The sequence below is a fragment of the Rhizobium glycinendophyticum genome (assembly GCF_006443685.1).
In the GTDB taxonomy this organism is placed as follows: domain Bacteria; phylum Pseudomonadota; class Alphaproteobacteria; order Rhizobiales; family Rhizobiaceae; genus Allorhizobium; species Allorhizobium glycinendophyticum.
In genome coordinates, this window is the sequence record NZ_VFYP01000001.1 from 2475850 (window position 1) to 2699245 (window position 223396).

223 protein-coding genes, 1 tRNA gene and 1 pseudogene (1 of these 225 cut by a window edge) are annotated in these 223396 nt (G+C 61.2%); 116 read left to right on the forward strand and 109 right to left on the reverse strand.

Annotation, left to right across the window (positions count from 1 at the left end; genetic code table 11):
- Window positions 1-44 precede the first annotated feature (44 nt).
- From FJQ55_RS12075 to FJQ55_RS12110, 8 genes are all read left to right on the forward strand, one after another.
- Window positions 45-917 (forward strand): MurR/RpiR family transcriptional regulator, encoded by an 873-nt coding sequence (locus FJQ55_RS12075; RefSeq protein ID WP_062279101.1) that lies wholly within the window; start codon window positions 45-47, stop codon window positions 915-917.
- A gap of 189 nt (window positions 918-1106) precedes the next feature.
- Window positions 1107-2165, forward strand: coding sequence for an ABC transporter substrate-binding protein (locus FJQ55_RS12080; protein WP_413813659.1), 1059 nt, complete (start codon window positions 1107-1109; stop codon window positions 2163-2165).
- Between the two features lie 93 nt (window positions 2166-2258).
- Window positions 2259-3149: an ABC transporter permease gene (locus tag FJQ55_RS12085; protein WP_140828216.1), complete on the forward strand. Its 891-nt coding sequence runs from the start codon at window positions 2259-2261 to the stop codon at window positions 3147-3149.
- A complete protein-coding gene (locus tag FJQ55_RS12090; protein WP_140828218.1) occupies window positions 3146-3928 on the forward strand; it encodes an ABC transporter permease in 783 nt (260 codons plus the stop codon). The genes FJQ55_RS12085 and FJQ55_RS12090 overlap by 4 nt, the downstream gene beginning before the upstream one ends.
- Window positions 3929-3940: 12 nt before the next feature.
- Window positions 3941-4993, forward strand: a complete 1053-nt coding sequence (locus FJQ55_RS12095; protein WP_140828220.1) for an ABC transporter ATP-binding protein — start codon at window positions 3941-3943, stop codon at window positions 4991-4993.
- A 51-nt stretch (window positions 4994-5044) separates the two neighbouring features.
- On the forward strand, window positions 5045-6088 hold the full coding sequence (locus tag FJQ55_RS12100) for a zinc-dependent alcohol dehydrogenase family protein (RefSeq protein ID WP_140828222.1): 1044 nt from the start codon (window positions 5045-5047) through the stop codon (window positions 6086-6088).
- Window positions 6089-6189: 101 nt separating this feature from the next.
- A complete protein-coding gene (locus FJQ55_RS12105; RefSeq protein ID WP_140828223.1) occupies window positions 6190-7335 on the forward strand; it encodes an ABC transporter substrate-binding protein in 1146 nt (381 codons plus the stop codon).
- A gap of 74 nt (window positions 7336-7409) precedes the next feature.
- Window positions 7410-8279, forward strand: a complete 870-nt coding sequence (locus tag FJQ55_RS12110; protein WP_140828224.1) for a protein phosphatase 2C domain-containing protein — start codon at window positions 7410-7412, stop codon at window positions 8277-8279.
- Between the two features lie 179 nt (window positions 8280-8458).
- On the opposite strand, the gene metH is transcribed toward FJQ55_RS12110, so the two are convergent.
- Window positions 8459-12214 carry a methionine synthase gene (metH, locus tag FJQ55_RS12115; protein WP_140828226.1) on the reverse strand — a complete coding sequence of 1252 codons (3756 nt, stop codon included), beginning with the start codon at window positions 12212-12214 and terminating at the stop codon, window positions 8459-8461.
- A 158-nt stretch (window positions 12215-12372) separates the two neighbouring features.
- On the opposite strand from metH, the gene FJQ55_RS12120 reads away from it, so the two are divergent.
- Window positions 12373-13629: an AGE family epimerase/isomerase gene (locus FJQ55_RS12120; RefSeq protein WP_140828227.1), complete on the forward strand. Its 1257-nt coding sequence runs from the start codon at window positions 12373-12375 to the stop codon at window positions 13627-13629.
- A gap of 75 nt (window positions 13630-13704) precedes the next feature.
- Here FJQ55_RS12120 and FJQ55_RS12125 read toward each other — a convergent pair whose 3' ends face one another.
- On the reverse strand, window positions 13705-14448 hold the full coding sequence (locus tag FJQ55_RS12125) for an SIMPL domain-containing protein (protein WP_140828228.1): 744 nt from the start codon (window positions 14446-14448) through the stop codon (window positions 13705-13707).
- A gap of 190 nt (window positions 14449-14638) precedes the next feature.
- On the opposite strand from FJQ55_RS12125, the gene FJQ55_RS12130 reads away from it, so the two are divergent.
- Both FJQ55_RS12130 and FJQ55_RS12135 read left to right on the forward strand, forming a co-directional pair.
- Window positions 14639-14714 (forward strand) — tRNA-Ile (locus FJQ55_RS12130).
- A 109-nt stretch (window positions 14715-14823) separates the two neighbouring features.
- Window positions 14824-16509 carry a site-specific integrase gene (locus FJQ55_RS12135; RefSeq protein WP_140828230.1) on the forward strand — a complete coding sequence of 562 codons (1686 nt, stop codon included), beginning with the start codon at window positions 14824-14826 and terminating at the stop codon, window positions 16507-16509.
- A 72-nt stretch (window positions 16510-16581) separates the two neighbouring features.
- Here FJQ55_RS12135 and FJQ55_RS12140 read toward each other — a convergent pair whose 3' ends face one another.
- Together FJQ55_RS12140 and FJQ55_RS12145 are read right to left on the reverse strand one after the other, a co-directional pair.
- A complete protein-coding gene (locus FJQ55_RS12140; RefSeq protein WP_140828231.1) occupies window positions 16582-16983 on the reverse strand; it encodes a hypothetical protein in 402 nt (133 codons plus the stop codon).
- Between the two features lie 64 nt (window positions 16984-17047).
- Window positions 17048-17284: a hypothetical protein gene (locus tag FJQ55_RS12145; protein WP_140828233.1), complete on the reverse strand. Its 237-nt coding sequence runs from the start codon at window positions 17282-17284 to the stop codon at window positions 17048-17050.
- A 979-nt stretch (window positions 17285-18263) separates the two neighbouring features.
- Here FJQ55_RS12145 and FJQ55_RS12150 point away from each other — a divergent pair.
- The 4 genes from FJQ55_RS12150 to FJQ55_RS12165 all read left to right on the forward strand — a co-directional run bounded on the left by FJQ55_RS12150 (window position 18264) and on the right by FJQ55_RS12165 (window position 21013).
- The gene (locus FJQ55_RS12150; RefSeq protein WP_140828234.1) at window positions 18264-18584 is read left to right on the forward strand and encodes a hypothetical protein; all 321 of its coding nucleotides are present in this window, start codon (window positions 18264-18266) and stop codon (window positions 18582-18584) included.
- Entirely contained in the window at window positions 18577-18759 is a 183-nt protein-coding gene (locus FJQ55_RS12155; protein ID WP_140828235.1) for a hypothetical protein, read from the forward strand. The genes FJQ55_RS12150 and FJQ55_RS12155 overlap by 8 nt, the downstream gene beginning before the upstream one ends.
- Window positions 18759-19052, forward strand: coding sequence for a hypothetical protein (locus FJQ55_RS12160; protein WP_140828237.1), 294 nt, complete (start codon window positions 18759-18761; stop codon window positions 19050-19052). The genes FJQ55_RS12155 and FJQ55_RS12160 overlap by 1 nt, the downstream gene beginning before the upstream one ends.
- Window positions 19053-19192: 140 nt before the next feature.
- The gene (locus tag FJQ55_RS12165) at window positions 19193-21013 is read left to right on the forward strand and encodes a protein rep (protein WP_140828238.1); all 1821 of its coding nucleotides are present in this window, start codon (window positions 19193-19195) and stop codon (window positions 21011-21013) included.
- Window positions 21014-21170: 157 nt separating this feature from the next.
- Here FJQ55_RS12165 and FJQ55_RS12170 read toward each other — a convergent pair whose 3' ends face one another.
- Window positions 21171-22073, reverse strand: a complete 903-nt coding sequence (locus FJQ55_RS12170) for a Kiwa anti-phage protein KwaB-like domain-containing protein (RefSeq protein WP_140828239.1) — start codon at window positions 22071-22073, stop codon at window positions 21171-21173.
- On the reverse strand, window positions 22070-22681 hold the full coding sequence (locus FJQ55_RS12175; protein WP_140828241.1) for a hypothetical protein: 612 nt from the start codon (window positions 22679-22681) through the stop codon (window positions 22070-22072). Before FJQ55_RS12175 ends, FJQ55_RS12170 begins: the two co-directional genes overlap by 4 nt.
- A 118-nt stretch (window positions 22682-22799) precedes the next feature.
- On the opposite strand from FJQ55_RS12175, the gene FJQ55_RS12180 reads away from it, so the two are divergent.
- A complete protein-coding gene (locus tag FJQ55_RS12180; protein WP_140828243.1) occupies window positions 22800-24059 on the forward strand; it encodes a plasmid recombination protein in 1260 nt (419 codons plus the stop codon).
- 165 nt (window positions 24060-24224) lie between these two features.
- Here the strand turns inward: FJQ55_RS12180 and FJQ55_RS12185 are convergent, their stop codons facing one another.
- Both FJQ55_RS12185 and FJQ55_RS12190 read right to left on the reverse strand, forming a co-directional pair.
- Window positions 24225-24485, reverse strand: coding sequence for a hypothetical protein (locus FJQ55_RS12185; RefSeq protein ID WP_140828244.1), 261 nt, complete (start codon window positions 24483-24485; stop codon window positions 24225-24227).
- Window positions 24486-24635: 150 nt separating this feature from the next.
- Window positions 24636-25403 (reverse strand): hypothetical protein, encoded by a 768-nt coding sequence (locus FJQ55_RS12190; RefSeq protein ID WP_140828246.1) that lies wholly within the window; start codon window positions 25401-25403, stop codon window positions 24636-24638.
- A 226-nt stretch (window positions 25404-25629) separates the two neighbouring features.
- Between FJQ55_RS12190 and FJQ55_RS12195 the strand changes: the two genes are divergently transcribed.
- The 3 genes from FJQ55_RS12195 to FJQ55_RS12205 are packed head-to-tail and all read left to right on the forward strand — an operon-like array spanning window position 25630 to window position 29990.
- The gene (locus FJQ55_RS12195; protein ID WP_161596978.1) at window positions 25630-26985 is read left to right on the forward strand and encodes a DNA cytosine methyltransferase; all 1356 of its coding nucleotides are present in this window, start codon (window positions 25630-25632) and stop codon (window positions 26983-26985) included.
- A gap of 5 nt (window positions 26986-26990) precedes the next feature.
- On the forward strand, window positions 26991-28724 hold the full coding sequence (locus FJQ55_RS12200; RefSeq protein ID WP_140828248.1) for an AAA family ATPase: 1734 nt from the start codon (window positions 26991-26993) through the stop codon (window positions 28722-28724).
- Entirely contained in the window at window positions 28725-29990 is a 1266-nt protein-coding gene (locus FJQ55_RS12205) for a hypothetical protein (protein ID WP_140828249.1), read from the forward strand.
- 286 nt (window positions 29991-30276) lie between these two features.
- Here the strand turns inward: FJQ55_RS12205 and FJQ55_RS12210 are convergent, their stop codons facing one another.
- On the reverse strand, window positions 30277-30639 hold the full coding sequence (locus FJQ55_RS12210) for a hypothetical protein (RefSeq protein ID WP_208758210.1): 363 nt from the start codon (window positions 30637-30639) through the stop codon (window positions 30277-30279).
- Between the two features lie 218 nt (window positions 30640-30857).
- Between FJQ55_RS12210 and FJQ55_RS12215 the strand changes: the two genes are divergently transcribed.
- The gene (locus tag FJQ55_RS12215) at window positions 30858-31082 is read left to right on the forward strand and encodes a hypothetical protein (RefSeq protein WP_140828252.1); all 225 of its coding nucleotides are present in this window, start codon (window positions 30858-30860) and stop codon (window positions 31080-31082) included.
- A gap of 31 nt (window positions 31083-31113) precedes the next feature.
- On the opposite strand, the gene FJQ55_RS12220 is transcribed toward FJQ55_RS12215, so the two are convergent.
- The 4 genes from FJQ55_RS12220 to FJQ55_RS12235 all read right to left on the reverse strand — a co-directional run bounded on the left by FJQ55_RS12220 (window position 31114) and on the right by FJQ55_RS12235 (window position 33176).
- The gene (locus tag FJQ55_RS12220; RefSeq protein ID WP_140828254.1) at window positions 31114-31449 is read right to left on the reverse strand and encodes an ATPase inhibitor subunit zeta; all 336 of its coding nucleotides are present in this window, start codon (window positions 31447-31449) and stop codon (window positions 31114-31116) included.
- 30 nt (window positions 31450-31479) lie between these two features.
- Window positions 31480-31779, reverse strand: a complete 300-nt coding sequence (locus FJQ55_RS12225; protein WP_140828255.1) for a hypothetical protein — start codon at window positions 31777-31779, stop codon at window positions 31480-31482.
- 435 nt (window positions 31780-32214) lie between these two features.
- Complete coding sequence (locus tag FJQ55_RS12230; RefSeq protein ID WP_167507734.1) at window positions 32215-32586, reverse strand: hypothetical protein; 372 nt, start codon at window positions 32584-32586, stop codon at window positions 32215-32217.
- 173 nt (window positions 32587-32759) lie between these two features.
- Window positions 32760-33176 carry a secondary thiamine-phosphate synthase enzyme YjbQ gene (locus FJQ55_RS12235; protein ID WP_140828257.1) on the reverse strand — a complete coding sequence of 139 codons (417 nt, stop codon included), beginning with the start codon at window positions 33174-33176 and terminating at the stop codon, window positions 32760-32762.
- Window positions 33177-33324: 148 nt separating this feature from the next.
- Between FJQ55_RS12235 and FJQ55_RS12240 the strand changes: the two genes are divergently transcribed.
- A complete protein-coding gene (locus FJQ55_RS12240; protein WP_140828258.1) occupies window positions 33325-33786 on the forward strand; it encodes a heme-degrading domain-containing protein in 462 nt (153 codons plus the stop codon).
- An 18-nt stretch (window positions 33787-33804) separates the two neighbouring features.
- On the opposite strand, the gene FJQ55_RS12245 is transcribed toward FJQ55_RS12240, so the two are convergent.
- Window positions 33805-34185: a YybH family protein gene (locus FJQ55_RS12245; RefSeq protein WP_140828260.1), complete on the reverse strand. Its 381-nt coding sequence runs from the start codon at window positions 34183-34185 to the stop codon at window positions 33805-33807.
- Between the two features lie 90 nt (window positions 34186-34275).
- A complete protein-coding gene (locus FJQ55_RS12250) occupies window positions 34276-35199 on the reverse strand; it encodes a LysR family transcriptional regulator ArgP (protein ID WP_140828261.1) in 924 nt (307 codons plus the stop codon).
- Between the two features lie 88 nt (window positions 35200-35287).
- Between FJQ55_RS12250 and FJQ55_RS12255 the strand changes: the two genes are divergently transcribed.
- A complete protein-coding gene (locus FJQ55_RS12255; protein ID WP_140829266.1) occupies window positions 35288-35887 on the forward strand; it encodes a LysE/ArgO family amino acid transporter in 600 nt (199 codons plus the stop codon).
- 29 nt (window positions 35888-35916) lie between these two features.
- On the opposite strand, the gene FJQ55_RS12260 is transcribed toward FJQ55_RS12255, so the two are convergent.
- Window positions 35917-36975, reverse strand: a complete 1059-nt coding sequence (locus FJQ55_RS12260; protein WP_140828262.1) for a DUF930 domain-containing protein — start codon at window positions 36973-36975, stop codon at window positions 35917-35919.
- Window positions 36976-37134: 159 nt separating this feature from the next.
- Here FJQ55_RS12260 and FJQ55_RS12265 point away from each other — a divergent pair, with 159 nt between their 5' ends.
- The 4 genes from FJQ55_RS12265 (at window position 37135) to FJQ55_RS12280 (ending at window position 38574) form a co-directional block, all read left to right on the forward strand.
- Entirely contained in the window at window positions 37135-37368 is a 234-nt protein-coding gene (locus FJQ55_RS12265; RefSeq protein ID WP_140828263.1) for a type II toxin-antitoxin system Phd/YefM family antitoxin, read from the forward strand.
- Window positions 37368-37790 carry a type II toxin-antitoxin system VapC family toxin gene (locus FJQ55_RS12270; protein WP_140828264.1) on the forward strand — a complete coding sequence of 141 codons (423 nt, stop codon included), beginning with the start codon at window positions 37368-37370 and terminating at the stop codon, window positions 37788-37790. The genes FJQ55_RS12265 and FJQ55_RS12270 overlap by 1 nt, the downstream gene beginning before the upstream one ends.
- A 113-nt stretch (window positions 37791-37903) precedes the next feature.
- Window positions 37904-38179, forward strand: coding sequence for an AbrB/MazE/SpoVT family DNA-binding domain-containing protein (locus FJQ55_RS12275; RefSeq protein ID WP_246085087.1), 276 nt, complete (start codon window positions 37904-37906; stop codon window positions 38177-38179).
- Entirely contained in the window at window positions 38176-38574 is a 399-nt protein-coding gene (locus FJQ55_RS12280; protein WP_140828266.1) for a type II toxin-antitoxin system VapC family toxin, read from the forward strand. Before FJQ55_RS12275 ends, FJQ55_RS12280 begins: the two co-directional genes overlap by 4 nt.
- A gap of 106 nt (window positions 38575-38680) precedes the next feature.
- Here FJQ55_RS12280 and rpoD read toward each other — a convergent pair whose 3' ends face one another.
- Both rpoD and dnaG read right to left on the reverse strand, forming a co-directional pair.
- Window positions 38681-40744 (reverse strand): RNA polymerase sigma factor RpoD, encoded by a 2064-nt coding sequence (gene rpoD / locus FJQ55_RS12285; protein ID WP_140828267.1) that lies wholly within the window; start codon window positions 40742-40744, stop codon window positions 38681-38683.
- 467 nt (window positions 40745-41211) lie between these two features.
- Window positions 41212-43212, reverse strand: a complete 2001-nt coding sequence (gene dnaG / locus FJQ55_RS12290) for a DNA primase (protein WP_140828269.1) — start codon at window positions 43210-43212, stop codon at window positions 41212-41214.
- Window positions 43213-43492: 280 nt separating this feature from the next.
- Here dnaG and FJQ55_RS23910 point away from each other — a divergent pair, with 280 nt between their 5' ends.
- Both FJQ55_RS23910 and FJQ55_RS12300 read left to right on the forward strand, forming a co-directional pair.
- Window positions 43493-43687, forward strand: a complete 195-nt coding sequence (locus tag FJQ55_RS23910; protein ID WP_342781695.1) for a BrnT family toxin — start codon at window positions 43493-43495, stop codon at window positions 43685-43687.
- Complete coding sequence (locus FJQ55_RS12300) at window positions 43623-43952, forward strand: BrnA antitoxin family protein (protein WP_140828270.1); 330 nt, start codon at window positions 43623-43625, stop codon at window positions 43950-43952. The genes FJQ55_RS23910 and FJQ55_RS12300 overlap by 65 nt, the downstream gene beginning before the upstream one ends.
- Before the next feature lie 56 nt (window positions 43953-44008).
- Here the strand turns inward: FJQ55_RS12300 and FJQ55_RS12305 are convergent, their stop codons facing one another.
- Window positions 44009-44461, reverse strand: coding sequence for a GatB/YqeY domain-containing protein (locus FJQ55_RS12305; protein ID WP_140828271.1), 453 nt, complete (start codon window positions 44459-44461; stop codon window positions 44009-44011).
- A gap of 320 nt (window positions 44462-44781) precedes the next feature.
- On the opposite strand from FJQ55_RS12305, the gene carA reads away from it, so the two are divergent.
- The gene (carA, locus tag FJQ55_RS12310; protein ID WP_140828273.1) at window positions 44782-45987 is read left to right on the forward strand and encodes a glutamine-hydrolyzing carbamoyl-phosphate synthase small subunit; all 1206 of its coding nucleotides are present in this window, start codon (window positions 44782-44784) and stop codon (window positions 45985-45987) included.
- Window positions 45988-46022: 35 nt separating this feature from the next.
- Here the strand turns inward: carA and FJQ55_RS12315 are convergent, their stop codons facing one another.
- Window positions 46023-47426, reverse strand: coding sequence for an MATE family efflux transporter (locus FJQ55_RS12315; protein ID WP_140828274.1), 1404 nt, complete (start codon window positions 47424-47426; stop codon window positions 46023-46025).
- Between the two features lie 289 nt (window positions 47427-47715).
- Here FJQ55_RS12315 and FJQ55_RS12320 point away from each other — a divergent pair, with 289 nt between their 5' ends.
- Window positions 47716-48195 (forward strand): DUF2938 domain-containing protein, encoded by a 480-nt coding sequence (locus FJQ55_RS12320; RefSeq protein ID WP_140828275.1) that lies wholly within the window; start codon window positions 47716-47718, stop codon window positions 48193-48195.
- A 48-nt stretch (window positions 48196-48243) separates the two neighbouring features.
- Here the strand turns inward: FJQ55_RS12320 and ypfJ are convergent, their stop codons facing one another.
- Together ypfJ and FJQ55_RS12330 are read right to left on the reverse strand one after the other, a co-directional pair.
- Window positions 48244-49167, reverse strand: a complete 924-nt coding sequence (gene ypfJ, locus FJQ55_RS12325; protein ID WP_140828277.1) for a KPN_02809 family neutral zinc metallopeptidase — start codon at window positions 49165-49167, stop codon at window positions 48244-48246.
- A 73-nt stretch (window positions 49168-49240) separates the two neighbouring features.
- A complete protein-coding gene (locus tag FJQ55_RS12330) occupies window positions 49241-49909 on the reverse strand; it encodes a glutathione S-transferase family protein (protein ID WP_140828279.1) in 669 nt (222 codons plus the stop codon).
- A gap of 170 nt (window positions 49910-50079) precedes the next feature.
- On the opposite strand from FJQ55_RS12330, the gene FJQ55_RS12335 reads away from it, so the two are divergent.
- A complete protein-coding gene (locus FJQ55_RS12335; RefSeq protein WP_140828281.1) occupies window positions 50080-51105 on the forward strand; it encodes a zinc-dependent alcohol dehydrogenase family protein in 1026 nt (341 codons plus the stop codon).
- A gap of 27 nt (window positions 51106-51132) precedes the next feature.
- Here FJQ55_RS12335 and FJQ55_RS12340 read toward each other — a convergent pair whose 3' ends face one another.
- Complete coding sequence (locus FJQ55_RS12340) at window positions 51133-52671, reverse strand: amidase (RefSeq protein ID WP_246085089.1); 1539 nt, start codon at window positions 52669-52671, stop codon at window positions 51133-51135.
- Window positions 52672-52820: 149 nt separating this feature from the next.
- On the opposite strand from FJQ55_RS12340, the gene FJQ55_RS12345 reads away from it, so the two are divergent.
- Window positions 52821-55199 (forward strand): methyl-accepting chemotaxis protein, encoded by a 2379-nt coding sequence (locus tag FJQ55_RS12345; RefSeq protein ID WP_140828282.1) that lies wholly within the window; start codon window positions 52821-52823, stop codon window positions 55197-55199.
- 87 nt (window positions 55200-55286) lie between these two features.
- Here FJQ55_RS12345 and FJQ55_RS12350 read toward each other — a convergent pair whose 3' ends face one another.
- Window positions 55287-56009, reverse strand: coding sequence for a DUF1868 domain-containing protein (locus tag FJQ55_RS12350; RefSeq protein WP_140828283.1), 723 nt, complete (start codon window positions 56007-56009; stop codon window positions 55287-55289).
- A gap of 261 nt (window positions 56010-56270) precedes the next feature.
- On the opposite strand from FJQ55_RS12350, the gene carB reads away from it, so the two are divergent.
- The 7 genes from carB (at window position 56271) to FJQ55_RS12385 (ending at window position 63259) form a co-directional block, all read left to right on the forward strand.
- The gene (gene carB / locus FJQ55_RS12355; protein ID WP_140828285.1) at window positions 56271-59765 is read left to right on the forward strand and encodes a carbamoyl-phosphate synthase large subunit; all 3495 of its coding nucleotides are present in this window, start codon (window positions 56271-56273) and stop codon (window positions 59763-59765) included.
- A gap of 9 nt (window positions 59766-59774) precedes the next feature.
- Complete coding sequence (locus tag FJQ55_RS12360) at window positions 59775-60029, forward strand: DUF4258 domain-containing protein (protein ID WP_140828286.1); 255 nt, start codon at window positions 59775-59777, stop codon at window positions 60027-60029.
- Window positions 60026-60220 carry a DUF2283 domain-containing protein gene (locus FJQ55_RS12365; protein WP_140828288.1) on the forward strand — a complete coding sequence of 65 codons (195 nt, stop codon included), beginning with the start codon at window positions 60026-60028 and terminating at the stop codon, window positions 60218-60220. Before FJQ55_RS12360 ends, FJQ55_RS12365 begins: the two co-directional genes overlap by 4 nt.
- A 120-nt stretch (window positions 60221-60340) precedes the next feature.
- Window positions 60341-60697, forward strand: a complete 357-nt coding sequence (locus FJQ55_RS12370) for an ArsR/SmtB family transcription factor (protein WP_140828289.1) — start codon at window positions 60341-60343, stop codon at window positions 60695-60697.
- Window positions 60690-61130, forward strand: coding sequence for an SRPBCC domain-containing protein (locus FJQ55_RS12375; protein WP_140828290.1), 441 nt, complete (start codon window positions 60690-60692; stop codon window positions 61128-61130). Before FJQ55_RS12370 ends, FJQ55_RS12375 begins: the two co-directional genes overlap by 8 nt.
- Before the next feature lies 1 nt (window position 61131).
- Window positions 61132-61602, forward strand: coding sequence for an SRPBCC domain-containing protein (locus tag FJQ55_RS12380; RefSeq protein ID WP_140828291.1), 471 nt, complete (start codon window positions 61132-61134; stop codon window positions 61600-61602).
- A 112-nt stretch (window positions 61603-61714) separates the two neighbouring features.
- A complete protein-coding gene (locus FJQ55_RS12385; RefSeq protein ID WP_140828293.1) occupies window positions 61715-63259 on the forward strand; it encodes an MFS transporter in 1545 nt (514 codons plus the stop codon).
- Window positions 63260-63369: 110 nt separating this feature from the next.
- On the opposite strand, the gene FJQ55_RS12390 is transcribed toward FJQ55_RS12385, so the two are convergent.
- Window positions 63370-64827, reverse strand: coding sequence for a UdgX family uracil-DNA binding protein (locus tag FJQ55_RS12390; protein ID WP_140828294.1), 1458 nt, complete (start codon window positions 64825-64827; stop codon window positions 63370-63372).
- The gene (locus FJQ55_RS12395; protein ID WP_140829271.1) at window positions 64827-66056 is read right to left on the reverse strand and encodes a putative DNA modification/repair radical SAM protein; all 1230 of its coding nucleotides are present in this window, start codon (window positions 66054-66056) and stop codon (window positions 64827-64829) included. Before FJQ55_RS12395 ends, FJQ55_RS12390 begins: the two co-directional genes overlap by 1 nt.
- Window positions 66057-66344: 288 nt before the next feature.
- On the opposite strand from FJQ55_RS12395, the gene greA reads away from it, so the two are divergent.
- Both greA and FJQ55_RS12405 read left to right on the forward strand, forming a co-directional pair.
- On the forward strand, window positions 66345-66821 hold the full coding sequence (greA, locus tag FJQ55_RS12400; protein ID WP_140828295.1) for a transcription elongation factor GreA: 477 nt from the start codon (window positions 66345-66347) through the stop codon (window positions 66819-66821).
- A 16-nt stretch (window positions 66822-66837) separates the two neighbouring features.
- A complete protein-coding gene (locus tag FJQ55_RS12405) occupies window positions 66838-67908 on the forward strand; it encodes a glycosyltransferase family 4 protein (protein ID WP_140828296.1) in 1071 nt (356 codons plus the stop codon).
- A 51-nt stretch (window positions 67909-67959) separates the two neighbouring features.
- Here FJQ55_RS12405 and FJQ55_RS12410 read toward each other — a convergent pair whose 3' ends face one another.
- Entirely contained in the window at window positions 67960-68997 is a 1038-nt protein-coding gene (locus FJQ55_RS12410; RefSeq protein WP_140828298.1) for a glycosyltransferase, read from the reverse strand.
- Window positions 68994-69809, reverse strand: a complete 816-nt coding sequence (locus FJQ55_RS12415; protein WP_140828299.1) for a glycosyltransferase family 2 protein — start codon at window positions 69807-69809, stop codon at window positions 68994-68996. The genes FJQ55_RS12410 and FJQ55_RS12415 overlap by 4 nt, the downstream gene beginning before the upstream one ends.
- A 167-nt stretch (window positions 69810-69976) precedes the next feature.
- Here FJQ55_RS12415 and FJQ55_RS12420 point away from each other — a divergent pair, with 167 nt between their 5' ends.
- Window positions 69977-70816, forward strand: a complete 840-nt coding sequence (locus tag FJQ55_RS12420) for an FkbM family methyltransferase (protein WP_140828300.1) — start codon at window positions 69977-69979, stop codon at window positions 70814-70816.
- Window positions 70817-70900: 84 nt separating this feature from the next.
- Here FJQ55_RS12420 and FJQ55_RS12425 read toward each other — a convergent pair whose 3' ends face one another.
- From FJQ55_RS12425 to FJQ55_RS12435, 3 genes are read right to left on the reverse strand one after another with little or no spacing between them, the layout of a single operon-like run.
- Window positions 70901-71569: a class I SAM-dependent methyltransferase gene (locus FJQ55_RS12425; RefSeq protein ID WP_161596979.1), complete on the reverse strand. Its 669-nt coding sequence runs from the start codon at window positions 71567-71569 to the stop codon at window positions 70901-70903.
- A gap of 26 nt (window positions 71570-71595) precedes the next feature.
- Window positions 71596-72099, reverse strand: a complete 504-nt coding sequence (locus FJQ55_RS12430) for an Lrp/AsnC family transcriptional regulator (RefSeq protein ID WP_140828303.1) — start codon at window positions 72097-72099, stop codon at window positions 71596-71598.
- A gap of 43 nt (window positions 72100-72142) precedes the next feature.
- On the reverse strand, window positions 72143-73186 hold the full coding sequence (locus FJQ55_RS12435) for a glycosyltransferase family 2 protein (protein ID WP_246085090.1): 1044 nt from the start codon (window positions 73184-73186) through the stop codon (window positions 72143-72145).
- 310 nt (window positions 73187-73496) lie between these two features.
- On the opposite strand from FJQ55_RS12435, the gene trxB reads away from it, so the two are divergent.
- The 4 genes from trxB to FJQ55_RS12460 all read left to right on the forward strand — a co-directional run bounded on the left by trxB (window position 73497) and on the right by FJQ55_RS12460 (window position 77207).
- Complete coding sequence (trxB, locus tag FJQ55_RS12440; protein WP_140828304.1) at window positions 73497-74474, forward strand: thioredoxin-disulfide reductase; 978 nt, start codon at window positions 73497-73499, stop codon at window positions 74472-74474.
- Window positions 74475-74494: 20 nt separating this feature from the next.
- Window positions 74495-75391: a LysR family transcriptional regulator VtlR gene (locus FJQ55_RS12445; protein WP_062279212.1), complete on the forward strand. Its 897-nt coding sequence runs from the start codon at window positions 74495-74497 to the stop codon at window positions 75389-75391.
- 359 nt (window positions 75392-75750) lie between these two features.
- Window positions 75751-76044: an ArsR/SmtB family transcription factor gene (locus FJQ55_RS12455; RefSeq protein ID WP_062279215.1), complete on the forward strand. Its 294-nt coding sequence runs from the start codon at window positions 75751-75753 to the stop codon at window positions 76042-76044.
- A gap of 62 nt (window positions 76045-76106) precedes the next feature.
- On the forward strand, window positions 76107-77207 hold the full coding sequence (locus tag FJQ55_RS12460; protein ID WP_140828307.1) for an alkene reductase: 1101 nt from the start codon (window positions 76107-76109) through the stop codon (window positions 77205-77207).
- A gap of 63 nt (window positions 77208-77270) precedes the next feature.
- Here the strand turns inward: FJQ55_RS12460 and FJQ55_RS12465 are convergent, their stop codons facing one another.
- Together FJQ55_RS12465 and FJQ55_RS12470 are read right to left on the reverse strand one after the other, a co-directional pair.
- Window positions 77271-77663 (reverse strand): DUF6220 domain-containing protein, encoded by a 393-nt coding sequence (locus FJQ55_RS12465; protein WP_140828309.1) that lies wholly within the window; start codon window positions 77661-77663, stop codon window positions 77271-77273.
- Window positions 77660-78691 carry an NAD-dependent epimerase/dehydratase family protein gene (locus FJQ55_RS12470; RefSeq protein ID WP_246085091.1) on the reverse strand — a complete coding sequence of 344 codons (1032 nt, stop codon included), beginning with the start codon at window positions 78689-78691 and terminating at the stop codon, window positions 77660-77662. Before FJQ55_RS12470 ends, FJQ55_RS12465 begins: the two co-directional genes overlap by 4 nt.
- Before the next feature lie 94 nt (window positions 78692-78785).
- On the opposite strand from FJQ55_RS12470, the gene FJQ55_RS12475 reads away from it, so the two are divergent.
- Window positions 78786-79706, forward strand: coding sequence for a LysR family transcriptional regulator (locus tag FJQ55_RS12475; RefSeq protein WP_140828310.1), 921 nt, complete (start codon window positions 78786-78788; stop codon window positions 79704-79706).
- Window positions 79707-79746: 40 nt separating this feature from the next.
- Here FJQ55_RS12475 and FJQ55_RS12480 read toward each other — a convergent pair whose 3' ends face one another.
- Window positions 79747-80016 (reverse strand): DUF2188 domain-containing protein, encoded by a 270-nt coding sequence (locus FJQ55_RS12480; protein ID WP_140828311.1) that lies wholly within the window; start codon window positions 80014-80016, stop codon window positions 79747-79749.
- Window positions 80017-80146: 130 nt separating this feature from the next.
- On the opposite strand from FJQ55_RS12480, the gene FJQ55_RS12485 reads away from it, so the two are divergent.
- From FJQ55_RS12485 to FJQ55_RS12495, 3 genes are all read left to right on the forward strand, one after another.
- Window positions 80147-81319: a calcium:cation antiporter gene (locus FJQ55_RS12485; RefSeq protein WP_140828313.1), complete on the forward strand. Its 1173-nt coding sequence runs from the start codon at window positions 80147-80149 to the stop codon at window positions 81317-81319.
- A gap of 180 nt (window positions 81320-81499) precedes the next feature.
- Window positions 81500-82705, forward strand: a complete 1206-nt coding sequence (locus FJQ55_RS12490) for an OpgC family protein (protein ID WP_167507703.1) — start codon at window positions 81500-81502, stop codon at window positions 82703-82705.
- Between the two features lie 162 nt (window positions 82706-82867).
- Complete coding sequence (locus FJQ55_RS12495) at window positions 82868-84094, forward strand: PQQ-dependent sugar dehydrogenase (RefSeq protein ID WP_140828314.1); 1227 nt, start codon at window positions 82868-82870, stop codon at window positions 84092-84094.
- A gap of 28 nt (window positions 84095-84122) precedes the next feature.
- Here FJQ55_RS12495 and FJQ55_RS12500 read toward each other — a convergent pair whose 3' ends face one another.
- The 3 genes from FJQ55_RS12500 to FJQ55_RS12510 form a co-directional block, all read right to left on the reverse strand.
- On the reverse strand, window positions 84123-84512 hold the full coding sequence (locus FJQ55_RS12500) for a type II toxin-antitoxin system VapC family toxin (protein ID WP_140828316.1): 390 nt from the start codon (window positions 84510-84512) through the stop codon (window positions 84123-84125).
- Window positions 84512-84799: a type II toxin-antitoxin system Phd/YefM family antitoxin gene (locus tag FJQ55_RS12505; RefSeq protein WP_140828317.1), complete on the reverse strand. Its 288-nt coding sequence runs from the start codon at window positions 84797-84799 to the stop codon at window positions 84512-84514. Before FJQ55_RS12505 ends, FJQ55_RS12500 begins: the two co-directional genes overlap by 1 nt.
- Before the next feature lie 104 nt (window positions 84800-84903).
- Window positions 84904-86106 (reverse strand): pyridoxal phosphate-dependent aminotransferase, encoded by a 1203-nt coding sequence (locus FJQ55_RS12510; RefSeq protein ID WP_140828319.1) that lies wholly within the window; start codon window positions 86104-86106, stop codon window positions 84904-84906.
- 753 nt (window positions 86107-86859) lie between these two features.
- On the opposite strand from FJQ55_RS12510, the gene FJQ55_RS12515 reads away from it, so the two are divergent.
- The 4 genes from FJQ55_RS12515 to FJQ55_RS12530 all read left to right on the forward strand — a co-directional run bounded on the left by FJQ55_RS12515 (window position 86860) and on the right by FJQ55_RS12530 (window position 89613).
- Window positions 86860-88146 carry an NAD(P)/FAD-dependent oxidoreductase gene (locus tag FJQ55_RS12515; protein WP_140828320.1) on the forward strand — a complete coding sequence of 429 codons (1287 nt, stop codon included), beginning with the start codon at window positions 86860-86862 and terminating at the stop codon, window positions 88144-88146.
- A 141-nt stretch (window positions 88147-88287) separates the two neighbouring features.
- The gene (locus tag FJQ55_RS12520) at window positions 88288-88503 is read left to right on the forward strand and encodes a hypothetical protein (protein ID WP_140828322.1); all 216 of its coding nucleotides are present in this window, start codon (window positions 88288-88290) and stop codon (window positions 88501-88503) included.
- 304 nt (window positions 88504-88807) lie between these two features.
- Window positions 88808-89023 carry a cold-shock protein gene (locus FJQ55_RS12525; RefSeq protein WP_006725577.1) on the forward strand — a complete coding sequence of 72 codons (216 nt, stop codon included), beginning with the start codon at window positions 88808-88810 and terminating at the stop codon, window positions 89021-89023.
- 146 nt (window positions 89024-89169) lie between these two features.
- Window positions 89170-89613 carry a BA14K family protein gene (locus tag FJQ55_RS12530; protein WP_140828323.1) on the forward strand — a complete coding sequence of 148 codons (444 nt, stop codon included), beginning with the start codon at window positions 89170-89172 and terminating at the stop codon, window positions 89611-89613.
- A gap of 81 nt (window positions 89614-89694) precedes the next feature.
- Here the strand turns inward: FJQ55_RS12530 and FJQ55_RS12535 are convergent, their stop codons facing one another.
- Window positions 89695-90339 carry an MBL fold metallo-hydrolase gene (locus tag FJQ55_RS12535; RefSeq protein WP_140828324.1) on the reverse strand — a complete coding sequence of 215 codons (645 nt, stop codon included), beginning with the start codon at window positions 90337-90339 and terminating at the stop codon, window positions 89695-89697.
- 71 nt (window positions 90340-90410) lie between these two features.
- Window positions 90411-90575: a hypothetical protein gene (locus FJQ55_RS23340; protein ID WP_161596980.1), complete on the reverse strand. Its 165-nt coding sequence runs from the start codon at window positions 90573-90575 to the stop codon at window positions 90411-90413.
- 314 nt (window positions 90576-90889) lie between these two features.
- On the opposite strand from FJQ55_RS23340, the gene FJQ55_RS12540 reads away from it, so the two are divergent.
- Genes FJQ55_RS12540 through FJQ55_RS12550 form a run of 3 tightly spaced genes read left to right on the forward strand, consistent with a single transcriptional unit; the run spans window position 90890 to window position 93536 of the window.
- Window positions 90890-91402: a MarR family winged helix-turn-helix transcriptional regulator gene (locus tag FJQ55_RS12540; RefSeq protein ID WP_140828326.1), complete on the forward strand. Its 513-nt coding sequence runs from the start codon at window positions 90890-90892 to the stop codon at window positions 91400-91402.
- Between the two features lie 4 nt (window positions 91403-91406).
- The gene (locus tag FJQ55_RS12545; RefSeq protein ID WP_140828327.1) at window positions 91407-92108 is read left to right on the forward strand and encodes a response regulator; all 702 of its coding nucleotides are present in this window, start codon (window positions 91407-91409) and stop codon (window positions 92106-92108) included.
- Between the two features lie 45 nt (window positions 92109-92153).
- Window positions 92154-93536 (forward strand): ATP-binding protein, encoded by a 1383-nt coding sequence (locus FJQ55_RS12550; RefSeq protein WP_140828328.1) that lies wholly within the window; start codon window positions 92154-92156, stop codon window positions 93534-93536.
- A gap of 51 nt (window positions 93537-93587) precedes the next feature.
- On the opposite strand, the gene FJQ55_RS12555 is transcribed toward FJQ55_RS12550, so the two are convergent.
- From FJQ55_RS12555 to FJQ55_RS12570, 4 genes are all read right to left on the reverse strand, one after another.
- Window positions 93588-93944 carry a tRNA-binding protein gene (locus FJQ55_RS12555; protein ID WP_140828329.1) on the reverse strand — a complete coding sequence of 119 codons (357 nt, stop codon included), beginning with the start codon at window positions 93942-93944 and terminating at the stop codon, window positions 93588-93590.
- Window positions 93941-94759 carry a pyrroline-5-carboxylate reductase gene (proC, locus tag FJQ55_RS12560; protein ID WP_140828331.1) on the reverse strand — a complete coding sequence of 273 codons (819 nt, stop codon included), beginning with the start codon at window positions 94757-94759 and terminating at the stop codon, window positions 93941-93943. Before proC ends, FJQ55_RS12555 begins: the two co-directional genes overlap by 4 nt.
- Window positions 94760-94761: 2 nt before the next feature.
- On the reverse strand, window positions 94762-95262 hold the full coding sequence (locus FJQ55_RS12565) for a type III secretion system chaperone family protein (RefSeq protein ID WP_062279263.1): 501 nt from the start codon (window positions 95260-95262) through the stop codon (window positions 94762-94764).
- 455 nt (window positions 95263-95717) lie between these two features.
- The gene (locus FJQ55_RS12570; protein WP_120276509.1) at window positions 95718-95978 is read right to left on the reverse strand and encodes an accessory factor UbiK family protein; all 261 of its coding nucleotides are present in this window, start codon (window positions 95976-95978) and stop codon (window positions 95718-95720) included.
- A 192-nt stretch (window positions 95979-96170) separates the two neighbouring features.
- Here FJQ55_RS12570 and lgt point away from each other — a divergent pair, with 192 nt between their 5' ends.
- The 7 genes from lgt (at window position 96171) to FJQ55_RS12605 (ending at window position 103181) form a co-directional block, all read left to right on the forward strand.
- On the forward strand, window positions 96171-97025 hold the full coding sequence (lgt, locus tag FJQ55_RS12575; protein ID WP_140828332.1) for a prolipoprotein diacylglyceryl transferase: 855 nt from the start codon (window positions 96171-96173) through the stop codon (window positions 97023-97025).
- A gap of 3 nt (window positions 97026-97028) precedes the next feature.
- Window positions 97029-98129 (forward strand): class I SAM-dependent methyltransferase, encoded by a 1101-nt coding sequence (locus tag FJQ55_RS12580; protein ID WP_140828333.1) that lies wholly within the window; start codon window positions 97029-97031, stop codon window positions 98127-98129.
- A gap of 129 nt (window positions 98130-98258) precedes the next feature.
- Complete coding sequence (gene pgeF / locus FJQ55_RS12585) at window positions 98259-99053, forward strand: peptidoglycan editing factor PgeF (protein WP_140828334.1); 795 nt, start codon at window positions 98259-98261, stop codon at window positions 99051-99053.
- A gap of 1 nt (window position 99054) precedes the next feature.
- Window positions 99055-100206 (forward strand): M24 family metallopeptidase, encoded by a 1152-nt coding sequence (locus tag FJQ55_RS12590; protein WP_140828335.1) that lies wholly within the window; start codon window positions 99055-99057, stop codon window positions 100204-100206.
- A 130-nt stretch (window positions 100207-100336) separates the two neighbouring features.
- Window positions 100337-101092 (forward strand): hypothetical protein, encoded by a 756-nt coding sequence (locus FJQ55_RS12595; RefSeq protein ID WP_140829277.1) that lies wholly within the window; start codon window positions 100337-100339, stop codon window positions 101090-101092.
- A gap of 149 nt (window positions 101093-101241) precedes the next feature.
- Window positions 101242-102174 (forward strand): ribose-phosphate pyrophosphokinase, encoded by a 933-nt coding sequence (locus FJQ55_RS12600; RefSeq protein ID WP_140828337.1) that lies wholly within the window; start codon window positions 101242-101244, stop codon window positions 102172-102174.
- 152 nt (window positions 102175-102326) lie between these two features.
- A complete protein-coding gene (locus FJQ55_RS12605) occupies window positions 102327-103181 on the forward strand; it encodes a hypothetical protein (protein WP_140828338.1) in 855 nt (284 codons plus the stop codon).
- 15 nt (window positions 103182-103196) lie between these two features.
- Here FJQ55_RS12605 and FJQ55_RS12610 read toward each other — a convergent pair whose 3' ends face one another.
- The 3 genes from FJQ55_RS12610 to FJQ55_RS12620 all read right to left on the reverse strand — a co-directional run bounded on the left by FJQ55_RS12610 (window position 103197) and on the right by FJQ55_RS12620 (window position 106347).
- Window positions 103197-103571 carry a DUF779 domain-containing protein gene (locus FJQ55_RS12610; RefSeq protein WP_140828339.1) on the reverse strand — a complete coding sequence of 125 codons (375 nt, stop codon included), beginning with the start codon at window positions 103569-103571 and terminating at the stop codon, window positions 103197-103199.
- Window positions 103572-103735: 164 nt separating this feature from the next.
- Window positions 103736-105250: an aldehyde dehydrogenase gene (gene adh, locus FJQ55_RS12615; RefSeq protein ID WP_140828340.1), complete on the reverse strand. Its 1515-nt coding sequence runs from the start codon at window positions 105248-105250 to the stop codon at window positions 103736-103738.
- 140 nt (window positions 105251-105390) lie between these two features.
- A complete protein-coding gene (locus FJQ55_RS12620; RefSeq protein WP_140828341.1) occupies window positions 105391-106347 on the reverse strand; it encodes a helix-turn-helix domain-containing protein in 957 nt (318 codons plus the stop codon).
- Between the two features lie 303 nt (window positions 106348-106650).
- Here FJQ55_RS12620 and FJQ55_RS12625 point away from each other — a divergent pair, with 303 nt between their 5' ends.
- The 4 genes from FJQ55_RS12625 (at window position 106651) to pth (ending at window position 111376) form a co-directional block, all read left to right on the forward strand.
- On the forward strand, window positions 106651-107244 hold the full coding sequence (locus FJQ55_RS12625; protein ID WP_062279284.1) for a 50S ribosomal protein L25/general stress protein Ctc: 594 nt from the start codon (window positions 106651-106653) through the stop codon (window positions 107242-107244).
- 204 nt (window positions 107245-107448) lie between these two features.
- On the forward strand, window positions 107449-109827 hold the full coding sequence (locus FJQ55_RS12630; RefSeq protein ID WP_140828343.1) for an EAL domain-containing protein: 2379 nt from the start codon (window positions 107449-107451) through the stop codon (window positions 109825-109827).
- A 24-nt stretch (window positions 109828-109851) separates the two neighbouring features.
- Complete coding sequence (locus tag FJQ55_RS12635) at window positions 109852-110592, forward strand: substrate-binding periplasmic protein (RefSeq protein WP_140828344.1); 741 nt, start codon at window positions 109852-109854, stop codon at window positions 110590-110592.
- Between the two features lie 52 nt (window positions 110593-110644).
- Window positions 110645-111376: an aminoacyl-tRNA hydrolase gene (pth, locus tag FJQ55_RS12640; protein ID WP_140828345.1), complete on the forward strand. Its 732-nt coding sequence runs from the start codon at window positions 110645-110647 to the stop codon at window positions 111374-111376.
- Between the two features lie 45 nt (window positions 111377-111421).
- Here the strand turns inward: pth and FJQ55_RS12645 are convergent, their stop codons facing one another.
- Window positions 111422-111988, reverse strand: a complete 567-nt coding sequence (locus tag FJQ55_RS12645) for a TetR/AcrR family transcriptional regulator (RefSeq protein ID WP_208758211.1) — start codon at window positions 111986-111988, stop codon at window positions 111422-111424.
- A 191-nt stretch (window positions 111989-112179) separates the two neighbouring features.
- On the opposite strand from FJQ55_RS12645, the gene FJQ55_RS12650 reads away from it, so the two are divergent.
- Window positions 112180-112578 carry a RidA family protein gene (locus FJQ55_RS12650; RefSeq protein ID WP_140828347.1) on the forward strand — a complete coding sequence of 133 codons (399 nt, stop codon included), beginning with the start codon at window positions 112180-112182 and terminating at the stop codon, window positions 112576-112578.
- A 49-nt stretch (window positions 112579-112627) separates the two neighbouring features.
- Here the strand turns inward: FJQ55_RS12650 and clpS are convergent, their stop codons facing one another.
- Window positions 112628-112936, reverse strand: coding sequence for an ATP-dependent Clp protease adapter ClpS (gene clpS / locus FJQ55_RS12655; RefSeq protein WP_140828349.1), 309 nt, complete (start codon window positions 112934-112936; stop codon window positions 112628-112630).
- Window positions 112937-113050: 114 nt separating this feature from the next.
- Here clpS and ychF point away from each other — a divergent pair, with 114 nt between their 5' ends.
- From ychF to FJQ55_RS12690, 7 genes are all read left to right on the forward strand, one after another.
- Window positions 113051-114154 (forward strand): redox-regulated ATPase YchF, encoded by a 1104-nt coding sequence (ychF, locus tag FJQ55_RS12660; protein WP_140828350.1) that lies wholly within the window; start codon window positions 113051-113053, stop codon window positions 114152-114154.
- Window positions 114155-114207: 53 nt separating this feature from the next.
- On the forward strand, window positions 114208-115656 hold the full coding sequence (locus FJQ55_RS12665) for a hypothetical protein (protein WP_140828351.1): 1449 nt from the start codon (window positions 114208-114210) through the stop codon (window positions 115654-115656).
- 74 nt (window positions 115657-115730) lie between these two features.
- Complete coding sequence (locus tag FJQ55_RS12670) at window positions 115731-116201, forward strand: MaoC family dehydratase (protein WP_140828353.1); 471 nt, start codon at window positions 115731-115733, stop codon at window positions 116199-116201.
- Window positions 116198-116686: a MaoC family dehydratase gene (locus FJQ55_RS12675; RefSeq protein WP_140828354.1), complete on the forward strand. Its 489-nt coding sequence runs from the start codon at window positions 116198-116200 to the stop codon at window positions 116684-116686. Before FJQ55_RS12670 ends, FJQ55_RS12675 begins: the two co-directional genes overlap by 4 nt.
- Window positions 116683-117159 (forward strand): glutathione peroxidase, encoded by a 477-nt coding sequence (locus tag FJQ55_RS12680; protein WP_140828356.1) that lies wholly within the window; start codon window positions 116683-116685, stop codon window positions 117157-117159. Before FJQ55_RS12675 ends, FJQ55_RS12680 begins: the two co-directional genes overlap by 4 nt.
- A 6-nt stretch (window positions 117160-117165) precedes the next feature.
- Window positions 117166-117993: an AraC family transcriptional regulator gene (locus FJQ55_RS12685; RefSeq protein ID WP_140828357.1), complete on the forward strand. Its 828-nt coding sequence runs from the start codon at window positions 117166-117168 to the stop codon at window positions 117991-117993.
- A gap of 39 nt (window positions 117994-118032) precedes the next feature.
- Complete coding sequence (locus FJQ55_RS12690) at window positions 118033-118641, forward strand: LysE family translocator (protein WP_140828359.1); 609 nt, start codon at window positions 118033-118035, stop codon at window positions 118639-118641.
- A 51-nt stretch (window positions 118642-118692) separates the two neighbouring features.
- Here the strand turns inward: FJQ55_RS12690 and FJQ55_RS12695 are convergent, their stop codons facing one another.
- The 10 genes from FJQ55_RS12695 to FJQ55_RS12740 form a co-directional block, all read right to left on the reverse strand.
- Window positions 118693-119235 carry an adenine phosphoribosyltransferase gene (locus tag FJQ55_RS12695; RefSeq protein WP_140828361.1) on the reverse strand — a complete coding sequence of 181 codons (543 nt, stop codon included), beginning with the start codon at window positions 119233-119235 and terminating at the stop codon, window positions 118693-118695.
- 120 nt (window positions 119236-119355) lie between these two features.
- Entirely contained in the window at window positions 119356-120234 is an 879-nt protein-coding gene (locus tag FJQ55_RS12700) for a cytochrome c1 (protein WP_140828363.1), read from the reverse strand.
- A gap of 26 nt (window positions 120235-120260) precedes the next feature.
- Entirely contained in the window at window positions 120261-121571 is a 1311-nt protein-coding gene (locus tag FJQ55_RS12705) for a cytochrome b (protein WP_140828365.1), read from the reverse strand.
- Window positions 121572-121585: 14 nt separating this feature from the next.
- Entirely contained in the window at window positions 121586-122164 is a 579-nt protein-coding gene (gene petA, locus FJQ55_RS12710; protein WP_062281250.1) for a ubiquinol-cytochrome c reductase iron-sulfur subunit, read from the reverse strand.
- A gap of 358 nt (window positions 122165-122522) precedes the next feature.
- Window positions 122523-124394: an ABC transporter ATP-binding protein gene (locus FJQ55_RS12715; protein ID WP_140828367.1), complete on the reverse strand. Its 1872-nt coding sequence runs from the start codon at window positions 124392-124394 to the stop codon at window positions 122523-122525.
- A gap of 116 nt (window positions 124395-124510) precedes the next feature.
- Window positions 124511-125530 (reverse strand): nucleotidyl cyclase domain-containing protein, encoded by a 1020-nt coding sequence (locus FJQ55_RS12720; protein WP_140828370.1) that lies wholly within the window; start codon window positions 125528-125530, stop codon window positions 124511-124513.
- Between the two features lie 106 nt (window positions 125531-125636).
- Window positions 125637-126059 carry a DMT family transporter gene (locus FJQ55_RS12725; protein ID WP_140828372.1) on the reverse strand — a complete coding sequence of 141 codons (423 nt, stop codon included), beginning with the start codon at window positions 126057-126059 and terminating at the stop codon, window positions 125637-125639.
- Window positions 126060-126524 (reverse strand): DMT family transporter, encoded by a 465-nt coding sequence (locus FJQ55_RS12730; RefSeq protein WP_140828374.1) that lies wholly within the window; start codon window positions 126522-126524, stop codon window positions 126060-126062.
- A 298-nt stretch (window positions 126525-126822) separates the two neighbouring features.
- Window positions 126823-128742, reverse strand: coding sequence for a HAMP domain-containing methyl-accepting chemotaxis protein (locus FJQ55_RS12735; protein WP_140828376.1), 1920 nt, complete (start codon window positions 128740-128742; stop codon window positions 126823-126825).
- A 208-nt stretch (window positions 128743-128950) separates the two neighbouring features.
- Entirely contained in the window at window positions 128951-130867 is a 1917-nt protein-coding gene (locus tag FJQ55_RS12740; protein ID WP_246085092.1) for an ABC transporter ATP-binding protein, read from the reverse strand.
- Window positions 130868-131254: 387 nt separating this feature from the next.
- Here FJQ55_RS12740 and FJQ55_RS12745 point away from each other — a divergent pair, with 387 nt between their 5' ends.
- Window positions 131255-131719, forward strand: coding sequence for a tRNA (cytidine(34)-2'-O)-methyltransferase (locus FJQ55_RS12745; RefSeq protein ID WP_140829279.1), 465 nt, complete (start codon window positions 131255-131257; stop codon window positions 131717-131719).
- 152 nt (window positions 131720-131871) lie between these two features.
- Complete coding sequence (locus FJQ55_RS12750; protein ID WP_246085093.1) at window positions 131872-133173, forward strand: cell envelope biogenesis protein OmpA; 1302 nt, start codon at window positions 131872-131874, stop codon at window positions 133171-133173.
- A gap of 43 nt (window positions 133174-133216) precedes the next feature.
- Here the strand turns inward: FJQ55_RS12750 and FJQ55_RS12755 are convergent, their stop codons facing one another.
- Together FJQ55_RS12755 and FJQ55_RS12760 are read right to left on the reverse strand one after the other, a co-directional pair.
- Window positions 133217-134200, reverse strand: coding sequence for a flagellin N-terminal helical domain-containing protein (locus FJQ55_RS12755; RefSeq protein WP_140828379.1), 984 nt, complete (start codon window positions 134198-134200; stop codon window positions 133217-133219).
- Window positions 134201-134354: 154 nt separating this feature from the next.
- On the reverse strand, window positions 134355-134615 hold the full coding sequence (locus FJQ55_RS12760) for a hypothetical protein (protein WP_140828381.1): 261 nt from the start codon (window positions 134613-134615) through the stop codon (window positions 134355-134357).
- A gap of 137 nt (window positions 134616-134752) precedes the next feature.
- Here FJQ55_RS12760 and hemF point away from each other — a divergent pair, with 137 nt between their 5' ends.
- The 3 genes from hemF to FJQ55_RS12775 all read left to right on the forward strand — a co-directional run bounded on the left by hemF (window position 134753) and on the right by FJQ55_RS12775 (window position 136456).
- A complete protein-coding gene (gene hemF, locus FJQ55_RS12765; RefSeq protein ID WP_140828383.1) occupies window positions 134753-135667 on the forward strand; it encodes an oxygen-dependent coproporphyrinogen oxidase in 915 nt (304 codons plus the stop codon).
- 172 nt (window positions 135668-135839) lie between these two features.
- Window positions 135840-136115 (forward strand): hypothetical protein, encoded by a 276-nt coding sequence (locus FJQ55_RS12770; RefSeq protein ID WP_140828384.1) that lies wholly within the window; start codon window positions 135840-135842, stop codon window positions 136113-136115.
- Window positions 136116-136246: 131 nt separating this feature from the next.
- Window positions 136247-136456: a DUF1059 domain-containing protein gene (locus FJQ55_RS12775; protein WP_140828385.1), complete on the forward strand. Its 210-nt coding sequence runs from the start codon at window positions 136247-136249 to the stop codon at window positions 136454-136456.
- Window positions 136457-136474: 18 nt separating this feature from the next.
- Here the strand turns inward: FJQ55_RS12775 and FJQ55_RS12780 are convergent, their stop codons facing one another.
- The 3 genes from FJQ55_RS12780 to FJQ55_RS12790 are packed head-to-tail and all read right to left on the reverse strand — an operon-like array spanning window position 136475 to window position 138977.
- On the reverse strand, window positions 136475-137731 hold the full coding sequence (locus FJQ55_RS12780; protein WP_140828386.1) for a CCA tRNA nucleotidyltransferase: 1257 nt from the start codon (window positions 137729-137731) through the stop codon (window positions 136475-136477).
- Window positions 137728-138357 carry a CoA pyrophosphatase gene (locus FJQ55_RS12785; protein WP_140828387.1) on the reverse strand — a complete coding sequence of 210 codons (630 nt, stop codon included), beginning with the start codon at window positions 138355-138357 and terminating at the stop codon, window positions 137728-137730. The genes FJQ55_RS12780 and FJQ55_RS12785 overlap by 4 nt, the downstream gene beginning before the upstream one ends.
- Window positions 138354-138977: a DUF1285 domain-containing protein gene (locus tag FJQ55_RS12790; protein WP_140828388.1), complete on the reverse strand. Its 624-nt coding sequence runs from the start codon at window positions 138975-138977 to the stop codon at window positions 138354-138356. Before FJQ55_RS12790 ends, FJQ55_RS12785 begins: the two co-directional genes overlap by 4 nt.
- A 171-nt stretch (window positions 138978-139148) precedes the next feature.
- On the opposite strand from FJQ55_RS12790, the gene FJQ55_RS12795 reads away from it, so the two are divergent.
- The 4 genes from FJQ55_RS12795 to FJQ55_RS12810 are packed head-to-tail and all read left to right on the forward strand — an operon-like array spanning window position 139149 to window position 145977.
- On the forward strand, window positions 139149-140162 hold the full coding sequence (locus FJQ55_RS12795) for an AAA family ATPase (RefSeq protein WP_140829282.1): 1014 nt from the start codon (window positions 139149-139151) through the stop codon (window positions 140160-140162).
- Between the two features lie 16 nt (window positions 140163-140178).
- Complete coding sequence (locus FJQ55_RS12800; protein ID WP_140828389.1) at window positions 140179-141099, forward strand: DUF58 domain-containing protein; 921 nt, start codon at window positions 140179-140181, stop codon at window positions 141097-141099.
- Window positions 141096-143906, forward strand: a complete 2811-nt coding sequence (locus FJQ55_RS12805) for a DUF4159 domain-containing protein (protein WP_140828390.1) — start codon at window positions 141096-141098, stop codon at window positions 143904-143906. Before FJQ55_RS12800 ends, FJQ55_RS12805 begins: the two co-directional genes overlap by 4 nt.
- A 1-nt stretch (window position 143907) precedes the next feature.
- The gene (locus tag FJQ55_RS12810) at window positions 143908-145977 is read left to right on the forward strand and encodes a hypothetical protein (protein WP_140828391.1); all 2070 of its coding nucleotides are present in this window, start codon (window positions 143908-143910) and stop codon (window positions 145975-145977) included.
- A gap of 384 nt (window positions 145978-146361) precedes the next feature.
- Here FJQ55_RS12810 and FJQ55_RS12815 read toward each other — a convergent pair whose 3' ends face one another.
- Window positions 146362-146748, reverse strand: a complete 387-nt coding sequence (locus tag FJQ55_RS12815) for a response regulator (RefSeq protein ID WP_140828392.1) — start codon at window positions 146746-146748, stop codon at window positions 146362-146364.
- 153 nt (window positions 146749-146901) lie between these two features.
- On the opposite strand from FJQ55_RS12815, the gene FJQ55_RS12820 reads away from it, so the two are divergent.
- Window positions 146902-147615 carry a Crp/Fnr family transcriptional regulator gene (locus tag FJQ55_RS12820; protein ID WP_425467535.1) on the forward strand — a complete coding sequence of 238 codons (714 nt, stop codon included), beginning with the start codon at window positions 146902-146904 and terminating at the stop codon, window positions 147613-147615.
- Window positions 147616-147669: 54 nt separating this feature from the next.
- On the opposite strand, the gene FJQ55_RS12825 is transcribed toward FJQ55_RS12820, so the two are convergent.
- Both FJQ55_RS12825 and FJQ55_RS12830 read right to left on the reverse strand, forming a co-directional pair.
- The gene (locus tag FJQ55_RS12825) at window positions 147670-148194 is read right to left on the reverse strand and encodes a hypothetical protein (RefSeq protein ID WP_140828394.1); all 525 of its coding nucleotides are present in this window, start codon (window positions 148192-148194) and stop codon (window positions 147670-147672) included.
- A 14-nt stretch (window positions 148195-148208) separates the two neighbouring features.
- Window positions 148209-149384, reverse strand: coding sequence for a zinc-dependent alcohol dehydrogenase (locus FJQ55_RS12830; RefSeq protein WP_140828395.1), 1176 nt, complete (start codon window positions 149382-149384; stop codon window positions 148209-148211).
- Window positions 149385-149555: 171 nt separating this feature from the next.
- On the opposite strand from FJQ55_RS12830, the gene FJQ55_RS23885 reads away from it, so the two are divergent.
- Both FJQ55_RS23885 and FJQ55_RS12835 read left to right on the forward strand, forming a co-directional pair.
- A complete protein-coding gene (locus FJQ55_RS23885) occupies window positions 149556-149684 on the forward strand; it encodes a hypothetical protein (RefSeq protein WP_281285486.1) in 129 nt (42 codons plus the stop codon).
- Window positions 149685-149713: 29 nt separating this feature from the next.
- Complete coding sequence (locus FJQ55_RS12835; protein ID WP_246085095.1) at window positions 149714-149956, forward strand: GNAT family N-acetyltransferase; 243 nt, start codon at window positions 149714-149716, stop codon at window positions 149954-149956.
- 59 nt (window positions 149957-150015) lie between these two features.
- Here the strand turns inward: FJQ55_RS12835 and FJQ55_RS24060 are convergent, their stop codons facing one another.
- Window positions 150016-150120: a small membrane protein YohP gene (locus tag FJQ55_RS24060; RefSeq protein WP_479684748.1), complete on the reverse strand. Its 105-nt coding sequence runs from the start codon at window positions 150118-150120 to the stop codon at window positions 150016-150018.
- 64 nt (window positions 150121-150184) lie between these two features.
- Window positions 150185-150754 carry a GNAT family N-acetyltransferase gene (locus FJQ55_RS12840; protein WP_140828396.1) on the reverse strand — a complete coding sequence of 190 codons (570 nt, stop codon included), beginning with the start codon at window positions 150752-150754 and terminating at the stop codon, window positions 150185-150187.
- Window positions 150755-151004: 250 nt separating this feature from the next.
- Between FJQ55_RS12840 and FJQ55_RS12845 the strand changes: the two genes are divergently transcribed.
- Window positions 151005-151988, forward strand: a complete 984-nt coding sequence (locus tag FJQ55_RS12845) for a glutathione S-transferase family protein (protein ID WP_140828398.1) — start codon at window positions 151005-151007, stop codon at window positions 151986-151988.
- Between the two features lie 3 nt (window positions 151989-151991).
- Here the strand turns inward: FJQ55_RS12845 and FJQ55_RS12850 are convergent, their stop codons facing one another.
- Entirely contained in the window at window positions 151992-152429 is a 438-nt protein-coding gene (locus tag FJQ55_RS12850; RefSeq protein ID WP_425467517.1) for an NUDIX domain-containing protein, read from the reverse strand.
- 110 nt (window positions 152430-152539) lie between these two features.
- Here FJQ55_RS12850 and FJQ55_RS12855 point away from each other — a divergent pair, with 110 nt between their 5' ends.
- The gene (locus tag FJQ55_RS12855) at window positions 152540-153451 is read left to right on the forward strand and encodes a metallophosphoesterase family protein (protein ID WP_140828400.1); all 912 of its coding nucleotides are present in this window, start codon (window positions 152540-152542) and stop codon (window positions 153449-153451) included.
- A 3-nt stretch (window positions 153452-153454) separates the two neighbouring features.
- Here FJQ55_RS12855 and FJQ55_RS12860 read toward each other — a convergent pair whose 3' ends face one another.
- The 6 genes from FJQ55_RS12860 to FJQ55_RS12885 all read right to left on the reverse strand — a co-directional run bounded on the left by FJQ55_RS12860 (window position 153455) and on the right by FJQ55_RS12885 (window position 158232).
- The gene (locus FJQ55_RS12860) at window positions 153455-154231 is read right to left on the reverse strand and encodes an alpha/beta fold hydrolase (protein ID WP_140828402.1); all 777 of its coding nucleotides are present in this window, start codon (window positions 154229-154231) and stop codon (window positions 153455-153457) included.
- 5 nt (window positions 154232-154236) lie between these two features.
- Window positions 154237-155952 carry a 2-isopropylmalate synthase gene (gene leuA, locus FJQ55_RS12865; protein WP_140828404.1) on the reverse strand — a complete coding sequence of 572 codons (1716 nt, stop codon included), beginning with the start codon at window positions 155950-155952 and terminating at the stop codon, window positions 154237-154239.
- A gap of 327 nt (window positions 155953-156279) precedes the next feature.
- Window positions 156280-156528: a type II toxin-antitoxin system BrnA family antitoxin gene (gene brnA, locus FJQ55_RS12870; RefSeq protein WP_140828406.1), complete on the reverse strand. Its 249-nt coding sequence runs from the start codon at window positions 156526-156528 to the stop codon at window positions 156280-156282.
- Window positions 156509-156778 (reverse strand): BrnT family toxin, encoded by a 270-nt coding sequence (locus FJQ55_RS12875; RefSeq protein ID WP_140828408.1) that lies wholly within the window; start codon window positions 156776-156778, stop codon window positions 156509-156511. Before FJQ55_RS12875 ends, brnA begins: the two co-directional genes overlap by 20 nt.
- Window positions 156779-156829: 51 nt before the next feature.
- Window positions 156830-157054, reverse strand: a complete 225-nt coding sequence (locus FJQ55_RS12880) for a hypothetical protein (protein WP_140828410.1) — start codon at window positions 157052-157054, stop codon at window positions 156830-156832.
- Window positions 157051-158232, reverse strand: a complete 1182-nt coding sequence (locus FJQ55_RS12885; protein WP_140828412.1) for a benzoate/H(+) symporter BenE family transporter — start codon at window positions 158230-158232, stop codon at window positions 157051-157053. Before FJQ55_RS12885 ends, FJQ55_RS12880 begins: the two co-directional genes overlap by 4 nt.
- A gap of 332 nt (window positions 158233-158564) precedes the next feature.
- On the opposite strand from FJQ55_RS12885, the gene FJQ55_RS12890 reads away from it, so the two are divergent.
- Both FJQ55_RS12890 and FJQ55_RS12895 read left to right on the forward strand, forming a co-directional pair.
- Window positions 158565-159662 (forward strand): carboxynorspermidine decarboxylase, encoded by a 1098-nt coding sequence (locus FJQ55_RS12890; RefSeq protein WP_140828415.1) that lies wholly within the window; start codon window positions 158565-158567, stop codon window positions 159660-159662.
- 50 nt (window positions 159663-159712) lie between these two features.
- Window positions 159713-160951, forward strand: a complete 1239-nt coding sequence (locus FJQ55_RS12895; protein ID WP_140828417.1) for a saccharopine dehydrogenase family protein — start codon at window positions 159713-159715, stop codon at window positions 160949-160951.
- A gap of 213 nt (window positions 160952-161164) precedes the next feature.
- Here FJQ55_RS12895 and FJQ55_RS12900 read toward each other — a convergent pair whose 3' ends face one another.
- The 3 genes from FJQ55_RS12900 to FJQ55_RS12910 form a co-directional block, all read right to left on the reverse strand.
- Window positions 161165-162547, reverse strand: a complete 1383-nt coding sequence (locus tag FJQ55_RS12900; RefSeq protein WP_140828419.1) for an AlbA family DNA-binding domain-containing protein — start codon at window positions 162545-162547, stop codon at window positions 161165-161167.
- 173 nt (window positions 162548-162720) lie between these two features.
- A complete protein-coding gene (locus FJQ55_RS12905) occupies window positions 162721-163170 on the reverse strand; it encodes a type II toxin-antitoxin system VapC family toxin (RefSeq protein ID WP_140828422.1) in 450 nt (149 codons plus the stop codon).
- The gene (locus tag FJQ55_RS12910) at window positions 163167-163433 is read right to left on the reverse strand and encodes a type II toxin-antitoxin system Phd/YefM family antitoxin (RefSeq protein ID WP_140828424.1); all 267 of its coding nucleotides are present in this window, start codon (window positions 163431-163433) and stop codon (window positions 163167-163169) included. The genes FJQ55_RS12905 and FJQ55_RS12910 overlap by 4 nt, the downstream gene beginning before the upstream one ends.
- Window positions 163434-163643: 210 nt before the next feature.
- On the opposite strand from FJQ55_RS12910, the gene FJQ55_RS12915 reads away from it, so the two are divergent.
- On the forward strand, window positions 163644-165746 hold the full coding sequence (locus FJQ55_RS12915; protein ID WP_140828426.1) for a bifunctional diguanylate cyclase/phosphodiesterase: 2103 nt from the start codon (window positions 163644-163646) through the stop codon (window positions 165744-165746).
- Window positions 165747-165857: 111 nt separating this feature from the next.
- Entirely contained in the window at window positions 165858-166361 is a 504-nt protein-coding gene (locus FJQ55_RS12920) for a hypothetical protein (protein ID WP_140828428.1), read from the forward strand.
- A gap of 32 nt (window positions 166362-166393) precedes the next feature.
- Here FJQ55_RS12920 and FJQ55_RS12925 read toward each other — a convergent pair whose 3' ends face one another.
- The gene (locus FJQ55_RS12925; RefSeq protein WP_140828430.1) at window positions 166394-167458 is read right to left on the reverse strand and encodes an acyltransferase family protein; all 1065 of its coding nucleotides are present in this window, start codon (window positions 167456-167458) and stop codon (window positions 166394-166396) included.
- Between the two features lie 99 nt (window positions 167459-167557).
- On the reverse strand, window positions 167558-168469 hold the full coding sequence (locus FJQ55_RS12930; protein WP_140829285.1) for a DMT family transporter: 912 nt from the start codon (window positions 168467-168469) through the stop codon (window positions 167558-167560).
- Window positions 168470-168638: 169 nt separating this feature from the next.
- Here FJQ55_RS12930 and FJQ55_RS12935 point away from each other — a divergent pair, with 169 nt between their 5' ends.
- Both FJQ55_RS12935 and FJQ55_RS12940 read left to right on the forward strand, forming a co-directional pair.
- The gene (locus FJQ55_RS12935) at window positions 168639-170060 is read left to right on the forward strand and encodes an aminotransferase-like domain-containing protein (protein WP_167507704.1); all 1422 of its coding nucleotides are present in this window, start codon (window positions 168639-168641) and stop codon (window positions 170058-170060) included.
- Between the two features lie 464 nt (window positions 170061-170524).
- Window positions 170525-170815 (forward strand): hypothetical protein, encoded by a 291-nt coding sequence (locus FJQ55_RS12940; RefSeq protein ID WP_246085145.1) that lies wholly within the window; start codon window positions 170525-170527, stop codon window positions 170813-170815.
- A gap of 60 nt (window positions 170816-170875) precedes the next feature.
- Here the strand turns inward: FJQ55_RS12940 and FJQ55_RS12945 are convergent, their stop codons facing one another.
- Together FJQ55_RS12945 and FJQ55_RS12950 are read right to left on the reverse strand one after the other, a co-directional pair.
- Entirely contained in the window at window positions 170876-171112 is a 237-nt protein-coding gene (locus FJQ55_RS12945; protein WP_161596981.1) for a DUF2798 domain-containing protein, read from the reverse strand.
- A gap of 251 nt (window positions 171113-171363) precedes the next feature.
- The gene (locus FJQ55_RS12950) at window positions 171364-171948 is read right to left on the reverse strand and encodes an ATP-dependent Clp protease proteolytic subunit (RefSeq protein ID WP_140828436.1); all 585 of its coding nucleotides are present in this window, start codon (window positions 171946-171948) and stop codon (window positions 171364-171366) included.
- A gap of 394 nt (window positions 171949-172342) precedes the next feature.
- On the opposite strand from FJQ55_RS12950, the gene FJQ55_RS12955 reads away from it, so the two are divergent.
- Complete coding sequence (locus FJQ55_RS12955; protein WP_140828438.1) at window positions 172343-173686, forward strand: HD-GYP domain-containing protein; 1344 nt, start codon at window positions 172343-172345, stop codon at window positions 173684-173686.
- 34 nt (window positions 173687-173720) lie between these two features.
- Here FJQ55_RS12955 and FJQ55_RS12960 read toward each other — a convergent pair whose 3' ends face one another.
- Together FJQ55_RS12960 and FJQ55_RS12965 are read right to left on the reverse strand one after the other, a co-directional pair.
- The gene (locus FJQ55_RS12960; protein ID WP_140828441.1) at window positions 173721-174218 is read right to left on the reverse strand and encodes an avidin/streptavidin family protein; all 498 of its coding nucleotides are present in this window, start codon (window positions 174216-174218) and stop codon (window positions 173721-173723) included.
- A gap of 78 nt (window positions 174219-174296) precedes the next feature.
- A complete protein-coding gene (locus tag FJQ55_RS12965) occupies window positions 174297-174728 on the reverse strand; it encodes an Lrp/AsnC family transcriptional regulator (RefSeq protein WP_140828443.1) in 432 nt (143 codons plus the stop codon).
- A gap of 144 nt (window positions 174729-174872) precedes the next feature.
- Between FJQ55_RS12965 and FJQ55_RS12970 the strand changes: the two genes are divergently transcribed.
- Window positions 174873-175976, forward strand: coding sequence for a saccharopine dehydrogenase family protein (locus tag FJQ55_RS12970; protein ID WP_140828444.1), 1104 nt, complete (start codon window positions 174873-174875; stop codon window positions 175974-175976).
- Between the two features lie 284 nt (window positions 175977-176260).
- Window positions 176261-177631 carry a putative bifunctional diguanylate cyclase/phosphodiesterase gene (locus FJQ55_RS12975; protein ID WP_140828445.1) on the forward strand — a complete coding sequence of 457 codons (1371 nt, stop codon included), beginning with the start codon at window positions 176261-176263 and terminating at the stop codon, window positions 177629-177631.
- A gap of 1584 nt (window positions 177632-179215) precedes the next feature.
- Here FJQ55_RS12975 and FJQ55_RS12980 read toward each other — a convergent pair.
- The 3 genes from FJQ55_RS12980 to FJQ55_RS12990 form a co-directional block, all read right to left on the reverse strand.
- The gene (locus FJQ55_RS12980) at window positions 179216-179872 is read right to left on the reverse strand and encodes a toll/interleukin-1 receptor domain-containing protein (RefSeq protein ID WP_161596982.1); all 657 of its coding nucleotides are present in this window, start codon (window positions 179870-179872) and stop codon (window positions 179216-179218) included.
- A gap of 246 nt (window positions 179873-180118) precedes the next feature.
- Window positions 180119-182680, reverse strand: coding sequence for a GcvT family protein (locus tag FJQ55_RS12985; RefSeq protein ID WP_140828448.1), 2562 nt, complete (start codon window positions 182678-182680; stop codon window positions 180119-180121).
- A gap of 255 nt (window positions 182681-182935) precedes the next feature.
- Complete coding sequence (locus tag FJQ55_RS12990) at window positions 182936-183367, reverse strand: pyridoxamine 5'-phosphate oxidase family protein (RefSeq protein WP_140828449.1); 432 nt, start codon at window positions 183365-183367, stop codon at window positions 182936-182938.
- 274 nt (window positions 183368-183641) lie between these two features.
- Here FJQ55_RS12990 and FJQ55_RS12995 point away from each other — a divergent pair, with 274 nt between their 5' ends.
- A complete protein-coding gene (locus tag FJQ55_RS12995; protein WP_140828451.1) occupies window positions 183642-184172 on the forward strand; it encodes a DUF992 domain-containing protein in 531 nt (176 codons plus the stop codon).
- 228 nt (window positions 184173-184400) lie between these two features.
- Here the strand turns inward: FJQ55_RS12995 and FJQ55_RS13000 are convergent, their stop codons facing one another.
- Entirely contained in the window at window positions 184401-186233 is a 1833-nt protein-coding gene (locus FJQ55_RS13000) for an ABC transporter ATP-binding protein (protein ID WP_140828452.1), read from the reverse strand.
- Between the two features lie 152 nt (window positions 186234-186385).
- Window positions 186386-187198, reverse strand: a complete 813-nt coding sequence (locus FJQ55_RS13005; RefSeq protein ID WP_140828453.1) for a helix-turn-helix transcriptional regulator — start codon at window positions 187196-187198, stop codon at window positions 186386-186388.
- 106 nt (window positions 187199-187304) lie between these two features.
- On the opposite strand from FJQ55_RS13005, the gene FJQ55_RS13010 reads away from it, so the two are divergent.
- Window positions 187305-188192 (forward strand): SDR family oxidoreductase, encoded by an 888-nt coding sequence (locus tag FJQ55_RS13010; protein WP_140828455.1) that lies wholly within the window; start codon window positions 187305-187307, stop codon window positions 188190-188192.
- A gap of 6 nt (window positions 188193-188198) precedes the next feature.
- Here FJQ55_RS13010 and FJQ55_RS13015 read toward each other — a convergent pair whose 3' ends face one another.
- From FJQ55_RS13015 to FJQ55_RS13030, 4 genes and pseudogenes are all read right to left on the reverse strand, one after another.
- Entirely contained in the window at window positions 188199-189701 is a 1503-nt protein-coding gene (locus tag FJQ55_RS13015) for a protein adenylyltransferase SelO (RefSeq protein ID WP_140828456.1), read from the reverse strand.
- Window positions 189702-189798: 97 nt separating this feature from the next.
- Window positions 189799-190274: pseudogene (locus FJQ55_RS13020) on the reverse strand (chloride channel protein); the annotation flags it as partial.
- Window positions 190275-192836: a magnesium-translocating P-type ATPase gene (mgtA, locus tag FJQ55_RS13025; protein ID WP_246085096.1), complete on the reverse strand. Its 2562-nt coding sequence runs from the start codon at window positions 192834-192836 to the stop codon at window positions 190275-190277.
- Between the two features lie 148 nt (window positions 192837-192984).
- Entirely contained in the window at window positions 192985-193653 is a 669-nt protein-coding gene (locus tag FJQ55_RS13030) for a glutathione S-transferase family protein (protein WP_140828459.1), read from the reverse strand.
- Window positions 193654-193835: 182 nt separating this feature from the next.
- Here FJQ55_RS13030 and FJQ55_RS13035 point away from each other — a divergent pair, with 182 nt between their 5' ends.
- The gene (locus FJQ55_RS13035) at window positions 193836-194339 is read left to right on the forward strand and encodes a hypothetical protein (RefSeq protein WP_140828460.1); all 504 of its coding nucleotides are present in this window, start codon (window positions 193836-193838) and stop codon (window positions 194337-194339) included.
- Window positions 194340-194393: 54 nt separating this feature from the next.
- On the opposite strand, the gene FJQ55_RS13040 is transcribed toward FJQ55_RS13035, so the two are convergent.
- Window positions 194394-196076: a M20/M25/M40 family metallo-hydrolase gene (locus FJQ55_RS13040; RefSeq protein ID WP_140828462.1), complete on the reverse strand. Its 1683-nt coding sequence runs from the start codon at window positions 196074-196076 to the stop codon at window positions 194394-194396.
- Between the two features lie 158 nt (window positions 196077-196234).
- Here FJQ55_RS13040 and FJQ55_RS13045 point away from each other — a divergent pair, with 158 nt between their 5' ends.
- The 6 genes from FJQ55_RS13045 (at window position 196235) to FJQ55_RS13070 (ending at window position 200518) form a co-directional block, all read left to right on the forward strand.
- Window positions 196235-196648, forward strand: coding sequence for an Lrp/AsnC family transcriptional regulator (locus FJQ55_RS13045; protein ID WP_140828464.1), 414 nt, complete (start codon window positions 196235-196237; stop codon window positions 196646-196648).
- Window positions 196649-196737: 89 nt separating this feature from the next.
- Window positions 196738-197118: a hypothetical protein gene (locus FJQ55_RS13050; RefSeq protein ID WP_140828466.1), complete on the forward strand. Its 381-nt coding sequence runs from the start codon at window positions 196738-196740 to the stop codon at window positions 197116-197118.
- A gap of 191 nt (window positions 197119-197309) precedes the next feature.
- Window positions 197310-197882 carry a HupE/UreJ family protein gene (locus FJQ55_RS13055; RefSeq protein ID WP_140828469.1) on the forward strand — a complete coding sequence of 191 codons (573 nt, stop codon included), beginning with the start codon at window positions 197310-197312 and terminating at the stop codon, window positions 197880-197882.
- A gap of 258 nt (window positions 197883-198140) precedes the next feature.
- Window positions 198141-198914, forward strand: a complete 774-nt coding sequence (locus tag FJQ55_RS13060; protein WP_140828472.1) for an amino acid ABC transporter substrate-binding protein — start codon at window positions 198141-198143, stop codon at window positions 198912-198914.
- A 171-nt stretch (window positions 198915-199085) separates the two neighbouring features.
- A complete protein-coding gene (locus tag FJQ55_RS13065) occupies window positions 199086-199766 on the forward strand; it encodes an amino acid ABC transporter permease (RefSeq protein WP_140828474.1) in 681 nt (226 codons plus the stop codon).
- Window positions 199763-200518 (forward strand): amino acid ABC transporter ATP-binding protein, encoded by a 756-nt coding sequence (locus tag FJQ55_RS13070; protein WP_140828475.1) that lies wholly within the window; start codon window positions 199763-199765, stop codon window positions 200516-200518. Before FJQ55_RS13065 ends, FJQ55_RS13070 begins: the two co-directional genes overlap by 4 nt.
- An 84-nt stretch (window positions 200519-200602) precedes the next feature.
- Here the strand turns inward: FJQ55_RS13070 and FJQ55_RS13075 are convergent, their stop codons facing one another.
- From FJQ55_RS13075 to FJQ55_RS13095, 5 genes are all read right to left on the reverse strand, one after another.
- Complete coding sequence (locus FJQ55_RS13075) at window positions 200603-202531, reverse strand: methyl-accepting chemotaxis protein (protein ID WP_140828477.1); 1929 nt, start codon at window positions 202529-202531, stop codon at window positions 200603-200605.
- Window positions 202532-202991: 460 nt separating this feature from the next.
- On the reverse strand, window positions 202992-203342 hold the full coding sequence (locus FJQ55_RS13080; protein WP_140828478.1) for a hypothetical protein: 351 nt from the start codon (window positions 203340-203342) through the stop codon (window positions 202992-202994).
- Window positions 203343-203420: 78 nt separating this feature from the next.
- The gene (gene queF / locus FJQ55_RS13085) at window positions 203421-203885 is read right to left on the reverse strand and encodes a preQ(1) synthase (protein WP_140828479.1); all 465 of its coding nucleotides are present in this window, start codon (window positions 203883-203885) and stop codon (window positions 203421-203423) included.
- 28 nt (window positions 203886-203913) lie between these two features.
- The gene (locus FJQ55_RS13090) at window positions 203914-204816 is read right to left on the reverse strand and encodes a cation diffusion facilitator family transporter (RefSeq protein ID WP_140828481.1); all 903 of its coding nucleotides are present in this window, start codon (window positions 204814-204816) and stop codon (window positions 203914-203916) included.
- A gap of 481 nt (window positions 204817-205297) precedes the next feature.
- A complete protein-coding gene (locus FJQ55_RS13095; protein ID WP_140828482.1) occupies window positions 205298-205558 on the reverse strand; it encodes a ribbon-helix-helix domain-containing protein in 261 nt (86 codons plus the stop codon).
- Window positions 205559-205669: 111 nt separating this feature from the next.
- Between FJQ55_RS13095 and FJQ55_RS13100 the strand changes: the two genes are divergently transcribed.
- The 4 genes from FJQ55_RS13100 to FJQ55_RS13115 are packed head-to-tail and all read left to right on the forward strand — an operon-like array spanning window position 205670 to window position 206601.
- Window positions 205670-205954, forward strand: coding sequence for a type II toxin-antitoxin system RelE/ParE family toxin (locus tag FJQ55_RS13100; protein WP_140828483.1), 285 nt, complete (start codon window positions 205670-205672; stop codon window positions 205952-205954).
- Complete coding sequence (locus tag FJQ55_RS13105; RefSeq protein WP_140828485.1) at window positions 205926-206240, forward strand: HigA family addiction module antitoxin; 315 nt, start codon at window positions 205926-205928, stop codon at window positions 206238-206240. The genes FJQ55_RS13100 and FJQ55_RS13105 overlap by 29 nt, the downstream gene beginning before the upstream one ends.
- Before the next feature lie 50 nt (window positions 206241-206290).
- A complete protein-coding gene (locus tag FJQ55_RS13110) occupies window positions 206291-206524 on the forward strand; it encodes a type II toxin-antitoxin system ParD family antitoxin (RefSeq protein ID WP_140828486.1) in 234 nt (77 codons plus the stop codon).
- Window positions 206521-206601 (forward strand): type II toxin-antitoxin system RelE/ParE family toxin, encoded by an 81-nt coding sequence (locus FJQ55_RS13115; protein WP_246085146.1) that lies wholly within the window; start codon window positions 206521-206523, stop codon window positions 206599-206601. The genes FJQ55_RS13110 and FJQ55_RS13115 overlap by 4 nt, the downstream gene beginning before the upstream one ends.
- Before the next feature lie 43 nt (window positions 206602-206644).
- Here FJQ55_RS13115 and FJQ55_RS13120 read toward each other — a convergent pair whose 3' ends face one another.
- Window positions 206645-208834, reverse strand: coding sequence for an anthranilate synthase (locus FJQ55_RS13120; protein WP_140828488.1), 2190 nt, complete (start codon window positions 208832-208834; stop codon window positions 206645-206647).
- A 284-nt stretch (window positions 208835-209118) separates the two neighbouring features.
- On the opposite strand from FJQ55_RS13120, the gene FJQ55_RS13125 reads away from it, so the two are divergent.
- Window positions 209119-210117: an extensin-like domain-containing protein gene (locus FJQ55_RS13125; RefSeq protein WP_140828489.1), complete on the forward strand. Its 999-nt coding sequence runs from the start codon at window positions 209119-209121 to the stop codon at window positions 210115-210117.
- Window positions 210118-210178: 61 nt separating this feature from the next.
- Here the strand turns inward: FJQ55_RS13125 and FJQ55_RS13130 are convergent, their stop codons facing one another.
- The 3 genes from FJQ55_RS13130 to FJQ55_RS13140 all read right to left on the reverse strand — a co-directional run bounded on the left by FJQ55_RS13130 (window position 210179) and on the right by FJQ55_RS13140 (window position 214509).
- Entirely contained in the window at window positions 210179-212365 is a 2187-nt protein-coding gene (locus FJQ55_RS13130; protein ID WP_140828490.1) for a TonB-dependent hemoglobin/transferrin/lactoferrin family receptor, read from the reverse strand.
- A gap of 247 nt (window positions 212366-212612) precedes the next feature.
- Complete coding sequence (locus tag FJQ55_RS13135) at window positions 212613-214286, reverse strand: formate--tetrahydrofolate ligase (RefSeq protein ID WP_140828492.1); 1674 nt, start codon at window positions 214284-214286, stop codon at window positions 212613-212615.
- Entirely contained in the window at window positions 214264-214509 is a 246-nt protein-coding gene (locus tag FJQ55_RS13140; protein WP_140828493.1) for a hypothetical protein, read from the reverse strand. Before FJQ55_RS13140 ends, FJQ55_RS13135 begins: the two co-directional genes overlap by 23 nt.
- On the opposite strand from FJQ55_RS13140, the gene FJQ55_RS13145 reads away from it, so the two are divergent.
- On the forward strand, window positions 214487-215008 hold the full coding sequence (locus FJQ55_RS13145; RefSeq protein WP_140828494.1) for a TIGR00645 family protein: 522 nt from the start codon (window positions 214487-214489) through the stop codon (window positions 215006-215008). The two genes, FJQ55_RS13140 and FJQ55_RS13145, sit on opposite strands and share 23 nt — an antisense overlap.
- A gap of 160 nt (window positions 215009-215168) precedes the next feature.
- On the opposite strand, the gene putA is transcribed toward FJQ55_RS13145, so the two are convergent.
- Window positions 215169-218288: a bifunctional proline dehydrogenase/L-glutamate gamma-semialdehyde dehydrogenase PutA gene (gene putA, locus FJQ55_RS13150; protein ID WP_140828496.1), complete on the reverse strand. Its 3120-nt coding sequence runs from the start codon at window positions 218286-218288 to the stop codon at window positions 215169-215171.
- A 108-nt stretch (window positions 218289-218396) separates the two neighbouring features.
- On the opposite strand from putA, the gene FJQ55_RS13155 reads away from it, so the two are divergent.
- Both FJQ55_RS13155 and FJQ55_RS13160 read left to right on the forward strand, forming a co-directional pair.
- Window positions 218397-218861 carry an Lrp/AsnC ligand binding domain-containing protein gene (locus FJQ55_RS13155; RefSeq protein WP_140828497.1) on the forward strand — a complete coding sequence of 155 codons (465 nt, stop codon included), beginning with the start codon at window positions 218397-218399 and terminating at the stop codon, window positions 218859-218861.
- A 154-nt stretch (window positions 218862-219015) separates the two neighbouring features.
- Window positions 219016-219732, forward strand: coding sequence for a LuxR family transcriptional regulator (locus FJQ55_RS13160; protein ID WP_246085097.1), 717 nt, complete (start codon window positions 219016-219018; stop codon window positions 219730-219732).
- 74 nt (window positions 219733-219806) lie between these two features.
- Here FJQ55_RS13160 and FJQ55_RS13165 read toward each other — a convergent pair whose 3' ends face one another.
- The 5 genes in view from FJQ55_RS13165 to FJQ55_RS13185 are tightly spaced (at most 51 nt apart) and all read right to left on the reverse strand, a layout consistent with a single transcriptional unit that may run on beyond the window.
- Window positions 219807-220916 carry a DUF2333 family protein gene (locus FJQ55_RS13165; protein WP_140828498.1) on the reverse strand — a complete coding sequence of 370 codons (1110 nt, stop codon included), beginning with the start codon at window positions 220914-220916 and terminating at the stop codon, window positions 219807-219809.
- Entirely contained in the window at window positions 220909-222204 is a 1296-nt protein-coding gene (locus FJQ55_RS13170; protein ID WP_140828500.1) for a DUF6638 family protein, read from the reverse strand. The genes FJQ55_RS13165 and FJQ55_RS13170 overlap by 8 nt, the downstream gene beginning before the upstream one ends.
- Window positions 222201-222611 carry a helix-turn-helix domain-containing protein gene (locus FJQ55_RS13175; protein ID WP_140828501.1) on the reverse strand — a complete coding sequence of 137 codons (411 nt, stop codon included), beginning with the start codon at window positions 222609-222611 and terminating at the stop codon, window positions 222201-222203. Before FJQ55_RS13175 ends, FJQ55_RS13170 begins: the two co-directional genes overlap by 4 nt.
- Entirely contained in the window at window positions 222611-222871 is a 261-nt protein-coding gene (locus tag FJQ55_RS13180; protein ID WP_140828502.1) for a type II toxin-antitoxin system RelE family toxin, read from the reverse strand. The genes FJQ55_RS13175 and FJQ55_RS13180 overlap by 1 nt, the downstream gene beginning before the upstream one ends.
- A 51-nt stretch (window positions 222872-222922) precedes the next feature.
- A protein-coding gene (locus FJQ55_RS13185; protein ID WP_140828504.1) for an AAA family ATPase crosses the window boundary here: on the reverse strand, window positions 222923-223396 show its end. It continues 1443 nt past the right edge of the window; only the last 474 of its 1917 coding nucleotides appear in the window; its start codon lies off the right edge, out of view — the gene reads right to left on this strand; its stop codon occupies window positions 222923-222925.

A 223396-nucleotide genomic window follows, 5' to 3' on the forward strand; every position in this document is an offset into this window, starting at 1 on the left:
TAGAAAAGCCGGCGATAGACTGGTTTGAGGGGAGACTTCGGTCCTTGCTGAATGCGTCCAACACGGTATCGGACGTGATCCATGCCCATTTCAATGGGCTGACGCGTGCTGAGCGACAGCTGGCCGAAAGCCTGCTGGAAAACTATCCCGTGTCCGGGCTCGGCAGCATCACCACGGTGGCCGAGAATGCCGGCGTATCGACCCCGACCGTCGCCCGCATGGTGCAGAAGCTCGGCTACAAGGGCTATCCGGAATTCCAGGCGCATTTGCATCAGGAACTCGAAGCGACGATTTCAAATCCGATCGCCAAACACGACCGCTGGGCCGCCAACGCTCCAAACCGTCACATCCTCAATCGCTTTGCCGAAGCGGTCATGTCCAATCTGCGCGATTCACTCGGGGAGCTGAAGACCGCGACCTTCGATGAGGCTGCTCGTCTGATGGGCGACCGCGACCGCAGCCTCTATTTTGTCGGTGGCCGTATCACTGGAGCGCTCGCCGAATACTTCTTTACACATATGCAGGTGATAAGGCCGAAGACGACACTGATGTCGTCCAATGCGAGCTCGTGGCCACAGCATGTGCTGAACATGCAGAAGGGCGACGTGCTCGTCATCTTCGATATCAGGCGCTACGAGGCAGACCTGACGACCCTTGCCGAAGTGGCGCGCGCCAACGGCGTGGAAATCGTGCTGTTTACGGATCAATGGATGTCGCCGGTCGCGCAATACGCCGCCAACTGTTTCAAGCTCCACATCGAGGCGCCCTCCGCTTGGGACAGCTCCGTCGTGACGCTCTTCGTCGTGGAAGCCTTGATAGAAGCCGTGCAGAGCTCGTCCTGGAACGAGACGCGCGAACGCATGAACACCCTGGAAGGGCTTTTCGAGCAGGCTCGCCTGTTTCGAAAACCACGCTAGGAGAACAGCAAACGGAGGACCTTTTCCGGATTAGGGGCCGAAATAGGGAACAATCGAAACTGGCCATGATATCCGTCACATAACCATAACAATGGGCACATAAGTGAACCGCATCGCTGCCAACCTCAGAGGAGAAACACAGTGACCACCAATCTTCGCAAATTCCTGTCGCTCACGACCGCTCTGGTCATGACAAGCTCCGCCGTCGCCTATGCCGAGCCGAGCGCCGAGCTGATCGAAGCCGCCAAGAAGGAAGGCATGCTGACCACCATCGCCCTGCCGCACGACTGGTGCGGTTATGGCGCCGTCATCGATGGCTTCAAGAAGAAGTATCCGGAAATCACCGTCAACGAACTCAACCCGGACGCAGGTTCGGCTGACGAAGTTGAAGCCGTGAAGGCCAACAAGGACAACAAGGGCCCGCAGGCACCTGACGTTGTCGACGTCGGTCTGGCTTTCGGCCCGCAGATGAAGGCTGAAGGCCTGCTGCAGCCCTACAAGGTCTCCACTTGGGACGAAATTCCGGACACCATCAAGGACGCCGAAGGCTACTGGTACGGCGACTATTACGGCGTCATGTCGATGATCGTGAACAAGGATCTGGTCAAGAACACCCCGGCCGACTGGGCTGATCTGATGAAGCCGGAATATTCCGGTCAGGTCGCTCTCGCTGGTGATCCGCGCGCCTCCAACCAGGCCATTCTCGGCGTTCTCGCCGCTGGTCTCGCCTCGGGCGCAAAGGCTGGCAAGGAAGCCGGTGAAGCTGGCCTGAAGTACTTCGCCGAACTCAACAAGGCCGGCAACTTCGTTCCGGTCATCGGCAAGTCCGGCACGCTCGCCCAGGGCTCGACCCCGATCGTCGTCGCCTGGGACTACAACGCGCTCTCCTGGAAGGACACGCTGGCCGGCAACCCGCCGGTTGAAGTCATCGTCCCGGCCTCGGGCGTCCTCGCCGGCGTTTATGTTCAGGGTATCTCAGCCTACGCGCCGCACCCGAACGCTGCCAAGCTCTGGATGGAATACCTCTATTCCGACGAAGGCCAGACCGCATGGCTCGCCGGCTATTGCCACCCGGCCCGCTTCAACGCCATGTCCAAGGCTGGCAAGATCCCGCAGGCCCTGCTCGACAAGCTGCCGCCGGCTGCTTCGTACGAGAAGGCCTACTTCCCGACTCTCGAAGAAGTCGACGCCAACAAGGCCGCCGTCACGGCTGGCTGGGACAGCGTCGTCGGCGCGAACGTTCAGTAATATCACGCACTAAAATGCCGTCCCGGTCTTGCGACCGGGGCGGCATTTGCATTCAATAGGTTCTGCGGCACACGCGGACGAGGGGCAAGAGACATGTCTTCAAATGAGGTAAGTGCGGGGGCGTCCGAGCGACAGCCATTTCGGCTCCCATTGCACTGGTTGGGGGTCGTCCCCTTCGCCGCTTTCACGATCCTGTTCCTCATCATGCCGACGATGAAGATCGTCATCGGCGCCTTCCAGACACCGGACGGCACATTCACCTTCGAGAACATCGGCAGCCTGTTCACCGCATCGATCCTGTCGGCCTACTGGATCTCCATCAAGATCAGCCTTGCTTCCGCTATCCTCGGCTGCATGATCGGCTTTGCCGTCGCCGCAGCCGTCGTGCTCGGCGGTCTGCCGCAATGGGTGCGCGGACCGCTTCTGACCTTTTCGGGAGTCGCCTCCAACTTCGCCGGTGTCCCCCTTGCCTTTGCCTTTCTGGCAACCCTGGGCCCGCTGGGCATCCTCACCATTTTTCTGAAGACCCAGCTTGGCATTGACCTGCGGGCTCTCGGCTTCAACATCCTGTCCTTCTGGGGCCTGACGGTCACCTATCTGTTCTTTCAGATCCCCCTGATGATCCTGATCATCACGCCGGCGTTGGATGGTCTGAAGCGCGAATGGCGCGAAGCTGCATCGATCCTCGGCGCCACCAATCTGCAATACTGGCGTCTGGTCGCCTTCCCGATCCTGCTGCCGTCGATCCTCGGCACGATCGCGCTTCTCTTCGCGAATGCCTTCGGCGCCGTCGCCACCGCGATCGCCCTCACCGGCTCATCCCTGAACATCGTGCCGATCCTGCTCTTCGCCCAGATTCGCGGCGACGTTCTCGGCAATCCGCATCTCGGTTATGCGCTGGCCTTCGGCATGATCGTCGTCACCGGCATTGCAAATGCTCTTTATATCTGGCTGCGCGCCCGCAGCGAAAGGTGGTTGAAATGAAGCGGCTCTGGGCCTGGGGGGCTCTGATCTTCGGCCTCCTCTACTTCTTCCTGCCGCTCGTCGGCATGACCAATTTTTCGCTCAAGATGCGCCGCGGCGAATATTCCTTCGACGCCTATGCGAAGGTGTTTGCAGACTCGCGTTTCCAGGAAACCTTCACCTATTCGGTGACCATGGCGCTTCTGACCATCGTCTTCGGCATCCTGCTCGTCGTTCCGACCGCATACTGGGTCCGCCTCAAACTGCCCCGGCTGCGCCCCTATATCGAATTTGTCACCCTGCTGCCGCTGGTTATTCCTGCCATCGTTATCGTCTTCGGCTATATCCGCCTCTACAATACCTCGAGCTGGCTGCCGCTCACGGGCTCGGCCCTCGGCACCGATATGCTGCTGATGTTCGGCTATGCGACGCTCGCCCTTCCCTACATGTACCGCGCGGTCGACACCGGCCTTCGCACCATCGACATCGGCACGCTGACGGAAGCCGCTCAAAGCCTCGGCGCCGGCTGGTTCACCATCATTTCGCGCATCATCCTGCCGAATGTGCTGGTCGCGGTGCTCTCCGGGGCCTTCCTGACCTTCGCCATCGTCATCGGCGAATTCACCATGGCCGCTCTTTTGAACAAGCCGGCCTTTGGCCCCTACATGCAGCTGCTGGGCGCCAACCGCGCCTATGAGCCGGCCGCACTCGCCGTCATCGCCTTCGGCATCACCTGGGGCTGCCTCGGTCTGATCCAGCTCGTTTCCCGCCTCCAGAAAACAGCCCCGCGCCAGGCTTGAGGACTTCTTTTCATGACCTTTCTGAAACTCACCCACCTGCAGAAGTCCTTTGGCCCGACCAAGGTCGTGCATGATTTCAACATGGCGATCGACAAGGGCGAATTCATCTCCTTTCTCGGCCCCTCGGGCTGCGGCAAGACCACCGTGCTGCGGATGATCGCCGGCTTCGAGACACCGTCGGCCGGGACCATCGAGATCGCCGGCAAGGACCAGACGAGCCTGAAGCCGAACCAGCGCAATATCGGCATGGTCTTCCAGGCCTATGCGCTGTTTCCCAACATGAACGTCGCCGACAACGTCGCCTTCGGCCTCAAGATCGCGGGCATGCCCAAGGCCGACATCGACACCCGGGTCAAGGAAATGCTCGCGCTCATCCATCTGGAGCATCTCGCCGAACGCTACCCCTACCAGCTCTCCGGCGGCCAGCAGCAGCGCGTGGCGCTCGCCCGCGCGCTTGCCCCGAAGCCCCAGGTTCTCCTCCTCGACGAGCCGCTCTCGGCCCTCGACGCCAAGATCCGCGTCTCGTTGCGCGAAGAAATCCGCCAGATCCAGCAGAAGCTCGGCATCACCACCGTCTTTGTGACGCACGACCAGGAAGAGGCGCTGTCGATCTCCGACCGCATCGTCGTGATGAATGCCGGCAAGGCCGATCAGATCGGCACGCCTTTTGAAATCTACAACCGACCCACCACCCGCTTTGTTGCTTCCTTCGTCGGAACGCTGAACGTGCTCGACGCCGTGGTCGCCGATCAGGGAGCGGGCCTCGTCCGGGTGGGAGACAAGACGCTGAAGATCAACGAGCAGATCCCCGCTGCCAACGGCGCTGCCATACAGCTCGCCATGCGCCCGGAAGCGGGCTCTTTGGCCGATCCGGCAGAGGCCACCATCGCCGGCACGGTGACATCGAGCCAGTTCCTCGGTTCGGTGATCCGCACCCGCGTGGATGTCGGCGGTAAGCCGGTCTCCTTCGACACATTCAACGATCCCGGCAGCACTCCGCCGACCGTCGGTGCGACAGTCGGCGTCAAGATCGACCCCACTGCCTTGATCCTGCTCGCCGAATGAGGACATAAGCAAACCGGCCATCGAAGCAGAGCCCAGACCAAGGAGAGACCCATGCGCGCCATGTACTACGAAACCTTTGGCGCGATGCCCGAGATTCGGACCTTGCCCGACCCGACACCGACGCCCGGTGGCGTCGTGATCGCGGTCAAGGCGACAGGGCTTTGCCGAAGCGACTGGCACGGCTGGATGGGGCACGACCCCGACATCAATCTGCCGCATGTGCCCGGCCACGAATTCGCCGGCACGATCGCAGCCGTCGGCCGCGAAGTGAAGCGCTTCAAGGTTGGCGAACGCGTGACTGTTCCCTTTGTCTCCGGCTGCGGCCATTGCCACGAGTGCCGCTCCGGCAACCAGCAGGTTTGCGAAGAACAGTTCCAGCCCGGCTTTACCCATTGGGGCTCGTTCGCCGAATATGTCGCGATCGATTACGCCGACCAGAACCTCGTCCACCTGCCCGAACAAATCGCCTACGAGACCGCCGCCGGTCTCGGCTGCCGCTTTGCCACCTCCTTCCGCGCCGTCGTCGATCAGGGTCGATTGAAGGGCGGCGAATGGCTGGCCGTCCATGGCTGCGGCGGCGTCGGTCTCTCCGCGATCATGATCGGCAAGGCGCTCGGAGCCAATGTCGTGGCGATCGACATCGCCGAGGACAAACTGGCTCTGGCAAGAGAGCTCGGCGCGAGCACCGTCATCAACAGCCGGGCGGTGCAGGACACCGTCGAGGCCGTGCGTGACATAACTGGCGGCGGCGCGCATGTCTCGGTCGACGCACTTGGGCATCCCCAGACCTGCTGCAATTCCATCACCAATCTGCGCCGGCGCGGCCGCCATGTGCAGGTCGGGCTGATGCTCGGAGAGCATTCGACACCCGCCATTCCCATGGCCCGCGTGATTTCCCAGGAACTGGAGATCTACGGCAGCCACGGCATGCAATCCTGGCGCTATGACGCGATGATGCAGATGATCCTATCGAGCAGCCTGGATCCTGCCCGCCTGATCGGCAGGCGCCTGACCCTGACGGAGGCCGCGCCCGCCCTTACTGAAATGGATCGCTTCGCCGAAAGCGGCATCAGCATCATCGATCGGATGATCTGAAGATCGGCTTGGCTGCGATTTTTGCGGTGACTGCGGAGAAATCCCGTTAACGCCTTTGTGGTGAGATGACCCCATTGTGCAGTGTACGGGGTTTCAGGACCATGGCGAACAAGCCCGCCGAGATCGATCGCCAAGACTTCTTGAAAGAATTCACGCGGTTGAAGAAAGGCTCGGTGACGCGTCGCCACTTTCTTTCGGTCACGGGGATTGCGGCAGCGACAGCGTTCTTAGGCGCCGGCTCAACCTTTACTGCCGCAGCCGAAGCGACGGGACTGGGCCGCAAGGTCACGCTTGCGACCTGGCCAAATTATCACGACCCGCAAACCTTTGAAGACTTCACCAACACGTACGGCGTCGAAGTCGCGATCTCCATCATCGGATCGAACGAGGGGATGATGCGGGCGCTGGAGCTTGGACGAGGCTGGGACATCATCGTCCCAACCCAATATGCCATAGCCCCTTATGTCGAGCGCGGCATGCTGCAGCCGCTGGATCTCGCGCTCATTCCGAACTTCAACCCGGCGACGCATCTGCAGCGCCACCTGTCGCCCTCCATCATCAATGGCGCCAGCTACGCGGTTCCAAAGAATGCCGGAACCACCGGCATGGCCTACAACAGAAGACAGCTATACCCGCTCTCCAGTTGGCGCGACTTCTTCGACGTGGCGATGAACGAAGCCTCGGGGCGCACCATCGTCCACGACTATCAGCTTACGGCCATTGGCAATGCGCTGGTTGCGCTCGGCCATGGCTTCAATTCCTGCGATCCCACCGAACTGGCAGCTGCGGAAGCTCTGCTGATGCAGGTGAAACCGCATCTGCATTCGATCGACAGCGATTATCAGCCGGCAATGCGCGCGGGCGAAGCCTGGCTCACCATGTGCTGGAGCAACGACGCCTATCAGATGGCCGAGGGAGGCGATATCGGGTTCAATCTCGGCTCGGACGGAGGTGAGATCTGGACCGACTTCTTCGCCATTCCCTCCCAAGCCCAGAACCCTCGCGGCGCCCACGCGCTGATCAACCATTTGATGGATCCGAAAACGGCAGCGCAGGAGCACCTGTGCAATGGCGGAACCATCGTCGATAGCAGGGTCAAGGCCTATCTGCCGGAGGAAGTCCTTACCAATCACATTACCCAGCCGGACGAGGCAAGTCTCACGCCGCTCGAATTCGGCATTGCCCAGGTGCTGACCGACCCCATTCGCGCCGACATCATGAACCGGTTCCGCAGTGCCGGCGGCTGACGCCAGAGACTTCCCGTGACAGCCATTAAGAGGCAGCCCGAGCGCGCCTCGCCATGCCAACTGACGGATGCCCCATGCCCCGCATTTCCATCATCGACACGATCTCCGACCCAGGAAAACAGGGCCGCGCCAACGAAGACAGGCTCGGCTACAACTCCCATTCCGCTTTCGTGCTGGATGGCGCGACGGGGCTCGGCGAGCGGCAGTTCATGGAGGGTTTTGGATCCGATGCCGCCTGGATCGCCGAGTTTGGGACCATCCGCCTTGCTGAGCGCCTGGATGCCATTTCTGCCCCGGCGACAGTGCTCCGGCAAATTTCCGAGGAGGCCCACGCGGTCTTTACGGCGACAGCTGGCGATCAACCCCGTTACGCCTGGCCGCTCTGCAGCCTGACCGGACTGCAGGCAACGCCATCGGGTTTCCGTTGGTTCGGCCTCGGCGACAGCTGTATGTACATTCTGCATGACGACGGCCAGTCCGATTTCGTCATCCCCATTCCTGGTGCCTATGAATGGGAACAACAGCAGGCTGCCAAACACATCGCCCGCCTCGGCGGCATCGGTTCGGCCGGCGTCGCCAATGACGATCCGGAAACGCTGGAGGACCTGCGTCGCGGCCGCGCCCGCCAGAACACACCCGAGGGCACGACCTGGACATTCGGCATCGTGCCCGAGGCCGCCGATCACCTGGCCATCATCGACGTACCCGTCCATGGCGGCGGTGCGACCGCCATCCTCTGCTCGGACGGCGTGGCTGACCTGGTCGCGCTTTACAAGCTGTACGATCCCGCCACGCTGATCCAGCGGGCCGCGACCGCGGGGCTGAGATCACTGGTCACGGAGCTTCGCCACTACGAGCGAGAACTCGATCCGGATGGACTGAAATTCCCCCGCTACAAGCAGAGCGACGATGCAACGGCGATTCTGCTCAGGCTGGAGGCGTAAAGGCAATTAGGAATCTGCCTCAATAACTTACTGCCGAATTCGGAATCGGTTTGTGAAGGAGTTTACGCAGAGGGTGAGCGTTTTGTTGGCCCCTCATCCGCCCCTTCGGGGCACCTTCTCCCCGTAAACGGGGAGAAGGTCCGGGCAGGGGATGAGGGGCAAAAGCACCCATTAACCGGTTACTCTGCCGCCTTAGGCACATAGTTCAACACCGGCCCTAGCCAGCGCTCGACTTCACGCACCTCCATACCCTTGCGGGTGGCATAGTCCTCGACCTGATCTCGCTCGACCTTGGCAACGCCGAAATAGTAGCTTTCGGGATGGCCGATATAGAGGCCTGACACGGACGAACCCGGCCACATGGCATAGCTCTCCGTCAGCGTCACCCCGGTCGCCTTGGTCGCGTCGAGCAGCGAGAACAGCGTCACCTTCTCCGTATGGTCGGGCTGCGCCGGATAGCCGGGCGCAGGGCGGATACCGCCATAGGTTTCCGAGATCAGCTCTTCGGGCGTCAAGGCCTCATCCGGCGCATAGCCCCAGAATTCGCGGCGCACCCGCTCATGCATGCGCTCGGCAAAAGCCTCGGCAAAACGGTCGGCCAGCGCCTTCACCAGGATCGAGGAATAATCATCATTCGCCCGCTCGAAGCGCTCGGCAATCGCCACCTCTTCGATACCCGCTGTTACCACGAAGCCGCCGACATAATCCGGAACGCCGGTCTCCAGCGGCGCGACGAAATCGCTGAGCGCCACATTCGCCCTCCCTTCGCGCTTGGCGATCTGCTGGCGCAGCGTGAAGAAGGTCGCGAGTTCTTCCCGGCGGCTATCGTCCTTGAACAGCCGGATATCGTCACCCACGGCATTGGCCGGCCAGAAGCCGATCACGGCACGCGGACGGAACCAGCTCTCCGCGATGATCTTCTCGAGCATCGCCTGGGCGTCGGCATAGAGCTGCCGGGCCGCCTCGCCCTGCTTCTCGTCTTCCAGAATAGCCGGGAAACGCCCCTTCAGCTCCCAGGTCTGGAAGAAGGGCGTCCAGTCGATATAGCGGGCAAGCTCGGCCAGATCATATTGCTCGAAGACCTTGGTACCGGTGAAAGCAGGCTTCGTCGGCTTGTAGGCGCTCCAGTCCAGCTTGGCGGCATTCTCCCGGGCAGATGCCAGCGACTGGCGCTGCTTCTCGGCCTCGGCGCGCGCATGCGCTTCTGCCACCTTGGCATATTCGCCCCTGATGCCCTCGACATAAGCGTCGTTGCCGTCTTCTGCCAGCAGCGAGGAAACGACGCCGACAGCACGGCTGGCATCGGTGACATAGACCGCCTGCCCCGCCTTGTATTGCGGATGGATCTTCACGGCGGTATGCACCCGGCTCGTCGTCGCACCACCGATGAGCAGCGGAATGTTGAAGCCCTGCCGCTGCATCTCGGCGGCCACATGCACCATTTCGTCGAGCGACGGCGTGATCAGCCCGGACAGGCCGATCACATCGACATTCTCCGCTTTCGCCACTTCCAGGATCTTGGTGGCCGGCACCATGACACCGAGATCGATGATCTCGTAATTGTTGCAGGCGAGAACGACGCCGACGATGTTCTTGCCGATGTCGTGCACATCGCCCTTCACCGTCGCCATCAGCACCTTGCCCGCCGCCTGACGCTCGCCGGTTCCACCGTTCAGCCGCTTTTCCTCTTCCATATAGGGCAGCAGCACGGCCACGGCCTGCTTCATCACGCGCGCCGATTTGACCACCTGCGGCAAGAACATTTTTCCCGCCCCAAAGAGGTCGCCGACGACATTCATCCCGGCCATCAGCGGCCCTTCGATGACATGCAGCGGACGCTCGGCCTGTTGCCGCGCCTCTTCCGTATCAACATCGATGAATTCGGTAATGCCATTGACCAGCGCATGTTCGAGCCGCTTTTCGACCGGCCATTCGCGCCAGCTCATGTCCTGCGTCCGGGTCTTGGCCTCACCGGTGCCGCGATAACGCTCGGCGATCTCCAGCAGCCGCTCGGTGCCGTCCTTGCGACGGTTCAGCACCACATCTTCGCAGGCCTCGCGCAGATCCGGATCGATGCTCTCATAGACCGCCAGCTGGCCGGCATTGACGATGCCCATGTCCATGCCCGCCTGGATGGCGTGGTAGAGGAAGACCGCATGCATGGCTTCGCGCACCGGCTCATTACCGCGGAAGGAGAAGGAGAGGTTCGAGACACCGCCCGAAACATGCACCAGCGGCATTTCCTGCCTTATCGTCCGCGTCGCCTCAATGAAGTCGACGCCGTAATTGTCGTGTTCCTCGATCCCGGTTGCGACCGCAAAGATATTGGGATCGAAGATGATGTCCTCAGGCGCAAAGCCTGCCTCTTCCGTCAGGATGCGATAGGCGCGGCGGCAGATCTCCACCTTCCGCTCATAGGTATCCGCCTGACCCTTCTCGTCAAAGGCCATGACGACGACCGCGGCACCGTAATTGCGGATGAGCTTCGCCTGCGCGATGAAATTCTCCTCGCCTTCCTTCAGCGAGATCGAGTTCACCACGGCCTTGCCCTGCACGCATTTGAGGCCAGCTTCGATGATCGGAAACTTCGACGAGTCGATCATGACCGGCACCTTGGCGATGTTGGGCTCCGCGGCAATCAGGTTGAGGAACTCCACCATGGCCTTTTCGGAATCGATCAGGCCCTCGTCCATGTTGATGTCGATGATCTGCGCGCCGTTCTCCACCTGATCGCAAGCGACGGCGAGCGCTGCCGTATAGTCGCCCGCCGTGATAAGCTTGCGGAACTTGGCCGAGCCGGTGACATTGGTGCGTTCGCCGACATTGACGAAGGGAATGTCCTTGGTGAGTTCGAACGGCTCGAGCCCCGACAACGACATGAAGGGTCGATGCTCGACAGGCGCACGCGGCGCCCTGCCCTTCACGGCCTCGGCAATGGCGGCGATATGCGCAGGCGTAGAGCCACAGCAGCCACCGACCACATTGACGATGCCCTCTTCGGCAAAGCCTGCAACGAGTTCCGCCATCTCTTCCGGACTCTGGTCATAGCGGCCGAATTCGTTCGGCAGGCCGGCATTCGGATAGGCAGAGATGAAGGTATCCGCGACGCCGGACAATTCCTGCAGATGCGGCCGCATGGCGTCTGCCCCGAGCGCGCAGTTGAGGCCCACCGCGAACGGCTTGGCATGGCGCACGGAATTCCAGAAGGCCGTCGGCGTCTGGCCCGACAACGTGCGGCCGGAAAGATCGGTAATCGTGCCAGAGATCATCACTGGCAGGCGAATGCCCTTGGCGAGAAAACGCTCTTCGCAGGCAAAAATCGCCGCTTTGGCATTCAGCGTATCGAAGATCGTCTCAATCAGGATGAGATCGGCGCCACCATCGATCAAGCCGTCGATCTGCTCGCCATAGGCAATGCGCAGGTCGTCGAAGGAGACGGCGCGGTAGCCCGGATTGTTGACGTCAGGCGAGATGGAGGCCGTTCGGTTGGTCGGCCCGATGGCACCGGCGACGAAACGGCGCTTGCCGTCCTCGCGCTCAGCCCGCCAGGCCGCCCGGCGCACGAGTTCGGCGCCATGACGGTTGAGGTCATAGACCGCCCCTTCCATCTCGTAGTCGGCCTGAGCGATGCGGGTCGACGAAAAGGTGTTGGTTTCGAGAATGTCGGCACCCGCCATCGCATAGCGGAAATGGATGTCCTCGATGGCGTTGGGCTGGGTGAGGATCAGAAGGTCGTTATTGCCCTGCTGATGGCAGGCGCAGCCGAGGAAGCGCTCGCCGCGGAAATCCTCTTCGGTAAGGCCGAGCCCCTGGATTTCGGTGCCCATCGCGCCGTCGAGGATCAGGATGCGTTCGCGCGCCGCCTGTTGCAGCGCCTTTAAGATCTCCGCTCCGTCCCGGGCAGCACCGTTACGGCCGAACAGTGAATCGAGCATCTGCGAAGTCTCCTATTGTGTCTGCGACATTCGCCAAATCACATAAAGACATCTTTATGTCAACATGCGATCCATCTGTGCGTCACCGTAGACAGGCGGTGGCAGCGAGGAGGCCGATCGGCTATAGAAGCTGCAACGATGCAGCCAGGGAGGAAGAAATGTCGGAAAATCAATCACAGAAATCGCCATTGAGCCCCTGGAGCACCCGCCCCTATCATCGCAAATGGCTGCTGGCACAGGCCGACGGCCTGTTCGATTTCTTCCAAGGTCCCGCGCTCAACCCGAAGGGCGGCTTCTACGACCTGTCGCGCGACGGCAAGCCGCTTTCGACCGACAATCCCGCCCGCGGCATCCACGCCAGCGCCCGCATGGTCCATTGTTATGCCATCGGCCATCTGCTCGGCCGCCCCGGTTCTGCCGACATCGTCGACCACGGCATGCGCTATCTCTGGCAGCGCCACCGCGATGAAAAGAACGGCGGCTATTTCTGGCAGGCAAACGACACCGGCGCTGCAGATGACAGCAAGCAGGGCTACGGCCATGCCTTCGTCCTTCTGGCAGCCTCCTCGGCCCAATGCGTCGGCCATCCGCTGGCAGACGCCATGCTCGCCGACATCACAGAGGTGATCGAGAAGAAATTCTGGGAAGAAAGCCACGGCGCGATCGCCGAGGAATTCTCTGCCGATTGGCAGCCGGTCCCCGGCTATCGCGGCCAGAATTCCAACATGCACCTGACCGAAAGCCTCATGGCCGCTTTCGAGGCAACCGGCGAACGCCATTACCTTACCAAGGCCGAGCGCATCGCCGACATCATCATCAACCGCCGCGCCCGCGAAGAAGCCTTCCGTGTCGCTGAACATTTCGATGAAAACTGGATGGTCGACCGCAGTTATTACCATCCGAACGAAATGTTCCGCCCGGCAGGCACGACGCCTGGCCACTGGCTCGAATGGGCCCGCCTGATCCTGCAGCTCTGGGTCCTCGGCGGCAAGACACACGACTGGATGCCGGAAGCCGCGCGCGGCCTCTTCTTCCAATCCATGGCGCTCGGCTGGGACAAGGACAAGGGCGGCTTCTTCTACACGCTCGACTGGGCAAATGCCCCCGACAAGCGCGCGAAACTCTGGTGGCCGCTCTGCGAAGGCGCCGCCGCTGCCCATTTCCTCAACCAGCACCAGGAAAGCGACTTCCACGAAGAAAGCTACCGCAAGATCTGGAATTATATCGCGGGCAACAATCTCGACCGGGAGCACGGCGGCTGGTTCGAGGAACTGACCGAAGACGGCAAACCTTCGCACAGCCTATTCCCCGGCAAGGGCGACATCTACCACGCGCTCCAGGCCTGCCTCATCCCGCTGTTCCCGGCAGAGGGCAGCCTGACCAAGATGATCGCGGAGCACCCGCTCGACGTCTGAACATCAACAAGCCCAGCAAACGCAGAAAGGGCCGGAAAACCGGCCCTTCCTCTTTTTCATGAGAACGCTGAGCGTTCACTGCTCTATGGCGTAAGTGATGTTGACGGTGACCGTATAGAGATTTTCGCCGGACGCGATCGGCACTGACTCATCCGCCACCTTCGCCATCGGGGCGGCCGCATACATCTGCGGCATCGGGCGCGCGAAATTCTCGGAGATCTCCACGATCCGTCCGAGCTTCACGCCGGCTGCCTCCGTCAGCGTCTTGGCCTTTGCAGCGGCCTTTTCCACCGCCTGCTTGCGCGCCGCCTCGACGGTCGCTTCCGGATCGTCATTGGTGAAGCTGATGCCGCCACCCTGATTGACGCCGAGCTTCACCGACCGGTCGATGATCGCACCGAGCTTGGACAGATCCCGCACCCGCACCGTCAACCCGTTACTGACGGTATAGCCGATGATGACGGGCGCCTCGAAGGTTCCGTCCGGCTTGTTTTCCTGCCGATATTTGGGCTGGATGGAGAAGTCGGTGGTCTGCAGATCCTTGTCGGCAATTCCTTGGCCCTTGAGGTCGGCCAGCACCTCGGCCATGGCAGCACTGTTGGCAGACAATGCCTCTGCAGCCGTATCGGAGTCGCGCACGACGGAGAGCGAAATGACCGCCATATCGGGCGCGACCGTCGCCTCGCCTTCGCCCGACACCATGATTGTCGCCTCGCGACGCTCCGCCTCGGCGGCAAACACCGGCCCCACGAAACCGGCAGAGAGAACCGAACCGGAAAGCGCCGTGGCGATGACGAGGCCGCGTGTGAATTTCAGCATGAAGTATTCCTTTGTCCCTCGAAGCCGGTGGACCATGTCGTCCCATCCGGCAGAATGCCCTTCCGCCAGAAGTGATGACGATGGATTGTGAAGCGATTACGGCAGAGGCTTGTCGCATACCGGAAATTGCGTTAGAGCCCGTGACCGGAGCGGGGTGACCATTACCCGCCCGACGGCGCTGCGCCGGGCTGGGCCTGTAGCTCAATGGTTAGAGCCGGCGGCTCATAACCGCTTGGTTGGGGGTTCGAGTCCCTCCGGGCCCACCAATCTCTGCAAACCATTGATTTAAAACGAGAATTTTCAAGGCATTTTTCCACCGTACACGGCAAATTACACCGCTGCGTACACATTTCGAGCCAGAATGAGAGGCTTGAAGTGTATTTATGGAAACGCGAAAATGGATTCACTTATCAGCAAAGAATTCCCGTTAGCGTCGAATCTCGATTTGGGAAATCACCCATCCGCGTGAATTTGGGGCCACTTCCTGCCGCTGCGGCACGGAAAAGAGCAATTATTCTTTCGGGTGCGGCCATGCAATTGATGGACGATCCGACTATGACCAGAGAAACCCTCGTTCACAGCCTGCGTGCTCTGAATGCTGAGTTGCAAGCCCTGAAGCACAAGAACTTTCCTCTCGGCGCTCTTGTCGTAAGAGCACGTCAGGAAGCGGACGAACTTGAAGCTGAGGGGGCCGAAAGCGACGCCCGCACTTTACGAGAAAAAGCTCAGCGGATTGCCGTCGAAAAAGCGGGAATAGCCGATTTTCGAAAGAGGCTCGAAGCCATCGCTGATGCCCTTTCCAAGGACTCGATTGCCTGGGAGTCGGAACGGGAAACCTTTCAATCCGTGGTGCGGACTCTCGGTTCTTTGGGCGCGCCAGTCCAGTTGCCTCAAGTTCAGCGTGAGCAGCAGGTTCAGCCTCCTGAACCTCAACCCACCGAATATAGGGATGCGCGAACGGTGACAGCATCCACCAAGTTCAGCGTCGCAGGCCGTGTAGTGCTCGATGCTCGAAAGGAAGCACTGGACAATGGTGATAAAGATAGAGTTCGCTACGAGGAGCGACTTGAAAACACGTTCTCGGCGTTCCTGAACGTCGTCGGCGATCATCCACTCAGTTTCTATTTGCCTATACACCTTCAGGACTTTGCGACGGTTATGGCAAAAGTTCCCAAAAATCGGACGAAGCACCCAATCTTCGCCGGTCTGAATCTGAAGCAGATGGTCGAAAAGAATGACAAGTTGCCTGAAAAGGACCGCATAAACAGCTTGTCTCAGACGACTGTTAAAGAGCATGTCGCGCAGATCAAACTCATCTGGGAGAAGGCAACGGCTGGTGTTACCGGAATTCGTGACATCCGATCATTTAACGTCACTATGCCCGCCGCCGCCACACCTGCCATTAATCGGGAAGGCCTGCCGCCACTTTCGTTGAACACATGGTTGGCGGACAGTGTCAGTGCCAGGATAATGAAAAAACCGCATAAGGCTTGGTTGCCGCTCGTCGGTCTTCTGACGGGCATGCGTCTTTCCGAAATTGTCTATCTTCAATCGTCGGACATTGTCACCATCGAAGGGAATGAGGTGTTCGACCTGCGACTGCCATTGATCATAGATGGCAAGAAAGTTGATCGACCGCTTAAGACTCGTACTTCTGTGCGAATTGTCGCAATCCACCCTCTGCTTCAAGAATGTGGGTTTATCGATTTCGCCAAAAAGCAACGAGGGCGTGGGGGATATATCTTTCCCCATTATCATACTGCGCGAGACCCCGCTGACGCGGCTCAGAAGCAAATGTCGAATTGGATGGGTGCGCTCGACATCCACGAGTCTCAGCGTCAAGTTTTCCATTCGTTGAGACACAACGCAAAATCATGGTTCCGAATAAATGTCGGCGATGGCCTTGCAGACAAGCAATGCGGACATGCTGCTTCAACGGTCGGAGCTAAGTATGGGTTTAAAACGCTCCTGCCGGAAGAGATTCAGAAGATAATGTCTATTCCTGCACCGCGCGGCGTGGACTTCTCACCATTCATCGAATGGCGGCGTCTGGCAGAGTAATTGCGAAGCCACCTTTTCGCGCTCAATGAAGCCATGAAATGTACCGCCGTCATTTGGCATGGATTCGAAAATTTAACTTTGCGTGGAATTCCGAGAGTCTTCGAGTTGATATTCCAATTCGATTATTCTATCGAGCAAACTGCGTTTACGATTGTCCGGGTCGGGTAATTTTCGGAACATATCCATCATTTCTTTATAAATATTCTCGACGTTGTCTTCGGTTTCCCCTAAATCCTCGGATATATCCCAAGCAAAACTCCAAAGTGAATGTTCTGAAATTGGACCGTCAGGTGAACTGACATCAAGCCCCAAGACTTCGGAGCGCGTTCTGACTGGCCCGTGCCACTTGAACTGGGAGGTCCAAAAGTCTTCCTTTGGATTTGCGGAAACCAAACGGGAGGCAAGATCAATATCTATGCCGAGATTGTAGCCCCGAAATTTTGTCGTGATAAATAAACCTCTCGGTTCTGCCATGGGATTTGCCTGCGGCTAAAGTGATGCATAAATTTTGAGTGTGGGCGGCTCGGCTGTAAACACCTCAAGCCATCAACCGATGAAACGCTTGCAGGCCATCTTTCCTAATTTCTGCCCTCACTGCTTCTGCCGCGCCGGGTAGGCGGGATTTGCGAACCAACGTCTTTTTCGCGCTTCCATGAGGTTGGATATAGATCGCTGCGACGTAGCAGAGAATTCCGCCGTTTTTGTCCGATTGCGACACCTCGACAATCTCGACGTTAACCGTCAGACCTCGGATTTTGGTGATCTTGTGGCGCATTGAAATCTCCGCTTTCTGTTTGAATTTATTGGGAAAATATAACAGAAATCGGGATTCTTGAGAATCCTCCGGGCGGATTTGATGTCGGCTTTGGGATAGCGTTGATTAACGGAGTTGGTTGGATTCTAACGACTTTTGCGGAGCGACTGCCTGCCTTGGTTTCGGGTGCCGAACGGAGCGGGAGGGTTGTCAAGGGGCCGCCCAGAGCCACGCACAGGCCGCAAGGCCGAGCATGGCGAGGACGGTGCGTAGCGAACCCTTGACTGACCGGAGCGACAAATCCTACCGCAACCAGAGCAGGACAAGGAGGGCAAAGCCCGCAATGCCCTGCTCCGGACTAGCCCCCCGGCAATGAGGGTGGAGGCGGGCAAGGCCGCAGGCCGCGACAGGGGGCAAAGCCCCCGCGAGGTACGTCAGCAAATTTTTTTTGAGGCAGGTTTCGAGACCTGATTTCGAGGAAAATTTTCTGAAAACGGTTGTTTGTCAACGGAATAACAGAAAGCAAAATGCAACTTGCATTTTGCACTTTGCTTTGTTTTCATTGGCTTTTTTAATCCGCCTCTTGCGCTATTTTCGCTCTTCACCTACCTTTGTTTGCAGGAAAGCCGATCAGGGTTTTTTGTCACCCCTAGGGGGATTGGAATTAAAGTTCTCGGACTTTTATTCAGCTTGATCGGTCTTTCCTATCGCCTGGGTCCAAACTTGGCGTGGATTTGAACGAACGGACTTTCACCGCCGTGCAGGTGGCTCTGAAAGTACATGCGGCCCTGAACCGGTCGTGTTTTTCCGCCGTATAGGCGGCTCTTATTCCCTGCGTCAGCAGGGATGTCCCGCTTCTGTCATCGACAGTGGCCTTTCTCTGCAAACGCAGAGTCAGGGAGCGCATTCGTGCGCTCTCGCTTTCAACTATCATCAGCAACTCTGCTTCCCGTCTCAACGGGAAGGGGCGAAGCTTTGCCAAAATTTGGAAAGGAAGACCATGTTTCACCAGATTGCTACGAAGGTCGAGGAAATCGCGACCGGTACACCACTTGAGCAAATAAAGGGCTCGACCACCGTCCGCGTCGCTGTCGGTTTGATTGTTGGCAAGTGCCTCACCAACGTCGAGTTCTCTGATCGACAAGCCTGGGAGATGTTGGATGAGGTCCAAAAGAAGGCCGTCGTTCATCATAGACCGAAATCCAAATATGCCAGATGGCTCGCCAAGGAAGAGGCTGAAGACAGACGCCTTACCGAGGAGCTGCGAAAAGAGGGACGCCTCACTGTGGTTCTCTCCGATGGGACTGTTCTGAATGGCTGAGCTGGATTTCCTCAAACTACTTGAGCGCCACCGTACGGAACGACTGGCTGCGTTGGTGAAAGATCAGCCGCCCGAATTTTGGGCGGCTGTCGGCGAAAAGCTCGATAGCTCCCCTGACGAGACCATCACTATGGATGAACTTATGGGGCTGCTGCGTGAAAAGGATTTGGATTGATGTTCAGACAGCTTTCAAAGGATGACCGATCTATCCGTCACGACAGCGTATATTTGGAGATTGGGCAGTGCGTAGCCGCTGTGGCGCGTGGCACGCCGATCCATGATCTTCAATGCTCATCCACTATCCATATGGCGGTTGCCTTCATTGTCGGGGCCAGGGTCTGGAACGCAAACTGGAGCGACGAGGCTATCTGGAAGATGCTCGACAGATGGCAACGTCTCGCGGTCTTCGACCATGGAGTTCACCCGGCGTTCAAGGCCGTGGCGGTCGATGACACTCTTGGCGTTTGATCGATTGACGCCGAAAGTTTTTCCTCTGACCATAAAAAAACACCGCGTCACAGGGCTGGAACCCTCAGCGGTGTTTTCGATCATTGTTTAATAAAGATGAACAAAGAAATGTTTATTGTAAAGCTCCAATTGACGATTAGGTGAGCGCCGGGCTGGCAAATAGCCCAGCCCCAGAACGACAGACAGACGATTTTCAAAAAAGAAATGTTGACATTAATCGGAAGCCAGAAGCTTCCGGTCGCCGCAGGTCAAATGACCGCGCCATTTCAAGGCTATTCGACGATCTCCCACCTGCACCTGAAATTAAATCGTTCTCCGACGGTGAACGGGCTGTTCGTGCTGTCGTTTCCAAGAATCTAGAGGCCGCCAAGGCAAGGCCGCAGGCCGCGCAGAACCGGGCCGAAAAGGCCCGTCTCGATAAAGGAGACGCTACGTTGACACCTTCAGGTGACGGCGTGGTGACTCCGCAAAAGGAAGAGACCGAACCAAGGACATCTAACGACAGTCGACAAATCCAGAGGTGGAGACTGAAACACACCGTCGCCAATGTCCTCCGTGCCGCAACGCCAGCAGGAGGAAAAACTCCGGGGGTCTGCAAATGTGGCACGGCGAAGCGTTGCGAAGACGGATCGGAAGCCCCGTTTGTAACTTTCTACAACCAGGATGGCAGACCGGGCATTCGGGGCGTCTTTTATTGCGACAGCCCTTGGCTTTGCCCGACTTGCGCGCCCCGCTGCGCTGCTAAACGGGCTGAGAGCGTCCAGCGGGTTTTCGACGCAACGGAGAGGAAAGGCGGGCAAGTCGTTTTCATCACCTTGACGGTTCGGCACGGTCCAGAGGACGAGCTGAAGGATTTGAAAAAACTCGTGACCAACGCTTGTACAAAGGTGCGGCAGGGCAAGCCTTGGGCTTTGGCTGTCAAGCGTCACGATATCCAGGGTGTATTGGTTGGCCCGGAGGTGACGTGGAGTCTAAAGGCGGGATGGCATTTCCATCTTCACCTGGCTATACCGATGATCGAGAAGGACGACGGCGTGTCGACCGCCGAAGAGCGTGCGAAAGCCGCTGGTGAATGGATCATCAATCGGTATTTGGCGTATATCCAACGCGAAGGCGGTAACGTCCAGCGCCGGTACTATGGGGAAAAAGACGAACCTACCGCTCTTCGCGAAGCCCAGGACGTGCAGGTTGTTTGGCGTCGTGAAGACCTCGCCGACTATATTGCTAAGGGGTCCGGGGCATGGGAAGTCGCCGCCGCTGGAGCGACGAAGACCCGCACAAAAAATCGGCGGATCGGCGGCATGACCCCATGGGACTTGGCAGCGCGTGCTGGACGTGGCGACAAGATCGCTGCAGCACGGTTTGCCGAATATGCAAGCGTTATGCCCGGAACAAGGTCCTGCATCATCACAAAGGCCCTGGCCGACAAACTCGGCATTCAGCCAGATGCAGATGGAAAGGAAGGCGAAGGGGAGCCCGATGACGAGGACAACGGCACTATCGTTGTCGGCAGTCTGGAAACGAAGCGTTGGCATCGGGTGCTGCGGATGGGCTATGCGCCTGATGTGTTACGAGCAGTTGGGCATTGCCAGCCCTGGCCAGAGATTGACGGGATGGTACGGCGTTTCCTTGGCGAGACTGAGGAGGAGCCGGTCAAGTCTCCGGAAACACAGCAAATGGAACGGGACTTCGAGCAGATACAGCGGGAGCCGTTGCCGTCGCATCCCGTGATGCTGCCGCCTAAGTTCCACGAGCCAACGCTGGGCGAACTGATCAGCGAGATTGAACAAGTAGCGGTGCTACAGTTTCGCGGCAGCAAAGGACGGGCGGTGCAGGCAGTGCTCGATGCGCACCGGGCCAAAGCCGATTCGATGGGCGCACCGGATGACAAGGGGCGTCCGAAAGGGTTGCCATGTGTGTTTCCGCCGTTTGCGGAAATCTGGCAAGCACTCGCGGCGTAGCCTCCCCGGATATAGAGGGGTCTGCCGGAAGGCTCTCGATGAAGTCGTCCCTCGGAGGAGGCCCCCCGGCAAGGTCCGGCTGAAGGTCCCTCCATGGAATGGCCGACGCCTTCGAAGAATGCGTTAGTCGGTCACTACAGCTTTGCTACCCCTGGACTCAAACTTGGACCGCATCAGGAACGTCGTATGTGTTCCCGGAAAACCCTGAACGTAACCGATGATCGAGGAGAGCCGTTAAAATGTCTCGACATGTCTCCGGCGTCGGGACGATCTTCCCGTCAGCATCGAAGACAATGTTAAGCTCATACTCCGCGAACCGAAGCCGCAGATTACTCATGAACGCCGCATCTTTATAGAACGATTTCGAACGGATCGCAGACATGCGGCGCAGTTGAAGCCGATTTGTACCGACGAACTCGCTCAACGGTGCCAAGTCAGAAAAGACCTCGGCAAACTCTGTCTCCGCCTGCATTTCAGCAAAATCATTCTCATGAGCAGCTCGATAGTTCAATATTGTTTCAAAGTTTCGTTTGTCAGAAACAAGCAACTCGCCGTTGATGCAAAAGAAATCAAATGTTCTGTGGATTTTGAATCCGTCGTCTTCGGCAAGATCAAGCTCCCGATCTTTGTAGATAGCCGTTAAAACGCTGGTGGCTGCTTTGGTTCTCCACGATGGATCGGTTCTTCGCGCGGCGAATACCACCTGCCCATTTCGAACAAATCTAACAACATAGAATTTGGCGTTGCGCAGTGTTTTCACTGAGCGTGTCTTGCGTCCATTGGTAACCTGGCCAATCGCCTCAGCGATCACATGCACATCGGTCTCGTCCGAAGGAAGCGTCAGGACACTTTCTTCGTTGTTCTGGGCAAGAAGACTATAATCTTGCTCCTCTGAAAACCCTTGGAGCTGAGACAGAAAAACACGTTTTAGCTCTTGATCGAGGTCGTCTGTCGTCTCGATCCAATGGCCATTGACTGCTGGAATCGTACCTTTGAACGTCCAAAGTGTTAAATCGGCTTCCTCAACATTGAACGCTTTGAGGTTCGCGAGTTCCGTCATGAATCCCCCCCTTTCCGCCTTTCCTTTCGCACGACCATGACATCTTGAATCGCACCGTACCGGACTTCGTCCCCAGCATTTAGTTCGCTGTCAGCTAAAACAAGACAATCGTGCTCCAAGCTTTCCCCATCATGCTTGAACGTCACATCGTACAATCTCCAGTCGAGAACTATCAAAATTGGATTCATTATCAATTGACCGGATTTGTAGGTAATCCAGAAAATCCAAAATAGGAAAACAATCATTCCAACGAATTTACTTTGCTCTGAGTATCCAACCCCCATAAAAGAAACGACATAAGGCAGCGTATAATTCATCAACTCCGTTGGTACGTATTTAGCTTTTATGACTTCTATTTTTCTCTTTGCTTTCGTCAGACGAAATATCAATAAAGTTGCAAGCAAACTTAAAAGGCAAAAGACAAATATCGAAAGTGATATCTTCGGATTCGAAAACGGGAGGGTACAACGTCCGGGTTGGGTAAAAATTTCTACGCAGAACTCTTGTGATAGGTACTTGTATTCAAAATCCTGCGCCAACAAGATCAATGATAGCGGGAAGTAGGAACCAGCAAAGATAACGATTGCCGCCCATAGCCTCAACTGCATTGCCTATCCTCCCTATCGACCAGTTGCACAACTTCTAGCTATCTTCAAGTCCCGCCTTCGCTCAACGTGGTTTCTTGCAAGCAACGCCGCGATCCTTCTGCCATCAAAGGAGATGGCAATGGGCTACCAGTTCGTACACCTCGAATCTTATTCCAGGAAACCCGATGCGAAGGGGCGGGGTACCGATTTCGTTTTTGCAGAGGCATCTCGCAAACCGGAGGCCTCTGTTCACGTTGCGAACCCTGCGCCTCCCATTGTCGTCTTTGGTATCGGCATCGATCAGACACAGGAACTGCATGACACGTCCGTGGCGTCTACCTACATCACCGTGAAGGGGGGCAAACCGCGAAAAATACGGCTGGACCAGAAAACGGTCCATACGGTGGTCGCCTCTCATCCCTACACTATGGACGAGGTCAGGGCCGACCCGACAAAGCGCCGAGAAGTTGAAGAGTGGGAGCGTCGGACGGTTGCGTGGTTGAGGGATCAATATGGCGGCGACCTGAAAAGCGTGATTAGGCACGAAGACGAAAGCCACTGGCACGTCCATGCCTATATCCTGCCGCTATCCGATCCCGCTCTTCGGGCAGCAAAGTATCATCCGGGGACGACCGCCAAACGTGCCGTTATGGACGCCGGTCCCATTGCCGGAGAGGACCAAAAAGCGCTCGGGAAGCGGGCTGACGCCCAATACAAATATGCGATGAGGCAGTGGCAGGATTCCTACCACGAAGCAGTTGCCGTCCCTTCCGGCCTTACCCGGCTTGGCCCGCAACGTCGTCGCCTGTCGAGAGACGAATGGCAGCGGGAACAAGTACAAGCCCAGGCACTGAAGAAAACAATTGAAAAGGCAAAGATCGTCAAAGCCAACGGCGAAACCTTTATCGCCAAAACGAAAGCTGACGCAGCCACGGTCGCCGCCGATGCCGCTCGCCGACAGGAGGCTGCTCGTAAAGCTTCTGCCGCTGCGCTGGCTGCGCAGGATCGCGCACGAAAGGAGCAAGAGCAAGCGCGTGCCTCAATGGCCGATGCCGATAAATATAGCGGTTGGGCCGGTCGTCTCCGGGCGGTTTGGGATGGTCTGCGGAAATCAAAACTCGCTGAGAGAATACGCTATGAACTGAAGGGCGAAATCGACCGCTGGCGGGATGTTGCACAGATTGCTGAGCGCAGACAGCTTGAAGCTGAGCGCCAGCGCTTCGACGCAGAGCGGAAAGCGCGTGATGCGCAAGACGCGGCGATGCGCGCTGGAATCGAGCGCGACCGGCTGCGGTCGATTCTTTCTCCGACCTCCGATCCGGCTTCGCCGGACCTGTCACCCAGCCCGAGGCTCGTTTTGAAACCCAATTTTGCAAAAAAGGAAAAACGTGATGCTTAAACTCGGTGTCGCGGCGATCATGGGCAACCACAATATCACCGTCCGGACGACGAAGGGCGACTTTTCCGCAGATTTGGTGCTGTCAATCATGATCTCCTAAACGCTCTCTGGCTAAGAGCTTGAGGCGGGGGGACTAAAGGAGCAATCCCCCGCGCCGTCTGGGCCTTATTGCACGAGCAGCGGGCCGCCGTTCATGTGCCGCAGGAATGCCTCTTCCGCCCCTTTCCGCGCTTCCGCCTCGGTTTCAGCATGCCACTGGCCGACGCAGACGTCGTTCTCGTTGTTGTTCGGGTCTAGATCAAGCCGGTCGACAAAGTAGGCGTACCTACCCACAAAGGCATTGCTCACTTCAAGCAAGTATCCGACATCCTCCGACATTACTATTTCACAAATTTTCCCATTCCAGTCGAAGCTCACTTCTCGCATTTTCGTCTCCTGTTGTTGAGAATGCGGAGATGAACACGAAATAAAACTGCCGTCAATAAGTGAAATCGATGTATTTTTCGATGTAAATGTCAACATATCCGGAATATTATTCGGATTTCAGTGCTAATTACTATTTTCAGCAGAACTCCTTTACTTGGGTTCTGGAATTCCTTGCTCGCCGTCGTTCTTCCGGGACAATTCCTTTTCCCTTCGTGCTTCTTCGGCGTCGCGCAGCTTGCGGAATTGCCATCGGATTGCTGCAGACTGGAAATTCCTGATGATATCGGCGCTCGAATTTGCGCGGCACATCAACAAGTCGGCGGGGTCGGATGCGTAGGCTTCGTCTAAATATTGGTGCGTCTCGGCTGGCGACATGAGCTTGATCGCGGTTAGGGCATCATTCTGGTGGCGTGCGTCTGTCAGGTCGGACATGACCTCGCCAAGGTACGGGCGATAACCCCAATTTCTATAGCGGGGCGGAAAAAGCTCGTGATCTGGATCGGCTTCCCACGCCACTTTCATCTCGGCCTTCCGGCTGAGCTTGATACCGCGCTCATCCAGCATCCGCGTCCATTCCTTGCGGCTGTAACCGTCGCAATGGTCATCGTGGCCGGGTGCTGGGGCGAAGTCCCTGCTTGGGTCCGGCGTCCAGTCTGTCGGGTCTGCAATGGGATCGGGCCGATACGAAATAGAGCGTGTGAATGCTGCAAGGAGGGATTCCTGCATCGCGAGCACGGCCAGCAAGAAAAGAAGCAGCATGCGTCGGCGGCGCTTTCGAGCTTCCTCAATCTGGCGGCGCAGACGATCTGTGCGCCTACGATACTCGTCTGCCCTCCGCTCGCGTTTTCGGCGGCGACGTTCTTCCCGCTTCCTGACTTGTGTTTTTTGTCCTGGCGTAAGTCTCTGATGTAACTGCATCGCAATCCTCCTTGAAACAAGGATCACGTTCGGCGGCGCATACAGCAAGGTGTCCGGATAGACGCAAGTTTCGGTTGCTATTTAGTCCCGATCAATTTGGCAGAAACCTGCCTATAACCCACTGATCGGGCGAAAAAAATGACTTTGGTCCATCGGAAATTGTTAGTGTCCCTCTTGAGGAATCGCATTTGTTCACGTAATGTTCCGGCGAATTTGGAGTTCTCTGATGGCGCGTAATGTTAAAAAAATAGATAAAAAACAACATTTTAAGCCAAAAGTTCTTGATTTGTTCTCAGGGGCTGGCGGAATCTCGTGGGGATTCCATTCTGCGGGTTTCAAGATAATCGGCGGCCTCGATTATTTTGGTGCCTCTATCGAATCCTTCGAGAAGAACATGCCCGAAGCTGTCGGCATGGTTCGAGATTTGCGTAAGCCAGGGTTCGATGACGTTCGTGATGTGATCGGTACGGAGGATATCGATGTCATAGTCGGGGGGCCCTCATGCCAGGGCTTTTCTACAAGTGGCGGTTTAAGTCGCACTTCTGGTAGAGACGAATCCGACCCGAGAAATAGGCTTTTCATTAACTATCTCGACATGGTTGATGAATTCCGCCCCTCTTGGATCGTATTCGAAAACGTGCCGGGCTTGCTTCTGTATAATCAGGGCCGCGTCGCTATCGACATCGTTCGGGCATTCAAGGAGATTGGTTATTCGGTAGCGCCTATGATTCTGCTGGCGGCCGATTTTGGAGTGCCGCAGCTTCGCCGCCGCTTGTTTTTTGTCGGCAACCGTACTGGCGCTGACAATTGTTTTCCTGCTGCGACGCATGGGAATCCGGAACTTTGGAAAAATTACTCTCTGCCTTTCGCACACCTCTCTCGGATCGGCCACGGGGCAAATAGAGAAGTCGCGCCACATGTGAGTTTTGCAGACGCCTGTTCCGATCTTCCACCAATTGAGGAGGGCGAAGAACTCAACGGTGCTCAGTACCTTTGCGATCCTACTACACCCTATCAAGCGTTGATGCGGACACATTCGCAGACGGTTGAGCAACATGCCGCTGCGGACCTTCCTAGCCTAGACAGGCTCGCGGCTACGGTCCTTTTGGAGGGGCAGAACTGGCGAAATATGCCCGCCAATTCTCTCCCTGCCAGATTTAGCCGTATTCGCCCTTATGACGCGACGACGCTGCTCAAGCGTCTTTCGAGCGGACTGCCGTCCTACACGATCACGACAAAATTCAATGAAGCGACCACGGGCGCGTTTATCCATCCCACTCAAGCTAGAACGATCAGCTTGCGCGAAGCGGCGCGTTTGCAGTCGTTCCCGGATCATTTCCTGTTTTCGGGCACTGCGTCTCAAATAAGGCAGCAGATTGGGAATGCTGTACCGCCAATACTCGCACAAGCTATTGCGGAAGCGATCTATCCGAGCGTTGTCCGCGATGTCTTCAAAGAAAATGTCGAATCAACTAGAGATAGTGTTGTCGTCGAGAATAGTTTGACTGAAAGCGACATATTGAAGCTCAAAGCACCTAGAAGGGTTCGTGAGCAGGAAGAAATCACCTACGATCAGGTTTAATTTCTATGCCCTTCGTTTCGATAAAGCATATCGAATTATCTCTAGCATATATGTTCGAGCACACTCATCCGACAACAATGAGCGTGCTCGCATTGGCGAGAGCTGGGGCACCTGTAGGCGACGATCCTTCGCGGGCAATCAAGTTTGGTGCCGGTACAGAGCGCGAGTTGATGGAGGACTATTTTAAACCTGTGGGCGGCAGCCCGGATCGGCCATACTACGTGCCGTTTGGTGACCCACAGGGAAAGACACGATGGCGTGAAAAGACCTATCCGGGCCGCAGTCTCCAACGACAGCGCCAGGATAGGAAGGCGGTTTTCCGGCAACATCCCGATGATAAGACGAAGTGGGCATTTGCGGCTGGAGCCACTGAATGGATTGCGGCTAACGGACCTCATGTGATCGGGGACGTGCCGATCATTATAGCTTATCTTGCGGCTTGGCTTTATCGAGGTCAGCAGATTTCCTCCTGGGAAGAGGCGGTAGAGCAATTTGTCAGAGAGTTCAAACTCGCCGACCTAAGTCTACTTGGGGCAGCGTTTAGCACCGATATCCCTCAAGATTTATCCGAGTTGCCGTTCGACGACGAGAAGATTGACGAAGCGGTCCTGCTTGAGCTTTTGCAGACTAAGGAGCCTGTGAAAACGAACGACGGTTCGGGGTCGGGGGGCGTTCACGACTTGGTTCCGCTCGTCGATCCCGGATTGGTTACCGCTCCGCTCCAGACAAGTGGAAGTTGGAAACTCGACATCGCAGACTTAGAAGACCTAGATGGGTTGCAGGGAGTCTTAGAACCAGCGAGACGTGCAGTGGCAGCTTTAAGGGCGGGTATGCACGTCATCTTCACAGGCCCACCGGGAACAGGAAAAACGTCGCTCGCCCGGGCATTGTTGTCGAAGGCGGATTTCGCTTACGACATAGTGCCTGCAACGGACCAGTGGACAACATTTGATACTATCGGCGGATATTTTCCTCGGCCGCAGACAGACGGCACTGAACGGCTCGATTTTATGCCTGGCAAGATTGTTCAGGCCATCGAGAAAGGCGAGTGTCTAATCGTCGATGAAATAAATCGTGCTGATATCGACAAGGCCTTCGGAGAGCTGTTCACACTACTTACCGGCAATTTTGTGAGCCTGCCTTATCAGAGGCGCTGGGAGCCAGAACCAGGCAAGACAGAGTTTCGGAATATTCGCTTGCAATTCGGCCCCGCAAAAGCCGATGACGCTGACGACGTAATACCAGTACCGATGTGGTGGCGGCTTATTGGTTCGATGAACGACTCAGATAAAGCCAGCCTAAAGAAGCTTTCAATGGCGTTCGTACGCCGTTTCGCTTTCGTCCCAGTGGACCTACCTGACCAAGCCATTTTCGAGAGCCTTATTCGCGCATGGGTTGATAAGACTGAAGCGAAGAATGCGGGGCGAGAGCAAATGGTAGCTATAACGGATGCGCTGGTATCGCTCTTCGCTGATGCGGAAAATGGCTTTGCAAAAATCGGGATGCCTTTGGGTCCATCCTTTGCGAAGAGCGCCATCGAATATGCGGATAGTGAGTTCCATATCGATGCCAGTCGTTCTGCTGAGGATGTGCTATTGTCGGCGTTCGAACTGCATATAATGCCGCAGTTTCAGGGGAGGCCAGATTTGCATGAGGCATGCCGCGAACTGATCGGGCACTTTGTCGGTGGTGAGGATCGCGTTGACGCCCATTTAGCCGTTTGGACTGGCTATATATAAATGTCGCGAGAAGCGTGGCGAGACTTCATCTGCTCCGACGATCACGCTGGTCGGCATCTGTCCAGCATAGGAAGGGGCGTAATTGGGTCCACGCATTCTTCTATAGACCTGCACGCACTACAGGCTTTTCTGGAGAAGCTCAGCGGAGCAAACGCAGATATTAGCCTTCTTGCGACCGTAGTTGATCTATTGACCGGGGGCTATCTACAATTCCTTCGCAATGGTTTTCAAAGACTTCTCTTTGCGCTTTCAAACGAAAGGGTTGCACGCGAGGAGATCGTCGGCCCCGCTTTACGTGGAAACCCAAAATGGGGAGCCACAATGTTGCGCCGCCGTGTCGGTACGCTGTCTCGGGTGCATTACGTAACGCACACTGCTCATAGATCATTTGATTTGCCTGAAAACCAACTTCTTGCATGGTTTGTCAGCGACACTGCTCAGCGGATCAAATCTGTGGAGAAAAAGGTTGGCTTCAGGAACCTCCATCCCGATCTCCAGAGCATTTCTTTGGCTTGTAGAGAGGCGCTGAAGCATGAGTATTTCGCTGATATCCAGATACCGTCCCGTATAACGCATTCACTTATTCTGAGCGGGCAACGCCAAAAGCGACCGGAATATCGCGAAGCAGCAGCTCTCGCTCGGAGGTCGGAATTACTTTTGATGAACGACCCAGCAGCTTGGTGGTATAACGTTATTTCTTTGCTCGCGGTGAACTGGCTGGAGCCGGTCAACAGCGACGATCTTTTCGAACTTTACATCCTGGTGTTGACTATTGACGTGCTTGCAAAGGAATTAGGCTTCGGCGATCCTCTGGAGTATGGCTTGGTAAGTGCAAGGCGTGAACGCATCGCCCATTTCGCTACCGACGAACTGACAATTGATTTATTTTTCGATCAAACGCCAGCCGCGATGCTGAAAATTGCCACGGCTTATGGAAGCATTGTTAGCGACTACAAAGAGCTTAAGGGTGCGGAGCGCCGCCCTGACATCATGCTGAGTATCGAAAAAGACGGTGTAAGCAAGCTTATCCTCATCGAAGTAAAAAAGACCAGCGACGACAAATACGCCAGCGATAGCGTCTATAAAATGTTCGGATACATCCATGACTTCAGTTCATTGAGTGGTCGTGACGTCTCTGGAATACTTATGTTACCAGGAATTGTTACCCAGCCAGCGACTCGTAGCGCCGATACAAAACTGCACATCGCGTCTGGCAATTCACGTGCTGATTTTGCGAACGTGCTTGAAGCAGCGATTAGATTCTAGTGTTCATGTCGGGTGGTGGTGCGTCCGCGCCTGATGTTCATTCCATCTCCGGTCAATCAGCTTGCGTTCGGCGACTGCCCGTTCAGCTAGGACGAAACCTAAACTCGACGATGTCTGTCGTCTGGGTGAATGTTGACATTTTCTGAAACAAGCGTACACAGAAAGCAGCTCGAAAACGTATCCGAAAGCCCTGTAACCGTCTGTATTCGTTTCTAATCTAGGCTTGCGCCGGTATGCCCGCTTCCTCCCTCCGGGCCCACCATTTCTGTCTTCAGACGCTAGTCTCTCAGGCGTCCACTGTCTCCCGCACATCATCCATTAGAAAATGCACCACGACATAGCGCGTCGAATAAGCTCGGCCGCTGTCGGATATGCTTTCGACCGTGCCGCCGTCGGCGGGGTGCCACTGGCTGTAATGCGGATTGTTGACGATCAGCGTGATGGCCTTGCCTGTATGCGCCCCCTGCAGCCGATAGCGGGCCTCGGCGAGCGGCCAGATGCGCTCGTAATCGGCTTGGCTGATGCGGACCTTCAGAGCCTGGCGGTGGATAGCATCGCTATGCGTGCCGTCCTCCCGCTGGCGTGCGGGGCTCTCGATGGTGACTTCCTCCGCCCCGTCGAGAATGAAGCTGAATTCCTCCGGCCACATGCGTCTCATCAAATTGCTCCTCCCCGAGCGGTTTCATGGTGACGCAAGGAGTGTAGCGCGTCTGGCTCGGGAAACAACGCTTCAATGTGTGTTCCACCGTCAAAGCCTGCATGCACGCGCACCCGACGCCCCAGCTCGCGCCGCTCCACCGGGCTCAGAGGGAACAGCATCGGCGGTTGCCGGTTCGATCTGTTCAACGCGTTTGAAGGAGAAATCCCATGCACAGCGAGACAAACCTGCACCGCCCCATAGACAGCGATGGCACCCGCATGATCGGCCCCGGCGCAACCGTTGCCGACGAAACGACCCGCACGGAAATCCGTCGACATTATCCGGCATCGGCCTTTCACGGGCCTCTCTTCGAGGCGCGCGACAGGATCGCGCTTGCCATGGCCACGGTCATGCTGATCGGCCCGCTTGTCGCCCTACCGCTCGGTTTTTAAACGTGAGCCGCAGAAGACACCGGCTGAGGGATCACTCGGTGCAGCCGGTGTCCTTCAGCGCCTGGGCGTGAAAGCGACGCAGCGCCCCGGCAATATCGCTCTTGCTCATGCCGTGACCTGCAGCATCGAGATCCTCGAACAGACGCGCAATCACATCACCATCGCCGGCCTCCGCATGGTCTGCCTCGTGCAGGTCGCTGGCATAGCGCCCAAGGTCTTCCCCCGAAAGCCCGATCAACGATCCGGCCCAATAGGCTGCAAGCAGATTGCGGCGCGCTCGGATACTGCCGAGCGACTCGTCCTCGTGGTGCCGGCGCGGCGAGCGACCCGTCGAATGCTGGCTCGGCAGGGGGCTGTGATGGGGCATGAGTTTAGTTCCTCCTTTTTTCGATATGGCTCAGTTGTCGGCCGATGCGGTGAGATAGGTGGCGATCGCACCGCAGGCCGGGTTCGCCGCGTCCAGAAGTTCGGCGAGGCCGATCTGGCCTGTGGTGACGGAAATCGTGGTTCCGACGGCCCACCAGGCATCCTTGCCTGCCCAGTCGAGCAAGGCTGAACCGGTTGTCTGCAGGCAATCATTCACCTGAGAGACGACGGCAACCGGCGCTTTTGCCTCATCGAGACGGAGGGCCACTTCGGCACCGATCGGATCGACGACGAAAACAGCAAACAGCCAGGAAAAGAAATCGCCGATCATCCGGTCACCTTCGTGTTTGCCTTCGGCTTTCCGTGAGCAAGGAGCGGAAGAACACGCGGGTTGGGATAACCGCGAGGTGACAACGTCTCGCCGGGCGACGCGAATCGTCCAGGGCCGATCAAAAGAGAATCGTGACGGGGCAACTGTCTGGTCCTTGGGCCGGCATGGATGTCGAAACGGTCCGACATCGCAAGAGCGCCGGCGGCTCTTACCAGAGGGGCCCGGACCAGCGGGTTGGAGCCAAGATGGACAATGATCTTGGCACCTTCAAGGCACAGAACCGAAGATACTGGAAAACGCAGTCGATCCAACCGCAGAACGGGTCAGGCCATGGGAGCGGGTCTTGTTGAGCCAGCAGTCCCATGGCCTGGGGGGCGCTACGATCGTACGGCGGACGATCCGACCGGGAGCACCCCCTATCCTCTTCTCGGCCTTTTACCGACCAATCACCGGGCAGCCGCGCACATTGGCGAAGATGATCCGGTCGCGGTAACCGTGACGAACGCCTGCGACGACCACCCGACGGGGCGACACATCGGCGATGAAGGCGCGACGCAGTCCATTCCAGCGCGCCTTCTCAACGGCCTGGTTCGGATGGCACTGTCCACGGCGGTCGGGACGTCCCCAGCCAGGACGATGCCAGTCGGGACGGTGACGATCGTCATAACGCGGGCCGTCCCAGCCGCGGCCGTCGCGCGGACCTTCGATATAAATGCCCCAGCCGAAATCGTCGGCCGATGCCGTCGAGACAAGGCCGGTCGTCGCCATGATCGAGACCAGGGCGGCCATTCCAAGTTTGCGAAGCATGCCAGTCATTGCGTGTCTCCTCTCAAAGACCCCGGGCGTTTCGCCCGTCTTGTGTGTCGCGCCCGCTCTTGCAAGCGATTGAGAGGAGATTAACGCCCGGCGGCTGAACGCAGTCCGAAGTTGCCATTCAGCCGCCGTTCAGGTGCTGCGCCAGGCGATCGGATGGACCGGAGTTAAAGGGATAGTATCACCTCGCGCCGGTGTGGACGGTCTCTATGCTCGACCAGATATATGCCCTGCCAGGTGCCGAGCAGCAGCCGTCCCCCTGCATAGGGAATGCCAAGTGATACGGGCAACAGGGCGGCCCTGATATGGGCCGGCATATCGTCGGGCCCTTCGTCCCGGTGGATGATGTAGCTCATCGAAGGATCTGTTGCGGGTGGCACAAGGCGTCGAAAGAAAGCTTGGAGATCGACCTTCACGGACGGATCTGCATTCTCCTGAATCAGCAGCGAACAGGAGGTATGGCGCACAAAGACCGTCAGCACCCCGTCTTCCCCAGGCGCCTGACGGACAAGATCCTCAGCCTGTTCGGTGAATTCGTACAGCCCAGGCCCGCAGGTGTCGATCGTGATGCGTCGCTGTGCCATGTCTCGATCCTCGTCCGACGGCTGTTGCATGATGCCCTCAAAATCGGGCGGAGTACCAGGAGGCCCCTAGCGGGCTTCCCAGGCAGTCTGTAGTGTCGCGTCCGACCCACTGCAAGACGCCAGTCCCCATGCGATAAAGGATGCCACGATGAGCCTGATCGACACCATCGACAAACAGGAAGCCCATCTTGTTTTCAAGGCTTTCGATGAACTTGCCGCTCTCGATCTCGGCCAGCGGCTCGTCACGCTTGCGCTGTCGCAGAAAGCCCCTGTCGTCATCGACATCCGCACGCCGGACCGCACGCTGTTCCATGCCGCCCTGCCCGGCGCCTCGCCGGACAACGACCACTGGGCCCGTCGCAAGAGCAATGTGGCACTGCGTTTCCACAAGGCGTCTCTGCGGGTTGGCGAAACCAACAGGCTTCGCGACCGCGGGGTGACGCCGGACCTGGGGCTCGACCCGCTCGACTATGCCGATCACGGAGGCAGCTTCCCGATCCGTGTCGCCGGCACCGGCGTCGTTGCGGCGGTCACGGTGTCTGGCCTGAAATCCCAGGAGGATCACGACATGATCATCGCCGTGCTTGAAGATATGCTCGGCAAGGCCTGAGCGAAACCCCGTCGGCCCTTATGGCTGGACAGCACAGAACAGGCTGAGGCGGCTGAACAGATCCGCCTCCCGTTCCAGCACCATGACAGCCGGGAGCGCATAAGGTCCCGCTTCGCCGTCGGCTGCGGTGTCCACGCCCCGCCGGTTCTGGCCATTCAGCGTGCATTCGACCGCGACACGAAATCCCGCTTCGTCCACCATAACCACGCCATCGGTGAGGGTCATTTCATGGCGCAACACATAGGCGGAAAGCGTATCGCGAAACGAAGCCCGGCCTATGACCCGGATGCCGTCCGGCAGGTCCAGGATCGCGTCCTCGTCGAAACACGTTATCAGACCCGGAAAATCATGGTGGTTCAAAGCATCAATGACGGCAAGCGCCTGATCTTTCACGGACATCGGCCTCTCCTCTTGTCCCGATGAAAGATAGGCCTCGATATCTGCCTGACAAGAGAGAACCAGGAGAGCGGCGGCAGGATCCGCTTTGGCTTAGGGTATCGGCCTCAAGGCACGTCGCGCCGCCTCCACCACCGCCTGCGTCACCGGCTGCATCAGCCGGAGAACCGAGCGGCTGACATGCCAGTAGAGCGGCACGTCGAGCGGGCAGTCGGCCTTCAGCACCCTCAACCGTCTTTCGGCGAGAGCTGGTGCTGCGAGAGCCTCGGGGTTCATGCCCCAGCCGAGGCCGGCTGCGGCTGCATCGACAAACGCCTGGCTGGAGGGTAGCCAGTGCGACGGACCGGCGAGGGACGTGCCAAACGCCTGCTCGGCCCAGCGGCTCTGCAGCCGATCCTTGGCGTTGAAAGTCAGCATCGGCGCCCGCTGCAGACCCGCCGGCGTCACCCCCTCTTCTCCGAACCAGCGCCGGCAGAAGTCTGGGCTGGCGGTCGCCAGATAACGCAAGGCCCCAAGCGGCAGACAATCGCATCCCTGGACGGGCCGCGAGGCACTGCTGATCGCCGCCCGCACCTCACCGCGTTTCAGCCAATCGGCGCTGTGATCCTGATCATCGACAACGAGATCAAACAAAAACTCGCCGGCCGCCAGGGCCGGCAGGAACCAGGTCGCCAGACTGTCGGCATTCACAGCAATCCGAACGGCTGGCCAAGCACGCGCATCCGCACCAGTCGTGCCCGATGCAAGAGCACCCGGTTCACGACCTATGCCAAGATCGGTGCGCAACTCCTGTTCGAGCAACCGCAGCTCTTCGGCATGACGAAAGACGCGCGCTCCAGCCTCGGTTGCCCGACACGGCTGTGAGCGAATTATAAGAGGTGTACCGACCTGCTCTTCCAGCAGCCGAATGCGCTGGGAGACCGCCGATTGTGTCAGTCCCAGCAAGCGCGCCGCCCGCTCGAAGCTCCCATTGCGCAAAATGGCAGAGAGGGCTGCCAATTGGGTCGGATCAAACATCGATGGCTCTAATGTGAGATTAAAAGATTGAATTTCTCTAATGCCCGAGAGCGCAGTAGTCAAAGCCGTACCACCAGAGACCATGAAGATGCTTCCAGCCCTGACCGCCGGCTTCCTGCTTGGCCTGAGCCTGATCGTCGCGATCGGCGCGCAGAATGCCTTCATCCTGCGCCAGGGCTTGCGGCGTGAACATGTCCTGCCGCTTGTACTGACCTGCGCTGTGTCCGACGCGTTGCTCATCGTGCTCGGCGTCGGTGGCTTTGCCACCGTGCTGGCCAACGTCGTCTGGCTCGAACCTCTGATGCGTTATGCCGGCGCCGCCTTCCTGCTGGTCTATGCCTTCAGAAGCCTGAGGAGTGCGCTCACCGGCGGCAATGCCCTAACGGCAGACGCGGGCAGCGGAAGCAGTCTCAAAGCCGCGCTCCTGACCTGCCTCGCGCTCACCTGGCTGAACCCGCACGTCTATCTCGACACGGTCGTTTTGCTGGGATCGATCTCCACCCGCTATCCCGGACAGGAGGCTGCATTCGCGTTTGGCGCGATGGCGGCGTCCTTCCTCTTTTTTTTCAGCCTCGGGTATGGCGCCCGGCTGCTGGCACCGCTGTTTGCCAAGCCCGTCGCCTGGAGACTGCTCGACGCCGTGATTGCGCTGGTGATGACGTCGATCGGTATAAGCCTGCTATGTTGAGGCCTAAATGCCGTTGCTCCACTGCAACGCTAGAAATCCAAAAAGCCGCGGGCGCGCCATTCCGACTTGGGGACAGGCTTACCCACCGAAAGCGAGAATTTCAGCACTTGGGTCACATCATCGTCAACCTCACACCGCACGCCGATGTTGATCCAGTCTCCACCGATATCGCGAAATGCCGTGAGTGGTGCCTCAACGACATTCCCTTGCTTCAGAGGCAAAACCGGCAGCGCGAACGGGGTGAACGAGGGCTTACCCCTTCGCAGTTGCTGGCTCAACTCCGTACCACACAAAATGAAGCCACGCTCTTGGCGGTTGAGCCCGGCCATCCCCGTCGCGGCGGCCTCGTCGCCGGAAATCGCGTGGGAGAACAGCTTCTTCACCGTGCGCGGAACGAGCGCGGCCTCCTTGATCGGCTTTTCCTTCGCCTCCGCCGCAGCCTTCGCCTCGGCCGCCTTTTTCTCTTCCGCCGTCGGCTGGGGTGCGGCGGGCGGCGCAGCTTCGGCCCCTTCGCCTTCGGCGGCCTCGGCGGCCGCGTCCGGCATCGGCGCCTCCTCGGGCAAAGTGGCCTCGGGCAGATCGATGTCCGGCTGCGGCGTGGCGGCGGCCACGTCTTGCTCCGCCTCCTCCAACTCTGCGGCCGTCTCAGGGGTCAAGTCCGCTTCCGCCTCGGTCCCCTTCGAGATCTCCGGCCCGGAATCCTTCTCGGCAAACTTCACCACCGGCCGCAGGACCGGGATGGGCGCCTGACCGGCATCCGGCAGCTTGGGTTGCTCTTCGGCCTGCGGGGCGGCTGGCGGCGGCTCTGGAGGTGGCGGAGGCTCGGCCTCCGGCTTTTCCGGCTCCGGTGCAGGCGGTGGCTCTGGCGCCTTCGGCTCCTCGGCCGCGGGTTCCTCGGGTTTGGCCGCCTCGGCAGGCGGCTCTTCTGCCGCCGGCTCCGGCGGCGCAACCAGGCTCACCTCGACCACCTGCTCTTCGGCCTGAGGCTCCGGCTGAAAAATGAGGGACAGCAGCAAAACGCCCGCCACGACCGCATGCAGCAGCAGCGAGATGGTAAGCCCGCTAACCGGGCGCCACCAGCGTTTCACACTCTCATCAACCATTGACAGATCCATACCGAGGATTGCGGCGAAAAGGGAGGCGCTATGTGATCACATGCGCCTCTTTCGCCGCAATGGCTCTCCGGGACTTTGGCGGAACGCCACTTCATGTTAGTATGACCAGAATTCTAGTCAGGAGGCGCTACCATGACGACTGTCAATATCGTAACCGCCAAGGCCCATCTCAGCGAGTTGGTAGGAAAAGCCGAGAATGGCGAAATCATCGAGATCGAGCGACACGGCAAGCCCGTAGCCCGCCTTGTCGCCGCTGAAGCGCCGAGGGAGCCGTTCGATTTCAACTGGTTGGAAGACGTGGCCCGAAGCATGCCGACGACTGAACCAGACGGCGTTCGTCGTCTGCGGGACGAAGATCGCTATTGATGGTTTATCTCGACACGTCCGTCATCGTGGCACTTCTGACCAACGAACCGGCCGCTGGCCGTGTCACCGACTGGCTGAAGACGAAGCCAGTAGGCACGCTGTATATCTCGGGCTGGGTCATCACGGAATTCTCATCCGCCCTGGCGCAGAAAGTCCGCACCGGACAGATCAACCTCCAGCAGCGCGAAACGGCGCTGACAGCCTTCAACCGGCTCGTTTCGCGCTCCCTGATCACTCTCCCTGTGGGAAATGCCGACTACGCGGCTGCGGCACGCTTTTGCGATAGGTTTGAACTGGGCCTGCGCGCCGCCGACAGCCTCCATCTCGTCGTCGCCCTCACTGCCGGCCTGCCCATGGCGACCCTCGACGTTATCCTTGCAAGGGCATGCAAAGCCGTCGGCCTGCCCGTTGAAACGCCATGACGCGAAATGCGATCGGCCTTTCGCGATCTCCCCATCTTGTGCCCGTGAATGCCGGGTCGCGCCGCAAGTATTGCAGATAATGCAAATTGACCTTATCTTGGAGATGAGGAGAAATGATGATGGCCGAATTGAGCATAACGTCACGCGGACAGGTCACCTTTCGTAAGGAAGTCCTTCAGCATCTCGGCCTGAAGCCGGGAGACAAGATTGAAATCGATCTTTTGCCGGATGGCCGGGCAACACTCTCCGCTGCGCGGCCGAAGGGCACATTCCATGATGTGGCTGGCGTTTTACAGGGGCGGACCAACGATCGCGTCCTCTCCCTCGACGAGCTCGACCAAGCTATTTCCGAGGCAGGCGCTCGTGCGGGACTGGGTGACGACGCGTGAAAATCACGGCGGACACCAATGTGCTTCTTCGGGCCGTCGTGGGCGATGACCCGATCCAGGCCAAGGCAGCCGTCGAAGCGCTCGCCGAGGCGGAATTGGTGGCGATAACCCTACAGGCGCTGTGCGAACTTGTATGGGTCCTTGATCGTCACTACGGCGTCGCACGGAATGACATCGCAGCTGTCATCGAACGTCTTCTGAATACGAGGAATGTCGTCGTCGATCGTGTCGCTGTGCAGGCGGGCCTGGCGTTGTTGAATGCAGGCGGCGATTTCGCCGACGGCGTTATCGCCTTTACCGGGCGTATGATGGGCGCCGAACATTTCGTCTCTTTTGATCGCAAGGCTATCAGATTGCTGAATGCGACCGGCGAAGGGGCCGTGCTTCTTCCCTGATTGTCGACAGCCCTTCCTTCGTCCATCTCGTAGTCCAGCCGGCATCAAGTAGAAAAGCCGGAGCGTCTCCGCCCCGGCCCTCAATCTCTTCGTCCTTGCGAAAGCCTCAGCTATCGAGGAACGACCGCAGCTTCCTCGAACGGCTCGGATGCTTCAGCTTCCTGAGAGCTTTCGCCTCGATCTGACGGATACGTTCGCGGGTAACCGAGAACTGCTGGCCGACTTCTTCGAGCGTATGGTCGGTGTTCATGCCGATGCCGAAGCGCATGCGCAGAACGCGCTCTTCGCGCGGTGTCAGCGAGGCGAGAACACGGGTCGTCGTTTCGCGCAGGTTCGCCTGGATGGCGGCGTCGATCGGAAGAAGCGCGTTCTTGTCCTCGATGAAATCGCCGAGATGCGAATCTTCTTCGTCACCCACGGGGGTTTCGAGCGAGATAGGTTCCTTGGCGATCTTGAGGACCTTACGGACCTTTTCGAGCGGCATAGCGAGCTTTTCAGCCAATTCTTCCGGCGTCGGCTCGCGGCCGATTTCGTGCAGCATCTGGCGCGATGTTCGGACGATCTTGTTGATCGTCTCGATCATGTGCACCGGAATACGGATCGTGCGGGCCTGGTCGGCGATCGAGCGGGTGATCGCCTGACGGATCCACCAGGTCGCATAGGTCGAGAACTTGTAGCCGCGGCGATACTCGAACTTGTCGACCGCCTTCATCAGGCCGATATTGCCTTCCTGGATGAGATCGAGGAACTGCAGCCCGCGGTTCGTGTACTTCTTCGCGATCGAGATGACGAGACGCAGGTTCGCCTCGACCATTTCCTTCTTGGCGATACGCGCTTCGCGCTCGCCCTTCTGGACCATGGAAACGATACGGCGGAATTCGGCGATCGAGATACCGGTTTCGGTGGCGAGATTCTGGATCTCGCCACGGATGTCGCGGATCGTCGCGTTTTCTTCCTTGGCAAATTCTTTCCAGCCGCGACCGGAGAGATTGGCGATCGACTTCATCCAGTTCGGATCGAGTTCGGCGCCCTGATACTGCTCAAGGAAGGCCTCGCGCTTGACGCCATAGCTTTCGGCGAGACGCAGCAGGCGGCCCTCGTTCTGCATCAGACGCTTGGAAATGTCGTAGAGCTGCTCGACAAGGCTGTCGATGCGGTTCTGATTCAGCGACAGCGACTTGACGGCCGTGATCAGCTGATCCTTCAGCTCCTTGTAACGACGCTCCTGACCGGACGACAGTGTGCCGGCACAGGCAAGACGTGCCTCCACCTGCTGGTCCTGCAGCTTGCGCAGCTTCTTGTAGGTGTCGGCGATGAGGTCGAGGGTTTCCATGACCTGCGGGCGCAGTTCGGATTCCATCGCGGCGAGAGACAGATTGCTCTCGTCCTCGTCTTCTTCCTCCTCTTCCGGCGGCATGCCCTCCCCGCCCATGGCGGTGATGTCGTCGTCGTCACCAGAGGCAGCCTGCGGACGGCGCTTGGCGCGCTCCTTTTCCTTCTCCTCGGCCGCCTTACGGTCGGCTTCGATCTTTTCAGGGCTCTGGAACTGCGGCGCGGCCTTGGCTTCCGGGCCGGAATAGGTGGTTTCGAGATCGATGATCTCGCGCAGAAGCGTCGTGCCTTCGTTGAGCTCGTCACGCCAGATGATCAGCGCCTGGAAGGTCAGCGGACTCTCACAGAGGCCGGAGATCATCGTCTCGCGGCCGGCCTCGATGCGCTTGGCAATCGCGATTTCGCCCTCGCGGGACAGAAGCTCGACGGAACCCATTTCGCGCAGATACATGCGCACCGGGTCGTCGGTACGATCCGTCGGCTCTTTCTTCTTGGCGGTCGCGACGGCCGTGCCGGCCGAAGGGGCAAGCTCGCCACCTTCGCTGTCACCATCCTCGTCGTCGCTATCTTCGGCAGCCGCCGGCTCGTCGGCGTCTTCGTCCTCGATGACGTTGATGCCCATGTCGGAAAGCATGGCCATCGTGTCCTCGATCTGCTCGGAGGTCACTTCCTCCGAGGGCAGAACCGAATTCAACTCGTCCATGGTCACATAGCCGCGCTTCTTCGCGGCCTTAATCATTTTCTTGACCGCGTCATCGGAAAGATCGAGAAGCGGACCGTCCGTCGCGCCGTCGCGTTCGCCGTCGGCTTCTTCGTTTTCTTTGACTTTCGATGCCATTTATCTCGTCGCTTTCCCTGACGTCTGATCATGCTGCGAACTGCCGGACGGATGGGAGAGCCGACCACTCACCCGGGCATATCGCTTGTCACTGACCTAACGGAGTGTTGCTTAATTCCTGATTAACTATGGGCATTGCGGTCGCAGCGCCGAACCTTCGATTGTCTGCATGACCTGTCATCATACCAGAGACCCGTCAGAACCCACGTCACCCTTGTGTGCTTGAATTGGTGATTCCCACAATTTTTCCTGGCGTCAAGCTCTTCTGCAGCAGATACGCGGAAAATCAACAAAACAAGCCGTTCAACGGCGTCTTTATCACCGATCTTCGCACATGTAGGACATGCGCCCCTGGAAACAAGAGGGTCGGCACGGCGGGAACAGGAGATTCGGCACGACACCGAGTGCCGCCGCCCTCGTCCTTGCAGAAATTGAGTGCGAGGAGCCTTCGAACCGGGTTCCCGCCGTCAGTGGTGTCCGGTGGCCGCTCCCTTCACCCGGCCGGACATCACGCCGAACCCATCGATGATCGCTTCCTGGTTTTCCATCCGCGCCACTTCGGACTGCACCTCGTGCAGCGCGCTGATCAACTGGTCGATGCGCTCGGCATCATCTGCTTCGGTCGCCTCCGCCACCTCGCGCTCAAGTTCTTTGCGCTGACGTTTCAAGGCCCGTGCCCGCTTGTAGAGCGACAATGCCTGACGATAGCCCTCCCGGGCATCTTCGGCGGCCGCAATCTCGGTCGCGGTCCACAGCCTCGCATTGCGGATCTGCTGGTCGAGCGTCCTGAGAAGCGTGCCGTGGCCATGCACTTCCAGCTTGCCGATCAGGACCTCACGGCTGAGGCCATGATCGGCCTCTGCCACCGCCGTCAGCAGCGACGACCAGAGTTTCTGCAGGGCCGCATTCTCGAATTCGATCGCGGCGATCTCGTCATATTCATCTTCGAGCAGGGTCGGATGGTTGACGATGGTGAGCGCCAGCACCGTCTCTCGAAGGGTTGGTTGATCCTGATGTCCACGCACGAGACCGGAGCGCGCGAGCCGATCCGAAATCGCACCGCGCCCGGCTGCAACCGGCCCAGGCTGACGTCCGCCAAACCGTCCCTGTCCGCCCTGCCCCTGGCCGCGCCCATTGCCTTGAAAGTTGCCACGTTCACCGCGCTGCGGCTGGCTGCCTTGGAAGAAGGCATAGAGCCTGTCGCGAATATCCTGCTGGTAATGCCGCCGCACATTTTCATCGCCAATGACCGCCACCACCTGCTTGAGCTTGGCCTCAAGTTCCGCGCGCTTTTCCGGCGTGTCGAAGACACCGCTCGACACTTCGCGCGCCCAGACCATGGCAGCGAGCGGCTGGGCTTCGGCCATGACCCGGTCGAAGGGCGCGCGGCCGTCATGTTTGACGAGATCATCAGGATCCTTGCCATCTGGCAGCATGGCGAACCTCACCGATTGCCCAGGCTTCAGATGGGGGAGCGCGATGTCGACGGCGCGAAACGCCGCCCGCTGCCCTGCGCCGTCGCCATCGAAGCACAACACCGGCACCGGCGTCGTCTTCCACATCAACTGCAGCTGGTTTTCCGTCAGTGCCGTGCCGAGCGGAGCGACCGCATTCTCGATCCCCGCCTGGTGAAGCGCGATCACGTCCATATAACCTTCCACGGCAATCAGCGTCTCGGCGCCATCGGCTCCCTGCAAAGCCCTGCGGGCGCGGGAAAAGTTGTAGAGTACATTGCCCTTGTGGAAGAGTTCCGTCTCATTGGAATTGAGATACTTCGCCATGGCATCCGGCGACATGGCGCGACCGCCGAAGGCAATCACCTTGTCGCGCGACGAAAGGATCGGAAACATGATCCGGTCGCGGAAGCGGTCATAGGATACAGGGATCTCCGGGCCGTGGACGACGAGCCCACAGGCCTCGATCTGCTCCTTCGGCACGCCCTTGCCTGCCAGATACTCCTTCAGCGCATTGCGACTTTCGGGCGCATAACCCAGGCGAAACGTCTCGATCGTCCGACCGGTCAGCCCCCGCTCCCGCAAATAGGCCCGCGCCCTAGCGCCGCTTGCCGTCTGCAACTGGTCCTGAAAGAACTGCGTCGCCATTTCCATGACGTCCTGCAGCGTCGTGCGCTCTTTCTCGCGCCGTTCCGCCTGTGGGTCCGGCTGCGGTATCGAAATGCCGGCCATGTCAGCCACCTGCTGCACCGCCTCAACGAAGCTCAACCCTTCTAGATCGGTGAGAAATCGGAAATGATCGCCCGAAACGCCGCAGCCGAAGCAGTGGTAACGCCCCTTGCGATCCTCACAGTGAAAGCTCGGGCTCTTCTCCCCATGAAACGGGCAGCAGGCCCAGTAATCCTGCCGAGAGACATTGGTCTTCTTGCGATCCCAGGTCACACGACGGCCCACCACGGCCGAAATCGGCACGCGGTCACGGATCTCGTCGAGGAAGTCGTTGGAAAAGCGCATCGGTCACCTGAATTCTGATCTTCATATAGGCAGGGACGGACGGCGACGCCAAGGCTTTCGCGCGAGATGCCCACTATTCACAGCCGTTGATCTGGATGACAATTGTATATACAATGGATCGGGTCAGTTTTACGGACCACGGGCGATGCGCAATCTGGACGACATCCCGCAAGATGAATGGGTTTTCGAGTGGGATGAAGTCAAGCGTCTAGCGAACGTCGAAAAGCACGGTATCGACTTTCCGCGTGCCGCCGATGCGCTGTAAGGACCGCGCCTCGACATGCGCTCCGAGAGAAATGGCGAACTGCGAACCCTCGCCATATGCCCTGACACTTTGAGACTGATCGCAGTGGTCTTTATCATGCGCGGCGAGGTTTGCCGCATCATCTCAGCAAGAGCGGCTCACGACGATGAACAAAGAAGATATCGTCAGATATACGATCAAAGAGATCGAGGAGATGATCGCCCGCGGTGAAAGCCAGACCGACTGGGCGCGCGTCGATGCGATGACCGACGAAGACATCAAGCGCGCCATGCGCGACGATCCCGACTGGCAGGACTTCATGGACATCGACTGGTCCAAGGCCAAGATGGTCATCCCTGACAGGAAAAAGGCGATCTCGATCCGCCTCGATCCAGACATCGTCGATTTCTTCCAGGCGACCGGCAAGGGTTACCAGACCCGCATCAACGCGGTCCTGCGCCACTTCGTCGACGAGCAGAAGCGCGCGAAGGGCTGAAACGCAGGACGCCGCCCGAAGGCGGCGCCAAACAGAATGTGACGGAGAACGAGAGTCTACTTCAACAGGTCCTTGACCACACCGGACGCCTTGCCGAAATCCATTTGACCGGCATAGCGCTCCTTCAGCGTGCTGATGCACTTGCCCATATCGCGCAGGCCTTGAGCCCCAGTCTCGTCGATCACAGCCTTGCAAAGCTCACGCACCTTCTCTTCCGGAATCTGCTCCGGCATGAAGGACTTGATGATCTCGATTTCCTCGAGTTCCTGGGCGGCCAACTCCGGACGGGCGTTTTCCGAATAGATCCGGGCGGATTCGTCCCGCTGCTTGATCATCTTCATCAGGATTTGCATGATTTCGTCATCGGTCACCGGATCCTTGCCGGTGCCGCGATGGGCGATGTCACGATCCTTGATCGCCGTTTGGATCAGACGTACCGTCGAGGTACGTCTGACATCCTTGGCCTTCAGGGACTCTTTCATCGCATTGGCGAGTATATCGCGTAGCATTGGTCTCTCCGCGGAAAAGCCGGGGCGGACGGTGGAAATTGTGGCTTTTCCTTGTTCGTTGTTGCCTTCTCATATCCAGACAGTTTCCGCAGTGCAAACGAATTGCACAAACCATTGAAATGGCTTGAGAGAAATCCGTGAGCCGAAGACACTGACGAATTGACCTCGTCGACCGATCCGTCTATTGCTCGGCACCTGCACGCAAATTGTCATCAGGGCTTGAAATCGCGCGTCCTCGCGCGCCCTCGATCTGCAACATAGATGGCCCTGCGACCCTGCCTCGACAAGAGGGCCGGGGCGCGGGCGAACAAGGAACGACCATGACCGCGACAGCTCCCTGGACAACCCGCAAGCCGACCGCCCTCCTCGTTCTCGCCGACGGCACGGTCATCGAAGGCCATGGCATCGGCGCAACGGGCAAGGTCCAGGCGGAAGTTTGCTTCAACACGGCATTGACCGGCTACGAGGAAATCCTGACCGACCCCTCCTATCTCGGCCAGATCGTCACCTTCACCTTCCCCCATATCGGCAATGTCGGCACCAACGACGAAGACATTGAAGATCTGACACCGGCAGCCCGTCACGGCGCGGTCGGCACGATCTTCAAGGCCGATATCACCGAGCCCTCGAACTACCGCGCCGCCTCGCATCTCGACGCCTGGCTCAAAAGCCGAGGCGTCATCGGCCTTTCGGGCGTCGACACACGTGCGCTCACCGCCTGGATCCGGGAAAATGGCGCGCCGAATGCCGTCATTGCGCACGATCCGAACGGCAATTTCGACATCGAGGCCCTGAAGGCCGAAGCCAAGGCCTGGACCGGCCTCGAAGGCCTCGACCTCGCCAAGGTCGCCTCCTCCGGTCAGTCCTCCGTCTGGAACGAGAAGGACTGGAGTTGGACCGAGGGCCACACGACGCTCGGCGCCGATGACGCCAAGTATCACATCGTCTGCGTCGACTTCGGCGTGAAGCGCAACATCCTGCGCCTCTTCGCCGGTCTCGACTGCAAGGTGACCGTCGTTCCCGCCACCTCGTCTGCCGAGGATATCCTGGCGCTGAACCCGGATGGTGTCTTCCTGTCGAACGGCCCTGGCGACCCGGCCGCAACCGGCGAATACGCCGTCCCCGCCATCCAGAACCTGATCAAGTCGGAAAAGCCGCTCTTCGGCATCTGCCTCGGTCACCAGATGCTGGGCCTGGCGCTCGGCGGCAAGACCGAGAAGATGCATCAGGGCCATCACGGCGCAAACCATCCCGTCAAGGACTTCACCACCGGCAAGGTCGAGATCGTCTCGATGAACCACGGCTTCGCAGTCGACTCGAAGTCCCTGCCGGAAAGCGTCGAAGAGACTCACATTTCTCTGTTCGACGGCACCAATTGCGGTCTGCGCCTCAAGGGCAAGCCGGTCTTCTCCGTCCAGCATCACCCGGAAGCCTCCCCCGGCCCGCAGGACAGCCACTATCTCTTCCGCCGCTTCATCAACATGGTGCGGGAGACCAAGGGCGAACCGGCACTAGCCGAACGCTGAAAAGTATCAGGCAAAGCGCGATTGGCGGCCCGGGTTCATCCCCGGGCCGTTTGCATTTCATGCCGGACCTTGAGGTAAAAGCGCAGACACAGCATGAAGGCAGCGCTCGCCAGCCCGACGACAAAGCCGATCCAGATCCCGATACCGCCAACGCCGAGCGGAAATGCCAACAGCCAGGCAAGCAGGAAGCCAATTGGCCAGTAGGCAACCAGCGCCATGATCATTGGCACGCGCGCATCCTTGAGCCCCCTGAGGAGCCCGCTTGCGATCGCCTGCAGGCCATCCACCAACTGAAAGATCCCGGCAATGCCAACCAGCGGCCCGGCATAAGCAAGTACATCAGTTGCATCCGGCGTATGCTCGTTCAAGAATGCACCGGCGAGCAGATGCGGGATTGCCATGAACAGAATGCCGCCCGTGAGAGACAGGATGGCCGCAATCCCCGTCACGGTGATCGCAGCGCGCACCAGCTCCGCATAATTGCCCCGCCCATGCGCGACCCCGACCCTGACGGTCGCAGCCTGTGACAGACCAAGCGGGATCATGAATGCGATCGAGGCCAGCTGCAGTGCGATGCCATGGGCCGCCAGCTCGATGGTACCAATCCGCCCCATCAAAAGCGAAGCGCCGGTGAATAGGCTCACCTCCGCCAGCACAGTCACACTGATCGGCAAACCCAATTGCAGGACCTCGCGAAACGCCTGCCAATCCGGACGCCAGAAGCGGATGAACAGCTCATACCGCTTCGTTTCCTCCCGCGTCTGCAGATAGGCGACCATGGCAAGAAAGCTCACCCACTGGACGATGACGGCGACGATCGCCGCACCCGTCATGCCAAGCGCCGGAAAGCCGAAATGACCAAGCACCAGGCAATAGGCGAGGATCGCGTTGAGAACCAGAATACCAAGGGTTACCCAGAGCACGATACGCGCCCGGCCGGTCGCGCTCACCAGCGCCCGCAAGACGGCAAAGAGCAGCGCCGGCAAGAGGCCGAACTGGATGATCCGGACGTAGCCGGCAGCAAGCGCGGCCACTTCCGGCTTCTGGCCCAGCGACAAGAGCAGCGCCTCGGCATTGTAGAAGAGCGGCGCCGTCAGAAGCGTGTAGAGGATCGCCACCCACATGCCCATGCGGATCGAGCGCCGCACCGAGATCACGTCACTACGTCCATAGGCTTGCGCGACCATCGGGATGACGGCCATCGAGAATCCCGAACCGAAGATGAAGATGGTGAAGAAGAACTGCCCCGCCAGCACCATTGCCGCAAGCGGCACGGCACCCAGTTGCCCCACGATCACCACATCGGTCGTATGAATGCCGAGCTGCGCCAGCTGCGCCCCTATCAGCGGCACCCCGAGCGACATCGTCGCCCGGATATGGGAGACCCAGCTACCAGCGGCGGTAGGAGGATTAACTTCGGAAAAATTGGTGGCGTGCATGACAGGCATCCGAACGAAAAAAGCCGCTTCCAGACAGGGGCTGGTCGCGGCATGTGCAGGATGGATAGGAGAAGCCCCAACAACCGGCAAGCGGAATCCACCACTGTGCAATTTAATTCGTCAAGACTTCACGGAATTTGATGAAATTTGAGGCAGACGCAGCTCTGCTCCTTCAATGCAGCGATGGTCATCACGTGGCTCTCAGTGGGAAAACACCAGAGCCTCTTTCCTGCGGACCCACCCTGCGCCTATGCTGCCGCCGACACTCCTCATGAGAATGGCTTCCCTTATGTTTGAATTGATCTGGCGCGGCATGATCATCGGCGCGGGCGCGACGGTGGCGATGGACCTCTGGGCCATCCTGCTCAGCGCCCTCTTCGGCCAATCGAAAGCGAACTGGGCACCCGTCGGTCGCTGGTTCTATCATCTGAAGAACGGCAAGGTGTTTCACGAGAGCATTGCCGAGGCGTTACCCTATCGGCACGAAATGGCGCTCGGCTGGGTCAGCCATTATGCCGTCGGCATCCTCTATGGAGTGGTGCTCGTTCTGATCATGGGCCAGCAATGGTTGGCGCAACCGACCTTCCTGCCGGCCTGGATCTGGGCCATCATCACCGTGGCCGCTGGATGGTTCCTCCTTCAACCGGGTCTCGGCATCGGCTGGGCCGCCTCTAAAACGCCAAACCCGACCAAGGTCCGCGCCATGAACCTCATCGCCCACACCGTCTTCGGCCTCGGCCTCTGGCTGACGGCACTTCTGCTGCGCTGATCGCAAGGACCGCCGCTTTTACAAGCCGGCGGCCTCTTCTCTCAAGCCTCAGATGTTGCCCGAGAACGTATCGCAGGCGCTGACATTGCCGCTGTCATAACCGCGCTTGAACCATGTCATGCGCTGGGCCGATGTGCCATGGTTGAAGGCATCAGGCACGACATAGCCCTGGCTGCGCTTCTGCAGCGTATCGTCGCCAATCTGCTGGGCCGCATTGAGCGCCTCCTCCAGATCGCCGTCGGACAGGATACCCTCCTTGTCGGCGGATTTCGCCCAGATGCCGGCATAACAATCCGCCTGCAACTCCACCCGCACGGACATCTTGTTCGCCTCGCGCTCGCCCATCGCCTGACGCTGGCGGTTGAACTCCGGCAGCACGCCGGTCAGGTTCTGCACGTGATGGCCAACCTCATGCGCAATCACATAGGCCTGGGCAAAATCGCCGGCGGCGTTGAACTGATCGGACAACTGCCGGAAAAAGGCGGTGTCGAGATAGACCTTTCGGTCACCAGGGCAATAGAAAGGACCAGTGGCGGACGAAGCCTTTCCGCAGGCCGATCGCGTCGTACCGTCGAACAGAACGAGCTTCGGCTCCTCGTAGGTCTCGCCGGACTGCTTGAAGATCCCGTTCCAGGTCGTCTCGGTCTCGGCCAGAACCGTGCGGACAAAGGCCGTCATCTCGTCATTCGCCGGGCCGGCGGGTCGGCTGCCGACCTGTTGCTCATAGCCGGAGCCACCGGAGACATTGCCCTCCTCCAGCACCTGGAGCATGTCGATGCCCATGGCTTTCAGAACAAAGTAGATGACCGCGAGGAAGATGATGGTGCCGATGCTGAGCCCACCGCCCCGTCGCCCACCCATGGGAATTTGAATGCCCGAACGACCGAAGGGATTGCGCCCGAAACCGCCCCCGGAGGATTGCCCGCGCCGATCCTCGATATTGTCCGACTGACGACGGCCCTTCCATTCCATGATGATCCCCTCTCCGGCTGTTGCCGTCCTCAACGCCATATCAGCTTAAAGCGTTCCGTCGCGTCATCAAGCTTTAGCTCGTGGAATAGCCGTATTCCCCGCCACGCGTCAGCGCCCGCTGATAGGCAGGCCGCGCGCGGATGCGCTCCATCCAGCCACGGAGCACCGTCGTATCCTGTCCCTTGTCGATCCGCGTCATGCCGGCCTCGACAGGGAAGCTCATGGCGATATCGGCCGCAGAGAAATTTGATCCTGCGAACCAGCCGTCCTCGCCGACTTCCGCAATCCAGAGCGACAGGTGATCGGCCAACTGCGGATCGATCAACTTCGAGGCGACACCTCCGGAAATCATCTTCGCAACAGGCCTGATGAAGAAGGGTACCTGGCCCGGAATGCGCGCAAAGATCAGCTTCATCACCAGAAGCGGCATGGCCGACCCCTCGGCATAATGCATCCAGTAGCGGTAGCGCAGCCGCGCATCCGTGCCTTCCGGTGGACGCAGGCTCTCGCCGCCATAGGTCTCGATTAGATACTCCATGATCGCGCCGCTTTCGGCGATTATCCGGCCGCCATCCTCGATGACAGGCGACTTGCCGAGCGGATGGATCGCCTTCAATTCCTCAGGCGCCCGGTACTCTTTCGTCCGGTGATAGACCTTGACTTGGTAGTCGAGCCCCAGTTCCTCCAGGAGCCACAGGATGCGGTGCGCGCGGGAATTGTCGAGGTAATGCACTGTGATCATCGTAAACGTCCCATTGGCAGAGACTTTCCTATCTAGCGCCGGCAACCCTATCCGTCGACGGCAGGCGCCGCGAATTGCAACCTCCGCCTCCCTGAGATTTACGGGATTGGCATCGCTTTGTGCCACGTGCCAGTATCGCCCGGGGGCGATTCAATTTGGAGGAGAATGCAATGAAAGCCATGCGGCTCGAGGGTGTCGGGCAGTTGTTCACGCGGGAAGTGGACAAGCCAGCGCCCGGACCGGAGGATCTGTTGGTGCGCGTTGAGGCCTGTGGCGTCTGCGGCACCGATCGTCACCTGTTCCACGGGGAATTTCCCTCGAAGCCCCCGGTAACGCTCGGGCATGAGTTTTCCGGCATCATCGAGGCGATCGGCTCGCAGGTGACCGGCTTTGCCATCGGCGATCGCATTACCGGCGATCCGAACATCGCCTGTGGCCGCTGCAGCCATTGCGTCAACGGCCGGGTCAATCTTTGCCGCAATCTTCAGGCGATCGGCATCGCCCGCGATGGCGGTTTCGCCGACTACGTGGTCGTGCCGCAGAAACAGGCCTTCCTGCTGCCTCCAGATCTCGACCCGATGTTCGGCGCCTTCTGCGAACCGCTCGCCTGCTGCCTGCACGGCATCGACCTTTCCGAGATCAAAGCCGGATCCTCGGTCGTCGTGCTCGGCGGCGGCGTGATCGGCCTGTTGACCGTGCAGCTCGCACGACTTGCCGGCGCCAGCACCGTCATTTTGTCCACCCGCCAGGCGTCGCGCCGCGAACTCGCGGAACAGCTCGGTGCGACCGCCAGTGTCGATCCCTCGGCATCGGATATCATCGAGGCCATAACTGGCGCCGCAGGCCTCGTTCCCGGCGGGGTGGACGTGGTGCTCGAATGTGCAGGCGTCGGCGAGACAGTGCAGCAGGCCGTGAAACTGGTCCGTCCCGGCGGCACAGTCGTCATCCTCGGTGTCATGGCGCAGGGCGAGAAGATCGAGATCGAGCCCTTCGACCTGCTCTTCCGCGAGGTGAAACTTGTCACCTCTTTCCTCAACCCCTTCACCCACCGCCGCGCCGCCGATCTGATCGCATCAGGCACGATCGAGGTCGAGCGGCTGATTTCCCGCAAGGTCTCGCTCGATGAGGCTCCGGCTGTTGTATCCAACCCGCCGGGCCGAGGTGAGGTCAAGGTTCTGGTCGTCCCGAGCTTGTAAAGCGTGTAGCCGAAGGTGTGCCCGCGCTCACAGCACGGGCCGCCTGTCCTTCCAGGGCCGCGCCTGCTCCAACTGTCCGGCAAGCGAGAACAGCGTCTCCTCGTCGGCGAAGCGGCCAACAAACTGCATGCCGATCGGCAGCCCCTCCTTCGACCAGCCAATCGGCACCGACATCGCCGGCTGCCCGGTGACGTTGAAGACCGGCGTCCACGGAATGAATTCGAAGGTCTGCGCTGCCAACTGCTCGGCGATCCCGAGCTTCTTCAGCAGCCATCCACCGCCGACATGGCCAAGCACCTTCAGCAGCGCCTTTTCTGCCGAAGACGGCTGCAATGCCCCGATCTTAACCGGCAGCGACGAGAGGACCGGCGTCATCAGCACTTCGTAGTCGTTGAAAAAGCCGAGCACGGAACGACTGGCGAGCTTCAAGTACCGATGTGCCGCAACCAGTTCCGCCGCCGAGTAGCCATCGCCGAGCAGTCCCATGCCGAAGGACGAAGCATCGTAATCGCCGGGCCTTATCCGCACGCCGAATGTCTTTGCCGTGAACTCGATATCGGCCCGCAATTCCCCCGCCAGCGCTGTCAGGAATGCCATGGAAAAGGCCTCCCGGTCGACCGGCGGTGCGGCCTCCACCACCTGATGTCCGAGGTCCGTCAGCAAGGACACGGCCTCGTCGAAAGCCGTCACGACCTCCGGCGACACCGTCTTTCCGAGCATCGGCGCCTTCGATACGGCAATTTTCAGCCGCACCGGCGACCGGGAGACGGCCTCCAGATAGGAGCCGGCAAACACCGGCAGCGGATGCGGGGAGCCGATATCGGGCCCGTGCGTGGCATCGAGCACCGCCGCACTGTCTCGCACCGAGCGGGTCAGCACATGTTCGATGGCAAAGCCGGACCAGGCCTCGCCGATGAAGGGACCGGCCGGAGTGCGGCCTCGCGTCGGCTTCATGCCGAAGACACCGCAAGCTGAAGCCGGGATGCGGATCGATCCGCCGCCATCGCCACCCGATGCGATCGGCACCATGCCGCTTGCAACAGCCGCCGCCGATCCACCCGACGAGCCGCCGGGCGTCCGGCTCACATCCCAGGGATTGCGTGCCGGCCCGCTGGCCTCGGCCTCTGTATAAGGTGTCAATCCGAACTCCGGCGTGTTCGTCCGGCCTGCAATGACAAGGCCCGCCGCTTCCCATCGCCGAACCAGTTCGCTGTCGCCGCGCGCCACCGGCCCTGCCCACAACCGGTTGCCATTGCCTGTCGGCACGCCGTCGATCTGCGCCAGCAGATCCTTGACCAGAAACGGCACACCAAAAAGTGGTCCGTCGCCGACCCCGGCGTCCAGGCGATTACGGGCGCGCTCGAAGAGCGGCCGCACGACCGCGTTGAGCGAAGGATTGATCGCTTCGATCCGCGCAATCGCGGCCTCCAGCACCTCGCTCGCAGACACGTCGCCGCGGCGGATCAGCTCTGCCAGTCCAAGCCCGTCATATTCAGCGTAATCCTGAAACATCTCTCCCCCTGCCGTCATCTCCGTGGCGCCACCATCGGGAGAAACCTTCATCATGACAAGGGCGCCGCCAACATAACCGTCCAGTCGAATATAAAGGACTGCTTAACCATCGAAGGGTAGATTCCAGCTTGGACTCGGCTGCGAGCCGATACGGCGACGCCTGCCGTCGCCATGCTGAGAAAAGGCTAATAAGGGAACGGTCCATGCTCTTCAAATCCGCCACGAGCCGGAACATCTTTTCCACCGTCGGGCTCGGTGTCGTCACCACCATCGGCGTTGCCGCAACGCTGCTCGGCCTCACCTATGGCCACATCCGCAGCGCCAGCATCAACCAGATGCACATGGCCGCCTCGAATGCCGCAGCCGAAATCGAACAGAGTCTGCGCGTTGGCCACCAGATGGTCGAGGGCATGGAAACCGCGATCATGGCCCTGCGTGCCAACGGACAGGCCGATCGCGCGACCGTCATGGCCGTGATGCAGCAGGCATTGGAGGCCTATCCTGGCTCGATCGGCGTTTCCACGGGCTGGGAGCCTGACGCTTTCGACGGCAAGGATAAGGATTTTGTGGGCAAGCCGGCCCACGATCAGACTGGCCGCTTTGTGCCGTATATCTATCGCGCTGGTGGCGCCATCAAGACCGACGTACTGCTCGACTACGACAAGCCCGGCGTTGGCGATTACTATCAGTTACCGGTCAAGACCGGCAAGCCGGCCCTGCTCGAGCCCTACGTCTATCCAGTGGACGGCAAGGACGTCCTCATGACCACCATTTCGGTTCCGGTCTTCGATGCGGGCAAGGCCGTCGGTTATGTCGGCGCCGACATCGATCTCGACAAGACTGCGGCCGATCTAGCGTCGAACCGTCCGCTCGGCGATGGCTATATCGCCCTCCTCTCTTCTGCCAACGCTTTTGTCAGCCATCCCGAGAAGGACGTCATGGGCAAGGCACTCAAGGACAGCGGGGTGGACGCCGCAGGTTGGCAAGCCGTCCTGAAAACCCCCGGCACGGTGGGGATGATCACGGACAAGGACGGCGTCGAGCGCATGGCAATCGCCGTTCCGATCGAACCCTTCGAAGGGGCGACGTGGAAGGTCGTGGTCGCCGTCCCAAGCGCGACGGTGCTCGGCGCCCTCACCCAGACGGTCTGGACCTCCGTCCTCGTGATCGCCGGCGCCACCGTCTTCCTCGTTCTCGTCGGCTGGCTGCTCGCCCGCGGCTTCATCGGCCGCATCAACCGTGTCATCGATCAGACAACCCGCATTGCCTCGGGTGATCTCAATGTCGAACTGACTGACAAGGAACGGGACGATGAGATCGGCGACCTCTCGCGCTCGCTCGGCATCCTGCTGGAGAGCAACCGCAAGAAAGTCGAACTGGAAGCCGAGGCCCAGGCCCGCTTCGAGCAGGAAGAAATCGAACGTGTCGAACGCTCCAAGGGACATAAGGCGCGAGAAGAGGAAATCCGCTTCGTCGTCGACGAACTGCGCGCCGGCCTCGCCCGCCTCTCCGACGGCGATATGACCGTTCGCCTGGAAAAACCCTTCTCGCCCGCCCTCGACGAGATCCGCAGCAACTTTAACGACTCGATCGAAAAGCTGCGCGCAGCTCTCGTCTCCTTCAGCGAGAATGCGACAACCATCGAGACCGGCTCTAACGAGATCCGCGCCGCCGCAGACGATCTTGCCCGCCGCACCGAACAGCAGGCAGCCTCCGTCGAACAGACGTCGGCCGCACTGTCGCAGATCACCCGCTCGGTTAAGGAAAGCACGCAGCGCGCCGAAGAAGCCGGGCTGCAGGTCAGCCGCACGAAGGAAAGTGCCGAGCATTCTGGCGAGGTGGTGCGTTCTGCAATTGACGCCATGAGTGCGATCGAGCAGTCCTCGCAGTCGATCTCCAACATTATCGGCGTGATCGACGAAATCGCCTTCCAGACAAACCTGCTCGCGCTCAATGCCGGCGTCGAAGCGGCCCGCGCCGGTGAAGCAGGCAAGGGATTTGCCGTCGTTGCTCAGGAAGTGCGTGAACTCGCCCAACGCTCGGCCAATGCCGCCAAGGAGATCAAGAGCCTGATCACCGCCTCCGGAGATCAGGTGAAGCATGGCGTCTCGCTGGTCGACCAGACGGGTGAAGCGCTGTCGGCCATCGTCGCCGAGGTCCAGCAGATCAACACCAATGTCCAGGCAATCGTCGAAGCCGCCCGCGAACAGTCGACCGGCCTCCACGAGATCAACGCCGCCGTCAACATCATGGACCAGGGCACCCAGAAGAACGCGGCTATGGTCGAAGAGACCAATGCCGCATCCCACACACTGGTGTCGGAAGTGCAGTCCCTGTCTTCACGTCTCGCTCAGTTCAATCTAGGCCAGGCCTCCGCCAACCGACAAGCTGCCGCCTATTCCGGCGCGAACAGCGGCCCGTCGCGCCCGGCACCCACCCAGACGCCCGGTCCCGCACGCCCGGCACCCGTTGCCGCAACCGCGCGTCCGGTCGCATCTCCGGCGCGTGCTCTCGCCGGAAAGATAGCCTCCGCCATAGGCGCCAAACCTGCCCCGAGCGGCGCGGAATGGGAAGAGTTTTAAGCAGCCTCAAGCGAAACCGACGACGAAAAATGGCGGGCTTCCCCGCCATTTTTTATGCCGCCAGGAAGTGACCGGTCCGCCTGACGCCTAGGGCTGCGGTTCTAGGACCAGCAATTCCTCAAAATGGTTCATGTCCTCGAAGCTGCAAAAGGCCGGCGGCCTGAGCGAGAGGATCGCAACCCGCTGCCGGATCTCCGCAACCACCTCTGCCAGGAATGACTGCCAGATCAACATCGTCTCGTCGTCGAAGCGCTCAATCATGTAGGCAAAGGTGATGTGAAAGGCATAGGTGTCATGGTCCGGATGGCGATAACCGAGCAGATCAGCCAGGCGATCACGCCACGAGCGCAAGGCGACCCGATCCGCCTCTGTCACCCCCTCAAGCGTCAGCCCGTTCGGCGTTGCCTCTGCGACCTGCATCTGAAAGGCCGGTCCCGGCACAAATCCGGCAAGCCGATCAAGAAGGATCGCCGTCATGTCATCTACCGGCGTTTCCAGCGGCACATCTTCCGGCCAATAGGGCAATTGTCGCCTATATTCGATAATGCCCTGGAATATCGTCATGTGCAGGCTGGATTCGGCCGTGAAGGCGAGGTGCTGACCACCCGGCATCCCACGATAGCGCGCGCGGACCTCCTGCAGCACGCCCTCCGTCTCCGACCCTGCCTCCAGGTGGCAAACGAGCGTATTGCCCGGCTCCGGCAGAAAAATGCCGGCAGCATTGTAGCGGGTCCCCAGATGCGGAATTGGCTTCGGATTCAAGCTGCGGGAAAACGGTCTGAGGTGCGGCGAAAGCGTGGAGAGCGTCATGGGGAGGTTCCGGTGGCATCTGAGCGGTGCCTAGAGCATCCTCACGAAACTCCTGTGACAGAGCGACCCAAATCGGCGCCATTCGCCGTCCGCCCCTCCCTCCCCAACTTTCCTGCCAAAGCCGGCAATTATGGGGTTGGTTTGCACGCCGACTTTCCCTATAAGCCGCTTCTAGCCTGAAAAGACCATCTCTCTGCGCCCGGCCGGTGACCTCCCTCACCCAGGCCGGTTTTTCGCGCAGGTCAAAGAACGGATAGAGCCATGCCGAAGCGCCAAGATATCAAGTCCATCCTCATCATTGGCGCAGGGCCGATCGTCATCGGCCAGGCATGCGAGTTCGACTATTCCGGCACCCAGGCGGTGAAGGCGCTGAAGGAGGAAGGGTACCGGGTTATCCTGGTCAACTCCAACCCGGCCACCATCATGACCGATCCGGGCCTCGCCGACGCCACTTACGTCGAGCCGATCACGCCTGAAGTCGTCGCCAAGATCATCGCCAAGGAGCGCCCGGATGCGCTGCTCCCGACCATGGGCGGCCAGACGGCACTCAACACCGCGCTCTCCCTGAAGCGGATGGGCGTGCTTGACCGCTACAATGTCGAGATGATCGGCGCCAAGCCGGCTGCCATCGACATGGCCGAAGACCGCGCCCTCTTCCGCGAGGCCATGGCCCGCATCGGCCTTGAGACGCCGAAGTCGATGCTGGCCAATGCGACCGAGATCAAGGACGCCGACCGCAAGACCCATGAAGCTGCCCGCAACGAACTGCGTGCAAAACTCTCCGGCGCCGAACTCGACAAGGCGCTCGACGAGCTGGAAAACCAGTGGAACCTGGGTGAGACCGACCGCAAGCAGCGCTACATGGCCCATGCCATGGCGATCGCCGCCCAGGCGCTCGACCATGTCGGCCTGCCCGCCATCATCCGCCCGTCCTTCACCATGGGCGGCACCGGTGGCGGCATCGCCTACAACCGCTCGGAATTCTACGAGATCATCAATTCCGGCCTCGACGCCTCGCCGACGACGGAAGTCCTCATCGAGGAAAGCGTCCTCGGCTGGAAGGAATATGAAATGGAAGTCGTCCGCGACAAGGCGGACAACTGCATCATCATCTGCTCGATCGAAAACATCGACCCGATGGGCGTGCACACCGGTGACTCGATCACCGTTGCTCCGGCACTGACCCTGACGGACAAGGAATACCAGATCATGCGCAACGCCTCGATCGCGGTTCTCCGCGAGATCGGCGTTGAAACCGGCGGCTCGAACGTCCAGTTCGCCGTCAATCCGAAGGACGGCCGCCTCGTCGTTATCGAAATGAACCCGCGCGTCTCGCGCTCGTCGGCGCTGGCCTCCAAGGCCACCGGCTTCCCGATCGCCAAAGTCGCCGCCAAGCTCGCCGTCGGCTATACGCTGGATGAACTCGACAACGACATCACCGGCGGCGCGACGCCGGCTTCGTTCGAACCGTCGATCGATTACGTCGTCACAAAAATCCCGCGCTTTGCCTTCGAGAAGTTCCCGGGCGCCGAGCCGACGCTGACCACCGCTATGAAGTCGGTCGGCGAAGTCATGGCGATCGGCCGCACCTTTGCAGAATCGCTGCAGAAGGCCCTGCGCGGCCTCGAGACCGGCCTCACCGGCCTCGACGAAATCGAAATCCCCGGTCTCGGCTCGAACGGCGATGGCGGCGACGACAAGAACGCCATCCGCGCGGCCATCGGCACGCCGACGCCTGACCGCCTGCGCATGGTCGCCCAGGCGCTTCGCCTCGGCATGTCGCCGGAGGAAGTGCACGAAGGCTGCAAGATCGATCCGTGGTTCATCGCCCAGTTCAAAGCGATCGTCGACATGGAAGCCCGCGTGCGCGAGCATGGTCTGCCGGAAGATGCCGAAAACCTGCGCGCGCTGAAGGCCATGGGCTTCTCCGATGCCCGCCTCGCCTCGCTCTCCGGCAAGCGCCCGAAGGAAGTAGCCGAACTGCGCAACGGGCTTGGCGTGCGCCCGGTCTTCAAGCGCATCGACACCTGCGCCGCTGAATTCGCCTCGCCGACCGCCTACATGTACTCGTCCTATGAGACGCCCTTCGTCGGCCAGCTCCGCTCCGAAGCCCAGGTCTCCGACCGCAAGAAGGTCGTCATCCTCGGCGGCGGCCCGAACCGCATCGGCCAGGGCATCGAATTCGACTATTGCTGCTGCCATGCCGCCTTCGCGCTGAAGGATGCGGGCTTCGAAGCCATCATGGTCAACTGCAATCCGGAAACCGTCTCGACCGACTACGACACCTCAGACCGCCTCTATTTCGAGCCGCTGACGGCCGAAGACGTGATCGAGATCCTGCGCGCCGAGCAGGAAAAGGGCGAAGTCGTCGGCGTCATCGTCCAGTTCGGTGGCCAGACCCCGCTGAAGCTCGCCGAAGCGCTGGAAAAGAATGGCATCCCGATCCTTGGCACCGCGCCCGACATGATCGACCTCGCCGAAGACCGCGACCGCTTCCAGAAGCTCCTGATGAAGCTCGACCTGACCCAGCCGAACAATGGCATCGCCTACTCGGTCGAGCAGGCCCGCCTGGTCGCGACCGAAATCGGCTTCCCGCTGGTCGTTCGCCCGTCCTACGTGCTCGGCGGCCGCGCCATGCAGATCATCCATTCGGAAGGTCAGCTGCAGTCCTACCTGCTCGACACCGTTCCGGGTCTCGTGCCCGAGGACATCAAGCAGCGCTACCCGAACGACAAGACCGGCCAGATCAACACCCTGCTCGGCAAGAACCCGCTGCTGTTCGACAGCTACCTCACCAATGCCATCGAAGTCGACGTCGATGCGCTTTGCGATGGCGAAACCGTCTTCGTCTCGGGGATCATGGAGCATATCGAGGAAGCCGGCATCCATTCGGGTGACTCGGCCTGCTCGCTGCCCTCTCGTTCGCTGTCCAAGGACATGCTGGACGAGTTGGAACGCCAGACGGCCGCCATGGCCAAGGCGCTCAATGTCGGCGGCCTGATGAACGTCCAGTACGCCATCAAGGACGACGTGATCTACGTGCTCGAAGTCAATCCGCGTGCCTCGCGCACCGTACCCTTCGTCGCCAAGACCATCGGCGCCCCGATCGCCAAGATCGCCGCCCGCATCATGACTGGCGAAAAGCTCGACGACGCGATCGCCGCCTATGGCACGAAGCCCGATCCGCGCAACCTCAAGCACATCGCCGTCAAGGAAGCCGTCTTCCCCTTCGCCCGCTTCCCCGGCGTCGACACGCTGCTCGGTCCGGAAATGCGCTCCACCGGCGAAGTGATGGGTCTCGACACCGACTTTGCGCTCGCCTTCGCCAAGAGCCAGCTCGGCGCCTCCGTCGAACTGCCGCGTGACGGCACGGTCTTCGTTTCGGTTCGCGACGAAGATAAGGCCCGCGTCCTGCCCGCGATCCTGCTTCTGACCGAAATCGGCTTCAAGGTCATGGCGACCGGCGGCACCCAGCGCTTCCTCGCCGAAAATGACATCCCGGCGATGAAGATCAACAAGGTGTTGGAAGGACGTCCGCATATCGAGGACGCCATCCGCAACCGTCAGGTCCAGCTGGTCATCAACACGACCGACGGCAACAAGGCGATCTCGGACTCGAAGTCGCTCCGTCGCGCCGCCCTGATGCAGAAGGTGCCTTACTACACCACCATGGCCGGAGCCCTCGCCGCGGCCGAAGCCATCCGGGCGCTGAAGGGCGGCCAGCTCGAAGTACGTCCGCTGCAGAGCTATTTCTGAGGCGGGTCAATGAAGCCGCTCCATTTCACCCTCCACGCGGAAACGGTGATTTCGGAGCGGCAACTTGATCGATCAGGGATCGAATTGTCCGTCCGAGAGCCGGATTGGCACGAGGCGGATCCGGCAGGTCCGCCCACCGACCAGCGCTACCGGCGCATTCCGGAACGCGATGATCGGATCATGCGGGTAATCTGCTTGGCAACGACGACCGAAATCCCAATCATCACGGCATTCCTCGATCGCAAGGCACGGATGTCCAAATGAAGCCGAAGCTCGAATATGATGCCGCCGCCGATGCGGCCTATATCCGCTTCTCCACCGAGCCGGTGCTCGAGACCGAGGAAGCGTCGAAAGGCATCATGCTGGACTATGATCGCGACGGCAGGATTGTCGGCCTCGAAGTTCCGAACGAAAGCACAAACCTGCCGGCAGCCGCACTTGAGGATGCCGCCTGAACGGCATGTCCAAAGTCTAGCCAGCGCATTTCAAAACAACAAAGAGGGCAACCCACCCTTGACGGCCCTTTGCTCATTCTTTATTTATCCGATCAGTTAATTAACCGATCGGCTAATTTCATGCCCGCTGACCCTTTATCCGAAACCCTCTTTGCCCTCGCCGATCCAACGCGGCGTGCTATCCTGGCCCGTTTGTCCACCGGCGAAGCGACGGTCAACGAATTGGCCGAGCCGTTTGCCATGAGCCTGCCGGCCGTCTCCAAACATCTGAAGGTGTTGGAGAGGGCCAAGCTGATCTCGCGCAGTCGAAGCGCCCAGTGGCGCCCCTGCCGGCTGGAGCCGGAACCCTTGAAAGCGGTGGACAGATGGGTGGGCGACTATCGCAAGCTCTGGGACCAGCGGCTGGATAAACTGGAAGGCTATCTGGCTGAGATACAGGCTGGACGCCGAGAGAAGGAGGATAGGACCGATGACTGACAAGCTGGAAATCTTCAACGAGCGGCGATATCCGGTTGCCCCGGCCATCCTGTTCGACGCCTTCGCGGATCCTGACAAGCTTGCTCTCTGGTGGGGGCCGCATGGCTTCACCAACCGGATCGACGCCTTCGACTTCCAGGTGGGCGGCGACTGGCGGCTGACGATGACCTCCTCTGACGGCACTGATTTCGCCAACCGCTGGACCTTTCAGGAAATCGAACGCCCCGTTCGCATTGTCGCGCTCCACCATGAGCCGATGCATGTCTTCACACTCGAGATGACATTCGAACCGGCGGATGCCGGCACTTCTCTTAGGTGGCGCATGCTGTTTGAGCCGACCGATGAAAACCGCCAACTGCAAAAGTTCATTCGCGCAGCCAATGAGCAGAACCTGGACCGCCTCGAACATCTCCTTGAACAGAAAGATCGATGACATGACGGAACAAATCGACCCCGCCCGCATCCTCGAAGTGGATCGCCTCGTCTCCGCCCCCATCGATCTCGTCTTCGAGATGTTCACCCAGCCACGGCACATCGATCAGTGGTGGGGACCGGACGGTTTCCGCAATGAGACCCACGAGATGGAGTTTTCCGTCGGCGGCCTGTGGCGCTACACGATGCACGGACCGGACGGCAAGGACTGGCCGAACTGGGTACGCTATCAGGACATCACGCCCCCGACCCGCATCGCCTATGAGCATGGTGGTGAAATGGGTGAGCCCGCGCATTTCGACGGCGTCATTACCCTTCAGCCGCAGGGCTCGGAAACCCGGGTGACGATCACGCTGATTTTTCCTTCAGCCGAAGCCCGCGACGCGACGCTTGAGTTCGGCGCCGTCGAAGGCGGTCGTCAAACGCTTGCCCGCCTAGACGGGTTCGCCTCGAGCCAGATGCTCGGGAGTTGACATCTCCGACATGTCCCGGCCCTTCATCGGCGAGAACATGTTCCATCAAATAATGGCATTTGTCTAAAGCCGTACGCCAAGGCACTGTGCCGCCGTCTATCGGGAGGTTAGCATGTCCGAGATCATCGAAACCGCCGCTACCAAAGCCACCCGCCGCGAATGGATCGGCCTTCTGATCCTGTCCATCGCCTGCCTGATCTATTCGATGGATCTCTCCGTGCTCTTCCTCGCGATCCCGTCGATCGTTCGCGATCTTGATCCGTCCGCCACACAGCTCCTCTGGATCAATGATATCTACGGCTTCATGGTCGCAGGCTTCCTCGTGACCATGGGCACGCTCGGCGACAGGATCGGCCGACGCAAGGTGCTGCTGATTGGCGCCTTCTTCTTTGCCGCCGCCTCAATCTTTGCTGCCTTCGCCCGAACCGCCGACATGCTGATCTTGGCGCGCGCGCTCCTTGGCATCGCCGGCGCCACCATCGCCCCCTCCACGCTCTCGCTCGTCGTCAACCTGTTTCGCGATGAAGGCGAGCGCAACCGTGCCATCAGCATCTGGGGCACCGCCTTCGCGCTCGGCGGCCTCATCGGTCCATTGATCGGTGGCGTATTGCTGCAATACTTCCACTGGGGCTCGGTCTTCCTGATCAACGTGCCGATCATGGCGCTGCTCCTCGCGACAGCGCCCTTCCTGCTACCGGAATACAAGGACGACAATGCCGGTCGCCTCGATCTTTTGAGCGTCGCACTTTCGCTGCTGACGGTGCTCCCCGTTGTCTATGGCTTCAAGAAGATGGCCGCCGACGGCTTTTCCTCCGAACAGCTCCTGCCCATCGCCCTCGGTCTCGTCGTCGGCTGGATCTTCGTCAGGCGCCAGAAGACGCTGGAGCACCCAATGATCGATCTCGCCCTTTTCCGCATCCCCGCTTTCGCCGCTTCACTGCTGGTCAATCTCGCCGGTGTCTTCTTCATCTTCGGAATTTTTCTCTTCCAGAACCTCTTCTTCCAGCTCGTCGTCGGCCTGACGCCGCTCGAAGCCGCGCTCTGGTCGATACCCTCCTCATTGGTTTTCACCATCATGTCCTTCCAGGCCTGGCGCGTGACGAACCGGTTCGGTCCCGTCCGCACCGTGCTGGCTGGTCTCTTGGTGAACGCGCTCGGCACCGGCCTGATGGCGATCGCCGCGTGGCATTCCAGCCTCGTCGGTGTCCTCGCATCCAGCATGATCATGGGCATCGGCTTCGTGCACGTGATTCTGACAACCACGGGTCTGATCGTCGGCACCGCGCCGCCGGAACGGGCAGGCTCCGCCTCGGCCATCTCGGAGACCAGCGCGGAATTTGGCGGCGCGCTCGGTGTGGCAATTCTCGGCAGCTTGGCGACGGTCTTCTACCGCTTCGGCATGGCCAAAGCAGACCTGAACGGCCTTGCCCCAACCGACGCCGCAGCCGTCACCACGACGCTCGGCAGCGCCATCGACATCGCCCGCAAGACCGGCAACGAGGCCGCTCCATGGCTCGCCACGGCCCGCGACAGCTATGCCGGTGGCTTCGCAATTTGTTGTCTCCTCGCCTGTGTCACCCTCCTGGCGCTCGCCGCGATTGCCCAACGAGTTTACGCCCGCGCCCACATTGACGAGAGCCGCATGGGTCAGCACTAAAGAGATCTTTCACTGAAGCTTTCCGGGCTTCTTCGTATCGGGAAAGCTCTAGCTCCCTGTCCTGGGAAATTCGAGACGCCCGACCGCTGCGCACTTTTGCTGGAATTGCTTTAGACCTGCAGCGAAGCGCGCAAGCGAGCGACATCCGCCAGATCGGACCGGAAGACGGCAAGGCTGCGCACCTTTAGCGCCTCGTCCGGCATGCGCAGAATGGCAGCCGGGTGCGTGGTCACGAACAGGATCATCCCGTCTCGCATCGGGATAGGCATGCCGCGCACCTCGGCAATGGGTTTTGCCTCTCCCGTAAGCGCCAGATAGGCCGTCGCGCCCAGCGCCACCACGACCTTTGGCTTCACGACGTCCAATTCCTTCGCCAGCCACCAGCGGCAATGCGCCACCTCGCCGGCCTCGGGCCGCATGTGGATCCGGCGCTTGCCACGCCGCTCATGTTTGAAATGCTTCACTGCATTGGTCACGTAGACCTCGTCACGGTCGATCCCGGCCATGGAAATGGCCTCGTCGAAGACCCGGCCAGCGGGGCCCACGAATGGCCGCCCAGCCAGGTCTTCCGTGTCGCCCGGCTGCTCACCGACAAACATCACCTCGGCATTCTCTGCTCCCTCGCCGAATACCGTCTGGGTCGCATGGCAATGCAGTGGACAAAGCGTGCAACCTGCCGCTTCACGGCGCAGCGTTTCGAGCGGCGTCAACGGCTCACGCCCCTCGTCTGCATCCTGCGCTCGCCAGGCCTCCTGCAAGCGCTCATGAAAGGCTGGCGGTTGGCTTGCCGCGCGGGCCGCCATCTCCGCCACTCGGCGCTCGGCTCCCGCGATCAGCCCCGGGATAAGCGCCGCCTCCGGCATGTTCTTCCAGTATTTCTTCGGCATCTCCGATTGCATCGCCCGGATTTTCACCCGCGCCGGATTGAAGATGTTGGCGAAATAAGTCTGCCAGAGCCCATCCGTCTCGTCCTCTGCAACAGGCCTCTCCGCCGGCTCTGTCGAGACCTGCAGCACTTCCCCGTCCCAGGCCGCAGCGCCCTTCGGCGTTGCGATCAGCCAATCCATGTCGGTGAAGCGACGCTGGAAGAAGCCGGCCGTGCGCGCAACGATGAAATGATCAGGCTCGAACCAGGCGACGAAGCGACGCCGTCCCGTCTGCATAGCCGGCACCTCGCGAAAGCGCACAAAGGCCTTCATCTTGTGACTGTCTCGCCTGACATTCTTGATCATCGCCCGCAACAGGCTGACATCGGGATCCGAAGTCACCTCCAGCAGCGCGCGCTCTTTCTCGATCCGCCAGAGCAACCGGTAGAGAAGTCCGAAACGCGCGGGATCGCTGTGGCATATCGCGGCCTCGGCAGCCTCCAGAAACCCCTTCGGCACAGAAAAGACGGCGGCAGCGCCTGCATAGCTTTCGACGGAGGCATTCAACCCGAACAGGTCCCCTCCGCCATCCGCTGATTGCCAGAGAACATCCTGCGGCGGAACACCTCCGGCAAGAAGCGCCCGCGCGGCACTACGCCACTCGGCGAAATCCCCCCGCCCTTTCAGCATCACTTGGCGCATCAGAACAGCTGCAACTGTTCCGGCGGCGGCGCAAAGGCCGCCCTCAGATCCGAGCGATCGAGGCTCTGATGCGGTGACCACCCCTCCGCCGTGATGAACGAGCGCACCTTCTTGAGCGATACGCCCAGCCGCGCAAGATCCTCAAGCCGCACCGTGCGATGACGCCGCGCCGAGATCAGCGCATTGACGGTCTTGGTGCCGAAGCCCGGCACGCGCAGCAAGGTTTCCTTGTCCGCCTTGTTCACATCAACCGGAAAACGGTCGCGATTGCCAAGCGCCCAGGCGAGCTTCGGGTCAAGCTCGAGATCGAGCATGCCGCCATGCCCAACCGACGAAATCTCTTCGACGGAAAAACCGTAGAAGCGATAAAGCCAGTCGGCCTGGTAGAGCCTGTGCTCGCGCATCAGCGGCGGCTTGATCAGCGGCAGGTTCTTCGAACTGTCCGGGATCGGGCTGAAGGCCGAATAATAGACGCGCTTCAGACCGTAGGAGCTGTAGAGCCGCGCACTCGACCCGAGGATCGTCGCGTCATTCGCCCCGTCGGCGCCCACGATCATCTGCGTGCTCTGCCCGCCAGGCACGAAGGTCTTGCGCTTACCCGTCATGGTCGGCTCACGCGCCTCCTCGATCTTCAACCTGAGATCCGCCATCGACCGACGGATATTCACCGGCCGCTTCTCGGGCGCATAACGCTCCAGGCCGTGATCGGTGGGCAGCTCGATATTGATCGACAGACGGTCGGCATAAAGGCCCGCCTCTTCCACAAGATGGGCAGACGCCTCCGGGATGGTTTTGAGATGGATATAGCCGCGAAAGCCGTGCTTGACGCGCAGATCCCGGGCGATCTTCACCATCTCTGCCATCGTATCGTCAGAGGAGCGGATGATGCCGGAAGACAGGAACAGGCCTTCGATGTAGTTGCGCCTATAGAACTCGATCGTCAGCCACACGACCTCATCCGGCGTGAACCGCGCCCGCTCCACATTGCTGGACGAGCGATTGATGCAATAGGCACAGTCATAGATGCAGAAATTGGTGAGCAGGATCTTCAACAGCGAGATGCAGCGACCGTCGGGCGCATAGGCATGGCAGATGCCCGAGCCTTCCGTGGACCCGAGCCCCCCACTTGTCTTCGAATCCCGCTTTGTCGTTCCGCTCGAGGCGCAGGACGCATCATACTTGGCCGCATCAGAGAGAATGGCCAGTCGATCTTTCAGCGATTTCTTCATAATCATGTTCACTATATGTTCTTGTGACAATCGTCAACAATCCAGACTGCGACAAACCGTCTGGCGGCAACGCCTCTCAAAATTATGTCTGCCATTTCATATAATTACACCGGTCTCCCCAAGGGGATGAAGAGACACGGGCATCCCTGTCCGAAAACTCTGGAAATTTCCGAAAGCATTCTGCTATAGTGTTTGCAACCTGATTTGTGACACGGTTCCGCAGCTTTGCTTCGGAACCTGTTTTCTTTTGTGCCCGCGCCTGCGGCCAAAGAGACGAAGGAAGAAGACATGGTAGAAAAGGTACCGATGACGCAGAACGGCTTTGCCAAGCTCAGCGAAGAGCTGCGCTGGCGCCAGCAGGAAGAGCGTCCGCGCATCATCGAGGCGATCGCCGAGGCGCGCGCCCATGGCGACCTCTCGGAAAATGCCGAATATCACGCCGCCAAGGAAGCCCAGAGCCATAACGAAGGCCGCGTCGGCGAGCTGGAAGACCTGATCGCCCGCGCCGAAGTCATCGACCTCACCAAGATGTCCGGCTCGAAGATCAAGTTCGGCGCCACCGTGAAGCTGGTCGACGAGGACACCGACGAGGAAAAGACCTACCAGATCGTCGGCGACCAGGAAGCCGACGTGAAGGCCGGCCGCATCTCTATTTCGTCCCCGATCGCCCGCGCCCTGATCGGCAAGGAAGTCGGCGACAACATCGAAGTGGTGGCTCCCGGCGGCTCCAAGGCCTACGAAATCCTTGCGGTCAACTGGGGTTGATGGGCGAAACTCCCTGATGGCGAAAAGCGAGACGACATACGTGGATCCCGCCGGGGTCCACGTGATCGCGCCGAATTTCAAGATACGTCTGTCCGGCGTCACCTCGACGATCATCCAGCTCGTACCGGTCCAGAACCGGCTCGGCCAGAAAGTCGCCGTGCTGGGTCCGGGGCTTCCGGGTCATCTGCCTCATCTGCGGTATCGGGATCTCTGGAAGCTGTGGAAGCGTCCGGCGGGTGCTGCCCATCGCGTCTGGCACGCCCGCCGCAACATCGAGATGTTGCCAGGCATCATCATGCGCGACGTCATGCGCATGCCCTTGAAGCTCGTCTTCACCTCCGCCTCGCAGCGCAAGCATTCCGGTTGGACGAAATTTCTGATCCGCCAGATGGACGCGGTGATCGCAACCAGCGCCAAGACGTCGGCCTATCTCGAAGTGCCGAACACGGTGATCATGCACGGCATCGACTGCGAAAAGTTCAAGCCGGCCGAAGACAAGGCCGCGGCCAAGCGCGCCTGCGGCCTTGATCCAGAGCAACGTTATATCGGCTGTTTCGGCCGCGTTCGTCACCAGAAGGGCACCGATCTCTTCGTCGACACGATGATCGCAGTATTGCCCCAGCATCCCGGCTGGGCCGCGATCGTCGCCGGCCGCGCCACCCCACAGCACCACGCTTTCGAGGAAGAACTCAAGGCAAGAGTGACGACCGCCGGCCTCGCCGACCGCATTCTCTTCGTCGGCGAACACAAGAACATCGCCGACTGGTACCGCACCCTCGACCTTTTCATCGCCCCACAACGCTGGGAAGGCTTCGGCCTGACCCCGCTGGAGGCCATGGCAACCGGCGTGCCGGTGGTGGCGACAGATGTGGGGGCGTTTGCGGAGTTGATTGCTGCGGGAGAAAGCACGGCGGGCCGGGTCATTGCACGGGATGATCTGCCCGCGATGCTGAAGGCAACGACTGACATGATGTCTGGTGCAACCGGTCCCGTGATCGCCGAAGACTGCCGTAACCACGTCTTCGAGAACTTCCGCATCGAAACCGAAGCTTCCAGACTGGGGGCACTATACGGGCGCCCGGACTAAGCTGCTTTGCCTTGGAGTCCGCGCGTGCTCCAAGGCTCCTTGCCGCCGGACTTAGGCTCGCGTCATTACCCCTCTATCGAATAGCCCGATATAGGCGGAGGCGACCGCCTCCTCGGAGAACTGCCCAATTAGCGTTGCATGCCCCCCCTCGCCCATCGCGGAAGCCAGAGCCGGTTGATCGAGCAGGGCTCGGATCGCAGTCGCGAAGCCATCGACACTGCCGATATCGACGAGAAGTCCGTTTTCTCCGTCTCGCATGAACCAACTCGGCCCCTCCGAACGCGAAGACACGACAGGCTTGCGCTGCGCCCAGGCTTCGAGGATCACGTTGCCCAACGGCTCGTGGCTCGACGGCATGACGAACACGTCGCAGGCCGCCACATAGGGTCGCGTATCCTTCTGCCAGCCGAGAAAACGCACGCGCCCGGTCATCCCGAGGTCCGCAGCAAGGCGCTTCAGACTGTCCGCCTCTTCGCCATCGCCGGCCAGCCAGAGATGAACCTCCGGCGAAAGCCGCGACACGGCCTCGATCAAGGTATGAAATCCCTTGCGCCGAACGAACCGCCCCATGCTCATCACGACCGGCACATCTTCAGGCGTCGACACCGTTGCCCGATCAATCGGGGAAACGATTTCCGTATCGGTGAAATTGGAGATGACTTCCACGCCGCGCGTCCAGCCGAGCTTGCGGACATGGTCGCCGATAGCAGGCGTATTGCATACCAGAATGTCGGTATTCTTGAAGTAGGAGAGGTTGGTCGGAAAGTCGCCGAGTCGCGAGAGCTTCACGCAGCCTTTGTAGGCAGGCATCAAGCGGCTCGCCCGCGTCGCCCACGACATGAGCCCGTCCGGCTTCTGGCGCTCCGCCATCATCCTGACGCGGATCGGCAGCAGGAGTCGATCAGGCGACAGATTGCGAAAATTGCTCTCAATGATCTCGCAGGCGTTCTCGATGTCCTTGCGCCAGAGCCGGTCCGGTCGGATGACCGCCGTCTGCTCCACACCCCGTTTGGCAAGTGCGTTGACAAGATGGACGAAGAAGCGCTCGGCGCCGCCGTCCTTGCCAAAATGATAGTGGAAGACCTTCATTTTCTGCTCCGGCGCTCCATGTCGTCCACGTTGGGCCGCTTGGCAAGCGCATGTCGTTGATAGATTTTGGCCTGCGTCAGGAACGCATAAACGGCACCCGTCGCCGCCTCAATGAAGCCCGGCGCACCGCAGCGCCATAGTCCATTGCGGAAATAGAGCCTGAGAAAATAAAGGACGGGCGAGAACACCAGCTTTGAGACCTTCGCCTTTTTCCCCTCGGCAACTTGCTGGTCGGCCTTCAAGGTAGAATACTTGTTTTCCTTGAGGATCTGCTCGTCGATGATCAACGGGCGGTAATGCAGCAGGCTGCCGACGGCAGAGCTTTCCACTCGCCCCTCCGCGACCAGCCCCTCATGAACGCGCTGGGCAAGGTCATAGCTTCCACAGCCCTTTCGGATCAAACGGAGATTTTTGCGTTCCCGTACATGCGCAGGGGTATAGCCATAGCCGATGAGATAAGGGCGCCGCGCAACCCGCCAGCCGACGACGTCGTTGGGGGCAGCAAGGAGCCGGGGCAGTTCCGCCCTCAGGGCCTCGTCCAGGCGCTCGTCGGCATCGATGTTGAAGCACCAAGCCTGCGTGCATTGCTCGAGCGCAAACTGCTTCTGTCCGGCATAGCCTCGCCAGGGTTCGTAGAAGAAGCGGATCGGAAAACCGCGATCAACATAGGACTGAACGAGCGACGCTGTCCCGTCAGTCGAACCGGAATCAACGACAACGATCTCCGCAAAGCCCTCAAGGCTCTCGATGCAATGGCCGAGATAGGCCTCTTCGTTGAGGCAGATGATATAGGCGGAGGCCGAAAGCAGCATGCAATTTACTCAGTTTCGCATGCCTCACTTTCTAACCCGTGAGACTGCCGGCGCAAGCCCCGCCAAGAACGACCTGAGCATTTGCCAGTGGAAGTTGGGCACGGATAGCTAGACTGCGCTCAATTTTGGGAATACCAAAAAAAGTCATATCAACAAGGGGGGCGAAATTGGGGATTGGAACACGCAAACTTGTGCGGCGGATCACGAAGCAGTTATCGCCTACCGCTTACTGCCGGTATGTTAATTTCATCCTGGCCCTTAAAGGCAGAAAAATTCGCCTCCACCCGATGGAGGCGGGATACTACAAGGTCACTGACGGTCCCGACCACCTCGCCATCTGCCGGCGGGAAAGACATGTGCGATCCAAGAATGGAATAGATCACGGGATAGCCGCCCTGGCCGCCGTCTATCATCTTGACAAGATCGGCTTATCGGCAGGCGATCTGTTGATTGATTGCGGTGCCAACATCGGCGAACTCGGTGTTTGGGCGAAGGGACGCGGCGCATCCTACATCGCGTTTGAACCGGAAACGCTTGAGGCCGATTGCTGTGATCAAAATGCCTTTGGCGGGGACACCCGGACCAACAGGATGGCGCTGTGGCATGAAGAAGGGGAACTCACCTTCTACAGCAAGCCAGAATCTGCCGACAGCTCCGTTTTCGAAATCAAGAAATACAACACAACCAAAACTGTTCCCGCCAGGAGACTGGACGCAGTAGTAGGTGACCTAGACCGCTACGGAACCATCGTTCTGAAGGTCGAGGCTGAGGGCGCCGAGCCGGAGGTCCTGGAAGGCGCGACCGGCATACTGCCACAGGTTCAGTATGTGACGGTTGATTGCGGCTACGAGCGAGGTGTTCAGCAAAGTCACACGTTTATCGAGGTCAACGCGACACTTACCAGATGCGGATTCCGGCCGAAGCTGGCAAATTTTCAGGACCGCACGACGATCCTCTATGAAAATTTGGCACTCACTCACAAAATTGCCTCAACAGCAGCAGCCTGATCCTCGAACCGACCCTTGCGCATGAACACCAGCCATCGAGCCAGCGGCGCGCGATCGGGAACGCCGATACCGCGTTAGGCTTCCTCAGTTATTCTTCACGGCAACCGCTTTGAGGATGAATCCCGACGTGAACGCCGCATCTCGTCGACCGCCACCCAGCAGACGGGCGAGGGGATAGATAAGAGCGATCGATAAGGCGAATAGATAAGCCAGTCTCCTTTTTTCACCTCCCTTAAGCCATGCCAGTCTAAGACACAGCAACAGAACTGTTTCAACGATGCTCGTCCGAGCACCGAGCGTGTCGATACGGAAATCCTTGAACAGTTCTTGCAGCCCAAACTGTGTGTAACGGAAATGGTCGTAAGGCGCATCGTGCGTTGGAAACAGGTACGGTGTTGACAGAAGGAGGCGCCCGCCGGGCTTCAGTATGCGGCGAAGATGATGCGCTGCCTGAAAGGGATCCTTCACGTGCTCCAACACTTCCATGCATAACACATGGTCGAAATGCCCATCGGGCAGCACGCTTTGAGTAATATCGTCCACAACATCGGGGCGGCGTGACTCATCGATATCAGAGCTGACTATTTCGACAGAGGCATCCCTTAGCTTAGCGGAAAGAATAGCCGCGAAAGACCCGCCGGCCCCGACATTTAGAACGCGATCCCCAGACTTGATACCTGTGGCGAATTCGGCGATCGCCTTTTCGATGTCTCGTCTCGAAATCTTCTTGGCAATGTATTTAATAGAACTCAATTGCGTTCCCTTTGACATAGGCTCCACTACGTTAAGGAGTGTGGTCCGACGAGGCCATCAAGATGGACCGGCGTCTCATCCTTCACCGACCGGATGGTGAGCATGGTTCGCACAGTATCCACATTTCTTGCCGAGGTCAGACTTTCGATGACGAAGGTTTGGAACTCTGCCAAATTCTTCGCCACGCAATAGAGCAAGAAGTCCGACTCGCCTGAAATCATCCAGGCTTCTCGGACGATTGACCAAGTCTGTAGCAATTCTGAAAATCGCTTTAGTTCGATTTCGGACTGGTGTGTTAGGCCAACGCTGCAGAAGGCCGAGAGACTGTATCCGAGCGCATTTGCGTCAAGTATAGCACGATACTTTTTGATATATCCGGCGTCTTCGAGCTTCCGCACTCGGCGCAGGCAAGGTGGGGCGGATATGCCAACCCGCTCAGCGAGCTCGACGTTCGTCATCCTGCCGTCAGCCTGAAGCTCACGCAGGATTTTCATGTCTATAGCATCGAGTTCGAATTGTGCCGACCTCATTGCACCGGCCTCAGTGCGCCTTGGCATTGGAAATTCGTCATGTCTAGAACAATTTCCTCATGAAACCACGCGCCACCAGTTGCGCGGGGCCTTCATAAACAGTGGTGGCTGAGGATGTGAAGTTCAGCACGTCATCCTTTTCCAGATGCTCCAGTATACGCCGATACTCCTGCGCGCCGTTAAAATATTGCCCGTCCGACACCGCCTCCGCAACCCGCTCTTTTACGTCCGCAAAAAACTTGAAGTGAAGCAGCACGCCGGAAATAGGTCCAAAATTTTCTCCGTAAGGAAGAGGCTGGTGGATGCTTGACCCAAGGGAACTATCCTTGCTCCAGAAGAGCAAAGGATACTTCATCAATTCCGCCTCACTTCGGAACATGCGCTCCCGAGGCCCGCCTCGCAGGCTCATAAAGCGCTTTTTGACCGACAGTTTATATCCAAAAGCGTCGAACGCGTCGGCGACTTCCCACGGCATCGAATCGCCGCAGTTGGCAGCATGGACATAATCTAGCCCCCCTCTGGGGTAAAGGTCGAGCATAGGCGCAGGCATCTTGACGTTGCCTTCACCAGTCAAAACCTGGATCAGTGCCAGCAAAGGTTGTGTGTCGCACTGGTCAAAAACCAGGAATTCATCGGCATCCACATTCAGGTACCAACGATCATGACCGTAGAGATGCAGCAACATCTCCCGCCAGATCCGCCCCCTCTTCGCCTCCTTGTAACGCACTGTTGACGTCCAAAGGTCAGTGTCGACTTGCGCGGCCAGCCACTCCCGGGACCCGTCACTCGATTGGTCATCAACGACGATAAATCGAGTGACGCCGAGCGATCGGTAATGCCGAAAGAAGGCCGGCAAAAGTGCAAGATCGTTGTGGCACAGAAAAATTAGAGGCAGATCCGCTGTCGACAGAGGTCGAAACGCATGAGGCGTCAATAGAGACAATGGAACACGCGTGGTGCCTCTTTGCCGGCGCTTTAGAACCTTCCAGCTTTCATATCGAGCGATCAGCCTGCGCAATCGCCCTGCCCGCAACTTCTCGAAATCCTCAGGATTCGAAAAAGGATATGAAAGGACGGTCGTACGCAATCTGGAACCTCTGCCTGACGAGAACTAGTTCGTTCGCCAGTCCTTGCTTCTATATAATGTGAAGAAACGCAAGCAAGGGATGCCACCCGGAACCGCAAGCCGCCCCTTTATAACAGCTTTCTTCCCTTTTTGACGCCCTCTTGTCCGCAGCCTCCCCCAAATACCCCCAATCCCCCTGTTGCTAATGCAAATGCCGGCCTTGAATTGCGGCGCGCTTCAATCCTAAATGGGCCGACCATTGCGGGGAACCCTGCGCCTGCCCATCTTTGAGGCCTGCACGCCCCCGCTCCGCGACCTGAAAGGAATTGAGATGACCGCCCGCCACACCAAGGTGCTGATCATCGGCTCCGGCCCCGCCGGATACACAGCTGCCATTTATGCCGCACGCGCCATGCTGAAGCCGGTCCTGATTGCCGGCATGGAACAGGGTGGCCAGTTGATGATCACCACCGACGTGGAGAATTATCCGGGCTTTGCCGATCCTATCCAGGGGCCCTGGCTGATGGAGCAGATGCTCAACCAGGCGATCCATGTCGGGACCGAGATCGTCAGCGACCTCGTGACCGAAGTCGACACGCTCAACCGCCCCTTCACGGTCAAGACCGACAGTGGCCAGGTCTGGACATCCGATACGCTGATCATCTGCACGGGTGCCAAGGCCAAGTGGCTCGGTATCGAAAGTGAGCAACATTTTCAGGGCTTTGGCGTCTCGGCTTGCGCCACTTGCGATGGCTTCTTCTATCGCAACAAGGACGTGATTGTCGTCGGCGGCGGCAATTCGGCTGTCGAGGAAGCGCTTTATCTGTCGCATATCTGCAAGTCGGTGACCGTCGTACATCGCCGTGACAGTTTCCGCTCGGAAAAAATCCTGCAGGAGCGCCTGTTCGCCAAAGAGAACATCCGCGTTCTGTGGAACACCACCGTCGAAGAGATCACCGGCGCCCCGGCCAAGCCGCCGATGCCGCCCTCTGTTTCGGGTGTGAAGCTCAAGGATCAACTGACCGGCGCCATCACGGACATGCCGATCGACGGTGTATTCGTCGCCATCGGCCATGCCCCGGCTGTCGAACTGTTCAAGGGAAAGCTGAAGCTCAAGTCCAACGGCTATCTGTGGACTGCACCTGATTCGACGGCAACCGACGTGCCGGGCATTTTTGCCGCCGGTGACGTCACAGACGACGTCTACCGCCAGGCGATCACGGCCGCCGGCATGGGCTGCATGGCAGCGCTCGAGGCAGAGCGTTACCTGACGGCCCTGTCCATTCCCACTCAGCAAGCGGCGGAGTAGAGGCCATGAGAGGGGGCGGCATGCCGCTGGACTGGGACAAACTGCGCATTTTCCACTCTGCTGCGGAAGCGGGCTCCTTCACCCATGCCGCCGACAAGCTGCATCTGTCCCAGTCGGCGATCAGCCGCCAGGTCTCGTCGCTGGAACAGGATATCGGCGTCAAGCTCTTCCACCGTCATGCCCGCGGCCTGATCCTCACCGAACAGGGCGAACTGCTCTATCGCACGGCCCACGACGTTCTTTTGAAGCTGCAGACCGTGAAGATGCAGCTGACCGAAACGACGGAAAAGCCCTCCGGCAAGCTGCGCGTGACGACCACGGTTGGTCTCGGACAGGGCTGGCTCACAGATAAAGTGCAGGAATTCCTGCAGCTCTATCCGGAAATGTCGATCCAGCTCATCCTCGACAACGAGGAACTGGACGTCAACATGCGCCATGCCGACTGCGCCATTCGCCTGCGCCAGCCGCAACAGTCGGATCTCATCCAGCGCAAGCTCTTCACCGTGCACATGCACGTCTATGCGGCGCCCTCCTACATCAATCGCTATGGCGAGCCGCAGTCGATCGAGGATCTTGACAATCACAAGATCATCTCGTTCGGCGAACCCGCACCCAACTACCTGCTCGACGTCAACTGGCTGGAAACGGCAGGCCGTTCTTCTGACAATGCCAGAATGCCGCACCTGCAGATCAACAGCCAAACTTCGATCAAGCGAGCCTGCTTGCTAGGCATCGGGATCGCCATGCTGCCGGACTATATCGTCGGCCGTGATCCGGGACTTTTACAGCTCGCCATCCCGGCAGACATCCCGTCCTTCGATACCTATTTTTGCTACCCCGACGAGATCAAGAACGCAGCAAAGCTCAAGGCATTCAGAGATTTCATCGTCGCAAAGGCTCGAAACTGGAACTTCTGAGGCCTGCCGCCTCAATGAAATAGTATGCCTCGCGCACCGACCTGCGCTCACCGCATGCCTGACATGCATAAAAAAGCATTGTTCACTGCACAAAAAACCACCATATCGCACACAGCTGATGCACATGGTGGCTTTTTCCTCCCAGTTCCACCGCAGCAGCTGTTCCCCTCTGGAGGTTTTAACCTTCACAATTTAAAGGGCCCTGGTTTTCCAGTGGCCCTCTTTTTTTGCCGTTGGGCCGGAACAAAATCGACCCTGCGGCATTGGGGGCGTAAGGCGGAACTATCGCCGCGTCCCGATAAATGGAGCGCGCGTCGAGCCTCCGCCCCTGTCGATAAGCCGAGTTTACTGGAGGGGTCATGTACCTAGAGGACGTGATGAAGGCGCTGGCGCATCCTGCGCGCATGGAAATGTTGATTTGGCTGAAAGAACCCAACCAATATTTTGGTGTTCCAAAGGATGAGGCTGGAGAAGGCATCAGCGCCGGGCAGTTTGAACGCTCAGGGCTGTCGCAGTCTGCCGTCTCGGCGCATCTGGCGACCTTGCAGCGGGCAGGCCTAATCAGCTCCAAACGCGTTGGCCAGCGGGTCTTGTATCGGCGCGAGGAAGACACCATCAAGGAATTTATCAAGACCTTGAACGGAATGCTCTGACCACCCACATGCCTGGTCCCCGGCGACCAATCCTCCCCCGCCGGAAACGCTCAAGAGGTTTCATGTCCAAGCTCTTTGAACCGACGACCGTCGGCCGTATTTCCGTGGCGAACCGAGTTGCCATGGCCCCCCTCACGCGCAACCGTTCGCCGGGTGCCGTTCCCAATGACCTCAACGTCGAATACTACCGCCAGCGGGCCGGTGCCGGCCTCATTGTCAGCGAAGGCACGGCCATCAGCCACCAGGGCCAGGGTTATGCGGATGTGCCAGGCCTCTATCTGCCGGAAGCGATTGAAGGCTGGAAGAAGGTGACCGCTGCGGTTCATGCCGCCGGCGGCAAGATCGTGACGCAGCTCTGGCATGTGGGCCGCATTTCGCACACGTCGCTTCAGCCGAATGGCGGCAAGCCAGTGGCACCGTCTGCCATAGCGGCGAAGTCCAAGACCTATATCCTGAATGCCGACGGCTCCGGCGCCTTTGCCGAAACATCTGAGCCGCGCGCTCTGGAACTCTCGGAAATCCCGGGCTTGATCGAAGATTACCGCAAGGCGGCGCGTGCCGCGATCGAGGCTGGATTTGACGGTGTCGAGATCCATGCGGCCAACGGCTATCTGCTCGAGCAGTTCATGCGCTCGAACAGCAACCAACGCAGCGATGCCTATGGTGGCTCGATCGAAAACCGCATTCGTCTGACGATCGAAGTCGTGGACGCGATTGTCAAGGAGATCGGCGCCGACCGCACCGGCATCCGCATTTCCCCGACGACGCCGGCCAACGACGTCTCGGATCCCGATCCGGCTGCCGTCTACACGGCTTTGGTGGAAAAGCTCGCAGGCTTCGATCTCGCCTTCATCCATGTCATCGAAGGGGCCACGGGCGGCCCGCGCGATGTCCTGCCCTTCGACTGGAAGGCACTGAAAGCTGCCTACCGCGAAAAGGGCGGCAAAGGCACCTGGATGGTCAACAATGGTTATGACAGGGCTGCCGCCATGGAAGCGGTCGACAGCGGCTATGCCGATGTCGTCGCCTTCGGACGCCCCTTCATCGCCAATCCGGACCTTGTCCGCCGACTGAAGGAAGATGCAGCCTGGAACGAGCTGGAGACGGCAACGCTCTATGGCGGCGGGGCTCAGGGCTACACGACCTATCCGGCGCTCGCCTGATTCCAACCCGATACGCAAATTTGGCCCTCGCATTCAATGCGAGGGCCTTCGTTTTTGCCGACCTCACGCGCGCGAAAACCGGGCCTTGGCAATACCCATGGCCACATCGGCCATGATCAGCCCATTGAGCGGATGCAGCGCCCCGATCATGGGAAAGCGGCTTCCCAGGCCCGCCAACGTCACCTGCGCGAGGTAGACGGCCGTGAGGATCCCGGCATCCCGGCGAAAGCGGCGAAGGCCGGGAATGGCGAGCGCCAGCCCCAGCATGCCGAGCACAGGAACCGACAGCAGCCCACCGGACAAGCCATGCAGTCCCCAGGCGTCGGCCGCGCCGAAGATCGACATGCCCGCCAGCAGGAACTGACCGGCAATGCCGACCAGCGACAGGACTGCGAAGCCGGAGAAAAGGCCGAAGGAGAGCCAGCGCCCCTGCTCGCGCACGATTCCGGCCGTCATACTGCACCGCCCGATATCATGAACTGCACTCCCGCAGGCTTGGCACTCGAAGCAGGAAGGCAGCCGAGGCTTGCAAGCGTCGTTTTCACCGCTTCGTCGAGCGGCGTGTGCGGCTCGGTGCCGAGACGTTCCACCAGCAGCTTGTTGTCGAGCCGGATCGTGCGCTTCCACAGGTAACGCATCTCATGCAGTTCCCGCAACAGCGGCACGAAGGGCCGTGCAAGCCCTGCGAGGAACCAGGGGAAGGACCAGACGCGGATCGACGGATTGCCGACCGCCCGGCCGATCGCCTTTGCCATCTGCGTGCCATCGTCATCGAAGAAACCATCCATGTGAAAGCGGGCAAAGGCAGGCAACTGGTCCGCCTTGTCGAGAAGCTGCATGAAAGTCTCGGCCACATCCGGCAGATAGGCCCAGGCATGGCCGACACTCTTCCGCCCCGGGTTGACGACGAAACGCACCGATTTTCCCGGCATTACCAGCCCCTGGGCAAACCAGTTGTTGCCGGCGTCAGGTCCGAAGAAGTCACCTGCCCGCACCAGGATAACCTGTATGCCCTCTTCAGATGCCCGTTCCAGCCGTCGCTCCAGTTCCACCCGGATGCCACCCTTGACGCTGACCGGTATCTGCGGGCTGTCTTCGGAAAGAAGCGGATACGCGTCCGGCCCGTAATTGTAGACCGTGCCCGGCATCAGGATGCGCGCACCAACGGCACGGGCAGCGGCGATGGTATTGTCGATCATCGGCAGCACCAGTTGCCCCCAATTGCGATAGCCGGGCGGATTGACGCCATGCACGATCAGGCCGACGCCCTCTGCGGCCCGCAACACGTCATCGGCATTCATGGCGTCCCCCTTCACCCACTCATAAGCGGGCCGCGCCACCATCTGGGCGGTCGGGTTGCGGTGCATGGCCCGTACCTTGTATCCGCGCGCCACCAAAGCTTCAGCAAGCGCGCCGCCAACACCGCCGGTGGCACCCAGAACAAGAGCCACGGGGGGGCGGGCAATGGCATTCATCTGCGTCATGTCGGTCTCCTTCGGATCTGGACTATGGAGAAGATGCCATGCGACGGGGCTATTCGAAATTGCCAAACAACTTCGATCTGATATACGCAAATGTATGGCAATCGATCACATCAGTTGGGACCACTACCGCACCTTCCTCGCCGTGCTCGACACGGGCTCCCTGTCGGCTGCCGCCCGCAGCCTGGGCCTGACCCAACCCACGGCAGGCCGTCATATAGAGGCGCTGGAACAGGCCTTCGGCGGCCCCCTTTTCCTCCGTGGCCCGCAAGGCCTGCTCCCGACGGAGAAGGCGAGCGCCATGCATGGCCATGCGCGGTCGATGGCCGCCATGTCGGCGTCCCTCGCCCGCATCGCTTCCGGAGATATGGAAGGCGTGCGCGGCACCGTGCGCATCAGCGCCAGCGAAGTCATCGCCATCGAAGCATTGCCGAAGATTTTCGCCGAACTGCAAGACCGCCATCCGGATCTTGAGATTGAACTCTCCGCGTCCGATACGGTCGAAGACCTTTTGAACCAGGAAGCGGATATTGCGGTGCGCATGACCACACCGCAGCAGAACGCGCTTCTCAGCCGCCACATTGGCCGGCTCCCCATGGGCTTCTTCGCCCATCGGCTCTATTTGGAGCGGCATGGCCGTCCGACGGACCTAACCGGATTGTCGGACCACCGCCTGATCGGCTTTGATCGCCAGCTCGCCTATATCCGCGACATTTTGAAGGACAATCCGGTCTTGGCCGACCTGCGCTTCCGGTTCCGAGCCGACAGCAATCTCGCCCAGCTTGCGGCCATCCGCGCCGGCATTGGCATCGGCGTCTGCCAAGTCGCGCTTGGTCGCGCTGATCCCGATCTGGTGGAGGTTCTGCCGGGCAGGATCGACCTCGCCCTGGAAACCTATGTCGTGATGCATGAAAGCCTGAAAACCACGCCGCGCTACCGCGCGACTTTCGACGCTCTTGTCGCGGGGCTGTTCGAATTTGCAGGCCGACAGGGCGGTGGCGCTGCGGCCGAATCGTGACGTCAGAAACCGGTTTGCTGCAGTTCAAACGGCAACTGCATCAGACCGTGGGAGCAGACGTCTCAACGAAGGCGTCGACAACCTCGATTTCCGGCCGGTCGCCGCCATCGCTATACTCTTCTCGCCAGCGCCCGTTTTCATCTTGATAGCTGATCGTCACCGGCTCGTCGCCAACTTGCTGTTCGGCAACGACGATCCGCACGGCCTCCATCGCCTGATCATGGGTCGCGAACGCTTCCGAATAAACGCCGCCAAGCCGATAGGCCCAGCCGCCGTCATGAGGAACGATCTCGTAGATGATCTTCACCATGGCCTTCTCCTCCTCGGCTGAAGCGATTATTCCATCAAATCGGCGAGGGCGCAAATCTGTGGCGATGCCATCTTGCCAAGGGAACAGGAGCGTGTTCCACCCGTTACATGGAACAAAGGGGACCTCTTCCATGATCTCAGCGCTGAAGCAGGAAAGACTCCTGCTCATTCCGATCCTGTTGGGCATCGCCGCATGGTTTGGCGAGCATGCGCTGCTGGAGCACGGGCAGGTCGCTTCGCTGGTCGGTGCCGCAATCCTGATCGCGGCCATTGTCGTCGGGTCGATGCGGGTTGCCCATCACGCCGAGGTTCTGGCGCACAAGGTTGGCGACCCCTATGGCACGATGATCCTCACCCTCTCCGCTGTCGCGGTAGAGGTGATCATCCTTACCATTATGATGAACAAGGGCGGCTCCCCGACGCTCGTGCGTGACACCATTTACTCGGCCGTCATGCTGGATATTAACGGTATCCTGGGTCTCGCCGCCCTGATTGGTGGCCTGAAACACGGCGAACAACCCTATAACGACGACAGCGGCAAGACCTATGGCGTCATGATCCTAACCGCCATGGGCATTTCCATGGTCGTCCCGGAATTCATTCCCACCGATCGCTGGCAATATTATTCCGTCTTCACGATCTTTGCCATGCTGGCCCTTTACGGCCTCTTCCTGCGCATGCAGGTCGGCACCCACAGCTACTTCTTCTCCTACAGCTATCCGAACCGGGCCGCCGAAAAGCAGACCAAGCCCAAGCCCGCCACGGCTGGCCAAGGCAAACGCCGCGGGCAGGGTCCCGCCAACGCCATTCCTAATCCCGGACGTGCAAAAACTGTCGAACGGGCGGAACCCTCCGCACTATGGTCGATCGGCGTCATCCTCTTCGGCGTCGTGCTGATCGGCATTCTTGCCGAGGTCATGTCGGTGCTGATGGACGCGGGCCTGGAAGGCACGGGCGCACCGGTCGCCCTCACCGCCATTCTTGTTGCCGCGATTTCGGCAGCTCCCGAGATTCTCACCGCTTTGAGGGCCGCCTTGCGCAACCGGATGCAGGCAACCATCAACATCGCCATGGGCGCCTCCCTCTCGACCGTCATTTTGACGGTCCCTGTGATGGAAGGCATCGCTCTCTACACTGGCCAGCCTTTTGTCATGGCCATGACACCGGTTCAGACGACAATGGTTGCCATTACGCTGATCGCCGCTGCCATCAACCTGAACGACGGCGAGACCAATGCCATCGAAGGCATGACCCATTTCGTCCTCTTCGCCACCTTCATCATGCTCGCCTTCCTCGGCCTGTGATTCGCTGGGTGCAACGCACGCGGTCTTCACGCCGAGGTGACGTCTTGACCGGAACTTTTGTGGAAAGTTCCCGTTCACCCCGCACGGATCGGCCCCTTCGGCCCTTCCGCCGCATTGTCAACACGATGCGGTTGAAGATCGCCCCCCGTCGGGTTCCGGGGGCTAACGCGGGAGTCGAACGTGAAAAGATTGGACGTCATTGATGGCATGCGAGGCTACTTCCTCGTCTTTATGCTGATCAACCACATGGTGTTTGCCGGCGGCCTCTGGCTCGTCGAAATCAACCACCGCAACCTCGCCTTTGTCGAGGACGCCCAGGGATTTGTCTTCCTGTCCGGCCTGCTGACTGGCATGGTCTATGCCCGAAAGATGATGAAGGATGGCTATCACGTCGGCCGTGACCGGATCTGGTCGCGGGCGCTGGAGCTTTACCGTTACGCGATGGGCGTGGTGCTCGTCATCCTCGTGCTGCAGCTTCTACTACCGGGTGCGGTCCAGGCCTGGCAGAACTGGCTGGGAACTGTGAGCCTAAAGGATCCGACATCCTTGGCACCGGTTGCCGCCTTTCTCGTGCAGCCGACTTTCATGGATATCCTGCCGCAATACATCGCCTATATGGTCTTTGCGCCCATCGTCATCTGGTTCTGCTTGCGCGGCCAGTGGCTGGGCGTCGCGATCGCCTCCCTGCTCGTCTGGCTTGCCGCCCAGCTCGGCCTGCAGCGCATCGTGACCTATCCGCTGAATGCCTGGCTCGCCGGGGCTCCGGATCAGGAAGGTTTGCGCGTCAGCTTCAACCTGATGGGCTGGCAGATCGTTTTCTTTGCCGGCATTATCGCGGGCACCCTCACGTCGATGGGCAAGATCGAATGGCAGAAGGTCTTCGACCCCAGGCGCACCACGCTTGCCTGGACCGCACTTGCCGTCACCATCTTCTTCCTGCCGCTGCGCATCACCACTGCCCATGGCCTGATGCCGGGCTTCGTGCTGGAAAAGTTCGGCCTGATGGAAGTGCGCGCCGATTTCGGTCCAGTCTACCTGATCAACTTCGCCGCCGTCGCCTATGGCATAGCCTGGATCCTGATCGCCGGCCCGCGTCATCACAGCCCGCTGATCCAGAAGTTGGCATCAGGCCTCACCAGCCTGTTCACGCTCAACTTCCTGCAGCTGCTCGGCCGCCACTCCTTGCAGATCTATGTCTGGCACGTGTTGATCGTCTACATGGTCTATTATATCGACGGAAACACGCCGGAACTGTCGCAGCTGACCAAGACGGCGATTACCGCCGCAGCCCTCGGCGCACTCGCTTTGCCGGCGCTCTGGCGGGATCGCGAACGCCTCTTTGCCGGCACGCCGATCCTTGGCCCCTGGGTCAAGACGCCGGCCTGACGGGCAAGTCTTCAGAGGCGGGACCGAGTGTCCCGCCTTTCTTTTTATAGGCTGATGATCACTCGCGGATGAACCAAACTTGATGACGCCCGGCCTTTCGATCCGGAGCTTCGGGCCCAAATCAGCATTGAACCCCGTGTTGAAGAAATCGAGGAGATCGCGATGAACCACCTGCCCCTTCTGCTCGCCGGCACCATCTTGTCCGCAACCGTCGTCGCCCTGCCCGCGAATGCCCAGCAGGCAGGCGCACCGGCCGAGACTCAGGCCCCCAACGCCCCCGACCAGCAGCCGGCATTTCAGGGACAGACCCGCGCGCCGCAACCGGCCCAACCCGCCGACATCGAGACGGAAGTGGTGGCAGACGATCTGCCCCATCTCTGGTCGATGGAATTCCTCCCCGACGGCCGCATGCTGGTGACCGCAAAGGCCGGCGCCATGCACATTATCGGCAAGGACGGCAAGGCTGGCCCCGAAATCTCCGGGGTCCCCAAGGTATTGGCCAATGGCCAGGGCGGCCTGCTCGACGTGGCGCTTGCTCCGGACTATGAAACCTCGGGCAGGATCTTCTTCTCCTTCTCCGAACCCCGCGACGACGGCAACGGCACCTCGGTCGCTTCGGCCCATCTCGTCCCCGACGACCAGGGCGGCGGCGCTCTTGAGGACGTCGACGTCATCTTCCGCCAGATGCCGAGTTACGACGGCAACAAGCATTTCGGCTCCCGCCTCGCTTTCGGCCCAGAAGGCGAGCTCTACGTTACGGTTGGCGAACGGTCGGACCGCGAGCCCCGCGTCCAGGCCCAGGACCTGCAAAGCGGCCTCGGCAAGATCTTCCGCATCACCCAGACCGGTGAAGCCTTTGCCGGCAATCCCTTTGTCGGTGAGGACAAGGCGCAACCGGAAATCTGGTCGCTGGGCCACCGCAACCTGCAATCCGCCACGATCGACGGCCAGGGCCGCCTTTGGACGGTCGAGCATGGCCCGAGGGGCGGCGACGAGCTGAACCTGCCTCAGGCCGGCAAGAACTATGGCTGGCCGGAAGTCACCTACGGCGTGGAATACAGCGGCGCAAAGGTCGGCGATGGCGTGACCCAGATGGCCGATACCGAGCAGCCCGTCTACTATTGGGATCCCGTCATCGCCCCCTCGGGCATGACTTATTACGACGCCGACGCCATCCCCGAATGGAAAGGCGCATTTTTGGTCGGCGGCCTCGTCAGCCAGGGCGTGGTCGTCCTGCACATGGAAAACGACCGCGTGAAGCACGAGGAGCGAATAGACCTCGACGCCCGCATCCGCGACGTCAAGGTCGGCCCTGACGGCGCCGTCTACGCCGTCACCGAACAGCGCGGCGGCGGCAAGTCCACGATCGTCAAGCTGACCAAGGCTTGAGCCACGGTTCCGCCTCTGGTCGCTGCAATCAGGGGCGGAACGCCACCGGGTGATCGACGAGGGCGCGGTCGACCGTCACCAGGCTCAGGCCTTCGACGTGACATTGCGCGAGCAGAAGCCGGTCGAACGGATCGCGGGTGGGCGGCGCCGGGTCGAGCGTATGCAGGACGTGCGCAACGTCTATTCCCAAAATCTCCAACCTGCCCAATTTCAAGTTTGCCGGGATATCCGAAAGCCGCATGCCCGTATCCAACTTCCCAAGCCTGCTTTTGATGGCAATTTCCCAGAGAGTGGCCACACTGACGAAGCCAGTTACACCGCCAACCGAGAAATGCCTGCTGATATGCCGGAATTGCTGATCGAAATTCCGCCTCAGAAGGGCGAGCACGATATGAGTATCGAGCAGCAGGCGCGGCACTAGGGAAGCGGCCTCAGGAGAAAATCTTCAGGAAGCGGATCATCGAAATCATCAGCAATATACGGGACTGCATTCTCGACACCGATTGACCGAAGGTGAGCCTGCATAGCCTCCCAATCGATGCCACCTTTCTTCGGCTTCGTCTCTTCCCCGCCTGCCCCCGCATGCGGCACCAGATCCAGCACCGGCTTGCCATCCCGCGTCACGGTCACGACTTCACCCTGCTCAACCGCCCGGGCGAGCGCGTCCAGATCGCGTGTGGCTTCCTGCAGGCTGACCGTCTTCATGCAACCGAGAATACCACAGGCCCTCGCCCCCCTCAACAAGGCCGAAAACGCCGAAAGGGCCCGCCTTGCGACGAGCCCTTCCAAAAAACCGATAAACGTGACGCTTACTTCAGCGAAGCGCAGAAGCGCTGGATGCGGCTGCAGGCCTCTTCCAGCTTGGCATTCGAGGTCGCGTAGGACACGCGGAAGTTCGGGCCGAGGCCGAAGGACGAGCCGTGCACGGTGGCGACACCTTCGGTCGCCAGCAACTCCATGACGAAGTCTTCGTCATTGGCGATGACCTTGCCCGATGGCGCGGTCTTTCCGATGAGGGCAGCGCAGGACGGATAAACGTAGAAGGCGCCTTCCGGCTTCGGGCAAACGATGCCGGAAGCCTGGTTCAGCATCGAGACGACGAGGTCGCGGCGCTCTTCGAAGGCCTTCTTCGATTCCGTGATGAAGTCCTGCGGACCATTGAGCGCCTCAACGGCGGCCCACTGGGCAACCGAGCAGGCGCCGGAGGTCTGCTGGCCCTGGATCATGTCCATCGCCTTGATCAGCGGCAGCGGACCGGCCGCATAGCCGATACGCCAGCCCGTCATCGCATAGGCCTTGGAGACGCCGTTCATGGTCAGCGTACGCTCATAGAGCTTCGGCTCGACCTGCGCCGGCGTGTAATAGACAAAGTCGCCGAAGACGAGATGTTCATACATGTCGTCGGTCAGAACCCAGACATGCGGATGCTTCAGCAACACGTCGGTCAGCGCCTTCAGCTCTTCCTTGCTATAGGCGGCACCCGACGGGTTGGACGGAGAGTTGAACATGAACCACTTGGTCTTCGGCGTGATCGCCTTGTCCAGCTGCTCGGCCGTCAGCTTAAAATTGTTCTCGATCGTCGTCTCGACGAAGACAGGCGTGCCGCCGCACAGCGCAATCATTTCCGGATAGGAAACCCAGAACGGCGCCGGGATGACGACTTCATCGCCCGGATTGATCGTCGCCATGAAGGCGTTGAACAGGATCTGCTTGCCGCCGGTACCGACGATCACCTGTTCGGGCTTGTAGTCGAGACCATTCTCGCGCTTAAACTTGTCGGCAATTGCCTTGCGAAGTTCCGGAATGCCGGCCACCGGCGTGTACTTCGTCTCCCCACGAGCGATGGCGGCAACGGCCGCGTCCTTGATGTTCTGCGGCGTATCGAAGTCGGGCTCGCCGACGGAAAGCGAGATGACGTCTTTTCCCTGCGCTTTGAGCTCCCGGGCCATCTGCGTGACAGCAATGGTCGCGGAAGGCTTGATACGGGAAAGGGCGTCGGCAAGGAAAGCCATGAGGGTGTGTCCTGAGCTGATTGAACATCGACCCCGGTCCTCGGGGCCTCAGGTCCAAGCTCTATGGCGAAAGAGCCCGGCCCTTTCAAGCGGAAAGCATCGCAGACGCGTGAAGAATCGCGTCACCATGGCAATCGCCCCGCCCGGCCCTTGCTGCGGTCACCCCACACCAATATGAGCACGAACCGGAATGGCCACAATTCCGTCTCGCTCCTGTCCAGAAGTGGGCGTTCCATCAGGCATCCGAGAGCAAGAGCGAGGATCCGCCATGCCCCTTCAAGACCTGGACGCCAGACCGCCATCCCGCGCCAGCCGTTTTCGCCTTCGCATGGGAATCGTTGCAGCCCTTTTAATTGGCACTGCCTCAGTCGGCATTGCCAATCCGCAGACGGTCCCGCGCGAGCCTGTAGCGGGCACCACACAGGAGACCGCGCACTCCGCCCCACTGCCTGCCAGCCGCGAGGTCACCTCAAGCATCAGCTTGATGACCACGCCAGCCCTCAACGCGCGGCACTCACCGGGAACCAGCTCGCTTCCAACGCCCGAGCGAAAGGTCCTGATCCTCCTGCTCGGTCTCTGTTTCGTCGTCATGGCTTTCGGGGGCTACGGGCTCTGGCGTCGCAGTGTCGAAGACTTGGTCCAGGCAAAGGTGCCAGGGCACAACCGTCCCGGAACCGGCAAAAGAAACACAAATTGATATCTATGTAGTTTCGTATATATAGTAGCTTCCAGTAACACTGGGAGGTATCTAATATGCATAGGATTGCGGTCTTGGGCGCCGGTCTTGGCGGCACCATCATGGCTTACGAACTGCGCGATCGTCTCGGCAAGGAAGCCGAGATCCACCTGATCAACAAGGGCGCGACCTATTCCTTCGTTCCCTCCAATCCCTGGGTGGCTGTCGGCTGGAGAGGGCGCGAAGAGATAGAGGTCGACCTACGCCCCGCCTGCGCCAAGCGCAACATCACGCTTCATCCGCAAGGCGCGCTTCGCCTGCAGGCATCTGAAGGCCGGATCGACATGCTCGACGGCTCCTCTCTTCCTTACGACTATCTGGTGATCGCAACCGGGCCCGAACTGGCCTTCGATGAAATCGAGGGGTTCGGGCCACACAGCCATACCCAGTCCGTCTGCCACATCGATCATGCGCTTGCAGCCAAGGAAGCGTTCGACAAGCTCGTTGCCAATCCCGGACCGGTCGTCATCGGCGCCGTCCAGGGCGCCTCTTGCTTCGGACCTGCCTATGAGTTTGCCTTCATTCTCGACAAGGCACTCCGCGATGCCAAGGTGCGCGACCGCGTGCCGATGACCTTCGTCACGTCAGAACCCTATATCGGTCATCTCGGCCTGGACGGAGTCGGCGATACCAAAGGCCTTCTCGAAAGCGCGCTTCGCTCCAAGCACATCAAATGGGTCACCAATGCCCGCGTGCAGAGGTTCGATGCGGACAAGGTGACGGCCGAGGAGATGAATGACGACGGCACGGTGAAGGTCACGCACGAGATCCTGAGCACCTATACGATGATGCTTCCCGCCTTCCGCGGCGTATCTGCCGTTCGCGACATCGAGGGTCTGACCAATCCGCGTGGCTTCATCCTCGCCGATAAGCACCAGCAGAACCCCACCTTTCCCAACATCTTTTCGGTCGGCGTCTGCGTCGCCATTCCACCGCTCGGCAAGACACCGGTCCCGGTCGGCGTGCCGAAGACCGGCTTCATGATCGAATCCATGGTGACGGCCACCGCCCACAACATCGCCGCCCTCATCCATGGTGAAAAACCCGATGCCCAAGGCAGCTGGAACGCCGTCTGCCTCGCCGATTTTGGCGATGGGGGCATCGCTTTCGTTGCCCAACCGCAATTGCCGCCGCGCAACGTCAACTGGTCGTCGCAGGGCAAATGGGTTCACGCAGCCAAGATCGGCTTTGAAAAATACTTCCTCTACAAGGTGAAGCTCGGCAAGTCGGAGCCGTTCTACGAGAAACTGGCTCTGCAGGCATTGGGCATCGACAAGCTGAAGGCCGTCACTTTCGATACCTGACAGCCTCAACCTGGTGCAAGTCCAGGCCGCGAACGTAGTCGCGCCTGCCCTGAGGGTGCCGCGACTACGATTTTGTATGGCTTACGCGAGAGCGCGCCGGATACGGCGCCCCGCCCAACCGCTTGAGCCGCTGAAATATACGTGATTATCAGCCTTTTTCGGTTGGAATCGAGTGCAGAAACGGATTTTCTGCTCGATGCGCTCGCGGACACGTCAATGCTGCACGCAAAATTTTCAACCGCAAAAATCCGTGATCGCATGCATATTTTTCGCGATCTGCATCGCAGGCGATGCAAATTTTCACGCGACGCCAAAATCGGTCTCTCCGGCGGGGCCACTTTCGGCTGCGGGCACTGAGAATGCAGGGATCTCGCACCTGGAACTGGAAAAACTTTCGCTTGCCAATTAACCACAAACCAAGCACTCTTCCGCTGTTCGGGCAAATTTGCGAGCATGGGAAGACCTATAAACAGATGCGCGCCGGGGACGCTATAACAACCCCGGGCGGGCAACATTGGGACGTGTAGCAACGTGCTGGTATTGTCTGCGGTAACAAGGCCCCTTTCCTCACATTTCGACAAATGCCTGTCGCGCACCCGCAAGCGGGTAACATTGTAATGCTGCCCCGCCGAATATGGGCAGAGAGAAAAGGACCTGACGCATGGCCGAGACTGGCACTGTAAAATTTTTCAACACCGACAAGGGCTTTGGCTTCATCAAGCCCGACAATGGCGGTGCGGACATCTTCGTTCACATCTCCGCCGTACAGGCTTCGGGCCTTTCGGGACTGACCGAGAACCAGAAGGTCAGCTTCGATACGGAACCCGATCGCCGTGGCAAAGGCCCCAAGGCCGTAAACCTGCAGATCTCCGGCTGATTTCAAACAGCCGGCTTTGTCTACAAATTACGGCCCGGCATCCATGCCGGGTTTTTTCATTCAGCTTGCGTTCAGCCGAGCGGGTCTAGGCTTCTTCCATAGCGTGATGCTTCAAACAGCACCGCCCTTTTCGAGGAAACGAAGCCATGATGAAATTCGCGCAAAATGCATTCCTTGCGGCCGCAGTCACCCTGGTGCCCATGGCGGCAGCGACCCAGGCCGAAGCCGGCGACCGCTACTATCGCCATCACCGCCACAATGATGCCCTGGCGCTCGGCGCGCTTGGTCTGGCGACCGGCGTAATCGTGGGCTCCGTTCTGGCAAGCCCTCCGCCGCAACGCCGAGTTTATGTCGACCAAGGCCCGGTCTCCGTCTACGACGACCAGGATTACTACGTCGACGATTATCCGCCGCCGCCGCCGCAGCGTCGCCCGGTCTATCGCCCGCAGCCGGTCTACCAGTCCTATGCTATCGAACCCTGGACCGGCGCATGGCACCAGTATTGCTCGCAGCGTTATCGCAGCTTCAATCCGCGGACCGGCACCTATATCGGCTATGATGGCCAGTCGCATTTCTGCACAGCCGGCTGATCAATCCAGCGAACATACGAAAAGCCCCTTGCGGGGCTTTTCTGCGTTATGGGGCTCAGAGATCAGTCAATGCGCGACTGGTCAGAGGCCCTGGATGAACGGATTGCTGCGACGCTCGTCGCCGATGCGGCTTCCCGGCCCATGGCCGCAGATGAAGCCGACATCGTCACCCAGCGGCAGCACCTTCTCGCGAATGGATGTCATCAGAGTTTCGTGGCTGCCGCCCGGCAAGTCGGTACGACCGACGGAGCCGTTGAACAGGACGTCGCCCAGATGCGCGAACTTCTGGCTCCGGTTGAAATAGATGACGTGACCCGGCGCATGGCCCGGGCAGTGATAGACCTCGAATTCGTGGGTACCGAACGAAACCCGGTCCCCGTCCTCCAGCCATTGGTCGGGGGTGACGCTGCGCAGCCCGGAAATGCCGTAGGTCGCAGCCTGCGTTTCGATACGCTGCAGAAGCGGCAAATCGTCCTTGTGCGGCCCGATGATGGTAAGCCCGGTCCGCTCCTTCAGCTCGGCTGCACCGCCCGCATGATCGAGATGACCATGAGTAAGCCAGATGGCCTTGAGATCGATCCGGTTCTCCGCGATCACCTCCAGGATGACATCGACGTCGCCGCCCGGGTCGACGATCACGCCCTCGCGCGTCTCGTCATCGAACAGGATCGTACAATTCTGCTGGAACGGAGTGACGGGGATGATACCCGCTTGAACCTGACCCATGACGCTGCCTTCCTTCTCATGTCGACGTCGAGCGACTTAGCATGCGCGATCTGCCAGCGGAATGGTTGTCATCATCGGCTAAGGCCGTAGACCTGGGCAACAGGGCTTGCCGGCAACATGGAGGCCTGGGCGACGAGAAAGCCGGCAACGACGATCTTCGTCGTGAAAACCAGAATGGCGAGCGGCTTAAGGCTCGGCGTGGACGTTTCGGCTTCAGCATGGCTGGGGCTGATCATGGTCTTATTCCTTCTCTCCGTCGGACAGTGTGCCCGACATCACTTGCCTGTGGCTGACGGTTCTTGTGCGGGCTTAACGACAGGCGGAGCCAGAGGTTTCCACGGAATAGTGAAACTGTGCGAAGATCGTAAAATTGTTGGAATTTTGCTACACTTGCGCATAGCTTTGCCGCCGAACGGCCAGAGCGCCGGCAATCACCTTCAGGCGAAGGCGGTCGGCAGCTGACCCACTGCATGGCCAAGGAAACGAAAACATGTCGACATCGGGACAAGGTTGATCAGACCGGTTGTTCGGCACGGAAAGGAATGACAGCGTGGTTCGACAGTCTGCGACAAAGACTGCCAAGAAGGTTCTCCCAGATCTCCCGGTGGTCGATGACAAGGCAATTGATTTCGAAACGATCGAAAGCCTCTTCTTCGCCTACCGCGACTTCGTCTCCGATCCGGATGCGATCCTCGCCAAGCTGGGTTACGGCCGCGCTCATCACCGCGTCGTCCACTTCGTCAGCCGCCGCCCAGGCATGACGGTCGCGGACCTCCTCGGCATCCTGCAGATTACCAAGCAGAGCCTCGCCCGTGTGCTGAAGGAGCTGATCGACAGCGGCTATATCCGCCAGATGGCCGGTCCCGCCGACCGCCGCCAGCGCCGTCTCTACCCGACACTCGCGGGTCGCGAATTGTCGCTCGCCCTGTCCGATCCACAATCCCGCCGCATCGCCCGGGCCATGGAGGGCATGAGCCTGGAAGAACGCGATACCGTGCGCCGCTTCCTGAAGGGCATGCAGCAGCAGACAGTCGACGTCGCGTTCGAAGAAGAAGGAGCCTGACAACGTGCTGAAGAAGATCGTTCTGACGGATGATGCGCCCCACCTTCTGGTCGTTGACGACGACACTCGTATTCGGGACCTTCTCCATCGCTTCCTGTCGGAAAAAGGGTTCCGCGTCTCGGTCGCGGCCGATGCGGCCGACGCCCGCCGCAAGCTCCAAGGTCTCAGCTTCGATCTCCTGGTACTCGACGTGATGATGCCGGGTGAAAGCGGGCTGTCGCTGACCCAGAGCCTGTCGGACGAAAAGAAGGTGCCGATCATCCTGCTCACTGCCCGCTCCGAAGCAGACAGCCGCATCGCCGGTCTCGAAGCGGGTGCGGATGATTACCTCGCCAAACCCTTCGATCCCCGAGAGCTCGTCCTGCGCATCAACAACATCCTCAAGCGCAATACCAATCCGGACGCGCCGAAAATCGAACAGATCATGTTCGGCCCGTACACCTTTTCCCTTCTGCGCAAGGAATTGCGCAAAGGCGCCGAGATCATCCGCCTGACCGACCGCGAGCAGGAAATCATGCTGCTATTTGCCGGCCGCGCCGGCGACACCATTCCCCGCCACGAGCTGGTGGGCAACGATGCCGAGGTTGGCGAGCGGACCATTGATGTTCAGATCAACCGGCTGCGCCGCAAGATCGAAGACGACCCCGCCAACCCGGTCTGGCTGCAGACGGTACGTGGCATCGGCTATCGCCTGAGCATGGACTGAGCGGGAACGGAACGGCGCCATCTGGCGTCGAGGAAGCAGAACACGATGACGCCATTCGAGCAGATCCGGCGGGACCACGACCGCAGCCCGGCCACGGGCCTCAAGGGCTTGCTCCGCTGGATGCGACACCGCCTGCCGACCGGGCTCTACGCTCGCTCGCTGCTGATCATCCTCCTGCCGATGCTGATCCTCCAGACCGTTGTCGCGTTCGTCTTCATGGAGCGTCACTGGCAATTGGTCACCGAACGTCTGTCTGCAGCGGTCACGAGGGACATCGCCGCCGTCATCGAATTGCTTGAGCGCTATCCGACACCGCAAGACTTCGACAAGATCGTCGATGTCGCCGCAGATGACCTCAACCTGATCGTCACGCTGGAGCCAGGCACGGAGCTCCCCTCCCCGCGCCCTCGTCCCTTCTTCTCCATCCTTGACCAGATCCTCTCCGACGAAATCGCCAGAACCGTGAGGCGGCCCTTCTGGATCGATACCGTCGGCGACAGCGACACAGTCGAAATCCGCATCGTGGTCGATCAGGGCACGCTGCGCATCTTTGCCAAACGCAGCGCTGCCTACGCCTCAAACACCCACATCTTTCTGGTCTGGATGGTCTCAACCGCGCTCGTCCTGATCGTCATATCAATCCTCTTCCTGCGTGGCCAAATCCGGCCAATCCTGGCGCTCGCCAATGCCGCGGAAAGTTTTGGCAAGGGCCAGAAAGCGCCGGAAGGGTTCTCTCCCCGTGGCGCAGACGAGGTACGCCGCGCAGGTCTCGCTTTCATCCTGATGCGCGAGCGCATCGAGCGGCAGATGGAGCAGCGCACCGCCATGCTCGCCGGCGTCAGCCACGACCTGCGCACGATCCTCACCCGCTTCAGGCTGCAGCTGGCACTCGCCGGCGACGGCCCCGAGCTGGAAAGCCTGAACCAGGACATCGATGACATGCAGAGCATGCTCGAAGGCTATCTCGATTTTGCCAAGGGCGAAGTGGAAGAGGATGTCGGCCGGCTAGACCTTGGCGAAGTCTTCGAGAAACTGAACGCGGATTTCAGCCTGCACGGCCGGACCCTCGAATGGTCGATGGAGGGCGAGCGCACCGTCTCCGTCCGCCCCAATGCCTTTACCCGCCTCGTCACCAACCTCGCCTCGAACGCGCGGCGCTACGCCCACACGCTGAGGATCGACGCGCGTCATACCGCAAAATGGCTGGTCATCTTCTTCGATGACGACGGCCCGGGCATCCCCCCGGAATCGCGCGATGACGTCTTCAAGCCGTTTTTCAGGCTCGACGAGGCGCGCAACCTCGACGCCTCCGGCACCGGCCTCGGCCTCGCCATTGCACGTGACATTGCCCGCAGCCATGGCGGCAACGTGACGCTCGACGAAAGCCCGCAGGGCGGATTACGCGCGATCCTGCGCGTTCCTGTCTGAGAGACTGATGTTTGGCGAAGAACGGTCGACCTGCGGCGAAGCCGGAAGTCTTCACATCAGCTTTCGTCCGTTCGGCACGCCCTGCTCGACCGAAGCCAGAACGATGGCACCGTTTGCATCCTCGAAGCCGAGGGTGAGCACTTCCGAGCGAAACGGCCCGATCTGACGCGGCGGAAAGTTGACCACACCGAGCACCTGCCGTCCGAGCAGGGTCTCAGGCGTATAGTGCACGGTAATCTGCGCCGAAGATTTCTTGATGCCGATGTCAGCGCCGAAGTCGATCTTCAGCTTGAACGCCGGCTTGCGCGCTTCCGGAAACGCCTCGACCTCGACGATCGTGCCGACGCGAATATCGACCTTCTCGAAATCGGCGAAGCTGATCTCCGACCTCTTGGCGTCGTCGCTCATTGCGCCAGTTCCTCGGCCCGCTTGCGGGCCGCCTCTATCGCGACGTCGAACAGCGGCTGCATGCCGTCATCCGCCATCAGAACGGACAAGGCAGCCGCCGTCGTTCCACCCGGGGACGTCACGTTCTGCCGAAGCTTGGACGCAGGGTCGGGGGACTGGTGCATCAATTCACCAGCCCCCGCGACCGTTTCCCGAGCGAGGCGCATGGCGAGGTCCGCCGGCAGGCCGGCTTTGCGGCCCGCCTCTGCCATGCACTCGACGAGATAAAACACATAGGCCGGACCGCTGCCCGAAAGCGCTGTCACGGCATTGATGGCCGCCTCGCTGTCGACCCATTCGACCGGACCGGAGACCTTCAAGAGACGATGGATGATGTCGCGCTTCGCATCGGTCACGGCCCCATTTGCATAGGCGCCGGTGACACCGCGCCCGATCATGGCCGGCGTGTTCGGCATCGCACGCACCATCCCAACGGAGCCGAGATGCGCCTCCATGGAGGCGATGGTCTTGCCGGCAGCGACCGATACCACAGTCGTTTCCGGCCCGACGAGACCCTTGAGGCCGGGCAGGACGGCGTCCATCGCCTGCGGCTTCACCGCAAGAAACAGGACATCGGCGACCAGCCCTTCGGGTGGAGCGACAGCGTGGCGCGCGCCGGCCTCGGCAATCAGCGCCTTCATCGCATCGGAGGGGCCGGGATCAAGCACGGTCACGGCAGAACCCGGAACGCCGTTCTTTAACCAGCCCGACAGCATGGCGCCGCCCATATTGCCGGCACCGATGAGGACGATTTGCCCGAAGACGGACTGATTCATGCTCAGGCTTCTCCGACGGTCTCGAACAGGACGGCATCCATGGCGCTTTTAGCGTCCAGGCCGGACCACACGACGAATTGGAAGGCCTGGTAATAGGCTTCGCAGGCGTCGACAGCGGAAGAGAGCAGAACCTCGACCTGGCGATTGGTCGGCTCAGCGCCACCGGCCAGCAACAACGACTGGCGGAAGATAACGACGTCCTCGTTGCGCCACAGGTCGAAGTGACCCATCAGCACCTGGCCGTTGACATAGGAAAGCAGCTTGATGACCTCGTTGAGCCTGTTCTCGGGGATCTTCAGGTCGAAGGCGGATGCGAGATGCAGCGCTTCGAACTCTTCCATCCAGGAGAAGGAGACGTGGTAATCGGCCCAGCGCCCTTCGACGGTCATTGCAATCTCGTCTTCGCCGGATCGTTCGAACGACCAGTCATTGGTCGCAGCGACAAACTCGATCATGTCGACCGGGTTTGACTGGCGTTCGACTTCGATTTCCATCAGGCTCATGCTTCACCTTCTTGACCGGAGTGAAAACGGGCAACCGGCAAAACGCCGGAGCACTCGAACACTAAGACCGGAACTAACTGAAAACGATTCCGAAGGACCCCAGGATAAAACACGCACCCTGTCCGAAACTTGTGTAGGCCCGTTTCGAATCATCATTTAAAATCAGTGTATAATCGCCTGATGCCAGCACCAGCCCCAAAGCGCCGATTTGGCCATCGACCCTGTGGATGGCGGTTCGGGAATCGCCTTTGCATCAGGTCATAAGCGACTCTGCCGATTGGCTTTTTCGCACCTGTCCACAAGGCGCAATTTTTTTCGCCTCGCGCCCTGACAATCGGGACGTCAAGCCGCTGAAAACGCAAAAAGACCCATAGTCACAACTATGGGTCCCGCAAATGGAGCCAGGAATGAAAAAGGAGGCGCTCCTGATGCCGGAAGCCGGCGGGAGGGCTGAACTATTTCGCCTGAGCCGAAAGCTGAGCTTCGAGGATCTCGATCCGCTTTTGCAGAAGCTCGTTTTCCTCGCGCGCCTTCAGCGCCATTTCACGCACAACATCGAATTCCTCGCGCTTGACCAGGTCCATGCTGTTCAGCCAGCGCTCGGCCTGGGCGTGGAAGGCCGTCTCGACTTCCTTGCGCACGCCTTGGGCAGCACCTGCGGCATCCGTCATCAGCTTGGCGAAATCATCAAAAAGGCGATTGGGTCCGGTCGACATGAAACTCTCCTCTCGAGCACGATGTGGGACCACGTTTTGTCCCCTTGAAGATCAGGTAGGACCACGAGCCCCCGCGTGCAAGACGTAGTCTGGACATAAAGGTGGTTGACGGTGTCGCGCTGCGTCCAGATTCCATCTTGACCACCTTATGTAGCAACGCCATTTTCGCCCAGCATCAACGAAAGCAATCCATTGTTGTCAGTCCTGGACCTTTTCGCCGTCGTGTCCTTCCCCGCGATCGATCCGATCGCCTTTTCGATTGGTCCCTTGGCGGTCCATTGGTATGGGCTGGCCTATGTCGCTGGCATCCTCATCGGCTGGCTCGTCGCCCGCGACCTGCTGCGCCGTCCAAACCTCTGGCACAACGGCACGCCACCGGCCACCGTCGAGCAGATCGACGACTTCATCCTCTGGGTCGCCATCGGCATCGTCGCCGGTGGTCGGATCGGCTATATCCTGTTTTACGATTTCGCCGCCGTCGCCGCCAATCCGGTGCGCGCCATCGAAGTCTGGAACGGTGGCATGTCCTTTCATGGCGGCTTCCTCGGTGCCACGCTCGCCATGGTCTTTTTCGCGCGCAAACATCTGGTGCCGCTCTGGAGCCTGTTCGATATCGTCGCCAGCGTTGCTCCGCTCGGCATCTTCTTTGGCCGCATTGCCAACTTCATCAATGGCGAACTCTGGGGTCGCCCGAGCGACGTGCCTTGGGCCATGGCCTTCCCGACCGGTGGGCCCTTCCCGCGTCATCCGAGCCCGCTCTATGAAGCCGCCCTAGAAGGGCTCCTGCTCTTCGTCATGCTGCAACTGCTTGCACGCGCCTTCGGTGCGCTGCGTCAGCCCGGGCGCATCACAGGCGTCTTTGTCACCCTCTATGCTGCGGCCCGCATTTTCGTCGAATTCTTTCGCGAGCCAGATGCCCAGATCGGCTATCTCTTCGGCGGCTGGCTGACCATGGGCATGGTGCTCTCAATCCCCATGGCCCTGGTTGGCCTGTGGATCCTGGCATGGTCCGGACGCGCGGCTCGCGCGCCGGTCAAGGAGGACTAAGCGATGTCGACACCGCTTGCCGATAAGATCAAGTCGCTGATCTCAGCCAATGGTCCGATCAGCGTGACCGACTACTTTGCCCTCTGCCTCGCCGACCCGGAACACGGCTACTACCGCACCCGCCATCCCTTCGGTCGCGCCGGCGATTTCGTCACGGCCCCGGAGGTCAGCCAGCTCTTCGGTGAAATGCTCGGCATCTTCATGATCAATGCGTGGCAGCGCCATGGCGAGCCGCTCGACGTGCGCCTGGTTGAAATCGGGCCCGGCCGCGGCACGATGATGGCCGACATGCTGCGCGTCATCTCGCGCGCCGCCCCCGGTCTCTACGAGACCGCGACCGTGCATCTGGTCGAGACCAGCGCACTCCTGAAACTCACCCAGATGGAAACCCTGTCGAGCCACGGGGATAAAGTCTCCTGGCACGAGAGCTTCGACGGTGTGCCGGATGGATTTACCCTCCTCGCCGCCAATGAGCTTTTCGACGCCATTCCCATCCGCCAGTTCGTCAACACCCCCTCCGGCTTCCGCGAACGCATGGTCGGCCTCGACGATCAAGGCGAGCTCTGCTTCACCCTTGGCGTCGCCACCCTTGATCCCGATCTTCTACCACAGACGACAACGCCGCCCCGGGACGGAGACATCTTTGAAGTCGCCCCTGCCCGCCAGTCGGTGATGCTGACCATCTGCGAGCGCCTGCGTCAGAGCCATGGCACCGCGCTGATCATCGACTACGGCCACATGGTGAGCGGCTTTGGTGATACGTTGCAGGCCGTCCGCGCCCATGAATATGACCCGCCGCTTGCCCATCCGGGCTTGGCCGATCTCACCAGCCATGTCGATTTCGAAAACCTCGCCCGCACCTCGCTTGCAGCGGGCGTGCATCTGAATGGCTGCATGCATCAGGGCGATTTTCTGGTTGGCCTCGGCATCGAGGAACGCGCTTCCGTTCTCGGCCGCGGCAAGGACGAAGCGACACAGAAAATCCTGGTCGACGCGGTCCACAGACTGGCCGGCGCCGGCAAGGGCTACATGGGCGAACTGTTCAAGGTCATGGCCGTATCCATGCCGGCTCTTCACCTCGCCCCCTTCAAAGTCAAGCATTGACACGGGCGCCCGCCATCGCCACCATCCCCCGACCCTGCCGGCTCGCTTGTAGTGAAAGCCGAACGAAATCAGGCATTTCGTAAGTGTTCTTCAGGAACCTCCGATTTGCCTAGCGCCCGAGACCGGACCATGACATCAGCCGAACAACCGCGCCCGATCACCGCAGCCAGTCTCGATGAAACACGGGAAGCCGGCATCCGTCACGGCTTCTTCACCCGCGAAGGCGGCGTGTCGGACGGCATTTATCGCGGCCTTAATGTCGGCCTCGGATCGCATGACGAACCGGCCCGCGTCGGGGAGAATCGCCGCCGTGTCGCTGCCTGGTTCGAGCTCGGCCCGGAGCGTCTGGCGACCGTCCACCAGATCCACTCGCCGGACGTGGTGGTGGTCTCGTCCAACTATGACGGCAGCCGGCCACAGGCGGACGCCCAGGTCACCGCTGAACCGGGGGTCATCCTCGGCGTGCTGACGGCAGACTGCGGCCCGATCCTCTTTGCCGATCCGGAAAACCGTGTGATCGGCGCGGCTCATGCCGGCTGGAAAGGCGCGCTCGGTGGCGTTCTGGAAAACACGATCGATGCCATGGTCGCACTGGGCGCCCGCAGGGAAAAGATTCGTGCCACGCTGGGCCCTTCGATCAGCGCGGCAAATTACGAAGTCGGACCGGAATTCGTCGAACGCTTCCTTGCCGAGGATCCGGCATTCGCCGCCTTCTTCACCCCAAGCGCCAAGGCTGGACACTCCATGTTCGACCTGCCGGGCTTGACCCTCATGCGGCTGACGCGCGCCGGCGTAACCGCAGACAGTCTCGGGCTTTGCACCTATGCATCGCCTGAGACGTTCTACTCCTATCGCCGAACCACCCATGCCGGGGAACCGGATTACGGGCGACAGATTTCGGCGATCGTGATGACGGAGAACTAATATGGCACTGCATTTCACCGAAAGCGAGTTCACTGCGCGCCGTGAGCGCCTGATCGCCCGCATGGCAGCCGACAAGCTCGATGCCCTCCTGCTGTTTGCCCAGGAGAGCATGTATTGGCTGACCGGCTACGACAGCTTCGGCTACTGCTTCTTTCAGACCCTGGTGGTCAAGGCCGATGGCAGCATGACCCTTCTCACCCGCTCGCCGGACCTCCGTCAGGCCAAGCACACCTCGACGATCGAAAACATCACCGTCTGGGTCGATCGCGTGAATGCCGACCCGACCGTCGACTTGCGCAATCTGTTGAGCGACCTCGACCTGCTCGGCGCCAAGATCGGCATCGAATACGACACCCATGGCATGACAGGCCGGGTCGCGCGCCTCCTCGACAACCAACTGACAAATTTCGCCGAGATCAGCGACGCCTCTTATCTGATCAGCGACCTTCGGCTCATAAAAAGCCAGGCCGAGATCGCCCGGGTCGTCGAGGCCGCCCGGCTCGCCGACGAGGCTTTCGATGCCGCATTGCCGCTGATCGGCCCGGATGCGGACGAATCCGCCATTCTGGCGGCTTTGCAATCAAGCATACTCGCGGGTGGCGGGGATTACGCGGCCAACGAATTCGTCATCGGCTCCGGCCCCGACGCCCTGCTCTGCCGCTACAAATCCGGCAGGCGCCGCCTGTCTGCCAACGACCAGTTGACCTTGGAATGGGCCGGTGTCTCGGCCCATTACCACGCACCGATGCTGCGCACGATCCTGATCGGCGATGTCACCGCGCGCCACCGCGAGCTTTACGCCGCGGCCGTCGAGGGCATGAAAGCCATCGAGCAGGTTCTGCGCCCCGGCCATGCATTCGGCGACCTCTTCGATGCTCATGCCCGCACGATGGACGATCGCGGCCTGACACGCCACCGCTTCAACGCCTGCGGCTACTCGGTCGGCGCCCGTTTCTCCCCCTCCTGGATGGAGCATCAGATGTTCCACGCCGGCAACACCCAGGAAATCCAGCCCGACATGACGCTCTTCGTCCATGTGATCATCATGGATAGCGACCGCGAGGCCGCCATGACGCTTGGCCAGACCTACCTCACCACCGAGACCGCGCCCCGTGCACTCTCGCGCCATCCTCTTGACCTGATCGCAGTCTGAGAAGGACTTTTCCAATCTGTTCAGGGAATTGACAGAAGAAGCATGCTAGACACATAAATTGTGACAGGAGGCGAAGGGGAAGGACCTGCCCTTGAGACATTCAGCGAGTTCGACCGCGCGCCGTGCCGCCATGCTCCTCCCCCTGTTGCTGCTCTCGGCCTGCAACAGCACGGAAGTGCTCACCCCCCGCGCCGATGTCGGCAACGGCACACAGCCGGCCAGCTACGGCGAAGCCTCGCCTGTGGCAGCCGCCGGCGTGCAGTCGGTCCAGAGCGCCCCGCTCGATCAGCCTGGCAGCAACTATTCTACCGCCCCGAGAGGGCCGCAGAACACGCTCGAAGCGCAGGCCGCCGCATTGGCGCAAGGCGGCGTGAACCCGGTCGCCTCGCCGCCGCTGGACAGTGGCCAGTCTCAGGAATTCCCGGCCGCACCGCAGGCTGCCGCCACGACACGCGCTGCCGGCAGTACCCAGCAACAGCAGCAACCGGCCGTCCAATCAGCCTCGACCGGCCAAGCCAGCGCCGGCACAGTCCGCTTCCTGCCGATCATCGGCGCCCCCGTTCAGGCCGTCACGCCGCTCTCGCGGCAACTCGGCGCCGAGGCCCGCGCCCGTGGCCTCACCATCAAAAGCGCCAACGACGCCACGAGCGAACATATCCTCAAGGGATATTTCTCTGCATTCAGCGATGGTGGCAATGTCACAGTCACCTATGTCTGGGACGTGCTGGACGCCAATGGCGGACGCCTCCACCGCATCCAGGGCCAGGAGGTCGTACCATCGGCCGCGAAGGATCCCTGGGCCGCCGTGCCGGCCTCCGTCATGCAGCAGATCGCCACGAAGAGCATGGCGGAATACGTTGCCTGGAAAAATGGAAGGTCCGGCTGAGCACTGCCGAACCACAACTCAAAGTCCTGCTAAACGATTCAATTTCCGATGATTAACCGAAAATAGGGGTGATCCCGTCCAAGGCACTTGCATTCAAGGGTGAGGACGGTAAAAAGCGCCCATCTCAGCATGGTAACAGGCGGGCCAAGATGAAGGTTTTCGCAGGTAATTCGAACCGGCAACTGGCCGAAGCGATCTGCTCCTATCTCAACGTACCACTCGGCAAGGCCAGCGTCCGCCGTTTCGCAGACCAGGAAATCTTCGTCGAAATTCAGGAAAACGTCCGCGGTGAGGACGTCTTCGTCGTCCAATCGACGTCGTTTCCGACGAACGACCACCTGATGGAACTGCTGATCATGATCGACGCTTTCCGTCGATCCTCGGCACGCCGCATCACGGCGGTCCTTCCGTATTTCGGCTATGCCCGCCAGGACCGCAAACCCGGTCCGCGCACGCCGATTTCGGCCAAGCTTGTCGCCAACCTGATCACCGAGGCCGGTGCAGACCGCGTATTGACGCTCGACCTGCATGCCGGCCAGATCCAGGGCTTCTTCGACATTCCGACCGACAATCTCTATGCCGTGCCGCTTCTCGCCCGCGACATCAAGGAACACTACGACCGGAACAACGTCATGGTCGTCTCGCCTGACGTCGGCGGCGTGGTGCGTGCCCGTTCGCTCGCGAAACGGCTCGACTGTCTGCTCGCCATCGTCGACAAGCGCCGCGACCGTCCCGGCGAATCCGAAGTCATGAACGTCATCGGCGACGTCTCGGGCAAGGACTGCATCCTGATCGACGACATCGTGGATTCCGGCGGCACACTCTGCAATGCCGCTGAAGCCCTGCTGAAGCACGGCGCCACCAGTGTCACAGCCTATATCACCCATGGCGTTCTCTCGGGCGGTGCCGTAACCCGTGTCACATCGTCGAAGCTGCGCGAGCTTGTCATCACCGACTCGATCCAGCCGACCACGGCGGTGCTCTCCGCGCACAATATTCGCGTCCTCTCCACGTCGACCTTGCTCGGCGAAGCGATCAACCGGACGAGCGCGGAAGAGTCGGTTTCGAGCCTGTTCGACTAAGGTTCGGAGCCGCCGGCCCGTTTTAATAATGTTCGAAGAAACTTTGGAATCCGTGTGATAATGCCGTTTGCTGCCGGCTGATACTTCTTGTATCTTCCGGGCCGTGGAAAACTGCTTAGGTTTTCCTGCCCTCCAGTATGACGCATTATTTCATGTCTTTGTCGGTCGACACCCTACTTGCAAGCCCTCACCTCCACGCGGCGATCAGGGCTCAGTCCGCAGCCTTGCTCGCAGTCCATGAGGAGGCGCCCCGGCTCGCCTCCGTCTTCGGCACGCAGCAGCGCTGGTTGCTGGGGCATCTCGCCATGGCTCTCTATTTTAAAGAGGTGGCATCCGGGGCAAGTGTCCCCGCGATATTCCTTGCGCGCTTTTTCGAGCAGGTCCGTCAGTTCGAAATCTCGAGCGTCAACACCGCAGATGCCTTCATGAAGGAAATGCTCGTCTACGGCATGGCCGTCCAGACGAATTCCGACGACAAGCGCAATCGGCCGGTCGCCCCCTCGCCGCCCACGATCGCGGGCGTCTACCGCTGGACATGGATCCACCTGCGCAGCCTGGACGCGATCGACGACGGCAACCGGTTGAGCACCTTCGAACAAGACGAAAGCCTGCTGGCCCGCCTCCACCCCTCCATTACCGCCCGCTTCATGGTGAGCCCGGCCATCCGCACCCCACCTCAGACCTGGTCTCTGTTCACCTGGCTGAACAATGGCGGCATTGTTATGGACTGGCTGCTGGCCGGCATCGATCCTGCCGACCCCTCCGTCGAGCGGGTGCGCACGCAGGTCCGCTCGGTTCCCCAGATGGCGGAATACTTCCGCCTCTCTCGCACCCACCTGAACCGCAAGCTGCGCGAGGCCGAAGCGCTGGGCAGCATCGGCTGGGAGGGGGCAAGGGGTCGCTCGGTGATGTGGGTATCCCGCCAGTTCCGCGAGGAATATGCCAGCTCCCAGGCCGCTAAGCTCGCCATCATCGACGAGGCCTGCGAAGAAATCGGCCTACGCTGATCCGGTCCCCTTGCCTCACGCACCCGGCAGCGGACAGGCCACGCCGCCACCGAACAAGCGCGACCGCGTTAGGAACCGCCGCTCCCGCCCATTGTCGAGCGAAAACATCCCGCCCCTGCCCGGCACTACGTCGATGATCAGTTGCGTATGCGCCCAGACGGCATACTGGCTGCCGCTGATATAGAACGGCACGCCGCCGATCTCCCCGAGCTTCACATCCGTCTCCCCCACCCGGTAGTCGCTCGCCGGATAACACATCGGCGAAGACCCGTCGCAGCATCCGCCGGACTGATGGAAGAGTATCTCGGGGTGATCCCGTTTGATTTCGGCGAGAAACGCGAGTGCGGCTTCGGTCGCGATGACGCGGGGTTCCGCGGTGTCTGTATTCATCAAGCTTCCTCCAGCAGGCCCGCTAAATCTGTCGAGGTTCGTGGCTGGAGGAGGCGAAAACGGTCATGTTCGAGAACCGGAGCGGAGCGTACTTGACGTACGTGAGCACCGGAAGCGCAGGACATGAGCGTTTGCAGCCCCTCCAGACACGAAGATCGGCGGATTTAGAAGAAGCCGAGCGCCTTCGGGCTGTAGCTAACCAGCATGTTCTTCGTCTGCTGGTAATGGTCGAGCATCATCTTGTGCGTTTCGCGACCGATGCCCGACTGCTTGTAACCGCCGAAAGCCGCATGGGCCGGATAGGCGTGGTAGCAATTCGTCCAAACGCGCCCGGCCTGGATATTGCGGCCGAAGTTGTAGCAGGTATTGGCATCGCGGCTCCACACGCCGGCACCCAGGCCATAAAGCGTGTCATTGGCGATTTCCAGCGCTTCCGCCTCGTTCTTGAAGGTCGTGACAGAAACGACCGGCCCAAAGATCTCCTCCTGGAATACCCGCATCTTGTTATGCCCCCGGAACACCGTCGGCTTAACATAATAGCCGCCGGCCAGATCGCCCGAGAGCATGTTGCGCTCGCCGCCGATCAGCACCTCGGCACCTTCCTGGCGACCGATATCCATGTAGGACAGAATCTTTTCCAGCTGCTCGGAGGAGGCCTGCGCGCCGATCATGGTCGTCATGTCGAGCGGGTCACCCTGCTTGATCGCGGCAACACGCTTCAGCGCCTTTTCCATGAAGCGGTCGTAGATCTTCTCATGCACCAGCGCGCGGCTCGGGCAGGTGCAGACTTCGCCCTGGTTGAGCGCGAACATCGCAAACCCCTCGAGCGCCTTGTCCAGATAATCATCGTCCTCTCGCATGACATCTTCAAAGAAGATGTTCGGCGACTTGCCACCCAGTTCCAGCGTTACCGGGATCAAGTTCTGGCTGGCATATTGCATGATCAGCCGACCAGTCGACGTCTCGCCGGTAAAGGCAATCTTGGCGATACGCGGGCTGGTGGCCAGCGGCTTGCCGGCTTCGAGGCCAAACCCGTTGACGATGTTGAGCACGCCCGCCGGAAGAAGGTCTGCGATCAGCTCTGCGAGAACCAGGATCGAGGCTGGTGTCTGTTCGGCTGGCTTCAGCACCACGCAATTGCCGGCGGCCAGTGCTGGCGCCACCTTCCAGGCGGCCATCAGGATCGGGAAATTCCACGGAATGATCTGGCCGACGACGCCGAGCGGCTCGTGGAAGTGATAGGCGATCGTGTCGTGGTCGACTTCGCCAATCGAGCCTTCCTGGGCACGAATGCAGGCGGCGAAATAACGGAAGTGGTCGATGGCGAGCGGAATGTCGGCCGCCATGGTCTCGCGCAGCGGCTTGCCGTTGTCCCAGGTTTCAGCCCGCGCCAGGAGTTCGAGATTGTCCTCCATGCGCTGCGCAACCTTCATCAGGATGTTCGAGCGCTCGGTGGTCGAGGTGCGGCCCCACTTGTCCTTGGCGGCATGGGCGGCATCGAGAGCAAGATTGATGTCATGCTCATCGGAACGTGCCACGTCGCATAGCTTGCCGCCGGTAACGGGCGTGGTGTTCTCGAAATAGCGACCATTGACCGGCTCGCGCCATTGGCCGCCGATGAAATTGCCATATCTCAGCTTGTATGGCGATGCGGCAATCGTCTGGACCTGAATGTTCATGGCATTATCCTCCCTTTAGGACAGGAACCCCTCCTCGGGTTCCAATGGGAAGATGATCATCCGCTTCTGCTGCCATGAGAAGCCGCCCGAAACCGTACTGCATTGCACTGTGTTTCAGGAATGCGACAGTGCCGGCAGGCCTATTGGATCTGAAATCGCTTCAGCTTGCGATGCAAGGTCGCGCGGCTGATGCCCAGCATCTGCGCGGCGAGCGAGACATTGCCCTGCGCCCGCGACAGCACCCGGCGGATGGCTGCCCGCTCCGCATCCTCCAGATCGCCGCTCGGCTCCCCGCGCGTTTCGCGAAGCGCATCCGCTGCCGGCAGGCCTTGTGCAATCATCTGGTCGTCGATCTTGAGTGCCACCCGGGCTGCCCTGGTGGCACCGAGAATGATATCGTCGCCATCGACTGCAACCAGAGCGGCAATCGTGTTCACCTGTGGCACGACGACAATGCGCGCACCGGCATAGGCGCTTCGGAACAGATTGCATTCGACGCGTGCGGCCGCATCCCGAACAGCCTGCGAAAGGACAGCGAGCGTCATATCATTGACATCGTTGCGGCATGTGGAAACGTCCAGCGCCGCCGTCACCCGGCCGAGATGGTCGCGGATTGGCGCCGTGGCGCAGGAGAGCCCGATATTGGCACTCATGAAATGTTGGTCGCGGTGGATGATGACGGCCCGCTCGTCGGCAAGCGCCGTACCGATCCCATTGGTGCCGGCGCTCGCCTCGCTCCAGACATTCTGCTGCCAGAGCCCGAGCCGGTGAAAATCGGAATCGTCGCCGGGCGCCCCACGCCGGTCCACAACGATGCCCTCGGCATCGGCAAGCACGATGCAGCAGCCCGAACGGCCAATCATCTGGTACAGCCGGTCGACCTCATCGGTCGCATTGCCGATCAGCCGTTCCATCTTCTGTCGAGCTTCTCGAAAGCGGGCCTCTTCGACCTGCACCGGCTTGGCGCCGGCCTCCGGCTGAAGGCGATAGAGATTGAGGCAGCGGCTCCACGAGGCGGCAACCGGCGACATCACGGCGGCAGACGCCTGGCGTGCCGTCGAATAGACCAGGTCCGAATGGCTGAGTTCCTGCGGCATCGGCTCCTCCCAAAGCGCGTCGCGTAAGTATGCGCCTTCCGCACGCGCATGCAATCCGTACAAGCCTGTGGCAATTGGTACCCGTGTGATTTCGCCTGACACGAGTGTCGCAGATTTGCGACACGGCCAATCGCCCCCCCTTCATGCCCGACAAACCTTGCTATTGCGCATCATCTGGTCTATAGGCGCCCGATCCGCGCAGACACCCTTGGAGGCAATGCGGATGGGGCCGGCAACGGTCTCCGGTCCTGGTACTCGCTGTATGCACCGCCAGGGCTCTCCAGTAACTTGAAAGGTAAAGCCATGAGCCACGCTTCTTACGAGCTCAAGGCCGTAGCACGCGAACGGGTAGGTAAGGGGTCCTCCCGCGAACTTCGCCGCAACGGTTTGATTCCCGCTGTCATCTATGGTGACAAGCAGGCCCCGATTTCGATCTCGATCAACACCAACGAGATCACCAAGCGCATCCATGCCGGCGGTTTCCTGACCACCGTTGCCGTCATCGACGTCAACGGCGAAAAGATCCGCGTTCTGCCGAAGGACTACCAGCTCGATCCGGTTCGTGACTTCACGATGCACATCGACTTCCTTCGCGTCTCGGCCAACAGCCAGGTTTCGGTCCAGGTTCCGGTTCACTTCGTCAACGAAGAGAAGTCCGCCATCAAGACCGGCGCCGTTCTCAATATCGTTCGTCACGAAGTTGAACTGCACTGCCCGGCTTCCGACATTCCGGAATTCATCACGGTTGATCTCGCTGGCCTCAAGGTCGGCGACAGCGTGCATATCTCGGCTGTCAAGCTTCCGGCTGGCGTCACACCGGTCATCGATCGCGATTTCACCATCGCCACGATCGTTGCTCCGGCCGGCGGCATGGAAGAAGAAGCTGCCGAAGCCTGATCTTCGAGACAGCGCAAAAATTGAGAACCCACCCCTGCGAAGGGGTGGGTTTTTCATTTGTTTCTCCTGAAACCACGGCAAATGTCACAGCTTTCCTTAGGCAGATTTAAACGGTTTTATGAAACCGTGCCTGCTCAATCTTTGCGCGAGGGAGCCCGTGATGATCATGCCGCACCGTCGGAACCCGGTTGAGCCGGGACCTCGATGACTCGGTCGGTCGAGAGCCGCTTCCTTGCCATTGTCGCGACCACGATCTTCATCCTGGTCGTGCCGCTCTTCGGTCTGTTCCTGTCTCTGGCCACAGACCGGGCCACGCGTGAGTTGCAGCAGAATCTCGATGTCGTCATTGCCGCCAATGCGCAGGCGCTTGCGAAGCCCCTCTGGGATTTTGACCGCGAAAGCGTCGAACAGATCACCGCCACGATCGTCTCCAATGGCATGATCAGTCGGGTCACCGTCAAAGACCTCTCGGGTGACATCGCCGTCTCCATGCCAGCGCTACCGCGTTGGCCGAAGAACGGTCTGGAGACGATCAGCCGCGAAATCTACTATCGCGCGATGGAAGGTCCGAAGCTCGTCGGCACCATCACCCTGTATTATAGCCGCATCGGCATGTTCAACTCTCTGCGCCAGGCGGAAGCGCTGCTGATCGGCATCTTCATGCTGGCTGTCATCGGCGTGGTGGGTGCCGCCATCATAGGCAACCGCGTCATGGTGATGAAGCCGCTCCTGAAGCTGACCGCCGCCATTGAGGCGACCCGCCAGCTCGGCTCGCGCCACCATGTCGACTGGCAGTCCAACGACGAAATAGGCCGCCTCGCCCGCAGCTTCAACGCCATGCAGATCAAGCTGGAGCAGGAAGAAAGCGAATTGAAGCTCGCCCATCGCCGCTCGACCGATATCTACAACACGACCCCGGCAATGCTCTTCTCGCTCGACGAGGAAGACCGGATCACCGGCGTCAGCGACTACTGGCTGGTTGCGACCGGTTACCGGCGTCACGAAATCGTCGGGCGACGCTTCATAGAACTCGTACCGCCGGCAGCACAGGACGCCTATATCGACCGCAAGAAGACCCGCTCCATCGCCGGCGTCCTGGAAGCAACAACACAGTTCGTCTGCGCCGATGGCAGCATCATGGATGTGCTGATCGCCGAGGCCCGTCGCGACCCGGAAGGCAATACCGAGGCCCTGTCCCTGAGCGTCATGACCGATGTCACCGCACTCAAGCAGTCGGAGGAGCGCAATCACCGCCAGGCGATTACCGACCACCTGACGGGGCTGTGCAATCGCCAGGGCTTCGAAAGCGCCCTTGACCTTGAGATCCGGGCGACAGATGCAGCGGCAGAAGAACTGGCCTGCATCTTCGTCGACCTCGACCGCTTCAAGTGGATCAACGACAATCTCGGCCATCAGGCCGGCGACCAGGTGCTGCGCAACTTCGTTGCCCGCATGGGCGATCTGGTCCCGCAGGGCGCGACCGCCGCCCGCCTCGGCGGCGACGAGTTCGCCATTCTCGTACGCGCATCCGCTGTCGAGCCCCTCGCCCACACGCTTGCCCGCAACCTCTGCGACATCTTCATCGACCCGATGGTGATCGACGGCACGAGCGTGCGCCTCAGCGCCAGCATCGGCATCGCCCTTTACCCGCGCCATGCCAGCAATGCCGCCGAGCTTCTGCAGAAGTCCGACATGGCGATGTACAGCAAGAAGCGCGACGGCAAGAACGGTGCCCAGCTCTATGATCCACAATTGCAGGACCACACGCGCCAGCGCGCCGAAATCGAGCACGACATCGAGGAGGGGCTCGCCAACGACTGGTTCGACGCCTTCTTCCAGCCGATCGTCGAGATCCAGAGCGGGCGCGTGATGGGTTATGAAGCGCTGATGCGCCTCGTCCATCCGCAACGTGGCATTCTGGCCCCCGCCCCGCTGATTGCAGTGGCTGAAGAAAACGGCGCTATCACCAGGCTCGGCGGTCAGGTTCTCGAAAAGGCATTGGCCAATCTCGCCCGCCTCAGCGAAGCAACCGGCGATCAAGACCTTTATCTCGCGGTCAATTTCTCGCCGCTGCAGTTCGATCCGTCCCTGCCTGTCCGCTTGGCAGCACTGACCACGGAATACGGCATCGCGCCGAGGCGCATCGTCATCGAGATCACAGAGGCGACGCTGCTGCACGACAACCCGCAGATCCTGACCATCCTCGACGAGTTCAACCGCTTCGGCTACCGCCTGGCCCTCGACGACTTCGGCACGGGTTACTCCTCGCTGAGCTACCTCAACCGCTTCCCCGTCGACATCGTCAAGATCGACCAGTCCTTCATCCGGGCGCTTGCCGACGAGAACCCGGAATTACGCCACAAGAGCCGCATGCTCGTCGAAGGCATCACCGCCATCTCCCACAAGATGGAATGCACCGTGGTGGCCGAGGGCATCGAGACGGACGAACAACGCCAGATCCTAGCCGATTTTGGCGTCGACTATGGCCAGGGCTATCTATTTGCCCGGCCCCAGGCGGTCACCACACTGATGGCCGACGCCTCCATGCAACTGGCCCGCAGCCGCAAGGTCTCGGCGGGCTGACAGCCACTGAAAGAGGGAACCGCAATGAAAGTGCTCACCATCATGCTTTCACTTGCGGCGGCCCCGGTTGCCGCCGCAGAAGCCGTTCATTTCACCACCGAGGACTACCCGCCCTATAACTTCCGCCAGGGCAGCGAGATCAAGGGGGCCGGCTATGAGCAGGTCCTGCTGATGATGAAGCAGATCGGCGTGCCCTATTCGATCGACATGATGCCCTGGGCTCGCGCCATCGCGCTCGCCGAGACCACGCCGATGCACTGCGTCTTCACCACCGCCCATATCCCGGAGCGCAACGGCCATTTCCAATGGGTGGAGCCCCTCGCCATTGGCCGCAACCTGATGGTCGGCCGAAAGGGCGGCGGCGTGAACGTCAAGAACATTGAGGAAGCCAAGGCTTTTACCGTCGGCACCCAGCGCGACGACTATACCGAGACACTGCTTAAGGAGCAGGGATTCCCGAAGATTGACCTTGCCAGCGACATCAAACTGAACCTGAAAAAGCTCGAAAGCGGCCGCATCGACCTGATGCCGCTGGACGAGCAGCATTACATCGCGCTCGAGCAGGCCGGCGAGCCCGTCGAGGTCAAGTTCGTCTTCACCGAGCAGACCTTCTCGATTGCCTGCCACCCGGACTTCCCCGAGGATCTGCGGCTGAGAATGCAGGCAGCGCTCGACGCCCTGATCGCCGACGGCACTCAGGCGAAGATCCTCGCCAGCTACGGCCTCGACAAGGCAGAACTGCCGGAAGTGGCGGCCAACCCTTGACATCGGCCCCGTTTCGCGGTGGGAAAACCCGAGACTATAAACGGGACACACGATGATCATCCTGGCAGGACTCGGCAATCCCGGGTCGACCTATGTGCGCAACCGCCACAATATCGGCTTCATGGCCGTGGACGCGATCAAGGCGCGCCACGGCTTTTCGCCCTGGGCGAAGAAGTTCAAGGCCGAGATTTCCGAAGGCACGATCGCCGGTGAAAAGGTGCTGCTGATCAAGCCGCAGACCTTCATGAACCTGTCCGGCGAAAGCGTCGGCGAGGCCATGCGCTTCTACAAGCTCGGCCCCGAAGCGATCACCGCCATCTATGACGAGCTCGACTTGCTACCCGGCAAGGCGCGCATCAAGACCGGCGGCGGCCATGGCGGCCACAACGGGATCAAGTCGCTCGACGCCCATTGCGGCCAGAATTACCGCCGCTTGCGCCTCGGCATCGGCCATCCCGGCGACAAGTCCCGCGTCCAGGGCCATGTGCTCGGCGACTTCGGCAAGCTCGACGCCGAATGGCTGGATCCCCTCCTCGAAGCCCTCGCCGACAATGCCGACATGCTGGTGAGAGGCGAGGATTCCCAGCTCCTCAACAAGCTGGCGCTCGCCACCGGCTCAAAGCCGGAAGAGGACAAACCCGCCAAGGCGCCCAAGCCCGCAAAACCCACCGGCCAGTCCCACATCCGCCAGGCCCGGGGCAACATGCAGCAGCCGAAGAAGCTGCCGGAAACGGGGCCGATGGCGGACATGCTGAAGAAGCTGTTTGGGCCGAAGGGGGATTGAGGGACCTGATGGACCGCCGATACTGTCGAGCAATGCGCGACGGTCTCAGCGACGAACCAACAGTCCCTCGGCGAGGGCCCGGAACGCCTCCTTCGCCCGAGGCAGGACCCGCTCGGGTTCGGCGCTGGCGGCGACCCACATCGCCGCATTGAGGGCCGCACCGCTGATCAGCCGCGCCGCGGCCTCGGCATCGACCGGCTTGAGCACGCCTTCCGCCATCAGGCCTTCCACCGCCTCACGGGTTACCTTCAGGCAGGAATTCTGGCTGGGCCAGCCCGAGGGGTCGCCGAGCACTGCGGGCCCGTCGAGCAGCACGATCCTCTGCACCTCCGGGTCGAGCGCCATGTCGATATAGGCCGCCCCTTCGGAGAGGAGCGCATCAAACCCCTCGCCCGCCGCCGCACCCGACGCCTTGGCACGGGCGGCCATTTCGGTGTCGATCTGCTCGACGACCGCTGCGAACAGTCCGCGCTTGTCGCCGAAATTGTGATAGAGCGCACCACGCGTCAGCCCCGCCTCTGCCGTCAGGGCATCCATGGACGCCGCCGCATAGCCCTTCTCCGCAAAGGCCCTGCGCGCCGCAGCCAGCAGACGGGCGCGGTTTTCCTCCATGCTTTCGGCTCTTGTACGCTTCAACAGCGGCTCCTAATTTCACATACATTGCGTATCTGGATTTGACATACGAAGCGTATGCGACTAATCCTACATACGCAACGTATATGAAATCATTGCAAATCAGCCAAGCGGCATTTCACCGACCCGGTCACCGGGCCGAACGATGCAGCACGCCCGAAAGGATATCCATGACCAAGCCAGAAGCAGTCTTTCCGGCAAACCGCCACGCCCTCTACGAAGCGCACGGCTACTCCGCAGCGATCCGCTCAGGCGACCTCCTCTTCGTCTCCGGCCAGGTCGGCAGCCGCCCGGACGGCACACCCGAACCGGACTTCGAAACCCAGGTTCGCCGCGCCTTCGCCAATCTCGAAGCGACGCTCACTGCCGCCGGCTGCAGCTTCGCCGATCTCGTCGACGTCACCAGTTTCCACACGGACCCGGAAAACCAGTTCGGGACGATCATGAAAGTGAAGGCCGAGATCTTCCCCGCCCCGCCCTATCCGAACTGGACGGCAGTCGGCGTCAACTGGCTCGCTGGCTTCGACTTCGAGATCAAGGTGATCGCGCGAATTCCGCCGGCATCCTGAGCGGCACATCGCCCGCCGCGTCAAGCAGCAGGACGCGGCACCCGCGTTCTCACTCCTCCGGCTCCGCCGTGAACAACAGCGGCATGCCCGCCTCCTTGGCAAGGTCCATCGCCTCGGTCACCTTCGTCTCGGCAATCTCCCGCGTGCAGACCACCACCACCGCCGAACCGAACTTGTGCGCGGTCATCATCACGCGGTTGCCGGTTTCCTCGCTCATCCGGAACACCACCCTCAGGACGATCGTCACGAATTCGCGCGGTGTATAATCGTCATTGTGCAGCATGACCTTGTAGAGCCGTGGCTTCTCCACCTTCGGCTTTGTTTCGGTCTTCGGCGTCAGCACCGTATCCTTCGCCATGGTGTTCCTTCCGGTTCTTGAGGCCGCATCAAGGGCCGTAACACTTGACCATGCCCCTCCTATACCCCATAGGCGTGGGCAACGAAAATCCATCCCGAGCAGGTATAGAGAGCCATGGGCTTCAAATGCGGTATCGTCGGGCTGCCGAATGTCGGCAAGTCCACTCTTTTCAACGCCCTGACCAAGACGGCGGCAGCCCAGGCGGCGAACTATCCCTTCTGCACGATCGAGCCGAACACCGGTGAAGTGGCCGTTCCCGATCCGCGCATGAAGAAGCTGGCCGACATCGCCGGCTCCAAGGAAATCATCCCGACCCGCATCTCCTTCGTCGATATCGCCGGCCTCGTGCGCGGCGCCTCGAAGGGCGAAGGCCTCGGCAACAAGTTCTTGGCAAACATCCGCGAAGTCGATGCCGTCGTCCACGTGCTGCGCTGCTTCGAAGACGATGACATCACCCATGTCGAAGGCAAGATCGACCCGGTCGGCGACGCCGACACGATCGAGACCGAGCTGATGCTCGCCGACCTCGAAAGCCTGGAACGCCGCGTCGAGCAGACCCGCAAGCGCGCCACCAGCAAGGACAAGGATTCGGTCGCCCAGCTGCCGATCATGGAGCAGGTGGTCAAGCTCTTGCAGGACGGCAAGCCCGCCCGCCTGCTGCTGAAGACGCTCGCCCCGGAAGAAATCGAGATCCTTAAAGGTCTGAACCTTTTGACCTCGCATCCGGTCCTCTATGTCTGCAACGTCGCCGAAGGTGACGCCGCGACCGGCAACAAGCACACCGAAGCCGTCGCCAAGATGGCCGCCGAACAGGGTGCGGAATGCGTCATCATCTCGGCGGCCATCGAAGCCGAAGTTGCCCAGCTGCCGGAAGAGGAAGCGACCGAATTCCTCTCGGCCCTCGGCCTCGACGAAGCCGGCCTCGACCGCCTGATCCGCGCCGGTTATCACCTGCTCGATCTCATCACCTATTTCACCGTAGGCCCGAAGGAATGCCGCGCCTGGACCATCGTCCGCGGCACCAAGGCCCCTGCCGCCGCCGGCGTCATCCACACGGATTTCGAACGCGGCTTCATCCGCGCCTTCACCATCTCCTATGACGACTACATCGCCTACAAGGGCGAAGTCGGTGCCAAGGAAGCCGGCAAGGGCCGCGACGAAGGCAAGGAATATGTCGTGCATGACGGTGACGTCATACACTTCCGCTTCAACACCTGATCGCGTTTACTCCGTTCCGACACAACCTGCCATCGCGCGATTCGGGACCGAGAATGACACTGAAATCCATGATCCGAATGACGGTCGCCCTCACGGCGGCCGTTTTCCCTTGGACGGCGAGTGCCGAGACCTCCGGGGAAGCGGCCGCGGCCGCCGTCAAGCAGAAGATCGATGCCATCTTTCCGCTGAAGGGCAATCTCGCCACTCTCTTCACCGCAGAACCATCCGGCAACGGCGTTGATCTGGTTTTCGACGCGCCTCTGCTCCTCGAAGTCTTCAAAGGCTTCGGTGTGACCGCCGAAGGCGCAACACCCTTCAAAGCCCATCTCATGCCTCAGCCCGATGGCACCTACACCTTTGACCAGCAGGAGAAGATCGCCATCAAGGGCAGCTTTCCGCTGGCAGACAAGAAGGCGACCTTCGACCTGCGCGCCGCCTCGGTCAAAGGCACCGGCATTGCCGATCCGGAGCTGCGCTATTTCAAGTCGATGGACACGGAAATCACCAATTTCTGGATCGACTATCGCACGCCGGACGTCTCCAGTCTGCGCACGATCGATCGCATGACGGTCTCGCAGCAGACGAGCAATGTCGCCAATGGCCGGATGGACCTTGTGTCGAAGACCGTCGAACTGGGGCGCCGGGATCTCGGAACCGCCGACGGCATGTCGGTGGAACGCACCGAGACGACGACCCGGATCAGGAGCATGCCCTACCGCGCGGTCCAGGATCTGCTCAGCGACTGGCTGGTTCAGGCCCAGCAGGGCAAGGCGCCGGCAGCGATCGCGACGAGCCTGCGCGAGGACATCCGCCTGCTGATGCCGATCGGCACTGAAGTCGCCATGCAGGGCCGCATGGAAAAGGCGCAGTTTCGCCAGAACACCGCGAATTTCGGCCTGAACAATGTGGACTACGACGTCGTCTGGAAGGACCTGACCGGTCCCTCCTCGATCGACCTCCAGCTCAACCTGAACGGCATCGATACCGCAGGCCAGCTGCCGCCGAGCTACGAACAGCTCGTTCCCGATACGATCACGCTCGACGCGACGATCGGCACATTCGATGTCCAGAACGCCTGGCGCTACTATTTCAGCACCGTCGACTTCTCCGAAATGTCGAGGCTCAACACCTACCAGCAGGATCTCGTGACCGGTTATCTGCTGCCCGAAGACAAGATCGCGACGAAGATCGAAGGATTGACGGTGGAATCGCCGCTCTACAGCGCCCGCCTGTTCGGATCGATGAGCTACGACATGCGCAAGGCGCAGCCGCTGATCGAACTGCGCGTCATCACGCCCAGCCTCGATCCCCTGATCGCGCATTTCCAGGACCGCGCCAAGGTCGATCCACAAATGGGTCAGGCCGCCTTCTTCGCCCTGATGGCCAAGGGCTTCGCCGGCAAGGCGGGCAACGGCTCCCTCTATTGGGACCTCGCCATGAAGGAAGACGGCCGTTTCACCATCAACGGCCGCGACTTCACCCCACCCCGGGCCACGCCCTAGGTCGAGATACACCATGGACCCGTGGCGAAACTCCCTCTAAGGATTTTGAGGGCTGAACCAGACAGGGATGCGGGATGCAGGAAGACAAGCTGCACTACGAAGACTTCACGCTGGGCCGAAGCTTCGCGCTCGGTCCACGTCTGGTGACTGCTGAAGAGATCGTCGAATTCGCCGGGGAATTCGATCCCCAACCCATGCATCTCTCCGAAGAGGCCGGCAAAGCGAGCATTCTCGGCGGCCTCTCCGCTTCCGGCTGGCATACCTCGAGCCTCTTCATGCGCCTGATGATCGACGCCTATGTGCTCAAAGCCGCGTCCGAAGGCGCACCCGGCATCGAATTCATGCAATGGCGCAAGCCCGTGCTCGCCGGCGACACGCTGTCGGGTCGCTCCGTCGTGGAAGAGGCCCGCCTCATGCGCTCCCGCCCCCATCTCGGCATCGTCACCTTCGGTCATGAATTGCAAAACCAGCGCGGCGAAACCGTGCTGAAAGCCCGCAACGCCGTGATGGTCCGCCGCCGCGAGATGACGGAGATTTCCGCATGAGGATGCTCGACCTCTACACGGCCGGCACCCGCCTCGAACTCGGCAGCGTCACCTTCACCGCGGATGACATCGTCCGCTTCGCCGAGAAATTCGATCCACAGCCCTTCCACGTCGATGCCGAAGCGGCGAAGTCTTACGTCTTCGGTGCGCTCTGCGCCTCGGGCTGGCATACCTGCGCCAACTGGATGAAGAGCTTCATCGCCTTCTGGGGCCACGAGACGAAGCGCCTGACGGCGGACGGCATCGCCCCGCCCAAACTCGGCCCTTCGCCCGGATTTTCGGATCTGCAATGGCTGAAGCCCGTCTATGCCGGCGACACCATCACCTACTTCATGACCCCGCTCGAAAGCCGCATCGTTCAGGGCCGCCACCGTTACATCCTGAACTCCGCCCTTTCCGAAGGAGTCAATCAGCACGGCGAAGCGGTGCTCCGCTTCAAGAGCAACCTGATCGAATTTTTCCCCGACGAGGAGCAAGCACCATGAGCGTGCACGATTTCACCATGACCGCCATCGACGGCACCGCGCGCAGCCTGAAGGACTATGCCGGCAAGGTGCTATTGATCGTCAACACCGCGAGCGCCTGCGGCCTCACCCCGCAATACGAAGGCCTGGAAGCTCTCTACAAGGCGAACCCTGACCTTGTCGTGCTCGGCTTCCCCTGCAACCAGTTCGGCGCCCAGGAGCCCGGCACGGAGAAGGAAATCGCTCTCTTCTGCGAGACGCAGTTCGCCGTCACCTTTCCGCTCTTTTCGAAGATCGAGGTCAATGGCGAAGGCACCCACCCGCTTTATGCCTACCTGAAATCGGAAACGCCGGGCGCCGAACGGGGCGCCGAGATCGGCTGGAACTTCGCCAAGTTTCTCGTCGGTCGGAACGGACGGCCGATCGCCCGCTATTCGCCGCGCACGGCACCCGCCGATATCGAGGCGGACATCGGCGCTGCGCTGAGCCACTGACCCGCCATGACCGGCTTCCGCTTCCATGCGACACCGCTCAACGGCCTGGAAGCGGTCTCGGCCTCCAGCGCCCATGTCTTTGCCAAGCATACGCATGACACCTATGGCATCGGTTTTCTCTCCGCCGGTGGCCAGATCTCGGCCTCCGGGCGCGGCCAGGTGGAGGCAGAAGCCGGACAGCTGATCACCGTCAACCCGGGTGAAGTGCATGACGGCGCCCCGCTCGGCCGCACGGCCCGCAGCTGGCACATGCTCTACATCACGCCGGATCTCGTGGCGGAATGCCTGTCAGACCTCGTCTCCACCGCGACGGACCTGGAATTCCAGTTTCCCGTCTTCGCCGATCCGGCGATCCGCGCCCTGCTCTCGTCCCTCCATGACCAGCTGGGGCACGAGGATGCTTCAGCCGATGCGCAGACCTTCCGGGAAGCGCTCGTCCTGCTCCTCGGCAAAACCCTCACCCGTCGCACGGCGCCGCCGCTCCCCCTGCCGGACTCGATCCGCCGTATTCGGCAGCGCCTGGACGCCGATCCTGCCGACGCCGCAGATCTGCAGGCTCTCGCCCACGACGCCGGCCTCAGTCGCTTCCAGCTGATCCGCACCTTCCTGCGCCACACCGGCCTGACACCGCATGCCTATCACATGCAGCGCCGCGCCCTTCTCAGCCGCCGGCTGCTCGCTGAAGGCCTGGCCCCGGCCGAAGTGGCCGCCGCCTGCGGCTATGTCGACCAGAGCCACATGCACCGCGAATTCCGCCGGCGCTTCGGCCTCACGCCCGGCGCCTATCGCAGCGCCCGGCCGAGCCGCAATTTCATACAAGACCGAAACGCCTGAGATCCCCATGCTCTCCCGCACACCACGCAGGAGAAATGCATGACCCTCGACTTCCTACTGACAACTCTGATCATCGTCGCGACACCGGGCACCGGTGCGCTCTACACGCTCGCCGCAGCACTCGGCGGCGGACGGCGCGACGCCCTGGTCGCGGCTTTCGGCTGCACGCTCGGCATCATCCCGCACATGCTCGCCGCAGCCCTCGGCCTCGCAGCCCTCGTCGCCGCCGAGCCACGCCTGTTCGAACTGATCCGCTATGCCGGCATCGCCTATCTCGTCTGGATGGCCATCGGCCTCTGGAAGAGCGGTCCGGCAGGGGGGCCGCAAGCAGAGCCCCACCAGCATGCGTGGAAGATCATCCGCAAGGCCGTGTTGATCAATCTTCTGAACCCGAAACTATCGCTCTTCTTCCTGGCCTTCCTACCGCAATTCGTCGATCCGGCGGATCCCGCACCGCTGACGACCATGGCGGGCCTGAGCCTCGTCTTCATGGGCGTGACATCAGTGGTCTTCGCAGTCTATGGCCTGGCCGCCGCCGCCATGCGCCATGGCCTCGTCGAGCGGCCGCACCGGATGCGGATCGTCAATCGGCTCCTTTCAGCCGGCTTCCTGGCAATGGCGGGAAAACTGGCGCTGGCGCAGCGCTGACGCCGGCCGAAAGGGTCGACCGGACCCCGATGCCCGGTCGTGGTGAGGGGCTCAGTGCCCCTCGAATTCCACCAGCGTGCGCACCTCGACACCGAGCGCTTCCAGCTTCTTGCGCCCGCCGAGTTCCGGCAGGTCGATGACGAAGCAGGCGGAGACGACGTCCGCCCCGATCTGGCGGAGCAGTTGGACGGCGCCGACGGCCGTCCCCCCGGTCGCGATCAGGTCGTCGACCAGGATCACCTTTTCGCCCGGCTTCACCGCATCCATGTGAATTTCCATTTCGTCTACGCCGTATTCCAGGCTGTAGGCGATCCGCACCGTCTCGTGCGGCAGCTTGCCCTTCTTGCGGATCGGCACGAACCCGGCCGACAGCTGGTGCGCGACGGCACCCCCAAGGATGAAGCCACGCGCCTCCATGCCGGCGATCTTGTCGATCTTCAGGCCTGCATAAGGCTGCACCAACTCGTCGATCGCCCGCCGGAACGCCCGCGCATCGCCGAGCAGCGTGGTGATGTCGCGAAAGATGATCCCCGGCTTCGGATAGTCGGGAATGGAGCGGATCGCGTCAGCTAGGTCAGAAGAAATCTTGGTCATTGAGTTTCCGGATATCGGGGAAAGAGAGGTTGCTCGGACCATACCAAGTTCGGCAGGCCCTCCCAACAAAAAAGGCGGCCCGAAGACCGCCTTTTCCGAAACTGGACCGATCGTACGCGATCAGTGTTCCTTGTTCGCATAGACCGACTTCTTCGTCAGGTAGATCAGCGCCGTGAAGATGGCGAGGAAAACCATGACCATGAAGCCCATGCGCTTGCGCTCTTCCAGATGCGGCTCGGCGGCCCACATCAGGAAGGCGGCAACGTCCTGCGCGTACTGGTCGAGCGTCTCGGGTGTGCCGTCGTCATAGGTGACCTGGCCGTCCGAAAGCGGCGGAGCCATCGCGAGAGCGGCAGCGCTCACGAAGTACGGGTTGAAATGCGTGCCCTCGGCAACGGTGACACCTTCCGGCGGCTCCTGGTAGCCGGTCAACAGCGCGTGGATATAGTCCGGACCGCCCTGCTGGTACTGCGTGAAGATGTCGAAGACGAACTGCGGGAAGCCGCGGGTCACGCCGCGCGCCTTGGCGATCAGCGAGAAGTCCGGCGGAGCAGCACCGTTGTTGGCGGCAGCCGCTGCTTCCTTGTTCGGGAACGGCGACGGGAAGTAGTCGGACGGCACGGCCTTGCGGGTATACATTTCGCCGTCGGCGTTCGGGCCGTCCTGGACTTCGTATTCGCCGGCGAATGCCTTCACCTGTTCTTCCGAATAGCCGAGGTCTTCCAGCGTGCGGAAGGACACCAGCTTCATCGAATGGCAGGCCGAACAGACTTCCTTGTAGATCTTCAGGCCGCGCTGCAGCTGGCCCTTGTCATAGTGACCGAAGGGACCGCCAAAGCTCCAGTCGATTTCCTTCGGCTTGAGGATCGGGTAGTGCCCGCTCTTGGCGGCATGTTCAACCGCATGTTCGAGGGCCGACCCCTCTTCTGCGGCCGAGGCCAGGCCGGCAAAGCCGGCCATCGAAGCGATGAGCGCGATGCTCGTGAGAAGCTTCTTCATTGTTCTTGTTTCCCTCTCTCGCGCTATCAGGCTTGGACAGCAGCAGACTTGCCGCTCTTTTCGAGAACCGCTTCGGTGATCGAGTTCGGGATGCGCTTCGGCGTCTCGAACAGGCCGAGCAGCGGCATGATCACGAGGAAGAACCCGAAGTAGTAGGCGGTGCCGAGCTGCGAGTAACCAACATAGTTTCCGACGAATTCGCCGCGGAACAGCAGGCCGAACAGACCCGTACCTTCCGCCGGCATGGCGCCTAGCCAGCCGAGGATGATCGAGTTGATCACGAACAGCCAGAAGAACAGCTTGTACCAGGGGCGGTAGACGGCCGAACGGACCTTCGAGGTATCGAGCCAGGGCAGGAAGAACAGGACGATGATCGCACCGAACATCACGAGAACGCCGCCGAGCTTCGAGTCGATCGGGCCGACATTGAAGGTGATGGCGCGCAGCATGGCGTAGAAGGGCAGGAAGTACCATTCCGGAACGATGTGAGCCGGCGTCTTCAGCGCGTCAGCCGGGATGTAGTTGTCCGGATGGCCGAGATAGTTCGGCATGTAGAAGACGAACCAGGCGAAGACCAGCAGGAAGACCGACAGGCCGAGTGCGTCCTTGAGGGTCGCATAGGGCGTGAAGGCGACGGTATCGGTCTTGGACTTGACCTCGACACCCGTCGGATTGGTCTGGCCGGTGACGTGCAGAGCCCAAATGTGCAGGATGACGACGCCAGCGATCATGAAGGGCAGCAGGTAGTGCAGCGCAAAGAAGCGGTTCAGCGTCGGATTGTCGACGGCAAAGCCGCCGAGCAGGAACTGCTGGATCCACTCACCGACCCACGGGAAGGCGGTGAAGAAGCCGGTGATGACGGTCGCGCCCCAGAAGGACATCTGACCCCAGGGCAGAACATAGCCCATGAACGCCGTCGCCATCATCAGCAGGAAGATGACCACGCCGAGGATCCAGAGGATTTCGCGCGGTGCCTTGTAGGAGCCGTAATAGAGACCACGGGCAATGTGCAGATAGACGGCGATGAAGAAGAACGAGGCGCCGTTGGCATGCATGTAGCGCAGAAGCCAACCATGATTGACGTCGCGCATGATCTTTTCGACGGAGTTGAAGGCGACCGTCGTTTCAGCGGCATAATGCATGGCCAGCACGACGCCGGTCAGGATCTGCACGATGAGCATCACCGACAGCATGGCGCCGAAGGTGTAGGCATAGTTCAGGTTGCGGGGAACCGGATAGGCGACAAAGCTGTCATAGACCAGGCGCGGCAACGGAAGGCGCGCGTCGACCCACTTTTCAATGCCGGTGGACGGCTGGTAACTGGAATGGCCACTCATCTTGTCTTATCCCCTCAGCCGATCTTGATCACAGTATCGGAAACGAAGCCATAGGTCGGCACAGCAAGGTTCGCAGGCGCGGGGCCTTTGCGGATACGACCGGCCGTATCGTAGTGCGAACCGTGGCAGGGACAGAACCAGCCACCGAAATCGCCGGACTGACCAAGCGGCACGCAACCGAGATGGGTGCAGGAACCGATCATGACGATCCAGTTTTCCTTGCCCTCGCCGGCAGAGCGCGCAACGTCCGTTGCTTCAGCCGTCGGATCGATATTGGCGTTGCGGGCGACCGGGTCCTTGAGGTCGGCGAGTGCCACGGCCTTGCCTTCTTCAACTTCCTTGTCGGTGCGGTTGCGAATGAACACGGGCTTACCGCGCCACTTGACCGTCAGCGACATGCCGGGCTCGAGCGCCGATACGTCCACTTCGATCGAAGCGAGCGCGAGCGTCGAGGCATCCGGGCGCATCTGGTCGATGAAGGGCCAGGCGACCGAAACCGCGCCAACCGCGCCGGCCATGCCGGTCACCATGTAGAGAAAATCGCGGCGCGTAGGCTCGCCCGCGTGTTCAGTCGTCGTCTCGTGTTCGCTCACGGTCACTTTTTCCTCTTCGCAATCCTGCGACAAACCGCATTTGCCCCCGCAGCGGGAATCACAGTTCGGCCATGTCATGGCCACAGATTCCCCGCCAGATTGGCGCGTTCTAAGCTCGATATTCCGATCTGTCCAGTCTTCCACCCAAGGGGAGCCACTATGTCGCGGAATAAATTGGCTTTGTCCCCATGCGGCTTATAGCCACGCGTCATTGCGGACTGGGCGCTCTCGCCCATAGCGGTCGGCACAGGCCGTCCGGCTGGCAATCGTCAAGCAAATGGCCTCAGCGAGACCCTTTGCGCAGGAAGCGGCCGCGGCGAGGCATCCGGCCCTCAATAAATCCGCCCCAGGCGCGACCTCAGGTCACTGGTTCGGCGGTTCTGGTATCGAGAAAACCGCCCGACTGACGGGCCCAGAGTTCGGCATAGAGGCCACCGAGAGCCACCAGATCGCCATGCGTGCCTTGCTCGATGATCCGCCCCTTTTCCATGACGACGAGCCGGTCGAGTGCTGCGATCGTCGACAGCCGGTGGGCGATGGCAAGCACCGTCTTGCCCTGCATGAGGCGGTCGAGGTTGGACTGGATCGCCGCCTCCACTTCCGAGTCAAGCGCCGAGGTCGCCTCGTCGAGCACGAGGATCGGTGCGTCCTTCAGCATGACGCGGGCAATTGCGATCCGCTGGCGCTGGCCACCCGAGAGTTTCACGCCCCGTTCCCCGACATGGGCATCGAAGCCCTTGCGTCCGCGCTGGTCTTCCACCCGCTGGATGAAATCGAGCGCCTCCGCCCGTTCGGCCGCCTTGATCAGCCGCTCTTCCCCGGCGTCTTCGCGGCCGCAAAGAATGTTGTCGCGGATCGAGCGATGCAGGAGCGCTGTATCCTGGGTCACCATGCCGATCTGTGAGCGCAGGCTCTCCTGGGTGACCTTGGAGATGTCTTGGCCGTCGATCAGGATCCGTCCCCCTTCGAGGTCGTAGAAACGCAGGAGCAGGTTGACGAGCGTTGACTTGCCCGCCCCTGACCGCCCGACAATGCCGACCTTCTCGCCCGGCTCGATATGGAGCGTCAGATTGTCGATGACGCCCTTCTTCCGTCCATAGTGGAAGGTGACGTCATCGAAGCGGATGCCCGGCGACCGAACCTCAAGCTTTGTCGCGTTGGGCGCATCTGTGAGCCCGATCGGCTTTGCCACCAGTTCCGCCGAATTCTGGATCGTGCCGATATTGCGCATGATGCTGTTGAGCTGTGTCATCATTCGCCCAAGCAGCATGTTGAGCCGAAGCACGAGCCCGAGCGTGAAGGCGACGCCACCGGCGGTCACGGCACCGGCAAACCAAAGATCGACGGAGAGCAGCGCGACCATCAGGATCATCACGCCCGAAAGAATGGCAAGCGACGACCGCACCCCTGTCAGCAACCTGGCGAAGGGCCTGAGCGTATCCTGGAAGCGGTCGAAGCCGGCGCGGATGTAATGATCGTTCTGCCGCTCACGACCGAACAGCTTCAGTGTCTGGATGTTCGAATAGCTGTCCACCAGCCGGCCGTTCAACATAGAGGCAGCCTCCGCCGTCTCCTTGGCGTGCTTGCGGATCTTCGGTACGAAATAGCGCGCAAGAGCCAGGAAGATCCCGACCCAGCTCCCGATGATCGCCGCCAGGCGCCAGTCGAGCTGGGCGACCAACGCCATGGTCGAGACGGTGTAGATCACCATGAACCAGACGACCTGCAGAAGCGAGGTCAGGAGATCGCCCGTGGATTGCCCCGCCGACCAGACCTTGGTGACGATGCGGCCGGCAAAATCATTCTGGAAGAAGGATAGCGACTGCCGGCTCACATGCACATGCGCCTGCCAGCGCACCATATTGAAGAAGTTGAGCACGATCACCTGCTCTTCGACCAGCGCTCCGATTGTCACGACGACGAAGCGGCCGAGAAGCACGATCAGCGCCATGGCGAGCAACTCCAACCCGTGCGCTGCTATCAAACCCTCCCATCCGGCCGCCTTTGGTACGGTATCCAGAAGATCGACCAATCGCCCGACGAACCAGAAGAGGCCCGCCTCCAGCATGGCCACCGCCCCGCCAAACAGCGCCATCAGGAAGAACGCCATCTTCGCCTGGCGCACGTAAAACCAGACAAAGGCGAAGGTCTTCTCCGGCGGCCTCAGGTCATCCGAGCGCGCGAAGGGATCCAGCCAGTTTTCGAAGAGACGTGCGATTGCTTGGAACATGCCATGCGATATAGGCGGTTTCGCCTTGATGGCAAAGCAAATGGCGGGAGCGCGGAATTACAAATTGTTCACGCTGAGACCAATGCTGCGGCGGTTTGCGGGCATAACGTGACGTCTCAGCGCAGCCGTCGTCCATAGAGCGCTTCATAGCGCCGCGCCATGCCGGGGTCGGCCGCGACTTCGCTGAAGATCGGCAGCGCGCTCTCCGTCAGTTCCGCCCGCTGCAGTGATTGCCGGGCCGTTCCGTAAAGCTGCGCCGCAAGCACCGGTCGGTGTGTACGTGCGCATCCGAAGTGGCAGGCCATCTTCGGTAGGCTTTTCACCGAGCGGCGGGCAATACCCTCGGCATTGGCGACCACCCGCGATATCCTCTCGCCAAGTTGGGCAAGATAAGTCTCGCTGGTCGCCCCGATCAGCAGACCGAGTTCGTCCGGTCCTGTCCAATAGGCCGTATCGTCCTTGCCGATCAGGCGATGCGAGAACCGCCCAAGCGTGTTCTTGATGTAGTCGCCAACCTTGGAAAGACCGGCACGCTCCAGCGGTTCGAGACCTTCAACCCTGCAGAGAAGCAGGCTCAACCCCTGATCCGAAAGCCCGCCGGCAATCATCTCCTGGATACGATCTTCAAGTGCCTGATACCCGCCAAGTCCGAAGGTCAGTTGCGCAGTCAGATGTTCCTGACCCGGCGCCTCCACGGCAGTCGGCATCAGTTGGTCCCGGACGCGTTGCAGCGCCTCCAGGCACTGGCCGACCTGATCATTGACGCTGGAGAGAAGATCATGCCTCTCGGTTCCGGCTTCGTCCTGAGCAATGAGCGTCCCTGCCTCCAGCGCTTTGCGCAGTTCTCCAAGCGTCGAGAGTGCATTCAAAGTGCTGACCTTCAGCTGGTCGAGCGCGGGCGATGCCACCAGATAGCAGCTCGCGAGTGCGGTCAGATCGCTCTGCCGGACCGGCTTCGGCAATTTGACGAATGCCTCGCGCAATTCAGTCCGCCCCTCGGCCAGGACCTCGAAGATCAGCTGGAAATTCGCCGGCGTGATCGCAAGACGCTGGTTGCTGAGAAAGCCGAGCACTCTTCGGCCGATCGCATCGGCCTGGTTGCTTGGCAGGATGTGACGGTCGGTCGCTGTCGGCATGGAATGCACCTCCATGGGTGTTCCTGTGAAAGAAGGCTACACCCGGGAGCAGAATCAAACCTTGTCGAAATCACTAAAAAGCCGAAGACACAGCCGTAAGCCTATCTCAGCGGGAAAAACGTGTCAGATAAATCCCGAGAAGGATCAAGGCGACACCAGCAGGCTGGCCGACATGAAATTCCGCCGTGCCACGCAGATAATCGATCAGGAGGCCTGTGATCATCTGCCCGCCGATGATCAGCAGCCCGGAACGGGCAGCTCCGAGGCGCGGAAAGACGTAAGAGCTGATCGCAACGAAGAAGGCGCCGATGATGCCGCCGAAAAAGTAGAAGGCCGGCGTCTCCGCGAGCAGCGGCAGCCCGACCCGGTGGATGAAGAGGATGTAGAGGCTGAGGAGCAGGAAGCCGATCGCATGGTTCCACACCGAGGCAACGAACGGGCCTTGCGTCATCGTCAGCCGGCCATTGATAGACCGGCTCATGCCGACGGCCGCGCCTCCCAGAAGCGCAATTGCGACAGCGCCGATCATTCAGGCCCCCTTGGAGAAGATGAGAAGCGCGCTTCCGCCGATCACACAAGCCGCAGACAGGAAATCGAACCGGTTCAGCCCGCGTTTCGGCGTTCCGAACAGGCCGAACTGATCCGAAAGAAGGCCAAACAGGATCTGCCCGACCAGAAGCAGCGACAGACCGCCCGCCAGCGCCAGTTCCGAATTGACCGCGATCGAACTCAGCGCCACGGCAAAGGCACCGGGCGCTCCGCCGAGATAGGTCCAGAGCGGAGTCTTCCCGACCGCCCCGATCCGCCCGGTCCTGCGACCGATCGCCAGATTGGCCATCAGCAGCACGAAGGCAGCGACGGCGCCCACGCCATGCACCACCCAGGAGGCGGTAAACGGCGTGGTATGGGCGGCAAGCCCACTGTTTATGGTCACCATGGTTGCCAGCAAGACCCCGGCGAGAACCGCCCAGAGCCAGTCCACATGTTTCAGCATATCATTTCGCGGAAAGGGTCCCGCGGCTCCGTGATCAAAGGCCACCGCATAGCCGCCGAGAGGGAGGAAGGACAAGCCAATTCGACGGATGGACCAGTCAATCATTCAAATTATGGGTCGTGGATTGAGCTGGAGCCTTTGCATGACCAGCCGAAACGTGGACGGCCGAGCATCCGAGATACACGCCGGCGAGACTTCACCTGTCACCCGGACTGGTAGCAGAAAATCAAACGGAAATGGGGGCACGAATGCCCCCCATCTTGATCATGCTGACGGAGAACAAGAGCCTGAACTGCTCTCAGAACTCCGACCATTCGGCAGCCGGTGCGGCATTGCCTCGGAAAGCATTGGCGACCTTGCGGCCGAGCGCGCGGGCCGGCGACACTTGCGGCTGGCTGGTTGGCATGGCTGGAGCAAGCCGCGCCGTCTGGTACGGACCAGCCTCCTCCGTCCGGAACTGCGCCATCAACTGAAGCAAAGTGGCAGCCTGTTGTGCCAAGCCATGGCTTGCCGCCGTCGACTGCTCCACCATGGCGGCATTCTTCTGCGTGCCCTGGTCCATCTGGTTGACCGCCATGTTTATTTCTTGCAGACCCGTTGCCTGTTCCCGCGCCGAGGTGACGATGGCAGCAACGTTCTGGTTGATCTCCTGGACCTCGCGAACGATGGTTTCCAGCGCCCGGCCCGTCTCATCGACCAGCGCCACGCCATTGCGAACCTGCTCGCCCGAGGCGTTGATCAGCCCCTTGATCTCCTTGGCCGCACTCGCAGACCGCTGCGCAAGCTCGCGCACCTCCTGCGCCACGACCGCAAAGCCCTTTCCGGCTTCCCCTGCACGCGCGGCTTCCACACCGGCATTCAACGCCAGGAGGTTGGTCTGGAACGCGATTTCATCGATCACGCCGATGATGTTCGAGATCTCGGACGACGACTTCTCGATCTGCTGCATCGCGGCGACGGCGCGGCGGACGATCTCCCCGGAATGCTCGGCGCCTTCGCGGGTGCGGCCAACCAGCTGACCCGCCTCTTCGGCGCGGATCGAGGAATCCTTCACCGCCGTCGTCACCTGTTCGAGCGCCGCAGCCGTCTCCTCGACGGAAGCCGCCTGCTGTTCGGTACGCTTGGAAAGGTCATCGGCAGCTGCCAGCATTTCGCTGGCACCGGCATCGATGGCGCGCGCATTCTCGTTGACGGCCAGCATCGCCTCGCGCAGGCGGGCAACCGACTGGTTGAAGTTGACGCGCAGTGCATCGAGATGCTCGGTAAAGCGGGCGTCGATCGACACGGCCAGATCGCCCTCCGACAAGCGCTGCAAGCCACCACCAAGCTGCTCGACGGCAAACTGCACGTCGGCGACTTCCCGCGCCTTCTGTTCCTCGCGTGCCAGCCGCTCGGTCTCGGAGAGCGAGCGGTTCTCCTCGGCCTGGCGTTCGAGCTCGACACGTTCGATCGCGTTGGCTCGGAAGACGGCAACGGCTGCCGCCATCTCGCCGATTTCGTCGCGGCGGCTACCGAAGGGGATTTCCGAACCCGTATCGCCGGACGCGAGGCCGCGCATGGCATCCGTGATCGTCGATATCGGACGCACCACGCGGTAGAGACTGACGGCAGCCGCGGCGAGCGCCATCAATGCGGCGCAGATCACGGCCGCGACGGACAGCTGGAAGGCCGTCTGTGCCGAACCCTCACTCTCGACTCGGACGGTCGCAGCAACGTCACGATTGACCTTGATGATCTCCTCAAGCGCCGCACCGGCTTCGCCGCCGATCGGCACCATCTTGGCTATCGTGTCCTTGGCTTGGTAGATCTTCGAGGTCAGCGCCTGCTCAATGAAACTCTGACCGAGCGCCTGATACTGCGCCACCTTGTCCTTGAACACGTCAAAATGCTGGCGAACCGTCGGCAGCACGATCATCGTGTCAAAGCTCTGGATGGAAGCATCGAGCTTCTCGCTTGCTGCATTGGCAGCATCCACCAGTTTCCGCTTCTCGCCGGCATTGCTGGAATTGAGGATCATGAGGTTCAGACGGCGAACTTCGCCGAGCTGCGTCTCGATCGCAGCGATCTGAATGGACCGCTCCATGCGACCACCCAGTTCGCCGATCTGGTCGCTCATGCCGTTTACCGAATGGATGGCAATACTGCCCTGGACCAGCGAGACGATGACCATGAGGCCGAAGAGGAGCGGCAAGAGGGTTTTAATCTTGAGTTTTTTCACGACTGAAATCCGCGCTTGAAACAGGAACCGGAATCACAACGACCCCGGCCTCTCCGTGACAGCCCGGCTCTGAACAAAACCTTACTCGGCCGGGGGCACTTCTTGCCTTCCTCCTTGCAGCCAGTCTCTCATGAAAAACAAATGCCTAAGAGAAAAGGGGCATTTCTGCCCCCATTCATTGTCCCGGACCGTCGTGCAAGGCGGCGGATCACTCCGCCGCCTCCTCCGATGCCTCGTCCAGCGCCTTGGCCGCCTCTTCTGCGCGCAGCGTCTTCGCCTGCTCTTCGTCCGGATCGGTCTGGTCCGGCAAGAAGCCGCCGGACTGGCGGTTCCAGAGGTCGGCATAGATGCCGCCGGTCTGGACCAATTGCTGATGCGTGCCTTCTTCCACGATCCGGCCCTTGTCGAGCACGATCAGCCGGTCCATCTGCGTCAAAGTGGAGAGCCGGTGGGCGATCGCGATCACGGTCTTGTCCTCGATCAGCTTGAACAGGCTTTCCTGGATCGCGGCCTCGACTTCCGAGTCGAGCGCAGACGTTGCCTCGTCCAGGATCAGGATCGGCGCGTCCTTGAGAAAGACGCGGGCAATCGCGATCCGCTGCCTTTGGCCACCGGAGAGCTTCACCCCGCGCTCGCCGACATGGGCGTCAAGACCAACGCGGCCCTGCTGGTCGGCAAGTGCCTGGATGAAGTCCCAGGCATTGGCCCGCTTCGCCGCCTCGATCACCTCGGCATCGCTGGCATCCGGCCGACCATAGGCGATGTTCTCGCGGATCGAACGGTGCAGCAGAGACGTGTCCTGGGTAACGACGCCAACAAGCGCGCGAAGACTGTCCTGGCTCACCTGCGAGATATCCTGCCCATCGATCAGGATTTTTCCCTTCTCGATATCGTAGAAGCGCAGGAGCAGGTTCATCAGCGTCGTCTTGCCGGCACCCGAGCGCCCGACGAGACCGACCTTCTCACCAGCCTTGATCGTCAGCGAGAAGCCTTCGATGACGCCCTTCTGCTTGCCATAGTGGAAGCGTACGCCGTCATAGACGATCTCCCCCCTCGGCGCGGCAAGCGCCTTGGCCTGTGGCTCATCGACGATGTCATGCGGCTTGGTCATCATGCCCATGCCGTCATAGACAGTGCCTATGTTCTCAAAGAGGGCCGCGACTTCCCACATGATCCATTGCGACATCCCGTTGATCCGCATGGAAAGCCCGATCGCAACCGCAATCGCCCCGACCGTGACATTGCCGTTCAGCCAGAACCAGATGCCGAGGCCAGCGACTGCGAACTGCACAATGGCATTGTTGATGTCGACGCAGATGTTGAGCAGCGAAATCTGCCGCATCTGCCGGTGCACCGTGCCAAGGAAGGCATCCATGCCTTCCCGTGCATAGGTCTCCTCGCGCCCGGCATGCGAGAACAACTTAACCGTGCCGATATTGGTATAGCTGTCGACGATCCGCCCCGTCATCATCGAGCGGGCATCGGCCTGCTCGCTCGACAACCGGCGAAGCTTCGGAATGAAATTGCGCAGGATGAGCGCATAAACGATCAGCCAGACCACCAGCGGGACGCCGAGTCGCCAGTCGACGGAAGCGACCAGCGCCAGCATCGAGACGAAAAAGGTGACAGCGTAGATGAAGACGTCGATGATCTTCATCACGCTTTCCCGGATCGACAGCGCCGTCTGCATGACCTTGGTTGAGACCCGGCCAGCAAACTCGTTGGCGAAGAAGGTCATCGAATGCCTGAGCAGGAAGCGATGCATCTGCCAGCGTGCGATCATCGGGAAATTGCCGGCCAGCACCTGATGCATCGTGACGGTATGAACGACACCGATGGCCGGCAGACCGATCAACAGCAGTGCCGCCATACCGATCAGCGTATGCCCTTCCGTCTGCAGGAAGGTCGCCCGATCGGCATTAGACAGCCAGTCGACGATGTTGCCGAGGAACTGGTAGAGAAACACTTCCGCAACCGCAATCAGCCCCGAGCACAAGCCCAGCAGCAGAAGCCACGGCCAGGCCGGTTTTGTATAGTGCCAGCAGAATGCGACGAGCCCCTTCGGCGGCAGGGTGGGTTCGCCCTCCGGATAGGCATTCAGGCGGTTTTCAAACCACGAGAACATGGGAATGACTCCAGCAATTGAAGCGCAGACAGACCCCGTTTGCAGGCGTCGCAAATGCGCAGAAATCTCAATGATTGAGGCCGGTTACGGCCGCAGGATGAATCTGTTTGAGAAATGGGGCGAAAGGTTCGCCGTCACGCCGCCATAAAAAGCTGTCGCGGCCGGGGCAGCATACCGAATTGATCCATCGAAGGCCCTCCCGCTTGCGTGTTGAACAGGCCCCTCTTCTATCTCCGACCTGTTCCAATTTCCAGCCGTGCCGCGAACGGGCGAGACATTCGGTCGCAACTGTTGCTCCGGCACCACAGCCGTTACCTCCACGTCCAGACGCTCCCAGCGGGGGCCGCACCCTTGAGCCGTCGCATCGCCTGCCGTAAGAACGGCGCCATGACCGACCTGCGCATAGCCCTCTACCAGCCCGACATTCCCGGCAATACCGGCACCATCCTCAGGCTTGCCGCCTGCCTCGCCTTGACCGTCGACATCATCGAGCCGGCCGGCTTCGTGCTGTCCGACAAGAACCTGAAGCGCGCCGGCATGGATTATCTCGCCAGCGCCGTCATGGTGCGCCACATCAACTGGGAGCACTTCAACGCGTGGCGCCGTGAGCAAGGCCGCCGCCTTGTGCTTGCCTCCACCCGAGCAGCAATTCCCTACACGCGCTTCGATTATCAGCCTGATGACATCCTGCTGTTCGGCCGCGAAAGTGCCGGCGTGCCTGACCATGTCCACGACATGGCGGATGCCCGCGTCATCATTCCCATGGTCGAGGGCCAGCGTTCGATCAACGTCGCCATGTCCGCCGCCATGATCACGGGCGAAGCCCTGCGTCAGACCAATGTCGCATCCTGAAGTGCCGTAAACAGGCATCCGTCAAGGCGGGCTCGTCTCGAACCGGCTATCCTTGATCCCGCGCGAGGCTCGGCAGCCGGGGATTATAACGGCATTTGCTAAATCATCCGAACCGCGATATGTTGCAACGCAGCAAAACACGGGAGTTGGACATGTTTGAAACAGCATTCGCCCTTGGACTGACCCAGTTTGCACGATCCCTCAGCCTGCCGGAACGCGTCCGTCACCGCACCGCGCGGAACGCCGCGCTCGAGCCCTGGCGCCTGCGCAACACCGGCCTCGACGCGCTCTACTATGACGTCAAGGCGCTGACTTCAGACGAAACCTTCTACATCAGCGACAGCCTTGCTTCCGAAGGCCTGATCATGATCGTCCCGCCCACGGGTGGTCCGATGCTCACCATCTGCGACAGCGTCGAGGAATATCGCCTGCGCGGCGGCCGCGACGTGCATGCGCTCGCCGTTGCCGGCATGGGCGGCTCGGCCATCGGCGCTGCCGCCTTTGCCCGCAACGTGGCCAACGCCATCGGCGAACCCGTGGCCGCCGTCGTCTCCGGCTACGGCCTTGGCGACATCGTCAACGAGGCGATCGGCGGCGCCTTTCTCTTCGGCTGGCTCGGCCATATCAGGAGCAATCTCGAAGTGATCGACGACGTCGTCGGCCGCCCCAAGCTGGGCGCCTATGGCAATAGAGATGAGGATGGCGATGGCAAGAAGAGCCGCGGCCTCGACGCCGATACCGTCTCCAGCCTGCTGGCCGATCCCTCCTTCTCTTTCACCCTGATTGCCGGCCACTCCCGCGGCAACCGGGTGATCGCCGATGCGCTCCATGCGCTGAAAGCAAGCGACCCCACCCGGCTGGATACTCTCGCCAACACCGCCCGCATCGTCACCTTCGGCGGCCGCATCAAGATGCCGGACGCCTTTGCAGATATCACCGATGTTGTTGGCGAACTCGACTGGTTCGGCGAAATCAACTCCCGGCCAAAGATCGCGACGGATATCCGCGTTCCCTTCTGCGGCCATTCGACCAATACCGACATGCCGGGCGCCATCAAGGTGACGAAGATCATCACGGATATCCTCGCCGGCCACATCGTTCAGGCGCCAGAACCGCATGGCGAGGAGACCGCAGAGGCCGGCGTCTCCGCCCCCTCAGCAATCGCCCTGCCCGCACCGGATCAGGCGGTCGAAGCCTTGGTCGAGGAACCGCTGCCCGCCATGGCGGCGCCCGACGCACAACGGGCAGAGCCCGTGGCCGAAGGGACAATCGACACGCCGATCGTAGCCGAAGCCGCACCGACACTTGCCTCTGACACCCCCGTGGCCATGGAAACCGCTGCCGGAGTACTGCCGGGAACCCCGGTCGCGAGTGAGCCGGACCAAACGGCCCCGACGGGGGCCCGGAAGCCTCCCCTGAAGTCCGGTCCGAAGAAGCCCCGCACCCGTCGCTGACGGGTGCCCCAGCCGAAGCAGAAAACTCAGGCACGGATTCGTCTTACGGGTAGATCTTCAACCAGCCTGCCATGGAGGCGTTGGTGATGTTGAGGCCCGATTCCTGCAGCTGCGACTGCGCCTCCACAGCCATGCGCTTGGCGTCATGATCGCCGAGATCGCTGCGCACGCGGCTTTCGGTCCCCAGATCGCCTGCCCGCGCAAGTCCCTCGATGAAGCCGTCATCTCCAGATATCTGGTTGCGCACAGCGCTGACTTCGGCGCTCGCCCCCACCATGTCGATCAGCACGCGGTTGAGCGCCGAGATCATCCCGTCGATCTGGTCGGAACTTGTCCCGGCATCAATGCGGACCTCCTGTGCGCTCGACCGGTTCGGCACGGAGGAGTTCGCGTCCATAAGGTAATAATCATAGGGCACGCCGCTCATGCTCGTGCCCGCATAGGCTCGGGTGAGCAGACCGTCGTCGGCTTTCTCCTTCGACACCAGCGTTGCCTGAGCGGTATCGAAATCGATCATGTTGATCGACAGTTCTCCCTGATCGCCCGTCGAGACCGAGGCGAGCAGTGAGGCGACCTTCGGCTGCTGACCGGCGCCCACCTGCAGCCAGTTCTCACCGTTGAACGCGCTGTCGTCGATGACCTCCGAGAGCCTCGCCTTCATCGTGTCGATCTCGGCATTGATCGCCGACTTGTTGGCACCGACAGCCTTGGCCTGCACCAGCTTCTGCTGGATCCGGCCCACGATTTCGGTCGCCTGTTCCAGACCAACCGCCGCGGTATCGGTGACAGCAGCTGCACGCCCATTGGCATCCTGAACGCTGCCGAGTGACAGGCTGGAAGCGCTGAAGGTTGTGGGGATGGACCAATAGGCTGTGTTGCTCTCCGGTGTCGTTGGAGCCCCCGTCTTGGCGGGAGCCGCCGCGTCACGGACAGAGGCTGTCTGGCGCACACGCTCAAGCGCCTTCGACGACGTATCGAGCATCGAAGCAGAACTGGCCGAAGTCAGATTGAACCCGACTGATGTCATGGGAAAACCTTGTGTCGCATCTCATGTCGCACCGGCACCGGGATCATCCCGGCTGTGTGACATCCAACATGCCATCAAGGTTTTGTCTTTCGCTTACCCGGAAAGCAGGCATTTTAGCGAATATCCACTTTGCGCAGGAATGAGACACGCCCCGTCAGTCGGCGGACGGCAGACGCCGCATGGTGAACTCGATCTGGTCGCCCTCAAGCTGGCGCCAGCTCTCCACTTCCGTCCAGTAGGCGGCTTTTGGGAAATCATCGAACCATTCGCGGGCCTTGGCGCGTGCCTCCTCGCGCGTCAGACAATAGGTTTCACGCACGAACTGGCTGCTGCTGCGCCCGGATGCCGCCGCGCGGTGGTCCGCAATGCACTTCTTGAGGCCGTTGAACTTGGGCGGGCCGGGCATCTTCGTCATGGCATCCCTCGCATGGGCAAAGTTTAGACCAGACAAAACCGCAAGGCGAGTCGATTTTCATGGAACACTTGGGGCGCCATATGGCAGGGACGGCCCCGACCTGATATTCGGGGAGCGGAATACGCGCGGGGGACAAGATGCAGCGACCGGATCTGCCAAAGGAATTGCCTGACGACATCGAGGGCAAGAAGCTTGCCGCTCGTGCCTGGTTTGAAAGCCTGCGCGACACGATCTGCGCATCCTTCGAGGCGCTGGAAGACGAACTGACGGGCCCCCTCTCCGACCGCGAACCCGGACGCTTCACGCAGAAGGACTGGCTACGCGAAGAGGGCAAGGGCGGCGGCGGCCGCATGTCGATGATGGAGGGCCGGGTCTTCGAGAAAGTCGGCGTCCACACCTCGACCGTTCATGGCGAATTCTCGCCGGAATTTCGCAAGCAGATGCCGGGTGCAGAGGAAGATCCCCGCTTCTGGGCCTCGGGCATTTCGCTGATCGCTCACCCGGTCAATCCCAACGTTCCGACCGTTCACATGAACACCCGCATGGTCGTCACCACCAGCCAGTGGTTCGGCGGTGGCGCCGACCTCACCCCGGTGCTCGACCGCCGTCGCACGCAGGAAGATCCGGACACCCGGCTCTTTCACCGCGCCATGGAGATCACCTGTCAGCGCCACCCTGAAGTCGCCGACTATCCCGCCTACAAGCGGTGGTGCGATGAGTACTTCTTCCTGCCCCATCGCAACGAGCCGCGGGGCATCGGCGGCATCTTCTTCGACTGGCTCTATCCGCAGCCGGAAAAAGGTGGCTGGGACGCCAATTTCATCTTCGTGCAGGATGTCGGCCGGGCCTTCAACATGGTCTACCCGAAGATCGTCCGCTCCAATTTCAACACGCCCTGGACGGAGCAGGATCGCGACGAACAACTGGTCCGTAGAGGCCGCTATGTCGAGTTCAACCTGCTCTACGACCGCGGCACGATCTTCGGTTTGAAGACCGGCGGCAACGTCGAATCGATCCTGTCTTCGCTCCCTCCGGTGGTCCGTTACCCCTGACTCTGAGCGTTAACGCTCACATCCAAACGCTCACGCCGCCTCACGAAAAAGAATGGCCTAGGATTCCGGACAGTTATGATATTTGCCCGGAAAACTTGACGGTTTGCATTGCGTTCGCCGCGCCGCTTGCCCATGCTGCCTCTCGCACGCAATGTGGAGGAGGAGAGTTGCCATGAACCCGTCCGGCGCAGTGACCAGTGCCCGAGTGAGTGAACCCGCAGATCGCCCGATCGAGGCGCCCGAGTTGATTGATCGGCTGGCGGAAAAACTGCGAGCGTCGAGTGATGTTGACCTGCCGCATTCCTACTTCGTCGAACAGGTGAGACTTGGTCTGGCAGGGGCCGATCTCACAGACCACGCCGCAGCCAATGCCATCGAAACCGGCGCCCATCGCGGCAAGACTGCGGCCAACCAGTCGGTCTTTAACGCCTGGGCAAGACCCGACTGACCCATACCAGATCCACCGCGCATCCACCCTCGCCCGCAGCCATCTGCGGGCACTTTTTTAGGCGCGAGCGTCAGAACAAAACTTCGTCGCTCTCGTTAGGTCTCCAGGGAGTATCCGAAGGAGGAACCGTCATGAAAACCTTTGAATGTGGAACGCTGGTACCGGGTTGCGACTGGCATACCCGCGCCGAGGAAGAGGCGGAAGTGGTGCGCCGCGCGGTGGAGCATCTCCGCACGACCCACGGCGAGGACATCATTCGGCCAGCTATGGTCGAGAATATCAAGAGCCGTATCCGCGACCGTCAGCAAGGTCAGCGCGAAGAGCAGCAGACTGTAGTCTGACGTTTCGCCCGCCGCAGATCACTTCGGAGCCAGTTCGGAAATCCGCGCGAGAAGCCGCTCGCGATCGAGGGTGAAGTTGGATGCAACCCACCCCTCCTCGAGCTTGCCCAGGATCTCGCCCACCTTGGGACCAGAAGGTATGCCTGCGGCCAGCACGTCGCTCCCCTTGATCGGCAAGACGGGACGCTCGAAAGCTTCCGCCCGCCTCAAAAGTGCTGATAGCCGTCCGCTCCGCGTCATCGCCTTGGAATCCGCTTCCGCCTGGCTGCGGGCAGAGGCCAGTTCCAGCTTTAGCACCGCAATGAGGCCCTCCCTGCCGTAGCGATAGAGGTCCCGGTCGAAAGCAACATCTGTCACCGTCTCCTGAGGCTTGGGGGCCCGTGCAAAGCGGTCAAGCGCGATCGCCTCGGCATTGGACAGTTTCAGCCGCTCGGCAAGCGCAACCAGACGCGCCGGATCTTTCGGCGTGATCGCTGAAAGCCTCAGGAGCGGGTCCGGCGTCCAGCCCAGCGCCTGTTCGGCAGCAATCAGGCCTGGGATGGCATCGATGCCCCATTTCTCCGTTTCCGGCAGCACCTCGGTCAGCACGCCCGACTGCCGCATCCAAAGAAGCGCCCGGCCCGGGTCGGGCGCGCCAAGCAGCTTCTTCATCTCGCTCCAGACACGTTCCGCCGAGAGCGTCTTCAGCTGCACCCTCGCCCGCGCGCAGGCCTTCAGACCCGCCGCATCCGGACGGCCCCGGCCATAATAGGCAAAGAACCGGAAGAACCGCAGAACGCGCAGATAATCCTCGGCGATCCGCTGCTCCGCATCGCCGATGAAGCGGACCGTCTGCGTCTCCATATCTGAGAGACCGCCGACGAGATCGATGACTTCTCCGTCGAGGCCGACATAAAGCGCATTGATCGTTAGATCGCGTCGGTCGGCGTCTTCCTGCCAGCTGGCACCGAAGGCAACCTCGGCATGCCGCCCATCCGTCGCCACATCGCGCCGGAGTGTTGTCACCTCATAACCCTTGCCGTCGACGACCAGGGTTACCGTTCCATGCTCGATCCCGGTCGGCACGACCTTGATCTGCTTGGCCGCCGCCCGTCCTGTCACCTCTGCCGGCAGAAGCGTCGTCGCCAGATCGATATCGCCGACCGGCATGCCGAGCAGGCTGTTGCGCACGGCCCCGCCAACCACCCGCGTCTCCGCGCCGCCGCCGTTCAGAAGCGTCATCAGGCGCTTGAGGCCAGGCTCCTGAAACCAGGGCTGATCGGACAGATTGGTCATGCATAAAGCCTTTCATAAAGTGTCCGGATGATCCCGGCTGTAATGCCCCAGATGCGCCGGTCGCGATAGGGCATCACGTAGAAATGCCGCACTGCGCCCTGCCAGACCCAGCTGTCCCGCTGGTGGTTATCAGGGTTCATCAGGAAGGAAAGCGGCACCTCAAACACGCTTTCCACCTCCTGCGGATTGGGCGTAATGGTGAAGCCAGGACTGACAACCGCCAGCACCGGCTGAATCCGGAAGCCCGTTGCGGCAAAGTACTGCGGCAGGCGCCCCACCGTCTCGACGAAACGGCGGTCGAGGCCGATCTCCTCCTCGGCCTCCCGCATCGCCGCCTCTTCCGGCGAAAGATCCGTCTCGTCGACCCCCCCGCCCGGAAAGGCAATCTGCCCGGCATGCTTGCGCAACTTGGCTGTGCGCTGCGTCAGGATGATCCGCGCCTCGTCGGGATCATCGATCACCCCTACGAGAACCGCCGCGTCCTTCAGCTTTAGCTGTTCAATTTCCAGGATGGTCTCGCGATTGAGAAGATGATCGCCATGCTCGCGCCACGAGAGGTCGTGCGGTGCCACCTGCTCGCGCGCCCGCCGGCGGAAATCCTGTGCAGAGAACAATTCTTCACTCATCGGGAAAGGCGGTCCAGTTCATCGGCTGGCATCACGGGAAAGACCGCACCTCCAGAGGTGAGGCAGAACATCGCTTCGCCGTCCACCTCCCGCACCTCGCCACGCTCGACGAGATCATACATCACCGCCCGCGACACCAGCGCCTCCAGCCGTCCCCGCACATGCAGATAGGGCTTCAGTTCATGGTTCTCGCCGAAGATGGCAAAGCGCAGCGGATGATCCGATCCGGCCTCCACGACATCGCCGACATTGGTGCGGAACGTCAGCACCGTTTGCCCGTCGCGTTCGCTCGCACTCATCTCGACCGCGACGAACGGTGCGTCCTCAACCTTGATCCCGACCTTTTCCACAGGAGTTACGAGATAGGTCTTTCCGTCTTCATCCTTGCGCAGGACCGTTGAAAACAGCCGTACCAGCGGCGCGCGCCCGATCGGCGTTCCCATGTAGAACCAGGTGCCGTCGGCGCGAATTTCCATATCGAGATCGCCGCAAAACGGCGGTTCCCACCGATCGACGGGTGGAAGTCCGGGTTTTCCGCCCTCCGTCTGGGCTGCCGCGCGCGCAATCAGGGCGGCAAGGTCTGCTGCATCCGTGGTCGCCTTCAAGGTATCACCTGCCATGTTTGCGTCCCGGTTTTGTCTCTCTGCCATCACAGTCACGAGATAGTCATTCGAGGCGCGCTTGTCAGCCGGCATGTCGCCAATAAGTTAGTTTGATAGGATGCACGGATCGCGCCCATTCGATTCGCCGGACTTCATCCGCCGATTGGGCAAAACCTGATGGAGCAGACCATGGGCATGATGCCGAACCCGGATGTCGCCTTGGACGAGAAGGCCATCGTCGTTGAGGCCGAAAAGGCGCTCGCCGACATCGCTCTCATTCGTGCGGAAGTCGCAAAAGTGATCTTCGGCCAGGAAAAGGTCGTCGAGAACACCCTGCTCGCCATCCTCTCCGGTGGTCACGCACTTCTCGTCGGCGTGCCGGGCCTCGCCAAGACGAAGCTGGTGACGACGCTCGGCACCGTTCTCGGCCTTGACGCGAACCGTATTCAGTTCACGCCAGACCTGATGCCCTCCGACATCCTCGGCACCGAAGTCATGGACCAGGACGAGACCGGTCGCCGCTCCTTCCGCTTCGTCAAAGGCCCGGTCTTCGCCCAGCTGCTGATGGCCGACGAAATCAACCGCGCCAGCCCCCGCACCCAGTCGGCGCTGCTGCAGTCGATGCAGGAATATCACGTCACCATCGCCGGCCAGGCTTACCAGCTGCCTGCCCCCTTCCACGTGCTCGCCACCCAAAACCCGCTCGAGCAGGAAGGCACCTATCCCCTGCCCGAAGCCCAGCTCGACCGCTTCCTGCTACAGGTCGACGTTCTCTACCCGGAGCTCGCCGCCGAACGGCAGATCCTGCTGGAGACAACAGGCATCAGCGACAGCCGTGCGAACGCCGTCATATCAAGCGAGCGGCTCGTCGAGATCCAGAAGCTCATCCGCCAGATGCCGGTCTCCGACACGGTGGTCGACGCGATCCTGTCGTTGGTTCGGTCAGCCCGCCCCGGCCATGGTCATGCCGCAACCGACAAGAACGTGGCCTGGGGACCAGGACCCCGCGCCGGTCAGGCCCTGATGCTCTGCGCCCGTGCGCGCGCCCTCTATGAAGGCCGCCTCGCGCCGTCAATTGATGACGTGCATGCGCTGGCCGAACCCGTGCTCGAACACCGCATGGCGCTGACTTTCGCCGCCCGCGCCGAAGGCATGACCGTGCGCGACGTCATTGCCGGCCTCGTCTCCAACTTGCGCAGCTGAGGAAGGCTCCCACCGCGTGGCATCGATCGGCCAGATCGTCGAACAGACCCCCGGAAGCGAAGTGCTGCAGCGCGCCCGCCAGCGCGCAGTGCTCGTGCCTGACTGCATGGTTGAGGCGAAACGCATCGCCAACACGGTAATCGCCGGCTGGCACGGCCGCCGCAAACGCGGCATCGGCGAGAATTTCTGGCAGTTCCGTCCCTATGCCGATGGCGAGAGTTATGCGCGCATCGACTGGCGCCGCTCTGCCCGTGACGACCACATGTATATCCGCGACCGTGAATGGGAGGCGGCGCATACCGTCTGGCTCTGGGCCGACATGTCGCCCTCGATGATGTACAAGTCGACGCTGGCAAGCGTCTCCAAGGAAAGCCGCGCGCTCGTCCTGATGCTGGCACTTGCCGAAGTTTTGGCCCGCTCCGGCGAACGCATCGGCTGCCCCGGCATCATGGAGCCGGTCTCCGCCCGCAATGCCGCCGAGCGCCTGGCCGCCGCCATCATGCATGCCCCGCTGACCTCGGGCCTGCCGGATACCCGCATGATCCGCGGCGCCAGCGACATCGTGTTGATCGGCGACTTCCTCGACGACGCCGACCGTGTCATGGAGCGCATCGCCCCGCTCGCCAGACGCGGCCTACGCGGTCACGTCGTCGAGATCGCCGATCCCGCCGAGGAAACCTTCCCCTATACCGGCCGCACGGAATTCACCGATCCGGAGACCGGCGAAAAGCTCACCTCCGGCCGCGCCGAGACGCTTCGCGACGACTACCGCCGCGCCTATCTCGCCCGCCGCGACAGTCTTTCGGACCATCTGCGCCGGATGGGCTGGAGTTTCACCCATCACCGCACCGACCGCCTCGCCTCCGAAGCCCTCGTCGCCGTCCACATGCACCTCTCGGGCATGACGCCGGCCGTCAGCCGGAGTGCAAGCCTATGATGGGACTTCCGCTCGCCTTCGGCGCCCCCGCCATCCTCGGCGCATTGCTTGCCCTGCCCTTGATCTGGTGGCTTCTGAAACTCACCCCGCCGCGCCCGAAATACGAAGTCTTCCCGCCGCTGCGCATTCTCGCCGGCGTGCTGAAGCGCGAGGAAACGCCCTCGAAAAGCCCTTGGTGGCTGACGCTGTTGCGCATGCTGATGGCCGCGATCGTTATCTTCGCGCTGGCCGACCCCGTGCTCAACCCGCGCAATGCAACGCTGTCAGGCGATGGCCCGCTGCTTCTCGTGGTCGACAACAGCTGGGCGACCGCAGCCGACTGGGATCGCCGCGTCGAAACCGCGACCACCCTCATCGGAGATGCGAGCGACCGCAGCCTCCCCGTCGCCATTCTCTTCACCGCCGATCAGGCCCAGGACGCAACCCCGGGCACCCCAGCCGTCGCGCTCGAAAAACTTGCCGCCGCCTCACCCCGTCCTTTGCGTCCCGATCGCGCCCGCACGCTGGAGGCGCTGCGCACCAGCTTCGCCACGGAGCGCCCCGGCACCCTCGCCTATATCGCCGACGGCATCAGCCATGACCCCAAGGATACCGTTCTCGCCGATTTGGCGACGCTCTCTCCGGCCGAATTCCGCCTGATCGAGAACAACGGACCGTCCGCCATCGCCATCACCGGCGCAAACAACGGCGCCGATGTCTTGAGCGTCAGCCTCTCGCGCCTCGACGGTGCCGAGCCCCGGCAGGTCATCGTCGATGCGCAGGACCGCCAGGGGCGCGTCATCGCCTCCGGCGCAGTCGACTTCGCGGCAGGAACCACAGAGGCGACCGGCCAGATTGCCGCCCCCTTTGAACTCCGCAACGATTTTGCCCGCCTTTCCATATCGGGCATCGCCTCGGCCGGCTCGACCTATCTGCTCGATGACGGTTTCCGCCGCCGCAAGGTGGCCCTTGTCTCCGGAGACAGCAGTGACGGTTACCAGCCGCTGCTTTCGCCCCTCTACTACATTGAGCGCGCGCTCGGGCCTTATGCGGATCTGGTCAAACCGGGCGAACCCGACCTCGCCGTCGCCATTCCAGAAGTCTTCAACCAGAACCCTTCAGCACTTGTGCTTGCCGATGTTGGCCGACTGCCGGCCGATGTCTATGAGCCCCTGCAGGCTTGGATCGAGCGGGGCGGCACTCTGATCCGCTTTGCCGGCCCGCGCCTTGCCGCAGCCCCCGCCGATGATCCCCTCGTGCCGGTCATGCTGCGCCAGGGCGAACGGGCATTGGGCGGGGCCCTCTCCTGGGCCGAACCCCAACCACTCGCCGCCTTCCCCCCATTCGGACCCTTCGCCGGCATGCCGAAGCCCGAAGGCATCCTGGTCAAGCGCCAGGTGCTTGCCGAACCGAGCCCCGATCTGGCGGGCCGCACCTGGGCAAGCCTTGCCGATGGCACGCCGCTGGTCACCGTGCAGGAAAAGGGTGCCGGCCGTATCGTGCTCTTCCATGTCAGCGCCGATGCCGCATGGTCGGATCTGCCGATCTCCGGCACCTTCGTCGAAATGCTCCGCCGCGTGGTCCAACTGACCCGTGTCGGCACCGTCCAACCCGAAACCGGCCAGACGACCGCGCCGGCACTTCCGCCCTACCGCCTGCTCAACGAGCGCGGCGCGCTCACATCCGAAGCCGGCACGGCGCGGCCGCTCGCGCTCGGCCCCGATCGCCCTGACGCCGCCACTTTCGACAACCCGCCCGGCCTCTACGGCACCGAGGATGGCTTTACAGCCCTGAACCTCCTCCCGGCAGGCACGGAACTGCGTCCGCTCTCCAGCTCCTCCGGCCTCACCATAGCCCGTGAACCCATGGCCGGCACCGCCGCCGTGCAGCTGAAGGCGGGCCTTCTCTCGATAGCCTTCCTGCTGCTCGTCCTGGACAGCCTGATCGTGCTCTTCATGGGCGGTGCCCTGGCCAGGTTGCCAAGGCGGGCGGCGACCGCAGTCGTCTTGATGGTCGCCCTTGGACTGGCGGCTGCGATGTCCGCAGGCCAGACGCTTGCTTCCGACGCCAAACCGGACGACGAGCAGATCCTTGAGCGCCTTGACAACACCCATCTCGCTTATGTCGTGACCGGCGAAGACGACGTCGACCGGCTGTCCGAACAAGGCCTGCAGGGCCTCACCGACTTCCTCACCTATCGTACGACGCTGGAGCCGGCACCGCCCGTGGGCGTCGACATCACGACGGACGAGCTGTCCTTCTACCCGATCATTTTCTGGCCAATTTCGGCCACCGCCCCAATGCCCTCTGCTGCCGCCATCAGCCGCATCGACGCCTATATGCGGGCCGGCGGCACGGTGCTCTTCGACACCCGCGACCAGTTCTCCTCGCTCGGCAATGACGGTGCCTCCACACCCAATGGTGAACGTCTGCAGGCGATCCTCGCCAATATCGACATCCCGCCGCTCGAGCCCGTCCCTTCGGATCACGTCCTGACCCGCTCCTTCTATCTGCTGCAGGGTTTCCCCGGCCGCTACGAAGGCAGTCCGCTTTGGGTCGAGGCTCGCCAGGAAGCGCAATCGAGCAACAGTGGTGTGGCCTCCTCGGGCGATGGCGTGACGCCGATCATGATCACCGGCAACGACCTGCTCGGCGCCTGGGCCGTGGATGCCAACGGCGCCAGCGTGCTCCCTGTTGTCCCGGCCGACGAGATGCAGCGCGAAATGTCCTTCCGCTCGGGCGTCAACATCATGATGTATATGCTGACCGGCAACTACAAAGCCGACCAGGTGCACGTTCCTGCCCTCCTCGAACGGTTGGGCCAGTGAAATGACGCTTGAATTCGCCCCTTTCATTCCCTGGATCGCCATCATTATTCTAGCGGTGCTCGCCACGCTTCTGGCCGCACTTGGCTTGCTGCGCGGCCTGCGCGGCACCCTCCTCCGGTTCACCGCGTCTCTGGCCGTGCTCGCAGCGCTCGCCAATCCGGAACTCCTGCGGGAAGAGCGTGAGCCGCTGACGACGATCGTGCCCGTCATCGTTGACCGCAGCCAGAGCCAGCAGATCGCCGGTCGCCCCGCCCAGACGGAAGAGGCTCTGGCAGCCTTGCGCGAGCGTCTCGCGCGTTTCCCCAATCTCGAACCGCGCATCGTTGAAGTCACCGATTCCGGTCACAGCGAAGCCCCCTCGACGAAACTCTTCGAGGCCCTGCAGACCGCCACTGCCGACGTACCACCCGCTCGAGTGGGCGGAGCCATCTTCCTGACGGACGGGCAGGTCCACGACCTTCCGCCGGACACCCAGCCGCTTCCCTTCCAGGCCCCCATCCATGCGCTGATCACCGGCAAGGCCGGCGAATTCGACCGACGCATCGAGATCCTGCGCGCCCCGCGCTTCGGCATCGTTGACGAGGAGCAGGAACTGACCTTCCGGGTCTTCGACGACGGTCAGGCATCAAGTCAGCCGGCCGATGTCGCGGTCAAGATGAACGGCGAGGAATTGGGCACCGTGTCCGCTCTACCGGGCGCAGAGACTTCCTATGCCTTCAAGGTGCCGCGTGGCGGCAACAACGTGCTGGAATTCTCGGTCGCCGGTACACCGGGCGAAGTCACTGACATCAACAATCGCGCCATCCACCTGATCGAAGGCATCCGCCAGAACCTGCGCGTGCTCCTCGTGTCGGGCGAGCCGCATGCCGGCGAACGCGCCTGGCGCAACCTGTTGAAGTCGGACGCCTCGGTCGACCTTGTCCACTTCACCATCCTGCGTCCGCCGGAAAAGCAGGACGGCACGCCGATCAACGAACTCTCGCTGATCGCCTTCCCGACCCGCGAACTCTTCGTCGAAAAGATCAATGATTTCGACCTGATCATCTTCGACCGCTATCAGCATCGCGGCGTGCTCCCGATCCTCTATTACGACTACATCGCGGAATATGTGCGAAATGGTGGTGCACTTCTGATCGCGGCCGGCCCCGAACATGCCAGCCAGGATTCGATCGCGCTCACCCCCCTGGAATCCGTCCTTCCCGCCGCCCCGACAGGCGAGGTTCATCAGGCCGGCTTCTATCCGCGTCTGTCGGAACAGGGAAAACGCCACCCCGTCACCCGTGGCCTCTCCGGCTCCACCAGCGAGCCGCCCCATTGGGGCCGCTGGTTCCGCAGCATCGATGTGTCGGACGCAGCGGGCGAGACCGTGATGACTGCGGATGAAGGTCGTCCGCTTCTGGTGTTGAACCGCGCCGAACAGGGCCGCGTCGCCATGCTGCTCTCCGACCAGGGCTGGCTCTGGGCCCGCGGCTTCGAAGGCGGCGGCCCGCATGTCTCGCTCTATCGCCGCATAGCCCATTGGTTGATGAAGGAACCGGAACTCGAGGAAGAGGCGCTGCGCGCCCGCGCGCAAGGGCGCACGCTCGAAGTCACCCGCCAGACCATCGGCGATGCCCCCGGCCCCGCCACCATCACCACGCCCTCGGGCGAGACGATCACGCTCGACCTCTCCGAGATCCAGCCCGGCCTCTATCGCGGCGAACGCCGCATGACCGAAACCGGCCTCTTCACCGTCGCCAATGGCGACTTCTCCACCCTCGTCCATGTCGGCGCCGTCGACGCCCCAGAATTCCGCGCCATGGTCTCGACAACCGAAACGCTAGCCCCGATCAGCGCCGAAAGCAGGGGCCTGACCACCCGCCTCGACGACGGCGACGAAACCATCCGCATGCCCGACATCCTGCCCGTGCGCGGCGAAGTCCGTGTCGCCGATGACCGCCGGATGCTGATCCGGCTGACGGACGAAACGGTGCTGAAGGGCGTCAACACGCTGCCGCTGTTTGCGGGGTTTGCGGGTTTGGGGATCTTGCTGCTCACGGTCTCGGCCATGTGGTGGCGCGAGGGGCGGTAGGACGTCATACGGGTAACGGACGAAGTCACATCCTAAAGCCGCCACCCCCTTTGACATCGTCCGCATGGCGTATGCGTATGCTCTCCGTTGAGGCCGAATTTCCCTGTTGGGCCAGACGCGGCGTCTGTTCTAACGCTGCGAGATAACCCGCCTCGAACGCCTCACGCGTTCGACCCGGGTCCCGGTTGCAGCGAGCCACGTGGCCGATACCATCCCACCAGTCCTTCCAGGCCAAAATCACGTGCATATCGATACTCCCTGTCGCGCACCGCCCTCCGCCGGGGGTGCCAGCGTCAAACGATAAGCCGAGCCTGAGGTTGCCGTACGCTACCGCACGCAGACCGGATGACCCGGTTCCTATCCGCCACCGGCAAGCACGGCCTGCTATCGGCTAATCGAACCACGTGTCGCGGTTTCCAGCGCCAGGCTGATGGCCGTGATCAGGTCATCGGGATCAGACAGCTTCGGCACCCACGTGCCGCGCTGAAAGACGCAGCAGTTGGGCTCGCTGTCACGTTCACGGGCGGTGTGCACGACGAAGGGCACGCCGCGCTGAATCAGGATCTCCGCCACGGCCCGGGAATCGCCGTCCCCCAAGCCGACGTCGAGCACCGCCGTCTCTGGCGTGTTCTTTTCCAGCCAGCGTGACGCCGCTTCGCAGCTGGTCATGGTCACGGCCTCGCCGAGCATTGCGTCGGAGATCAAGGATTCGAGCTCCATCGAGATGAGCGGTTGATCCTCAAGAACCAGAATAATGGAATGGCCCGTCATATCCCGTCCCTCCTTGTCATAACCCCCTCAGCATAGCAGGCTTTGCTTCCCGTTGCGGTTGCGTACGGCAGCGCACGGATGTCGGAAGCGACCGGGCTAGATGGAACATACCGGAGAGCGGGCGGTTGGACGCGCATGAACCGAACCCAGGATATACCCGTGCAGGAACACCCCCGCCATCGCAACAAGCTGTTGGCGCGGCTGCCAGACGGCGAGCGGATCGCCATCGAACCGCATCTCGAAGCGTTGGCGCTCGACAAGGACTATTGTATTGCCGCCGTCGATACCGAGATCAGCCACGTCTATTTTCTGGATGAGGGGATCGGCTCGATGGTCGTGGTCTCGCCGGAAGGGCATCGGGCGGAAGCCGGCATGTTCGGCAGCGAGGGCTTCGCTCCGGTCCCGCCCGCCGTGCTTTCAAGCCTCAGTCTGCACGAAGTGGTCATTCAGTCCGCCGGTAGCGGTCGTCGTATGTCGGTCCAGGCTTTGTGGGGCCTTGCTTCCTCCTGCCCGTCGCTGATGAGCCTGATGACCCGAGCCTCGCACAATCTCGCCACCCAGGTTTCTTTTACGGCGCTCTCGAACGCCGTCCATCAGGTGGACGAACGTCTGGCTCGTTGGTTGTTGATGGCGCATGACAGGGTCGAGACGAACGAGATCTACATCACCCACGAATACATATCGCTGATGCTGGCCGTCCGCCGCCCGAGCGTCACGACCGCGTTGCATATTCTGGAGGGCAATCAGATGATACGCTCCGAGCGGGGCGTGATCACGATCCGGGACCGGCCGGCACTGGAGGAGTTCGCCCGCGATGCCTATGGAAAGCCGGAGGCAGAGTATCGCCATTTGTTCGGGCAGGGCTGAGGAGCCCGGGGTTAAGGAGGCGCGGCGCGCCTCCCAGTGTTTCTATCACCCCGTTTACGTCCCCACCTTCTCCCGCGCCAGCCCGCGTGACCCGGCCACCCCGCGCGGAAAGCCGCTCCGGTCGCTGTAGTCCCGTCTTTCGCCCAACTGCCGCGTATGGCGCCCTCTCGCGGCACCCGCCGCGATGAAGTCGAACAACGTCACGCCGGCAACCAGCACAAGCGCAATCGCCACATTGTCCTGCTTCGGATTGTCGGCGCGCATGGCCGAGCCGAGCGTCACGACATCGATCGCGTCGCCGGCGAGACGGCTGGCCAGCCCCACCTCCTTGTCGACAGAAAGCGTCATCATGCCCGAGCCGATCTCGCGCAGACCATAGGCCTGCACCATCGTCTCCTGTCCCTCCATGCCGAGCGCACGGGTCAGCCGATGCGCCCCGAACAGTTCGACCAGGCCGAGGCCGATCGAGAACCAGCCGAGATTGCGTGCCAGCCGGTCCGATGCGGAGAGTGAGCTGGGTCCCTTGGAAATCACCGTCGGATCGCTCTTGTCGCGTTTGAGGTTGCTGAGAATGGACATAAATTTTCCTCCGGTTACGGCTTCAGGACGACCTTGATGCAGCTGTCCTGCTTGTCGCGGAACACCTTGTACATCTCCGGCCCGTCTTCTAGGCCAGCGGTGTGGGTGATGACGAAGGATGGGTCGAGCTGCCCCTCCTCGATCCGGCGCACCAGATCATCCGTCCAGCGCTTCACATGCGTCTGGCCCATACGGAAGCTCAGCCCCTTGTTCATCGCCATGCCGAGCGGCAGCTTGTCAATCAGGCCGCTATAGACGCCCGGAATGGAAATGATGCCACCGGGTCGGCAGACATAGATCATCTCGCGCAGCACATGCGGCCGGTCGTTTTCCATCAGCATCATCTGCATGGCGCGGTCCATCAGGCTGTCCGGATGGCTCGTCGAGACATGGCTCTCCATGCCGACAGCATCGATGCATTTCTCCGGCCCCTTGCCATGGGTCAAATCGTTCAGCCGCTCGATGACGCTCTCTTCCTTGAAGTTGATGGTAACAGCGCCGCCGGCTTCCGCCATGGAGAGACGCTCCGGCAGATAGTCGATCGCCACCACCTGGGCGGCACCGAGCAGCACGGCGCTGCGGATCGCCATCTGGCCGACCGGCCCGCAGCCCCAGACCACCACGGTATCCGTGGGCTCGATGTCGCATTGCACCGCCGCCTGCCATCCGGTCGGGAGAATGTCGCTCAAGAACAGCGCCTGTTCGTCGCTCATGCTGTCGGGCACTTTGATATGGGTGCTGTCGGCATAGGGCACACGCAGATATTCCGCCTGCCCGCCCGGATAACCGCCGGTCAGATGCGTATAGCCAAAGAGACCGCCGGTCGCGTGACCAAACACCTTGTCCGCCAGTTCCTTCTTGCGGTTAGACCGTTCGCAAACGGAGAAATTGCCGCGCCGGCACTGGTCGCATTCGCCGCAGGTGATGGTGAAGGGAATGACCACACGGTCGCCCTTCTTCAACTTGCCGTTCATGCCGGAGCCCACCTCGACCACCTCCCCCATGGTCTCGTGGCCCACGATGTCGCCGGGCATCATGGCGGGAATGAAATTGTGAAAGAGATGCAGGTCCGACCCGCAGATCGCGCAACTCGTCACCTTGATGATGGCATCCCGGGGTTCCTCGATCTCGGGATCCGAAACCTGATCACACCGGATGTCCTCTTTGCCGTGCCAAACCAATGCGCGCATGTCGGTCTCCTCGTTGTAGGTCGTTGGGGGAGCGGGCCCGAAAAGGCGCCGATGCCTCGTCCTTCCGCTCCGTCCGGTGCCTGCCCAACAGTCCCGCGGTGAAACGGTTCCGCAGAAAACCACTCGTCCCGCCCCTCGACACCCGTCCTCGGACGGACCACACTGGCAAATGTGACGACACCCCTCGCCGTCTTCGACGCGGTTCCCGAATCCGCCCGCGAGACAATCCTCGCCGGCATCAGAGCCCATAAGGACACCCTGCTCGGCCCGACCGACCGCAAGGCTATCTTCATCCCATAGCCGATGATGGCACTGTCGATGCCGGTCTCGTGGGTTACACTCGACGCGGTTGGCTCTATGTGGAAATGCTTTTCATATCCGAACGCCTGCGCGGCCAGCGCATGGCCGGCCGGCTTTTGGCAATGGCGGAGAAGGAAGCAAAGGTCCGCGGCTGCATCGGCACTTATATCGACACGGTCAACCCGGTTGCCCGCCGAACCTACGAGCGGGCGGGCCTTGAGTGTTCGGCCGGATCGAAAATTTTGCAGGCGGCAACGATATCTGCTGGCTGATCAAGCGCTTCGAGGAAGACGCTGACAAAACACGCTGACGACGATGACTGGGCGCCGGCTCAGAAGATCAACTTGAAGAACAGGACGACCACGATCAACCCGATCAGAAAGATTGCGCCGATCGTGCCACCGATAAACTTCAGCATGTCGTTTTCTCCTGTCATTGCAAGTGCTGACAGGGGAACAGGTTGCGGCGCGAATGGTTCCGTATACGGACGCGCCACTTCCTCAGGCGGATGCGTAGACCTTGTCTGTTTGCGCGGCCTCAAGGACCGACGGCTCCGCCGCCACGGCCTTGCAATCCCGCCAGGCAATCACGCCCTTCAGCCGCTCGTGCACGCCGTCTACCAGCGGCACCACCAGCACCCGGTTCGGATCAACCGGCCCCGGAAAATCCAGCGCCTTGTAGGCCACCTTCTCGAAGCCCAGCGGCATGTAATAGGGCGGGTCGCCGATCAGGATCACACCCTCGGAACCCTTGCGCCGAGCCGATTCGATTGCGATCCGCACGAGTTCACGGCCGATGCCGCGGTTCTTGTGGGAAGGCCTGACGGCAAGCGGTCCAAGCAGATGCCCTTTCACCCCACCGGCCATCACAGGTGTCATGCGCACCGAGGCGATCGTCTCGCCATTATCGGCGCAGATATAGGAAAGCGACCGGTCATGCGGCCCCTGCTCACGGATGCGGGCAGCCGCACGCGTGTGCCGGCCAGGGCCAAAGGCTTCTTCGTTGATGAGTTCGATGACCGCGTCATGCGACGCATCCTCGGTGAGGTAGACAAGCCCGAAATTTTTCATGGATGACAGAAACCAGCAGACAGACAGCAATAGGGTTCACAGGCACACCTCGCGGCGGCTAGGAGCATCAGCGTCGTCGTGGATTCCGTACAGGGGTCATGACAGGCTTTCTTTGGTCAGTTTTTTCCCGATAGCAGCAAAATTTCCGTCCGTCCAACGGAAAACGCACTGTTCATAGCATCGCCCCTCGCAATCGCAGCCGTGTGCCGTATCTTCCCCAGCAAGTGAGAAACATCGAAAGGAACACGTCATGGGCAGGCTGGTGGACGGCATCTGGCAGGACGTCTGGTACGATACGAAGTCGACCTCGGGCCATTTCAAGCGGGCGGATGCGAGCTTCCGCAACTGGGTGACGGCGGATGGCGCACCGGGTCCAACCGGCACAGGCGGCTTCAAGGCCGAGGCCGGCCGCTACCATCTCTATGTCTCCTATGCCTGCCCCTGGGCGCATCGCACGCTGATCTTCAGGGCATTGAAGGGCCTCAAAGACCTGATCACGGTTTCGGTCGTCGATCCCTTGATGCTGTCCAACGGCTGGGAATTTCACGACCGCGAGGGTGCCACCATCGACCACCTCTTCGGCTCGGATTTCCTCTGGCAGGTCTATGTTAAGGCCGCCCCGACCTTTTCCGGCCGCGTCACGGTTCCGGTGCTGTGGGACAAGCAGACGAACACGATCGTCTCGAACGAGAGCTCCGAAATCATCCGCATGTTCAATTCGGCTTTTGACGGATTGACCGGTTCCACGCTCGACATGCACCCGCAAGATCTCCACGTAGAGATCGACGAGATCAACACGCGCATCTACGACACAGTCAACAACGGTGTTTACAAGGCCGGTTTCGCGACCACGCAGGAAGCATACGAGAGCGCCGTCTATCCGCTGTTCGAGACGCTCGACTGGCTGGAAGAACGCTTGACCGACCGGCGCTATCTCTTCGGTGCCCGCGTCACCGAAGCGGACTGGCGGCTGTTCACCACACTAGTTCGCTTTGACCCGGTCTATGTCGGCCACTTCAAGTGCAACATCCGCCGCATCGCAGACTATCCGGCACTCTCGGCCTATCTGCGCGATCTCTACCAGACGCCGGGTGTGGCCGAAACGGTCGAGATGCGCCACATCAAGCATCACTATTATCGCAGCCACACCATGATCAACCCGACCGGGGTCGTGCCCGTCGGACCGCAGCTCAACCTCACGGCCCCTCACGACCGCGAACGCCTCGGCGCCTGATCGCTACCAGTAAGTCGACAACTCCGCCTCGCCGGTCAATTCGGCGAGGCGTCGCCGTGTCGCTTCCGTAGTGGTTTCCGGCAGATGGGCCAGATCAAAGAAGCCGCATTCGGCAATCTCCCGGTCGGCGCCACGCGGTGCCGTCTGCGCGGCATCCACGCGGTAGAGCAGCACATGGTCGCGCCCACTGATCCGGCCATTGAAATAGACCTGGACGAGGCTGGGCGGCCCGGTCATTTCCAGATTGCCCTCTTCACGCAACTCCTTCACCAGCGCTGCAAGCGCCGTCTCGCCGCGCTCCACGCCACCGCCTGGCAAATGCCAACCCGGCACATAGGTATGTCGCACCAGAAACACGCGACCCTCAGCATCAAAGCAGGCGGCGCGGACACCCAGCGTCATCCCGCGGCTCATGGCAAAATAGACATGCAGAAGTCGCACAAGGAACCTCTTCCCCCATCGCAGCCTTTCCCCATCGGGTCTTGCGCTCCGGTCATCGGCTGGTGTCATTTCCCTTGCCCCTCATTCGCGGCCTCGCTAAGAGAAGCGCCATGTTCAAGCTCGCGCATATATCCGATGTTCATCTCGGCCCCCTGCCGAACCTGACGATCCGGGAACTCGCATCCAAGCGCATCACAGGCTATGTGAACTGGCACCGAAACCGCCGCAAGCATCTTTTCCCCAATGCTCTGGAAATGGTTCTCGACAGCCTTCACGAGGCCAGACCCGATCATCTCGCGATCACCGGCGACCTCGTCAACCTTGCCTCTAAACTGGAAATCCGTCTCGTCGCGGAATGGCTGAAGCTCGCGGGCACGCCCCTCGACACCTCTGTCGTCCCGGGCAACCACGACGCCTATGTGCCGGGCGCGCATGATCGGGCGGTTCAGGCCTGGTACGACTACATGCGCGGCGACGACGATCCTCTGATCCATCAGGACCATTACAAGCTTTTCCCCTATATCCGCCGCCGTGGGCCGATTGCCATCATCGGCTGTTCCACCTCGATCGCCACCCCGCCCTTCTCCGCCCAGGGCTATTTCAGCGGTCGTCAGGCCCGCGAAACGGCAGGCCTGTTGAAGGCGGCCGGAGAGGAAGGCCTGTTTCGCGTGGTGATGATCCATCACCCGCCGATCCGAGGGGCGGCTGCCCAGCACAAGCGCATGATCGGCATCCGCCGTTTTGCCGCCGCCATCCGCACCGGTGGTGCTGAACTCGTGCTCCATGGCCACACCCATCTCAACACGCTGAACTGGCTGGCAGACCGGGAGAAACACATCCCCGTCGTCGGCATCGCCTCCGCAAGCCAGGGCCCGGGCGCCAAGAAACCGGCAGCGGGTTATAATCTCTTCTCGATTGATGGCGAGGCGGGAAAATGGAAGCTCGACTGGCAGCGCTTCAAAATCGAGAGCGAAGACGCGCCGCTGAAGCTCGATCACAGCGAACGCCTGATGGGCCGCTGAGGCTCAGCCTTCAGCCAGAGCGGCATTAAGCGCCGCCGCCGCCTGATCCCGCGCCTCCTCGATAAGAATATGGCCGGCTCCCTCGATCAGCGTCACCTCGGACTTCGGCCAGATGTTCTCTGCTTGTGAGACCGGCAGGATCGGATCTGCCGTTCCCCACAAGAGCCGCGTCGAAACTCCAAGACCATCTAAAGGTGCAAGCGGCAACGTCCCCTGCCCCGTCCGACCATCGCGCTCGACGAGGAAGGAGGCGAGAATGGCCAGCAGCCGATCCACGGCGCCGGGTGCCTGGCGCGTTGCGGCAAGCCGTTCAAGACCGGATCGTTCCGCCACATGCCCCGGTGCCGTCATCACCGCAAGCGCCGTCGCGAGCTCACCGACCTCCGCCGCCACCGCATACCGCCGCAAGGCCAGATGATCGATCTCGAAGCCGAAGCCGCCAGGGGCGAGAAGCGTCAGCGAGCGCACGCGGGTAGCGGTCCTGAGCGCAACAAGGCTCGCGACTGCGCCACCCATGGAGTGGCCGCAAAGATGAAAGGAGGATAATCCACGCCGATTGAGGTCGGCTAGAATGACCTTGGCCATCACGCCGGCATGCCCGACACCATCGGCATCGAGCGAGCCCCCGTGCCCTGGAAGATCGTAGATGATAAGCGGCTGATCATCATCGAGCCGGTCGATGACCGGCGCCCAGAGAGCGCCGATCCCGCCAAAGCCATGCAGGAGCACGAGCGGGGCCTTCGCCGAGGACGGATGTCGAACCTCGGCGAAGAGCGTCATGACGTTTAGGCCTTGGCCTGGGTTTCGAGCACCCGGTTGGCCGCCGAGACGATGGCTTCCAGCGAGGCCGTCACGATATTGGTGTTGATGCCGGCGCCGAACAGCTTGCCGCCCGCATGTGCCATCTCGACATAGGCAATCGCAGCCGCATTGGACCCGTGCTGCAGCGAATGCTCGGAATAATCCTGCACCGAGAGATCGATGCCGAGATAGGTCGACAGCGCGTTGACGAAGCCGTCGATCGGACCCGTTCCCTTGCCCTCGATCCGCTTCGTCTCACCCTTGTCGGTGATCTCGGCAGCCACGATCCGGATACCCTTCTGGTCGGAGCCCGCCGGATAGGTGTGATGGTCGACGAACTTGATCCGCGCCTTAGGCTGCTCGACATAACGCTCGATGAAACGCTCGTAGATCTTCTTCGACGGCAGTTCCCTGCCTTCCTCGTCGGTGATCCGCTGAATGTCCTCGCGGAACTCCACCTGCAGGTTGCGCGGCAGGTTGATGCCATAGTCCTCTTGCAGGATATAGGCGATCCCGCCCTTGCCCGACTGCGAGTTGATCCGGATGATTGCCTCATAGGTGCGGCCCACATCCTGCGGATCGATCGGCAGGTAAGGCACTTCCCACAGCGGCGAATTCGCCTGGCGGATCGCCTTCATCCCCTTGTTGATCGCATCCTGGTGCGAGCCGGAAAACGCCGTGTAGACCAGCTCACCGACATAAGGATGGCGCTCGGGAATGACCATCTCGTTGGAATATTCGTAGACCGCCTTGATCCGCTCGATATCGGTGCAATCCAGTTTCGGATCCAGACCCTGCGTATACATGTTCAGCGCCAGCGTCACGACGTCGACATTGCCGGTGCGCTCGCCATTGCCGAACAGCGTCCCCTCGACGCGGTCGGCACCGGCCATCAGGCCCAGTTCCGTTGCGGCAATGCCCGTGCCCCGGTCGTTGTGCGGATGCAGAGAGATGATGACGTTCTCACGGCTGTCGATGTTGCGGCACATCCACTCGATCTGGTCGGCATAGATGTTCGGCGTCGCCATTTCGACGGTCGAGGGCAGGTTGAGGATCAGCTTGTTATCAGCCGTCGGCTTTACCTCGGCAATGACGGCGTTGCAGATCTCCAGCGCCACGTCCAGCTCCGTGCCGGTGAAGCTCTCCGGCGAGTATTCGAAGCGATAACCGCCACCGGCCTTGGCCGACATGTCCATGATCATCTTCGCTGCGTCGACAGCGATATGCTTGATGCCAGCGACATCCTTGCCGAACACCACGCGGCGCTGCAGTTCGGATGTGGAATTGTAGAAATGGATAATCGGCTGATGGGCTCCTTCCAGCGCCTCGAAGGTCCGCGTGATCAGCTCCGGCCGGCACTGCACCAGCACCTGCAACGAAACATCGGCGGGAACGCCGCCCTCTTCCACACACCAGCGGGCAAAGTCGAAATCGGTCTGCGACGCGGACGGGAAGCCGATCTCGATTTCCTTGAAGCCCATGTCGAGCAAGAGCTGGAACATCCGGGCCTTGCGGTCATGGCCCATCGGGTTGACCAGCGACTGGTTGCCGTCGCGCAGGTCGACGGAACACCAGATCGGCGCCTTGTCGATCACCTTCGATGGCCAGGTGCGATCGGCAATATCGATCTGCGGATAGGGGCGGTACTTCTGCGAAGCGTCCGGCATGCCCTGCTTGACGGTATGGGTCTTCAAAATCATCGTCTTCGTCTCTTCTCGTCCTCGTCGGCGTGCGCTGCTGATAGCAAATCAGCCTGGCTTTGACACGTCCGAACGAACCCTGTTCAGGGAATTACTGATCTGGATTAGGGAGTTTTCGAGGAGCAATCGCCAAACGGCTGACCCGGCCGCCGGGCGCTCCTCAACGGACCCGGCAACCGCGGATAAGGCCGAGAAGAAGAAGCGAGTTTGGCACCGACGCGACGAAGCCGGCCGCAAAGCGGGCCGTCATCTCAGTCGCAGCAATGGTCGTGCCGTTGGTCGTCATGAGAGGAGGAATAACGCGAAGGAATGAATCGCGCAAGGGTGTTATTCAGCGGCGGATGGCCTCGCAGCATCCAGTTTCTCGCGGAGCCAATCTTCAAGTAGGGAATCCACGGATACACCGAGTTCCTTCGCCTGACGCTCAAGCCTGAGCTTCGTCCCGCGCATAATGGTGACGGTTAATGCAACAGGCTCGAGATTGGGGCGCGTCGCCTTGCTCCAGTCGACGTATTCGCTGATATCCTCACCATCATCGAACTTGCGGTCGAACTCTTCAGCGCTGATTGTCTTCATAGCGACGCTTCTCCTGAATTCGCGCCCGGCGGACGGAGATGATCCGAACGCGCTCGTTTCGTAGAACATAGACACCTGTCCATAAAATACCGGCGATCCGACCTACACGGATCCGCCGTGCTTCCGCCGGATGTCCAGCATCCACATCCACCGCGAAGAAATCATACCACAACTCCTGCGCAGCCACGAAATCGATTCCGTGCTTCCCCTTGTTCGCCTCACTTTTCGCCGGATCGAATTCGAACTCCATGGTACAACGTAGCGCAACCATGGCGATTGCGCCAGACGAAGCACACGCCGATCAGCGCCGCCCGAACTGAGCGATGAGAGCAGCGGCGGCAAAGCCGAGCGCGATAACGCCCCAGACCATTCCGCCATCGGTAACGTTGCTGCCGTCAGCCGTCAGACAGCTCGATTGCGAGGCCGCGATGCAGTCCCGCCAGATCCAGTAGCGCATGTAGAAGACATAGCCGAAGAACCCGGCAGTGAGGGCAAAGAGTACGGCCCGGATGCGTGGCCGCTTCATGCCCTGACCTTGGCAAGCTTGACCAGCCCCAGCATCGCCACCCCGGCAATCAGCCCCCAGAAAGCCCCTGAGATCCCCAGGATCGAAATCCCCGACGCCGTCACGAGGAACGTTACAGCCGCCGCCTCCCGCGTCTCCGGCACCTGAAACGCCGCAACCGAGGACCCCGAAAACGCCCCGATCAGTGCCAGGCCCGCGACGGACTGGATGAGGATAGGCGGCGCCAGCGAGACGAAACCGGTGACGGCACCGGCCGCAAGCCCCAGGAGCACATAGCCGATCCCGGCAATGATCGCCGCCCAATAGCGCCGCTTCGGATCGGCATGCGCATCCTCCCCCGCACACATCGCCGCCGTGATCGCCGCGAGGTTCACCGCATGGCCGCCGAACGGTGCGGAGAGCGCCGAGAATACACCGGTCACCGCAAACATCGGCCCCGGCTGCGGCTCGTATTTGTTGACCTTCAGGATCGCGATCCCCGGAATATTCTGCGATGCCATGGTGACGATGAACAGCGGCAGCGCGATCGACACCAGCGTCGGCAGCGTGAATTCGGGCGTGACGAACTCCACCGGCGGTGCAAGCGACGCCGCCCAGCTCGCCATCGCGCCCTCGGGCAGATCGACCCCGAAGACGATCACGACCACAAAGGTCAAAAGCGCCGCCGGCACCGCATAGAGCCGCTTGAAGGCCGCGACCACGGCCCAGACCACGAGAATGGGCAGCCCGAGCAGCGGATCGAAGGCCACGGCCTTGAACGGCGCAAAGCAGAGATTGAGGATCACCCCCGCCAGCATCGCATTGGCAATCGGCGCCGGAATTGCCGCCACCGCCCGCCCGAACGGCCGGATGAGGCCGGCGAGCACGATCAGCGCCGCGCAGACGAGAAACGCCCCGACCGCAGCCGGAAACCCACCGACGGGAATGCCAGCCGTCGCCATCAGCGCCGCCCCGGGCGTCGACCAAGCGACCGAGACCGGCAGCCTCGTCCAGACACTCAAGACGATCCCGCAAATCCCCATGGCGACCGACAGCGCCATCAGCCCGGACGCCGCCTCGTAATCCGTGGCGCCGACGCCCTTCAGCCCCTGCAGCACGACGGCAAAGGAACTGGCGAAACCGACAAAGGCGACGAGCACGCCCATGAAGGCGGCCTGGGGAGAAAAGTCTTTCAGCATGATGGGGCTCTGACTGGGGAAGCATGGATGATGGCGCAGAGCTTCCGCGTCCCACACCCGAAATGCAAGCCATATGAGGCCAGCTGCGGTACGCCGGGGGCCGGCCCGCCCTGGTTGCGCCGCCTGTCGCGCCATCGGCGCCGGAGCCTTCGACCGCTACGGATCCCTGTCATGCAGGTTTCACCATGTTCGGGCATCTCCTCGGCAGAACGCTGAAAAGCCCGACCTTCCGCTTGCCTTTTACCCCCCTTTTGCCTAAGGGACCCCCCGACGCATTCGGGGCGTCCCGTTCACTTCCGCCAGACATGGCTGGGTTCACGAAGGATAGAGCCTTGATCCAGACTCCCTATTACCTGATCGACAAGTCGAAGCTCCTGCAGAACATGGAGAAGATCGCGACCTTGCGCGAACTCTCCGGCGCGAAGGCGCTTCTGGCGCTCAAGTGTTTCGCCACCTGGTCGGTATTCGATTTCATGCGCGACTATATGGACGGCACGACCTCCTCCTCGCTCAACGAAGTCCGCCTCGGCCATGAGCGTTTCGGCAAGGAAACCCATGCCTATTCCGTGGCTTACGCCGATTACGAGATAGACGAAGTCGTCTCCCATGCCGACAAGATCATCTTCAACTCGATCGGCCAGCTGACCCGCTTCGAAAAGCAGTCGTCCGGCAGCATCCGCGGCCTGCGCCTGAACCCCGGCGTCTCCTCCTCGAGCTTCGATCTGGCCGACCCCGCCCGCCCCTTCTCGCGGCTGGGCGAATGGGACCTGAAAAAGGTCGAGCCGGTCATGGACATGATTTCCGGCTTCATGATCCACAACAACTGCGAAAACGGCGATTTCGACCTCTTCGACCGTATGCTGGGCGAGATCGAGCAGAAGTTCGGCCCTTTGTTGAAGAAGGCCGACTGGGTCTCGCTCGGCGGCGGCATCCATTTCACCGGCGAAAACTATCCGCTGGAAAAATTCGCCGAGCGCCTCAAGCGCTTCTCCGGCGAGTTCGGCGTCCAGGTCTATCTGGAGCCCGGCGAAGCCTCGATCACCAAGTCGACCACGCTCGAAGTCACCGTGCTCGACAAGCTTTACAACGGCAAGGATCTTGTCGTGGTGGATTCCTCCATCGAAGCGCATCTCCTCGATCTCCTGATCTACCGGGAAAGCGCGAAGGTCCACCCCAACCAGGGACCGCACCGGTACCAGGTCTGCGGCAAGTCCTGCCTCGCGGGCGATATCTTCGGCGAGTTCAATTTCGAACAGGAATTGAACATCGGCGATCGCATCTCGCTGCAGGACACCGCCGGCTACACGATGGTCAAGAAAAACTGGTTTAACGGCGTGCAAATGCCGGCAATCGCCATCCGCGAACTGGATGGCAGCCTCAGGACGGTCCGTGAGTTCGACTACACGGACTACGAAACAAGCCTGTCCTGAACTCCCTCAGGAACGGGTTCTGACGATTGGACATAGGAGTTGGTCCCCCAATGAAAAAGAACGTGCTCATCATCGGCGCCGGCGGCGTCGCCCAGGTGGTCGCCCACAAATGCGCGCAGAACAACGACGTGCTCGGCGACATCCATATCGCTTCGCGCACCAAGGCAAAGTGCGACGCCATCATCGCTTCCGTGCACGAGAAGAAGGCGATGAAGCAGCCGGGCGTTCTCGAAGCCCATGCGCTCGATGCGCTGGACATCGAAGCCACCAAGGCGCTCATCAAGAAGCTCGGCACCGAGATCGTCATCAATGTTGGCACCGCCTTCCTCAACATGTCGGTGCTGCGCGCCTGCATGGACACCGGCGTCGCCTATATCGACACCGCGATCCATGAAGAGCCGAACAAGATCTGCGAAACCCCGCCGTGGTACGGAAACTACGAGTGGAAGCGTGCCGCCGAATGCGAGGAAAAGGGCATCACCGCCATCCTCGGCGCCGGCTTCGATCCGGGCGTCGTCAACGCCTATGCGCGTCTCGCCAAGGACGAATATCTCGACAAGGTGACCGACGTCGACATCGTCGACATCAATGCCGGCAGCCACGGCAAATACTTCGCCACCAATTTCGACCCGGAAATCAACTTCCGTGAGTTCACCGGCGTTGTCTATTCCTGGCAGGGTGGCGAATGGAAGGTCAACAAGATGTTCGAGATCGGCAAGGACTACGACCTGCCGGTCGTCGGCACCCGCCGCGCCTATCTCTGCGGCCATGACGAAGTGCATTCGCTGGCCAAGAACATGGACGGCGCCGACGTGCGCTTCTGGATGGGCTTTGGCGATCACTACATCAACGTCTTCACCGTGCTGAAGTCGATCGGCCTTCTGTCCGAACAGCCGGTCAAGCTTGCCGACGGTTCCGAAGTGGTCCCGCTCAAGGTCGTCAAGGCCTGCCTGCCCGACCCTGCCTCGCTTGCCCCCAACTACGAAGGCAAGACCTGCATCGGCGACTACGTGAAGGGCTTCAAGGACGGCAAGGAAAAGACTGTCTTCCTCTACAACGTCGCCGACCACAAGGAAGCCTATAACGAAGTGGGCAGCCAGGGCATCTCCTACACGGCGGGCGTCCCCCCGGTCGCAGCCGCCATGCTGGTCGCAACCGGCGAATGGGACGTGAAGAAGATGGCGAACGTCGAAGAACTGCCGCCCAAGCCCTTCATCAACCTCCTGAACAAGATCGGCCTGCCGACCCGCATTCAGGACGAGAACGGCGACCGGGCCGTGGAGTTCTAAGAGCGGGGGTAGCCGCTTGAGGATTGAGGTAATGCGGACCCCGCCGGAGAAATTCGGCGGGGTTCTTCGTTGGAGCAAAAGCCTCCACGGTCGTCATCCTCGGGCGCAGTCCCGAGGATCTACTGCCGCCAGCGGCAGGGGGCGAGGTCGAGAGTGTAAAACTCATATGCACGTTAGCTTGCAACAGTATCAGCAAACTTGATTTTGACGCCCCTATAAATTTCGCTTGAGTAAGCGTTCAAGCTGCTGCTCTATCGCTTTCGTCGGATACTGCCAGCCATCCCAAAGCTCAAACAAATCTCTGGTGACCACTTGGGCGTAGGAGACAAGAGCCTCAGGTGGAGTATCAGCAGCCATCTCAATGTATCCTTCCGCCTCGTTACCCATAGCTGTACCGCGAGGTGAGAAGTAGCGGTTGCGATCCGCCCATGAATCTAATTCCCTAGGCTGTAAATTTGACCATCGGAATGCGAACGCCAATGTGGTTTCCTGACTGGGTGCAAGCGCTTTGCAGAATGCCAAGCCAACAGCGAGCGTCTCAAGAACACGATACATCATCAAGCCAGGATCCAGATACTTTCCGGGCTCGATCTTGTCGCTTAAATCATCCTGAAGAACTCGCCAAAGAAAGAACTCTCCGGACCGGTCAAATCGATAGAAGTCCGCATGCCGGCTCCAGCTATCACCGGTATCGATAATTGCCGCCTGCCAGACCTTATCCACCAGTGTCGGCCGATCATTTTTGTTCGTAAAACCGCTTGAATCGAGCCAGACTGGCCACCCGGTATATTGAGGGTTCGCTGATCCAATTGTTCGGAGGAAATCTCTCGCAGAAATGTTATCAGGCAGAGGCGGGTCAAATTTCAGCAACACACTCCACCAGCCGTTTTTGGCTTGAAGGATGCCCGCACCCCTGGCGGCCAAGCCTTCCTTCATGCGCTCTATGTGCTGCTCGATGGCCTTGAGTGTCCTTTCGCGAAGCGCCGGACTTGATTTCTCAGTTAGAAGCGCCGTGAACGACGCGGTGCCGTCTACACCAATATGGCGCCGCAAGAATCGGCCTATATCTGCCTCTCTGTTCTCAAAGCAGATATCGACAATATCAGCCCAATCGGAATACCGGGCTGGAGACGAACTCGGCACCCCGCTTGCGTTAAGAGTTCGAAAATAGACTGCGTGTTGTCTTATCAGCGTTTTTCCTTCATGTGAAAGCTCCTTGGATGCTGCAACGGGCGAGCGTACCCCACTTCCTACGGCGATCACTGGGAACTCCTGATTGTCGCGTGTGCCAAAGCCGACAGCAACCTCAAACGGCACTGATGCGTACTTCGAGACAATTTGCTGCACTAGATCGAGGTGGAACGCAGTCCTGACATCGTGAGGCTTACCTTGATCCACAGGCTCAAGAGTTTCATCGTCCAGCCCAATGACTAGATATCCGCCGTCACGATTACGAAGGGCCATGCACGCGATCGCTATCTTCGCAATTCCAGCAGGTTGTGTAGGATCGATCCAACGCTTTATCTCTACATTCAGACCTTCTGAAGGGGCATTCACTAGGCGGTCTGCGACCTCCTGGCTTATGTTAACCGTCATTACCTTTACCCCCGCCGAGCTCTGAACAGTTAAACGATAACGCAGCAATTGCGCAGCCTAAGCGCGAGAATTCCTATTGCCTAAGCGCAAATCGAGCAATGTGAAGTAGCTACTCATAGAGATGTACACAGTCATAGAATTTCAGCAGAGAGGCCTGTTCAATCTTAGAACAGCTATGGCTTGCCATGCTCACCCACCCCCATCAGCCCAATCCCAAACGCCCGAAAATGCCGCAGATTCCGCGTCACCACGGTCAACCCGTGAAACGCCGCAGTCCCGGCAATCATCGCATCCGAAGCACCCGGGTTGGCACCCTCTGCGATGGACTTCGCTTCGAGCGCACCCGATACCCGCGCCACCTCGGCATCCACGGGCAGAATGAAACTCCCGAGCCGTATCACCAGCGGCCGCACCCAGGCCTCCAGCGCCCGCGCCCTCTGAACGTGGCCCTTCGCCTCCAGCCGTCGGATACCCTTCTCAATCTCGTGGATCGACACTGCCGACAGGTAGATCTGCCCCGCCCGATCCTGCGCCTCCACCCAGGCCTCAAACCTCTCGGGCACATCAGGTCGCCCCGGTGAAAGCAGCGACAGCACATCCGTATCGAGGAGATAGCCGCTCATACCTCGATCTCGCGCGACGGCTGACGGTTCCGCGCAAAGACTTCGTCATCGAGATCCACATCGGCGGGAAACAGTTTGAGATGTGCCACAAGGCTGGGCCGGTCCTTGGCGAGCGCCCGCCTGGCTGCCTCCGCCGCCTCGACGCTGACCAGCACCGCAGCCGGCTTGCCATGTCTGGTGATGGTGACGAATTCGCCGGAGGCTGCGTCATCGACCAGCCCCGAGAGCCCGGCCTTGGCTTCCTTCAAACCGATGCTGGACATCGCGACACCTCATAAAGTGACCACCAGAGACCACAATATACGTCTGAAACACCCTAATCCACAACGACCACCCCAAATCCCACACCCCGACCAACACCATTCCGAAAGCATTTCCTGTTAAAGTATGCTCTGCAGCGCATTTTGCGGACATAATGTCTCCTGCCGTCCGAAAAGGACATTCAATGGCTCCCGAATGGTCTGGTTGCATCCATGGCAAATGATATTTCGCCGCCCCGTCAGGCGCGCCAGGTCGTAATGGCGGCGATCAGCGTGCTGGCAATTCTGGCCGCAATCGCGGCGCTGTCGGCCAATGTCGTCATCACCATGCGCGATGCCGCCAACAGCATTGATGAAAACCGCTCGCTCGATGCCGTCGCCTCCGCCGTCTCGTCGATCAAGAAGCGCATGTCCGTCACGGTGCGGGACAACGCGATCTGGGACGATGCCTATGCGGCGGTCGGCTCTGCGGAAACGCAGGCCTGGATCGATGATAACTGGGGCACGACCAGCGAGGATTATCCGCTTTACGATGGGGTCGTGGTCCTCGATCCCAAGGGCCGGCAGGTCTCGGCCTATCTGAAGGGCAAGGCCTTCGATGCCCTCAAGGCATTCGGCCCGAATTTCGCCGATCAGGCGAGCGACGCCTCCAGCCATCCCTCGACCAATGCTCATGTCGGCTTTTTTGCTTTGTCCGGCGAGATCACCATGGCCTCGACGCTGGCAATCCAGCCCTATTATGGCAAGCCGCCAACCCCGCTCTACACCCTCACCTTCTTCAAGACGCTGACGCCGGATTATATCGGCACCATCGCGGATGATTTTCAGGTGAAGGGTCTGACACTCGGAAAGGATCGGCTGGCAGGCCAGCTCGATTTTGCGCTCCTCGCCACGGATGGCGCGGAACTGGGCCATCTCAACTGGCCGAAACTCGAGCCGGGCACGGCGGTCTATAGCCGCGTCTTTCCGCAGCTCGTCATCCTCGCCATTCTCTTTGCCATCTTCGTGATGCTGGTGATCTTTCACTCACGCCTGGAATTGCGCCGGGAAAGCGCGCGCGCCGCGAAAGCAACCCGCGAGGCGACCCACGACCAACTGACGGGCCTGCTCAACCGCGCCGGCTTCATCCACGCGATCACGCACGCGCCGGCAGGCAGCATCGTGCACCTGATCGATCTCGATGGCTTCAAGGCCGTCAACGATGCCTGGGGCCATGCCGTCGGCGATCAACTCATTCGCCTGGTCGGCCAGACGCTCGGCGCCGTGCACGAACGGGTCTTTGCCATTGCCCGCATGGGCGGCGACGAATTCGCGCTCATCCATCCGGACGAGGTCGATGCCGAGGCCGTTGGAAGCCGCATTGTCCATCTGCTGAAGCAGCCCTTCGCGATTGAAGGCCGCACGGTCGAGGTGGGCGCCAGTGTCGGCTTCACCGCTCTCACGGCAGACCAGCCGGCGCTGGAAGTCGTGCGCCGCGCCGATGTGGCCCTCTATCATGCCAAAGAAAGCGGCCGTGGCCAGACCTCAGCCTATTGCCTCGAACTCGATCTCGAACGGGAAAACATGGCGGATGCGGAGCGGCGCCTGAAGGCCGCCATCGGCAATGACGAGATCGGCGTCGTCTTCCAGCCGCTGACCGCGGCTGCCTCGGGCAAGATCATCGGCGTCGAGGCTCTCGCCCGCTGGAGCCCGCCGACCGGCCCCGTGAGCCCCGAGGTGTTCATTCCGCTCGCCGAACGCTCGGGCCTCATCGATCAGTTGTCGCACAAGGTCTTTCAGACGGCGCTACAGGCGGTGCGCGACTGGCCGGAGCTCGATCTTTCGCTCAACGTCTCGCCCTTGCAGCTCTGCAACCCCAATTTCGCCGACGAGATCAAGCATCTCCTGACGAGCCAGAACTTCGATCCCCACCGCCTCATCCTCGAGGTCACCGAAGGCGTGTTCATTTCGAAGCCCGACAGGGCACAGCGCTCGATCACCGCGCTGCATGCGATCGGCGTGCGCTTCGCCATGGACGATTTCGGCACCGGCCATGCCAGCATCGGCACGCTCCGACAGTTCGGCTTCGACAAGGTCAAGATCGACCGCTCGCTGATCTCGGGCGGCAATGACGCCATCCTCCGGGCCACCATCCAGCTTGCCGCAGCCCTGGACATTCCTGTCACCGCCGAAGGTATCGAGACAGATGAGCAGGCCCATTTCGCCCGCGATGCCGGTTGCGAACTGCTGCAGGGTTATCTGATCGGCAAACCCATGTCGCTTGCCATGTTGAAGGAACGGCTGGAGCCACCGCCTCCCGCAGTGAAACGCGCCTGATCCATGGCCGGGCTCCCCCTTCTTGAACCCGACCATCGGCCATAGGCACATGTCACTCGCCATGCTAGGAGGCGCCCACCCACGCCGCTTACGCACAGCCAAGAGACCTCTATGACCCCGGCCCTGCAGAACGACCTGACCACCGAACTTCGCGACCTCCTCACGGAGCTGCATCAGGCGCCGGAGCGCTTCCAGACCTGGGACGCGCATCTGGAGCTGATCGCAGCCGGAGGGCTGGTGGTGCTTCAATCGAAGCGGACGATGGGCCTCGTCGACAGCCTCTTCTGGGGCCGTCCGCCGAAGACCAGCGAAAACAGGAAGCTGCCGGAATCGACCGCCTTCGCTGCCATCGACCGCTTCCTCGGCCTCAGCGCCCATCTGGCACTCTCCAATGCCCTGCCCGAAGGCCTTGTGCTGGATGAAGCCTATCCTCATTGCGCCGTCAAATTCGCCTACCGCAAGAAGGGCGCGCCGAAGGCAAAAACCCTGTCGATGATCTTCATCGGCTTCAACGACCAGGCGGAAGCGCTGGCCTATGCTGACGAGGCAGGCAAAACCCTGCCCCTGGTCACAAGCCGTCCACTGATGGGCGCAAGACTACACGAATGGCGCTGACGTCCGCCGGATACCCGCGCGCACAACCAGGCTTACTCCCCCGCGATCGCCCCCCGACGCCGCCGCCACAGAACGTCGTCGAGCTTGGTCTGCAGCCCGATGAAACGGGCGACGCCGAGCCGGTTGGCGATCACCTGAGCAAACAGCGGCAGCGCCACGGCAAGGGCAATACAGACGAAGATCACGGCCGTGAGATCGAGATGCAGCAGTTTCAGCCCGATGGCCCGAACGGTCGCAATCACAAGGATATGCATGACATAGATGCCCATGGTGCAGCGCCCGAGCACCACCAGCGGCCGGCGAAGTGGCGAATGCGCCAGGATCGTCGACAGCATGAAGAAGGCAATCAGCCCGCATAACGTCCCGACCGTCGCCAGCCGCACGTCGAGCGCATACCGATAGGCAATGCTGCCGGCGACCACAAAACCCGCTGTCGCAAGACCCAGCATCACCGCTGAGCGCAGCGGCCCGGCCAGCCGCTCGGCACACACCAGCCGTCCGATCGAGAAATAGACCAGGCCGTAAAAGAGGTCGATGACGATACCGGGCACCGGCAAACGGTGTACCGCGATCAGCAGCGCAAAGGCAATCAGCGCCACCAGCCGCGCAGGGTAACGCTGCAGCAGATAGCTTGCGGCAAAAGCAATGAACAAGGCATAGAGAAACCAGAAGGGTGAAACCGGATCCCAGCCGATCGAGGCAAGCCGGCCGATGCTGGCATCGCGATTGACCACGCCCGACCCGCTCATGATCGCCTGTGCGGTCAGATGCACGGTCGACCACAGCACATAGGGCCAGGCCAGGGTCACGAGCTTCGGCTTCCAGAACGGGCGCGCGGCGGCGCCAGTCATCCCGTCACGACGATCTGCCTCCCCATCGGCAGGCTCCCGTTGCCGCCCGCCTTCGTAGAGAAAGCCTGAGACGACGAAGAAAACAGGCATATGGACGGTGTAGACGAGGTAATCGACATAGCCCCAGACACCGTCGAAGGAGATGAGCCCGGCCACCTGCAACCCGCGCATCACATGGCCATAGACGACGAGAATGATGGCAATGCCCTTGGCGATGTCGAGCCCGTCTAGCCTCTGGGTCTGCATAACACATCTTTCGTCTGGCCAATTTCAGCCCGACCTTGCGCATGCGCCACACGGGAGGGTCAAGTTAAACGCTTGATTAACCTTAATTTGGAACCCGCTTTACCGTCCGTAACGCCGCGCCCCTGCCACGCAGGCAACAACCGCCAGCGTCGCCAGCCCCATGCCCCAGCTCACCCGCTCACCGAGCAGCAGTGCCGCGAGCGCAAGCCCGAAGAACGGCTGCAGCAGCTGAAGCTGGCCAACTGCGGCAATGCCGCCAAGCGCCAGACCGCGATACCAGAAGACGAAGCCGATCAACATGGAAAACAGCGAAACATAGGCAAGCCCCAGCCACTCGCCCGCCGTAACACCGGCGAAAGTCTCGGGCCTCAGCAACACGGTCAGCACCAGCATGACGGGCAGTGCCAGCACCAGCGCCCAGGCGATCACGGCAAAGCCACCCATCTGCCGCGTGAGCCGCCCGCCCTCCGCATAACCCAGCCCGCAGACCAGGATCGCGGCAATCATCAGCAGGTCTCCCGTCAGGGAAGCCGGCCCGCCATTCGTCACCGCAAAGCCGACAACGATCAGGCTTCCGGCCAGCGAGAAGAGCCAGAACACCGGCTTCGGCCGCTCCGCCCCGCGCAAGACGCCGAAGACGGCAGTCGACAAAGGCAGAAGCCCGATGAACACCAGCGACTGCGCCGAGGTGATGTGCTGGAGCGCAAGCGCCGTCAAAAGCGGAAAGCCGACCACGACGCCGAGGGCTATGACCACGAGCGAGACCAGATCCCCTCGCCCCGGACGCGCGATCTTCAGCAGCAACAGCACGCCAAGCGCCAGAAGCCCCGCAATCGCGGCGCGCGCCGTCGTTAGAAACACCGGATCAAATCCTTGCACCGCCACCCGCGTTGCCGGCAGCGAGGCCGAGAAGATCAGCATGCCGAGCGCACCATTCAGGTATCCGAGCGTTGCCTTGTCCGTCGGCAACAGTCTCTTCGTCGCTTTTTCCGTCGTCGCCGCGCCGGTCATCACCTTGTCCATGTTTGTTCATTCCTTGTCCTGCAACACCGCTGCCCCGTCTCCGCGTTTCAAGCCGGCCGCGACAGCATGCGGCACACCCTAGCGACTAGCCCCTCGACTCGGCAGGCACAGACCGATACACTTCGGCAAAACTGTACTGATAACGAAAGCCATACGCATGGACGCCCGCGCCGCTGGCCATCCCGAGACGACAGAGACCTTCGCCGGCCGCACGGCGGGCGTCATGGCTGCCATCCGTGCCCGCATCGCATCCCGCAGTCTCGGTCCCGGCGCAAAACTTCCGTCGATCCGCAAGGCTGCCGATCTCTTCGGCGTCTCCCCGTCCACCGTGGTCGAGGCCTACGAGCGTTTGGCGGCCGACGGTGTCATTCACGCCCGCCCAGGCTCCGGCTTTTACGTGACGTCGCCTCAGGCGCCCCTGGTGCTGGCAGATCTCGGCCCCCGCCTGGACCGTGCCGTCGATCCCTTCTGGGTCACCCGGCAGTCGCTCGAAGCCCCGCTCGACGCTCTGAAACCAGGCTGCGGCTGGATGCCGCCGGACTGGATGCCGGAACAGGATCTGCGCAAGGCTCTGCGCAGCCTGTCACGCGCCGACACATCCCGCCTGACCGATTACAGCACCCCGCTCGGCCTCTTGCCCCTACGCCAGCATCTCGTGCGCCGCATGGCCGAAAGCGGCATCGAGGCCGCGGCCGCTCAGGTGCTGCTCGTCGAGAGCGGCACACAGGCGATTGATCTCGTCTGCCGTTTCCTGCTCGAACCGGGCGATACGGTGCTTGTCGATGATCCCTGCTACTTCAACTTTCTTGCCCTGCTTCGTGCCCACCGGGCAAAGATCGTCGGCGTCCCCTTCACCCCCAACGGCCCGGATCTCGATGCCTTTGCGGGCGCCGTCGCCACGCACCGGCCGCGCCTTTACGTCACCAATTCCGCCTTCCACAATCCGACCGGGGCCAGCCTCTCTCCCGCCACCGCCCATCGTCTGATGAAGATCGCCGAGGCGTCCGACCTCACCATTATCGAGGACGATATCTTCGCCGATTTCGAACAGCAGCCCGCTCCACGGCTGGCAGCCCTTGATGGCCTGCAGCGCGTCATCCATGTCGGAAGTTTCTCGAAGACGCTCTCGGCGGCCACGCGCATCGGCTATATCGCCGCCCGCCCTGACTGGATCGAAGGCCTGACGGATCTCAAAATCGCCTCCTCCTTCGCCGGACCGGCGCTGGCGTCGGAACTGGTCCTTTCGGTCCTGAAGGACGGCAGCTATCGCCGGCATCTTCAGTCGCTGCGCAGCCGGCTTGCTGCCGCGATCGGCGAGGCCCGCAAGCGCCTCGCCCGCCTTGGCATCACACCCTGGATCGAGCCACGCGGCGGACTGTTTCTCTGGTGCACCCTGCCGGATGGCCAAGATGCCACGGACGTAGCCCGCCTCGCGCTTGCCGAAGGCGTCGTTCTCGCCCCCGGCAACGTCTTCTCTGCCTCCCAGAATGCCCCATCGATGATGCGGTTCAATGCGGCCCAGTGCGCCAATCCGCATATCTTCAAGGTGCTCGAAAAGGCCTTGCCCGCAAAGTCATAGAAAGATCTCGCCGGTCCGCAACAAGAACCGTCAGCACAGGCGGGAGTACAAGTTGCCAGCTGCCGACTTCATCTCCTTTGACAGAATTGCACCTCTGAAGTTTCAGATTTGCGACGACAGATTGAGGAAGATGCGTCCGGCGCGGCGGCGACAGGGAGGACGCGTTTCTGATCGGCTCAGGGCCTGTTGTGAAGGACCGCAACAGTATCGGTCCCGATGCTACGACAAAATTCACTGTTCATCCCGTAAAGTCGTCAAACGGTTCAGGAACACTGGTTTATCGACTGGAATTTGCCGCGTCCCAGAAACGAAATTGGCTCTGCCGCTTCTTCGCAGACTGACCTTAGGAAGTTTAGCCAATCTGCCCGGCAATAGACGACACGACATCGGCCAAGTTCCCGGAACCTTTACCTTTCCACCGCATTTCTGTGCAACAGAATTGAGGAGAACACCCAATGTCCATCATGAAATCCGCACTCGCCCTGGCCTTGCTCGTCACAGGCACTGCCTTTGCCGCGCCGGCCTCGGCCCAGGATGTCGAATTGCGCATCGGCCCGAACGGTGTCCGCCCGGTGATCCGTGAGCGAGATCGCGGCTGCAGCGCCCGCGAAGCCCGCGCCGCCGCTTTGGACGAAGGTCTGCGCCGCCCGCAGGTCGTCCGCATGACCGATCGGAGCGTGACGGTCGAAGGCTTCACCCGTCGTGGTCCGGAGCGCATCCGCTTCGCCAACCGTCGCGGTTGCCCGCTGATCTAAGGCGACGACAAATGGTATGAAGAAGGATCCGCCGGAGCGGCGGGTCCTTTTTTCTCTGCTTCAGCCTTTTCCGGAGCCCCCCGATAACCGCAGTGCGAGCGCCCGCACCGGCTGGCCGATGAGCATCGCCAGGGCAAAGCCGAGCGGCCAGCCAAGACCCAGCCCCTTTGCCCAGGCGCCCAGCCATTGAGGGGTCGGTCCAAAGGCAACAAAGGTGAAGAGCCCTGCGAAGAACAGGGACATGACAAATGACATCATAAGCGCCGTCAGCACGGCAAGTTTGAAGGATGAGGACATGGCGAGCTCCTGGCTTGGGCAGGGAGCGACACGCGCGCGACACCTGCCCGATGGTTTCGGGTTCAAGTGTCGTGGGTTCTTCAAAAACATGGCCCGCTTGCACGCGGTGCCCGGCGACCGGACGGGCTAAGCCTCTTTTCGACCCCGGTATCCTAGCAAAGCAGGCAATTGGCAGCAAGCGTCCACCTAAAGACAGGAAACCCGCCGGATCGCTCCGGCGGGTTTTCTCGAAAATTTGCAGTCAGCTACTCTCAGCCGATATCGGCATGGCTGTCGATAATCCGGCCGACCAGACCATAGGTCACGGCGTCTTCAGCAGACAGCCAGTAGTCGCGGTCGATGTCCTTGGCGATCTTCTCTTCCGACTGGCCGGTCGCCTTGGCGTAGATCTTGATCAGGCGCTGGTTCATCTTGATGATTTCGCGGGCCTGGATCTCGATGTCGGACGCCATGCCCCGCGTGCCGCCAGACGGCTGGTGCATCAGGAAGCGGGTGTTCGGCAGCGCCAGGCGGCGTTCCTTGGGAACGGCGACGAAAATCAGCGAACCGGCAGAAGCGGCCCAGCCAGTCGCGATGATCCAGACCTTCGGCTTGATAAACTTGATCATGTCATGGATCGCGTCGCCGGCTTCCACATGGCCGCCCGGCGAGCAGACGAACACGCGGATATCTTCATCCGATGCGGCAGCAAGGGCAACGAGCTGCGTGCAGACCTTCTGCGCCAGTTCCATGGTGATGCCGCCATAGATGAAGATCGAACGCGACTTGAAGAGGTTCGCTTCCGTTTCCTTGCCGATCGGCAGTTCCTTGCTCTTGTCGTCTTCGTCTTCGTTCATCACAGGGGACAGTCCTCGTTTGTTTGGCTCATCCGCACATAGTGCGTCTCATGGCTTAAGACAATGCGGGAAAAAGACAAGCACGGAAGCGATGAACAGAGGGTTAGCCGCTGGCGTATGACCGGTTGGCTCCACAGAATATATCAGCGCGCGTCATGCCCCGACCGCAACAGTCGTCCGCCAAGACGGGCGACCCTCGATTTGTCGTATCACCTGAAGGTGACATGCCGGAAAAGATGCTCGTTTCACCATCGGATTACCGACCAGAAGCCTGCCGGAGGCTCGCGGAATCTACCCGCACTTGCGTTTTTGCAAGTCCGGACACGCACCATTAACCCGCACCTCCTAAATTAGCCTGGTCCCTCTAAGCTCAAGGGAGCACCAGGCGGAGCATATGGCGACACAGATCAGGCTTGCAGAGATCATTGAGGCACTCAGCCACGCGTTGGATCTGACCGAAGGCCAGCCGCCCGGCCATTGTATCCGCTGCTGCTTCATCGGCACCCGCATCGGCAAGGCGCTCGGCCTGCCGGAAGAGGCGTTGCGCGATCTCTATTACACGCTGCTCCTGAAGGATCTCGGCTGCTCTTCCAATGCAGCCCGAATCTGCGAGCTCTATATGGCGGATGATTTGAAGTTCAAACGCGACTTCAAGCTGGTCGACGGCTCCTTCCCCCAGGTCCTGAAATTCGTCCTTTCCCATACGGGCATGGAAGCGGGCCTGGCCGAGCGCTTCCGGGGCCTCCTCAACATCCTGAAGAATGGCGGCGAATTCGCCAGCAGCCTGATCCAGACCCGCTGCCAGCGTGGCGCAGAAATCGCCCGGCAGATGCGTTTTTCGGAAGAAGTGGCGCGAGGCATCCTCGACCTCGACGAACATGTCGACGGCGGTGGTCAGCCTGCAGGACTGAAGGGCGCGCAGATCCATCTCTTCGCCCGCATCGCCCTGATGGCACAGGTGATCGATGTCTTCTTCGTCAATGCCGGGCCAGAAGCGGCACTCGCCGAAGTGCGCAAACGCGCCGGCACCTGGTTCGACCCCGACCTCGTCTCGCTGTTTGAAACGCTCGCTACCCCGGTCTTCTTCGCCGAACTCGGCGCCGACGGGCTGGAACGGTATGTTTTGGCCCTTGAACCCGGACGACAGGCGATGATGGCCGACGAGGACTACCTCGACGACATCGCCGCCGGATTTGCCCGCGTCGTCGACGCGAAAAGCCCCTACACCTCCGGCCATAGCGATCGGGTCGCGCTCTTCACCGACCTCATCGCGGAGGAACTCGGAATGCCGCCTGCCGAGCGCCGTCGCCTGAAGCGCGCAGCCCTCCTGCATGATATTGGCAAACTCGGCGTCTCCAACAGTGTGCTCGACAAGCCCGGCCGCCTGGAAGGTGAGGAGTGGCAGCAGATGAAGCGCCACGCGGAGTTCTCTGAAACGATCCTGTCGCGCATCGCGGCTTTCTCCGACCTCGCGCTGATCGGTGGTGCCCATCACGAAAAGCTCGACGGTTCAGGCTATCCGCGCGGCCTGAAAGGCGACGAGATCTCTTTCGAGACCCGCATCGTCGCCACGGCGGATGTGTTCGACGCGCTCACCGCCGACCGCCCCTATCGTGCGGCCATGCCGGTCGAAAAGGCACTCTCCATCCTCTGGGAGGGCGCCGGCCGGCATCATGACGAGACCTGCATCGCGGCGCTGGAACGAGCCCTGTCGAAAGCCGAGCTGAAGGCTGCGTGACAGTCATACGGTATTTAGCGAATTACCGTCTCACCTAATAATCGAGTTTGAACTGCACACCGGGATTGATCTGGAGGGTGAACATATCCGTTCCCTCCTCGAATGCCGTCTTGGGCTTTTTGAACGGAGCAAGGGTCGAGCTGCGTTGCCACTCCGTGACCATTTCCACGCCACCGTTGCGTGATGGCTGCAGACGTCCCTGCCACTGCGTTTCCGTCAGGCAATCCGCCACGCCGTTTCGCCAGCTGACGTGAAAGGAGATCGCCCGTTCGGTCAGTTGACCACTGAGATCGTAGGGGATCCCGCGACACCCTTTGCCCGGTGCGTTGTTGACGTAATAGCCATGGATCGCGCCGTCGCCTGCCACATCCAGAACCATGACGGAGCCGTGGCTGCCAATCCAGGTGGAAGTGCCGGTAAGGACACCTTTGGAGGAAGCAGCACCGGCTTTCGACGCAGCCGACAACGCCGTTGCCCCAAGAATGCACGCCAACAGGAATGTAGCCAGCCTCATGACGCCCCCAACGAACATGCAACAGCCCTACAACAACACAGAGTTGATTAACCCTCTCTAAAAGACCTCAGGGCTAACACTTTTTCCGTGCAATGATCACCGTGCGATCCGCGTCGACAGGATGATCGACGACAGCGTCCGCTCGACCCCCGACAATTCGCCGATCCGGTCGATCAACCGGTCCAGTTCCGAAATCGACGGCGCCGCGATGATGGCAATCAGATCGAACGGGCCGTTGACCGAATAGAGCGCCGTCACTTCGCGGATGGCAGTCAGCTCGGCCGTGACCTGGGTCAACGCCTTCGGCGCCATCGTGATCATGACATGCGCCCGGATCAGCCCGCTCTGATATGCGTCGGAGAGGCGCAGCGCATAACCGGCGATCACGCCTTGCGCCTCCAGCCGTTCCAACCGCGCCTGGACAGTCGAGCGCGAGAGGTCAAGCCGCCGCGCAAGTTCCGCAACCGGCATGCGGGCATTCTCCGCGAGCAGTGCGAGAAGCGCCCTGTCCTTGTCCGAAACCTGCATATCGCCATTCCCCTCCATCTTTTCGCCGGTAACGATACGTCGTTTCGCTCACTTCGTCACTTGGAATCGACACGGCTCGTCCGCACACTGGCTTGATCAAATGCAATTGCGCCTTGGCGCACACACGGACATCGGGGGCACATCATGAAACACATCACCATCATCGGCGCCGGCAAGATCGGCGGTGCGATTGCGCGCATGCTGGCCGAGACAGGCGATTACGCCGTCACCGTCGCCGACCGCAGTGCCGAACAGCTGGCAAAACTCGACGCCCATCCGGCGGTCTCCACTAAGGAACTGGACATCGCCGACGCAGCCGCACTCGATGCCGCACTCTCGGGCCAGTTCGCCGTCCTCTCGGCCGCCCCCTTCCATCTGACTGGTGCGATTGCCGAAAGTGCCGCCCGCACGGCGACCCATTATCTCGACCTGACCGAGGATGTGGCGACGACCCGCAAGGTCGAGGAACTCGCCCGCGGTGCCCGGTCCGCCTTCATCCCGCAATGCGGCCTCGCCCCCGGCTTCATCTCCATCGTCGCAAACGATCTCACAAAGCATTTCGACACGCTGGACACGGTGCGCATGCGCGTCGGCGCCCTGCCGCAATATCCGTCGAATGCGCTCAACTACAATCTCACCTGGTCGACCGACGGCCTGATCAACGAATACATCGAGCCCTGCGAGGCAATCGTCGAGGGCAAGCTCACGATCGTGCCGGCCATGGAGGAGCGCGAGGAATTCTCGCTCGACGGCGTCACCTACGAAGCCTTCAACACCTCGGGCGGCCTCGGCACACTGGCCAAGACCCTCGACGGTCGCGTCCGCACGATGAACTACCGCACCATCCGCTATCCCGGCCATCAGGCGATCATCAAGGCGCTCCTCAACGACTTCAACCTGAAGAATCGCCGCGATGTCTTGAAGGACCTGTTCGAAAACGCCCTGCCCGCCACCATGCAGGACGTCGTCGTGATCTTCGTCACCGTCTGCGGCTGGAAGGACGGGCGTTACCTGCAGGAAACCTATGCCAACAAGGTCTATGCCGGCGTGGTTGCGGGAAAGAAGATGAGCGCCATCCAGATCACCACGGCGGCCGGCATCTGCACGGTCCTCGATCTGCTCGCCGATGGTACGCTGCCTGGAGTCGGTTTCGTCCGCCAGGAGGAAATCGGCCTGCCCGCCTTCCTCGAAAACCGCTTCGGCCGTGTCTACGATCCCGACGTCATGAAGGTCGCCAAGGCCGGCTGATCTTTTCGCGCAGACGTTCTCCGGGGGGAGGAAGGACCTGACGGTCCGGATCGGGCGGCCGACGGCAACAGCCGCGGCCGCCTTTCCCGTTCTCCCCGTCAGCTGCTTGCGAAATAGAGAACCAAAGGGACCCGCACAGCGCGGCCCGACCTGGAAAGCCCTTGTTAATCATGAGCCGGAGGCATTCTTTAAGTCCATCATGATAACAAAAAAGCCAGGAACGCCCCGACATCAGGTGGTCGGGGTGCAAGGCTCAAAGCGCTTTACGCGCCGATGGACGGCAGATGGGTACCGACGGCAGCGCCGATGCGCGCGAAAGACGCGTGATCTTCTCCTATCAGGCGATGACGCTGACCGTGGCCGGTTTCGCCACCCTTTGGGCGGTCATCTTCGCCGCCCACGGCCACAAGGCCATGGCCGTTGCCGAACTCTTCCCGGCCGTCGTCAGCCTCCTCTGCTTCGCGCTGGTCACCGCCGGCAAGCTTGACCTTTTCCTGCTTGTCGCCCAGGTCTCCTTCCTGGTCTTTATCTTCGGCTTCTGCCTGCTCTTCGACGTGCCCAACCCTACCTATCCCAGGGTATCGCACCTCTTTTTGCCCCTGCTGGCGATGATGGGCTATATCAACTATCTGCGCCGACCCTCTCTCGCTCAGGGCGCCGTCATCGTCGCCACCCTTGCAACTTTCATATTTTTGCACGCCTCCAATAGCGTTTCGCCCTTTGCCGACCCGATCCCGGAGGATCTGCGCGCGGTCGGCGTCTGGGTCAATCCGGCACTCGCGGCCCTGCTCTTTACCGCCGCCGTGCATGCCCTGCAGCGCCGCCTGTCGGCACCGCGCGGCCTCGCCCGGGAACTGCTCGGCGCCATGCGCCGTGGCGAACTCTCCCTCGCCTATCAGCCGCAGGTCGATCGTGACGGTCGCATCACCGGGGCCGAGGCCCTCCTGCGGTGGAACCACCCGACCCGTGGCGCGGTGTCGCCCGCCGAATTCATCCCCGTCGCCGAAGATCTCGGCCTGATGCCGGTCCTCGGCGCCTGGGTCCTCGACCAAGCCTGCGGAACACTGGCCCGCTGGAAGGCTGATCCGGCGCTCACCCGCCTGACGCTCTCCGTCAATGTCAGCGCCAGCCAGTTCAACGAGAGCGATTTTACCACAACTGTCCGCCAGCTTGTCGAAAGCCATGCGATTGACTCCACCCGCCTGCGCCTCGAGCTCACCGAAAATGTGCTGCTCGCCGGCCTCGAACCAGTGGCTGAAAAGATGGAGGCGCTGAAACGGACAGGCGTCACCTTCTCGCTCGATGACTTCGGCACGGGTTATTCGTCGCTTGCCTATCTGCGCCGCCTGCCGGTCACCGAACTGAAGATCGATCGCAGCTTCGTCGCCGGTGCCAGCGACAGCGATCGCGGCCAGGCGCTCGTTCGCTCCATCGTCTCGATAGCCAGCGACCTCGACCTGAACGTGGTCGCCGAGGGTGTCGAAACCGCCGCCCAGCACGCTTTCCTGCGCGACACCGGCTGCCACCTCTTCCAGGGCTGGCTCTTCGGCCGTCCGGTTCCGCGCGATGATTTTGAGCTCATTCTGCGCGAGAGGCAGCCGGCGGAGATGCCGGTGCCGCAGCGTTTGCAGGCGAGGTTGGCGGCGGCGGTGTGAGGCCCTTCTCCCCCATGGTGGGGAGATGAGCGATTTCGATGAAGTAGGCGAGCAAGCCGCCTAAACATCAGAAATCGCAAGAGAGGGGGTCTGTTCGTCGTGCCCGCAGCACGGATCCCCTCACCAGCAAAATCTGAGGTTTAGGCGGCTTGCGCTCGCCTAAGCCTTCGATTTTGCCACCTCTCCCAAAGGGGGGGAGAGGTGGCGCGGCGGGCCCCGCTCGGCCTCAGGCTGAGGCGCCCACCATCACCCAAGTGCGGAACGAACCCTCGGCAGATCCCTCGGGACATCCTCGGGTTAAACCCGAGGACGGGGATGACGGCATGTGGGGTGGGCCCAGTGTCCCCCGCCAGCGTTTCGGAGTGTTGCGACGCTTGCGGAGGATACCCTTCCTCACCGCGATCGTCATCCTCGGGCTTCCTCCCGAGGATCTGCCGACGTGTCGGCAAACTCGCGGCGCGTGGCAATCCGACATATTGAGACTGTCAAAAACCCCAAGCTCCGCCGCCGGTCGGGATCTCTCCCTCCGGGTCGGTGAAACTTGTCTCGGACGAGGCGCCAGAAGCAACCTGTCTAAGTAAATATGTGGCTCCTTCCGGCGCCTCGTTCGGCGTTTTGTCCCGCTGCATGCGTCTCTCTGGCAAGGCGGCGACGGTCCTCGTCATCCTCGGGTTTAACCGAGGACCGAGGATGACCGGGCGTAGGGTCCGGCTGCGGCAGTCACCTCCTTGCGGAAGGTCTGCCATAGCCTGGCCGGTGGCCCGGGAGGTTCCCGCCGGATGGTGCACCATACCGACCGGGACCCTCGCCCGGGGGAGGATCGTCTGGCCATCACTGGCTCGGCCATCATCCCCGCCGTTTGTTTCGCCCCGCTGTCTGGGTGTTCGCGACAGCGCGGGCGCCTTGTCTGTGTGCCTCTGAGGCACGTCCTTCCGATCAGGGTATCCAGGTTCTGGGGACATCCGACCCCATCACCCTCGTCAAGCCCTTCGTCCGGAGGGAGACCGTTGCAGCGGGCCAGGATCTTGGATCTGCGACAACCCTCCATCCCGGCGCCGGCCCCACCTCGCCTGACATCGCATCGTCAGGTGTATCCGAGGGCGGGACGGGGATGAGTCTACAGGAGGGAAAATGGGCGGGGATGAAAAAATGTGTGCGCGTTTGATTTTGTTGGGAAATCGCTGCGGAGCGTCCCCCTTTCTTCAGGAAATGGCGCGCTCTGGCGTGACCGTCTGACGTGGAAGGCTTGTGTTTGGATCCTCGGGTCAAGCCCGAGGATGACGACCTTCTTGGAGTGAAAGAGGGTCTTCTCCTAACGCCTTGTGCGATGGAAGCGGTAGAGGAGGATACCAGTCGCCCCCCACTCCGTCATCCTCGGGCTTGACCCGAGGATCCAAACACAAGCATTCAGGAGCAACCGATCAGGGCCAAACCTTGAGATTTTGCAAGAGGCGGCTCGGTGATGTCGGCACCAACGGAACCGTGCCCCTCTCCTGGAAAATCTGAAGTTTAGGCGGCTTGCGCGGACCTCAAGCCTTCGATTTTCCGTCCTCCCCCGCTTGGGGGGAGGTAGGGGCGTACACACTAGGCTGAATCCCGAGCGACACTGAGACGTTCAGGGAACCGCCCTTTTGCTTGAGCTAAAGAATCGCGGGTGCGAGAGTCCGAAGACAAGATTGCGTCAACCTCCTTGGCAATTTCCTCAGCAACCCGGTCCCGTCGCGCAAGTGCTTGATGCTTGCCAATGAAGCCGGTTGGATCCTCTCCCAACTTAAGCGAAATGATTTTGACACCTCGCCCCAAAGCGTAACCTACCTCCTGTTGACACCAATTGCTTTTGGAGAAACCGGGGGTGTGGATTGCAAGTAGGGCATCCATAGTCCGAAGGCCTCTCTCGATCTCGCCCTGCCACTCCAATGTTGGTGCAATGTCCTCGTGCGCGACGAAGCCCGAGATTGAGTAGGGGACTAAGCATTCCTTCAGTCGGGTTGCTTTCAAATTATCGACCGACACATGACTTATAAAAAGTCTGAATGAAACAGACCCTTCCCAGTTTCGTGGAGGCCGATCATTTTCAGTTATTAATTGTTCATTGGTTACACCCAATTCTGGGAGCAGGTCCAATTCCGATGCAACGCGCAGAATGATAGCCGGACTTTGTCCTGCCAAAGCGGCTTTAGAATACACCCATTTGCTATTTGTATTCACCTGCGGGGGCGGCTTGACGCCAAACTCAGCCAAGAAGGCGTCGATTTCGACATAAGTGTATCGCGATTGAAGCTCTCTGGCGATTTTGTCGATTAACTCAAGCTTTTCAGAAATGCGCAGAATGCTTGGTCTCGCTCTGCACTTACTAAATCGGGCGATAGATTTGGCATTCTAACCCACAAAGTGTATTGCAGTAACTGAGGTGAGCCGATCTCAACAAAAAACCCGCCGGCGTCACGACCGACGGGTCCATAACTCTCTGAGCGAACCGCCCTGCCCTCAGCTCCGCGGCTTCAAATTCTCAGGATCATACAGCGGCTTATACCCAACCGCCGCGACCTCGACCGGGAAGCTCTCGGCGAAGTATTCCACATTCAGCTTCCGCCCCACTTCGCAATACTCCGCCGGCAGATAGGCGAGCGCGATGTTCTTGCCGATGGTCGGGCCGAAGGCGACCGATGTCGTGTAGGAGCGACGGCCGAGGCTGTCGATCAGGACTTCGCCGGTGGCGGGGTCGACGACCGGCATGGAGCCGACGGGGTAGCGGGCGATGCCCTTGCTGTCGACATTGTCGGTCATGACGAGCGTGCAGAGCATGGCGGGCTGCTTGTCGCGGGCCTTGTATTCGAGATGCTTGGCCTTGCCGCGGAAATCGGCTTCCTTGACCTTCGGGCGGGCGAGATCCGCCTCGATCAGGTTGTATTGGGTCAAGAGATCGGCATTCTGCAGGCGCAGGCTCTTTTCCATGCGGCGCGAGTTGGCATAGGTCTCAACGCCGAAGGCCATCACACCCGTTGCACGAAGTGCATCCCAGACGGCGAGGCCGTCTTCGTATTTCATGTGCAGTTCCCAGCCCTGCTCGCCGACATAGGAGATGCGGAAGGCCGTGACGGACTTGCCGGCGATTTCGATCTGCTTGATTGCGGCGAAGGGGAAGTTTTCCGGGTCGAGACCAGCCGGGTCGGCGACGGCCTTTTTCAGCGTCACGCGGGCGTTCGGGCCCCAGATGCCGATGGTGATGTATTTTTCCGAGGTGTCGGTGATGGTGACATCTAGGCCGCGATCCTGGGCGACGCGTTTCATGTAGTGGAAGTCGCGCGGGCCGGCGTCGGCGCCATTCACCAGGCGGCAGCGGTCGGCCATGCGGAAGACGGTGAAGTCCGCGCGCACCATGCCCTCGTCGTCGAGGAAGTGGGTATAGATGCCCTTGCCGATATTCGCGTCGCCACCGATCTTGGCGGCGCAGAGCCATTCGAGTAGCTCGACATGGTCAGGACCTTCGATGTCGACCATGTGGAAATGGCTGAGGTTGACGATGCCGCAATCCTCGCTCATCGCCAGATGTTCGGCATTCGAAACACGCCAGAAGTGTCGGTTATCCCATTCGTTTTCACGAACCGGAACGCGGTCGCCATATTTCTCCAGGAGGTGTTCGTTGGCGGCATAGCCATGCGCACGCTCCCAGCCGCCAAGCTCCATGAAGTAGCCGCCGAGCTCGACTTCGCGCTCATACATCGGCGAGCGCTTGACGCCACGACCGGACGCATAGGGCTCGCGGGTGTGTACGGCGGGGAAATAGATCTTCTGGGCGGCTTCGTAGCAGCGGCCCTCGATGAACTTCTCTTCCAGCTGGTGCGGATAGAAACGGGCGTAATCGATCGAGGAATGATCGATCTCGGTGCGGCCGTCGGTCATCCAGTCGGCGATCAGCTTGCCGTAGCCAGGGCCGTCCTTGACCCAGATGGCGACGCAATACCAGAGGCCGCGCACCTTCTGGCTTTCGCCACAGGACGGGCCGCCGGCAGCGGACACCTGCAGCAGGCCGTTGAACGAATGGCTCTCGTTATAGCCGAGTTCGCCAAGAATCGGGGTGAGCTCCATGGCGCGCTCGAGCGGCTCGAGGATCTGCTCCATGTCGAGGTCGCGCTGCGAGGGCGAAAGGCGTGCCTCGTGCTTTTCGAGGAGCTCGCGCGGATGGCACATGCGCGGATTGTGCTGCTCGTAATAGCCCCATTCGATCTGGCCGCCTTCGGTGGTCTTCGGGTCGCCGGTGTCACGCATATAGGCGGAATTGCCCTGGTCGCGCAGCAGCGGATAGCCGATTTCCTTACCCGTGCCTTCGAACTCGTTATACGGACCGAAGAAGGTGAGCGGATGGTCGACCGGCATGACGGGCAGGTCTTCGCCGACCATTTCTGCGATCAGGCGACCCCAGAGGCCGGCGCAGACGATGACGTGATCGGCCATGATCGTGCCGCGATGGGTGACGACGCCCTTGATGCGGCCGCCTTCGACGATCAGCGACTTGGCCGGCGTGTTGCCGAACATCTGGAGCTTGCCGGACTTTTCAGCCGCATCGACGAGCTTGCCGGCAACGGTCTGGGAGCGCGGGATGACGAGGCCGGCGTCCGGATCGAACAGGCCGCCCATGACCTGGTCTTCCTCGATCAGCGGGAAGAGCTGCTTGATTTCGGCGGGTGAAACATAATGGGCGCGGGTGCCGAAGGCGCGGGCGGACGAGAGCTTGCGCTTGATCTCTTCCATCCAGGTGTCGTCACCGGTGCGGGCGACTTCCAACCCGCCGATGCGGGCGTAGTGGCCCATCTTCTCGTAGAAATCGATCGAATACTGGGTGGTCCAGACCGAGAGATAGTCGTGGGATGTGGTGTAACAGAAGTCCGAGGCATGGGCCGTGGAGCCGATATCGGTCGGGATGCCCGACTTGTCGATGCCGACGATGTCGTCCCAGCCGCGCTCGATCAGGTGATGGGCGATGGAGGCGCCGACGATGCCCCCCAAACCGATGATGACGACTTTTGCCTTGGACGGAAACTCTGCCATGGTCTTTACGATGCCCTGATATCTGGGAGTGGATGTTCTGCCCGCGATCTTAAGAGCAGGCCCGAGACATTTGCAGCCTGTCTGCGACATTCTGCAAGATCCCCACGACCCGGGCAAACCCTTGTCCAAGGCGCGATCCGTCGGATCGCGGCGACAAGGCCCTCGGTCGTGTCGTGAGAAGAACAGGAAAGGGCGCCGGCATGAACCGGCGCCCTGAGACGCGTTTGCGTCATGGACAAATCCTTGGGCGTCGTCTCAGACGGAGATCGTGCCGTTGTCCTCGCCGTCCCAGTATTCGATCCTCTCGGCATGCACTTTGATGAGGATGATGCCGGGCGTGTCGATGCCATCAGGAAACCAGCGGTCGAGATCCTTGGTCCAGTGCGCCTCGAACACCGCCTTGTCGGCGATCAGGCTGGCGCGGCCCTGGACGGCGACGAATATGCCGGGCTTGCCGAGCAGGCTGGGCGGGGCGGTGAAGGTGAGCGAGACGGTCGGGTCGGCGGTCAGTTCGCGGACCTTTCGCGTATCCGTATAGGAAAAGAAGAAGCTGTCGCCGTCGTAGTCGACCTCGCCATTGTTGCTCATCGGGCGGCTGGCGATGGCGCCGAATTCCGATTTGGTCAGCATCATGCAGAAGTCGATCTTCTTCATCTTGTGGGCGAGTTCGGGAAGGGTGAGTGTCATTGGGGCCTCCGGTTCGGGTTCCTTCCAACAAGGGTTGCGGCTGCCGAAGGTTCCGCGAGGAAAGGTGTGGCCGCGCTCTTGGCGACGGAGTGCTGCCTCGAGAGAAGAGGTCTCTGGTGCAAAAAGCGGGGGATTCCGCCTGAATCGCCACTTTGCCGCCCTTGTGCCGCCTCAGTTGGATCAATCTTGGCGCTTAGACGTTGTTCCACGCTGCCCGAGAAGCCGATAACGGCCACCTCCCCGACGGGCAGCAGAACATGGAAGGAGATTTGCCATGAAGACCCTGATCGCGGCCAGCCTTGCCGCCCTGCCCTTGCTGGCCGCTGCCGGCACCACCCACGCGGCCGACATGACCTATGCCGAGCCCGCTCCCACGTTCCAGGAACAGGACCGCGTCGGCGGCGTTCGCATCGGTTATCTCGACTGCCAGATCGGTTCCGGTTTCGGCTACGTTCTCGGTTCCGCCAAGACCGCCGACTGCGCCTTTACCTCCGTGATCGACGGTGAACCGCTCGACACCTATTCCGGCTCCATCAAGAAGTTCGGCGTCGACCTCGGCTACACCGCCAAGGGCCGCATCATCTGGGCCGTCTTCGCCCCGACCGCCGGCTATCACAAGGGTTCGCTCGGCGGCCTTTATGGCGGCGCGACGGCTGAAGCCACCATCGGCGCCGGCGTCGGCGCCAACGTTCTCTTCGGTGGCACCTCCGGCTCGATCCATCTGCAGCCGGTCAGCGTGACGGGCCAGCTCGGCCTCAACATCGCCGCCACCGGCACCTCGATGACGCTGCAGCCGGCCAGCTGATCGGTTCACGTCGTCGGACACAAGAAAGGCGCCTCGCGAGGGGCGCCTTTTTTTTCGTGGTGGGTTGTGACAAAGTCCCCTCCCAAACCCTCCCCACAAGGGGGAGGGCTTAACCCTGCGGCGCGCTCTCAGATTGGGGTCGAAGAGACGCCGCGAGTCCTCTCCCCCCTTGTGGGGGAGATGGGCGGCAGCCCAGAGGGGGACTTTGACCCCGCCATCCCGATGGCATCACCCCTCCGCCTCCAGAAACCCGCCCGATTGCCGCGCCCAGAGGCCGGCATAATGGCCGCCGAGCGCCAGCAGCTCGCCATGGGTGCCCTGCTCAACGATGCGCCCCTTGTCGAGGATCACGAGCCGGTCCATGGCGGCGATGGTCGAGAGGCGGTGGGCGATGGCGATCACGGTGCGGTTCTGCATCAGGTCTTCGAGGCTCGCCTGGATCGCCTGCTCGACTTCCGAATCGAGCGCCGAGGTCGCCTCGTCGAGGATCAGGATCGGCGCGTTCTTAAGGATGACGCGGGCGATCGCGATGCGCTGGCGCTGGCCGCCGGAGAGTTTGACGCCGCGTTCGCCGACATGGGCGTCAAAGCCGGTGCGGCCATGCCAGTCGGAGAGCTGTTCGATGAATTCCACCGCATGCGCCTGGCGTGCCGCCTCGATCACCTCGGCGCGGGTCGCCGAGCGGCGGCCATAGGCAATGTTGTCGTGGATCGAGCGGTGCAAAAGCGAGGTGTCCTGGGTGACGACGGAGATGTGTTCGCGGATGCTCGCCTGGGTCGCCTGGGACACATCCTGGCCGTCGATGGTGATACGGCCAGACTCTACGTCGTAGAAGCGCAGGAGCAGGTTGACCAGGGTCGACTTGCCGGCGCCGGAACGGCCGACGAGGCCAATGCGCTCGCCGGGCTTGATGTCGAGCGAGAGGTCTTCGATGATCCCGCCCTTGCGGCCGTAGTGGAAGGAGACGTTGTCGAAGCGGATGGCGCCGCGGGTGACCACCAGCGGCTTGGCGGACGACGGATCGGTCAGCCCGATCGGCTTGGCGATCGTGTCCATCGCCTCGTGCACGGTGCCGACCTGATCCGAAATCTGGGTGATTTCCTGGGCGACACGGGCAGACGTGCCGGAGATCTGCAAGGTCATCGGCAGCACCATGGCGACGATGTCGATGCCGATGGCGCCATCGGCCCAGAGCGTGACGGCCATCCAGGTGGTGCCGGCGATGAGAAGGCCGGAGAGCAGCGTCAGGCCGAGCGAAAACAGCGACAGCCAGCGATGCTGGGTGATCATGCGCGCGGTGTGCTGGTCGACGGATTCGCGAACAAACTGGTCTTCCTCTTCCGGGCGGGCGAAGAGCTTGACCGTCATGATATTGGTATAGCTGTCGACGATGCGGCCGACGAAATCGGAGCGCGCATAGGCAATCGCCTTCGAGCCACGGCGGATCTGCGGCACGATGGCGATGAGAAAGCCGACATAGGCGAGCGTCCAGAGCGCCACCGGCAGCACCAGCCACCAGCTGGCGGCCGCCAGAATTCCGGAGGTAATGACGCCGAGCGCCACGAGATACCAGACGACGGAAATGACCGAAACGACGGAGCTTCGCAGCGTGTGGCCGATTTCCAGCACCCGCGAGCCGATGCGCCCGGCAAAATCGTTCTGGAAGAAGGAGAGGTTCTGGCGAATGACGTGCCAATGGCTCTGCCAGCGCACCATGTTGGTGACACCGGGCGCGATCGCTTGGTTGAGCACGAGACCCTGCAGGGCCGTGACCAGCGGCCGGATGACGAGGACGAGCAGGATGAGCCCGAAGATCAGCGAGGCGCCGTCGGCAAAGACCCGGTCGGGCGTGGTCGCCGTCAGCACCTTGACGAGTTTACCCATGAAAACGGGGATCGCCGCATCGGCGAGCGCCACGAACAGGCTGGCGAAGATCAGCGCGATGAACAGGCCCTTGGCCTGGCGCACGAAGAACCAGTAAAACCGCAGGAGACCTTCCGGCGGATTGCCGGGTGTTTCGCGGGCCGTGGGAACGATGATCGTCTCGAAAAAGCGCAGCATGAAAAGGGCTCTGGAAAAGCAGCGTCCTCGCAAGCGGAGGAGGCAAGGAGAATCGGGGGCAGTGAAGGTTTGCCATTCGGCGCCTGCATTCGGACAATTTCGCGACAGCGCGCGGCGAAAACTGGCGGTGTCTCCTGCAGTGGGCACGAAGGCTAGGCCTCCTGCGCAAGACGGCGGATATGCTCGGCCACATCAGGATCAACAGGGGTGTAGACCATGAGGTTGAGATCGACGCGCCCGTCGACGGCGAAAGCGGAGAATTCGAGGTCGATCGTGCCAAGGACCGGGTGGTTCAGGCGCTTGGCCCCCTCGCCCGGAACGCTGATCTGGTTTTCACCCCACAAGCGGCGGAAATCGGGACTTGCCTGGGAGAGTTCTTCGACCAGCTGTGTCGTCTGCGACATGGCACCCGCCCGCGCCGCATCGGCGCGAAAGGCCGCGACACAGAAACGGGCGATCGTTTCCCAGTCGTGCTGCTTGGCCCGAACCTCCGGATTGGTGAATATGAAGCGCAGCATGTTGCGCTGCCCGGGCGGCAGCTTACCGTAATCGGACAGAACGACGGTCGCGGCCCTGTTCCAGGCCACCACATCCCAGGTTGCCGTCTTGACCACGGCAGGGCAGGTTTCCAGACGGTCGAGGAAACGCTGCAGGCGGGGGCTGACGCCGTCGACCGAGGTGTAGCGTGCCTCGGGCGGTCTCCCGAGACCGAGCATGAACATGTGCTCGCGCTCGGCCTCGGTCATCAGCATGGCGCGGGCAATCCGGTTCAGCACGTCGGCCGAAGGTGCCCCGCCGCGCCCCTGTTCCAGCCAAGTGTACCAGGTCGGGCTGATGTTCGCCCGCTGAGCCACCTCCTCGCGCCGCAGCCCCGGTGTGCGGCGACGTCCAGAAAGGCCGAAAGTTGCCGGGTCCAGCCGCATCCTGCGGTCACGCAGGAAACTCGCCAATGTTGCTGCCGCCATGCCGGACACCGATCCTGAGAGGAATTATACCATGATAAAGTCACTACTTTAACAGGATACACAGTCTGTCATTGCTTGTCTGCATCAACAACGCAGGAAGATTGACATGCGCATTTTCGTTACCGGCGCCACCGGCTTCATCGGCTCCGCCGTCCTTCCCGAACTGCTCGCGGCCGGACACCAGGTCCTCGGCCTGACTCGCTCGGAACAGGGGGCGGAAAAACTGCAGGCGGCAGGTGCAGAGGCCCATCTCGGCACGCTGGAAGAGCCGGAGAGCCTGACGCGCGGCGCGGAACAGGCCGATGCCGTCATCCACCTCGCCTTCGACCACGACTTTTCGAGATTTGCCGCCAATTGCGAGAAGGACGCCGCATCCATTGCCGCCCTCGGCGAGGCATTCGCCGGCTCCGACAGACCAATCCTGATCACCTCGGGGATCGGCATGGGCATCGCCTCCTCCGGGCAACTGGCAAGAGAAGACGTCCTGGACGTCGAGCATGGCAATCCGCGCATCGCCTCCGAACTGGCGGGCAGGAAGCTGCTGGAGAAGGGCGTGAACCTGTCGACGATGCGCCTGTCGCAGATCCACGACACGAAGCGGCAGGGACTGGTGAGCTATCTGATCGACATTGCCCGTCAGAAGGGATGCGCGGCCTATGTCGGAGACGGATCGACCCGCTGGTCGGCATGCCACCTGACCGACACGGCGCGACTGTTCCGCCTGGCGATCGAGAAGGCGGATCGAGGGGCGCGTTATCACGCCGTGGCCGAGGAAAAGATCAGCCTCCTTGAGATTGCTAAGGCAATTTCGCGCGGCCTCGAACTTCCGGCGAAATCTGTGTCACGGGAACAGGCCGGAGAATTCCTCGGCCCAATGAGCGGCTTTGCCCACCTCGACATGCCGGCCTCCTCTGCCCGGACCCGCGAAGCGCTCGGCTGGGAGCCGACGGGACCCGGCCTGCTCGAAGATCTGGCAGCGATGTTCGCCGAATAGGAAAACTCAGGTCCCGCAGAAGGTCCGCGTGACCCGTTCCTCGGGGGTCGGAGGCAGCCGCAGGTCGGCTGTCGCCGGGTCCTCGACATAAGGTGTGGCCAGCGCCTCGACCAGCCGATGGAAGAAGGAGAAGTCGCCGTAGACGGCCGCTGCGATCGCCTCCTCGATGCGGTGGTTTCGCGGAATGAGCGCGGGATTGACCGCCTCCATCGCCGCCTGCCGTTCGGCCGCCGTGCGACCGTCGTCGATGCGGGCGCGCCAGCGCGTCAGCCAGTCGGAAAGCCCGAGCGGGGCGCTGAAGATATCGGTGAGGGTCTCGACCGCAGCACCGCCGGCGACCTTGGAAAGCGTACGGAAAGTGAGCGTAAAATCCGCGCCCCCCTGATGCAGCAGTTCGAGGAAATCGCTGACCAGCGCCCGGTCGTCCTCCGCCTCGCCGGTGATGCCGAGCTTGTCGCGGAACGCTCGTAACCAGGCGGCCTGGAAGACGTCGCCATACGCCTTCAGGACGCCGTTCGCCGCCTCGATCGCTTTTTCCTCGTCGGCATCCAGCAGCGGCAACAGGCATTCGGCGAGCCGCGCGATGTTCCACTGGCCGATGCCCGGCTGGTTCGCATAGGCATAACGGCCGCGCTCGTCGATCGAGGAGAACACCTTGCGCGGATCGTATTCGTCGAGGAAGGCACAGGGGCCGAAATCGATGGTTTCGCCCGAAATCGCCATGTTGTCGGTGTTCATCACGCCGTGGATGAAACCGATCGACAACCAGCGGGCAATCAGCCGCGCCTGGCGCTCTGCCACCAGCGTCAGCATGGCGAGGTAGGGATTTTCGGCCGTTCGCGCTTCCGGATAATGCCGGTCGATGACGTAATCGGCGAGCGCCCGCACCGCGTCCTCGTCGCCTTGCGCGGCGAAGAACTGGAACGTGCCGACGCGGATATGGCTTGCGGCGACGCGGGTAAAGACGGCGCCAGGCAGCATCGTCTCGCGCGCCACCTGCTCGCCGGTCGAGACAGCGGCGAGCGCCCGTGTGGCCGGCACGCCGAGTGCTGCAAAGGCTTCGGAGACGATGTATTCGCGCAGCACCGGCCCGAGCGCCGCCATGCCGTCGCCCCGACGCGAAAAGGCGGTGGGGCCGGAACCCTTCAGCTGGATGTCGAAACGCGCGCCCGTTGGCGAAACCACCTCGCCAAGCAAGAGCGCCCGCCCGTCGCCGAGCTGCGGATTGAAATGGCCGAACTGGTGGCCGGCATAGGCCTGGGCGAGCGGCGCGGCGCCGACCGGGATCACCTGGCCGGAAAACACCTGCGCCAGCCGCTCGTCATCGGCACCGGCGACGTCGAGACCCAGTTCTTCGGCGAGCGCATGATTGAACCGGATGAGTTTTGGCGCCCGCGCGGCCGCCGGCTTCGCGGGCCGGTGAAAGTGATTGGGCAGGCCGGCATAGGTATTGTCGAAGGCAAACAAGAACGTGCTCCCTGGCGACCGGATGAGTCTCGGACGCAGCATAATGTGTCGTAGTCCGGATATGGTGTCTAACGCGGCTGAGGCAAGAAAAAGCGGCAGCAGAAGGTTACAATGCCATTCTTCTCCGCCCCGGGTCGGCTCACATCGCGGTATCGGGATCCACCGGCTTGGCCCGGCGCGCGCGAATGGCAACCGCGATGAAATTGCGCGACAGCCCGTGATAAAGCGGCTCGCGCGACAGGATGCGCGAGGTGAGATAGCCGATCATCGACACCGCCATGATCGGGATGATCGCATGGTGGTTGCCGGTCATCTCCAGGATGATGACGAAGGCGGTCATCGCGCCTGGACCACACCGGCGAAATAACCGGCCAAGCCGAGGACGGCGGCGAGCGCAATGCTCGTGCCCATCGGCGCGCCGATCGTGCTGCCGGGACCGGCGCCGATCGACAGCGAGGGCGCGAAGATGCCGCCCGGAATGCCGGAGATCATCGACAGGAAACTGGCGACGAGCTTTTCCGCGAGAAACTGCAACGGCGTCGCCTCACCGTCGAGTGCGCCATGCGCCTACTCGTAGCTGGTGCCGAAAGTGGTGCCGCCCGAAACGGCGCCGATTCACGCCGCCTGGTGCCAATGGCCGTAATCGAGCCGTTTGGCGAGGCTGGTGACGGCGACATAGCCACCGACGATGACGAGCGTTGCGAGGAACTCACCCCCGCACAGCGGAACGAAGCCGAAGGGGGTGGCGGCGGGGCCGAGATAGGGAATGGCGAGGGTGACGAGCGTAACGGCCAGCGTCGACCACAGCAGCACTCCGCTCGGGCTGGTCTTGCCAAGCGGCTTTCGGCTGCGCAACACGAGCACGACCAGAAGCTCGGTCATCAGCGAGATCACGAACCAGGCCGTCTGGAAACTCTGCTCGCCGGCATGGAAGATTTTCAGGAGAACCGTAAAGGTGATGAGATCGAAAAGCGAACTGATCAGCCCGAAGACGATCATGAAGCGCTGGATCTCCGTAATGCTCCAGTGCTGCGGCCGGGCGAGATCCTCCTCATCCACATTGTCGCTCGATATTGCGATCGAGGGGAAATCGGAGAGGAAATTGTTGAGCAGGATCTGTTTGGCCAGAAGCGGCAGGAAAGGCAGGAGCGGTGCCGCGAGTGCCATGCTGATCATGTTGCCGAAATTGGCGCTCGTGGTGATGGAGATATATTTGAGCGTGTTGGCAAAGGTGCGTCGCCCCTGCCGGACGCCCGCGATCAGCACGCCGAGATCCTGCCGGAGCAGGATGACGTCGGCGCTTTCGCGCGCGACATCGACCGCGCCGTCAACCGATATGCCGACATCGGCCGCATGCAGCGAGGGCGCATCATTGATGCCGTCGCCCATATAGCCGACGCATTCGCCGAGTTTCTGCAGCGCTCGCACGATGCGCTCCTTCTGCTGCGGATCGATCTCGGCAAAAAGATCGGTGCGCGGCGCCAGATGCCAGAGCGCGGCATCGTCAAGCCTTGCCAGATCCTCCCCGGTCAGGATCGACGTCGGATCGAGCCCGACACTTTCCGCAACATGGGCTGTCACATAGCGATTGTCGCCGGAGATCACCTTGACCCGGACGCCGAGTTGAGCGAGCTGGCTGAGGGTATCGCGAGCGTCGCGCTTGGGCGGATCTGAAAACAGCAGCAGGCCGGCAAAAACCATGCCCTCCTCCGCCTCGCGCTCGTGTCGAGGCTCGGCCGCAACCCGTTTGGTCGCAAGCGCGAGCACACGGAAGCCCTTTGCGCTTTCGGTCTGAAACATCGTCTCGATCGCGGCCCGGGACGCGGGATCGAGCGGCACCTCCCCCTTATCCGTCGCGATACCGGTGCAGACGTCGACAACATTGGCGAAGGCGCCCTTCGTCACGAGCAGATGCGAGGCGGGATCGGCTTGCTCTTCGACGACGATCGTCAGTCGCCGCCGCACGAAGTCGTAAGGGATTTCGTCGACCTTCCGATAGCCGCCGGTCGTCAACCCTGCCGCCTCCCCCGCAGCAACGATCGCTGCATCGAGCGGGTTTTCGATACCGCTTTCGAAGGCCGCATTGAGGAAGGCGAGTTGCCGCACGACGTCCGACGACACGCCCTGCGGTGACACCGCGCCCGTCATCACGATCTGCCCTTCCGTCAGCGTACCCGTCTTGTCGGTGCAGAGCACGCTCATGCTTCCAAGGTTTTCGATTGCATCGAGCCGTCTGACGATCACGCCCTGCCTGCTCATGCTGCGAGCGCCGGCCGAAAGCGTGACGGAGATAATCGCCGGCAACAATTCGGGGGACAGCCCGACGGCAAGCGCCACGGCAAAAAGCAAGGATTCGATCACCGGCCGGCCGAGCAGCAGGTTGACCGTCAGCACGAAGAGCACGATCACCACCATCACCCGGATCAACAGATAGCCGAAGCGGCGGACCCCGCGATTGAAGTCGGTTTCCGCCTCTCTGGTGGAAAGCTGCGCCGCGATCTCGCCAAAAGCAGTGTCGCGACCTGTGCGGGTGATGAGGATACGGGCGGTGCCGCTGCGCACGGAAGAGCCGAGAAAGACGCTGTTGCTGCGCTTGGCGAGCGGCGCATCGGCGGCGACGAGACCGGCGGTCTTTTCGACCGGAAACGTTTCTCCGGTCATGCTGGCTTCGACCACCAGGAAATCCTGCGCTTCCAGCACCAGCCCGTCGGCCGGCACCAGCTTGCCCGCCGACAGGAGCACGACATCGCCGGGCACGAGGCCGCTCGTCGGCACGCTGACCGGTGCGCCGTCGCGCATGACGCTGCTGGTGAGCGTCAGCTGCTTCTTGAGCTCGGCCACGGCAGAGGACGCGCGATATTCCTGGAAAAAGCTGAGGAGCGAGCTGCCGAGCACAATCGCAAAGACGATGGCCGCATCGATCCACTGCTGAAGGGCAAGGGAGATGGCAACCGCAAAGGCGAGGATCAGGACCAGCGGGCTTTCGAACTGCCGAAGCAAGAGACGCAAAGCCGAGTGGCGCTCGCTCTCCTCGACACTGTTGGGGCCGAGGGTGGACAGAAGCATCGCCGCCGCCGCGGAGGTGAGGCCGTCCGGCCCCGATCCGAGCGCGGTAAAAAGCGTCTCCGGCCTTTCCGCCCAATAGGCGACTTCGGAACGGCTTTCCGTCTCTTCCACGATCCTCGGCCTCCGCAATTCCATGACGAGCATCACCCGTCACGCGACCGGGAGCAACCGCCCATAGCAGGAGAAGGCCGCCCCGTCCTTGCGTCTGGCCAAGTGGGCGAGCCAACTCATCGGCCAAGCGCGCTGAAAGACTCCGCTCTCAGGACTGGTTTCGCAAGCGCTCCCCGGCCAGCGGTGCGTACGGCAGAGCTGGCGCATCGAGACCTTCGAACGGATTTCGCCAGGCCGACAGTGTATCGAGACGATGATACCAGGCTTCGACTGCGGGATAATCTGAAAGCGGCAATCCGGCGACGTCATTGAAGGGCAGGAAGCTCGCCATGCGGAAATCGGCATAGGAGAGGCCGCTGTCGAGCAGGAAGGCGCGCGTTTCGAGATGGGCCTCGAGGATCGGTGAGGAGCGGTGGAAAAGGGCAAGCCCCTCCGCCACCTTGGCCGGATCGACCGGCCCGATCCCGTACCGCTGCTTGGTGCCATATTCGAAATGGACTTGATCGCAGGCCGTGACAAAGTTTGCCTTGCCCCAGCTCAGCCACCGGATCATGTCCGGTTCGCCATCGTCATCCGTGCGCCAGAAATTCGAACCCGACAGGCGCGACAATCGACAAGCGATCGCATCCGCCTCCCACAGCGGACCCCGCGCCTCCTCCAGGATCGGGATCGAAAGGCTGGGATTGAGCTGCCGGTAGGTCTCCGCCTGCCCCGGCGCAAACGGCGAGGCGAATTGAAAGGTGACGGCGGAACCGAGGTGGCGGGCCACGGCCACGGCCAGGCGCGGATTTGGATTGCGGCTGTAGTGCAGTTTCATACATGCCTCGCGAAGATCGAACTTTCCGCATTGTGCTGGGAAGGCACGGCGCTGTCGAGGTGGGCGACAAGCCGTTGCTGCTGCCAGATTTGGACGCGGACAAATGGGGGCTCTTCGCCCGAACCGCTTGCGGGCCGGACCCGGGACGGGTTAGGATCACCCGGATCAATGAGGGGAAATCCATGCGAATTCAACGCGCTTTCGCCGCCGGCCTGATGCTGGCATCGGCTCTGGTTCTGGCCGCCTGCACCACGACGGAAGACGCCAACAATGCCGCCCGATCGCGCTGGGTCGGGCAGCCGGTGGAGCAGTTTTTTGCCGCCTATGGTCCGCCGGTTGGCGACTATCCGCTCTCCTCGGGTAAGATCTACACCTGGCGCGGCGGCGACAAGACCCGCTACATCCCGCCAACTTACACAAACCCGGAACCGGCAAGTACCGTGGTGCGCACCCAGACCCGCACCGACGGCTCCGGCCAGACGGTGACCCAGACCCGCGTGATCACGCGCGATCCGTTCTGGCAGCCGCAGATGATCAGCCCGCCGCAATATCAGCAGCTGTTCTGCGAGCTGCAGATCAACACCGACAAGGCGGGCGTGATCACCGCCATCCGCGCCAGCAACGACACCGACGGCGACGGCCTGAGCTTGTCGCGCTGCGCCGAGGTGCTGGGCGTCACGAAGTAACCGGCCGCCGGCGCTGGCGGTGCCTGCGGGTGGAGTGGGTCTCGCCGCCCCTGTTCACTCGATCGCCTGGCCCAAGAAGTCTGTTGCAATCGCCATGACCAGATCCGGAAGTACTCCGAAGGCATAGGGGCGGTGAACGCGTTCGAATTTCTGGTGAAACTCCCGGCCCCAGGGACCGAGATTGACCGCCGGAAAGGCGAGCGCGGATGCGGGCGGCACATCGACGAGCCGCGAAACCGGCGTGTTCTCCGCGACGACCGAACTCGCAGGCGCGGCCAGTCCGAGGAAGCTCATGTCGGAGATGCCCTGGAAGCAGGGTTTCCAGCCGATGCGGCGCTGAGGGTCGGCATTGAGGTTCAGACGCGCCCGCTCGATGGCACCGTGCAGAGCGCGGTCTGCGGGTCGGTCGAGATCGAGGCGGCTCGCCGGATAATGCAGACCGGCAAAACCGATCACGACAGCCGGGCCGGAGACTTGCGCGGCATCGACCAGGAAGGTGGTCAATTGCCGGGACGCGATCAGCGGGTTGTCGACCTGCGCCGCCTTCGCCTGTTCCGCCGCAAAGCGCGCCTCGAATTCGGCGCCCAGCATCGTCTCCGCAAGCCGCCGCACCGCCGCCAGCGGCAGGATGCGGGGCATGGCCGGCAGGGCAGCTGGCGGACGCCCGGTCATGACGCTGTAGCTTCGTGCCTGGTCGGCAAAGCGCTTCACGGCCCCGGTCGCGCCCCGTTCGACGGCACTGCCGAAGCGGGAGAAGAGCGTCTCGGCAGTGATGGAATGATAGAGCCAGTTGAAGGCGATCCAGAACCGCTCGGGCGTCGTCACCTCGTAGCCGTCGCGCAGGTCTTTTGCTTCCAGGCAGATCGGCGGCGGGGAGATGTCGGCCGCATCCCGGTCGGCGAGTGCCGCATTGCCTTCCAGTTCCGCGAGAATCCCCGCCCCGATGGCCTGTGCGCTGACACCCTCGAAGGGATAGGCGGCATGCGAGCTCAGGCCAAGAACGAGGGCGAAGGGCAGGAGTTTGCCGATGGTCCCGGCAAAGACGGAGCGCCCCTCCCCTCCGTCGCCCTGATCGGAGGTGACGTCGAGGTTCAACGCACCGGCAATCTCGATGTCCAGTTCCTTCGCCAGTTTCGGCAAGGCGTCGCGCAGCGAGCGCATTCCCCGGCTTTCGCGTTCCTCGTCGGGCGTGGCGAGGAAAAGGAGATTGCCCTGCCGATCGGGATCGTCGGCGAAACGCTCAAGACAGGCGATTGCCACCGCCAGCCCGCTCTTCATGTCGAGGAGACCGCGCCCGGGCAGGAAGTCCCCGCTCGTCAGATCGTTGAGCGCGCGTTCCTCCTGCTCCGAGCGCGTCTCCTGGGCCGACAGGGTGTCGATGAGAGCGCCCTTGAGGGCGAGACTGTCGCAGGCGAGCGGCTGCAGCGCGTGATAATTGTCGGTCGAAACCGTGTCGAAATGCCCGGCCAGGGCAAGGGTCCGCCGCCCCGCGCCGCGAACCAGCGCGACGACGTTGCGGGTGAGCGGTTCGCCATGGCTGTCGATGAGCCTAAGATCCTCGGGATGGGACTGGAAATAGGGAATTTCCCTCAGAAGGCCGAGCAGATGACCGGCAAAGGCCGCTTCACCGGCACTGCCGGTCTCGCTGCCCCATGCGGTGAGACGCAGCGCGATGGCCTCGACGCGGGCCGGATCGATGCCGACATCTCCCGGGCTTGTGAAAGTGGCGTCCGTCATGCCTTTTCGTCTCCTCGTCTTCTTGCCCATGCGTCCGGTCCTGCCGCAGGCATGCACTGAAGTGCTAGCGGAGAGGGTAGGAAGAAAGAAGAAGACAAAGAGACGGAAAAGCGCAGATAATGCCGAATTAGGAAGTTGGCTGACGAAAGAGTAAGAGAATGGACGATCTTGACCGGCGGCTGGTTGGCGAACTGCGCATCAACGGTCGGGCTTCCGTGCCGCAACTGGCGCAGATCCTCGGTGTCGCCCGCGCCACTGCCCAGAAGCGCCTGGACCAGCTCATCGAGAAGGGAGACATCAAGGGCTTCACCGTCCGGCTGAAGGATGATCTCGCCAAGGACCGCATCAAGGCGATGATGATGATCGCCTTGCTCGGGCCGCCGAAACAGCCGGTAGCCACGATCAAGCGCCTGCCCGGTGTCGTGTCGCTTTCCAACACCAATGGCGTTTGGGACTTGATTGCGGAACTGGAAGTCTCTGCTATGCCCGACCTCAACGACCTGATCTCCACCATCCGGGCCGTGGACGGCGTGTCGAAGAGCGAGACGTTCATCCTGCTCGGACCGGCCTGAGGCTTTCTGACGTCACGACCTTGCCGCCGTGCCGCCCGGCGCCATCTCAAAGGAGCGATGCACAGCAAAGCGACGCTCCCGGAGACGAGATGAAAGTGACCCGCCTGCTGACCGCCCTGATCGCCGTCGTGATGCTGGCGGGCGGCATCACGCATCTTGCCGCGCCCGAATTCTTCTTCCCGATTGTCCCGTCGATCTTCCCGGCGCGGCTGGCGGTGCTCGGAAGCGGCATTGTCGAGCTGGCGATCGGTCTTGCGGTTCTGGTCCCGCGGTTGCGTCCGCATGCTGGCCTCGCATTTGCGATGCTCTGTGTCGCCTATCTGCCGCTGCACCTCTGGGACTTTGTCCGGCCCGACCCGATTTTCCGCCCCTGGCCGCTCGCCGTCTTGCGCCTTGGGCTGCAGTTGGGCTTCATCGCAGCCGGTCTGCGGCTGTGGCGCGGGCGGATCGGCAGTGTCACGCATTCGTAAGCCTGTCCTGGACGCGTCACGCCCTGCCGCAGCCATTCACGCCCACCCCCGGCAATCGACGTAGATTTGTCACGAGCTTTGCCGTGGACATGGACGAGAGGCTTACGTTAGTCTGCCGAATGACATAAGGGGACGATCGGCGGGACCGAATTCCGGCCGCCATGAGTCGACCAAATTAGAGGGACCAAATCATGCTGAAACGCCTTTCACTCACCGCCGCCGTGTTTGCTGCGGCAACCGCACCCGCTTTTGCGCACCTGGACCCGGCCGAGCACGGCTCGCTGATGGCCGGTATCTCGCATCCGCTGTTCGGTGCCGACCATATCCTCGCGATGGTTGCCGTCGGCATCTGGGCGAGCCAGATCGGCGGCCGCGCGCTCTGGGCCGTGCCGGCCGCATTCGTTTCGATGATGGCCGTTGGTTTTGGCCTTGCTGTCGCGGGCGTGTCCCTCCCCTTCGTCGAGCCCGCCATCCTCGCCTCCGTCATCGGCCTTGGCCTGCTGGTTGCCGCTGCCGTGCGCCTGCCGGTCGCAGCCTCGGCTGCCGTTGTCGGCCTCTTTGCCCTCTTCCACGGCCACGCCCATGGTGGTGAGCTCGGCACAGCCGGCGCCCTCTCCTTCGGAGTCGGCTTCCTGATCGCGACCGCTGCCCTGCATGGCGTCGGCATCGCCCTCGGTATTGCCGTCTCCCGTCTTGGCCCCACGGTCGCCCGCATCCTCGGTCTTGCCACCGTGGTCGGTGGCGCTGCCATTGCTTTCGGCTGAGCGACTGCGGCGATCACGCCGCCTGAAAGCTTGAACTCTTTCGACGACCGCTCCGGCTGGAACAACCGGGGCGGTTTCGTGTTTCTGGAACACAGGCCGAGCCGAGATGCTTGGTCGCCAGCGGCGTGTGAGTAATTTTTTCTCAATTGCCCAAAAATTTCGCTCTTTTCTGTCATCCCAGCAAGATCTGGATCTGCGATGAAGAAGGCCTCCCAAGATACGGTCCGGTCCCGGGCCGTCCGCATGAAAGGAATACCCATGAGCTGGCTCAAGACATTTGCCGCTGCCGCCGTTCTCCAGACGCTCGTCCTCACGCCCGCCATGGCCGGCGAGAACCTCGACCAGATCAAGAAGGCCGGTGTCATCAAGATCGGCACCGAAGGCACCTATGCCCCCTTCACCTTCCACAATGCCGACAACAAGCTGGTCGGCTTCGACGTCGAGATCGGTCAGGCCGTCGCCGAGAAACTGGGCGTGAAGGTAGAATTCGTCGAAGGCAAGTGGGACGGCCTGATCGCTGGCCTCGATGCCAATCGTTATGATGCCGTCATCAACCAGGTCGGCATCACCGAAGCGCGCAAGCAGAAATATGACTTCTCCGATCCTTATATCGTCTCCAAGGCCGTGCTGATCGTGAAAGACGGCAACGAGGACATCAAGAGCTTCGAGGACCTCAAGGGCAAGACCTCGGCCCAGTCGCTGTCCAGCAACTTCGGCAAGATCGCGGAAGCCGCCGGCGCCGAACTCGTCGGCACGGACGGCTTCGACCAGTCGATCCAGCTGGTGCTGACCGGCCGCGCCGATGCGACGATCAATGACAGCCTGTCCTTCCTCGACTTCAAGAAGCAGAAGCCCGACGCGCCGGTAAAGATCGCCGCCGAGAAGGAAGAAGCCGTCGCCTCTGGCATTATCGTCCGCAAGGGCGATGCGGAACTGGTCGCTGCGATCAACAAGGCGCTGGCCGACATAAAGGCCGACGGCACCTACCAGAAGATCGCCGACACCTATTTCGGCCAGGACGTTTCGAAGTAACTGTTGGGAATTCCCCTCCCCAACCCCTCCCCACAAGGGGGAGGGGCTTTCCGCCAACGCCTCGCCTGATTTAGGACTGAGGCGCTGCCGCGGGCAGTCTCCCCTTCTGGGGAGATGGTCGGCAGGCCAGAGGGGGACGTCACCCCCCGCCTGCAATTGAAAGAACACCCGATGCCGCACTGGCTCCAACTGATGCTCGAATCGCTGCCGACCCTGCTTTGGGCCGGGGTGAAATTCACCATACCGCTGACGATCCTGTCCTTCGCCTTTGGCCTGACGCTCGGGTTGCTGACGGCGGTCACGCGCCTGTTTGCCGCAAGACCGCTCGTCCTGCTGGCGCGCTTTTACGTCTGGGTGATCCGGGGAACGCCGCTGCTGGTCCAGCTCTTCGTCATCTTCTACGGCCTGCCGAGCGTCGGCATCCTGCTCGACGCCTTCACCGCCGCCCTGATCGGCTTCACGCTGAATGTCGGCGCCTATACCTCCGAGATCATCCGCGCGGCAATCTCCTCCGTGCCCAAGGGGCAGTGGGAAGCAGCCTATTCGACCGGCATGAACTGGAGCCAGGCGATGCGCCGCACCATCCTGCCCCAGGCCTCGCGCGTCGCCGTGCCGCCCCTGTCGAACACCTTCATCTCGCTGGTCAAGGACACCTCGCTGGCCGCGGCCATCACCGTTCCCGAACTCTTCCAGTCCGCCCAGCGCATTGTCGCGACCACCTATGAACCGCTGATCCTCTATATCGAGGCGGCGCTGATCTATCTCGCGCTGAGTTCGATCCTCTCCAACCTGCAGTCGAGGCTTGAGACCCGTTTCGGCCGCTATGGCGGCATGCTGGAGGCTAACCGATGATCACGCTCAGCCACATCGTCAAGCGCTTCGGACAAGCGACCATCCTCAACGACATCTCGCTCACGCTACCGGAACGCAGCGTGACCGCGCTCGTCGGCCCATCGGGCGGCGGCAAGAGCACCCTGCTGCGCTCGATCAACCTCCTGGAACAGCCGACCTCCGGCACAGTCCAGATCGGTGCCCATGCGATCGAATTTGCCCCCAACCGCAAGGTCGCCTTTTCCGAGGTCCAGAAAATCCGCAGCGAGACCGGGATGGTCTTCCAGAACTTTCAGCTCTTTCCGCATCGCACGGCGATCGAGAACGTGATGGAGGGGCTGATCACGGTGCAGAAGTGGTCGAAAGGCAAGGCCAAGGCGCGTGCGCTCGAACTTCTCGAAAAGGTCGGCATGGCGCATAAGGCCGATGCCTGGCCGGCAGAACTGTCGGGCGGCCAGCAGCAGCGCGTGGCAATCGCCCGCGCACTTGCCCCCTCGCCCAAGGTCCTGCTCTGCGACGAACCGACCTCGGCGCTCGATCCGGAACTGGCGGGCGAAGTGGTCGATGTGTTGAGCCGGCTGGCCAGCGAGGGCACGACCATGGTGATCGCCACCCACGATCTGCGGCTCGCCTCGAAGATTGCTGGACAGGTGGTTTTTCTCGAAGCCGGTCAGGTGGTGGAAACGGGAAGCGCCGAGCAGATCTTCCGCGACCCGCAACGCGAGCGTACCCGGCGCTTCGTCTCATCGATCAGCGCCGCGCAGACGCTCTGATCGACCAGATCTCCGAACGAGAAAAGGGCGGCGCGATGACGCGCCGCCCTTTTCAATTCATCGTCACGGTTCGGCCGGATCGCCTCAGAACTCTTCCCAGTCGCTGTTGACGGCGGCATTGCCTTGGAAGGAAGCGGCGAGCTTGCGGCCGAGCGCCTTGGCGGGCGACGGCTTCTGCGCGTCGTAGCCGGCAGCAGCACGCGGCCGCGAGGTGGCGACGGGGGCCGGTTGATCCGCCATGCGGAACTGGGCGAGCAGCGCGTTCATGGCAGCGACTTCCTTCGCCAGGCCGTAGCTCGCAGCCGTCGTCTCTTCGACCATGGCAGCATTCTTCTGGGTATCCTGGTCCATCTGGTTCACCGCCGTATTGATCTGCTGCAGGCCGGACGACTGCTCCTGGGCGGATTCGACGATGGCAAGCACATGGCGGTTGATTTCCTGCACTTCCGCGACGATGGTTTCCAGCGCCTTGCCGGTATGCCCCACGAGTTGCACGCCTTCCTGCACCTGCTCGTTGGAGGTCGTGATCAGCGATTTGATCTCCTTGGCGGCGGTCGCCGACCGCTGGGCAAGCTCCCGAACCTCCTGCGCGACGACGGCAAAACCCTTGCCGGCCTCGCCGGCACGCGCCGCCTCGACGCCTGCGTTCAAGGCGAGAAGGTTGGTCTGGAAGGCGATTTCGTCGATGACGCCGATGATGTTGGAGATCGACTGCGAGGACTGCTCGATCTTTTCCATCGCAACGACCGCACGGCGCACGATATCTCCCGATTCTTCCGCACCCGCCTTGGCCTTCGACACCAGGTGGCCGGCCTCCTGCGCGCGCTTGGTCGAATCCTTGACGGTGGTGGTGATCTCCTCCAGCGCCGCGGCGGTCTCTTCGACGGCGGCGGCCTGCTGTTCGGTGCGCTTGGAGAGATCATCGGCCGCCGACTTGATCTCGTTGGAGCCGGCATCGATGGCCCGGGCATTCGTCGCAACGCGCGACAGCGTGTCTTCGAGCTTCGAGGCGGAATTGTTGAAGTCCATGCGCACGCCGTCGAGCGAGGCGACGAAGTGCTGCTGGATGCGGTAGGACAGGTCGCCTTCGGAGAGCTTCGACAGCGCCCGTGCGAGGTTGTCCACGGCAAACTTGACGTCTTCGGCTTCCTTCAGCGCCTGTTCCTGGCGCGTCAGGCGCTCCTGCTCGCTCATCGTGCGATTGGCTTCCGCCTCCCGCTCCAGGCGGACGCGATCCTTGGCATTGGTGCGGAAGACTTCCGCTGCCTGGGCAATCTGGCCGATCTCGTCGGAACGGCCGATACCGGGAATTTCCGCCTCGACATTGCCGCCGGCAAGATCCGCCAGACGGGCGCGCAGACGCAGCATCGGCTGGGTGATACCGGCTTGCGAGATGTAGAGGGCAACGGCAAAGGCTATGACCAGACCGGCGGCCACACCGATGATGCTCGAGCGGGTGGCGGAGGTGACGGAAGCGCCGAGTGCGCCGGTGCCGTCGGTCAGCAGCGTCTGCATGGCCTGGTTCTGGTTGCCGCTGAGGGTGGAGAGCTGGGCGAAGAGATCGCCGTGCTTGGCCTGCAGGGCTGCAACCTCGTCCGCCTTGCCGGCTGCAGCGGCAGCAAGCATCTGGTCGAGATTTTGCTTCAGTTCAGCGATGAAGCCCGTGAGCTCGCCCAGGGCCTGCGCACGGCTCGGGATTTCCTTGACCACCCGATCATAGCGTTCATAGGCGGTCTTGAAATTCTTCTCGTAACGCTCGGCGAGAGACTTGTACTCTTCCGAGTTCGGATCCATGTCGGCCATGCGGAGCGACATCGCCACGGAAGTCCAGATGGCGGCGGAGGCACGGGCGCCGAGGATGGTCAGATCCGCTTCCCGGGTGAGAATGGCCTGATACTGGCTATTGGTGGTGTTGAGGGTGACTGTCAGCCAGGCCGAGGTGGCGGTGGACATGATCGCCAGAACAAGCAGGGCGACCAACACCTTGCTTCTAATGGTCAGCTTTTCCAACATGAAGTGTTCCTTTCGGGCGCGAGAAAAACCTGGCCGGGCGCACACGAGCCCACCGCCGGATGTCGCGCGTTCTCACGGCACCGGTGGGATCGTTGGCAGAAGGACGTAGCCTTTCGGATGCGTCCGGCCGCGATCTTTAAATTTTGAGAGGCGCCCATTCATTGGGCAGCAAGACGGGACTTGCGGAGGTCCGAAGGTCGGCCGATGCGGTCTGATCGGGGCGAATTCGATCACCGCCTTGGCGCGAACTTCAGCGATCGACCGCCGAGAACGAGGGCTGCGCGGATGAGGTTTCATTCACGACCATTTGCCGAAACTACGAATATCGGCATATCGTCAATAAATGGTTATTCGCGATCTGTCGACGCGGTGTCGCGAGGCATGAACCGGCCCAAGTCTTCGCCATCACGAATGCCACCGCGGGGGCCACCGAGCGTCGCCGTGACCATAGGGAACGCCGTCAGACGCGCATCTCGGTGACGAAAGGCATGATGTCGATACTGTCGCCGGGAAAGACGGTGAGGTGCGGGTGGTCCTCGAAAAGCCGCGCCGCCGCTTCCGCCGAATCCGCCTCGACGACCAGATAGCCGCAGATCGTGTTGACGGCGGGGGCGATCCCGTCACGGGAGACGCGCGTGGTCTTTCCCACCATGCCGCCGCCATGGACGATCGCGGCCGCATGACGCTCTTCCCAGGCCATCCAGCGGGGCACCCCTTCGCTGTCGATGGCATCCTGCTCGGCCTTCGACAGGCTGCGGAAGCGCTGCAGAGCGTCGCCACCCATTGTGTAGACGGCGAGGAATTTCGGCATGGGCAAGCCTCCGGCTCGTGCTGAACGGCGCGGAGCTTAACCCAGGCCGGGAAGAGTGTCATCCCGGAGACCGGCTGCTCAGCCCCGGCCGCGATAGGTCGCGACACCCTGATCCGGCAACCAGACACCCTTCGGCGGCTCGCCCGTCTGCCAGAACACGTCGATGGGGATGCCGCCGCGCGGATACCAGTAGGCGCCGATCCTGAGCCATTTCGGATCGAGCAGATCGATGATGCGCTTGGCGATATAGACCGAACAATCCTCGTGGAAGGCGCCGTGGTTGCGGAAGGCAAACAGGAAGAGTTTCAAGGACTTCGATTCCACCAGCCAGTCGCCGGGAATGTAGTCGATGACGATATGGGCGAAATCCGGCTGGCCGGTCATCGGGCAGAGCGACGTAAATTCCGGCGCCGTGAAGCGCACGACGTAGTCGGTTCCGGCATTGCCGTTCGGCACGCGCTCCATGACGGCGGTCTCGGGGCTGGTCGGGGCATCCACGGATTGGCCGAGCTGGGTCAGCCCGGAGACGTCAGTCTTGCTCATGATTTTCTCCTGGAGTTCAGCGGCAGTATCAAAGCTGCACGCCGGCGCCATGCGCCATTTCGTTTTCCGGCTCGACGTGAATGGTCACGCGTGTGCCCGGCAGGGCATTGTGCACCGCCATCTCCAGCCGGTCGCAGATCACATGCGCGTCGCGCACCGTCATCTTCGAGGGCACGACCAGATCGAAGGCGACGAAGGTGGCCGCCCCGGCCCGGCGCGAACGCAGGTAATGCACCCCGAGCGATCCCTCGGAATTGTCCTTGATCGCTTTACGGATCGCGTCTGCCTCTTCCGGAGAGACGGCGACGTCCATCAGCCCGGCAACCGAATGGGAAATGACCTTCCAGCCCTGCCAGATGATGTTGAGAGCGACGAGGATCGCCAGCGCCGGATCGAGGACTGCATACCCTGTGAAGAGCACGAGCACCAGGCCGATCAGAACGCCGCCCGAGGTGACGACGTCAGACATGATGTGCTGGCCATCGGCCGACAGTGCCGGCGACCGGTGGCTCTTGCCGACGCGGATGAGAAGGGTCGCCCAGGCCGCATTGAAGACGGCGGCGAGCGCATTGATCGCAAGGCCGAGATACGGCGCCTCCGGCAGCGACGGCGCATAAAGCGCCGGCACGGCTTCGCGGATGATCAGGAGTGCTGCCACCACGATCAGCACGCCTTCCAGAACGGCCGAGAGATACTCCGCCTTGTGGTGACCATAGGGATGGTCGTCATCGGCCGGCTTCTGCGCATAGCGAATGACGAAATAGGCAAGGAAGGCGGCGATCACGTTCACCGTCGATTCCAGACCATCGGAGAGCAGCGCGACGGAGCCCGTCACCCACCAGGCGAGCAACTTCAGCCCCATCACTCCGAAGGCGAGCGGGATGCCCCAGAAGGCCAGCCGCCGCACCAGATTGTCGTCACCAGCCGCCATGGCCTTCTTCCCTGCAGATGCGAGTGAATTGCAGCAGCAATTCCAAAAACGACAAAACCGCCCGGCAAAGCGGGCGGTTCGGTTCAATGTCGGCAGTGTAATGGCGAAGGGTTGAGGAAAGGTCAAGGCGGGAGATGGGGGTGTGCACAGCTCTGACCGAAGCCTTACAGGTCCGCCAGGAACTTGCGCAGACCCTCGACGCTGCGCTGGCCGCGGGTGTCACGAACATCGATTACCAACACCTGATCAGGAATGACCGTCTAGAGCAGCGAAAACGGCGTTCCACGGATGTGATATTCCCTTACAAGCTCGAAATCCTCGAAACGGGCTGCGCTTTCGGGGTGATCCGTGATTGTCTGTTCAGCGGTTGCGAGCGCCAAGGACACTGCCGCCATGTCGAGTTGGGGACGACTTCTGTAGTAGTTTCGCATCCACCGAAGACCAGGTTCCGCAGTCGGCAGATAGCGGAGCCGCATGACCGTCACCGCGCCTTCGGAAACGTGTCCTCGTCAGAGTTCAACCAGTCGTGCACCGCAGCGCTGTCCACGGCCCGGATATCGCCTGTGGCGACAAGATGGAGCCCGTGACGCAGAAGATCTCGTGTCGCAAGACGCTCCTCGACCAGATTGCGTATGGCCTGATCAGCAAGATCGGAAGCGGACCGGTTGTCGAAACGTGCGATCTCTTCCAGCGCCTGATTGAGACCGGAATCAATGTGAGTGGTGAGGACGACCTTGTTCATCGGACCGAGTTCCCTTTCTGCCAAACCAGAGCATGTGACAAGGTCGCGATGCTGTCAAATGTCGTCTGAGCCGGCGGTTGCTCTTTATAACGCGACGCGTTATACTCAGCCATGATCCAGAGTTTCGCAGATGCCGAAACCGAGCGCATCTGGTCCGGCCAGCGAAGCCGAAAGCTTCCGCCGGATATACAGGCTGTGGCCCTCAGAAAGCTTCGCTTGATGAACAGCGCTCGCCAGTTGACTGACCTGCGCGTACCGCCTGGAAATCGGCTGGAGGCCCTCAAGGGTGATAGGCTCGGGCAGCACAGTATCCGGATCAACGACCAGTGGCGCATCTGCTTTACCTGGAATGATGGAGGACCAAGCGATGTCGGGATCGTCGACGACCATGACTGACCTCATACCCAATCCCCATCCGGGCGATATCCTGCACGAGGATTTTCTGAAGCCGATGGGACTGAGCCAGAATGCTCTTGCGCGGGCGGTCAATGTCCCGCCCCGCAGGATCAATGAGATCGTGCTCGGCAAGCGGTCGCTGACCGCCGATACCGACCTGCGGCTGTCGCGCTATTTCGGGGTCTCGGAGGGCTTTTTCCTCGGTCTGCAGGCTGATTACGACCTCATGCAGCGGCGGCGCGAGATTGAGGACGAGTTGAAACGGATCGAACCCCGGGCGGCGTGATAATCCCCTTGCTGCATTGCCTGCCGCCGCGTTGAGGATTGGAAACCGAAATGCCGGGCATCACCATCGAACTTCCGGACGATCTGAAAGATTGGGTCAGCAGGAAAGCCGAAAGCGGCGAATACGCCAATCCGAGTGACTATGTTTCTGGCCTGATACGCCGAGATCAGGAACGCGCAGCGAAGATCTCCGCGATGCAGACGGCTGTCGACGCGGGCTTAGCAAGTGGAGTCGGCAACCGAACCGCGGATGAGTTGTTCGAGATCGCAAAGCGCATCTCGTGATCTACCTGATCGATGACGAGGGCGTCCTGATTGTCCGTGTCCGGCACGGCCGGGAAGATTGGCAAGAGGATCTTTAGAGAAGACGCGCGGCCATGTTCAGCCGCGCCCCTTATTCGTTTCTCAGGCCGCCTTCACCTTCGCGCGTTTCGCCAGATGCGCCACCACGTTCTCGATCATGCGCATGCCGGCATCGCCGCCGAGCGTCATGATCGATTCCGGGTGGAACTGCACGGCGGCGACCGGTTCCTTGGCGTGTTCGATGCCCATTATGGTGCCGTCCTCGCTCTCAGCCGTGATCATGAAATCGCGGTGCAGGGACGAGGGATCGGCGAAGATCGAGTGGTAGCGACCGACGGTCACCTCCTTGCCGAGCCCCGAGAAGACGAGGCCCGGTTCGAGCACACGGATGCGCGACGGCTTGCCATGCATCGGGATTGCCAGCTGGCGAAGCTCGCCGCCATAGGCTTCGGCGAGCGCCTGCAGGCCGAGGCACACACCGAAGATCGGCAGTTCCCGGGCGCGCGCCTTCTTGATCGTCGCCTTGCAGTCGAAATCCGTCGGTGAGCCCGGACCGGGCGACAGGACGACGAGGTCGGGATTGAGGCGATCGAAGATCTCTTCCGGCACCGGCGTGCGAACCGTGTTCACCGTGGCACCCGTCTGGCGGAAATAGTTGGCGAGCGTGTGGACGAAACTGTCCTCGTGGTCGACGAGCAGGATGTTGACCCCCTCGCCCACCCGGGCCACGCCGCGCTTGGAAGACGCATCATTGCCGCTCTTGGCGTCACGGATCGCTGCAATCATAGCGGAGGCCTTCAGTTCGGTTTCGGCTTCTTCTTCCTGCGGGTCGCTGTCGTTCAAAAGTGTCGCGCCGGCGCGCACTTCGGCAATGCCGTCCTTAATACGGACCGTGCGCAGCGTAAGCCCCGTGTTCATGTCGCCGTTGAAGCCGACCATGCCGATTGCACCACCATACCAGGCGCGCGGGCTTTTTTCGTGCTTTTCGATGAAGCGCATGGCCCAGAGCTTCGGCGCACCTGTCACGGTGACCGCCCAGGCATGGCTGAGGAAGCCGTCAAAGGCGTCCATGCCGTCGCGCAGACGTCCTTCGATATGGTCCACGGTGTGGATGAGCCGCGAATACATCTCGATCTGGCGGCGGCCGATGACCTTGACCGAGCCCGGCTCGCAGACGCGGCTCTTGTCGTTGCGGTCGACATCCGAGCACATGGTGAGCTCGCTCTCGTCCTTCTTGGAGTTGAGGAGCTTCAGGATCTGCGCCGAATCCTCGATCGGATCGGCACCTCGGCGGATGGTGCCGGAGATCGGGCATGTCTCGATGCGCCGGCCGTTCACCCGTACGAACATCTCCGGCGAGGCGCCGACGAGATATTCCTGGTTTCCGAGATTGATGAAGAAGGAATACGGCGACGGATTGATTTCCTTCAGCCGCTTCGAGATCTGCGAGGGCTTGCTATCGCAGCGTTCCATGAACTTCTGCCCCGGCACGACCTCGAACAGATCGCCCTTGCGGAAGCTCTCCTTCGCCTTTGTCACCAGTTCGGCATATTCGCCGGGACGATGATCGCCGCGCGGCGGGATCGTATCGGTATGCTTGAACGGGTCGGCCGGGATTTCCTCCGATTGGCCGACCGTCGTCACATCGCCCTTGGTGAAGTCGTAGCGGTCGATCCAGGCCTTGGCCGAGTAATGGTCGACGACAAGGATCTCGTCCGGCAGAAAGAGCACCATGTCGCGCTGATCGTCGGGACGGACAAGCTTCAGGTCGATCGCGTCGAACTGGAAAGCGAGATCGTAGCCGAAAGCGCCAAAGAGGCCGATGGCGCTGTCTTCCTCGGAGTGAAACAGCGCGGTGATGGCGCGAAGGACCGTGAAGACGGTCGGCATCTTCGAGCGCTCTTCTTCGGTGAAGACGCGGGACGGCAGCTTGACGTCGAGATCGAGACGCGTGGCTGTGCGGGCACCGAGCGCCAGATCTTCGACTGAGGCAAGCGTGTCGGCGATCATCGTCAAAAGCGCTTCGCCGCGTCCGTTATAGGCCTCGATCCAGACCTTGCGACCGAAGGAAGAGATACCGAGCGGCGGATCGACGATGGCCGTGTCCCAGCGGGTATAGCGGCCCGGATATTCGTAGTTGGACGAGAAGACCGCACCGCGACGTTCGTCGAGCTTGTCGACATAGGTGGAGATGGCATCGCCATAGGGTGTCGGCCGGCGCTTGCGCGTGACGGTCACGCCGCCGCGCGTCTGATAGGCTTCCGAGCCGTCTTCCTGCAAAATCGTCGACATGTCTGTCCTTTTCCGTTCTTCGAGGCCCTCTCCCGGCGCCTTGAATACAAAAAAGCCGCCTCAGGAGATTTTCCGGGCGGCTTTGGGTCATTCGTCGAGAAGACATGACTGGTCAAGGCCGCGTCAGCGAGCCCACCACCAAGCCATGTTGTTCAAGACGATCTTCATGGGCGATTTGATAACCCGAGGCGAAGCGGCGCGCAAGCGGGATTTGCGCGGACCCCGCCATCGAACCTTTTGCGGCCCCCGTCGTTTCCGCCCCGGGGCGAACGACAGGAGCGGCCATGAGACATGCAACGGGCTTGATGCTGATCTGGCTGGCGGCGACGGGTGTAACATTGCCCGAGATCGGCCCGCCGGCGCCACCCAAGCCAGCCCAGTCCGTCACGCAAGACGAAGCCGCCGCCCCGGCGGAGGAGAAAGGCGCTGCCGACAGCTCTCAGACTCCGCCGACGCCACCCCTCCCCTCCGGTACGCCGCCAACGCCCTCGCCCGATCCGCGCGACACGCCCGATGCCACGTCCGCTCCCTCCGAGGTCCCGGCCGGGAAACCGGAGGCACCGGAGGCGCCCGTCGACGCGGAGAAGGCCGGGCAGCCGAAGACGGGGCCTTCGAAGCCCGACGATGGCGCGGCTCCGACAACGGAGGGCAAGCAGGAGCAAGCCGACAAACCGGAGCCGACCGCGCCGCCGCCGCCGCCCGATCCGGCACCGGTGTCAGAGAAGCCGGAAGAACTCGCCATGTGCCTGCGGGACCTGAAGGCCATAGGCGCCGATTTCACCGAAGATGCGATGATCGACGACGAGACGGGCTGCGGCATCGCTCACCCCGTTACCGTCCGCCGGATCCTGCCTTCGGTCACGCTGGAGCCGGAAGCCACCATTCGATGCGAGACGGCGCTGAGCCTCGCCCGCATGACCCGCGACATGCTGATCCCGGCCGCCGCCCGCGCCTTCCCCGACCGACCTGCTCTCTCCGGCATTTCCCAGGCCTCCGGCTATGTCTGCCGCAACCGCAACAGCGCCGAAACCGGCAAGATTTCCGAGCATGCCCATGGCAACGCCATCGACATCGCCGCCCTGCGCTTCAGCAAGGAAAGCGTGCCGCTGATGATCGCGAAACAGGACGACGGCACGGCAGAGGCTGCATTTCAGCGGGCGCTCAACGCCATCGCCTGTCTCTATTTCACCACCGTCCTCTCACCCGGCAGCGATGCGGCCCACCAGGACCACCTGCATCTGGACGTGATCGAGCGGAAGAGCGGGTTCCGCTATTGCCGCTGAACGAAAGACGGCGGCGCCCCGGATGGGACGCCGCCGCAGGCGGTGGAAGGGGCTGTGGGGGTTAGAATTTCTGAGAAATCGCAACCTTGAAGTAACGTCCGGCTTCCGAATAGATGTCGGAGGCGTTAGACACGTTCTTGACTTCGAGCGCATCGAAATACTTCTTGTCGAAGAGGTTGTAGACCCCTGCCTGGACGCGGAGCCCCTTAAACTGTTCAGGCTCCCACCATCCTGTCAGGTTCACAACTCCGTATCCGTCCGGCTTGGTCAGCGCAGCCGAGTCGTCCGGGACGGCGCTGGCCGCAACCAGGCTGACATCGGTTCCCCAGGCTTCCTGTTCATAACCGAACCCGACAATGGCCTTGAGCGGCGGGACGGATGCGAGCAGTTCGTCGCTGTCCAGATCGGTCCCGCGGGCATAGGCCAGCGAGCCATGCAGGTTGAAGCCATTCGCGAAGGTCTTGTGCGCTTCCAGCTCGACACCGCTGATCCGGACATTGTCGCGGTTGATGAACTGATAGGTGCCGAGGGCGTATCCCGATGTGGCGATGATATCAGATGTATCGATAAAGTTGTTGTACCGGGTGCTGAAGGCGCTGACGCGTCCACCAAAATCGTCTTCCCCGAGATTGGCACCGACGTCAAAGCCCCAGCTGGTTTCCGGCTTCAGGTCCGGATTGCCGATCGAACGATAGAGCGGCGCATTGTCGTAGTCGACATAGAGCTGGTAGGCGTTCGGAGCCTTAAAGGCCGTAACGAACTGTGCGTAGAGCTCGATGTCCGGCTTCACCTGCCACGCCGCACGAAGCTTTGGCGAGAAACGTGTGCCGCTCTGCCCTTCGGGCATATCTCCTTCAAAGGTATCGGTGGATTGCGGGTCTTCCTTGTACCAGTCAAAACGAAGGCCGGGTGTCACGGAAACCGCGCTATTGCCAAGGGTGATCTTGTCTTCGGCATAGGCGCCGAACCTGTAGGAATTCACGTCCGGCGAGTAGGACTGGTTGGTGTGGTAATAGGCGCAGCCGGGAACCCAGGTGACAGAGCAACTGTCGACACCGGACAGGTAGTAGCTGCTCTGTGTGAACCGGAAATCGGCTCCGAAGGTCAGTTGGTGGTTGAGGCTGCCCGTCGCAAAATCCGAATTGGCGTAGCCTGAAAAACCGATGTCACGCTGCTCGCTCTCCATCAGTCGGTCGTATTCGCCGATCGGCGCCGTCAAACGATAGGAGTCCTGCCCTTCCGTACGCGCCGAGCGCTGCCAGTAGACGGTCGCAGCCGCGCTGTCGATTAGGCTGTCATCGCCCACGGATTCGAACTCGTAGTCCAGAGAGACGCGATCGCGATCCTTTTCCTGGACCAGATCATAATCCCCGGCACGGTATGTTGTACCGTATGTACTGGAGGACATGTAGTCCTTACGGGAATTGTAGCCGTAGTGCTCAGCCGTCAGGCCGATACGGTGACCGCCCTCCAGATCCTGACGGATCTTGAAGAGGAAATTGCGCTGATTGTAATCCAACGGATCGGCTTCGGTCCGCGTGCTGCGCGTGCCACCGACATCGCCCTTTGTCTCGGTTTCCTGGCCCTTCTTGTAGGACGACTGAAACATCACCGATGTGTTCTCGATCTTTTTGGCAATGGCGCCCGAGGCGGTGAAAGATTTGTCGGAACCGTCGTAACCCAATTTGCCGATGCCACCGAACGTCGCACCATCCGCCAGCAGATCGTCCGGTTCAAGCGTGTTCAACAGGAGCGCGCCGCCCAGCGCGCCTGATCCGGCACGACTGGAGTCGGCGCTGTGCAAGACATCAACGGAGGACAGGGAGTTGAAGTCATAGGTATCGGCGCCGCCGCCGTAATTGTAGACCGTGTCGAAGAAATACGGCACCGGGATCCCGTCGATCGTCGTCAGAACCCGATCGGCCTCGAGGCCACGAATGTTTACGCTCTTCGACTGTCGGACATAGGTAACGCTCGGTTCGACTGTGTTGCCGAGATCGTCGACATCATCAACCTGCTTCTTTTGCAGCGTTTTGGAATCCGTTGTTGTCGACACGGGGGTATCCGCCACGGAACCGGCCGGCACGCGTTTGCCTTTCACCACGATCGTCTGCAACTGCGTCTCGTCGGCATCGGACGTCGTGGTCGATGGCGTTGCGCTGTCCTGAGCATGGGCCGGATGGATGGCGGAGACCGCCACGAGGGCGGTGCAGGCGAGCAGAAGAGGTCTGGCGGACCGGGAGCGCATGCGAATGTCCTTTCGATGGCCAGAAAGATGCGATCCCGAACCCGAAAGACGGGCGCAGGCTGGCCAAATGTGTTTGCGTCAAAACCGGGGCGAGGCCGAAACCTTCGCCTTAATCACGCCGTATAAAACATGATTATCTGAGTCAACATATAAAACATGATTCTTTTAATCATGAATTGTGATCACCGTCACCGTGGCGGAAATATCACAAATCGCCGATCAGTTCTGAGGGCGGGATGAGCCGGGGTCAGAACAGGCCCTCGATCGCGCCATCCCCGTTCAGCCGGATCCTTTCCGACGAGGGCACGCGTGGCAGGCCGGGCATGGTCATGATCTCCCCGGTGATCGCGACCACGAAGCCCGCGCCGGCAGAGAGCCTGACCTCGCGCACATGCACCGTATGCCCCTCGGGCGCACCGCGGAGCGTCGGATCGGTTGAAAAGGAATATTGCGTCTTTGCCATGCAGACAGGGAGGGAGCCATAGCCCTGCCGCTCCCAATCCGAGAGCTGATCGCGCACGGATTTGTCGGCGGTCACCTCGCCCGCGCGGTAGATCTCTGCGGCGATCCGCTCGATCTTGGAGAAGAGCGGCAGCGCATCCGGATAAAGCGGATGGAACTGCGAGGGCTGCTCGGCGATCTTCACGACCGCTTCCGCGAGCGCCGTGATCCCGGCCGAACCGTCCGCCCAGTGCCGGCAGAGGATGGCCTCGGCCCCGAGCCCCCTCGCCACCGCCTTGACGGCGGCGATTTCCGCTTCGGTGTCGGTGGTGAAATGGTTGATCGCGACGACCGCCGGCACGCCGAACTTGGCGAGGTTTTCCAGATGCCGGGCGAGATTGACAGCCCCGCGCTCGACGGCGGCCACGTCTTCCCGGCCGAGATCCTCCTTGACCACGCCGCCATTCATCTTCAGCGCCCGGACCGTCGCGACGATGACCACGGCCGAGGGTCTGAGCCCCGCCTTGCGGCATTTGATGTCGAAGAACTTTTCCGCCCCGAGATCGGCGCCGAAGCCGGCTTCGGTCACCACATAATCGCCGAGCTTCAGCGCCGTCTTCGTCGCCACGACCGAATTGCAGCCATGGGCGATATTGGCGAAAGGCCCGCCATGCACCAGCGCCGGATTGTTTTCGAGCGTCTGCACGAGGTTCGGCTGCAGCGCCTCCTTCAAGAGGACGGCCATCGCGCCGTCGGCCTTCAGATCACGCGCGAAGACCGGGCTCTTGTCGCGACGATAGCCGATGATGATCGCACCCAGCCGGCGTTCCAGATCGTCGAGATCGGTGGCGAGGCAGAGGATCGCCATGACTTCCGAGGCGACGGTGATATCGAAGCCCGCCTCACGCGGGAAACCGTTGGAAGCGCCACCGAGCGATGTCACGATCTGGCGCAGCGCCCGGTCGTTCATGTCCATCACCCGCCGCCAGGTGATGCGGCGCGTATCGATCGCGAGCTCGTTGCCCCAGTAGATGTGATTGTCGATCAGCGCCGAAAGCAGATTGTGGGCCGAGGTGATCGCGTGAAAATCGCCGGTGAAATGGAGGTTGATATCCTCCATCGGCACGACCTGCGCATAACCGCCACCGGCCGCCCCGCCCTTGACCCCGAAACAGGGGCCGAGCGAGGGCTCGCGGATGCAGATGACGGCCTTCTTCCCGATCCGGTTCAGGCCATCGCCGAGCCCGACGGTCGTCGTCGTTTTGCCCTCGCCCGCCGGTGTCGGATTGATCGCGGTCACCAGGATCAGCTTGCCGTCCGGCCGGTCGGCGAGCCCCTTGATGAAGGAGGCGGAGATCTTCGCCTTGTCGTGGCCATAAGGGATCAGGCTTTCGGAGGGAATGCCGAGCTTGCAACCGATCTCCTGGATCGGCCGCTTGGAAGCCGCGCGGGCGATGTCAATATCCGATGCCACTGTCATGCTGTCCCCCCTTTGTTTCATCGCTGTTTTGCAGCGGAGGATCGGCCGCCAAGACGATGCTGGCAAGGCGTCGGCCGGACTTTTTTCGACGATGCGCCACAGCGGCCGGCCCTGGCCGGGAAAGACGCCGCGACACCTCTTGTCGCCGCCCGCGGCCGTGTATTATGTGCAGTGCAAACATGCCGCCGAAGGAGAAGCCGATGAAATCGCTGGAACTGCTCATCGAAAAAATCATCCTGTCGAGCCGTTGGATCCTGGTCGCCTTCTATCTCGGCCTGGTCGCGGCGCTCGCCGTCTACGCGGTCGCCTTCGGCTACAAATTCCTGAAGGTCGCGCAAAACGTCTTCGTCTATGAAGACTTCCAGATGATCCTGGCCATGCTGGGCCTGATCGACGCCGCGCTGGTGGCGAGCCTGATCGTCATGGTGATGATCTCCGGCTACGAAAACTTCGTCAGCCGTTTCGACGAAGCCGACGACCAGGTGTCCTTCCTCGGCAAGCTCGACGCCGGCAGCCTCAAGATCAAGGTCGCCTCCTCGATCGTCGCGATCTCCTCGATCCATCTCTTGCAGGTCTTCCTCAACGCCAACCAGTACACCTCCGACAAGCTGATGTGGCTGACCCTCATCCACCTCGCCTTCGTCGTTTCGGCGGTGATGCTGGGCTATCTGGAGGTGATGATGAACGGCAAGAAGAAGGGTGGAGACGCGGACAAGATTTGAGGGGATGCACCCTCCCCTCGAGGGGGAGGGTCGGAGCGCAGCTCCGGGGTGGGGTGATGGCTGGGACGCCAGCGCCGGATCACAAGCCTCGCACTCGTGAAGGTTCACCCCCACCCGCCGCTTCGCGGCGACCTCCCCCCTCGAGGGGGAGGTGGGTATTTCACCCCTCCCCGATCGCAATCAGGCTGGCATTGCCGCCGGCGGCGGCCGTGTTGACCGAGATCACCTGCTCCAGTGCAAATCGGCTGAGGTAAGCCGGGCCGCCCGCCTTGAAGCCGGTGCCGGACATGCCGGAGCCACCGAAGGGCTGGGTGCCGACGACCGCGCCGATCATGTTGCGGTTGACATAGATATTGCCGGTATCGAGCGCCTCGGTGACGGTGCGGATCGTCGCTTCGATGCGGCTGTGGACGCCGAGTGTGAGGCCATACCCCGTTGCGTCGATCGAACCGATCACCTTGTCGAGTTCCTTGGCCTTCCAGCGCACGACATGCAGAACCGGGCCAAAGATTTCCTTGGTCAGCGCCTCGGGACGATTGAGTTCGATGATATGCGGGGCGAAGAAATTGCCGGTCGCGGGCACCTGGCCCGCATAACGCACCTTCTGGGTCCGCTTCATCTCGGCGACATGACCTTCGAGCATCGCCTTCTGCTTCTCATCGATGACGGGGCCGATATCGGTGGTGATCTCGAGCGGATTGCCGAGATTGAGTTCGCGGGCGGCACCCTCGATCATCTCGAGCATGCCGTCGGCAATGTCTTCCTGCAGATAAAGAATGCGGAGCGCCGAGCAGCGCTGGCCGGCCGAGCGGAAGGCGGACATGACGACATCGTCGGCCACCTGTTCGGCAAGCGCGGTGGCATCGACGATCATCGCATTCATGCCGCCGGTTTCTGCAATCAGCGGCACGATCGGGCCGTTCTTGGCGGCGAGCGTGCGGTTGATGGCCTGGGCCGTCGCGGTCGAGCCGGTGAAGGCGATACCGGCGAGCTGCGGATGGGCGGCGATCGCCGCACCGACATCGCCGGCGCCCGGCAGCAGCATCAGCACATCTTCGGGCACGCCCGCCTTGTGGAAGAGCTTCACCGCTTCAAAGGCAATCAGCGGGGTTTGGGGTGCTGGCTTGGCGACAACCGCATTTCCGGCGACGAGTGCCGCCGAGACCTGGCCGAGGAAGATCGCCAGCGGAAAGTTCCACGGCGAGATGCAGGCAAAGACGCCGCGACCGCGCCAAGAGAGACGGTTGAGCTCACCGGTCGGGCCGGGCATGACTTCGGCTTCACTGAACTGCTTGCGGGCCTGGTTGGCATAATAGCGGCAGAAGTCGACAGCCTCCCGGATTTCGGCCACGCCGTCATCCAGCGTCTTGCCGGCTTCCAGCGCGAGCAGGGTCAGGAGACGGTCGCGATCGGCCTCAAGGAGGTCGGCCAGCTTGTCGAGGGTTGCTGCGCGCTCCTCGACGGAAACGCGTGACCAGCGGGCAAAGCCCTTGCGGCCGGCAGCAAAGGCGCGATCAACATCGGCGGGCGTGGCGTTGCGCACGGTTCCGACCTTCTTGCTGCGATCGGCGGGCGACAGAACCGCGTCCTCGGCGGTGGCGCCGGTTGCACCCGGCACCAGCGGCCGAGCCGCGATCTCCGAGAGGGGAACGGAGATGCGTGCCATCAGCCGTTCCAGATTGTCACGATATCCGAATTCGAAGCCGGCGCTGTTCTTGCGATCGCCATAGAGGCCAAGCGGCATCGGGATCTGGCTGTGGCGGGCGCTCTGGCCATTGCCAAGCCCGAGCTTTTCGGTCGGCCGCTCCAGAAGTGCCGTGACCGGAATGTTCTTGTCTCCGGCAACGGCGACGAAGGAGGAGTTCGCGCCGTTTTCGAGCAGACGGCGAACGAGATAGGCGAGCAGATCGCGATAGCCACCGACCGGTGCATAGATGCGGCAGGCGATCCGGTCATTGCCCGACAGCAGCGTGTCGTAGAGGGCCTCGCCCATGCCATGCAGGCGCTGGAATTCGAAACCGGAGCGATCGGCACCGGCAAGCTCGATGATGGTCGAGACGGTCAGCGCATTGTGGGTGGCGAACTGCGGGAAGATGCGTGCGCGCTTTTCCATGAGCTTGGCCGCACAATGCAGATAGGAAAGGTCGGTCGCCGGCTTGCGGGTCCAGACCGGGTAGTCGTCGAGACCACGCTCCTGGGCGCGCTTCACTTCCGTGTCCCAATAGGCGCCCTTGACGAGGCGCACCATCATCCGGCGACCATATTGCTGGCAGAGGCTGTCGATATAGTCGATCACCTGCGGCGCGCGCTTCTGATAGGCCTGGATGGCCAGACCAAAACCGTCCCAGCCGGCAAGCGACGGATCGGCAAAGACGGCCGCGATCACGTCGAGGGAGAGTTCGAGACGGTCGGCCTCTTCGGCATCGACGGTGAAATTGAGCTGATGCGCCTTGGCCATCTGCGCGAGCTTCAGGAGATCCGGCACAAGTTCGCGCATCACCCGATCACGATGGGTCGCGAGATAACGCGGATGCAGCGCCGAGAGCTTGACCGAGATGCCCATGCGGTTCGGCAGTTGCTGGCTCTTGCCATGTTTGGCCATATGCGCGCCGATCGCCTCGATGGCCATGGCGTAGGACTGGAAGTAGCGCTTTGCGTCTTCGGCCGTGCGGGCCCCCTCGCCGAGCATGTCGAAGGAATGGCGATAGCCGCGCTCCTCGCTCTTGGCAGCGCGCGACAGCGCATCCTTGATGGTTTCGCCGAGCACGAAATGATGGCCGAGGAAGCGCATCGCCTGCTTGGTGGCGGAGCGCACGGTGGGCAGGCCGAGCCGCTTGACGAGGCCGCGCATGACACCCTCGGGCGTCTCGCCCGGGCGGATGACGCGGGCCGACAGGCCGAGGGCCCAGGCAGAGGCCGAGACGAACCAGCTGTCGCCATGCGCCTCGTGTTCGCTCCAGCCCCCCTCTTTCAGCTTGTCCTCGATCAGCCGATCCTGGGTGAGCGCATCCGGCACGCGCAAGAGCGCCTCGGCGAGCACCATCAGCGCCAGACCTTCGCGCGTGGACAGGCCATATTCGCGCAGAAAATCCTCAACACCGCCGACCGAGCCGGAATTGTTGCGGATCGCCTCGATATAGGTCGTTGCGCGGCGGTCGATGGCGCTATTCTGGCTCGCCGAGAGCGACAGACGCGATGCAAAGTGGCGAATGAGCTGGTCATCGTCGCCGGCATAGGGGGCTTCGAAACGCGGGAAATCTGTCGTGGCTGGCTTGATCATTGTCACCTCCGTGGTATGCGCAACATATCTTTAGTTTTGCAGGATTTCCCGCTATTCTTCAGTCAAATTTCCGCAACAAACACTACCAAGATGGAGTTTCGTAGAGAGATGAGCAAGGAAATCGATCGTCTTGATCGCAAGATTCTCCGCGCGCTTCAGACCGAGGGACGCCTGACCAATATCGAGCTTGCCGAGCGAGTAAATCTGTCCCCGACGGCGACCGCTGAACGGGTGCGGCGATTGACGCGGGAGGGCTATATTACCGGCTACGCCGCGATCCTGTCGCCACAGAAGCTCGGCCGCAACCTGTTGGTCTTCATAGAGGTGAAACTGGATCGGACGACGGCGGACGTTTTCGACACGTTCGCGGCGGCGGTCAAACGCTCGGACGACGTGATGGAATGCCATATGGTGGCCGGCGGCTTCGACTATCTGGTCAAGGCGCGAGTCGCAGGCATGGATGCCTATCGGCAATTCCTGTCAGAGGTGATTCTGCCGCTTCCTGGAGTCCGCGAGACCCATACCTATGCAGTGATGGAGGAGGTAAAGGCGGGCTCTGCCCTGCCGGTATGAATATGGAGGTAACGGGCACCTGCTATTTTGAGTGGCACCGCTCAGGAATTAGTCATATTAATGGTGGTCAGGGCCGAAAAAGCGCTAGCTTTTCGTTCTGACTGATATAATTGTTCAAACTTACAGTTAGTTCTCAACTTTCGAAACAAGAAAAATGCTGCCACAACGACAGACGCTCTTGAGCCAGGAAATCGGGAGCTGCCAAAGCCGTGCGGATCTGTTGGAATGCTGGAAGCAGGCGGCGCGCGGATACGGTCTCGAGCATGTGACCCTAGCCACGGCCCCGACGGCTCAGGACAAGATTTTCGGGCCGCTGGTGCGCGAAACCACGCTTCCCGTCGACTACTGCCGCGAATTCGACCGTCAGGGTTTCCTGCGCTACTGCCCGACGGTGCCGCATATCACCCGCACGATCATGCACGCCACCTGGTGGCTGGGTCCCGATGGCCACAGCCCGGATTTCGAGTGCCCTTTGCCGCTCGCCGAGCTGATGCGCAAGCACGACCTGCTCTCCGGCATTCTGTTTTCGCTGACCGCCATCGACGGGACCCGCTACGTGGTCCGCTACGACGGCAGCCGGACACCCCTGCCGCAGCAGGACATCAATGAATTGTCCATGCTGACGACCCAGGCCTTCGACGTGTTCGACCGGCTGCGCCGCACGACCAGCAACGTCAATGTTCTGTCAGCGCGCGAACTGGAAGTGCTGCGCTGGACCGCGCAGGGCAAGACCTCGCTGGAGATCGGCCAGATCCTGTCGCTCTCCGACCACACGGTAAACGCCTATATGACCAATGCCATCCGCAAGCTCGATTGCGTCAACCGCACCCAGCTGGTCGCCAAGGCCATCCGGATGAAGATCATCAGCTGACCGTGCCAAGCCTTTGAAAAGCAAAAGGCCCGATCTAGCCGATCGGGCCTTTTGCTTTGAAGAGGAACCTGCCATCAACGATCGAGAATTGCCCGGATCTCTACCATGTTGGAGCGTACCCGCAGCGTGTAGAAGCCCATGGTGGTCAGATGGGTTGGCATGATCCAGCCATCTTCGCTGCCATTCGAGATGATCGCCGGCTGGATCTTCAGGGCACCCTGCAACTGACGATCCATCTCGGCCCAGATGGCAGTGAGGTTGCGCTCACGGATCACATCGCCGAAATCGGCATGGGCAGCTTTCAAGAGCGCATATTGTGCATAGAGCTGGCCGAAGGCGAACCAGTAGCGGTCGTCGGCGCGGGTATCGAACCAGCCAGCATTGAACTCCTCCGAGCGGCGGCGAAGAATGTCAGAGGTATTGCCGAGATCACTTGCCATGCCGTCGAGAAGCTGTAGCAGGTTATCGGCCCGGCTGTCGAAGACGGCATCGCAACTGGCAAGTGACGTGTTGAAGCGGTTCCAGCTGTCCACGGCTGCGCGATAATAGCTCGGGGTGGGCGTCTTGAAGCCGAAGGGATCGACGCCGAAATACCAGGTGCCTTCGTCAAACTGGATATTGCCGCGCGCATTCTGCAGATCGTTGTTGATGCCGGATGTTCCGCGAACGCGGCCAAGGTTGTCGGCAAGCTGGATGGCGGTGCGCCGCACCACCTGATTCACGCCGCGCTGGAAAGAGGCCTTGTTGTCGAAGAAGGGCGTGTTGTCCCAATCGATGCCGAAGAAGCCGAGCTTGTAGAGAAGCGTCGACGATATCCAGGTGTTCTGGTTGACATTCTGATCGGTGAGAGCGGCGGCGAGCGTGACGATGGCCGAATCCTGGCAACGATTGGCCTGGTCCGGGATTGCCGCACCCGCAGGTACCGTTCGCGTGTCGAGCTTGTAGCTCGTCACGAAAGCCGGGTCGAAGCCGTTCCAGATCTGGGTGCGATAGAAGAACTGGCCATAGGCGAGGATCAGCAGCACGAGGATGCCGAGGATCGGTCCCTTGATGATCCATGTACGGTCGCGGTACCAGCCATGGGCGGCGAGAAACGGCCAGAGCAGCCAGGCAACCACCAACCCGACGCCGCGGCCGATCGCTGCAAAGACGCGCTGGAAGAACGCGATGATCGGATCAAGCATGGTCATCTCCTATGCCGTAGAGGCGTCTGCGAAACTGGGCCTTGTCCTGCAGATAGGTCTGCGTCAGGCGGGATACAACATAATCGCCATAAGGCGAAGGATAGGACTGGTAGTCGCGGTAGAAACCCTGCTTGTCGAAGACGAAGCGGGAGACGAAGTCTTCGGGCGTCAGATGCGCAATCAGCCGGTTGGTCAGCCACTGGTCGGCATGCCCCGGCTGGGCACGGACAAGCCAGTGGCGAAGCCTCGGATCGAAATCGGCAAGGCTGAGCGTGCCGGACCGCGCCAGCATCCGCATCGCCTCCTGCAGGAAAGGATAGACGCCGTGTTCGGCAATCGCCCGCCCATGGGTGTGCTGGAACGTCTGCTGCCAGACCACGTCCACCCGCGACAGATCCGGCAGTGGCAGCTGGGCCGCAGCAACCGACAGCAGCACCATCTCCGCCCGGTGCGCGAGCAGGCCCGAGGCCTCTACCCAGCTTGCCCGCGGCAGCTCGATGCGGCCGGTGCGGGCGAGAAAATCAAAGATCTGCGCCCGGTCTTTGATGGAGATATAACTGACCTGCCAAGGCCGCGAGCGCCGGAAACCCGGGGCCTCCGGGTCACAGATCACCGTTGCCTGCTTATCGTCGGTAAAGACGAAGACGCCGCTGAAATGATCCGCCCAGAAGGCGTCGTGGCGAAAGATCACCTTGTCCGGCACCAGCGTGTTTTGCCGGATGTCGCCGGTCTGGCGCGATAGCTCGACCATGCGGTTGAGCATTGTATCGCCGCGCCAGGCATCCTGGCTGGTGAGCAACTGATCGCAGAGCTGGCGCAGTTCACCGGCTTTGCCGAGCAGGTCTTCGGCCGAAAGCACGCGAAATTTCACCTCGTTGATCGACAAGAGGTCTTCAAGCGTCTTCACCTCGGCAACCGAATCCTCGATCTCTCCGTAAAGCGCATCCTTCAGCGTGATCGCGTGAATGGCGCGGGCATTGGCCGCAAAGAACTCGTGCATCAGGCCGGCCGTATTGGAGAAGCTCGTATGCACGACCGGCAGATCATTCTGCTCCGGCGTCAGGATGATAAAACGACGATTGACCTTCTGCGGATCGAGATAGTCGGGGTCACCGAACTCCGTCGCCACCTGCGGCGAAAACCCGGTGATGTCGATGTCGAATTCGGCAAGCTTGGTTTCCGGCAGGCCGAAGCCTTTGAGCGCCTTGTTGTAACGGGCGATCAGATGCGGCTCGCGGATGGTGAGGAGGCGACCGTAGATGAGTTCGGCTTCGAGGAGGCGGTTCATGCGGTATCTGCGACCTTCCTGTCCTCGTGCCGCCAGTAAAGGTCGTCGAGGTCGAGTTTCAAGACATCGGCGATAGCCTTAAGCGTAGCAACACTGCCATCCTTCTTGCCGGTTTCGATTTCTGATAGATAAGCGGTGCTGATTCCGGCGGCGGCAGCGAGGTCTTTGGCCGCCATACCACGAAAATTGCGCCACACACGGATCGGGCTTTCGCCTTCACTCATACGATTGACGTACTCGGCAGGGATCAGTTCTTCCTCGCCGGCCGCAAGCTTGCGTTCGAAATCCGCGATTGTGAGGCTGTCTTCCAAATCCTCGATGCGTTGAATCAGCGCCTCGTAGTTCTTGCGGCTGAGCACGATCATCTCTTCGCCATCCGGCGCAGTGAATGATGATGCGATCGTCATCAGAGTTCTCCCTCATAGGCTTCACCGCGAGCGGCGACACGCACCACGTCAACGACGGTTCCGTCTTCACGAAAGATCACCCGCCAGTCACCGACCCGAAGGCGATGATAGCGGCTGTCACGCAACTTCTTGACATTGTTAGCGAGTGAAGCCGGGTCGGTAGCATACTGGAGAACCTTGGACCGGATACGTCGCGCTTCGTTCGCCGGCATCCGGTTCAAGGTCCGTATGGCATCCTTGCTGTAGACAATGTCCGGCACATCCTAATCCTCAACCCCGATCCCGACAACCAAATTCGCAAATAGCGAATTTCACCACATCCCCTCCCCCTTCAAGCGCTCGATCTCCCCGATCGCCCGCTCCCGCTGCCGTTCCCGCCTGACAATCTCCTCCACCGCAGCCTCGTCCGACTTGTCGGCATAGCGGAATTCGCTGTCGGCGTAGCGGTTGATCTCTTGGCAGATCATCTCCATCGTCACGGGACCACGCAGCTCCGCGATCATCGCCTTCTTCTCGTCGTAGCTCTTGTGGACGAAAGCGTCAGGCTTTTCGAACCAGGCGTCGGGCAGTTCGACATCCATCGCCCTCATCTTGATCGCATCGGTGATGTTCTTGATCGCACGACCGGTGAATCGCGGCTCGGCGAGCTTGATCGCATGCAGATAGCCGCCGACATCGGCGAGCGTCTGGATCTTGCCGTTCTCCGTCTCGTAGCGCTCCCAGACGGCCACGAGCCCGTCCTCCTTTGGCCGGTCGTGCTCGCCATAGGAGCGGCTAACGGCCTT

What these genes read in the sequence shown, in the direction of transcription:
- FJQ55_RS12080 (WP_413813659.1), top strand. Translation starts at nt 1,107, where the DNA reads ATGACAAGCTCCGCCGTCGCCTATGCCGAGCCGAGCGCCGAGCTGATC.
- FJQ55_RS12085 (WP_140828216.1), top strand. Translation starts at nt 2,259, where the DNA reads ATGTCTTCAAATGAGGTAAGTGCGGGGGCGTCCGAGCGACAGCCATTT.
- FJQ55_RS12090 (WP_140828218.1), top strand. Translation starts at nt 3,146, where the DNA reads ATGAAGCGGCTCTGGGCCTGGGGGGCTCTGATCTTCGGCCTCCTCTAC.
- FJQ55_RS12095 (WP_140828220.1), top strand. Translation starts at nt 3,941, where the DNA reads ATGACCTTTCTGAAACTCACCCACCTGCAGAAGTCCTTTGGCCCGACC.
- FJQ55_RS12100 (WP_140828222.1), top strand. Translation starts at nt 5,045, where the DNA reads ATGCGCGCCATGTACTACGAAACCTTTGGCGCGATGCCCGAGATTCGG.
- FJQ55_RS12105 (WP_140828223.1), top strand. Translation starts at nt 6,190, where the DNA reads ATGGCGAACAAGCCCGCCGAGATCGATCGCCAAGACTTCTTGAAAGAA.
- FJQ55_RS12110 (WP_140828224.1), top strand. Translation starts at nt 7,410, where the DNA reads ATGCCCCGCATTTCCATCATCGACACGATCTCCGACCCAGGAAAACAG.
- metH (WP_140828226.1), bottom strand. Translation starts at nt 12,214, where the DNA reads ATGCTCGATTCACTGTTCGGCCGTAACGGTGCTGCCCGGGACGGAGCG.
- FJQ55_RS12120 (WP_140828227.1), top strand. Translation starts at nt 12,373, where the DNA reads ATGTCGGAAAATCAATCACAGAAATCGCCATTGAGCCCCTGGAGCACC.
- FJQ55_RS12125 (WP_140828228.1), bottom strand. Translation starts at nt 14,448, where the DNA reads ATGCTGAAATTCACACGCGGCCTCGTCATCGCCACGGCGCTTTCCGGT.
- FJQ55_RS12140 (WP_140828231.1), bottom strand. Translation starts at nt 16,983, where the DNA reads ATGGCAGAACCGAGAGGTTTATTTATCACGACAAAATTTCGGGGCTAC.
- FJQ55_RS12145 (WP_140828233.1), bottom strand. Translation starts at nt 17,284, where the DNA reads ATGCGCCACAAGATCACCAAAATCCGAGGTCTGACGGTTAACGTCGAG.
- FJQ55_RS12150 (WP_140828234.1), top strand. Translation starts at nt 18,264, where the DNA reads ATGTTTCACCAGATTGCTACGAAGGTCGAGGAAATCGCGACCGGTACA.
- FJQ55_RS12155 (WP_140828235.1), top strand. Translation starts at nt 18,577, where the DNA reads ATGGCTGAGCTGGATTTCCTCAAACTACTTGAGCGCCACCGTACGGAA.
- FJQ55_RS12160 (WP_140828237.1), top strand. Translation starts at nt 18,759, where the DNA reads ATGTTCAGACAGCTTTCAAAGGATGACCGATCTATCCGTCACGACAGC.
- FJQ55_RS12170 (WP_140828239.1), bottom strand. Translation starts at nt 22,073, where the DNA reads ATGACGGAACTCGCGAACCTCAAAGCGTTCAATGTTGAGGAAGCCGAT.
- FJQ55_RS12175 (WP_140828241.1), bottom strand. Translation starts at nt 22,681, where the DNA reads ATGCAGTTGAGGCTATGGGCGGCAATCGTTATCTTTGCTGGTTCCTAC.
- FJQ55_RS12180 (WP_140828243.1), top strand. Translation starts at nt 22,800, where the DNA reads ATGGGCTACCAGTTCGTACACCTCGAATCTTATTCCAGGAAACCCGAT.
- FJQ55_RS12185 (WP_140828244.1), bottom strand. Translation starts at nt 24,485, where the DNA reads ATGCGAGAAGTGAGCTTCGACTGGAATGGGAAAATTTGTGAAATAGTA.
- FJQ55_RS12190 (WP_140828246.1), bottom strand. Translation starts at nt 25,403, where the DNA reads ATGCAGTTACATCAGAGACTTACGCCAGGACAAAAAACACAAGTCAGG.
- FJQ55_RS12195 (WP_161596978.1), top strand. Translation starts at nt 25,630, where the DNA reads ATGGCGCGTAATGTTAAAAAAATAGATAAAAAACAACATTTTAAGCCA.
- FJQ55_RS12200 (WP_140828248.1), top strand. Translation starts at nt 26,991, where the DNA reads ATGCCCTTCGTTTCGATAAAGCATATCGAATTATCTCTAGCATATATG.
- FJQ55_RS12205 (WP_140828249.1), top strand. Translation starts at nt 28,725, where the DNA reads ATGTCGCGAGAAGCGTGGCGAGACTTCATCTGCTCCGACGATCACGCT.
- FJQ55_RS12210 (WP_208758210.1), bottom strand. Translation starts at nt 30,639, where the DNA reads ATGTGGCCGGAGGAATTCAGCTTCATTCTCGACGGGGCGGAGGAAGTC.
- FJQ55_RS12215 (WP_140828252.1), top strand. Translation starts at nt 30,858, where the DNA reads ATGCACAGCGAGACAAACCTGCACCGCCCCATAGACAGCGATGGCACC.
- FJQ55_RS12220 (WP_140828254.1), bottom strand. Translation starts at nt 31,449, where the DNA reads ATGCCCCATCACAGCCCCCTGCCGAGCCAGCATTCGACGGGTCGCTCG.
- FJQ55_RS12225 (WP_140828255.1), bottom strand. Translation starts at nt 31,779, where the DNA reads ATGATCGGCGATTTCTTTTCCTGGCTGTTTGCTGTTTTCGTCGTCGAT.
- FJQ55_RS12230 (WP_167507734.1), bottom strand. Translation starts at nt 32,586, where the DNA reads ATGCTTCGCAAACTTGGAATGGCCGCCCTGGTCTCGATCATGGCGACG.
- FJQ55_RS12235 (WP_140828257.1), bottom strand. Translation starts at nt 33,176, where the DNA reads ATGGCACAGCGACGCATCACGATCGACACCTGCGGGCCTGGGCTGTAC.
- FJQ55_RS12240 (WP_140828258.1), top strand. Translation starts at nt 33,325, where the DNA reads ATGAGCCTGATCGACACCATCGACAAACAGGAAGCCCATCTTGTTTTC.
- FJQ55_RS12245 (WP_140828260.1), bottom strand. Translation starts at nt 34,185, where the DNA reads ATGTCCGTGAAAGATCAGGCGCTTGCCGTCATTGATGCTTTGAACCAC.
- FJQ55_RS12250 (WP_140828261.1), bottom strand. Translation starts at nt 35,199, where the DNA reads ATGTTTGATCCGACCCAATTGGCAGCCCTCTCTGCCATTTTGCGCAAT.
- FJQ55_RS12255 (WP_140829266.1), top strand. Translation starts at nt 35,288, where the DNA reads ATGCTTCCAGCCCTGACCGCCGGCTTCCTGCTTGGCCTGAGCCTGATC.
- FJQ55_RS12265 (WP_140828263.1), top strand. Translation starts at nt 37,135, where the DNA reads ATGACGACTGTCAATATCGTAACCGCCAAGGCCCATCTCAGCGAGTTG.
- FJQ55_RS12270 (WP_140828264.1), top strand. Translation starts at nt 37,368, where the DNA reads ATGGTTTATCTCGACACGTCCGTCATCGTGGCACTTCTGACCAACGAA.
- FJQ55_RS12275 (WP_246085087.1), top strand. Translation starts at nt 37,904, where the DNA reads ATGATGATGGCCGAATTGAGCATAACGTCACGCGGACAGGTCACCTTT.
- rpoD (WP_140828267.1), bottom strand. Translation starts at nt 40,744, where the DNA reads ATGGCATCGAAAGTCAAAGAAAACGAAGAAGCCGACGGCGAACGCGAC.
- dnaG (WP_140828269.1), bottom strand. Translation starts at nt 43,212, where the DNA reads ATGCGCTTTTCCAACGACTTCCTCGACGAGATCCGTGACCGCGTGCCG.
- FJQ55_RS23910 (WP_342781695.1), top strand. Translation starts at nt 43,493, where the DNA reads ATGCGCTCCGAGAGAAATGGCGAACTGCGAACCCTCGCCATATGCCCT.
- FJQ55_RS12300 (WP_140828270.1), top strand. Translation starts at nt 43,623, where the DNA reads ATGAACAAAGAAGATATCGTCAGATATACGATCAAAGAGATCGAGGAG.
- FJQ55_RS12305 (WP_140828271.1), bottom strand. Translation starts at nt 44,461, where the DNA reads ATGCTACGCGATATACTCGCCAATGCGATGAAAGAGTCCCTGAAGGCC.
- carA (WP_140828273.1), top strand. Translation starts at nt 44,782, where the DNA reads ATGACCGCGACAGCTCCCTGGACAACCCGCAAGCCGACCGCCCTCCTC.
- FJQ55_RS12315 (WP_140828274.1), bottom strand. Translation starts at nt 47,426, where the DNA reads ATGCACGCCACCAATTTTTCCGAAGTTAATCCTCCTACCGCCGCTGGT.
- FJQ55_RS12320 (WP_140828275.1), top strand. Translation starts at nt 47,716, where the DNA reads ATGTTTGAATTGATCTGGCGCGGCATGATCATCGGCGCGGGCGCGACG.
- ypfJ (WP_140828277.1), bottom strand. Translation starts at nt 49,167, where the DNA reads ATGGAATGGAAGGGCCGTCGTCAGTCGGACAATATCGAGGATCGGCGC.
- FJQ55_RS12330 (WP_140828279.1), bottom strand. Translation starts at nt 49,909, where the DNA reads ATGATCACAGTGCATTACCTCGACAATTCCCGCGCGCACCGCATCCTG.
- FJQ55_RS12335 (WP_140828281.1), top strand. Translation starts at nt 50,080, where the DNA reads ATGAAAGCCATGCGGCTCGAGGGTGTCGGGCAGTTGTTCACGCGGGAA.
- FJQ55_RS12340 (WP_246085089.1), bottom strand. Translation starts at nt 52,671, where the DNA reads ATGATGAAGGTTTCTCCCGATGGTGGCGCCACGGAGATGACGGCAGGG.
- FJQ55_RS12345 (WP_140828282.1), top strand. Translation starts at nt 52,821, where the DNA reads ATGCTCTTCAAATCCGCCACGAGCCGGAACATCTTTTCCACCGTCGGG.
- FJQ55_RS12350 (WP_140828283.1), bottom strand. Translation starts at nt 56,009, where the DNA reads ATGACGCTCTCCACGCTTTCGCCGCACCTCAGACCGTTTTCCCGCAGC.
- carB (WP_140828285.1), top strand. Translation starts at nt 56,271, where the DNA reads ATGCCGAAGCGCCAAGATATCAAGTCCATCCTCATCATTGGCGCAGGG.
- FJQ55_RS12360 (WP_140828286.1), top strand. Translation starts at nt 59,775, where the DNA reads ATGAAGCCGCTCCATTTCACCCTCCACGCGGAAACGGTGATTTCGGAG.
- FJQ55_RS12365 (WP_140828288.1), top strand. Translation starts at nt 60,026, where the DNA reads ATGAAGCCGAAGCTCGAATATGATGCCGCCGCCGATGCGGCCTATATC.
- FJQ55_RS12370 (WP_140828289.1), top strand. Translation starts at nt 60,341, where the DNA reads ATGCCCGCTGACCCTTTATCCGAAACCCTCTTTGCCCTCGCCGATCCA.
- FJQ55_RS12375 (WP_140828290.1), top strand. Translation starts at nt 60,690, where the DNA reads ATGACTGACAAGCTGGAAATCTTCAACGAGCGGCGATATCCGGTTGCC.
- FJQ55_RS12380 (WP_140828291.1), top strand. Translation starts at nt 61,132, where the DNA reads ATGACGGAACAAATCGACCCCGCCCGCATCCTCGAAGTGGATCGCCTC.
- FJQ55_RS12385 (WP_140828293.1), top strand. Translation starts at nt 61,715, where the DNA reads ATGTCCGAGATCATCGAAACCGCCGCTACCAAAGCCACCCGCCGCGAA.
- FJQ55_RS12390 (WP_140828294.1), bottom strand. Translation starts at nt 64,827, where the DNA reads ATGCGCCAAGTGATGCTGAAAGGGCGGGGGGATTTCGCCGAGTGGCGT.
- FJQ55_RS12395 (WP_140829271.1), bottom strand. Translation starts at nt 66,056, where the DNA reads ATGAAGAAATCGCTGAAAGATCGACTGGCCATTCTCTCTGATGCGGCC.
- greA (WP_140828295.1), top strand. Translation starts at nt 66,345, where the DNA reads ATGGTAGAAAAGGTACCGATGACGCAGAACGGCTTTGCCAAGCTCAGC.
- FJQ55_RS12405 (WP_140828296.1), top strand. Translation starts at nt 66,838, where the DNA reads ATGGCGAAAAGCGAGACGACATACGTGGATCCCGCCGGGGTCCACGTG.
- FJQ55_RS12410 (WP_140828298.1), bottom strand. Translation starts at nt 68,997, where the DNA reads ATGAAGGTCTTCCACTATCATTTTGGCAAGGACGGCGGCGCCGAGCGC.
- FJQ55_RS12415 (WP_140828299.1), bottom strand. Translation starts at nt 69,809, where the DNA reads ATGCTGCTTTCGGCCTCCGCCTATATCATCTGCCTCAACGAAGAGGCC.
- FJQ55_RS12430 (WP_140828303.1), bottom strand. Translation starts at nt 72,099, where the DNA reads ATGAGGTCGGCACAATTCGAACTCGATGCTATAGACATGAAAATCCTG.
- trxB (WP_140828304.1), top strand. Translation starts at nt 73,497, where the DNA reads ATGACCGCCCGCCACACCAAGGTGCTGATCATCGGCTCCGGCCCCGCC.
- FJQ55_RS12445 (WP_062279212.1), top strand. Translation starts at nt 74,495, where the DNA reads ATGCCGCTGGACTGGGACAAACTGCGCATTTTCCACTCTGCTGCGGAA.
- FJQ55_RS12455 (WP_062279215.1), top strand. Translation starts at nt 75,751, where the DNA reads ATGTACCTAGAGGACGTGATGAAGGCGCTGGCGCATCCTGCGCGCATG.
- FJQ55_RS12460 (WP_140828307.1), top strand. Translation starts at nt 76,107, where the DNA reads ATGTCCAAGCTCTTTGAACCGACGACCGTCGGCCGTATTTCCGTGGCG.
- FJQ55_RS12465 (WP_140828309.1), bottom strand. Translation starts at nt 77,663, where the DNA reads ATGACGGCCGGAATCGTGCGCGAGCAGGGGCGCTGGCTCTCCTTCGGC.
- FJQ55_RS12470 (WP_246085091.1), bottom strand. Translation starts at nt 78,691, where the DNA reads ATGACGCAGATGAATGCCATTGCCCGCCCCCCCGTGGCTCTTGTTCTG.
- FJQ55_RS12475 (WP_140828310.1), top strand. Translation starts at nt 78,786, where the DNA reads ATGGCAATCGATCACATCAGTTGGGACCACTACCGCACCTTCCTCGCC.
- FJQ55_RS12480 (WP_140828311.1), bottom strand. Translation starts at nt 80,016, where the DNA reads ATGGTGAAGATCATCTACGAGATCGTTCCTCATGACGGCGGCTGGGCC.
- FJQ55_RS12485 (WP_140828313.1), top strand. Translation starts at nt 80,147, where the DNA reads ATGATCTCAGCGCTGAAGCAGGAAAGACTCCTGCTCATTCCGATCCTG.
- FJQ55_RS12495 (WP_140828314.1), top strand. Translation starts at nt 82,868, where the DNA reads ATGAACCACCTGCCCCTTCTGCTCGCCGGCACCATCTTGTCCGCAACC.
- FJQ55_RS12505 (WP_140828317.1), bottom strand. Translation starts at nt 84,799, where the DNA reads ATGAAGACGGTCAGCCTGCAGGAAGCCACACGCGATCTGGACGCGCTC.
- FJQ55_RS12510 (WP_140828319.1), bottom strand. Translation starts at nt 86,106, where the DNA reads ATGGCTTTCCTTGCCGACGCCCTTTCCCGTATCAAGCCTTCCGCGACC.
- FJQ55_RS12515 (WP_140828320.1), top strand. Translation starts at nt 86,860, where the DNA reads ATGCATAGGATTGCGGTCTTGGGCGCCGGTCTTGGCGGCACCATCATG.
- FJQ55_RS12525 (WP_006725577.1), top strand. Translation starts at nt 88,808, where the DNA reads ATGGCCGAGACTGGCACTGTAAAATTTTTCAACACCGACAAGGGCTTT.
- FJQ55_RS12530 (WP_140828323.1), top strand. Translation starts at nt 89,170, where the DNA reads ATGATGAAATTCGCGCAAAATGCATTCCTTGCGGCCGCAGTCACCCTG.
- FJQ55_RS12535 (WP_140828324.1), bottom strand. Translation starts at nt 90,339, where the DNA reads ATGGGTCAGGTTCAAGCGGGTATCATCCCCGTCACTCCGTTCCAGCAG.
- FJQ55_RS23340 (WP_161596980.1), bottom strand. Translation starts at nt 90,575, where the DNA reads ATGATCAGCCCCAGCCATGCTGAAGCCGAAACGTCCACGCCGAGCCTT.
- FJQ55_RS12550 (WP_140828328.1), top strand. Translation starts at nt 92,154, where the DNA reads ATGACGCCATTCGAGCAGATCCGGCGGGACCACGACCGCAGCCCGGCC.
- FJQ55_RS12555 (WP_140828329.1), bottom strand. Translation starts at nt 93,944, where the DNA reads ATGAGCGACGACGCCAAGAGGTCGGAGATCAGCTTCGCCGATTTCGAG.
- proC (WP_140828331.1), bottom strand. Translation starts at nt 94,759, where the DNA reads ATGAATCAGTCCGTCTTCGGGCAAATCGTCCTCATCGGTGCCGGCAAT.
- FJQ55_RS12565 (WP_062279263.1), bottom strand. Translation starts at nt 95,262, where the DNA reads ATGAGCCTGATGGAAATCGAAGTCGAACGCCAGTCAAACCCGGTCGAC.
- FJQ55_RS12570 (WP_120276509.1), bottom strand. Translation starts at nt 95,978, where the DNA reads ATGTCGACCGGACCCAATCGCCTTTTTGATGATTTCGCCAAGCTGATG.
- FJQ55_RS12580 (WP_140828333.1), top strand. Translation starts at nt 97,029, where the DNA reads ATGTCGACACCGCTTGCCGATAAGATCAAGTCGCTGATCTCAGCCAAT.
- pgeF (WP_140828334.1), top strand. Translation starts at nt 98,259, where the DNA reads ATGACATCAGCCGAACAACCGCGCCCGATCACCGCAGCCAGTCTCGAT.
- FJQ55_RS12590 (WP_140828335.1), top strand. Translation starts at nt 99,055, where the DNA reads ATGGCACTGCATTTCACCGAAAGCGAGTTCACTGCGCGCCGTGAGCGC.
- FJQ55_RS12595 (WP_140829277.1), top strand. Translation starts at nt 100,337, where the DNA reads ATGCTCCTCCCCCTGTTGCTGCTCTCGGCCTGCAACAGCACGGAAGTG.
- FJQ55_RS12600 (WP_140828337.1), top strand. Translation starts at nt 101,242, where the DNA reads ATGAAGGTTTTCGCAGGTAATTCGAACCGGCAACTGGCCGAAGCGATC.
- FJQ55_RS12605 (WP_140828338.1), top strand. Translation starts at nt 102,327, where the DNA reads ATGTCTTTGTCGGTCGACACCCTACTTGCAAGCCCTCACCTCCACGCG.
- FJQ55_RS12610 (WP_140828339.1), bottom strand. Translation starts at nt 103,571, where the DNA reads ATGAATACAGACACCGCGGAACCCCGCGTCATCGCGACCGAAGCCGCA.
- adh (WP_140828340.1), bottom strand. Translation starts at nt 105,250, where the DNA reads ATGAACATTCAGGTCCAGACGATTGCCGCATCGCCATACAAGCTGAGA.
- FJQ55_RS12620 (WP_140828341.1), bottom strand. Translation starts at nt 106,347, where the DNA reads ATGCCGCAGGAACTCAGCCATTCGGACCTGGTCTATTCGACGGCACGC.
- FJQ55_RS12625 (WP_062279284.1), top strand. Translation starts at nt 106,651, where the DNA reads ATGAGCCACGCTTCTTACGAGCTCAAGGCCGTAGCACGCGAACGGGTA.
- FJQ55_RS12630 (WP_140828343.1), top strand. Translation starts at nt 107,449, where the DNA reads ATGACTCGGTCGGTCGAGAGCCGCTTCCTTGCCATTGTCGCGACCACG.
- FJQ55_RS12635 (WP_140828344.1), top strand. Translation starts at nt 109,852, where the DNA reads ATGAAAGTGCTCACCATCATGCTTTCACTTGCGGCGGCCCCGGTTGCC.
- pth (WP_140828345.1), top strand. Translation starts at nt 110,645, where the DNA reads ATGATCATCCTGGCAGGACTCGGCAATCCCGGGTCGACCTATGTGCGC.
- FJQ55_RS12645 (WP_208758211.1), bottom strand. Translation starts at nt 111,988, where the DNA reads ATGGAGGAAAACCGCGCCCGTCTGCTGGCTGCGGCGCGCAGGGCCTTT.
- FJQ55_RS12650 (WP_140828347.1), top strand. Translation starts at nt 112,180, where the DNA reads ATGACCAAGCCAGAAGCAGTCTTTCCGGCAAACCGCCACGCCCTCTAC.
- clpS (WP_140828349.1), bottom strand. Translation starts at nt 112,936, where the DNA reads ATGGCGAAGGATACGGTGCTGACGCCGAAGACCGAAACAAAGCCGAAG.
- ychF (WP_140828350.1), top strand. Translation starts at nt 113,051, where the DNA reads ATGGGCTTCAAATGCGGTATCGTCGGGCTGCCGAATGTCGGCAAGTCC.
- FJQ55_RS12665 (WP_140828351.1), top strand. Translation starts at nt 114,208, where the DNA reads ATGACACTGAAATCCATGATCCGAATGACGGTCGCCCTCACGGCGGCC.
- FJQ55_RS12670 (WP_140828353.1), top strand. Translation starts at nt 115,731, where the DNA reads ATGCAGGAAGACAAGCTGCACTACGAAGACTTCACGCTGGGCCGAAGC.
- FJQ55_RS12675 (WP_140828354.1), top strand. Translation starts at nt 116,198, where the DNA reads ATGAGGATGCTCGACCTCTACACGGCCGGCACCCGCCTCGAACTCGGC.
- FJQ55_RS12680 (WP_140828356.1), top strand. Translation starts at nt 116,683, where the DNA reads ATGAGCGTGCACGATTTCACCATGACCGCCATCGACGGCACCGCGCGC.
- FJQ55_RS12685 (WP_140828357.1), top strand. Translation starts at nt 117,166, where the DNA reads ATGACCGGCTTCCGCTTCCATGCGACACCGCTCAACGGCCTGGAAGCG.
- FJQ55_RS12690 (WP_140828359.1), top strand. Translation starts at nt 118,033, where the DNA reads ATGACCCTCGACTTCCTACTGACAACTCTGATCATCGTCGCGACACCG.
- FJQ55_RS12695 (WP_140828361.1), bottom strand. Translation starts at nt 119,235, where the DNA reads ATGACCAAGATTTCTTCTGACCTAGCTGACGCGATCCGCTCCATTCCC.
- FJQ55_RS12700 (WP_140828363.1), bottom strand. Translation starts at nt 120,234, where the DNA reads ATGAAGAAGCTTCTCACGAGCATCGCGCTCATCGCTTCGATGGCCGGC.
- FJQ55_RS12705 (WP_140828365.1), bottom strand. Translation starts at nt 121,571, where the DNA reads ATGAGTGGCCATTCCAGTTACCAGCCGTCCACCGGCATTGAAAAGTGG.
- FJQ55_RS12715 (WP_140828367.1), bottom strand. Translation starts at nt 124,394, where the DNA reads ATGTTCCAAGCAATCGCACGTCTCTTCGAAAACTGGCTGGATCCCTTC.
- FJQ55_RS12720 (WP_140828370.1), bottom strand. Translation starts at nt 125,530, where the DNA reads ATGCCGACAGCGACCGACCGTCACATCCTGCCAAGCAACCAGGCCGAT.
- FJQ55_RS12725 (WP_140828372.1), bottom strand. Translation starts at nt 126,059, where the DNA reads ATGATCGGCGCTGTCGCAATTGCGCTTCTGGGAGGCGCGGCCGTCGGC.
- FJQ55_RS12730 (WP_140828374.1), bottom strand. Translation starts at nt 126,524, where the DNA reads ATGCTGAAACATGTGGACTGGCTCTGGGCGGTTCTCGCCGGGGTCTTG.
- FJQ55_RS12740 (WP_246085092.1), bottom strand. Translation starts at nt 130,867, where the DNA reads ATGTTCTCGTGGTTTGAAAACCGCCTGAATGCCTATCCGGAGGGCGAA.
- FJQ55_RS12745 (WP_140829279.1), top strand. Translation starts at nt 131,255, where the DNA reads ATGACCGACCTGCGCATAGCCCTCTACCAGCCCGACATTCCCGGCAAT.
- FJQ55_RS12750 (WP_246085093.1), top strand. Translation starts at nt 131,872, where the DNA reads ATGTTTGAAACAGCATTCGCCCTTGGACTGACCCAGTTTGCACGATCC.
- FJQ55_RS12755 (WP_140828379.1), bottom strand. Translation starts at nt 134,200, where the DNA reads ATGACATCAGTCGGGTTCAATCTGACTTCGGCCAGTTCTGCTTCGATG.
- FJQ55_RS12760 (WP_140828381.1), bottom strand. Translation starts at nt 134,615, where the DNA reads ATGACGAAGATGCCCGGCCCGCCCAAGTTCAACGGCCTCAAGAAGTGC.
- hemF (WP_140828383.1), top strand. Translation starts at nt 134,753, where the DNA reads ATGCAGCGACCGGATCTGCCAAAGGAATTGCCTGACGACATCGAGGGC.
- FJQ55_RS12770 (WP_140828384.1), top strand. Translation starts at nt 135,840, where the DNA reads ATGAACCCGTCCGGCGCAGTGACCAGTGCCCGAGTGAGTGAACCCGCA.
- FJQ55_RS12775 (WP_140828385.1), top strand. Translation starts at nt 136,247, where the DNA reads ATGAAAACCTTTGAATGTGGAACGCTGGTACCGGGTTGCGACTGGCAT.
- FJQ55_RS12780 (WP_140828386.1), bottom strand. Translation starts at nt 137,731, where the DNA reads ATGACCAATCTGTCCGATCAGCCCTGGTTTCAGGAGCCTGGCCTCAAG.
- FJQ55_RS12785 (WP_140828387.1), bottom strand. Translation starts at nt 138,357, where the DNA reads ATGAGTGAAGAATTGTTCTCTGCACAGGATTTCCGCCGGCGGGCGCGC.
- FJQ55_RS12790 (WP_140828388.1), bottom strand. Translation starts at nt 138,977, where the DNA reads ATGGCAGGTGATACCTTGAAGGCGACCACGGATGCAGCAGACCTTGCC.
- FJQ55_RS12795 (WP_140829282.1), top strand. Translation starts at nt 139,149, where the DNA reads ATGGGCATGATGCCGAACCCGGATGTCGCCTTGGACGAGAAGGCCATC.
- FJQ55_RS12805 (WP_140828390.1), top strand. Translation starts at nt 141,096, where the DNA reads ATGATGGGACTTCCGCTCGCCTTCGGCGCCCCCGCCATCCTCGGCGCA.
- FJQ55_RS12810 (WP_140828391.1), top strand. Translation starts at nt 143,908, where the DNA reads ATGACGCTTGAATTCGCCCCTTTCATTCCCTGGATCGCCATCATTATT.
- FJQ55_RS12815 (WP_140828392.1), bottom strand. Translation starts at nt 146,748, where the DNA reads ATGACGGGCCATTCCATTATTCTGGTTCTTGAGGATCAACCGCTCATC.
- FJQ55_RS12825 (WP_140828394.1), bottom strand. Translation starts at nt 148,194, where the DNA reads ATGTCCATTCTCAGCAACCTCAAACGCGACAAGAGCGATCCGACGGTG.
- FJQ55_RS12830 (WP_140828395.1), bottom strand. Translation starts at nt 149,384, where the DNA reads ATGCGCGCATTGGTTTGGCACGGCAAAGAGGACATCCGGTGTGATCAG.
- FJQ55_RS24060 (WP_479684748.1), bottom strand. Translation starts at nt 150,120, where the DNA reads ATGACAGGAGAAAACGACATGCTGAAGTTTATCGGTGGCACGATCGGC.
- FJQ55_RS12840 (WP_140828396.1), bottom strand. Translation starts at nt 150,754, where the DNA reads ATGAAAAATTTCGGGCTTGTCTACCTCACCGAGGATGCGTCGCATGAC.
- FJQ55_RS12845 (WP_140828398.1), top strand. Translation starts at nt 151,005, where the DNA reads ATGGGCAGGCTGGTGGACGGCATCTGGCAGGACGTCTGGTACGATACG.
- FJQ55_RS12855 (WP_140828400.1), top strand. Translation starts at nt 152,540, where the DNA reads ATGTTCAAGCTCGCGCATATATCCGATGTTCATCTCGGCCCCCTGCCG.
- FJQ55_RS12860 (WP_140828402.1), bottom strand. Translation starts at nt 154,231, where the DNA reads ATGACGCTCTTCGCCGAGGTTCGACATCCGTCCTCGGCGAAGGCCCCG.
- leuA (WP_140828404.1), bottom strand. Translation starts at nt 155,952, where the DNA reads ATGATTTTGAAGACCCATACCGTCAAGCAGGGCATGCCGGACGCTTCG.
- brnA (WP_140828406.1), bottom strand. Translation starts at nt 156,528, where the DNA reads ATGAAGACAATCAGCGCTGAAGAGTTCGACCGCAAGTTCGATGATGGT.
- FJQ55_RS12875 (WP_140828408.1), bottom strand. Translation starts at nt 156,778, where the DNA reads ATGGAGTTCGAATTCGATCCGGCGAAAAGTGAGGCGAACAAGGGGAAG.
- FJQ55_RS12880 (WP_140828410.1), bottom strand. Translation starts at nt 157,054, where the DNA reads ATGAAGCGGCCACGCATCCGGGCCGTACTCTTTGCCCTCACTGCCGGG.
- FJQ55_RS12885 (WP_140828412.1), bottom strand. Translation starts at nt 158,232, where the DNA reads ATGCTGAAAGACTTTTCTCCCCAGGCCGCCTTCATGGGCGTGCTCGTC.
- FJQ55_RS12895 (WP_140828417.1), top strand. Translation starts at nt 159,713, where the DNA reads ATGAAAAAGAACGTGCTCATCATCGGCGCCGGCGGCGTCGCCCAGGTG.
- FJQ55_RS12900 (WP_140828419.1), bottom strand. Translation starts at nt 162,547, where the DNA reads ATGACGGTTAACATAAGCCAGGAGGTCGCAGACCGCCTAGTGAATGCC.
- FJQ55_RS12905 (WP_140828422.1), bottom strand. Translation starts at nt 163,170, where the DNA reads ATGAGCGGCTATCTCCTCGATACGGATGTGCTGTCGCTGCTTTCACCG.
- FJQ55_RS12910 (WP_140828424.1), bottom strand. Translation starts at nt 163,433, where the DNA reads ATGTCCAGCATCGGTTTGAAGGAAGCCAAGGCCGGGCTCTCGGGGCTG.
- FJQ55_RS12915 (WP_140828426.1), top strand. Translation starts at nt 163,644, where the DNA reads ATGGCAAATGATATTTCGCCGCCCCGTCAGGCGCGCCAGGTCGTAATG.
- FJQ55_RS12920 (WP_140828428.1), top strand. Translation starts at nt 165,858, where the DNA reads ATGACCCCGGCCCTGCAGAACGACCTGACCACCGAACTTCGCGACCTC.
- FJQ55_RS12925 (WP_140828430.1), bottom strand. Translation starts at nt 167,458, where the DNA reads ATGCAGACCCAGAGGCTAGACGGGCTCGACATCGCCAAGGGCATTGCC.
- FJQ55_RS12930 (WP_140829285.1), bottom strand. Translation starts at nt 168,469, where the DNA reads ATGACCGGCGCGGCGACGACGGAAAAAGCGACGAAGAGACTGTTGCCG.
- FJQ55_RS12935 (WP_167507704.1), top strand. Translation starts at nt 168,639, where the DNA reads ATGGACGCCCGCGCCGCTGGCCATCCCGAGACGACAGAGACCTTCGCC.
- FJQ55_RS12940 (WP_246085145.1), top strand. Translation starts at nt 170,525, where the DNA reads ATGAAATCCGCACTCGCCCTGGCCTTGCTCGTCACAGGCACTGCCTTT.
- FJQ55_RS12945 (WP_161596981.1), bottom strand. Translation starts at nt 171,112, where the DNA reads ATGTCCTCATCCTTCAAACTTGCCGTGCTGACGGCGCTTATGATGTCA.
- FJQ55_RS12950 (WP_140828436.1), bottom strand. Translation starts at nt 171,948, where the DNA reads ATGAACGAAGACGAAGACGACAAGAGCAAGGAACTGCCGATCGGCAAG.
- FJQ55_RS12955 (WP_140828438.1), top strand. Translation starts at nt 172,343, where the DNA reads ATGGCGACACAGATCAGGCTTGCAGAGATCATTGAGGCACTCAGCCAC.
- FJQ55_RS12960 (WP_140828441.1), bottom strand. Translation starts at nt 174,218, where the DNA reads ATGTTCGTTGGGGGCGTCATGAGGCTGGCTACATTCCTGTTGGCGTGC.
- FJQ55_RS12965 (WP_140828443.1), bottom strand. Translation starts at nt 174,728, where the DNA reads ATGCAGGTTTCGGACAAGGACAGGGCGCTTCTCGCACTGCTCGCGGAG.
- FJQ55_RS12970 (WP_140828444.1), top strand. Translation starts at nt 174,873, where the DNA reads ATGAAACACATCACCATCATCGGCGCCGGCAAGATCGGCGGTGCGATT.
- FJQ55_RS12975 (WP_140828445.1), top strand. Translation starts at nt 176,261, where the DNA reads ATGGGTACCGACGGCAGCGCCGATGCGCGCGAAAGACGCGTGATCTTC.
- FJQ55_RS12985 (WP_140828448.1), bottom strand. Translation starts at nt 182,680, where the DNA reads ATGGCAGAGTTTCCGTCCAAGGCAAAAGTCGTCATCATCGGTTTGGGG.
- FJQ55_RS12990 (WP_140828449.1), bottom strand. Translation starts at nt 183,367, where the DNA reads ATGACACTCACCCTTCCCGAACTCGCCCACAAGATGAAGAAGATCGAC.
- FJQ55_RS12995 (WP_140828451.1), top strand. Translation starts at nt 183,642, where the DNA reads ATGAAGACCCTGATCGCGGCCAGCCTTGCCGCCCTGCCCTTGCTGGCC.
- FJQ55_RS13000 (WP_140828452.1), bottom strand. Translation starts at nt 186,233, where the DNA reads ATGCTGCGCTTTTTCGAGACGATCATCGTTCCCACGGCCCGCGAAACA.
- FJQ55_RS13005 (WP_140828453.1), bottom strand. Translation starts at nt 187,198, where the DNA reads ATGGCGGCAGCAACATTGGCGAGTTTCCTGCGTGACCGCAGGATGCGG.
- FJQ55_RS13010 (WP_140828455.1), top strand. Translation starts at nt 187,305, where the DNA reads ATGCGCATTTTCGTTACCGGCGCCACCGGCTTCATCGGCTCCGCCGTC.
- FJQ55_RS13015 (WP_140828456.1), bottom strand. Translation starts at nt 189,701, where the DNA reads ATGCTGCGTCCGAGACTCATCCGGTCGCCAGGGAGCACGTTCTTGTTT.
- FJQ55_RS13030 (WP_140828459.1), bottom strand. Translation starts at nt 193,653, where the DNA reads ATGAAACTGCACTACAGCCGCAATCCAAATCCGCGCCTGGCCGTGGCC.
- FJQ55_RS13035 (WP_140828460.1), top strand. Translation starts at nt 193,836, where the DNA reads ATGCGAATTCAACGCGCTTTCGCCGCCGGCCTGATGCTGGCATCGGCT.
- FJQ55_RS13040 (WP_140828462.1), bottom strand. Translation starts at nt 196,076, where the DNA reads ATGACGGACGCCACTTTCACAAGCCCGGGAGATGTCGGCATCGATCCG.
- FJQ55_RS13045 (WP_140828464.1), top strand. Translation starts at nt 196,235, where the DNA reads ATGGACGATCTTGACCGGCGGCTGGTTGGCGAACTGCGCATCAACGGT.
- FJQ55_RS13050 (WP_140828466.1), top strand. Translation starts at nt 196,738, where the DNA reads ATGAAAGTGACCCGCCTGCTGACCGCCCTGATCGCCGTCGTGATGCTG.
- FJQ55_RS13055 (WP_140828469.1), top strand. Translation starts at nt 197,310, where the DNA reads ATGCTGAAACGCCTTTCACTCACCGCCGCCGTGTTTGCTGCGGCAACC.
- FJQ55_RS13060 (WP_140828472.1), top strand. Translation starts at nt 198,141, where the DNA reads ATGAGCTGGCTCAAGACATTTGCCGCTGCCGCCGTTCTCCAGACGCTC.
- FJQ55_RS13065 (WP_140828474.1), top strand. Translation starts at nt 199,086, where the DNA reads ATGCCGCACTGGCTCCAACTGATGCTCGAATCGCTGCCGACCCTGCTT.
- FJQ55_RS13070 (WP_140828475.1), top strand. Translation starts at nt 199,763, where the DNA reads ATGATCACGCTCAGCCACATCGTCAAGCGCTTCGGACAAGCGACCATC.
- FJQ55_RS13075 (WP_140828477.1), bottom strand. Translation starts at nt 202,531, where the DNA reads ATGTTGGAAAAGCTGACCATTAGAAGCAAGGTGTTGGTCGCCCTGCTT.
- FJQ55_RS13080 (WP_140828478.1), bottom strand. Translation starts at nt 203,342, where the DNA reads ATGCCGAAATTCCTCGCCGTCTACACAATGGGTGGCGACGCTCTGCAG.
- queF (WP_140828479.1), bottom strand. Translation starts at nt 203,885, where the DNA reads ATGAGCAAGACTGACGTCTCCGGGCTGACCCAGCTCGGCCAATCCGTG.
- FJQ55_RS13090 (WP_140828481.1), bottom strand. Translation starts at nt 204,816, where the DNA reads ATGGCGGCTGGTGACGACAATCTGGTGCGGCGGCTGGCCTTCTGGGGC.
- FJQ55_RS13095 (WP_140828482.1), bottom strand. Translation starts at nt 205,558, where the DNA reads ATGAACAAGGTCGTCCTCACCACTCACATTGATTCCGGTCTCAATCAG.
- FJQ55_RS13100 (WP_140828483.1), top strand. Translation starts at nt 205,670, where the DNA reads ATGATCCAGAGTTTCGCAGATGCCGAAACCGAGCGCATCTGGTCCGGC.
- FJQ55_RS13105 (WP_140828485.1), top strand. Translation starts at nt 205,926, where the DNA reads ATGTCGGGATCGTCGACGACCATGACTGACCTCATACCCAATCCCCAT.
- FJQ55_RS13110 (WP_140828486.1), top strand. Translation starts at nt 206,291, where the DNA reads ATGCCGGGCATCACCATCGAACTTCCGGACGATCTGAAAGATTGGGTC.
- FJQ55_RS13120 (WP_140828488.1), bottom strand. Translation starts at nt 208,834, where the DNA reads ATGTCGACGATTTTGCAGGAAGACGGCTCGGAAGCCTATCAGACGCGC.
- FJQ55_RS13125 (WP_140828489.1), top strand. Translation starts at nt 209,119, where the DNA reads ATGAGACATGCAACGGGCTTGATGCTGATCTGGCTGGCGGCGACGGGT.
- FJQ55_RS13130 (WP_140828490.1), bottom strand. Translation starts at nt 212,365, where the DNA reads ATGCGCTCCCGGTCCGCCAGACCTCTTCTGCTCGCCTGCACCGCCCTC.
- FJQ55_RS13135 (WP_140828492.1), bottom strand. Translation starts at nt 214,286, where the DNA reads ATGACAGTGGCATCGGATATTGACATCGCCCGCGCGGCTTCCAAGCGG.
- FJQ55_RS13145 (WP_140828494.1), top strand. Translation starts at nt 214,487, where the DNA reads ATGAAATCGCTGGAACTGCTCATCGAAAAAATCATCCTGTCGAGCCGT.
- FJQ55_RS13140 (WP_140828493.1), bottom strand. Translation starts at nt 214,509, where the DNA reads ATGAGCAGTTCCAGCGATTTCATCGGCTTCTCCTTCGGCGGCATGTTT.
- putA (WP_140828496.1), bottom strand. Translation starts at nt 218,288, where the DNA reads ATGATCAAGCCAGCCACGACAGATTTCCCGCGTTTCGAAGCCCCCTAT.
- FJQ55_RS13155 (WP_140828497.1), top strand. Translation starts at nt 218,397, where the DNA reads ATGAGCAAGGAAATCGATCGTCTTGATCGCAAGATTCTCCGCGCGCTT.
- FJQ55_RS13160 (WP_246085097.1), top strand. Translation starts at nt 219,016, where the DNA reads ATGCTGCCACAACGACAGACGCTCTTGAGCCAGGAAATCGGGAGCTGC.
- FJQ55_RS13165 (WP_140828498.1), bottom strand. Translation starts at nt 220,916, where the DNA reads ATGCTTGATCCGATCATCGCGTTCTTCCAGCGCGTCTTTGCAGCGATC.
- FJQ55_RS13170 (WP_140828500.1), bottom strand. Translation starts at nt 222,204, where the DNA reads ATGAACCGCCTCCTCGAAGCCGAACTCATCTACGGTCGCCTCCTCACC.
- FJQ55_RS13175 (WP_140828501.1), bottom strand. Translation starts at nt 222,611, where the DNA reads ATGACGATCGCATCATCATTCACTGCGCCGGATGGCGAAGAGATGATC.